Annotated in this window: 237 protein-coding genes, 9 pseudogenes and 2 riboswitches (2 of these 248 cut by a window edge); of the genes and pseudogenes, 61 read left to right on the top strand and 185 right to left on the bottom strand. The window is 47.0% G+C overall.

All coding sequences use genetic code 11. From position 1 onward, the window contains the following. Nucleotides 1–460 carry the 5' portion of a spore coat putative kinase YutH gene (gene yutH / locus MHB78_RS05600; RefSeq protein ID WP_046131641.1) on the bottom strand. 548 nt of this gene lie to the left of the window's left edge, so the window shows 460 of its 1,008 coding nt (coding positions 1–460); its start codon is at nt 458–460; the stop codon falls past the left edge of the window. Nucleotides 461–595: 135 nt separating this feature from the next. On the opposite strand from yutH, the gene MHB78_RS05595 reads away from it, so the two are divergent. After that, nucleotides 596–1,096, top strand: coding sequence for a phosphatidylglycerophosphatase A (locus MHB78_RS05595; RefSeq protein ID WP_046131642.1), 501 nt, complete (start codon nt 596–598; stop codon nt 1,094–1,096). A gap of 52 nt (nt 1,097–1,148) precedes the next feature. Here the strand turns inward: MHB78_RS05595 and MHB78_RS05590 are convergent, their stop codons facing one another. From MHB78_RS05590 to MHB78_RS05580, 3 genes are read right to left on the bottom strand one after another with little or no spacing between them, the layout of a single operon-like run. Next, nucleotides 1,149–1,919, bottom strand: a complete 771-nt coding sequence (locus MHB78_RS05590) for a TIGR01457 family HAD-type hydrolase (protein WP_046131643.1) — start codon at nt 1,917–1,919, stop codon at nt 1,149–1,151. A gap of 18 nt (nt 1,920–1,937) precedes the next feature. Continuing rightward, on the bottom strand, nt 1,938–2,378 hold the full coding sequence (locus MHB78_RS05585) for a DUF86 domain-containing protein (RefSeq protein WP_046131644.1): 441 nt from the start codon (nt 2,376–2,378) through the stop codon (nt 1,938–1,940). A 24-nt stretch (nt 2,379–2,402) separates the two neighbouring features. Then, nucleotides 2,403–2,678: a YutD family protein gene (locus MHB78_RS05580; RefSeq protein WP_003184977.1), complete on the bottom strand. Its 276-nt coding sequence runs from the start codon at nt 2,676–2,678 to the stop codon at nt 2,403–2,405. A 103-nt stretch (nt 2,679–2,781) separates the two neighbouring features. On the opposite strand from MHB78_RS05580, the gene MHB78_RS05575 reads away from it, so the two are divergent. Further along, nucleotides 2,782–3,381 (top strand): YhcN/YlaJ family sporulation lipoprotein, encoded by a 600-nt coding sequence (locus tag MHB78_RS05575; protein ID WP_046131645.1) that lies wholly within the window; start codon nt 2,782–2,784, stop codon nt 3,379–3,381. A 51-nt stretch (nt 3,382–3,432) separates the two neighbouring features. On the opposite strand, the gene lipA is transcribed toward MHB78_RS05575, so the two are convergent. Further along, nucleotides 3,433–4,329 carry a lipoyl synthase gene (gene lipA / locus MHB78_RS05570; protein ID WP_046131646.1) on the bottom strand — a complete coding sequence of 299 codons (897 nt, stop codon included), beginning with the start codon at nt 4,327–4,329 and terminating at the stop codon, nt 3,433–3,435. A gap of 256 nt (nt 4,330–4,585) precedes the next feature. Between lipA and MHB78_RS05565 the strand changes: the two genes are divergently transcribed. Further along, nucleotides 4,586–5,569 carry a M23 family metallopeptidase gene (locus MHB78_RS05565; protein ID WP_046131647.1) on the top strand — a complete coding sequence of 328 codons (984 nt, stop codon included), beginning with the start codon at nt 4,586–4,588 and terminating at the stop codon, nt 5,567–5,569. Nucleotides 5,570–5,596: 27 nt separating this feature from the next. Here the strand turns inward: MHB78_RS05565 and yunB are convergent, their stop codons facing one another. From yunB to MHB78_RS05535, 6 genes are all read right to left on the bottom strand, one after another. Then, complete coding sequence (gene yunB, locus MHB78_RS05560; protein ID WP_046131648.1) at nt 5,597–6,358, bottom strand: sporulation protein YunB; 762 nt, start codon at nt 6,356–6,358, stop codon at nt 5,597–5,599. A 70-nt stretch (nt 6,359–6,428) separates the two neighbouring features. Further along, nucleotides 6,429–6,734, bottom strand: a complete 306-nt coding sequence (locus MHB78_RS05555) for a DUF1805 domain-containing protein (protein WP_046131663.1) — start codon at nt 6,732–6,734, stop codon at nt 6,429–6,431. 76 nt (nt 6,735–6,810) lie between these two features. Further along, a complete protein-coding gene (locus MHB78_RS05550) occupies nt 6,811–8,181 on the bottom strand; it encodes a bifunctional UDP-sugar hydrolase/5'-nucleotidase (RefSeq protein ID WP_046131649.1) in 1,371 nt (456 codons plus the stop codon). Between the two features lie 24 nt (nt 8,182–8,205). After that, nucleotides 8,206–9,024, bottom strand: coding sequence for a sulfite exporter TauE/SafE family protein (locus MHB78_RS05545; protein WP_046131650.1), 819 nt, complete (start codon nt 9,022–9,024; stop codon nt 8,206–8,208). Nucleotides 9,025–9,042: 18 nt separating this feature from the next. Further along, complete coding sequence (locus tag MHB78_RS05540) at nt 9,043–9,894, bottom strand: DUF72 domain-containing protein (protein WP_046131651.1); 852 nt, start codon at nt 9,892–9,894, stop codon at nt 9,043–9,045. A gap of 123 nt (nt 9,895–10,017) precedes the next feature. Continuing rightward, nucleotides 10,018–10,551: a hypothetical protein gene (locus tag MHB78_RS05535; RefSeq protein ID WP_046131652.1), complete on the bottom strand. Its 534-nt coding sequence runs from the start codon at nt 10,549–10,551 to the stop codon at nt 10,018–10,020. Between the two features lie 90 nt (nt 10,552–10,641). Between MHB78_RS05535 and MHB78_RS05530 the strand changes: the two genes are divergently transcribed. Then, on the top strand, nt 10,642–11,229 hold the full coding sequence (locus MHB78_RS05530) for a TetR/AcrR family transcriptional regulator (RefSeq protein WP_046131653.1): 588 nt from the start codon (nt 10,642–10,644) through the stop codon (nt 11,227–11,229). A gap of 43 nt (nt 11,230–11,272) precedes the next feature. On the opposite strand, the pseudogene MHB78_RS05525 reads toward MHB78_RS05530, so the two are convergent. The 3 genes and pseudogenes from MHB78_RS05525 to allC all read right to left on the bottom strand — a co-directional run bounded on the left by MHB78_RS05525 (nt 11,273) and on the right by allC (nt 15,151). Then, nucleotides 11,273–12,636: pseudogene (locus tag MHB78_RS05525) on the bottom strand (allantoinase). Continuing rightward, nucleotides 12,633–13,886, bottom strand: a complete 1,254-nt coding sequence (locus MHB78_RS05520; protein WP_046131654.1) for an alanine--glyoxylate aminotransferase family protein — start codon at nt 13,884–13,886, stop codon at nt 12,633–12,635. Before MHB78_RS05520 ends, MHB78_RS05525 begins: the two are co-directional and overlap by 4 nt. Before the next feature lie 14 nt (nt 13,887–13,900). Beyond that, nucleotides 13,901–15,151 (bottom strand): allantoate deiminase, encoded by a 1,251-nt coding sequence (allC, locus tag MHB78_RS05515; RefSeq protein ID WP_046131655.1) that lies wholly within the window; start codon nt 15,149–15,151, stop codon nt 13,901–13,903. Nucleotides 15,152–15,329: 178 nt separating this feature from the next. Between allC and MHB78_RS05510 the strand changes: the two genes are divergently transcribed. Next, nucleotides 15,330–16,898 carry a PucR family transcriptional regulator gene (locus tag MHB78_RS05510; protein ID WP_046131656.1) on the top strand — a complete coding sequence of 523 codons (1,569 nt, stop codon included), beginning with the start codon at nt 15,330–15,332 and terminating at the stop codon, nt 16,896–16,898. A gap of 123 nt (nt 16,899–17,021) precedes the next feature. Here MHB78_RS05510 and MHB78_RS05505 read toward each other — a convergent pair. The 3 genes from MHB78_RS05505 to MHB78_RS05495 form a co-directional block, all read right to left on the bottom strand. Then, nucleotides 17,022–18,361, bottom strand: a protein-coding gene (locus MHB78_RS05505) for an IS3 family transposase (RefSeq protein WP_099047072.1) whose coding sequence is annotated in 2 segments (ribosomal slippage) — nt 17,022–17,890 and nt 17,890–18,361 — 1,341 coding nt in all. Because the reading frame shifts where the segments join, the coding sequence is not laid out codon by codon here. Between the two features lie 67 nt (nt 18,362–18,428). Continuing rightward, entirely contained in the window at nt 18,429–19,625 is a 1,197-nt protein-coding gene (locus tag MHB78_RS05500; protein WP_046130175.1) for a tetracycline resistance MFS efflux pump, read from the bottom strand. Nucleotides 19,626–20,313: 688 nt separating this feature from the next. Further along, nucleotides 20,314–21,714 carry a Na+/H+ antiporter NhaC family protein gene (locus tag MHB78_RS05495; RefSeq protein WP_046130177.1) on the bottom strand — a complete coding sequence of 467 codons (1,401 nt, stop codon included), beginning with the start codon at nt 21,712–21,714 and terminating at the stop codon, nt 20,314–20,316. Nucleotides 21,715–21,945: 231 nt separating this feature from the next. Here MHB78_RS05495 and MHB78_RS05490 point away from each other — a divergent pair, with 231 nt between their 5' ends. Both MHB78_RS05490 and MHB78_RS05485 read left to right on the top strand, forming a co-directional pair. Further along, a complete protein-coding gene (locus tag MHB78_RS05490) occupies nt 21,946–22,146 on the top strand; it encodes a hypothetical protein (protein ID WP_052948506.1) in 201 nt (66 codons plus the stop codon). A gap of 103 nt (nt 22,147–22,249) precedes the next feature. Continuing rightward, a complete protein-coding gene (locus MHB78_RS05485; protein WP_046130178.1) occupies nt 22,250–23,065 on the top strand; it encodes an endonuclease in 816 nt (271 codons plus the stop codon). A gap of 48 nt (nt 23,066–23,113) precedes the next feature. Here MHB78_RS05485 and ugpC read toward each other — a convergent pair whose 3' ends face one another. Continuing rightward, nucleotides 23,114–24,205: a sn-glycerol-3-phosphate ABC transporter ATP-binding protein UgpC gene (ugpC, locus tag MHB78_RS05480; RefSeq protein WP_046130179.1), complete on the bottom strand. Its 1,092-nt coding sequence runs from the start codon at nt 24,203–24,205 to the stop codon at nt 23,114–23,116. Nucleotides 24,206–24,315: 110 nt separating this feature from the next. Here ugpC and MHB78_RS05475 point away from each other — a divergent pair, with 110 nt between their 5' ends. Continuing rightward, entirely contained in the window at nt 24,316–25,044 is a 729-nt protein-coding gene (locus tag MHB78_RS05475; RefSeq protein ID WP_046130180.1) for a GntR family transcriptional regulator, read from the top strand. Here MHB78_RS05475 and MHB78_RS05470 read toward each other — a convergent pair. From MHB78_RS05470 to MHB78_RS05400, 15 genes and pseudogenes are all read right to left on the bottom strand, one after another. Beyond that, nucleotides 25,035–25,865, bottom strand: a complete 831-nt coding sequence (locus MHB78_RS05470; RefSeq protein ID WP_046130181.1) for a PfkB family carbohydrate kinase — start codon at nt 25,863–25,865, stop codon at nt 25,035–25,037. The genes MHB78_RS05475 and MHB78_RS05470 overlap by 10 nt on opposite strands. 13 nt (nt 25,866–25,878) lie before the next feature. Then, entirely contained in the window at nt 25,879–26,778 is a 900-nt protein-coding gene (locus MHB78_RS05465) for a carbohydrate ABC transporter permease (protein WP_099047074.1), read from the bottom strand. Between the two features lie 3 nt (nt 26,779–26,781). Then, the gene (locus tag MHB78_RS05460; protein WP_046130183.1) at nt 26,782–27,660 is read right to left on the bottom strand and encodes a sugar ABC transporter permease; all 879 of its coding nucleotides are present in this window, start codon (nt 27,658–27,660) and stop codon (nt 26,782–26,784) included. Nucleotides 27,661–27,674: 14 nt separating this feature from the next. Then, nucleotides 27,675–28,937 (bottom strand): extracellular solute-binding protein, encoded by a 1,263-nt coding sequence (locus tag MHB78_RS05455; RefSeq protein WP_046130184.1) that lies wholly within the window; start codon nt 28,935–28,937, stop codon nt 27,675–27,677. Nucleotides 28,938–29,031: 94 nt separating this feature from the next. Then, nucleotides 29,032–30,021 carry an SIS domain-containing protein gene (locus tag MHB78_RS05450; protein WP_201775903.1) on the bottom strand — a complete coding sequence of 330 codons (990 nt, stop codon included), beginning with the start codon at nt 30,019–30,021 and terminating at the stop codon, nt 29,032–29,034. Nucleotides 30,022–30,163: 142 nt separating this feature from the next. Next, a complete protein-coding gene (locus MHB78_RS05445; protein ID WP_046130186.1) occupies nt 30,164–30,637 on the bottom strand; it encodes a (2Fe-2S)-binding protein in 474 nt (157 codons plus the stop codon). Continuing rightward, nucleotides 30,615–31,472, bottom strand: a complete 858-nt coding sequence (locus MHB78_RS05440) for an FAD binding domain-containing protein (protein WP_046130187.1) — start codon at nt 31,470–31,472, stop codon at nt 30,615–30,617. Before MHB78_RS05440 ends, MHB78_RS05445 begins: the two co-directional genes overlap by 23 nt. Next, nucleotides 31,459–33,743: pseudogene (locus MHB78_RS05435) on the bottom strand (xanthine dehydrogenase family protein molybdopterin-binding subunit). The gene MHB78_RS05440 and the pseudogene MHB78_RS05435 overlap by 14 nt, the downstream one beginning before the upstream one ends. A 38-nt stretch (nt 33,744–33,781) precedes the next feature. After that, on the bottom strand, nt 33,782–34,432 hold the full coding sequence (locus tag MHB78_RS05430) for an NTP transferase domain-containing protein (RefSeq protein ID WP_046130188.1): 651 nt from the start codon (nt 34,430–34,432) through the stop codon (nt 33,782–33,784). Beyond that, nucleotides 34,429–35,427 (bottom strand): XdhC/CoxI family protein, encoded by a 999-nt coding sequence (locus MHB78_RS05425; RefSeq protein WP_046130189.1) that lies wholly within the window; start codon nt 35,425–35,427, stop codon nt 34,429–34,431. Before MHB78_RS05425 ends, MHB78_RS05430 begins: the two co-directional genes overlap by 4 nt. A gap of 128 nt (nt 35,428–35,555) precedes the next feature. Beyond that, complete coding sequence (locus MHB78_RS05420) at nt 35,556–36,674, bottom strand: FAD-binding oxidoreductase (RefSeq protein WP_046130190.1); 1,119 nt, start codon at nt 36,672–36,674, stop codon at nt 35,556–35,558. A gap of 74 nt (nt 36,675–36,748) precedes the next feature. Further along, a complete protein-coding gene (locus MHB78_RS05415; protein ID WP_231947386.1) occupies nt 36,749–36,919 on the bottom strand; it encodes a hypothetical protein in 171 nt (56 codons plus the stop codon). 2 nt (nt 36,920–36,921) lie between these two features. Next, the gene (locus MHB78_RS05410) at nt 36,922–37,611 is read right to left on the bottom strand and encodes an EamA family transporter (RefSeq protein ID WP_231947387.1); all 690 of its coding nucleotides are present in this window, start codon (nt 37,609–37,611) and stop codon (nt 36,922–36,924) included. A 94-nt stretch (nt 37,612–37,705) separates the two neighbouring features. Beyond that, on the bottom strand, nt 37,706–37,954 hold the full coding sequence (locus MHB78_RS05405) for a GNAT family N-acetyltransferase (RefSeq protein WP_231947388.1): 249 nt from the start codon (nt 37,952–37,954) through the stop codon (nt 37,706–37,708). Then, nucleotides 37,951–38,130: a hypothetical protein gene (locus tag MHB78_RS05400; protein WP_231947389.1), complete on the bottom strand. Its 180-nt coding sequence runs from the start codon at nt 38,128–38,130 to the stop codon at nt 37,951–37,953. The genes MHB78_RS05405 and MHB78_RS05400 overlap by 4 nt, the downstream gene beginning before the upstream one ends. A 190-nt stretch (nt 38,131–38,320) precedes the next feature. Here MHB78_RS05400 and MHB78_RS05395 point away from each other — a divergent pair, with 190 nt between their 5' ends. The 4 genes from MHB78_RS05395 to MHB78_RS05380 all read left to right on the top strand — a co-directional run bounded on the left by MHB78_RS05395 (nt 38,321) and on the right by MHB78_RS05380 (nt 40,312). Next, complete coding sequence (locus MHB78_RS05395; RefSeq protein ID WP_052948507.1) at nt 38,321–38,635, top strand: GNAT family N-acetyltransferase; 315 nt, start codon at nt 38,321–38,323, stop codon at nt 38,633–38,635. Between the two features lie 289 nt (nt 38,636–38,924). Continuing rightward, complete coding sequence (locus tag MHB78_RS05390) at nt 38,925–39,077, top strand: hypothetical protein (protein WP_048407004.1); 153 nt, start codon at nt 38,925–38,927, stop codon at nt 39,075–39,077. A gap of 77 nt (nt 39,078–39,154) precedes the next feature. Beyond that, a complete protein-coding gene (locus MHB78_RS05385) occupies nt 39,155–39,838 on the top strand; it encodes a hypothetical protein (RefSeq protein ID WP_128748204.1) in 684 nt (227 codons plus the stop codon). Between the two features lie 153 nt (nt 39,839–39,991). Beyond that, a complete protein-coding gene (locus tag MHB78_RS05380; RefSeq protein WP_128748412.1) occupies nt 39,992–40,312 on the top strand; it encodes a YolD-like family protein in 321 nt (106 codons plus the stop codon). A 122-nt stretch (nt 40,313–40,434) separates the two neighbouring features. On the opposite strand, the gene MHB78_RS05375 is transcribed toward MHB78_RS05380, so the two are convergent. The 3 genes from MHB78_RS05375 to MHB78_RS05365 form a co-directional block, all read right to left on the bottom strand. Continuing rightward, nucleotides 40,435–40,743 carry an STAS-like domain-containing protein gene (locus MHB78_RS05375; protein WP_128748206.1) on the bottom strand — a complete coding sequence of 103 codons (309 nt, stop codon included), beginning with the start codon at nt 40,741–40,743 and terminating at the stop codon, nt 40,435–40,437. Next, nucleotides 40,731–41,636 (bottom strand): ATP-binding protein, encoded by a 906-nt coding sequence (locus MHB78_RS05370; RefSeq protein WP_241657033.1) that lies wholly within the window; start codon nt 41,634–41,636, stop codon nt 40,731–40,733. The genes MHB78_RS05375 and MHB78_RS05370 overlap by 13 nt, the downstream gene beginning before the upstream one ends. Before the next feature lie 106 nt (nt 41,637–41,742). Further along, entirely contained in the window at nt 41,743–41,988 is a 246-nt protein-coding gene (locus MHB78_RS05365; RefSeq protein WP_128748210.1) for a helix-turn-helix domain-containing protein, read from the bottom strand. A gap of 564 nt (nt 41,989–42,552) precedes the next feature. Here MHB78_RS05365 and MHB78_RS05360 point away from each other — a divergent pair. Both MHB78_RS05360 and MHB78_RS05355 read left to right on the top strand, forming a co-directional pair. Next, complete coding sequence (locus tag MHB78_RS05360) at nt 42,553–44,079, top strand: T7SS effector LXG polymorphic toxin (RefSeq protein ID WP_128748212.1); 1,527 nt, start codon at nt 42,553–42,555, stop codon at nt 44,077–44,079. Nucleotides 44,080–44,096: 17 nt separating this feature from the next. After that, nucleotides 44,097–44,435: a hypothetical protein gene (locus MHB78_RS05355; RefSeq protein WP_048355055.1), complete on the top strand. Its 339-nt coding sequence runs from the start codon at nt 44,097–44,099 to the stop codon at nt 44,433–44,435. A 63-nt stretch (nt 44,436–44,498) separates the two neighbouring features. Here the strand turns inward: MHB78_RS05355 and MHB78_RS05350 are convergent. The 47 genes and pseudogenes from MHB78_RS05350 to MHB78_RS05120 all read right to left on the bottom strand — a co-directional run. Then, nucleotides 44,499–44,753 (bottom strand): annotated as a pseudogene (locus MHB78_RS05350) (peptidoglycan-binding domain-containing protein); the annotation flags it as partial. 111 nt (nt 44,754–44,864) lie between these two features. After that, nucleotides 44,865–45,497: pseudogene (locus tag MHB78_RS05345) on the bottom strand (N-acetylmuramoyl-L-alanine amidase); the annotation flags it as partial. A 135-nt stretch (nt 45,498–45,632) separates the two neighbouring features. Beyond that, nucleotides 45,633–45,896, bottom strand: coding sequence for a phage holin (locus MHB78_RS05340; protein WP_128748216.1), 264 nt, complete (start codon nt 45,894–45,896; stop codon nt 45,633–45,635). A 15-nt stretch (nt 45,897–45,911) separates the two neighbouring features. Next, nucleotides 45,912–46,181, bottom strand: a complete 270-nt coding sequence (locus tag MHB78_RS05335; protein ID WP_048407350.1) for a hemolysin XhlA family protein — start codon at nt 46,179–46,181, stop codon at nt 45,912–45,914. 61 nt (nt 46,182–46,242) lie between these two features. Further along, entirely contained in the window at nt 46,243–46,425 is a 183-nt protein-coding gene (locus tag MHB78_RS05330) for an XkdX family protein (protein ID WP_128748218.1), read from the bottom strand. Beyond that, nucleotides 46,422–46,724, bottom strand: a complete 303-nt coding sequence (locus MHB78_RS05325; protein ID WP_128748220.1) for a hypothetical protein — start codon at nt 46,722–46,724, stop codon at nt 46,422–46,424. The genes MHB78_RS05330 and MHB78_RS05325 overlap by 4 nt, the downstream gene beginning before the upstream one ends. A 14-nt stretch (nt 46,725–46,738) precedes the next feature. After that, a complete protein-coding gene (locus MHB78_RS05320; protein ID WP_128748222.1) occupies nt 46,739–48,079 on the bottom strand; it encodes a phage baseplate upper protein in 1,341 nt (446 codons plus the stop codon). Nucleotides 48,080–48,091: 12 nt separating this feature from the next. Next, nucleotides 48,092–50,656 (bottom strand): peptidase G2 autoproteolytic cleavage domain-containing protein, encoded by a 2,565-nt coding sequence (locus MHB78_RS05315; RefSeq protein ID WP_128748224.1) that lies wholly within the window; start codon nt 50,654–50,656, stop codon nt 48,092–48,094. 34 nt (nt 50,657–50,690) lie between these two features. Further along, a complete protein-coding gene (locus MHB78_RS05310; RefSeq protein ID WP_128748226.1) occupies nt 50,691–52,403 on the bottom strand; it encodes a phage tail protein in 1,713 nt (570 codons plus the stop codon). Between the two features lie 12 nt (nt 52,404–52,415). Beyond that, the gene (locus tag MHB78_RS05305; protein ID WP_128748228.1) at nt 52,416–53,252 is read right to left on the bottom strand and encodes a phage tail family protein; all 837 of its coding nucleotides are present in this window, start codon (nt 53,250–53,252) and stop codon (nt 52,416–52,418) included. Continuing rightward, nucleotides 53,252–57,718, bottom strand: coding sequence for a phage tail tape measure protein (locus MHB78_RS05300; RefSeq protein ID WP_128748230.1), 4,467 nt, complete (start codon nt 57,716–57,718; stop codon nt 53,252–53,254). Before MHB78_RS05300 ends, MHB78_RS05305 begins: the two co-directional genes overlap by 1 nt. Nucleotides 57,719–57,927: 209 nt before the next feature. Then, a complete protein-coding gene (locus MHB78_RS05295; RefSeq protein WP_096892032.1) occupies nt 57,928–58,293 on the bottom strand; it encodes a hypothetical protein in 366 nt (121 codons plus the stop codon). A gap of 56 nt (nt 58,294–58,349) precedes the next feature. After that, the gene (locus tag MHB78_RS05290) at nt 58,350–58,967 is read right to left on the bottom strand and encodes a major tail protein (protein ID WP_096892031.1); all 618 of its coding nucleotides are present in this window, start codon (nt 58,965–58,967) and stop codon (nt 58,350–58,352) included. Between the two features lie 14 nt (nt 58,968–58,981). Continuing rightward, on the bottom strand, nt 58,982–59,365 hold the full coding sequence (locus MHB78_RS05285) for a hypothetical protein (RefSeq protein ID WP_096892030.1): 384 nt from the start codon (nt 59,363–59,365) through the stop codon (nt 58,982–58,984). After that, the gene (locus tag MHB78_RS05280) at nt 59,362–59,760 is read right to left on the bottom strand and encodes an HK97-gp10 family putative phage morphogenesis protein (RefSeq protein WP_128748232.1); all 399 of its coding nucleotides are present in this window, start codon (nt 59,758–59,760) and stop codon (nt 59,362–59,364) included. Before MHB78_RS05280 ends, MHB78_RS05285 begins: the two co-directional genes overlap by 4 nt. Beyond that, a complete protein-coding gene (locus MHB78_RS05275; protein ID WP_096892026.1) occupies nt 59,760–60,068 on the bottom strand; it encodes a phage head closure protein in 309 nt (102 codons plus the stop codon). Before MHB78_RS05275 ends, MHB78_RS05280 begins: the two co-directional genes overlap by 1 nt. Next, nucleotides 60,058–60,360, bottom strand: coding sequence for a head-tail connector protein (locus MHB78_RS05270; RefSeq protein WP_048354907.1), 303 nt, complete (start codon nt 60,358–60,360; stop codon nt 60,058–60,060). The genes MHB78_RS05275 and MHB78_RS05270 overlap by 11 nt, the downstream gene beginning before the upstream one ends. A gap of 20 nt (nt 60,361–60,380) precedes the next feature. Then, the gene (locus tag MHB78_RS05265) at nt 60,381–60,809 is read right to left on the bottom strand and encodes a collagen-like protein (protein ID WP_096892024.1); all 429 of its coding nucleotides are present in this window, start codon (nt 60,807–60,809) and stop codon (nt 60,381–60,383) included. A gap of 25 nt (nt 60,810–60,834) precedes the next feature. Then, on the bottom strand, nt 60,835–62,118 hold the full coding sequence (locus MHB78_RS05260; protein ID WP_340033694.1) for a phage major capsid protein: 1,284 nt from the start codon (nt 62,116–62,118) through the stop codon (nt 60,835–60,837). A gap of 38 nt (nt 62,119–62,156) precedes the next feature. After that, the gene (locus MHB78_RS05255; protein WP_340033693.1) at nt 62,157–62,888 is read right to left on the bottom strand and encodes a head maturation protease, ClpP-related; all 732 of its coding nucleotides are present in this window, start codon (nt 62,886–62,888) and stop codon (nt 62,157–62,159) included. Beyond that, on the bottom strand, nt 62,833–64,143 hold the full coding sequence (locus MHB78_RS05250) for a phage portal protein (protein ID WP_340033692.1): 1,311 nt from the start codon (nt 64,141–64,143) through the stop codon (nt 62,833–62,835). The genes MHB78_RS05255 and MHB78_RS05250 overlap by 56 nt, the downstream gene beginning before the upstream one ends. Next, nucleotides 64,144–64,335: a DUF1056 family protein gene (locus MHB78_RS05245; RefSeq protein ID WP_340033690.1), complete on the bottom strand. Its 192-nt coding sequence runs from the start codon at nt 64,333–64,335 to the stop codon at nt 64,144–64,146. An 11-nt stretch (nt 64,336–64,346) separates the two neighbouring features. Further along, nucleotides 64,347–66,056 (bottom strand): terminase TerL endonuclease subunit, encoded by a 1,710-nt coding sequence (locus tag MHB78_RS05240; protein WP_340033688.1) that lies wholly within the window; start codon nt 66,054–66,056, stop codon nt 64,347–64,349. After that, nucleotides 66,053–66,568, bottom strand: coding sequence for a phage terminase small subunit P27 family (locus MHB78_RS05235; protein ID WP_216899610.1), 516 nt, complete (start codon nt 66,566–66,568; stop codon nt 66,053–66,055). The genes MHB78_RS05240 and MHB78_RS05235 overlap by 4 nt, the downstream gene beginning before the upstream one ends. 229 nt (nt 66,569–66,797) lie before the next feature. Continuing rightward, nucleotides 66,798–67,172 carry an HNH endonuclease gene (locus MHB78_RS05230; protein WP_340033686.1) on the bottom strand — a complete coding sequence of 125 codons (375 nt, stop codon included), beginning with the start codon at nt 67,170–67,172 and terminating at the stop codon, nt 66,798–66,800. Nucleotides 67,173–67,198: 26 nt separating this feature from the next. Further along, nucleotides 67,199–67,513: a hypothetical protein gene (locus tag MHB78_RS05225; RefSeq protein WP_340033685.1), complete on the bottom strand. Its 315-nt coding sequence runs from the start codon at nt 67,511–67,513 to the stop codon at nt 67,199–67,201. Next, complete coding sequence (locus MHB78_RS05220) at nt 67,510–68,157, bottom strand: hypothetical protein (protein WP_340033684.1); 648 nt, start codon at nt 68,155–68,157, stop codon at nt 67,510–67,512. Before MHB78_RS05220 ends, MHB78_RS05225 begins: the two co-directional genes overlap by 4 nt. Beyond that, nucleotides 68,145–68,390: a hypothetical protein gene (locus tag MHB78_RS05215; protein WP_009330078.1), complete on the bottom strand. Its 246-nt coding sequence runs from the start codon at nt 68,388–68,390 to the stop codon at nt 68,145–68,147. Before MHB78_RS05215 ends, MHB78_RS05220 begins: the two co-directional genes overlap by 13 nt. 2 nt (nt 68,391–68,392) lie before the next feature. Then, nucleotides 68,393–68,632 carry a hypothetical protein gene (locus tag MHB78_RS05210; RefSeq protein ID WP_340033606.1) on the bottom strand — a complete coding sequence of 80 codons (240 nt, stop codon included), beginning with the start codon at nt 68,630–68,632 and terminating at the stop codon, nt 68,393–68,395. A gap of 175 nt (nt 68,633–68,807) precedes the next feature. Beyond that, nucleotides 68,808–69,158 (bottom strand): hypothetical protein, encoded by a 351-nt coding sequence (locus MHB78_RS05205; protein ID WP_340033683.1) that lies wholly within the window; start codon nt 69,156–69,158, stop codon nt 68,808–68,810. A gap of 422 nt (nt 69,159–69,580) precedes the next feature. After that, nucleotides 69,581–69,961, bottom strand: a complete 381-nt coding sequence (locus MHB78_RS05200) for an ArpU family phage packaging/lysis transcriptional regulator (protein ID WP_340033682.1) — start codon at nt 69,959–69,961, stop codon at nt 69,581–69,583. A gap of 126 nt (nt 69,962–70,087) precedes the next feature. Then, nucleotides 70,088–70,360: a DUF5052 family protein gene (locus MHB78_RS05195; RefSeq protein WP_065643439.1), complete on the bottom strand. Its 273-nt coding sequence runs from the start codon at nt 70,358–70,360 to the stop codon at nt 70,088–70,090. Nucleotides 70,361–70,430: 70 nt separating this feature from the next. Next, complete coding sequence (locus MHB78_RS05190; RefSeq protein ID WP_340033679.1) at nt 70,431–70,946, bottom strand: putative metallopeptidase; 516 nt, start codon at nt 70,944–70,946, stop codon at nt 70,431–70,433. Nucleotides 70,947–70,948: 2 nt separating this feature from the next. Then, nucleotides 70,949–71,119, bottom strand: a complete 171-nt coding sequence (locus tag MHB78_RS05185; protein ID WP_105981187.1) for a Fur-regulated basic protein FbpA — start codon at nt 71,117–71,119, stop codon at nt 70,949–70,951. After that, entirely contained in the window at nt 71,116–71,655 is a 540-nt protein-coding gene (locus MHB78_RS05180; protein WP_268296982.1) for an ERCC4 domain-containing protein, read from the bottom strand. Before MHB78_RS05180 ends, MHB78_RS05185 begins: the two co-directional genes overlap by 4 nt. After that, nucleotides 71,652–72,089, bottom strand: a complete 438-nt coding sequence (locus MHB78_RS05175; RefSeq protein ID WP_096892006.1) for a hypothetical protein — start codon at nt 72,087–72,089, stop codon at nt 71,652–71,654. Before MHB78_RS05175 ends, MHB78_RS05180 begins: the two co-directional genes overlap by 4 nt. Further along, the gene (locus MHB78_RS05170) at nt 72,067–72,438 is read right to left on the bottom strand and encodes a hypothetical protein (RefSeq protein WP_096892004.1); all 372 of its coding nucleotides are present in this window, start codon (nt 72,436–72,438) and stop codon (nt 72,067–72,069) included. Before MHB78_RS05170 ends, MHB78_RS05175 begins: the two co-directional genes overlap by 23 nt. Nucleotides 72,439–72,658: 220 nt before the next feature. After that, a complete protein-coding gene (locus MHB78_RS05165; protein WP_340033675.1) occupies nt 72,659–75,091 on the bottom strand; it encodes a phage/plasmid primase, P4 family in 2,433 nt (810 codons plus the stop codon). A gap of 59 nt (nt 75,092–75,150) precedes the next feature. Further along, nucleotides 75,151–75,588: a DUF669 domain-containing protein gene (locus MHB78_RS05160; protein WP_340033674.1), complete on the bottom strand. Its 438-nt coding sequence runs from the start codon at nt 75,586–75,588 to the stop codon at nt 75,151–75,153. Nucleotides 75,589–75,606: 18 nt separating this feature from the next. Further along, nucleotides 75,607–75,960 (bottom strand): hypothetical protein, encoded by a 354-nt coding sequence (locus MHB78_RS05155; protein ID WP_175075433.1) that lies wholly within the window; start codon nt 75,958–75,960, stop codon nt 75,607–75,609. After that, nucleotides 75,950–76,885: an AAA family ATPase gene (locus tag MHB78_RS05150; protein ID WP_340033671.1), complete on the bottom strand. Its 936-nt coding sequence runs from the start codon at nt 76,883–76,885 to the stop codon at nt 75,950–75,952. The genes MHB78_RS05155 and MHB78_RS05150 overlap by 11 nt, the downstream gene beginning before the upstream one ends. A gap of 3 nt (nt 76,886–76,888) precedes the next feature. Further along, a complete protein-coding gene (locus tag MHB78_RS05145) occupies nt 76,889–77,446 on the bottom strand; it encodes a host-nuclease inhibitor Gam family protein (protein ID WP_340033669.1) in 558 nt (185 codons plus the stop codon). A 92-nt stretch (nt 77,447–77,538) separates the two neighbouring features. Further along, complete coding sequence (locus MHB78_RS05140; protein WP_340033668.1) at nt 77,539–77,781, bottom strand: hypothetical protein; 243 nt, start codon at nt 77,779–77,781, stop codon at nt 77,539–77,541. 87 nt (nt 77,782–77,868) lie between these two features. Next, nucleotides 77,869–78,138 (bottom strand): YqaH family protein, encoded by a 270-nt coding sequence (locus MHB78_RS05135; RefSeq protein WP_175075436.1) that lies wholly within the window; start codon nt 78,136–78,138, stop codon nt 77,869–77,871. A gap of 109 nt (nt 78,139–78,247) precedes the next feature. Then, nucleotides 78,248–78,802: a hypothetical protein gene (locus tag MHB78_RS05130; RefSeq protein ID WP_175075437.1), complete on the bottom strand. Its 555-nt coding sequence runs from the start codon at nt 78,800–78,802 to the stop codon at nt 78,248–78,250. Nucleotides 78,803–78,855: 53 nt separating this feature from the next. Then, nucleotides 78,856–79,125, bottom strand: coding sequence for a group-specific protein (locus tag MHB78_RS05125; RefSeq protein ID WP_268308218.1), 270 nt, complete (start codon nt 79,123–79,125; stop codon nt 78,856–78,858). A 5-nt stretch (nt 79,126–79,130) separates the two neighbouring features. Then, nucleotides 79,131–79,316, bottom strand: coding sequence for a helix-turn-helix transcriptional regulator (locus MHB78_RS05120; protein ID WP_073411963.1), 186 nt, complete (start codon nt 79,314–79,316; stop codon nt 79,131–79,133). A 270-nt stretch (nt 79,317–79,586) separates the two neighbouring features. Here MHB78_RS05120 and MHB78_RS05115 point away from each other — a divergent pair, with 270 nt between their 5' ends. From MHB78_RS05115 to MHB78_RS05105, 3 genes are read left to right on the top strand one after another with little or no spacing between them, the layout of a single operon-like run. After that, nucleotides 79,587–79,916, top strand: coding sequence for a helix-turn-helix transcriptional regulator (locus MHB78_RS05115; protein ID WP_046132595.1), 330 nt, complete (start codon nt 79,587–79,589; stop codon nt 79,914–79,916). A 5-nt stretch (nt 79,917–79,921) separates the two neighbouring features. Then, a complete protein-coding gene (locus tag MHB78_RS05110; RefSeq protein WP_326289133.1) occupies nt 79,922–80,389 on the top strand; it encodes an ImmA/IrrE family metallo-endopeptidase in 468 nt (155 codons plus the stop codon). Between the two features lie 40 nt (nt 80,390–80,429). Continuing rightward, nucleotides 80,430–81,587 carry a site-specific integrase gene (locus tag MHB78_RS05105; RefSeq protein WP_326289135.1) on the top strand — a complete coding sequence of 386 codons (1,158 nt, stop codon included), beginning with the start codon at nt 80,430–80,432 and terminating at the stop codon, nt 81,585–81,587. 65 nt (nt 81,588–81,652) lie between these two features. Here the strand turns inward: MHB78_RS05105 and sufB are convergent, their stop codons facing one another. The 20 genes from sufB to MHB78_RS05005 all read right to left on the bottom strand — a co-directional run bounded on the left by sufB (nt 81,653) and on the right by MHB78_RS05005 (nt 99,651). Next, nucleotides 81,653–83,050 (bottom strand): Fe-S cluster assembly protein SufB, encoded by a 1,398-nt coding sequence (gene sufB / locus MHB78_RS05100; RefSeq protein ID WP_046130191.1) that lies wholly within the window; start codon nt 83,048–83,050, stop codon nt 81,653–81,655. Between the two features lie 17 nt (nt 83,051–83,067). Then, a complete protein-coding gene (gene sufU, locus MHB78_RS05095; protein WP_046130192.1) occupies nt 83,068–83,514 on the bottom strand; it encodes a Fe-S cluster assembly sulfur transfer protein SufU in 447 nt (148 codons plus the stop codon). After that, nucleotides 83,504–84,724 (bottom strand): cysteine desulfurase SufS, encoded by a 1,221-nt coding sequence (sufS, locus tag MHB78_RS05090; protein WP_046130193.1) that lies wholly within the window; start codon nt 84,722–84,724, stop codon nt 83,504–83,506. The genes sufU and sufS overlap by 11 nt, the downstream gene beginning before the upstream one ends. Then, nucleotides 84,724–86,037 (bottom strand): Fe-S cluster assembly protein SufD, encoded by a 1,314-nt coding sequence (gene sufD / locus MHB78_RS05085; protein WP_046130194.1) that lies wholly within the window; start codon nt 86,035–86,037, stop codon nt 84,724–84,726. Before sufD ends, sufS begins: the two co-directional genes overlap by 1 nt. A 17-nt stretch (nt 86,038–86,054) precedes the next feature. After that, entirely contained in the window at nt 86,055–86,840 is a 786-nt protein-coding gene (gene sufC, locus MHB78_RS05080; protein WP_046130195.1) for a Fe-S cluster assembly ATPase SufC, read from the bottom strand. A 267-nt stretch (nt 86,841–87,107) separates the two neighbouring features. Next, nucleotides 87,108–88,019 (bottom strand): cation diffusion facilitator family transporter, encoded by a 912-nt coding sequence (locus MHB78_RS05075; RefSeq protein ID WP_046130196.1) that lies wholly within the window; start codon nt 88,017–88,019, stop codon nt 87,108–87,110. Nucleotides 88,020–88,146: 127 nt separating this feature from the next. Beyond that, nucleotides 88,147–88,293, bottom strand: a complete 147-nt coding sequence (locus tag MHB78_RS05070) for a hypothetical protein (protein WP_164918177.1) — start codon at nt 88,291–88,293, stop codon at nt 88,147–88,149. Nucleotides 88,294–88,434: 141 nt separating this feature from the next. Then, on the bottom strand, nt 88,435–88,803 hold the full coding sequence (locus MHB78_RS05065; protein ID WP_082094070.1) for a carboxymuconolactone decarboxylase family protein: 369 nt from the start codon (nt 88,801–88,803) through the stop codon (nt 88,435–88,437). A 101-nt stretch (nt 88,804–88,904) separates the two neighbouring features. After that, entirely contained in the window at nt 88,905–89,738 is an 834-nt protein-coding gene (metQ, locus tag MHB78_RS05060) for a methionine ABC transporter substrate-binding lipoprotein MetQ (RefSeq protein WP_046130198.1), read from the bottom strand. A 13-nt stretch (nt 89,739–89,751) separates the two neighbouring features. Then, nucleotides 89,752–90,420 (bottom strand): methionine ABC transporter permease, encoded by a 669-nt coding sequence (locus MHB78_RS05055; protein WP_046130199.1) that lies wholly within the window; start codon nt 90,418–90,420, stop codon nt 89,752–89,754. Next, a complete protein-coding gene (gene metN, locus MHB78_RS05050) occupies nt 90,413–91,438 on the bottom strand; it encodes a methionine ABC transporter ATP-binding protein MetN (protein WP_046130225.1) in 1,026 nt (341 codons plus the stop codon). The genes MHB78_RS05055 and metN overlap by 8 nt, the downstream gene beginning before the upstream one ends. Nucleotides 91,439–91,543: 105 nt before the next feature. Next, a riboswitch (SAM riboswitch) is annotated at nt 91,544–91,651 on the bottom strand. Between the two features lie 194 nt (nt 91,652–91,845). Then, a complete protein-coding gene (locus MHB78_RS05045) occupies nt 91,846–92,193 on the bottom strand; it encodes an SCP2 sterol-binding domain-containing protein (RefSeq protein WP_046130201.1) in 348 nt (115 codons plus the stop codon). A 120-nt stretch (nt 92,194–92,313) separates the two neighbouring features. Next, on the bottom strand, nt 92,314–92,622 hold the full coding sequence (locus tag MHB78_RS05040) for a thioredoxin family protein (RefSeq protein WP_046130202.1): 309 nt from the start codon (nt 92,620–92,622) through the stop codon (nt 92,314–92,316). 26 nt (nt 92,623–92,648) lie between these two features. Next, nucleotides 92,649–92,993 carry a toprim domain-containing protein gene (locus tag MHB78_RS05035; protein WP_046130203.1) on the bottom strand — a complete coding sequence of 115 codons (345 nt, stop codon included), beginning with the start codon at nt 92,991–92,993 and terminating at the stop codon, nt 92,649–92,651. A gap of 71 nt (nt 92,994–93,064) precedes the next feature. Then, nucleotides 93,065–93,301 carry a YusG family protein gene (locus MHB78_RS05030; protein ID WP_046130204.1) on the bottom strand — a complete coding sequence of 79 codons (237 nt, stop codon included), beginning with the start codon at nt 93,299–93,301 and terminating at the stop codon, nt 93,065–93,067. A 54-nt stretch (nt 93,302–93,355) separates the two neighbouring features. Further along, nucleotides 93,356–93,739 (bottom strand): glycine cleavage system protein GcvH, encoded by a 384-nt coding sequence (gcvH, locus tag MHB78_RS05025; RefSeq protein WP_046130205.1) that lies wholly within the window; start codon nt 93,737–93,739, stop codon nt 93,356–93,358. A 60-nt stretch (nt 93,740–93,799) separates the two neighbouring features. Next, nucleotides 93,800–94,156, bottom strand: a complete 357-nt coding sequence (locus tag MHB78_RS05020; protein WP_046130206.1) for an arsenate reductase family protein — start codon at nt 94,154–94,156, stop codon at nt 93,800–93,802. Between the two features lie 115 nt (nt 94,157–94,271). Further along, nucleotides 94,272–96,056: an acyl-CoA dehydrogenase family protein gene (locus MHB78_RS05015; RefSeq protein WP_046130207.1), complete on the bottom strand. Its 1,785-nt coding sequence runs from the start codon at nt 96,054–96,056 to the stop codon at nt 94,272–94,274. A gap of 16 nt (nt 96,057–96,072) precedes the next feature. Then, the gene (locus MHB78_RS05010) at nt 96,073–97,248 is read right to left on the bottom strand and encodes an acetyl-CoA C-acetyltransferase (RefSeq protein WP_046130208.1); all 1,176 of its coding nucleotides are present in this window, start codon (nt 97,246–97,248) and stop codon (nt 96,073–96,075) included. 12 nt (nt 97,249–97,260) lie between these two features. Continuing rightward, the gene (locus MHB78_RS05005) at nt 97,261–99,651 is read right to left on the bottom strand and encodes a 3-hydroxyacyl-CoA dehydrogenase/enoyl-CoA hydratase family protein (RefSeq protein WP_046130209.1); all 2,391 of its coding nucleotides are present in this window, start codon (nt 99,649–99,651) and stop codon (nt 97,261–97,263) included. Between the two features lie 210 nt (nt 99,652–99,861). Here MHB78_RS05005 and MHB78_RS05000 point away from each other — a divergent pair, with 210 nt between their 5' ends. From MHB78_RS05000 to MHB78_RS04990, 3 genes are read left to right on the top strand one after another with little or no spacing between them, the layout of a single operon-like run. Continuing rightward, nucleotides 99,862–100,023, top strand: coding sequence for a YuzL family protein (locus tag MHB78_RS05000; RefSeq protein WP_082094071.1), 162 nt, complete (start codon nt 99,862–99,864; stop codon nt 100,021–100,023). Between the two features lie 28 nt (nt 100,024–100,051). After that, nucleotides 100,052–100,306 carry a hypothetical protein gene (locus tag MHB78_RS04995; protein ID WP_046130210.1) on the top strand — a complete coding sequence of 85 codons (255 nt, stop codon included), beginning with the start codon at nt 100,052–100,054 and terminating at the stop codon, nt 100,304–100,306. Nucleotides 100,307–100,318: 12 nt separating this feature from the next. Next, nucleotides 100,319–100,660 (top strand): spore coat protein, encoded by a 342-nt coding sequence (locus MHB78_RS04990; protein WP_046130211.1) that lies wholly within the window; start codon nt 100,319–100,321, stop codon nt 100,658–100,660. A 28-nt stretch (nt 100,661–100,688) separates the two neighbouring features. Here the strand turns inward: MHB78_RS04990 and MHB78_RS04985 are convergent, their stop codons facing one another. The 5 genes from MHB78_RS04985 to MHB78_RS04965 are packed head-to-tail and all read right to left on the bottom strand — an operon-like array spanning nt 100,689 to nt 104,568. Further along, nucleotides 100,689–100,940: a YusU family protein gene (locus MHB78_RS04985; protein ID WP_046130212.1), complete on the bottom strand. Its 252-nt coding sequence runs from the start codon at nt 100,938–100,940 to the stop codon at nt 100,689–100,691. Further along, on the bottom strand, nt 100,940–101,686 hold the full coding sequence (locus MHB78_RS04980; RefSeq protein WP_046130213.1) for an IucA/IucC family C-terminal-domain containing protein: 747 nt from the start codon (nt 101,684–101,686) through the stop codon (nt 100,940–100,942). Before MHB78_RS04980 ends, MHB78_RS04985 begins: the two co-directional genes overlap by 1 nt. Then, the gene (locus MHB78_RS04975) at nt 101,679–102,497 is read right to left on the bottom strand and encodes an ABC transporter ATP-binding protein (protein WP_046130214.1); all 819 of its coding nucleotides are present in this window, start codon (nt 102,495–102,497) and stop codon (nt 101,679–101,681) included. The genes MHB78_RS04980 and MHB78_RS04975 overlap by 8 nt, the downstream gene beginning before the upstream one ends. Before the next feature lie 17 nt (nt 102,498–102,514). After that, nucleotides 102,515–103,546, bottom strand: a complete 1,032-nt coding sequence (locus MHB78_RS04970) for an iron ABC transporter permease (RefSeq protein WP_231947511.1) — start codon at nt 103,544–103,546, stop codon at nt 102,515–102,517. Nucleotides 103,547–103,566: 20 nt separating this feature from the next. Continuing rightward, the gene (locus MHB78_RS04965; RefSeq protein WP_046130216.1) at nt 103,567–104,568 is read right to left on the bottom strand and encodes an iron ABC transporter permease; all 1,002 of its coding nucleotides are present in this window, start codon (nt 104,566–104,568) and stop codon (nt 103,567–103,569) included. Between the two features lie 151 nt (nt 104,569–104,719). Between MHB78_RS04965 and MHB78_RS04960 the strand changes: the two genes are divergently transcribed. Continuing rightward, nucleotides 104,720–105,697 carry an iron-siderophore ABC transporter substrate-binding protein gene (locus tag MHB78_RS04960; protein WP_046130217.1) on the top strand — a complete coding sequence of 326 codons (978 nt, stop codon included), beginning with the start codon at nt 104,720–104,722 and terminating at the stop codon, nt 105,695–105,697. 66 nt (nt 105,698–105,763) lie between these two features. On the opposite strand, the gene MHB78_RS04955 is transcribed toward MHB78_RS04960, so the two are convergent. From MHB78_RS04955 to MHB78_RS04945, 3 genes are all read right to left on the bottom strand, one after another. Then, on the bottom strand, nt 105,764–106,213 hold the full coding sequence (locus MHB78_RS04955; protein ID WP_046130218.1) for a YusW family protein: 450 nt from the start codon (nt 106,211–106,213) through the stop codon (nt 105,764–105,766). A gap of 81 nt (nt 106,214–106,294) precedes the next feature. After that, entirely contained in the window at nt 106,295–108,073 is a 1,779-nt protein-coding gene (locus tag MHB78_RS04950; RefSeq protein ID WP_046130219.1) for a M3 family oligoendopeptidase, read from the bottom strand. Nucleotides 108,074–108,153: 80 nt separating this feature from the next. Next, on the bottom strand, nt 108,154–109,302 hold the full coding sequence (locus MHB78_RS04945) for a D-alanyl-D-alanine carboxypeptidase family protein (RefSeq protein ID WP_046130220.1): 1,149 nt from the start codon (nt 109,300–109,302) through the stop codon (nt 108,154–108,156). A gap of 111 nt (nt 109,303–109,413) precedes the next feature. Here MHB78_RS04945 and MHB78_RS04940 point away from each other — a divergent pair, with 111 nt between their 5' ends. The 3 genes from MHB78_RS04940 to MHB78_RS04930 all read left to right on the top strand — a co-directional run bounded on the left by MHB78_RS04940 (nt 109,414) and on the right by MHB78_RS04930 (nt 112,456). Further along, nucleotides 109,414–110,271, top strand: a complete 858-nt coding sequence (locus MHB78_RS04940; protein WP_046130221.1) for an SDR family oxidoreductase — start codon at nt 109,414–109,416, stop codon at nt 110,269–110,271. 77 nt (nt 110,272–110,348) lie between these two features. Further along, nucleotides 110,349–110,813 carry a DNA starvation/stationary phase protection protein gene (locus MHB78_RS04935; protein ID WP_046130222.1) on the top strand — a complete coding sequence of 155 codons (465 nt, stop codon included), beginning with the start codon at nt 110,349–110,351 and terminating at the stop codon, nt 110,811–110,813. 87 nt (nt 110,814–110,900) lie between these two features. Continuing rightward, nucleotides 110,901–112,456 (top strand): IS3 family transposase gene (locus MHB78_RS04930; protein WP_231947390.1). Its coding sequence is split into 2 segments (ribosomal slippage): nt 110,901–111,558 and nt 111,558–112,456, totalling 1,557 coding nucleotides; the frame shifts between segments, so codons are not numbered across the junction. Nucleotides 112,457–112,522: 66 nt separating this feature from the next. Here MHB78_RS04930 and MHB78_RS04925 read toward each other — a convergent pair. Then, entirely contained in the window at nt 112,523–113,893 is a 1,371-nt protein-coding gene (locus MHB78_RS04925) for a trypsin-like peptidase domain-containing protein (RefSeq protein ID WP_046129260.1), read from the bottom strand. A gap of 239 nt (nt 113,894–114,132) precedes the next feature. Here MHB78_RS04925 and MHB78_RS04920 point away from each other — a divergent pair, with 239 nt between their 5' ends. Together MHB78_RS04920 and MHB78_RS04915 are read left to right on the top strand one after the other, a co-directional pair. After that, nucleotides 114,133–114,807, top strand: coding sequence for a response regulator transcription factor (locus tag MHB78_RS04920; RefSeq protein ID WP_046129259.1), 675 nt, complete (start codon nt 114,133–114,135; stop codon nt 114,805–114,807). After that, nucleotides 114,804–116,144: a HAMP domain-containing sensor histidine kinase gene (locus tag MHB78_RS04915; RefSeq protein WP_046129258.1), complete on the top strand. Its 1,341-nt coding sequence runs from the start codon at nt 114,804–114,806 to the stop codon at nt 116,142–116,144. Before MHB78_RS04920 ends, MHB78_RS04915 begins: the two co-directional genes overlap by 4 nt. Before the next feature lie 27 nt (nt 116,145–116,171). Here MHB78_RS04915 and spxO read toward each other — a convergent pair whose 3' ends face one another. After that, nucleotides 116,172–116,336 (bottom strand): anti-adapter protein SpxO, encoded by a 165-nt coding sequence (gene spxO / locus MHB78_RS04910; RefSeq protein WP_099047121.1) that lies wholly within the window; start codon nt 116,334–116,336, stop codon nt 116,172–116,174. Between the two features lie 187 nt (nt 116,337–116,523). Here spxO and MHB78_RS04905 point away from each other — a divergent pair, with 187 nt between their 5' ends. Further along, nucleotides 116,524–117,393 carry a TetR/AcrR family transcriptional regulator gene (locus MHB78_RS04905; RefSeq protein ID WP_046129270.1) on the top strand — a complete coding sequence of 290 codons (870 nt, stop codon included), beginning with the start codon at nt 116,524–116,526 and terminating at the stop codon, nt 117,391–117,393. A 57-nt stretch (nt 117,394–117,450) separates the two neighbouring features. On the opposite strand, the gene fumC is transcribed toward MHB78_RS04905, so the two are convergent. Together fumC and MHB78_RS04895 are read right to left on the bottom strand one after the other, a co-directional pair. Next, a complete protein-coding gene (gene fumC, locus MHB78_RS04900; RefSeq protein ID WP_046129257.1) occupies nt 117,451–118,839 on the bottom strand; it encodes a class II fumarate hydratase in 1,389 nt (462 codons plus the stop codon). Nucleotides 118,840–118,916: 77 nt separating this feature from the next. Further along, entirely contained in the window at nt 118,917–119,084 is a 168-nt protein-coding gene (locus MHB78_RS04895) for a YvzF family protein (RefSeq protein ID WP_082094023.1), read from the bottom strand. Between the two features lie 127 nt (nt 119,085–119,211). Between MHB78_RS04895 and MHB78_RS04890 the strand changes: the two genes are divergently transcribed. From MHB78_RS04890 to MHB78_RS04875, 4 genes are read left to right on the top strand one after another with little or no spacing between them, the layout of a single operon-like run. Further along, complete coding sequence (locus tag MHB78_RS04890; RefSeq protein ID WP_046129256.1) at nt 119,212–120,663, top strand: spore germination protein; 1,452 nt, start codon at nt 119,212–119,214, stop codon at nt 120,661–120,663. After that, on the top strand, nt 120,623–121,723 hold the full coding sequence (locus MHB78_RS04885) for an endospore germination permease (RefSeq protein ID WP_046129255.1): 1,101 nt from the start codon (nt 120,623–120,625) through the stop codon (nt 121,721–121,723). The genes MHB78_RS04890 and MHB78_RS04885 overlap by 41 nt, the downstream gene beginning before the upstream one ends. Next, nucleotides 121,720–122,841 (top strand): Ger(x)C family spore germination protein, encoded by a 1,122-nt coding sequence (locus MHB78_RS04880; protein WP_046129254.1) that lies wholly within the window; start codon nt 121,720–121,722, stop codon nt 122,839–122,841. The genes MHB78_RS04885 and MHB78_RS04880 overlap by 4 nt, the downstream gene beginning before the upstream one ends. 37 nt (nt 122,842–122,878) lie before the next feature. Next, entirely contained in the window at nt 122,879–123,277 is a 399-nt protein-coding gene (locus MHB78_RS04875) for a hypothetical protein (RefSeq protein ID WP_231947391.1), read from the top strand. 38 nt (nt 123,278–123,315) lie between these two features. Here MHB78_RS04875 and MHB78_RS04870 read toward each other — a convergent pair whose 3' ends face one another. From MHB78_RS04870 to MHB78_RS04810, 13 genes are all read right to left on the bottom strand, one after another. Next, a complete protein-coding gene (locus MHB78_RS04870) occupies nt 123,316–123,951 on the bottom strand; it encodes a response regulator transcription factor (RefSeq protein WP_046129252.1) in 636 nt (211 codons plus the stop codon). Further along, nucleotides 123,929–125,017, bottom strand: a complete 1,089-nt coding sequence (liaS, locus tag MHB78_RS04865; protein WP_046129251.1) for a two-component system sensor histidine kinase LiaS — start codon at nt 125,015–125,017, stop codon at nt 123,929–123,931. The genes MHB78_RS04870 and liaS overlap by 23 nt, the downstream gene beginning before the upstream one ends. Continuing rightward, on the bottom strand, nt 125,014–125,745 hold the full coding sequence (liaF, locus tag MHB78_RS04860; RefSeq protein WP_046129250.1) for a cell wall-active antibiotics response protein LiaF: 732 nt from the start codon (nt 125,743–125,745) through the stop codon (nt 125,014–125,016). Before liaF ends, liaS begins: the two co-directional genes overlap by 4 nt. A gap of 27 nt (nt 125,746–125,772) precedes the next feature. Beyond that, the gene (locus MHB78_RS04855) at nt 125,773–126,630 is read right to left on the bottom strand and encodes a DUF4097 domain-containing protein (protein ID WP_046129249.1); all 858 of its coding nucleotides are present in this window, start codon (nt 126,628–126,630) and stop codon (nt 125,773–125,775) included. Between the two features lie 144 nt (nt 126,631–126,774). Continuing rightward, nucleotides 126,775–127,458 carry a PspA/IM30 family protein gene (locus MHB78_RS04850; protein WP_046129248.1) on the bottom strand — a complete coding sequence of 228 codons (684 nt, stop codon included), beginning with the start codon at nt 127,456–127,458 and terminating at the stop codon, nt 126,775–126,777. A gap of 20 nt (nt 127,459–127,478) precedes the next feature. Beyond that, nucleotides 127,479–127,868: a protein liaI gene (locus tag MHB78_RS04845; RefSeq protein WP_046129247.1), complete on the bottom strand. Its 390-nt coding sequence runs from the start codon at nt 127,866–127,868 to the stop codon at nt 127,479–127,481. Nucleotides 127,869–128,049: 181 nt separating this feature from the next. Continuing rightward, nucleotides 128,050–128,973: a pectinesterase family protein gene (locus tag MHB78_RS04840; protein ID WP_231947392.1), complete on the bottom strand. Its 924-nt coding sequence runs from the start codon at nt 128,971–128,973 to the stop codon at nt 128,050–128,052. A 289-nt stretch (nt 128,974–129,262) separates the two neighbouring features. Next, entirely contained in the window at nt 129,263–129,508 is a 246-nt protein-coding gene (locus tag MHB78_RS04835; RefSeq protein WP_231947393.1) for a hypothetical protein, read from the bottom strand. A gap of 93 nt (nt 129,509–129,601) precedes the next feature. After that, complete coding sequence (locus tag MHB78_RS04830; RefSeq protein WP_269081996.1) at nt 129,602–129,727, bottom strand: hypothetical protein; 126 nt, start codon at nt 129,725–129,727, stop codon at nt 129,602–129,604. A 204-nt stretch (nt 129,728–129,931) separates the two neighbouring features. Continuing rightward, nucleotides 129,932–130,510, bottom strand: coding sequence for a cob(I)yrinic acid a,c-diamide adenosyltransferase (locus MHB78_RS04825; RefSeq protein ID WP_046129246.1), 579 nt, complete (start codon nt 130,508–130,510; stop codon nt 129,932–129,934). Continuing rightward, nucleotides 130,507–131,913, bottom strand: a complete 1,407-nt coding sequence (locus tag MHB78_RS04820) for an ATP-binding cassette domain-containing protein (RefSeq protein WP_046129245.1) — start codon at nt 131,911–131,913, stop codon at nt 130,507–130,509. The genes MHB78_RS04825 and MHB78_RS04820 overlap by 4 nt, the downstream gene beginning before the upstream one ends. Before the next feature lies 1 nt (nt 131,914). Next, a complete protein-coding gene (locus MHB78_RS04815; protein ID WP_046129244.1) occupies nt 131,915–132,964 on the bottom strand; it encodes an iron ABC transporter permease in 1,050 nt (349 codons plus the stop codon). Beyond that, on the bottom strand, nt 132,927–133,880 hold the full coding sequence (locus MHB78_RS04810; protein ID WP_046129243.1) for an ABC transporter substrate-binding protein: 954 nt from the start codon (nt 133,878–133,880) through the stop codon (nt 132,927–132,929). Before MHB78_RS04810 ends, MHB78_RS04815 begins: the two co-directional genes overlap by 38 nt. Before the next feature lie 519 nt (nt 133,881–134,399). Here MHB78_RS04810 and MHB78_RS04805 point away from each other — a divergent pair. Together MHB78_RS04805 and MHB78_RS04800 are read left to right on the top strand one after the other, a co-directional pair. Next, nucleotides 134,400–134,528 (top strand): hypothetical protein, encoded by a 129-nt coding sequence (locus tag MHB78_RS04805; protein ID WP_269081995.1) that lies wholly within the window; start codon nt 134,400–134,402, stop codon nt 134,526–134,528. A 100-nt stretch (nt 134,529–134,628) separates the two neighbouring features. Then, complete coding sequence (locus tag MHB78_RS04800) at nt 134,629–135,420, top strand: SDR family oxidoreductase (protein ID WP_046129241.1); 792 nt, start codon at nt 134,629–134,631, stop codon at nt 135,418–135,420. A gap of 63 nt (nt 135,421–135,483) precedes the next feature. Here the strand turns inward: MHB78_RS04800 and MHB78_RS04795 are convergent, their stop codons facing one another. Further along, on the bottom strand, nt 135,484–136,167 hold the full coding sequence (locus MHB78_RS04795; protein ID WP_046129240.1) for an MOSC domain-containing protein: 684 nt from the start codon (nt 136,165–136,167) through the stop codon (nt 135,484–135,486). A 151-nt stretch (nt 136,168–136,318) separates the two neighbouring features. Between MHB78_RS04795 and MHB78_RS04790 the strand changes: the two genes are divergently transcribed. Next, entirely contained in the window at nt 136,319–137,209 is an 891-nt protein-coding gene (locus MHB78_RS04790; protein WP_046129239.1) for a LysR substrate-binding domain-containing protein, read from the top strand. 29 nt (nt 137,210–137,238) lie between these two features. Here the strand turns inward: MHB78_RS04790 and MHB78_RS04785 are convergent, their stop codons facing one another. The 13 genes from MHB78_RS04785 to sspJ all read right to left on the bottom strand — a co-directional run bounded on the left by MHB78_RS04785 (nt 137,239) and on the right by sspJ (nt 153,349). After that, entirely contained in the window at nt 137,239–138,549 is a 1,311-nt protein-coding gene (locus MHB78_RS04785) for a glycoside hydrolase family 28 protein (RefSeq protein ID WP_046129269.1), read from the bottom strand. A 14-nt stretch (nt 138,550–138,563) separates the two neighbouring features. Continuing rightward, nucleotides 138,564–140,054 carry an altronate dehydratase family protein gene (locus tag MHB78_RS04780; protein WP_046129238.1) on the bottom strand — a complete coding sequence of 497 codons (1,491 nt, stop codon included), beginning with the start codon at nt 140,052–140,054 and terminating at the stop codon, nt 138,564–138,566. Then, nucleotides 140,051–141,517, bottom strand: a complete 1,467-nt coding sequence (locus tag MHB78_RS04775; RefSeq protein WP_046129237.1) for a tagaturonate reductase — start codon at nt 141,515–141,517, stop codon at nt 140,051–140,053. The genes MHB78_RS04780 and MHB78_RS04775 overlap by 4 nt, the downstream gene beginning before the upstream one ends. A gap of 61 nt (nt 141,518–141,578) precedes the next feature. Beyond that, nucleotides 141,579–142,577: a LacI family DNA-binding transcriptional regulator gene (locus tag MHB78_RS04770; protein ID WP_046129236.1), complete on the bottom strand. Its 999-nt coding sequence runs from the start codon at nt 142,575–142,577 to the stop codon at nt 141,579–141,581. Between the two features lie 77 nt (nt 142,578–142,654). Beyond that, a complete protein-coding gene (locus MHB78_RS04765; protein ID WP_046129235.1) occupies nt 142,655–144,043 on the bottom strand; it encodes a glycoside-pentoside-hexuronide (GPH):cation symporter in 1,389 nt (462 codons plus the stop codon). 28 nt (nt 144,044–144,071) lie between these two features. Beyond that, nucleotides 144,072–145,493, bottom strand: a complete 1,422-nt coding sequence (gene uxaC / locus MHB78_RS04760; protein ID WP_046129234.1) for a glucuronate isomerase — start codon at nt 145,491–145,493, stop codon at nt 144,072–144,074. Nucleotides 145,494–145,664: 171 nt separating this feature from the next. Then, nucleotides 145,665–147,410: a HAMP domain-containing sensor histidine kinase gene (locus MHB78_RS04755; RefSeq protein ID WP_046129233.1), complete on the bottom strand. Its 1,746-nt coding sequence runs from the start codon at nt 147,408–147,410 to the stop codon at nt 145,665–145,667. Beyond that, nucleotides 147,407–148,135, bottom strand: coding sequence for a response regulator transcription factor (locus tag MHB78_RS04750; RefSeq protein ID WP_046129232.1), 729 nt, complete (start codon nt 148,133–148,135; stop codon nt 147,407–147,409). Before MHB78_RS04750 ends, MHB78_RS04755 begins: the two co-directional genes overlap by 4 nt. A gap of 150 nt (nt 148,136–148,285) precedes the next feature. After that, on the bottom strand, nt 148,286–149,053 hold the full coding sequence (locus MHB78_RS04745; RefSeq protein ID WP_046129268.1) for an ABC transporter ATP-binding protein: 768 nt from the start codon (nt 149,051–149,053) through the stop codon (nt 148,286–148,288). Between the two features lie 63 nt (nt 149,054–149,116). Next, nucleotides 149,117–150,136 carry an iron ABC transporter permease gene (locus tag MHB78_RS04740; RefSeq protein WP_046129231.1) on the bottom strand — a complete coding sequence of 340 codons (1,020 nt, stop codon included), beginning with the start codon at nt 150,134–150,136 and terminating at the stop codon, nt 149,117–149,119. Continuing rightward, entirely contained in the window at nt 150,137–151,201 is a 1,065-nt protein-coding gene (locus MHB78_RS04735; RefSeq protein WP_046129230.1) for an iron ABC transporter permease, read from the bottom strand. Nucleotides 151,202–151,352: 151 nt separating this feature from the next. After that, complete coding sequence (locus MHB78_RS04730) at nt 151,353–152,759, bottom strand: amino acid permease (protein WP_046129229.1); 1,407 nt, start codon at nt 152,757–152,759, stop codon at nt 151,353–151,355. A 111-nt stretch (nt 152,760–152,870) separates the two neighbouring features. Next, nucleotides 152,871–153,048: riboswitch (Lysine riboswitch) on the bottom strand. 157 nt (nt 153,049–153,205) lie between these two features. Then, on the bottom strand, nt 153,206–153,349 hold the full coding sequence (gene sspJ / locus MHB78_RS04725) for a small acid-soluble spore protein SspJ (RefSeq protein WP_046129267.1): 144 nt from the start codon (nt 153,347–153,349) through the stop codon (nt 153,206–153,208). A 223-nt stretch (nt 153,350–153,572) separates the two neighbouring features. Here sspJ and MHB78_RS04720 point away from each other — a divergent pair. The 3 genes and pseudogenes from MHB78_RS04720 (at nt 153,573) to MHB78_RS04710 (ending at nt 157,649) form a co-directional block, all read left to right on the top strand. Beyond that, nucleotides 153,573–154,043, top strand: a pseudogene (locus MHB78_RS04720) (metal-dependent hydrolase). 93 nt (nt 154,044–154,136) lie between these two features. Next, nucleotides 154,137–155,996, top strand: a complete 1,860-nt coding sequence (locus MHB78_RS04715; protein ID WP_046129228.1) for an LTA synthase family protein — start codon at nt 154,137–154,139, stop codon at nt 155,994–155,996. A 201-nt stretch (nt 155,997–156,197) separates the two neighbouring features. Continuing rightward, nucleotides 156,198–157,649, top strand: coding sequence for an MDR family MFS transporter (locus tag MHB78_RS04710; RefSeq protein WP_046129227.1), 1,452 nt, complete (start codon nt 156,198–156,200; stop codon nt 157,647–157,649). Between the two features lie 36 nt (nt 157,650–157,685). On the opposite strand, the gene MHB78_RS04705 is transcribed toward MHB78_RS04710, so the two are convergent. The 3 genes from MHB78_RS04705 to MHB78_RS04695 all read right to left on the bottom strand — a co-directional run bounded on the left by MHB78_RS04705 (nt 157,686) and on the right by MHB78_RS04695 (nt 161,570). Next, a complete protein-coding gene (locus tag MHB78_RS04705; protein WP_046129226.1) occupies nt 157,686–158,531 on the bottom strand; it encodes an aldo/keto reductase in 846 nt (281 codons plus the stop codon). A 90-nt stretch (nt 158,532–158,621) separates the two neighbouring features. Continuing rightward, on the bottom strand, nt 158,622–159,497 hold the full coding sequence (locus MHB78_RS04700; protein ID WP_046129225.1) for an ROK family protein: 876 nt from the start codon (nt 159,495–159,497) through the stop codon (nt 158,622–158,624). A 72-nt stretch (nt 159,498–159,569) separates the two neighbouring features. Then, the gene (locus tag MHB78_RS04695) at nt 159,570–161,570 is read right to left on the bottom strand and encodes a Na+/H+ antiporter (protein ID WP_046129224.1); all 2,001 of its coding nucleotides are present in this window, start codon (nt 161,568–161,570) and stop codon (nt 159,570–159,572) included. 145 nt (nt 161,571–161,715) lie between these two features. Between MHB78_RS04695 and MHB78_RS04690 the strand changes: the two genes are divergently transcribed. Both MHB78_RS04690 and MHB78_RS04685 read left to right on the top strand, forming a co-directional pair. Further along, nucleotides 161,716–162,849 (top strand): aminotransferase class V-fold PLP-dependent enzyme, encoded by a 1,134-nt coding sequence (locus MHB78_RS04690; RefSeq protein WP_046129223.1) that lies wholly within the window; start codon nt 161,716–161,718, stop codon nt 162,847–162,849. Nucleotides 162,850–162,979: 130 nt separating this feature from the next. Then, complete coding sequence (locus MHB78_RS04685; RefSeq protein WP_046129222.1) at nt 162,980–163,333, top strand: DUF5412 family protein; 354 nt, start codon at nt 162,980–162,982, stop codon at nt 163,331–163,333. A gap of 2 nt (nt 163,334–163,335) precedes the next feature. Here MHB78_RS04685 and helD read toward each other — a convergent pair whose 3' ends face one another. Both helD and MHB78_RS04675 read right to left on the bottom strand, forming a co-directional pair. Beyond that, nucleotides 163,336–165,663, bottom strand: coding sequence for an RNA polymerase recycling motor HelD (helD, locus tag MHB78_RS04680; RefSeq protein ID WP_046129221.1), 2,328 nt, complete (start codon nt 165,661–165,663; stop codon nt 163,336–163,338). A 183-nt stretch (nt 165,664–165,846) separates the two neighbouring features. Then, a complete protein-coding gene (locus MHB78_RS04675) occupies nt 165,847–166,461 on the bottom strand; it encodes a trimeric intracellular cation channel family protein (protein WP_046129220.1) in 615 nt (204 codons plus the stop codon). A 124-nt stretch (nt 166,462–166,585) separates the two neighbouring features. Here MHB78_RS04675 and MHB78_RS04670 point away from each other — a divergent pair, with 124 nt between their 5' ends. Next, entirely contained in the window at nt 166,586–167,125 is a 540-nt protein-coding gene (locus MHB78_RS04670; protein ID WP_046129219.1) for a GrpB family protein, read from the top strand. 87 nt (nt 167,126–167,212) lie between these two features. On the opposite strand, the gene MHB78_RS04665 is transcribed toward MHB78_RS04670, so the two are convergent. The 4 genes from MHB78_RS04665 to MHB78_RS04650 form a co-directional block, all read right to left on the bottom strand. After that, nucleotides 167,213–167,698 (bottom strand): GNAT family N-acetyltransferase, encoded by a 486-nt coding sequence (locus MHB78_RS04665; RefSeq protein ID WP_046129218.1) that lies wholly within the window; start codon nt 167,696–167,698, stop codon nt 167,213–167,215. A gap of 89 nt (nt 167,699–167,787) precedes the next feature. Continuing rightward, the gene (locus MHB78_RS04660) at nt 167,788–168,201 is read right to left on the bottom strand and encodes a disulfide oxidoreductase (RefSeq protein WP_046129217.1); all 414 of its coding nucleotides are present in this window, start codon (nt 168,199–168,201) and stop codon (nt 167,788–167,790) included. Beyond that, on the bottom strand, nt 168,191–168,886 hold the full coding sequence (locus tag MHB78_RS04655) for a thioredoxin domain-containing protein (protein ID WP_046129216.1): 696 nt from the start codon (nt 168,884–168,886) through the stop codon (nt 168,191–168,193). The genes MHB78_RS04660 and MHB78_RS04655 overlap by 11 nt, the downstream gene beginning before the upstream one ends. A 110-nt stretch (nt 168,887–168,996) precedes the next feature. Continuing rightward, nucleotides 168,997–171,108 carry a heavy metal translocating P-type ATPase gene (locus tag MHB78_RS04650; RefSeq protein ID WP_046129215.1) on the bottom strand — a complete coding sequence of 704 codons (2,112 nt, stop codon included), beginning with the start codon at nt 171,106–171,108 and terminating at the stop codon, nt 168,997–168,999. A 269-nt stretch (nt 171,109–171,377) separates the two neighbouring features. Between MHB78_RS04650 and MHB78_RS04645 the strand changes: the two genes are divergently transcribed. The 13 genes from MHB78_RS04645 (at nt 171,378) to MHB78_RS04585 (ending at nt 187,279) form a co-directional block, all read left to right on the top strand. Beyond that, the gene (locus tag MHB78_RS04645; protein ID WP_046129214.1) at nt 171,378–172,595 is read left to right on the top strand and encodes an ABC transporter substrate-binding protein; all 1,218 of its coding nucleotides are present in this window, start codon (nt 171,378–171,380) and stop codon (nt 172,593–172,595) included. Nucleotides 172,596–172,612: 17 nt separating this feature from the next. Then, on the top strand, nt 172,613–173,503 hold the full coding sequence (locus MHB78_RS04640) for a sugar ABC transporter permease (protein ID WP_046129213.1): 891 nt from the start codon (nt 172,613–172,615) through the stop codon (nt 173,501–173,503). A gap of 2 nt (nt 173,504–173,505) precedes the next feature. Further along, nucleotides 173,506–174,324 carry a carbohydrate ABC transporter permease gene (locus tag MHB78_RS04635; RefSeq protein WP_046129212.1) on the top strand — a complete coding sequence of 273 codons (819 nt, stop codon included), beginning with the start codon at nt 173,506–173,508 and terminating at the stop codon, nt 174,322–174,324. A gap of 19 nt (nt 174,325–174,343) precedes the next feature. Next, entirely contained in the window at nt 174,344–176,656 is a 2,313-nt protein-coding gene (yicI, locus tag MHB78_RS04630; protein WP_046129211.1) for an alpha-xylosidase, read from the top strand. Between the two features lie 15 nt (nt 176,657–176,671). Then, a complete protein-coding gene (locus tag MHB78_RS04625) occupies nt 176,672–179,605 on the top strand; it encodes a glycoside hydrolase family 3 protein (protein WP_046129210.1) in 2,934 nt (977 codons plus the stop codon). A 210-nt stretch (nt 179,606–179,815) separates the two neighbouring features. After that, complete coding sequence (locus MHB78_RS04620; RefSeq protein WP_046129209.1) at nt 179,816–180,559, top strand: metal ABC transporter ATP-binding protein; 744 nt, start codon at nt 179,816–179,818, stop codon at nt 180,557–180,559. Further along, nucleotides 180,559–181,419, top strand: coding sequence for a metal ABC transporter permease (locus tag MHB78_RS04615; protein ID WP_046129208.1), 861 nt, complete (start codon nt 180,559–180,561; stop codon nt 181,417–181,419). The genes MHB78_RS04620 and MHB78_RS04615 overlap by 1 nt, the downstream gene beginning before the upstream one ends. Nucleotides 181,420–181,447: 28 nt before the next feature. Beyond that, complete coding sequence (locus MHB78_RS04610) at nt 181,448–182,377, top strand: metal ABC transporter substrate-binding protein (RefSeq protein ID WP_046129207.1); 930 nt, start codon at nt 181,448–181,450, stop codon at nt 182,375–182,377. A 353-nt stretch (nt 182,378–182,730) separates the two neighbouring features. Continuing rightward, nucleotides 182,731–183,516: a MurR/RpiR family transcriptional regulator gene (locus MHB78_RS04605; RefSeq protein WP_046129206.1), complete on the top strand. Its 786-nt coding sequence runs from the start codon at nt 182,731–182,733 to the stop codon at nt 183,514–183,516. 87 nt (nt 183,517–183,603) lie between these two features. After that, nucleotides 183,604–184,518 (top strand): 1-phosphofructokinase, encoded by a 915-nt coding sequence (gene pfkB / locus MHB78_RS04600; protein ID WP_046129205.1) that lies wholly within the window; start codon nt 183,604–183,606, stop codon nt 184,516–184,518. A 14-nt stretch (nt 184,519–184,532) separates the two neighbouring features. Continuing rightward, nucleotides 184,533–185,936, top strand: coding sequence for a PTS fructose transporter subunit IIBC (locus tag MHB78_RS04595; protein WP_046129204.1), 1,404 nt, complete (start codon nt 184,533–184,535; stop codon nt 185,934–185,936). Nucleotides 185,937–185,942: 6 nt separating this feature from the next. Next, nucleotides 185,943–186,401: a PTS sugar transporter subunit IIA gene (locus tag MHB78_RS04590; protein ID WP_046129203.1), complete on the top strand. Its 459-nt coding sequence runs from the start codon at nt 185,943–185,945 to the stop codon at nt 186,399–186,401. Between the two features lie 26 nt (nt 186,402–186,427). Beyond that, nucleotides 186,428–187,279 (top strand): tagatose bisphosphate family class II aldolase, encoded by an 852-nt coding sequence (locus MHB78_RS04585; protein WP_046129202.1) that lies wholly within the window; start codon nt 186,428–186,430, stop codon nt 187,277–187,279. 147 nt (nt 187,280–187,426) lie between these two features. Here MHB78_RS04585 and MHB78_RS04580 read toward each other — a convergent pair whose 3' ends face one another. The 10 genes and pseudogenes from MHB78_RS04580 to MHB78_RS04535 all read right to left on the bottom strand — a co-directional run bounded on the left by MHB78_RS04580 (nt 187,427) and on the right by MHB78_RS04535 (nt 197,302). Continuing rightward, entirely contained in the window at nt 187,427–189,862 is a 2,436-nt protein-coding gene (locus MHB78_RS04580; RefSeq protein ID WP_046129201.1) for a heavy metal translocating P-type ATPase, read from the bottom strand. A gap of 77 nt (nt 189,863–189,939) precedes the next feature. Next, complete coding sequence (copZ, locus tag MHB78_RS04575) at nt 189,940–190,149, bottom strand: copper chaperone CopZ (RefSeq protein WP_046129200.1); 210 nt, start codon at nt 190,147–190,149, stop codon at nt 189,940–189,942. 87 nt (nt 190,150–190,236) lie between these two features. Further along, on the bottom strand, nt 190,237–190,530 hold the full coding sequence (gene csoR / locus MHB78_RS04570; RefSeq protein WP_046129199.1) for a copper-sensing transcriptional repressor CsoR: 294 nt from the start codon (nt 190,528–190,530) through the stop codon (nt 190,237–190,239). Between the two features lie 103 nt (nt 190,531–190,633). Beyond that, nucleotides 190,634–191,185 (bottom strand): DJ-1/PfpI family protein, encoded by a 552-nt coding sequence (locus MHB78_RS04565; protein WP_046129198.1) that lies wholly within the window; start codon nt 191,183–191,185, stop codon nt 190,634–190,636. A 69-nt stretch (nt 191,186–191,254) separates the two neighbouring features. Further along, nucleotides 191,255–192,016, bottom strand: a complete 762-nt coding sequence (locus MHB78_RS04560) for a DeoR/GlpR family DNA-binding transcription regulator (protein ID WP_046129197.1) — start codon at nt 192,014–192,016, stop codon at nt 191,255–191,257. Between the two features lie 75 nt (nt 192,017–192,091). Continuing rightward, on the bottom strand, nt 192,092–193,582 hold the full coding sequence (locus MHB78_RS04555; protein ID WP_046129196.1) for a rhamnulokinase family protein: 1,491 nt from the start codon (nt 193,580–193,582) through the stop codon (nt 192,092–192,094). Continuing rightward, a complete protein-coding gene (gene rhaI, locus MHB78_RS04550; RefSeq protein WP_046129195.1) occupies nt 193,579–194,799 on the bottom strand; it encodes an L-rhamnose isomerase in 1,221 nt (406 codons plus the stop codon). Before rhaI ends, MHB78_RS04555 begins: the two co-directional genes overlap by 4 nt. Next, nucleotides 194,792–195,140, bottom strand: a pseudogene (locus MHB78_RS04545) (sensory rhodopsin transducer). Before MHB78_RS04545 ends, rhaI begins: the two are co-directional and overlap by 8 nt. Further along, nucleotides 195,103–195,243, bottom strand: a complete 141-nt coding sequence (locus tag MHB78_RS04540; RefSeq protein ID WP_231947522.1) for a hypothetical protein — start codon at nt 195,241–195,243, stop codon at nt 195,103–195,105. The pseudogene MHB78_RS04545 and the gene MHB78_RS04540 overlap by 38 nt, the downstream one beginning before the upstream one ends. Then, nucleotides 195,233–197,302, bottom strand: coding sequence for a bifunctional rhamnulose-1-phosphate aldolase/short-chain dehydrogenase (locus MHB78_RS04535; protein ID WP_046129194.1), 2,070 nt, complete (start codon nt 197,300–197,302; stop codon nt 195,233–195,235). The genes MHB78_RS04540 and MHB78_RS04535 overlap by 11 nt, the downstream gene beginning before the upstream one ends. Before the next feature lie 186 nt (nt 197,303–197,488). Here MHB78_RS04535 and MHB78_RS04530 point away from each other — a divergent pair, with 186 nt between their 5' ends. Further along, nucleotides 197,489–198,676, top strand: coding sequence for an MFS transporter (locus MHB78_RS04530; RefSeq protein WP_046129193.1), 1,188 nt, complete (start codon nt 197,489–197,491; stop codon nt 198,674–198,676). 24 nt (nt 198,677–198,700) lie between these two features. On the opposite strand, the gene MHB78_RS04525 is transcribed toward MHB78_RS04530, so the two are convergent. From MHB78_RS04525 to MHB78_RS04500, 6 genes are all read right to left on the bottom strand, one after another. Beyond that, nucleotides 198,701–198,907 (bottom strand): hypothetical protein, encoded by a 207-nt coding sequence (locus MHB78_RS04525; protein WP_231947394.1) that lies wholly within the window; start codon nt 198,905–198,907, stop codon nt 198,701–198,703. Then, entirely contained in the window at nt 198,877–199,374 is a 498-nt protein-coding gene (locus MHB78_RS04520; protein WP_231947395.1) for a Type 1 glutamine amidotransferase-like domain-containing protein, read from the bottom strand. The genes MHB78_RS04525 and MHB78_RS04520 overlap by 31 nt, the downstream gene beginning before the upstream one ends. A gap of 14 nt (nt 199,375–199,388) precedes the next feature. Further along, nucleotides 199,389–200,603 carry an MFS transporter gene (locus MHB78_RS04515; RefSeq protein ID WP_099047122.1) on the bottom strand — a complete coding sequence of 405 codons (1,215 nt, stop codon included), beginning with the start codon at nt 200,601–200,603 and terminating at the stop codon, nt 199,389–199,391. A 77-nt stretch (nt 200,604–200,680) separates the two neighbouring features. Continuing rightward, the gene (locus tag MHB78_RS04510) at nt 200,681–201,157 is read right to left on the bottom strand and encodes a MarR family transcriptional regulator (RefSeq protein ID WP_046129191.1); all 477 of its coding nucleotides are present in this window, start codon (nt 201,155–201,157) and stop codon (nt 200,681–200,683) included. Nucleotides 201,158–201,275: 118 nt separating this feature from the next. After that, nucleotides 201,276–202,454: an amidase gene (locus tag MHB78_RS04505; RefSeq protein ID WP_046129190.1), complete on the bottom strand. Its 1,179-nt coding sequence runs from the start codon at nt 202,452–202,454 to the stop codon at nt 201,276–201,278. A gap of 96 nt (nt 202,455–202,550) precedes the next feature. Then, a complete protein-coding gene (locus MHB78_RS04500; RefSeq protein ID WP_046129189.1) occupies nt 202,551–203,723 on the bottom strand; it encodes a macrolide family glycosyltransferase in 1,173 nt (390 codons plus the stop codon). A 179-nt stretch (nt 203,724–203,902) separates the two neighbouring features. Between MHB78_RS04500 and MHB78_RS04495 the strand changes: the two genes are divergently transcribed. Then, complete coding sequence (locus tag MHB78_RS04495; protein WP_046129188.1) at nt 203,903–204,955, top strand: oxidoreductase; 1,053 nt, start codon at nt 203,903–203,905, stop codon at nt 204,953–204,955. 29 nt (nt 204,956–204,984) lie between these two features. On the opposite strand, the gene MHB78_RS04490 is transcribed toward MHB78_RS04495, so the two are convergent. The 4 genes from MHB78_RS04490 to MHB78_RS04475 form a co-directional block, all read right to left on the bottom strand. Then, nucleotides 204,985–205,620 carry an FMN-dependent NADH-azoreductase gene (locus tag MHB78_RS04490; RefSeq protein WP_046129187.1) on the bottom strand — a complete coding sequence of 212 codons (636 nt, stop codon included), beginning with the start codon at nt 205,618–205,620 and terminating at the stop codon, nt 204,985–204,987. 245 nt (nt 205,621–205,865) lie between these two features. After that, nucleotides 205,866–206,834, bottom strand: coding sequence for a rhodanese-related sulfurtransferase (locus MHB78_RS04485; protein WP_065894689.1), 969 nt, complete (start codon nt 206,832–206,834; stop codon nt 205,866–205,868). Nucleotides 206,835–207,024: 190 nt separating this feature from the next. Continuing rightward, a complete protein-coding gene (gene rsoA / locus MHB78_RS04480; RefSeq protein WP_046129266.1) occupies nt 207,025–207,234 on the bottom strand; it encodes a sigma-O factor regulator RsoA in 210 nt (69 codons plus the stop codon). A 5-nt stretch (nt 207,235–207,239) separates the two neighbouring features. Beyond that, nucleotides 207,240–207,800 carry a sigma-70 family RNA polymerase sigma factor gene (locus MHB78_RS04475; protein WP_046129184.1) on the bottom strand — a complete coding sequence of 187 codons (561 nt, stop codon included), beginning with the start codon at nt 207,798–207,800 and terminating at the stop codon, nt 207,240–207,242. 157 nt (nt 207,801–207,957) lie between these two features. Here MHB78_RS04475 and MHB78_RS04470 point away from each other — a divergent pair, with 157 nt between their 5' ends. The 4 genes from MHB78_RS04470 to MHB78_RS04455 all read left to right on the top strand — a co-directional run bounded on the left by MHB78_RS04470 (nt 207,958) and on the right by MHB78_RS04455 (nt 210,447). Further along, nucleotides 207,958–208,095 (top strand): YvrJ family protein, encoded by a 138-nt coding sequence (locus MHB78_RS04470; protein WP_082094021.1) that lies wholly within the window; start codon nt 207,958–207,960, stop codon nt 208,093–208,095. A gap of 95 nt (nt 208,096–208,190) precedes the next feature. Continuing rightward, a complete protein-coding gene (locus MHB78_RS04465; RefSeq protein ID WP_046129183.1) occupies nt 208,191–209,342 on the top strand; it encodes an oxalate decarboxylase family bicupin in 1,152 nt (383 codons plus the stop codon). A gap of 69 nt (nt 209,343–209,411) precedes the next feature. Next, the gene (locus tag MHB78_RS04460) at nt 209,412–209,804 is read left to right on the top strand and encodes a YrvL family regulatory protein (RefSeq protein WP_046129182.1); all 393 of its coding nucleotides are present in this window, start codon (nt 209,412–209,414) and stop codon (nt 209,802–209,804) included. Nucleotides 209,805–209,967: 163 nt separating this feature from the next. Next, the gene (locus MHB78_RS04455) at nt 209,968–210,447 is read left to right on the top strand and encodes a DUF6022 family protein (RefSeq protein ID WP_052948493.1); all 480 of its coding nucleotides are present in this window, start codon (nt 209,968–209,970) and stop codon (nt 210,445–210,447) included. Nucleotides 210,448–210,742: 295 nt separating this feature from the next. On the opposite strand, the pseudogene xynC reads toward MHB78_RS04455, so the two are convergent. After that, nucleotides 210,743–212,015, bottom strand: a pseudogene (xynC, locus tag MHB78_RS04450) (glucuronoarabinoxylan endo-1,4-beta-xylanase XynC). Between the two features lie 235 nt (nt 212,016–212,250). Next, nucleotides 212,251–213,786 (bottom strand): alpha-L-arabinofuranosidase, encoded by a 1,536-nt coding sequence (gene xynD / locus MHB78_RS04445; protein WP_046129180.1) that lies wholly within the window; start codon nt 213,784–213,786, stop codon nt 212,251–212,253. 1,323 nt (nt 213,787–215,109) lie between these two features. On the opposite strand from xynD, the gene MHB78_RS04440 reads away from it, so the two are divergent. Beyond that, nucleotides 215,110–215,424: a DUF1827 family protein gene (locus tag MHB78_RS04440; RefSeq protein WP_046129178.1), complete on the top strand. Its 315-nt coding sequence runs from the start codon at nt 215,110–215,112 to the stop codon at nt 215,422–215,424. A gap of 42 nt (nt 215,425–215,466) precedes the next feature. Here the strand turns inward: MHB78_RS04440 and MHB78_RS04435 are convergent, their stop codons facing one another. Further along, entirely contained in the window at nt 215,467–215,685 is a 219-nt protein-coding gene (locus MHB78_RS04435; protein ID WP_046129177.1) for a transcriptional regulator, read from the bottom strand. Between the two features lie 226 nt (nt 215,686–215,911). On the opposite strand from MHB78_RS04435, the gene MHB78_RS04430 reads away from it, so the two are divergent. Further along, nucleotides 215,912–216,481: a hypothetical protein gene (locus MHB78_RS04430; RefSeq protein WP_046129176.1), complete on the top strand. Its 570-nt coding sequence runs from the start codon at nt 215,912–215,914 to the stop codon at nt 216,479–216,481. Nucleotides 216,482–216,726: 245 nt separating this feature from the next. Here the strand turns inward: MHB78_RS04430 and MHB78_RS04425 are convergent. The 11 genes and pseudogenes from MHB78_RS04425 to MHB78_RS04375 form a co-directional block, all read right to left on the bottom strand. Then, nucleotides 216,727–216,981 (bottom strand): annotated as a pseudogene (locus MHB78_RS04425) (peptidoglycan-binding domain-containing protein); the annotation flags it as partial. 111 nt (nt 216,982–217,092) lie between these two features. Next, nucleotides 217,093–217,722 (bottom strand): annotated as a pseudogene (locus tag MHB78_RS04420) (N-acetylmuramoyl-L-alanine amidase); the annotation flags it as partial. A 135-nt stretch (nt 217,723–217,857) separates the two neighbouring features. Beyond that, entirely contained in the window at nt 217,858–218,121 is a 264-nt protein-coding gene (locus MHB78_RS04415) for a phage holin (RefSeq protein ID WP_046129174.1), read from the bottom strand. 15 nt (nt 218,122–218,136) lie between these two features. Further along, a complete protein-coding gene (locus MHB78_RS04410) occupies nt 218,137–218,406 on the bottom strand; it encodes a hemolysin XhlA family protein (RefSeq protein ID WP_046129173.1) in 270 nt (89 codons plus the stop codon). A 74-nt stretch (nt 218,407–218,480) separates the two neighbouring features. Beyond that, complete coding sequence (locus tag MHB78_RS04405) at nt 218,481–220,094, bottom strand: phage baseplate upper protein (protein WP_046129172.1); 1,614 nt, start codon at nt 220,092–220,094, stop codon at nt 218,481–218,483. 12 nt (nt 220,095–220,106) lie between these two features. Beyond that, nucleotides 220,107–222,674 carry a peptidase G2 autoproteolytic cleavage domain-containing protein gene (locus tag MHB78_RS04400; RefSeq protein ID WP_046129171.1) on the bottom strand — a complete coding sequence of 856 codons (2,568 nt, stop codon included), beginning with the start codon at nt 222,672–222,674 and terminating at the stop codon, nt 220,107–220,109. Nucleotides 222,675–222,692: 18 nt separating this feature from the next. Beyond that, nucleotides 222,693–224,570 (bottom strand): prophage endopeptidase tail family protein, encoded by a 1,878-nt coding sequence (locus MHB78_RS04395; protein ID WP_231947513.1) that lies wholly within the window; start codon nt 224,568–224,570, stop codon nt 222,693–222,695. 23 nt (nt 224,571–224,593) lie between these two features. After that, nucleotides 224,594–225,421, bottom strand: a complete 828-nt coding sequence (locus tag MHB78_RS04390; RefSeq protein ID WP_046129169.1) for a phage tail domain-containing protein — start codon at nt 225,419–225,421, stop codon at nt 224,594–224,596. Beyond that, a complete protein-coding gene (locus MHB78_RS04385) occupies nt 225,418–229,737 on the bottom strand; it encodes a phage tail tape measure protein (RefSeq protein WP_065894691.1) in 4,320 nt (1,439 codons plus the stop codon). Before MHB78_RS04385 ends, MHB78_RS04390 begins: the two co-directional genes overlap by 4 nt. A gap of 203 nt (nt 229,738–229,940) precedes the next feature. Continuing rightward, complete coding sequence (locus tag MHB78_RS04380) at nt 229,941–230,303, bottom strand: hypothetical protein (protein ID WP_043054118.1); 363 nt, start codon at nt 230,301–230,303, stop codon at nt 229,941–229,943. Beyond that, nucleotides 230,303–230,686 carry the 3' portion of a major tail protein gene (locus MHB78_RS04375; RefSeq protein ID WP_340033616.1) on the bottom strand. 249 nt of this gene lie beyond the right edge of the window, so 384 of the gene's 633 nt are visible here — the last part of the coding sequence; the start codon falls outside the window, past its right edge — the gene reads right to left on this strand; its stop codon occupies nt 230,303–230,305. Before MHB78_RS04375 ends, MHB78_RS04380 begins: the two co-directional genes overlap by 1 nt.

Genomic DNA, 230,686 nt, shown 5'->3' with positions numbered 1-230,686 from the left:
AAGGCTGCAATGGCTGTGACTGCGATTTTTGAATCCAGAACTGCTCGAGCTGGTCGAGGCGTTTCCCCCACAATTCTTTCCACTGGCCGATCCTTGTCGTTTCTTTTACTTCATAAGGATAGCCCCTCCCCTTTTGATGAAATTCGGCGAGCTCCGTACCGAACGGAAAAGACCGGTTCGTAAAACGGGGCGCCGCTTGAAGCAGCACATATGCCGTTTTTCCGTCCCTAAAAGTCATCTCCCCGTCCTTTGTGAACAAAAAAGAGGAAACGTATGGGTCGCGCTGTTCTTGCAAATACTGACTCATGTAATACAGCTCCGCAAGTTCGGCTTGGCTTAAATGGGAAACTGGGGCGATCAAGAACATGGAATTGGGTGTTTGAAAAGTCTGATAAGAGAGATATGACGAAAGTTCGCGAATGTGGATTCCGAATTTTTCTTTGATCAAATCTTTCACCATACAACACTCCTTTAAAAAATGGCCTTCTACACATCGTAATCCATCTAGAAGCCATTTATGAGTGAAAACGTTCTAAAATCGTTACGTTTTGCAGGACGTTTGTATACACTAAGTAAAAAAGATTGGGTGAACACGATGCCGGAAAACAACAGCATGCACAAAATAGAATCAGCAGCAAAAGAGTGGCTTGAAAAACGGGGCGTCAAGATTTCCGAGATTGCGGATCTTGTCTACCTTTTACAAAAGAAATACCATCCTGACATTACAAAAGAAGAATGTGAAGCGAATGTCAGCCGGGTCTTGAAGAAGCGCGAGGTTCAAAACGCCGTGCTTACCGGTATCCAGCTCGATATGCTGGGAGAGCAGAAAAAGCTGTTGGAGCCTCTGCAATCCTTAATTGAGACAGATGAAAGCCTTTATGGCGTCGATGAAATTTTGTCTTTTTCGATCATCAATTTGTACGGCTCGATCGGTTATACCAATTACGGCTATATCGATAAAATAAAGCCCGGGGTGCTCGCCCGCTTAAACGACAAGTCAACGGGGGAATGCCATACCTTTTTGGACGACATCGTCGGCGCCATTGCGGCCGCGGCCTCAAGCAGGCTCGCGCACCGGGCGAAAGACGCCGAATAAAGCCCCCCCAAAAAAACACTTGCCTTCTTACAAGGGCAAGTGTTTTTCATTTTCAGATGCGGTCCATCCATTCTGTAAGCGAATCGACCGTGTAAGTCGGCTTTTTGGCGTAAGCTTCAAGGTGTTCTTTTTTCGTCACTCCTGTATGGACAAGAAGCGTATCCATTCCGGCATTCATGCCGGCCATAATATCGGTGTCATAGTTGTCGCCCACCATCAGCGTCTCGCTGATGTCAGTTCCGAGGACTTTCATCGCCTGCTCCATAATGATCGGCTCAGGCTTTCCGATAAAAATCGGCTCTGTGCGGGTTGACACGGTCAACACTGACGTCAATGACCCGTTTCCAGGCAAAAGGCCTCTTTCGGTCGGAATCGCAATATCGCCGTTCGTCGAGATAAACGTCGCTCCGTTCCGAATCGCCAGACAGCCGACGGCAAGCTTTTCGTATGTAATGCCGCGGTCGATGCCGACGACGACAAAGTCGGCGTTTTCCCCGCCGAACGCCAGGCCTTTTTCTTCGATGGCCCGGCGGATTCCTTCTTCTCCGATCACATATACGGAAGCATCCGGCTTTTTCTCGGCGATGAAGTTCGCCGTTGCCATGCTTGTCGTAAACACCTGCTCTTCCGTTGCCGGAATATCAAAAGATACAAGCTTGTCCGCCACCTGCTTCGGCGTGCGCGATGAATTGTTCGTCACGAATAAGTATGGAATGTCCCGCTCCTTCAGCTTTTTCACGAATTCGCAGGCTTCGTCGATTTTTTCCGTTCCTTTGTACATTGTTCCGTCTAGATCGATTAAATATCCTTTGTATGTTTTCATGTGTTACACTCCAGTTTATTAATGCGGTTTAAATGCTGATACAGGTCCGAGTTCATTGTTTAAATAATCGCGGATACGGACGGGAAATGCCTCAAGCGCTTCCGCGTGCGTTTTCAGCAAGTTTTCCAATTCCCCGTGGCTGACATTCAAGTAATCCTGAACGAGCGCTTTCCGGCAGGCGATCAGCTGTTTCAGATCTTCGCCTTCCGTTTGGCTGACGACCTTCTCATCAGCCAGTATATCCATGATGTCGTCATAGCTTCCCGGATCTCTCATAATGAAGCCGTCAATCATATCGTTTCCTACGTCCAGGATACTTTCGATCAGCGTATGACCGATCCTTTCAAGCGCTTTTTTTTCGATGTCTGACGCCCATTCAGTCTGCTTATGAAACAGCCGGAGCTGCTCTTCAAAAAAATTCAGCGTGTTTTCAATTTTGTTTCGATCGACAAAATACATAGCGGCATCCCCTTTTATGACCGATTATTTTCGCAAGCGTTTCAACACAAAATACGCACAGCCGAAATTGCAGTATTCGTAAATATATTCATCAAGGGTGCTGATTTTTGTATCAAAGGTCGCCTTTTGATTTTGATCATCAAAAAAGCCTTTCAGCCTCAGCTGGCTGTATCCCCAGTCCCCGACAATGTAGTCGTATTTATTTAAAATATCGGAGTATCTTGCTTTAAACGCTTCTTCATTAAATCCGTTTTTCACATCTTTGACGACTTCAAATGCAGCGTTCTGAACGACAATCATTCTTTTCACCTCTTTTATATGATAATTCAAACACCAGCCGCCATCAATTGCTAAGAATAAATCTTCCTCTTTGGAAAAGCTATAGATAAGGAGGAAATGCAGGATGAAAACAAAAATGCTTTTAACCATTTTGCTGCTGGCCTCGCTGGCCGGATGCCAGCAGGCTTTAAACGATCCGAATCACAAAGATATTTATGATGAAGACGGCAACACCGTCCATGTCGCTGATCGGAACCGCCAGTACAACCAAAGCTTCAGAAACGATGATCGAAAAGGCAGGTTCGGTTATGCGCGCCATCAGGCGACTCCAGTTAAAAACAAAGATAAAACACAGACGCCAAAAATCAACAGGGAAGAGATGGCCCATATTATATCTAGTTTAACGGTTCAGCTTCCCAATATTCAAGATGCCTCGGCGCTTGTAACGGATGAAGAGGCGCTTGTCGTCTACCGGACAGGTTCAAAGCGGCGCGAGGAAACCGCAGATCAGGTGAAAAAAACGGCGGCCTCCGTCGTTCCGAGATATTACCATATCTATATATCGGACAATCCGAATTTGATGCAGTCCATCGCCAACTTCAGCTCGCTCGGCTCCAATTCAAGAAACGTCGATCAGCTGATGGCCGATACGATCGAGGAAATGAAAAAATCGCCTCAAGGAAGCGTTTCGACGGACGGAAAAGGAAAAAACGCCGAATCCTAGCGCACGAAAAAAACGCCAGATATTCTGGCGTTTTTAATTTAGCTGAGACAATCAGGCATTGGCCTGCCGTTTTTTGGACGCTTCATTGACCTGTTCATCGGCATGGTAGGAAGAACGGACAAGAGGACCTGCTTCACAGTGGCTGAAGCCTTTTTCCATGGCGATCTCTTTCAGTTCGGCAAATTCATCAGGATGGTAGTATTTCTGTACTTTCAAATGCTTTTTGGACGGCTGCAAATATTGGCCGATCGCCATAATGTCGACATTGTTGGCCAGCAGGTCATCCATCGTTTCAATGATTTCTTCTTTTGTTTCGCCAAGACCGATCATGATGCTCGATTTCGTCGGGATATCGGGCTGCATTTCTTTGGCGCGGCGCAAAAATTCCAAAGATCGTTCATATGTAGCTCTTGCACGGACTCTCGGCGTCAGCCTGCGGACCGTCTCAATGTTGTGATTCAAAATGTCCGGCCGGGCATCCATCAGCATTTTTAAATTATCGTAGTCTCCGCCCATATCGGAAGGAAGAACTTCAATTGTCGTAAAAGGATTTTTTCTCCGGACGGCGCGCACGGTTTCTGCGAATACGCCAGCTCCCCCGTCCTTCAAATCGTCCCGGGCGACGGCTGTAATGACCGCATGCTTCAGATTCATGAGACTGACGGAATCTGCGACGCGTTCCGGTTCTTGCAAATCAAGCTCTGTCGGCAGGCCGGTTTTCACCGCACAAAAGCGGCAGGCTCTCGTACAGACAGATCCGAGAATCATAAACGTTGCAGTCCGTCTGACCGCCCAGCATTCGTGAATATTCGGACATTTCGCCTCCTCGCACACCGTATGCAGGTTGTTTTCTCTCATTAATTTCTTAAGGCCCGTATAGTTTTTATTCGTATTAAGCTTTATTTTCAGCCATTCGGGCTTTCTGAGGTGTTCGTCTTTCTTTGCCAATTCCATCAACTCCACTCGTGGATAGTAATCAAGTTTTGCTGCGAAAATGTAAGGACTTGGGCGATGGATTTCGTCCCTTGCCATTTGGAACCGCTTAAAAAACTTAAAAACTTGTCTTTAGTCACTTTAACATACGACAGATTTGCGGACAAGGCATTGATTTTTTGCAATATCAAATTGTTAACATTTTCTTATTATCGTTTTTACCGTTTGTCGCACACTATACACAATTAAACGGAAAGGAGCCAATGATACTGTGAAAGTCGTATTATCCGTTCTCATTCTCCTTTTAGTCATCGTTCAGCCTTGCGCTTTGGGAAAGGAACAGACAGCGTCAGTTCTAAAAAAAAGGATGGCGCTTTACAATAGAGCGGAAGCTGCGACCCAAATCCCCTGGTACGTTTTCGCTGCCGTTGATCAATACGAAATCAACATTCGCAAGAACCGCAAAGACCTGCCGAAAAAAAAGGGGTATACAGGGATCTACATTCCGCAGGACATCTGGAGCGGTCCTGAAAATCCAAACCAAAGTGATACATCTCCGCTCAGCATTAAGGTATTTGACGGAATCGGAATGGACGGCAATGGAGACGGCCGGGCGGAAGCTGATAATGACGAAGATGTCCTGTATACGTTCGGCAAATATTTGACGACATATGGAAACGATCTCGCAAACATCCGCATCGGGCTGTGGGAGTTTTATGAAAGGGATCAGTCGGTCGGCATCATTACGGGATTTATCAAACTTTTTCGCAAATACGGCCACATTGATTTAGGCGCGCACGCGTTTCCCCTCCCCATCCGGTCGGATTACAGCTACAGAAGCACGTGGGGAGACGCCCGCGGCTTCGGGGGCAGGCGCATCCACGAAGGAACCGACCTGTTTGCCCATCACGGAGTTCCGGTTCGGTCGACATGCTACGGAATCATCGAAATGAAAGGCTGGAACCGCTTTGGCGGTTGGAGAATCGGAATCAGGGACATCCATAATACGTATCACTACTTCGCCCATCTGAACGGATTCAGCAAAGGTTTAAAGGTCGGGCAGATCGTCGAGCCCGGCCAGGTGATCGGCTCCGTCGGAAACACCGGATACGGGCCGCCGGGCACATCGGGAAAGTTTCCGCCCCATCTCCACTACGGCATGTACAAGGACAACGGCAGAAGCGAGTGGTCATTTGATCCGTATCCTTATTTAAAAGCATGGGAGCGAAAAGAGCTCAGGCAGAGGAAAAAATAAAAACATCCCGTTTTCCCCGGGATGTTTTTACTCTTTTTCATCGGCTTTTTCGCCTTTGGAAGGAATTTGGATCGACGGGGACGTCTGGCTTCCGCTGCCGCTGTAGAAATCGGGCACATCTCCGTGTATCGCCTGAATCGTCGCCGGTATCGTATTTTTGACAACCGCCGTCTTTGTCGCAAACGGAATGACGACCCTCACCTTTACTTCGACAAGCACGCCGATGTTAATTAAGGCGTTGTTAATCCCGTAAGGCTTGACGCTCTCTTTCACGTCTGTAAAGACGTCTCCGACGATGTTGAGGCGCACGGGAATTTTTGGACCGAGGTTTCCGAGCAGCGAGTTGCCGGTGGTCTGGCCGAGGGGAATTTGATAAATGACGCCGTCATCCCGCCCTTTCTTCGTTTTTGCTGAAGAATTAAACTCTTCTGTTTCGGTTTCCTGAAGATTGTGATGAAGCGCTTTTGTAATTTTGCTTTGCATATCCTTAACAACGTGGGAGTTAAAATCGACCGTCGTTACTTTTCCGTTTTCGCTTGTTTTCATCTCGATCATGTTCTGTACATTTTTATCTTTGCTAATATAGCTTTCGACCGCTTCCTGGATGGCGTGCATCGCAATTCTGTTCGTTTCCATTTCCGCAATGTTCAACAGCGTCGGCTTGATCGAGGAGTTGATGATCAATAAGCTGACCGTTGTTGAAAATATAAATATCACAAAAGAAAGGAGCATGACATACCGAAAAGGCAAAGGTCCTCTTTTAGAAAGAGGGCCGCGAAATCTCCGCAATGCAAAATCCCCCCTTACATCACAATGTGTATGCTTGTAAGAGGGGATATACGCTTCAAACAGACAACTTTTATTCCGCCATTTTTAAAAGCGCCTCTTTGCCGCTCATGCCGGCGTGTATCCCGAGCTCTTTTGCCGCGTCTGTAACCGATTCGAGCGGGGCGCTGAGAAGCTCATCGATCGTGCGGACGCCGACTGCTCTTGCGGCGACGATTTTCCGTTCCTTTAATTTATCATTCAGCAGGGCGACATCAAGCGCCCCGCACATAATATATCCATGATCGGTCGTTACCGCCATAAAGTTCGTTTTCGGCAGTTTGACGGTTACAGCGATAAACGGCCGGTCTTCGATTATCACCGGAGTTACATTCACCACTTTCAACCCCCCCCCCTTTACCATTAGTGTATGGCGAAAGCGGGGGACTTGTTCCGTTTTACCCGAAGAAGCTTTTTCAACGATCGCCTCGGCATGCCTTATCCAGCTTCCAGGCCAGGAGGTCCCGCAGGAATTCCGGCATGAAATACTCGATGTCACAGGCATCGCGAATCGCAGGGAAAAGGGTCCCGAGCGTAAACATGTCAATGGTTGCGAGCGTATACGTGCGGCCCGGCTCGATTTCGGCTCCGGCGACCGCGAGCTTTTCTGCATCAAGACCGGAGTACATCATTTTTCCCATCACCTTTCCACGGAAGCCGAGGCCTTTGATATGAAGCTGCTCCATTTCCTCTGCGGAAGCCTGGAGTACGGTTTCCTTCAATTCGGTTCCCGTCAGCTTCACTTTGACCGGGTTGATCGGATGCGGACAAATACGGTGGATGTCGCCTCTAGTCACAGGTCCGGCTGAAAGGGAGCCGAGCAAAATTCCGGCATTGACCATGCCGATTTCGGCATTACACCATTCCTTAAGCGCATCGGCAAGCATTTGGGGCAGAGCTGAAGCTTGAAACCATTCGGCTGTAATCGGATGATCCAATTGAGCCACTTCCTCCCGAAGCACAGTCCGGGCTTGCTCCATTTTTCCCATGAGGAAAGCAGACGTTTCCTCCGATTCTCCATTCCAATCTGAAGTCTTCTGTACACTCGCTTTTTTTTCGAAAACGGTCCTCCTGTCAAGATCAACCGTCAGTTCGACATGGCCGGCATAGTTTCCATACTTTTCGGCGCAAGCGAGCAAAACGCCGTTTTTCATCATGCCGTCCTCCAGCAAATGGTGTGTGTGGGAACCGAGGATCAGATCGATTTCGGGAAACCTCTCCGCTGCCTTTTGATCGTCCAGGATGCCCAAATGAGAAAGAAGAATCGTGATGTCGGCTTTTCCTTTGACCTCTTTCAGTACCCGGGCGATGCTTTCAAAGGCGTCGGTTACTTTCCAATCGAGCTGTGCATAGATCGGATAATACGGGACCGTCACGCCGAGTACGGCGATGGTGATTCCGCTCTTTAGCGTTTTGATCCAATACGGCTCTGCCCATGACGGCCTGTTTCCGCTTGTATCAAACAGGTTGGAAACGATGACCGGAAACTCCGCATGACGATAAAGCGCATCAAGCTCCTCGTGCGGGAGCGTGATTCCTTCATTGTTGCCGATCGTGACCGCGTCATATCGCAGACGATTCAAAAGCTCCACATTCGCTTTTCCGAAAGTTGCTTCAGATATCGGGTGAAATCTGTCGACATGGTCGCCGATATCAAACAGAAGCACTTCCTCGTCTTCCGCTGTGTGTTTTTGCCTTTGTTTCCCGATGTAATCAACGATGGCCGGCCAGTTTTCAAAATGGCTGTGCAGATCATTTGTATGATAGATATGGAGCTTTTCCCGCATGCAAATCTCTCCCTAACGTATAGACTAAAATGCGCCTTGATAGATAAGTCTGAGTCCGACCAGAATCAGAACGAGCCTCATGATGAAAACGATCGTTTTCGATTGCATCTTTCTATTGATAAAGGCGCCGAGCTGCCCTCCGAACCAGGCGCCCGGAATGAGCGCCAAAGCATAAAGCCAGTTGACATGGCCGCTTATAACGTGGCCGGCAGATCCCGCAATCGAAGAAAGGAAAATGATAAACATCGATGTGGCGACTGCGACCCGCGTCGGAATTAAAAACAGGAGCATCATCGCCGGCACCATTAAAGAGCCTCCGCCGATTCCGAATAAACCGCCGAGGAAACCGACGAAACACGCGATTGCGATTCCTGCCCAAGGCTGGTAGGAATACGTGTAATCGTTCCCCTCGTCATCTTTAAACGTTCTGATGATGCCGGCGTGCTTCTTGTCCAACGGCTTCGCTTTTTTCTTGATCATGAGCGACAAAGATATCAAAATCATAAATATTCCAAACCAGAGGGAAAACGAATCCGTGCTGAAATATTTTGACACATGGGCGCCGATAAGGCTTCCCGGTCCAGATCCGATAAAAAAAAGAAGCCCGCTCTTATAATCGACGGTTTTGTATTTCATATAAGCGATCGTCGAAGACAGGCCCGTAAAGATGATGACAAAAAGCGAAGTGCCCACCGCCATTTGGGGCGTAACGTGGTGAAATAACCCCGTAAAGCCTGACAAAAAAAGCAAAGAAGGAACGATGACAATCCCGCCTCCAAGGCCGACGAGACTGCCGATGGTTCCCGCGATCAAACCGAGTATGATCAGTATAAAATATTCCATGAATAAGTCCTTCTTTCTTTAGCTGAATAAATCGAGCTGCCTTGGCGTAAGCCCTTGATATTCAAGGCCGAGCAGCTCCATCATTTGTTTTCCGTTCGCGGCCGCATCGCCGCCTGAATTGTTGTTGAACAGCACGTAAAGATCTTTCGACTGCCGCTTTAAAAGTTCCAGGTTTTTCGTCCAATCTTTCAATTCCTGTTCATTATATAAATACAAATATCTGACTTCCCGCCAGTTTTGCCCCGAAGACGGCCGGGCCCAGCCCTCCTTATTGCGGCCGTGAAAACGGACGAGCGTCTTTTCGCTGTCTGTCGCATGAAGAACGGTCGGAACGCTCCCTTCCCCGATCTGCGGTTCATCGCAAATGCTGTGTATCCAGCCTTGTTCTGTCATAAAGGAAAGCGTCTTATCGCGGAATTGGGGCATGAACCATGACCTGTGCCTGAATTCAAGGGCACACGGCACGTCCCCCATTTTCTCCCTGCACCACCTTAAGTAATTGACGTTTTCTTTTCTGCAGTCAAACCAGGGCGGAAACTGGAAAAGAACCATCGCCAGCTTCCCGGCTTTTATGTAAGGGGCGAGCGACAGTTTAAAGGCGTCAAACATCTCATCCTTTGAATCAAAAGGAATGTCGCCGCGCTGATGGCCGGTCATTCCCTGATAGGCTTTTATGACAAATTGAAAGGACTCCGGCGTTTCTTTTACCCATTTTTCGTTGTTTTTTTCGGGCTGGATTGCGTAAAAGCTTGCATCAAGCTCGACGATCGGAAAATGGGACGAATAGTGCAGCAGCTTTTTTTGGCTGTTTGTCTTGGGCGGATACAGGCTGTCATGATCCCCCCATCCGGTTAATCCGATATAAATCAATCTCGTTCACCTCTCTTTTTAGTTTATCACAGGTTTTTTCGAGAATCCTTTATTTCGGCCTGCATGTTAGCATTTCCTTCTCCCGAATCTTTATCATAAAAAAGAAGCCGGCACCCCGGCTCCTTAAGGCGTTTTCTTCGGAAAAAAGGTAAAGCTGAAGCTATAGAGAAAATCGATGGCGAGAATGACGGACCATAAAGCAGCAGTGCGCATTAAAGCTTCGGTTCTGTCAAAATCGCCGATGAACACGTGCAATCCCGCCAAAAGCGCCGCTCCGATCGCCCAGGCGGCAAAATGGCGAAGCCAGCCTGCCCGCTCTTTTTTGGCGTGTTCCTTTCCGTACCGCGGCCCTTTGTCAGGCTTCGGACCTCCGGCAAAGCGATAGGCGAACCGGACATCCGCCCATTTGATCATCCGGCTGCCGAATGCGACGCTGACCCCGATGTAGACGGCGGCCAGCCCGTGCAGAGTATCCGCTTTTGCCCCATTGTGCAAATCGACGGCCGTCGCTATAAGCAGCAGCAAATCTAGTACAGGCGTTGCGGCTAGAAACAACAAGCCGATTTTTTTCATCCCGGCAATATATCGAAAAAACAGACCTAACAGAATAAACACCCAAAATCCGATTTCACAAGCAATAATCAGCAATCCAATCATCTATGTTTCCCGCTCCTTTTTTAATACGTTTGTGCTAAAAAAATAATAACACAAATGTATGAAATAATACAACTGTGTTATAATGAATATATGCCAAAAATCGTTGATCACGAAAAACAAAAAGAAAAAATTGCCGAGGTCGTCTGGAAGGTGATCCACAGAGAGGGACTTGACCATTGCACCGTCAGAAAAATCGCGGAGGAGGCGGGGCTTTCCGCAGGGGCGATGCGCCATTACTTCCCGAATCAGTCCCAGCTGTTCATCTATTCTATGCAGCTGGTCACAAACAGGGTGAAGGCGCGCATCGAACGGATGACATGGACGGGAACGCCTGCCGACGATGTGAAACAGCTTCTTCTTCAGTTTTTGCCCGTAGATGAAGAAAGAAAGCTGGAAATGGAGGCATGGCTGTCATTTACGGCGAAATCGCTCAGCGATCCGGAGCTCCAGCCGTTACGAAAGGAGATGAACGCTGGAATTTATTCAGCCTGCCAAAAGGCTGTTGAAGCGCTGACGCAATCCGCCGGGAATCCGGATATTGATGTGCCGATGGAAACGGAGCGGCTGTACGCCCTTATCGACGGACTTGCGCTCCACTCGCTCCTGGAGCCCGGACAAGTGTCGCAAGAAGTGATCGATTCCGTGCTGACAAGCCATTTAAAGTCCTTGGCCATGTGACAAAAACCAGCCTGACGGTGCAGTCAGGCTGGTTTCATTCGTTTCAAACATTGGAATATTGTACCGTTTTCAGCCATTCCCCCCCGTTGTGACGGAGCGGCCCGCTTCCGTCATAAACGAGCCGCCCTCTGTTGAATGCCGCCGCTGTGCGGCAGGGGAAAACGTGTCCTTCGTAAAGGCTTTGCTTATGCCTCATAAACATGCTGTCCTTTGTTACGGTGTACGAATCATTCAGGTCGATGACGGCAAAATCGGCGTCACAGCCGATTTTGATCTCGCCTTTTTTCCCGCCCAGGCCGAAACGGAGTGCGGGCGTCCGCGCCGTCCAGTCAGCCACCTTCTCAAATGGAAGCTTGTATGTCAAAGCGATCTCGATCATCGCCAAAAGCGTAAACTGGCCGCCGCTGATTCCGCCCCACGAGCGGAACAGATTGCCGCCTCCTTTTAATTCGGGAGGACATGGAGAATGGTCTGATGATATTATGTCGATTTTGCCTTCGACGAGCGCCTCGATAAGCGCGGATTTTCCCGCTTTTGACCGAAGCGGCGGAGCGCATTTCGCTTCCGCGCCCTTTTCCAGCAGCGCCCCATGGTCAAACAGAAGATAATGTGGACAGGTTTCAGCGGAAACGTCGATTCCATCTCGTTTCGCCTCAAAGATCAAATCGAGTGCTTCTTTCGTCGTCATATGGACAAAGTGAAGAGAACAGCCCGTGACAGCGGCAAACCGGAGGGCACGGAAAACGGCTTCAGCTTCAGCCTCCGGCGGCCGCGATGCCGCATACGCATCAGCATCCGTCCTCCCCGATTGTTCGGCTTCCTGCTGCAGAAATTTGATCATTGGATCGCTTTCGGCGTGAAGCGCCAATATTTTGTTGCAGGCGGCAATTTCCTTCATGCCCTCCAAAAGGGTCAAATCGTCTGCGGCTTGAAATTCTTCATTTCCCGCTTCGAAAAGAAACGCCTTAAAACCGATGACCCCGGCATCAGCCATACCTTTAAGGTGATGGATTTTTCCGGGGACGAGTCCGCCCCAAAGGGCAAAGTCGACGAGCGATTTTTCTTCGGCGATCGCCGCTTTCTCCTCGAGCGCCTGAACGGTGACGGTTGAAGGGATGCCGTTTAACGGCATGTCAAAATAGGTCGTGCACCCTCCCGCAGCCAGCATCCGTGATCCGTATGAATTCCCTCCCAATCGGGACGGCCCGGCTCGCTGAAATGGACGTGGCAATCGACGGCTCCGGGAAAGACGTACCGACCGTCAGCCCGCCATACCGTTCCGGCAGCTTTTTCGTCCAGTTCGCCGATCGCGGTGATCACCCCGTCTTTTACGCCGATATCGGCTTTTTCCGCTCCCTCCGGCAGTACGGCATAAGCGCCTTTCAACACGAGATCGTACACGTTCATGAAACCCCTCGATTCACAGCCGTTTTTCCATGATAAAAGGAGAGCGCGGCCTGAAGAGCGCGGCCCGGCTGAACAGGGGCTCCGACACGAATAAGGACCGCTTCAAGCGCCGCTAACGCAAATAGAATATTTTCTTTGCGGCAGCTGTAGCCCATCGTTCCGATTCTCCAGATTCTTCCGCAGAGGGGGCCGAATGAGCTTGCAATTTCAACGCCGAATTCCTTAAGCATCATGTTGCGCACCTCTTCTGCATCGACCCGTTCAGGCACCTTGACACAGGTGACCGTAGGAAGCTTTTTCTCTCCTTCCGCAAACAATTCGAGCCCCATCGCCCTGATTCCCTCTGTTAAGGCCGCTTCGTGAAGCCGGTGCCTTTCAAAGCGCTCGGACAGCCCTTCTTCGAGAACGGCGCGCGCGCCTTCCCGCAAGCCGTACAGCATGGATGTCGCTTCCGTATGGTGATTCAGTCGCCGCGGACTCCAGTAATCCATCAGCTGGCTGATGTCAAAATAGTTGCTGTATATCGGCAGATGGTCCCTTTCCCGCTTCATGTCTTCTTCTGTAGCAATGCCGCGTTCGACTTTTTTCCTTTCGTTGATCCGCGCTTCGATCCGGCTGTTAAACGTAATCGGCGCCATGCCGGACGGAACGGATAAACACTTTTGCGTTCCGCCGATGACGGCGTCCAAACACCACTCGTCCGTATTCACGTCCGTCCCGCCGATCGTTGCGACCGCATCGACCACGCACAGCACGCCGAGCTCACGGCAGAACCTGCCGATTTTCTCAAGCGGCTGCATGCATCCCGTCGATGTCTCGCCGTGTACGATTGCCACGATTTCCGGCTTGACGCGTTTAATTTCCCGAATGACGTCCTCAGGATCAAACACCTCTCCCCAAGGGCATTCCATCGTATGTACGTCGGCGCGGCAGCGTTCACATATCTCGACAAGCAGATGGCCGAACCTTCCGAATATCGGAACGAGCACCTTATCGCCGGGTCTGATGATGCTTATGAGGACCGCTTCAAGCCCCGCTCTCGACGTCCCGTCGACCGGAAACGCCCACTTGTTTTTCGTCCGGAAAATCTGCCGCAGCAGTTCCATGACCTCGTTCATCATATTCGTGAATGCCGGGTCAAACTGGCCGAGCACAGGGTTTGAAAGGGCCCGCAGCACTCTTGGGTCGGCTTCGACCGGTCCCGGCGTCATAATCGTCCGTTTGGGAATATTGATTTCTCCGATTGTCATCACCTTTTCTCCTCTCATTCATAAGCCAAAGTATATAGCAGATTGGCGAGCAGCCTGATCCCCGAATTGAGGTCATCCGGATTCGTCCATTCCTCTGGCGAATGGCTGATCCCGTTCCGGCTCGGAACGAACAGCAGCGTCGTCGGACAATGCGTCCCGAAGATTTGGGCGTCGTGCCCCGCTCCGCTGACCATTTCCCGATAGGATACGTTTGTTTTCTCAGCCGCCCGCTTGGAGAGGCGCGTCAATTCCCGATCCATTTTCACAGGTTTTGCATCCGTCGTCTGCACCGCGCTGATCTGAACGCCCGACACTTCGGAGAGCTCTGTGAAATATCTGAAAATATCTTCGCCGAATCGATCCAGCACCGCTTCGCTGTGATGCCGAAGATCAAGAGAAAAAACGGCTTCACCCGAAATGACGTTCGGGACATTCGGCTTTGCTTCAAGCCGTCCGACCGTGGCCGTTAGAAGCGGATCGGCAGCTCTTGCTTTTTTCGTCAAGTATGAAATGCAAAGAGACGATATCGCGACCGCATCCTTCCTTGTATTCATCGGCGTCGTCCCTGCATGGTTGCTTTCGCCTTTGACGGTGACAGTATAGCGCCGCTGCCCGACGATGTCGGTGACGATTCCGATCTGCCGGCCGCTCGCCTCCAGGATGCCGCCTTGTTCAATGTGGAGCTCGATAAAGCATGCCGCATCATTTCTGAACGGCTTCTTGTACCTCCCTTCCCCAAAGCCGCACTGCTTCATCGCCTGTTCGATCGAGATTCCGTCGCGGTCGCAGACAGCGGGAGCCTTTGTACAGTCGAACAGGCCCGTCAGATTTCCCGACCCCCAAAATGTAAGGGGAAAACGGCTACCTTCTTCTTCGCACAGGGAAACGACTTCGATCGGCCTTTTCGGCGCTCCGTAAGCTTCACGGAGCCGTTTTGCGGCAAGAAGGCCCGCCAGAATTCCATATGCCCCGTCGAGCCTTCCGCCGTTTGTGACCGTATCGATATGCGAACCGGTCAATATCGCCTTTTGTTGAGTCTCTGTTCCTTCTATTCTTCCAAACAGATTCCCTGAGTCGTCAAAATAAGCATCCATTCCCCAGCCCTCCATCTTTTCTTTTAAAGCGTGCTGGGCATCCAGCCAGGGCCTGGTATAGAGAAGCCTTGTCACTCCCCCTTCCCCGCTGTCGCCAAATGAAGCGAGCCAGGTGATCATTTCTTCAATTTCGCTTGCTGTGCTGCCGGTTATGCGGGCATTCATAGTCATGTAAAGAAACTTCCCTTCTATTTTCTTGTTATATTTCTTTACAACTTTATATATAAATCCCAGTTTACTGATAATATAAACAATAAACATCGGCATAATTGTCACAATTTCATTCGTTTTTTGTTGATCTTAACTAAAATGTCGTCACGTTTCTTTACGAAGGAGGCTGAAAGATCAAATGAACATTTTTGACATCATGCAGCTCCCCGTGTTTAAAGGTGCAAGGCTTGCCGCAGGGGAATCCGGAGGCTTCAGGACCATTCAGCACATCAATATGATGGATGCGCCGGACATCGCTGATTTTCTTCATCCGGACGAGCTGCTTGTCACGACCGCTTATCATGTAAAGGACCGTCCGCATTTATTAAAAGAATTGATCGAGAAGATGATCAAGCGAGGCTGCGCGGGACTCGGCATTAAAACGAAGCGCTTTTTGAGGGAAATTCCCGAAGAGGTGATTGCCATTGCCGATCGGCAGTCGTTTCCGATAATCGAATTGAACGAAAGCGTCCGCCTCGGCGACATTGTCAACCATACGCTGAAACAGGCGATAAATGCCCAAAAACAATTCACAGATCATATCATGAGCGGGAGAAGCATTCAGTCGCTGGTGAAAAATGTGTCACTTATATTGGGTATGCCCGTTCTCCTTTTAAATCAGCACCTCAAGCCGATATCCCCGCAAGGAGCGGATCGATCCGAAGGGCCGCCGCTTCATGAAGGCATTTTTCACAGAGGCAGCAAAACGGCTTTCACGTGCTTTTCAACCCTTTCCAAACAGAAAACATATTCCGTATTCCCGATCTATACCCATGAAAAAAAATGCGGCTTTCTCGTCGTGTGCGGGATGATTCCAGCCACTGACAAAGGCCTGCTGTTAACGATTGAACAAGCAGCCAATGTGATCGGTTTTGAACTGATGAAAGAAAACGCGCTCAAGCAGTATACGAGAAGAGCGCGCAATGAGTTTTTCAGCAATTTTTTGGACGGAGCCTTTTCTTCGCCGGCCGAGATTAAAAACCGCGCCAAAGAATTCGCGCTGAAGTGGGACCAAAAGTATTTATGCATTGCCGGCAAATTGGACCGCAACGAAAAAGCGGTCAGCTTCACGGAGAACCAGCTGGAATCTGACGGCGTGTTCGAGTTTTTGGAAGAAGAGCTCGGTCGTTTTCCGTTTCCTCCGCACCTGTTTATCAAAGGAAACACGTGCTTCCTCCTCGCCGAGGGAACGGACAGCTGGGCGGAAATGAACGCGGCGGTTTACGCGTTTTTACGGCGGTTTCAGCAAAATGCCGCAAAGCACTTCCGGCGAACGATTTCCTTTGGCATCAGCAATCTCTGCCATCAGCTTGCCGATGTCCCCGATATCTGCAAAGAAGCGCTCGACGCCCTGCACTCCGGTCACCTTTCCGGCGGCACAGAATTCATTCAAACATACCATATGAAGGATGTGTCAGAGCTGCTGAGGATGATTCCGGTCGACGATTTAAAAAAGTTTTGCACATATACGCTGCAAAACTTGGCACATCTGCCCCGCGATGATCAAGGGCTAATTCATACATTATCCGTCTATTTAGAAACGCACTGCCAAATTTCTGAGACGGCAAAACGTCTGTATGTCCATAGAAATACGGTCATTTACAGGCTTGAAAAATGCGAGGAGCTCCTTGGAAAGAACCTGAAGGATGCCGACACCACGCTGCGCTTACGGCTGGCTCTCAGAATTCAAATGCTGCTTAACATGTAAGAAAATGCTGCGGCTTGCTCGGAAAAATGGAGAAAACGCCAGCACATCATTTCAATCAACATGCGGCCATAAAAAAACGCCGGCATTTTGAAGTGACCCCCAAAAGTTAGACAGCTTATTTTCTCAAGTAACATGACTGGCATGAATCCGGTATTGTACTGGGCTCATGCCTTTTAATTTTGCCTTGATCCGTTTGTGATTATAGTAATCGATATATGTTACGAGCTCTTGTTTAAAATGCTCGATGCTTTGAAATTCGTTGAAATGGATAAACTCTGATTTTAAAATACCAAAGAAACTTTCAATGACCGCGTTATCGTAACAGTTTCCCTTACGAGACATACTTTGAATAATATTTCGTTCCTTTAGGGCGTGGCGATACTGTTTCATTTGATAGTGCCAGCCCTGATCGGAGTGAATCAACAGATTTTCTTTATCTGTCAGCTGTTCAAATGATTTTTCCAACATCTCGGATACCAATGAATACGTTGGCCTGGATCCAATTGTATAAGCAATGATTTCGCCATTAAATAAATCAAGCATTGGCGATAAATAGAGCTTCTCCCCAAATAATTTAAATTCCGTGATATCTGTTACCCATTTCATCTTCGGCTTTTCCGCCTTGAAATTCCGCTCTAGCCTGTTTGGTGCCACCGTGCCGGTTTCTCCTTTATACGAACGGTATTTTTTCATCCGTACGAGACATTTCAACCCCAGTTCCTTCATGAGGCGATATATTTTTTTATGATTCATTTGATATCCCCGGTTTTTAAGCTCGTCGCGTATCCGGCGGTACCCGTAACGGCCTTTATGTTCATGATAAATCGATTGAATCAGTGTTTTTAATTTGGCATCTTTGTCTGGAAGACCGAAGGTTTTGACCCAGTAATAATACGTACTGCGTGGAATTCCAGCCAGTTTAAGCAGGGCTTTTACCGGAAATTCAGTCCTTAGTTCAAATTTTGTAATTTTTCCTTGTTTTGAACTAAGGTATTCAACTTTTTTAAGTAGGCATTCTCCATTCGCAGACGTTCAATTTCAGCCTGCATGGCTTCCACTGATCCTTCTTGCGGTGTTTGTTTCTTCGTTCTTTTTTGATTTTTCTTTGTCATTGACGGCCGCCCCTTTTTCATCGGTTTTAGGGCATCGATTCCTCCGGTTTCGAACAGTTTCTGCCATTGAGCCACCGTAGAAGGTGCTTGAATATTGAAGATGGCGGCTGTTTCACGGATCGACGTCCCATTTTCGATCATATAGTGAAGTACCTTCAGTTTATCTTCTACAGAATAGGTTGTATAGAGTTTTTGAAACGCACTTTCTCCATGGTAATGGTATTTGCGAATCCATACCTGAAACACACCTGACGAAACACCGATCTCTCTGGCGATTGTTTTATGCCCTTCCCTACCCGCAAGATACCTTTTGACCGCTTGTATTTTTTCCTCAGCTGTAAATTTAGCCATAAAAAACTGCACCTCCGATTGTTAGATGGTGTCTAACAATTGGGGTGCAGTTCATTTGCCGGCTGCTTTATACTTTTTTCGGGATTGCTCTGGTTTGCTTTTTCCGTCCCCAGCTGACCGCCGCCAAAAAACTCAAGACAAGGACGGCCGCGCCAAACACGTATGGAATTTCGATGTTCACGTCGAACAGCAGCCCCGCAACCGCAGGTCCGACAATGTTGGCAAGGCTCATGAACGCATTGTTCATTCCTGCCGCAAAGCCCTGCTCATCTCCGGCCATTTTCGAAATGAGGGTATTGATCGCCGGGCGAAGGATGGATGTCAGCATAAAGAAGACGATCGTCGCGCCGAACACAAGCCAATACGATCCGGCCAGCGAGCAAACGACGAGCGCTGCAGCCGAGCCGATCAATGTGATGTTCATCAGACGCTTTTCGCCGAAGCGGTTCGTGAGCATTCCAAGGGCAACGGCTTGGACAAACACGCCGATCAAGCTTGCCGCCGTGATGACAAACGCGATGTCTCCCGGTGTAAACCCGTGCTTGTGATCGACATACAAACTGAAGACCGCTTCAAAATTCATGATGCCGAAGTTCAAAACGAACACCAAAATGAGCAGAAACGCATACGGCGATTTCAGCGCCCGCGTCATTTGCTTCAGCAGGGGTTCGCGCCGTTCGCCGGACCGCCGCTTTTCAAGCATCTTTTCTTCGCTGAGCGTTTCCGGAAGCACGAAAAGCGACAGTACTGTTGCAACGCAGGCTAAACCGGCTGACACGTAAAACGGAAAAGCGAGCCCGTACGCCACCAAATAGCCGCCTGCTCCGGGGCCGATGACAAATCCGAGTGACATCGCCGCACTGATCAGCCCCATCCCTTTGCTGCGGTCCTTTTCTGAGGTGATGTCCGCGATATAGGCAAACATCGCCGGAACCAAAAAGGCCGCCCCCGCTCCGCCCAAAAGGCGCGAAACAAACAGGAGCCACATCTGGCCGGCCCAGGCGAAAATGAGCTGTGAAACGGCAAACGCTCCGATGCCGAGTATGATCATTTTCCGCCTGCCGTATTTATCCGTCATTTCCCCTGCAACAGGCGAAAACAGCAGTTGCGTAATACCGGAGGCCGCGATTAACAGGCCAAGCGTCCCTCCCGAGGCGCCGAATTTTTCTATAAATGTAGGCATGAGCGGAATGATCAGCCCGATGCCGAGCATGACGATAAATACGTTCAGCATAAGGATATATAATCTGGCCATATTTTTCATGCGCATACCCCTTCCTTTTCGTCCGAAAACAGGACTTTTTCTTCAAGGTCAAACTGCTACTCAATCAGTATATCCAGCGGTGGATTTAAAGTCTAGTTTTTTCATATTTTATTTATTTTGTATATTTTTTCTTTACGAAAGCGCAATAGGTTTGTCATTAGGAATAAAATGCGCAGGTGTTGAGAACAGGAAGAAATGACTGATCTGCTATATCGGGAGACTTGCTTCTTATCAGCATTGAAAGGCGTCAGGGAGCTGGTGCACGATCTGGAAGAAACTTATGAAGACTATATAAAGAGGGGATGCACAAGTCTGAAACTAACCGATAACGAATTGACCCGATCAGGGATATGTCTGGAATCATCGGGGACATTTCAATCAAGAGGGTAGAAAAATCCGTCTCGAGGAACGGTTCCCCGCCGGCTGCCTCCGCGATTCGGATTTTAGCGGAGCTTTCCTCAGGACACGGAGCATTGAAACGCGGATTTCAGCCGCTTCCACTTTGCAAAACTGCATATGTAAAAAAATGAACTTCAAATTCCTGTGCAAAACGTCCAATTCCGCTTCACCTGCTTAAAGAAAGCAGACCTTTATCAGAGCCAACAGCCGGCTTATCACGCGAGCTTGCCGTTTTGCAAAATATCATGGATTTTAGAGGAGGACTGGCGCCTAACGCCAGTCTTTTAAACTACGACCAGCGGGCGGCATGGGCGATCAGCAAGAACACGACGGCGGCCGCCATCCAAAGGCAAAAGAGCGGCATGACGAATCGCAGCCATTTGTTCCAGGATATCCGGCTGATCGCAAGCGTTGCCATAAAATAGCCTGACGTCGGAAATATGATGTTTGAAAAACCGTCTCCGAATTGGAAGGCAAGGATCGCCGTCTGTCTCGTAATCCCGACGATGTCAGCCAATGGAGCCATGATCGGCATCATGATCAATGCCTGGCCGCTTCCGCTCGGAACAAAAAAGTTAAACAGCATCTGTGTAAAGAGCATCGCAGTGACCGTCAAATATGAAGGGAATTGTGAGACGGCATGCGATAAGGCGTACACAATCGTATCCATGATCTGTCCTTCCGTCATCACGACAGCGACAGCTCTTGCGATTCCGCAGACCATCGCACCGACCATCACTTCTTTAAACCCTTCGTTTAAAGACTCGGCGATCTCCCTTGAATTCAAGCCGGCGATCACTGCGGGGACGATCCCGAGCGCGAGAAAATAGCCGGCCATCGCCGTCATGTCCCACCTGAAGGCAATGACACACCCGATCAATCCAGCAAACAACACGAGAGCTGCAATCCCGGCACATTTGATCCGTGTTCCTCCCTCAAAAGCGGGAGCCGGTTCGGGCGCTTCTTTCTCCGTCAAGCTTTTTTCCGGATCGGCTCTTACGGCTTCCGCATACTTGAGCACATATATGACGCCCAGCGCCGTGATCACAAAGAAAATGACCGTCCGATATCCCATCCCCGAATACAGAGGAACGCCTGTGATCGTTTGCGAGATGCCCACTGTGAAAGGATTGGTCAATGCGCTCGTAAAACCGGCAATCGTCCCGCACAGCGCGATGGCGGCAGCCGTCATCCGGTCATAGCCGAAAGCCAGCATTAACGGCAGGATGACGGGAACATAGACGATCGACAATTCAGGGGTGCCGATGAAACAGGCAATGCCGGAGAAAACGAACATTAACGCCGGAATAATGAAAACCGGCCTGCTCCTGAACATATTTCCCAACAGGCGGACGCCGAGCTCAATGACGGCCGCTTTCCGCAAAACGGCAAAGACCCCGCCCGCCGTAAATGTAAAAAAGATAATCGGAGCCGCCTCCGTCATCCCTTTCGGCACAGAAGACACAAGCGTCAGCAAATCGACCGGAGACTGATCAATCCACTGATAGGAATTCGGGTCGACCATTTCCCTGCCGTCAGAGGTTTTGATCCTTTCGTATTCACCCGATGGTATGATGTATGTCGCAAGAGCCATGAGCATAATCATTGCGGCAAGGATGACATAAATGTGGGGAAATTCTTTTTTACGCTTCTTTTTCAATTCCTTAGTTTGATAAGCCGGCACTCCCATGGTTTGATCATCTCCCTTTCATGTTAACTTTTTTAACATATTAAATGTTTTCCAATCGTAATAGCATTGAAAAATCCTCCGAATTTTCGCAGATTATCGGTTAACATATCTAAAAAGGCCAGTCATCTCGTAAGATTTTCTCTCAACATAGCCTCTGTTTTCGTGTAAAGTCATAAGAAAAAACAAAAAAGAGCGGCTACACATTGCGGTAATGGATGAAAGAAGTGGGCGATGGGAAAAAGGGTCGCCGTGGATTTTACCTATGAGGAAGCGAAGCAGTCGGCAGACGCACAATACGAAAGAAAGCAGGTCATCTTGAATTACGCGCTTCGCTACTATTTGTTCGAACACTGCCCGCCGACCGAAAAAGGCGCCCTGACAGCAGAGCGCCAGCTTCAAGAGAAAGCGTGTTTGGACGTTCTTAACAGTTGAAGAGCGTCATTTACAAGACAGTAAGAAAAACGTAAACAAAATGACATTTCCTATTCATGATATGTTTGGATAATAAAAGAAACGAAAAGGAGGTTATCGCTCGATGATCAGAATGTCTGTGCTGCCGTTTATGCTGATGCTGTCATTCCTTTGCATGCCTGCCGGACAGGCGAAGGCTTTTTCCCTGCTTCCGCTGAAACCATTGTCTTACAGCTCCTCCGCTCCGCAAGATTATTACGAGGATGCGGAAGGAAAAACCGGGAAGGCGTTGAAACAGGCGCTTCACGATGCAATCGACGATCATACACAGCTTACGTACAGCCAAGTATGGGACGCGCTGAAAACGACCGATGAAGATCCGGCCAACCCAAACAACGTTCTTTTATTGTATTCCGGGGATTCCCGCTCCAAAAACGAAAGCGGGGGAAGTACGGGGGATTGGAACCGGGAGCACGTCTGGGCTAAATCGCACGGCGAATTTGGAACATCTAAAGGTCCCGGAACAGACCTGCACCATATCAGGCCGAGCGACGTACAAGTGAATTCAGCGCGGGGGAACCTTGACTTTGACGAAGGCGGCGCGGAGTATCGCGATGCCCCCGGAAATTATTATGACGGGGATTCATGGGAACCGAACAGCCGCGTGAAAGGCGATGTCGCCAGAATGATTTTTTATATGGACGTCCGCTATGAAGGCGATGACGGATATCCCAACCTTGAAATGAACGACAGGACGAACAACGGCTCTAATCCGTACCACGGCAAAATGGCCGTCCTGCTGAAATGGCATAAAGAAGACCCTGTTGATAACCTGGAAAGGAGAAGAAACGATATCATCTATGAGCGCTACCAGCATAACCGCAATCCGTTCATTGACCACCCGGAGTGGGCCGAAGCAATCTGGGGGCCAGGGGCGTAAAGCAGCATGCTTTGCGGAACAAACGAAGGCGCTTTTCCGGCGCCTTTTTTAGATGGACGCCTCTGTTTCGGGATCAAAAAAGACGGCATGCTCCATGCTGACGGACAGACAGATCACCTCTCCGGGGGCAAGGCTTCTTTCTCCGTCAAGCCTTGCAACGAACTGCGCTTCTCCGATTGCGGCGTGCAGAAATTGTTCAGGCCCCATATTTTCGCTTAACTCGACCTTCGCTTGAAAGCCTGTCCCGTCCGGTTGCCCTTCTTTTATATGTTCAGGCCGGATACCGAGAACCGCTTCCTTCCGGATGTAGCCTTTTCTTTTTAACCGACCGCTTTTTTCTTTCGGGATACGAAGACGAATTTCCGAATTGGCGAAAAACAACTCACCATTCTGCTCCTCGATGACTCCCTTTAGAAAATTGATGCCGGGCGAGCCGATAAAGCCTGCGACAAACTGATTGGCCGGATGGTGATAAATGTCGTGCGGAGTTGCCACCTGCTGGATTTCCCCGTTGTACATCACGACAATCCGGTCGCCCATCGTCATCGCTTCTGTCTGATCATGGGTAACATAGATGACCGTTGTTTCAAGCCGCTGATGGAGCTTGCTGATTTCCGTTCTCATTGCCGTTCTCAGTTTGGCATCCAAATTGGACAGGGGCTCATCCATTAAAAATACCTGGGGCTCGCGGACGATCGACCTGCCGAGCGCAACCCGTTGTCTCTGGCCGCCTGATAAGGCTTTCGGCTTCCTTTTTAGCAAATGGCCGATCTCCAGGATCTCAGCAGCCTCATTAACGCGCTTTTCGATTTGCTTTTTTGAAAACTTCCTCAGCTTCAGGCCGAACGCCATATTGTCAAACACGGTCATGTGCGGATACAGGGCATAATTTTGAAAGACCATCGCAATATCGCGGTCTTTCGGGTGCACGTCATTCATCAGCTCATCCCCGAGGTAAAGCTCTCCTTCTGTCAGCTTTTCCAATCCGGCCGTCATTCTGAGCGCCGTCGATTTTCCGCATCCGGAGGGACCGACGATGACGAGAAATTCTTTATCCTTTACTTCTAAATGAAAATCTTTTAAAGCGTAATGCTCTGGCCCGCATTTCTTATGGACGTGGCAAAACGTTAGTGAAGCCATGTATACCCTCTCCTTTTGCAGCAATTTTTACGTCTCTGTCATCAGCGAATTGTATTATAACGTAATAATACATTATAATATTGGTGAATACGTGAAGGAGGACGTTCATTTTGTTAAATAACGATAGTTCCAAACCTCTGTATGTTCAGCTCAAACAAATCATATCAGACGATATCAAGCGGGGCATCTATTCGCCGTCGGAAAAGCTGCCCGCTGAAAATGAACTTTGCGAAATCTATAATGTCAGCCGCATTACCGTCAGAAAAGCGATTTCCGATCTTGTCGAAGAAGGCTATCTAACACGGCAGCAAGGAAAAGGGACTTTCGTAAAAAGCCCGAAAATGAAACGGGAGCTGGTTGCCGTAAACGGCTATTCCGAATATATGATGTCAACCGGGAAAACTCCGAGGCATAAAGTCATTTCCGCTGAGAAAAAAGCAGCCCCCCGGCACATTGCGAAAAGGCTTCAATTACCGCCGGAAAGTCCTGTGCTCGAGCTGAAGCGGATTTTGTTCAACGATGACATGCCGTTCACATTTGATATCACGCACTATCCGCTCAGCCGGTTTCCCGATATCGACCGTTTCATCAGCGATTCCGTGTCCATGCACCACATCTTAAAAACCGAATATCAAGTAAGCCCTGCTTACAATACAAAGCTGTTAAACGTCGTCTTTGCCAAAGCGGAAGACAGCAAGCATTTGGCATGCGACATCGGGGATGCGCTGTTTGAAATTGATAAAGTCGCCTACGGCGCAGAAGACGACCCCATTTATTGCTCGTTGTTTCTGATGCATACGAACCGCGTCACATTCACGATCAACAGCTCTCAGGCATGATCCTTCAATGAAAAAGGGCGTCCGCAGCCGAAAGCCCCGTATGTCAGACATGTGTCTGCCGCGGCTTCGGCTGCTCTGCCAAGAGCCTTTTCCAGGCTGCTCCCGTTCATATAAGCCGTCAAAAAACCTGCGATAAAGGAATCCCCCGCCCCGAGCGTGTCAATCGCCTGCACCGGAACGACAGGCTGTTCGGCGATATCTCCTCCCCGGCGCAAAACAGCGCCCTCTTCTCCCCTTGTCACGCATACCGTCTCAGCGCCAAACCGGCTTGCGTCTTCAAGCAGGAGAAGGCATTCCTCCTTTGTCAAACCGCTCCCCGAGAAGAAAGCATATGTCAAATGAGGGCAAACCCGTTTCATGTACTCCCTGTCATGCGTTGTCGAAAAATCGAATGAAACGGCAGCAAGCCGGTAAAGTTCGGGAAGCGCGTGCTCGATCCGGCTGTACACGCTCGTGTGCACGACATCGTGGCGCGCGATGAAAGCGGCGTCTTCTGCGGTCAATATCAGACCGAGCTCAGACTGGATGCCGCCTTTGTTTGAACGGACGAACACCCTGTCGCCGTGTTCGTTCAGCTTGACGACGGCCATTCCGTTTTGTCCGTGTGCGCGCCGGATTCTGCTGATGTTGATTCCCTCCTGCTTCAAAACCTGTAATACATGATCTCCCGTTTCATCATTGCCAAGGATGCCGATATATGAAGCACGGGCCCCCGCCCGTTTTGAAAGAACGGCGACATTTAGCGCATTTCCTCCGGGATAGAACATATCCTGATCTTCGTAATAATCGACGACATTGTCACCAATCGCAAGCAACTGCACATCCATTCCTCCCTTAGCCTTTTACGCTTCCGCCGGCAATGCCGCGGACGAAATACTTTTGCATGAACAAAAACAGAATGACGATCGGTGCAGCTGAAATCGTCAGCCCGGCGAGCAGCACGCCCCAATCCGTCGAAAGAGCATCCCTGAATTGCATGAGTCCGGCAGGGATCGTCTTAAAGTTCTCATCATCAATAAAAATAATCGCAAACATAAATTCGTTCCATGTATGATAAGCCGTCAAAATACCCGATGTCAGCATGATCGGCAGACCCATCGGCAAGAAAATTTTTAAAAATACGCCGAAGCTTGTGCAGCCGTCAATATAAGCCGCTTCTTCAAGTTCTTTCGGGATCGACAAAAAATACGAACGAATCAAAATGACCGTAAACGGAATCCGGTACGCCGCATACGGCAATATCAGCGCCCAATACGTATTGTAGAGCCCGAGCGATTGAATGATCGAATAAAGGGGAACGATGCTGATCTGGGGCGTCAGCATCAGCCCGCCGAGACAAAGAATAAAAACCGCTGTTTTTCCTTTAAATTCAAACCTCGCGAGACCGTAGGCGGCCCATGCGCTGACAAATACGGTGATCACGCATGTCAAAAACGTCACGATGACGCTGTTCATAAAATAAGCCGATATCCCCTGATTCCAGGCGGCCGCATAATTTTCAAAATGCCATTCTTTCGGAAGGGACCAGCTGTGCTCAAAAATATCATCAGAGCTTTTCAGCGAGCTCATCACCATCCACAATAACGGATAGCTGACGGCTGCCGTATACAGCAGCAAATATAAGTATACCGCGGGCACTCCGGCATGCCGCTTTTTCCTCCGGCTTCCGGTCTTCACGCCCCTGTTCGGCGCAGCTTCAGGAACAAACGCCTCCGTTTTTTCTGACAGCATGATTTTTTAGTCCCCCTTTCCCGTTTTGAACAGCCTCATCTGGACGATGGAAAGGCTGAGCGTTATCAATAAAATCACGGTCGCAATCGCTGAGGCATAGCCCATCATGTCTTTTGAAAATGCCGCTTTATACAAAAACGTGCTTAGCACCTCTGAGGCATTTCCAGGGCCCCCGCCCGTCAAAATATACGGCTCGTTAAATACGGTAAAAGCACCCGTCAGCGTCATCACGACGGCGACAAATGACATCTCTTTCGTCCCCGGCACGGTGATCGCAAAAAACGTCCTGACTTTCCCTGCACCGTCAAGAAGCGCCGCTTCGTAAAGCTCGGACGGGATTTTCTGAATGGCCACAATATAAAGCATGGCGATATAGCCGACGGACTGCCATTGGGAAACGAAAATGACGGAAAGCATCGCGGTTTCTCTGTCACCGAGCCAGGCTCTCGTCCACTGATCGAGTCCGACGGCCTGCAAGAACTGATTCAGCAAACCAGTATCGGGATTATAGATGAAATCGAATAATAAAGCGATAACCGTCATGGAAATGACGACAGGAAGGAAAAAAACCGTTCTGAAAAAAGGAGAGCTCCTTCTCAGCAGCCGGTCCTCAAGGATGGCGGCCGTGATCAATCCGCCGCCTACTTGAAATACGATGGATACGGCGGCATACAGGGCATTGTTTTTCAGCGCTTGAAAAAATACCGGATCTTGAAACAGCTGGATGTAGTTGCCGAAACCGATGAACGCCTTTTGCGGCTCAAACGTGCTCCATTGAAAAAAGCTCAACACAATGTTTTGCAATATCGGAATATAGACAAACAAAAGAAACAGCAAAGCCGGAAACAAAAAGACAAAGGGTAGCCACCGACTCCGATTAACCAAGCATTTCACTCCATTCATTTAGATTTTGCCGCTTTTTGCACCTCTTTCATGACTTCCCCGGGCGTCATATCGCCCCCGAGCATCTTTTGAACGTTCATTAAATAAGCATCTGCGATTTCCGCGTCAACATCCATGTCAAACCATGCGACCATCCCCTTTGCCTTATTGAGGCTGCCGACGGCCTCGAGCTGGTTCGCATCTGCGTTGTCCTTATTGGCGGTCCCTTTCACAGGGCTGAACTTTCCGACGTCTTTCACCAGTTTTTCCCCCATTTTTTTTGACGTCAAAAACTTCAAAAACGCCATCGCTTCTTTCGGATGTTTTGTTTTCGATGAGATCATAAAGCCTTCCGGCGCTCCCGTTAACAGATCTGAGCTCCCTTTTTGCCCGGAAATTTCGGGAAATGAAAACAAGCCGAGATTGACGCTGCCATTGACAAGCTTAATTTCCGAAGTCTCCGCGTAGATCATTCCCGCCTTCCCGCTCTTAAACTGCTGTCTCACATATTCGTGGTCGACGGAATTTACATGTTTCGTAAAATAAGGCAGGAGCTCCTGCAATTTGGCCAGCGCATCGACATATCCTTGATCTGTGAAACTGGCATTTACCGTATGATAGTCTGTCTCTCTCGTTTTTTCATCGACAAGCCTCTGGTTCAGCGTTCCGATATAGTGGGATATCGCCCATGTCGCTTTTGCGCCGAATGCGATCGGTGTATAGCCGTTTTCTTTCAACACCTTTGATGCGTGAATGAGCTCGTCCCACGTTTTTGGAGGAGAAAGGTTCAGCTTTTTGAAAATGTCTTTGTTATAAAAAAATTCTTTGGAAGCCATCTGCCATGGGACGCCGTATCTCTTGCCCCCGGCGGAAAACGGCTCGATCTGTGATTGCAGGAGCCGCCCGGACCACTTCTGATCCTCTTCATAATATGAGGTGAGATCAAGCGCCCTGTCCCCTTGGATGATTTTTCTGGCGAATTCATCGCTCGAGGCAAAATAAATATCCGGAGGCTGGCTTGTCCCGAGCATGACTTTGATCTTATCCTTGTAAGAATCGTTCAGCACCGCTTCCGTTTGGATCGAAACATCGGGATGGCTGGCTTCATATTCTTTGACGGCTTCTTCGAAGAAGCTTTTTTCCGGCTCTTTCGGCCAGCGGTGAAACAGTTTTAAGGTGACCTTCCCCGACCCGGAGCCCGAACTTTGAAAACCCGAGCAGCCGCTTGCAAGCAGCATGGCAGCGACAGCGGCGATAACAAATACATACCTCTTTTTCAAATGAAAACCCCTCCTTTTGTACAGATAAGGCGGGACGGCACCCGCGGGGCCGCCACGCCGTTTAGGAAAATTCATGATGTTATATAATGTTATATCAATACTCAACTTTCCACATATACCGTCTTGTCGTCAGCGGATGGTTCCGCGCTTCAGCCAAAGCGTCGGCATACAGGCGCAAGACGCGGTTCAGCACGAGCGGGGCGAGATAGCCTTTTACGTCATCGCTGATTCCGTCAAAATCGTAAGCTTTGGCATCGAGAACCGTCAGCTTTTTGCCGTATCGTTTTGAGAAAGCGAGCGCCCGTTCTTCGAGCGGCCTCGTTTCATCCAAACCGAGCAGAATGATGAACGGCACCGACTCATCGATAATTTCAAACGGACCGTGAAAATATTCGCCTGCATGAATGGCCTGCGAATGAATCCATTGCATTTCCATGAGGATGCAGATGCTGTACGAATAAGCGACGCCATAGTTTGCACCGCTTGCCATCGTATAAATGACCTGCTCCTTCTGATGGGTTTCGGCAAATTGCCGCGCGTTTCCGTCTTCTTTTTCCAAAGCCTGTTCATAGACTGCCTGAAGCTTGTCCAACCCGTCGATCGCCTGTTCAAATTTCGGATGGTTTTCCAATACTTGCAGCACTCCGAAAACAATTTGGTATAAGACGCCGTAATTCGTATTGATCGCGAGGGCTTCTTCCCCCCAATCGTATTGAACGGCATACTCTGCCGCCTCAGCCAAAGGAGAATCCGGCTTAAACGTCATGGCGATCGTCAGCGCCCCTTTGCTTTTTGCAAAACTTGCGGCTTTTACGGTTTCCGGCGTGTTTCCGGAGTGAGAGCACAAAATGACGAGCGATTTTTCTCCGAGCTGGACGGGATTGCGCTGAATAAATTCGTTTGAGCTGTAGAGGTCGGAGCTGATCGCTTTTGACTCTCTGTCAAACACGTATTTGCTCGGATACATAATCGCGGAAGAACCGCCGCATGCGACAAAGAAGACGTGATCGACCGTTTTTCCTTTCAAATCGTGCAAAAAAGCTTGAACTTTCGGGTTTACTTTTGCCGTTGCCTGACTGCTCAATTCCTTCACTCCTATTCTTATATTATATAACGTTATATAACATTATATATTGTTATATTAGCGGCGCAGAAATGCACCTGTCAATATAGTTTTCTGAAATTTTAAAAAATAAATAAAAAGCACTGTATGTAGTGCCTTTTCTTCAAATCTCCGATTTTTTCGCCAAAACCGATTTTACCGCTTGTTCGATTTCCTTATATCCGGTGCATCTGCAAATGTTCGAATCGAGCCACTCTCTGATCGTTTCGTCATCTGCCTCAGGATGGGTTTCCGCGAGCAAATGGCAATTCATGATAAACCCCGGTGTGCAATAGCCGCATTGAAAAGCGAAATGACGTACAAACGCCTGCTGAATGGGCGCCCCCTCCAAGCCCTCGACCGTGACGATTGTTTTGCCGGTGCATTCGGCCGCAAGCATGAGACACGACTTCATCGGCCGTCCGTCGAGTGAGACCGTGCAGGCCCCGCAGTCTCCGTTCAAGCAGCCCGGCTTTGACCCGGTTAATCCGAGTCTTTCTCTGAGAACGTATAAAAGGGTGTCGGCATGCCTGATCATGACCTCTCTTTCCTCTCCGTTTATGTGAAGCGTGATATCAGTTCTTTTCCCATTTGTCATATTCATCACCTTTTAATATGCTGAAAATATCAAACAGCGTATGTTTGATTACGAATTTGCGATACTCAGCAGACCCTTCGGTATCATCCAAAACCGGTTCGGGCAAATGGCGGATCGCCTGCTGAACCCTGTCTTCAACCGGCATATTCGGATCATTTAAAGCCGCTTCAACCTGCTTTGACCGAAAAGGAAACGGACTAACGCCGCTGAATGCGACGCGGACCCGGTCATCCACCCGAATGGCTGAAGCGGTTACTAAAGGATAGCCCGTTTCCCATTGCTGACGCACTTTGATGCTGGCATACGGCAGGTTGATATACCGTTTTTCGGTCAGGAGAAAAACGAGCAATTCCCCTTTTTTCAGCTGCAGCTCTTTGTTGAACACCTCATGAATCGGATAGACGTTCATCCCGTCCCCGCCCAATGTCATGATTTTGCTGTCAGTTAACAAAAACGGCAAAACGGCTTCACGGTAAAAAATCCGCCCGCAAATGTTGCCGCCCAGCGTAATTTTGTTGCGCGCGGTGCGATCTGCGACTTCCCTCGCGGCTTTGCCCAACAAAGGAAAAACGCCGCTTTCCGCAACTTCCGTCAACGTCAGGGCAGCGCCTAGCACAAGGTGGTTCTGCTCATATTGCATGGCCCTGCATTCGGGTATTTCTTTAATATCGATGACCGCCTTCGTATGCATCAAGTCTAAACGGCCGAGCGTGATGTGCTCCGTGCCTCCCGAGAAATAGGAAGGCTGCTTCTCCTCCCTGTCAAGTCTTTGAAACAGCCGGGCCGCTTCCTCTGCCGATTCAGGCCGGTAATATTCAAAATCAAACGGAATCATGTTTGCCCTCCTTCATCTTCCAAATCAGCTCCGGAATGAGAGGCAGCTCATTTAAGGGAACGCCCGCAGCTATCGTCAAACTATTCGCCAAAGCCGCCGGCATGCCGAGGATTCCGTGTTCTCCGACTCCCCTCGCCCCATACGGTGCGTCAAGCTGAGGCGTCTCAACAAAATCAACGACATATTCCGGATGCTCGCCATAGCGAATCGGCCTGTATGTTCTGAGCTGATGATTTAACACCCTTCCAAACCCGTCAAACCAAAACGTTTCCCGTCCGGCGAACGAAAGCCCCATGCTCATCGCACCCATAACCTGGCCTCTCGCCATTTTTTCATTTAAGACTCTACCGATGTCAACTACGGTTACCGCTTTTAAAATACGGTACCTATAAGTTCTTTTATCAAATTCAACCTCCACTCCGTGGGCAGTGACCGTCCATTCGGGCCCCGGTTTCCCGGCCCCTGTTTCAGGATCCAGAAGCGTTAAATGCCTCAGCATGTAATTGCCGCGCCCGATGATCTGTCCGCCGACAGAATTGCCGTTCGGATATTGATAACCGTATACAATATCTTTAAAATTCAGGCCTATTTTCGGATCATCCCTTAAAAACACCCGGCCGTATGCAACCTCGATATCCGACTGCGGCGCTCTTAATGCACATGCGGCTCTTTCTTTTGGCGGATGACGTCATCTGCCGCTTCCAAGAGCGCCCTGCCCGCCATAAACGTTCCCCGGCTGGCGACCGTTTTCCAATGCTCGGGCGTCGTCTGTGTATCGACTTCCATTCGGACATAAATTCGACTCGGGTCCATTTTTAAGCGTTCAGCCAAAAGCTGCGTCAATATCGTTTTTGTTCCCGTTCCGATTTCCACAATTCCCGACATGATATTGACGCTGCCGTCAGGATTAAATGTCAGGACAACGCCTGAACTGGCATTCAGATCAATCGTTGACGTTTTCCAGCCGCAGCTGATCCCTTTTGCCCTGACCTTGTGCCCCTCCAATTCGATTCTCTCGCCTTCTTTCCAGTTCATCAATTCTTTCAGGCGGTCAAGGCATTTCGGCAGATTTCCGACGTTGCTCGGATTCAGCAGCACGCGGGTAGGCGTCGTATCTCCGGGAAGAATCGCATTTTTTCGGCGAAACTCCAAAACGTCCATCCCGAGCTTCCGCGCCAAAATATCCATCGTCCGTTCGAGCGCAAACAGCAGCTCTGAATGGCTGAAACCCCTAAAAGGCCCTGCATACGGATGGTTCGTATACACGCACAATGAATCGCACCACAAATTGTCGATCCTGTACGGTCCTGTACAATCGACTGCTGCCGCCCGGCTTAAATCGGGCGACTTATCGGCATACGCCCCGCCGTCGAATAAATAAAGCAATTCTGCCGCTGTTATGATTCCGTCCCTTGAGCAGCCGAGCTTGATTTTTGCATCCAGTCCGATATGGCAAGGCGACGTCAAGATATCCTCTTCCCTCGTGTTCAGCAGCTTCACAAGGCGGCCGCCAACCGCTTTTGATGCTAAATAGGTGAGAAATTCCTGCTGAACGGATGCCTTTCCGCCGTATGCGCCCCCTACAAGAGGAGTGTGAACGATCACTTTCCCGACTTCTTCGCCAAAATATAAACTGATTAATTTTTTTATCATATACGGCGCCTGGGAAGACGACCAAATCACGACCGTCCCATCCGTACGGATCTCACATAATGAACACCTCGTTTCCATCGCCGCATGGTCTGAAGGAGAAAACGAAAAAGACGCTTCTGCCGTCACATCGCTTTCAGCCCAGCCTTTTTCTATATTCCCTTTTCGGATTTTTGTCCGGTTGGCGATATTTGTGCCGGGTTCAGGGTACACGTTGACCTGCAATTGATATTGTTCGACGTTTTCATGAACGAGCGGTGCATTTCTCAAAAGCGCCTGAGTAGGAGAGTTGACGACGGGAAGAGGCTGATATGACACCTTGATCATGTCCGCCGCCCGCTTGGCCTGTGCGGGAGTATCTGCGACAACAACGGCTACGGGCTCCCCGTGATACCTGACCTTATCAGCCGCAATCGGAGGACGGTCACGGATTTCTTCCCCGACGAGCGGGTAACGGCCGCCTGTCAGAACGGAGCGCACTCCGGACATCCTCCGGGCGGCGGAAGTGTCAATCGCCTTGATCCTGGCATGTCCGTACGGGCTGATCACGGTGCGGGCATAAAGCATGCCGGGTGACGCAATATCGCCTGTATAATTCGCTTTACCGCTCACCTTTTGCATGGCATCTTTGCGCAGAACACTTTTGCCTATGACTGTCACTAACGCCCCTCCTCCTCATTCATTTTTGCAGCATGGCAGCGAGCAAGATCATAATCCGCAGGTGTATCGACATCCATAAAGTACAGGGGATTGCTGTATGATTTAAGCTTCCCTGCGTTCCGGCCCTTGTTCCTGATGATTTGCCGGGCCCCTTCATCACCGCGGAGCTTCATCAGCACAGGGAACACTTTCTTTGAAAAGAGGACAGGAGGCCTCGGAATATCTTCATAGCACGACGCAACAAAGTATAAAAACGGCTTTTTGCGGAATAAAGAGAGCAGCTCATCGATCACATCCCCCGTAATGAACGGCTGGTCAGCAAGCAGAATCATCGCCCCATCGGCATCAAAAGCTTCGGCCCTTTGCAAACCGCACCGCAAAGAGCCGGCTTGCCCCTCACTATGATGCCGGCACGGAACATGGCTCCACTTTTCGGCATACGGCCTTAAGAAAAAGGACGGGCTGAGCCATGCCAAAGGGTCGCCCGGTTTTGTGACAACGAAAATGTGGTCCAATTTTGAATGCAGGGCTGCTTTTAAAGCATTGCTTCCGAGACACTCTCCTCCAAACGGCAATAAAAGCTTGTCGCGGTCCATCCGTTCGCTTGTGCCGGCAGCCAAATAAACGCCCGCAATTTTCGCTTTTCTCATCCCTTCGCGGCTTCCTGAATGAGTTCCCCGGCAATGCTGATCGCGATTTCCTGCGGTCCGCGGGCGCCGATGGGCAGCCCGACCGGTGAATGAAGCCACTCCGGAATTTCCTCTGTCTGCAGAAGCCGCGCCGTTCTTTTCTGCGGTCCTAAAATCCCGGCATAACGCAAAGGACGCTTCTTCAAAAGGGAAAGAATCTCTTGATCCCTTTGAAAATGGTGAGTCATGATAACGACATAATCATCGCTGTTCAAATCGAGCTTTGGCACGATGTCTTCAGGAAAACCGACGGCCAATGCGTCTGCTGAAGGAAAATACTCCGCCCGGCAAAATGCCGGCCTCCAATCGCATACGGTAACAGAAAAGCCGATTTCCGCAGCAAATGAAACGAGCGGCCTTGCATCAGGCCCCGCCCCGAAAACGATGAGGCGCGGTTTCGGCCGGTATAAATGGAAATAGGTGCACATCGGCGCATCTCCGACTAGCTGGATTCCGCTTGCCCTTTTATTTTCCGGCATTTTGATCTGATGTTCGTCAATATTTCCAAACGTCTGACCAGTCGCTGTAAAAAAACCGTATCCCGTCTGTTTGAAATCATTTGTTAATTCCTTCACATGCTGGACGGGTATCCCGCTGTCGAGAAACTCCTTCATAATTCCAAGGTACTTTTTCAGCTTGTCATCAACCGGTTCCAGCAAAATATACAGCACGCCGCGGCAGCACGCCCCCTGCCCCCATGTCAGATCGTCTTCAGCTTTCATATCATATGTAAAGGTATCGGCTTCTCCCTTATTTAGCACGTTGACCGCCCGCAACGCAAGGTCGTCCTCGAGGCATCCGGCACTCAGCATCCCGATCCGGGTGCCGTCTTCCTGAAAAAGCATCACGGTTCCTTCTTTTAAATACGCGGATCCTTCCACATGGATGATCGTTGCAAGGACGCTTTTCCGGGCTGATCCCTGTATCGCTTTAAGGATGCTGTGAATGCTTTCCATGAAGGCACCTCCCGAGTATGTACTGCATTCTTTTCATTTATATTGGCTGAACCTGTGTTTTAAAACTTTATTTTCATAGAAAAAGAAAAACGTTCACTCCTTTTAATGAGTGAACGCTTTTGATCATGCTATTCGAGCGCGCCGGCCGGGTCATACAAACTGATATCGATCTCCACTTGCTCCTCGAGGGCGAGCTTTGCCAGCTCAGCTCCCAAAAACGGTCCTGACGTCAGCCCTGAAGCGCCAAGCCCGTTGGCGACCAGTAAACCTTCCATCCCCGGCAGGGAACCGATCACCGGAAGGAATCCAGGGGTGAACGGCCTGAAGCCGACCCGCGCTTCAAGCATTTCCCCGTGTTCGAGACCCGGGGCTACAGACAGCGCCTTTGCAAAAATTTCGTGGAGCCCTCCGGCTGTTACCCTGCAGTCGCCAAGTTTAGGATCATTTTCATGGGTCGCTCCGGCGACAACCCTCCCGTCTTCAAACGAAAGGATATACTGGTCATTCGGCGGCATCACGACCGGCCAGCTTCCCGTATCAAAGCCGGACAAACGGAGATGAACGATTTGCGCCTTTTGATGCGTGACCAGAAAACTGACGCCAAGCGGGTTCAGCAGTTCATTGGCCCAGGCGCCTGCTGTGATAAGCACCTGATCGGCGTATACCTTTCTTTCATCAGCTTTAATCCCTGTGACACGACCGCTTTCATACAGCAGTTCGGCATGTCCCTCGATCACGGAGGCTCCGTGTTTTTTTGCCGCGTTCACAAGCGCACGCCGCAGCGCTTTTCCATTCACCCGCGCCGCCCCGCTGATATGTACCGAACCGTACCCTTCCGCCAAAGGCGGAAATAAGCGTTTTGTTTCGTCAGGCGTCAAGCGGGTGATCTCGCCGATTTCCGGCGCATCCTGACGCCTTTTATGCGCCCGCTCGGCCATCTGCTCCAATTTCCGCTCGTCTGTATGGAGGCTGATCGCGCCTGTTCGTTTGTATCCCGTATCCGTTTCGCCATCGTCTTCCAATTGTTTAATTAAATCCGCATAGTATTTCGCCCCGCCTTTGGCCAGCTTGTACCACGCCTGATTCCGGCGCTGCGACAGCCAGGGGCAGACGATCCCCGCCGCGGCGTCCGTTGCCCGTCCCTGATCGCGGCGGTCAATCAAAGTCACATCGGCACCCTCTTTTGCGAGGTGATACGCGGCGGATGCACCGAGTATTCCTGCGCCGACAACGATCAATTTCTTCATCTTTAAAACACCTTTTTCATTTCTGATTATTATACAAATATACCGGATAAAAGCGGCTGAATACAACCCGGACGTTAACCGGCGGCCACCGAAATCACCCCCAGCACCATTAAAACCGCGGCGATGACGCGCACTCTCCCAAAGCCTTCAGAAAGCAGCACAGATCCCATAATCGTTCCGATTAAAATACTGATCTCGCGGATCGGGGCGACTTGACTGACAGGAGCAAAAACCATCACGCTCAAAGCTAAAATATACGCGCCAATGAATTAAAAATTCCCACTCCGGCCGCTTCCAGCCGATGATTCTTCCATTCAGACCGGACGCCATTCCAATTCTTCACCGCATAAGGCGTCAAGATGATCAGCCGGCCGATCGTATTAAAATAATCCAACAGCAGCGGCGGAATGAGAAAATGGCTGACCGCTGCTTTATCAAGGATCGTATAGCCTGCGATGATTGCCCCGACGGCCAATCCGTAAAGGATCGGGATGAGCGCCCCCGCCTCCTTTAACTTTTTCATTCCTCCCGTAAAAAAGAGAATGCTCGTCACAATCAAAAGAATGCCTATGAGCGTAACATGTGTCATTTTCTCATGAAAGATGATCACCGCCAGCACACACGTAAGAAGCGGTCCTGTGCCTCTTGCGATCGGGTAAACCAGGGATAGATCACCGATACTGTACCCCTTTTGGAGGACGAGAAAAAACGCCAGATGACTAAACACGCTCGCCATGATCAAAACCGTTTGCCACATTCCGATTTCAGGTTTTTCATATAAGATGACCCCTATCGCCAAAGGACTGTAAAAAACGGCTGCGATGGCAGTAAACAGCCATATAAACGGAACCCCGCCATCGGCTTTTTTAGAAAGGTAGTTCCAAGAAGCGTGGATGAAGGCTGATAATAATAACAAGGATAGCCCAACTGCCGTCATGAAACACTCCCCCTAATCCGGTTTCATTCGGTATACTCTCTTTTTAAAATAGACATGAAGCGAATCGTATCCATCTCCATTTTTGATACATTCTCTAAAATGTCCCTTCCAGCACAAAGCCCTGCTTTTGATAAAGATGGAGTGCGCGTACATTGTCTTCTTTGACATCAAGCCATAAACGATTGGCGTTGTACACACGAAATGCCCAATTCTTTATGATTCTGAATGCTTCTTTTCCATAGCCCATGCCTTTTTTGGCAATCGTAATTCTTCGCAATTCAAGGCTCTTATTCGGGTTTTTTAGACCGGCGATGATCATATATCCGACCGGTTCATGACTCAATCGCTCTTAATGATAAGGTGCAGGATGTCTTTGTCCTCTAACGCCTTTTTATGTATATCGATAGACCAGGGAATAATGAAACGGGCATTTTCCTGATCAGCTTCCAGCCGGCATACAAACTCCAAGTCGTTTACAGTTGAATACCGCAAGTTGATGATTTTCGAATCGTCCAACATGTGAATCACCTCCATGATGTTATGGAACAAACTCTTCATTTATTGTAGCATTTTTACATTTTGATTTTGCTGGTATTCTTTACTCACAATATAGAAAAAGTTCGGTGGGCGGAAAACATGAAGCAAATTCAACTGCGGCATGAAAGCGATAAGTGGGTAAAGAGGGTTACGGATATAGTTTACAAGGAGTTTGTCGCAGCTTCCGGCAGCGAGTGCTGATGTATTGTCTTTCTTTTCGAATGCCCATTCAGAAACGCTCCCGGTCACATTTATTGCGATCATTGATGACGAATGCGCGGGAACGGTTTCGGCATTTGAACATGACTGCAAAGAACGGCCCGAGTACAAGCCCTGGCTGGCATCGCTTTTTGTCGAACCGGCCTGCCGCAGCCTGGGCATCGGCCACACATTAATAGAAGCGCTGCTGTCCTGCTTATATCGACGTGTATTTGAAGACCGAGCATGCATCGGATTATTCAAAAAGAGGGGCTGGATTTTCGCATGAGTGCGGATGTCGATATATTTAAAAATACATGCTTGTATAAAAAAAAGACGTGAACTGAAGTCACGTCTTTTTTAATTTAACCGATAGACCCTTCCATCTCGAACTTGATTATTTTTGAACATCTTGCTATATCATAACCCGTTCTAAACATTGATTTTACGGGGTTTCTTATTTTTTTTAATCACTTAAAATCATACTTTATCATGATTTCGTGGGTGTTCTGTGGGTGACCCACACCCTTTCTTTTAGTTATACTATATCTATCATTACAGAAAAGGAGAGTCCATAAATGAGCATTAATAAAACCCGTGGTTTTCTGTATATGATTGCTCGTATTTTAGGCGATATTGATGCTGCTCGAAAAGGAAAATTAGGAAAACGTGTAGTAAGAAGAGCTGCCGGAAAAACAACCGGCAAAATATTAGGAAAGCTATTCAAGTAAAATTATGTAGAAAATCCCCCTCAATTGTTTTAAAATGTAAATGTTCATTATAAAACATAGAGGGGGCCTTTTTCTATATGAAAAAATTCACATTTTTATTTTTTGCTCTTCTTTTATGCTTTGCTCTTTCAGCATGTGGAGGCAATTCAACAAATGCAAATTCAAAAGAGCAAGAAAAAGATACAAAAGCCACAGAGAGTGAAAACGATAATTCCAATAACAACACTCAAGAAGAGAGTAGCAAAAAGACATTAAATAAAGTTGGTGACAGTTTATACGACCCTAATACCGGGACAGTCACATTAAATGCCATGAAAGATATCAGCAATAAAAAACTGATCATTGGTGATCTAAAGGTGAATTTTCTCAATGCCAAGGTGATTACTGTCACAAATCTTTCTGACGCTTTTAAAGCAGAGTTAAAAGAAAATTTTGGTGGTGAACCAAAGGAATTTACATATGCTCAAATTCTTTATAAAACTGAAAACACCGGAAATGATGAAATTTCATGGAGTGGATTTCAAACAGCTGTAACGAGTGATGGTCGGCAAATGGATTTAGATTTTAATTTAAGTTTTGGCATTCCTAATCCATCTTCAATAGATATGATGTCAAATTCTAAAATGGATGACAATATGGTTTGGGTGCCTGTAAAAAAGGATGTGAAGAGCGTTAGGCTAAAAGCTGATGATGTTTTAAAACGAGATAACTCTAAAAAGGACTTTATTGTTTATGGTAAAGAAATAAAAATTGACCTTTAAATAAGCCCTTCTCTTCGGAGAGGGCTTTACTTTTAATGGGTTATTTTTCTTGTTGAGAACAGAACAAATGTTCTTATATAATCATCTCAAAGGAGATGAAACACCGTGAGAGATGACAACCTTAAAGATCGAGGCACAATCAAATGGACGGCAATGATGCTGCCCGAGCATGTCAGTTTGCTTCGAGAGTTAGAAAGCACCCATAACAGAGTGAAAAGGCCGGTACTTGACATGACCCAAATTGAAGACATGGAACGGATCATATGTGAGGCGATGGAGTATAATACCCCGGTGCAGTTCGCTGTATTTAAACCGCTCCCGTTTTTGAATGGAGCAGACACCGGGGAGATCATTTATATAGAAGGAAAAATCCATTACATAAATCAGATACGGAAGGTTTTTCATGTCATGGATTCGAAAGGAGACACCAACCTCATTAAATTTGAGGATGTCGTCGGCGTGGTAATGAAATAAGCCCTTTAAGAAGGGCTTTACTCATAAAAAACTACTTATTCTGGTTCTAATTCTTCTTTCCTCAACGTCCAAAGAATGAATTGCATGAAATGGAGAGTATAAAAAGGTCCCTTTAAAGGACCTCAGCAGCTAATTAGTTGTTTTCTTTTTTTTACTTCAAATTTAAATCTGTCGTTTATTGCTGTATTAATTTGCTTAGTAGTATCAATAAACTTTAGATGTCCTTTGACAAAGTCAAATCCATATTTATCAAGCAAATCAATAAGAGCTGTATTTACAAAAGATGAAGTAACGCCACTAATTCCTGAAAAAGAAAGATTCACTTCTTCTCCACGACTGAACTTTTGATCAATAATATCAAAAATTATTTGTCCATCTTCATTGGAGTAACAACGTTCTACGTGGTCAATAACTTTGATTACAGATCCCATTCGAACTCCTCCTTATCATTAATCTCTTCTTCAAAGTTCCTTGTATCAAGGACAATTTCAATGAATGTGCCAGGATAATAACTATTTCCCTGTTTAGATTTTATCCAAACTTCATTGGAATTATTCTGCTTACATGTTAATATACCATGTAATGATTGAATGTGAACCTTTCCACCGTAATTTCCCACAACATTTTTTACGAGGGTCGACAAACCTACCCCTCTGTTTTGTGGGGTTGACTTTGAAGAATAGCCTTCTTCAACAGCTTTTTCTATAGCCTCTGTATCAGTTAGAAAAGGATCAACTTTTCTGATGGTGTTTGGAATGCCTATACCAAAATCAGAAATAGATATTTGAATTTCATTAATCCTTGGATAATGCTGGGCGAATATACAACCGATATTTTCTTCAGCATGATCATTAATGTTATTGAAAATCTCCCCAAAACACATTTTGATTGTATCAAGAGATGATTGGCTAAGACACATTTCTTTCGATAACCAAGGAATGAAGGTCGAACCCAACCACTGATAACTGCCACTATATGTTACATTCTGCAATTCTAAAGTTGTTTTCCGTACCCTTGAATTATTATACAATGTCTTTCTAAGATAGCGATTAAAGAACATTGAATCATCCAAATATTTAAGGCCACTGTCCCTACCAATAGGTACTTTTTTAGGAGTCTTTAATTTCACTCTTACGTCTCTCGCCTTTAACCATTCAAAAAGATTACTTAAAATGGTAACACCACTCGGTTCTATATAGTCTAGGCTACAAAAGTCAAATGTGATTTCTTGATCTTTAGGAAAAAAATCTTTTGTAATAACCTTGTCAATCAGTCCCCCCATCGTATCCTTGGTGAAACGATAGGGTAATTTTACATTAAGCAAAAACATCGCACCCTCTTCATATAATATGAAGTATTTTACCATATAACAGTTGTCGAATTTTGTATAAATTTAGCGAACAAGGAACGGAAAAGCATTGTGTTTTATCTTATTCATCATACGGCCGGTATTTTTTCCGGCCGGCTTCTAATTCTTTTTTCTTCTTTTCCAGATCTGCACGGAGAAAAAGGCTGATCCCGCGCAATTTTTTTACCGGATTGAGTTTTCCGTTATTAATGAGCTGGCTCATTCTTGCCCGGGTAATCCCGAGTAACTCTGCCGCCTCGTTGGTGGTCAGGACTTCACGCCTGACGAAGTCCTCGACCTCCTGACGGTTTTTCAGATGGTATTCCATGCTTACCTTCTCCTTATGTCTTTAATGATCGTGTAAATGGTCACAGCCAACACAATGAACATGATGACCGTTGTAGAGGTACTTGTCCATAATTCCCGCAGCCCAATAGCTGCAACGCTTAACAAAATCATGGAAAAAATGAATGTTTGTTTTTGCTTCATATTGTATGCTAGACTGGTTATAATTATATTAGGAAGCGAGCGAGCCACCGCTCACTTCCCACTTGCTAGTCGTCCTTCTTATTATTCTTCTTTGCATCCGATGATTGCTGTGCAATCCAAGCGATGGAAGCAACATAGAAGATAATTTGAAGGACTTTTATCATGTTGTCCAGCATTTCTTCACCTCCTTACACTCTTATTATACAACACCTATAAACAATTGTATATAGATTTCAAATAAAAAATTCCCTCCCTTTGAAAAAAATACCCCCTTATCAAATAGGTATAATAACCTAAAACAAATGATTCATTTTCATGGATAAACAGGATTTATTCACCAATTTCTTTCCGTAAAGTGGTAAACTCTATACTGATTGTAATCAAAGTATTAGAGGAGAATGCCATGAAGACTCTTGATGTCCATGCGTTGCACCATGCAATTGATCAAACGCTGGAACAATTAAAAAAGCAATCAGAAGAAATCGCAAACCTCAAAAAGAGCGTTGACGGCATCACATCTCTTGACGATGCTTTAAAAGGGAAAGGCGGCGATGCGATTCGAGCTTTTTACGAGGAATGTCACACTCCTTTTTTGCGGTTCTTTGAATCATTTATTGAGGAATATGAGTCAGAGCTGAAAAAAATCAAAAATGCACTGAATTCCCTTGAACCGAATCACAACGGATTTATTTCACAATCCTTTCTTGAACACGAACTGGAACAAGGCTTGAATGCAGCTGATCGAACAACGAAACATCTGGTTTCCAAAGCCAACGCTGCAATTGCGAAAGTCAGCCATATTGTCGATTTGCCGGATTTGAATGACAACGATTTTCATGAACAGAATCAAAAAGCATTAAAGGAAATCAGCACGACACTTGAAAAGCTGCATGCGTTTGACCGCGAGCAAACCAACGCCCTCAAAACGGCTGAAAATGACCTTGAGACGATGCAGAAATACATCACCCGGCTCGAAAAGATGTATACCGGTCCCAAAATCGAGATTACCGGTTATCAAAAAGGTTCGATTTTAAAACCGGATAAGATTGATTCCTTGCAACCTAATGAAGATACACCGATGGAAGTTATGCTGAAAAAGGTTGGAGAGAAAGAAGAAGCTGAAATTAATAAACTAGCCGACACTGATCGAACGGCGACACAAAAAGTCTCCAAAAAAGTGTATAGTGATGAGGAATTAGAAAATCTGAGTGAAGAGGAATTGGCGAAACTTAAAAAAGTTTACAAATACGTGAATGGGTTTAAATACTGTTTCTATATGGATGGTAAAAATGTCGTTGGTATAAAGTTGGTTGACGATCCTCCTGAAGATGACGAGGAAGTAAGTGATTTAGAAAAATATGCTGGAATAGGCTTGGAGCTCTTAGGCGAGAGTGATCTTGAACGAGCAGCATTGGGATATGACCCTGATACACATGAAAGACTTTCGTTCTTTGAACGGGTCGAGGCTGGTGTTAATTTAACGCCGCCTGCTAGACTGATCAAATGGATTCGTCGGGGAACCAAGCTGTCAAAAGTATCGAAGATTGGAAAAGGCTCGAAAACACCTTCCTATGGAAAACAATCCATACCAAAAGGCCCGTACCGTGAAGTAAATGGTTTCCCTGCAAAAGTTAAACCAGGGGCTCAAGAAAAACATATTCCTGGAACACCAAACTACAAGCAAGAAGTTGCCAATGGGAAAAAGAAAAGCATATTTTACGGAGATAATAAAAAGGCACAAGAATTGCTTGATAAATATGCTGGTAAAGGAGAAATCTTGAAAAATGGAAGGGAAGTTGTAGACTTCGGTCAAAAAATAGGAAAGGCATATGACATGAAAACCGGGAAATATATAGAGACTACCAGAGGTACAATACATTATTCAAAAGACGGTGCTCATATAGTTCCTGCAAAACCATTAGAACCATAAGAAAAGGATGAATACTCATGGAATATAACTCTTTAATAAAAACATTAGATGAATATGGGGGTAAAGAACTGAGATTAGAATGGGAAAATGGATTAAAGATTATCGGTAAGCCAGACACGCTTTTCGAAACAGATAATGGATTAGATGATGATGATATCAATTACACTGAATATTATGCAGTTGCCTTTAGAGTGAATAATATTATATCCCACCCTACTAAAAACGAAGGCAGTGTCTATGATTGGTTAAGGCAAGAGAAAAGCTCCCTAGTTGAAATATCTCTTTATGATGATCCCCCATGTGCAATTTATTTAGCGGACGGCCAAAAAGTTTGGGAAATAGACAGTGATGAATAACAATTGACAAGCTGGAATATATAAAAAGCTACAAAGAAGGCCCCTTTTAGAGGCCTTTTTTTATTACTTCAGTAAGGATTCAAGTTTTGCTTTCGTTTTCGGCCCATAAATACCATCAGCAGACAGACCGTGCATCAGCTGGAACCGTTTGACCGCGTTCGCCGTCTTCGGTCCGTAATAACCATCAATACCGTTATTTTTGGCACCCTTGTCCGGGTAAAAATAAAGTGCAGCTAAGGCCTCTTGAATCTGCCGGACGGCCGTTCCTTTCATCAGTGGGCTTTTCACCTTATAGATGCCGGTCGGCAGCGTGTAGGATGATTTTTTGCCGCTTGATGATGATTTTTTCTTTTTCGCTTCAATGGCCGCGAGCGCCTTTTCGGTAGCCGGTCCATAAATTCCATCTGCTGTAATCCCGGATTTCTTTTGAAGGGCTTTGACAGCTTGCACCGTTTCATCCCCGTAAGAACCATCGGCCCCGTACTTCGGCAATGAGAATCCTGCAGCAATCAAACGTTTTTGAAGCGCCTTTACGCTTGATCCTGATGATCCTTTTTTAAGGATAGTCGCCCCTGTTGATTTGCTCGACTGGCTCGTGGGTGCCGTCGTGTTTGACACGGTTTTATTCCCAAGTAGGCTGTCGACTTTTTTCCGAAAAGCTGTGAGCTGGCTTGAATCGCTCACCCACGGCGCCGGACAGTTTTTGCCTGTCACATCATAATGGCGGACGATTCTGTCAGTCGAAAGCCCGTAACGCTTGCATAGATCAGCAACCAATTCAGCAGCATTCTGAACAGTTTCGCTGTGAATCTTGCCGTTTTTTTCGACGCACATTTCAACACCGATAGCCGTCTTATTCGCATTCGGCTTTAAGAAACTGACATAGCAACCGTTATTCTCATGTGCATGGTATGCGACTTCATTTTCAGGGATAATCAGTTGCGCTTCCTTGCGATCGACGAAGTAATGCGCTGATGCGTAACGCTCTGCGGCAATACAGGTGCCATTGAAATAATTCCGCTCATTCAATGCAGAAGCGCCGGGCGTCGCCGTATAGTGCATGACAATACCTTTGACTCCTGACAATTTCAACCCCGGCCGGGTATACTTGTTGACCTTCACATAGTTCTTCACAACTTTAACCATCTGAACCACTCCTTTTTTGTTTTAAATAAAAAAGGCTACCAGCCGGCAACCTCATTTCGTTAATCCTTTTTGTTTCAGGACTTCTTTCTGTAGCTTTCCTTTGCTTGTCACATAGTTGTTTTTATACCAAGCCATAACAGACGTGACGATGGTAAACACTGTGGAGCCAGTCGTATACAAAGCGTCTGCCAGCGTGTTGACCTGGTCCTCATCGATCGGTAAAGTTGCCTTTCCGAACATGATCAAAGTTTGGTTTACCAATGCAATAAAAAGAAGCACCGTCCGGACGACCGTGCCTTTGTCAAAGTTTTTCATAATGTGTTTTCCTCCTTATTTTTGCAATAGATTATAAAAAACAGCGATTGCGCCGCCAATGATGCCGGTGCTGACCGCTGTAATGATCGCGCCGGTGATGCTGCGCTTGATCCAAGTTGTGTTTTCCTCGATCTTGTTCAGTTTTTCATTAATTGAAATGATCTGCTGATCGTGACGGTCAGACGTCCTTTCCAGCGTGCTCACCCGCTGTTCGAGCGTTTTATGATCAGCTTTCAGCTCTGTAATTTCTTGCTTGAAGACGTCCAATTCATTTGTCTGCTGCATGTCCCATAATCCTCCTGTTCTCACATCGTTTTCACCTCCTTCGAGGCAAAATAAAAACACCCTATAGGGTGATTGTCATACCTAAGTCCACACTGACGGCGGGCTTATCATAACTCCGGCCTGTTATTTCTTCATATTCAGCCGGAGTGATCCAGTTAATTCTTACGTATTCCCGCATTTCTTCATCTGTGTAACACCCCCAATCATAAAACTGTTTTATATCTGAGAAAGTTGGATACTTCATGAAGCCCCGCCGCCTTTCAGTGCTGAAACATCTGCCTGTAGTTTCGCTATTTGTAAGGAAAGTAAAGCATTCTGTTTTTTCAGCAGATCAGTAGGGTTCGGATCCGGCGCAGGCGGCGTTACACTTTCTATATACTCTTTGGTTGCTGATTCGATCCACTCGGCTTTTTCCGGATCATACTTTGGAGCGTATAATCCTTTTGGAATCGGGGTGGTCGTGCTATTCGGCGGCAATTCTTCACCGGAAAAATCATCTTCGCCAACATATTTGTAATTTTCATCGTAAAAAAGAACGTGCATGATACGTCCCTCCTCTACCATAACGGTATTGATTCATTAAACGACACCCTCGTTACCTTCGTTTCATCGTTCGCCAGCATACCGTCATACCTTAAATCACCGTCAGTCGTAAGCGAAAACCGAGCAGTTCCGTAAGACCCGATCGTCGGTACGACAAAATCGACTGTCTGCGTCGGCTTATTTGTAAATTTCGCGACAGATGTTCCGATAGCCGGCAATGTTCCAAAAGATCCGCGCAACCATAGAACGTTGTTGCTAACGGAAAATTTCAACGGATACAGCGAATCTTGTTTAGCTCCGTTTATGAGATTTACGGAGTTCCATGTCGGAGATATATCCGCATCAGTTAGAAACCGACGCCAGCCTTGCCACCCGAGGGTTCCGTCTACATAGTTTGAAAAAACGTTATTTTTCCAATCAACAGCTATGACATAGCCGTACGATCCTACCCCATTTATGGTCGATGTCATATGAAATAACCCTCTTGCCGAGAGAGTGGTCGGTATGTTTTGCGCTTTACCTGTGGAGTAAAAAGTGCCGAATCGTTTCCCGTTTTTCGTGACCTTGTCGTAAAAATCATCACCATCACCTATCGTGAGCGATACTCCGGCGTCATCCGCGGTTATTTTTGTTAATTGCGCCGCGTTCCACTTTGTTCGCTCGTCAGCCGTAATATGCCGTACATTATCCGCGACATGCGTATCAAAAGCCGTCTTTGCCGCCTGCTTCACATTATCAACGTTAGCTAATCCGACCTGGGATTTCGTGACCTTATGCGGGTTGTCTGTTTTAGCTGCGTGCTGATCCGTATAAGCTTTTGCGTTCGCTTCCGCCGCATCCGCCTTCTCTTGGGCGCCGGCTTTTGTTTCGATGTTCTCGAATTCATCAAACCTCGCTTTTATCTCTTCGAGAGTTTGGCTAATTTGATCCCTAAACGATTCCACATCATCGATGTAATATTCTGCGACCGGAACAATGTTCTGATCCTCAAGCGTTTTTGCAATGGAGAAAGTGAAAAAGACTGTCGCGAGCGCCTGACCGTTTGTGTAATAAAGCTTGACTTCCGCCCTTACCTGGCCATGATGTTTCAATTCTTCATCCGATAGGACGTATTCAGCTTTCCCGTTTACCTTGTCCGTCAGGGTCAAGCTGCGTTTATAAAACGAATCATCCGCATACAGAAGGACAATTTTTGCATCCACCGCCGACAGAGGCAACGGGGCGCCGTCTTTTGTAAAAGAAAAAAACAGCTTTGCGCTGCCCGTGTCCTGGGTGAAAAATTGTATATTGGTAGATTTGGCTGCGGCTTTCCGCGCGTTAATATCAAATGATATTTCGCCTTCCTTATAGATCATCGCTGAACCTCCTTACATCTGTGGGTGCATGAAGACCAATGCGACTCCATACCCTTTTTCGGCGGAATAAGGCTGATTGATACGCATCACATAAAAGCCTTCGCCGTCTTCTGATTTAGTACCAATGCCACCTATAGGCAAGATGCAGTCCCCTGCCTGGACAGTCTCATCAATTCTGACAAATACCTGACCGACCAAACCGACGACATGCCACTCGTCCCGCTTTTCCCGCGGGATGTATTCAAGGTCAGGGTTATAGTTTGGATTTTCCATAGGTACTATGATTGCTCGACCATTATCATTAATGGTTTCATAGATAATGCCGCCAAATTCATTTCTAAGGTAACGGTCGTTCCAATAGAAAGCCGCACCGCCCATAATGACCCCGGCCGTCTCGGAAATAACGCCCAATACCTTGTCCCCTTTTTCAGCTTTCCTGATCTTGTCACCATCCAAAGTCACCAAGAAGCCGGATTCAATTTTACGGCCATCTTTAGATTCAAAGTATTCTGCAAGGTCTTTAAAATCGGATACGCTTTCCACGCGTCCTACCCCCCGGATATGTCCGCCTGTAGAATCAATTTTCCATTTGATATTATTTTTCGACGGTGATCCGGTGCCGTATCCGCCAACTACAGAATAGCTGTCATCATTAGTAACTGCCTGGGCAGCCATCACCACTCTTGCAGGTCCGTCCCCTTTCGTTTGTGAGTTGTTCGCTGCAATAATGGCCTGCCGTGATCCTTCTGTAGAAGAACCGCCAGAAACGCCACCCATGAAATTCCGCGGGCCTTTTGCTATGTTGTCGCCTGTGGCCGCAATAATCGCACTTGTTGGATCTAAAGGAGCCCCGGAAGTCGTCGCCCCTCGGAATCCTCCTTTGAAATTCGTTGGTACAAATTTGTACTTGTTCCCCTTAATCATGGCCGCGTAGGAGTAGCCGGACGTCTGCACATTATTAATGTTTGCCTGTGAATTGGGCGACGTAATCCCGTAGGTCCCGCCTTCTCCTTCCATAATTCCATTTGAGATATTCACGGAGTACACCCCGCCGCCGATCCCTATTCCCTGCTTGGCCGACTTATAAAATGCAAAATTGGACAGGTTGACATTATCCGTTTTTTGCGGGCCGCCATAAAGACGAATATCAAAGCCTGCTTTTTTAAATCCCCTGATTGTGATATTGTTCAATGAAATGTTTCGGCTTCGATACTGCAAGGCAATGACCGGGTTATCCTTATAGTCATATAAAGGATCACCTATTGCAGTAAAGTTGTTGACAGCAACGTTTTTATAAGCTGAAACCACTAACGCACGCGGGGAAAGTCCTTCATACATATCATTGAATATTGGTTCGATTGCTGTACAATCCGTAAGGGTGACATCGTAGGCCGTTGTGCTTTCCGGATCTTCTGCTTTGTGATGCCCGATATGTCGTAGATCAAAGCAGCGCACATCATGATAAGACACATGCCCAATGACGTGAACGTTTCGGGCTGCCGGCCATTCCTTATGTGCTTTAACTTCTACACCCCGGATATTGCCGGATGTAAAGTTATTGATTAGCCAAACATGTTTTGATCCGTCATCAATTTCAATGCCGTTTGAGTTTGACTGCCCTTTCGGGTGAGCTGTACCGCGTTGATCAAACGAATAAGAATTTGAAATAAAAATGTATTCACTGTAGTGCGTGGTGATACCGTCATCCCCCGCCCCATAGGCGACGCAGTTATCAAGCCAAATATAACGGCAGCCGTCTTTTGTATACTGTGTGGACGGCAGATGGTCATATGTGGGCGCTGTTATATCGATACCGTGCAAGCCCGGGTTAATAGCTTCAACATCCTTTACCCAGCCAAACTTCACATTTGCAAAGGTTAAACAGCTTGAATGTTGGCCACCCGTAGCCCCGACACCGCCCTGCCTGTCCGGGTTCCAATCAAGCGACATCCCCTGCACGAAAATATTTCTATTCCCCTTTTCATAATCGGCGTTTGTAATCACCCATTCGCTTGCCGGTGTGTCCTCATGTAATTGCAGAATTGTCACGCCTTTGCCCTGGCCGACAAGATAGGTCCAGGATGGGAGCTTGATTCCTTTAACAATGTATGTCCCCGCACTTAAAACAACGCGGACACGACCATTACCAACTGCTTTTCTAAATGCCTCCGAGCTGTCAGTTTTTCCGTCCGGAACGGCCCCGAAATCGTCCACATTTACCGTCCGTTTTATTTTCTGTTCAAGCCGGTTAAATTCCAAATCCAGCCGATCTTTTAATGTTTGGGCAATTTCACCGTCAGTTGTCACCCTGGCGTCCACGACCTCTTTTACATCTTTGCCATCGTGATTCACGACCAGGTTAGTAAACCGCGAATATAGATTTTTTAATCGGTTAGCAACAGAAAAACCGCCGTGGTCGATTTGTTCCGATGTGTGGGCAGTTTTAGATGATCTATGGCTTTTCAAATTATATTCATGGTCGTTTAACGCATTTTCAATACTCTGCATGTCCCCGCTTAACTGCGATTCATAGAGGGAATTACGAGTCGTATTGTAGTTTTTAGTCAGCCGCACCATCTTACTCACTCCTTTTTGACAAAATAAAAAACGCTTATCTGAGCGTTTTAAACAACTGATCCATATATCTTTTTTGATCCCTTAACCTTTTTGCCTGGTCAACATTGATGTCCTGAATGTCTTTTCGGAAATTTGCAAACGTCAGCTGCGGGCTGCTGTATGGATCCAATGGATTGTACTGAATTGAAATCAGTCTTACATCATCTTCAAATGTGATGCCTTCTGCTGTATCGGCCAAGACATGGATTGTGTCGCCTTTCCAGAAGTCTTGTTCAATTTCTAAAAGTTTCGGCTCATAGATTTTTTGAAAATCAGCTTCGATCGTCATTTCCGGATAAGGGTTCACATGCTTTTTCAGAGCAGAAACCATGCGGCTGGATTTTTTTATTGTTTCATCTTTTATCGGTTCAGCCCACCGCGGCTTTCCTTCAATTAAGAATTTCTCTTCATCAGGGTGAACATATAAAATAGGTTCAAATTCATATTTTGGATCCTTGTCAGTACTATTGCTGCCTTCTTTTAAGGCACCGTATCCCCAGGCTCGTGTGGTACTATTTTGGGAACTTGTTTTAATTGTAATGCCTGGCATGTTATAACGGGAATCCAGAGTAAAATCAATGCGCTTTCCCATCTTTTTATAGACGTAGATTTTGTAATTATCGACATCTATTTCAAGCTCATAATCTTCAATAATTTCATCCATCAATTCCGTAGAGTTTTTATCACCAAAATTCTCATGATCAGCGCTTGGAAACTCGCTTTCTGGCGCCCTCAGAATGTATTTGAAATCTGTATCTTTCAAAGCAATATCCAACGCTTCTCTAAGCTTTAATTTCTTTGTTACGGTATCATTCACGTAATTATTGATCAGTAGAACAGAAAAAATATGAGCTGCTGTGACGGTTTTTGTAAGGATATTATTTTCCTGCCTTACCTCTACATCCGTAATATAGTATTTTTGATGATTGAATTTTTTCTCATCCAGATAAAGTATGTTGTCGTTCACCAATAAATCGAATTCTGTGCCGTTCTCCTGCGTTTTTGTGATCGTGAAGGTAAAACTCTTCTTACCTGTCGTATCGTCCGTCAGATCAACGGAAACCCCGGTTATTTCAACAACACTTTTACCATCCTTCGTTGAAACATGCAGCTGTGGAAAATCAACATCTGAAGGCAAATTCTGATTGATTGTGATGTCTTTGCCGTCATACTCCTTACTCGGAAATTCCGGCTCCGGTATCGGTGTGTCAGGTTGATCAGGATCAACAGGAATATCGTCCACAGAATCATATTGTGTAAGATTATACGTTTCAATTAGATTGTTTAACTTCGTCGCATAAGCCGGGTCTGTAGCATAACCGGCTTTTACAAGGGCTGCTGTCGCTTTCTTGTAATCTTTTTCACCTACTATGGCTTTATAATGGTCGGGATCCCAGCTTGTTCCGTTAACATAAAGTTTGGCTAAATCTTGCAGAGAAGCATACCAGGATGGGTACTTGCGGAATTTGGCTTGTACCCGGGTCGCATTCCCTTTCCGATCGTATTCAGTCGTCCACATGAGAACATATTGCCCGTTATAAGTCCCCTTAATTCCGAATAGATTTTTTCCTTTCTGAGCGAGCCCGCTTGTCCCCCATGCGCTCTCTAAACAGGCCTGAGCAATAATGAGAGACGCGAGAATATCATACTTTTTATATATCTTCTGCGCGTCTGGTGCAATCTCTTTTATAAAATCTGATCTTGCCATTGTACTTGCTCCTTATGCGTAATAGAAACGTGTATCGAAAGTGATTTCAAAATCATTGGTATTCTGTATTTCAAAATCATTGCTCCCTATATCAAGCCCCGGGAGCCTGCCGGAGGTTTTAACCGGCTTATTATTGATCACGGTATACTGCTTTATAAAAGTGACTGGCTGTGATTTTTTCAATTCCTGTTCAATTTTCAGCTTCTCCCCATTTGTATGGTTGATGATCGTCACGTTTTTACCTGAAGCCCGTAAGGTCACACTGTAGTCATGCTGCATGGGATTGATAAAAGCATCCCCCGTATTGTAAACCTGAAATCTTTTTCGATTTTTAAACACATATTCCAGGTTGTCGTGCATCTGAATATTCATGCCTGGGCTCCAGTATTCTCCGTGAAAATTCTGTTTTGTTAAAGAAGTGAATTTTGACTCCGCTAAACCAGTGTAGTTGTTAAATTCCACAGTAAAAGAAACATGGTTTTTTTCTTTTTCCTTTGGAATACTGAAATTCCCATCACATGTGACACGAAAACGGAGATTTGGCAACAAGTCGGTTGAAATATAGTAAGGGAACGGTTTAACCAAAACCGCGTATAGTTCCCGTCGATACTGATAAAAATTTTCGGCAATGACTGAATTCAGATAGATTTCAACTGATATTTTTCTTTCTGTATATTTGACGTCACGGGGATGCTGCGGCAAAACGACTCCATTTATTCTCGGGATATTTGTTGTTTCACGCTCAATGCCTGGTGACTCAGGTGTAAAACTTAAAGGTTCAAAAAAAGGAAGCAGGCTGCTTAAACTCTGCTCCCCTAAACCATTATCATAGTCAATGTACAATTCCACTATCTCACCCCATTCAAGTATGAAGTTCGAGTATACCGATCCCCGGATGATTGATCGATTTTCTTCCCATCAAGATAAGTGTTGTTATCTTTTAATAGGATCTGTTGCAAGAGCTGCACATTTTTATTTAGAAAATCAATTTGTTTTGCCATCATACTGATCTGTTTTTCTTGGTTCTGCACAACACGGCTGATGTCCACAGAAAAGTCTTTAGGCGAGGCCAATTCCTGTGCAGGCTTTTCCGAAACTTTTTGAAGCAGGAGGAGCGCTTTTGAAATCATTCCATCCTGCAAATCCGGAAGTACGCCAAGCTTTCTACCAACACGGGCCCATAGCCCAATATTGCGCTCCCGATAAGATGGATCCTCTGTGATGGTCGTTTCATCATACCCGCGTTCATTTAAGATCGCCCATTTTGATCCACCACGGCCAGGCGAAATACCGCCTTTTGCATATCCAACATATCCGCCGCCTCGTGCCATCGATTTTAACCCCGGATGATTGTTTATGTCACCATATCGTCGTTTGATATAGTTAATGGCAGCCAGGATATTATCGATCGGATTCAAAATGTTATTATGTCCAGGAAACTTATTCGCGTTGAACGTGCTCGGAATCGTCTGCATCAGCCCTTGTGAAGGGTGCCCAGCTTTCGCATTAGAATCCCATAAATTGATGGCGTTAGGATTACCGCCACTTTCTTTCATGGCGATAGTAACAAGCCCCGGGATCCATGAAATCGGCACACCCGCGATGCCGACTGCTTCAGTCACCCATTGGTTTACAGCTTTTGTTCCGCCGGCTCCTTTAAATGTACCTGGATCCGGCATGACACCTTTCAGGAATTGAGCTGCCCCATCCTTCAATGTCTTGAGTATACCGGTCCCTAACGAGTCAATGCCTTTTCCAGTTTTGTAGGGGATCAGCCCACTAAACAGTTTTTTGATTAAGTTGCCGGGACCCTTTGTAATCAAGTCCATTGCAGTTGCGCTAACATCGCCCACTTTATCCACGACGCTTTTTCCAAAAGATACAGCCCCGTTAACCATCTTTTTAGAGCCGTCAATCGCTTTTTTGAAAAAGTCCCCGACTCCGCCTGCATATCCAGGCAACCCCGAAGCCGCTAATTTTTTCGACTGGTCATGCGGTAGTACGGAGGTGCCTCGTGGGAGATCCCAAATTTGCGGGCCGCCTGCCCCTACAACATAAGTTCCTATGCCTGGTGTATGGGCCAACTCCCATCCTTCTTCACCGACAAGCGCTTTCCCTCCAGGGTGAAAGTCCGTTCCTTTTGCATAAGCGACACCAGGTGCAACTTGCATTTTAGAAGTATCTTGATAGCCTTTGGGTTTCCACTCCGGAATCGTTGGCGCGTGCAGAAATTCAAGAACTTTATTAATATAGCCGGTGATCTGATTTATTACCCCTGCTAAATCAATTAGGTGACGATCCCATTCATCAAGGATATCACCTGTTTCAATATCAACCTGATCAAGATGGCCGGCAGCTTGAAGTTTTGCCTCCTCGACTACGCCTTTATGTGTCTCTTTTGCTTGTTCAATTGTTTTTTCTGCTTGGCTTTCAGCTTTCTCAACAATGTAATCGTGCTGTTTCTTTGAAATTGTTCTTTTTACATAATATTGGTCATCCGCCGCGTCAACTACAGCCTTATATTGGTCTTTGGCAGCTTTAATTGTTTTTTCTTTTGCTTTGTTGCTGTTTTTCACAACAGCGGCTGCCTGTTTGGCGGAAAGATTAGAAGACTCTTCCTTCAACTTTCTAGAAATTTTCGTTTGTTCACCTTTACTACGGGTAAGTGCTGTCTCCATTTGGGAGAGCATCTTCCCTTGAATTTTAGTAACTTCTTCATTTTCTTTATCTGTAAGCTTACGATGTTCTTTTGCGGCGTTTCGATAAATCTCATTTACACGATCCACATATCCTTGTATTTTCTTTTGTTTCTTTTGGTTTCCATCCCCAATTTTATTTAGAATCTTAGCCGCGTATTTATCTGATATTTCCTCATTGGACGCAAAAAACTCCTTTAATACCTTGGTGGCTGAATCAGTGCTCGTTTGGAATCCATTTTTCAAAGACTCTCCCATCGCTGTAAACTGTGTTGCGACATCGTCCGCTATTTTCTTGGTGATTTTTGCATTGGTTATACGGAGATATTCAAGCTTAGCCGTGACTTTTGTATTCATATCTTCATAAGCATTCACAGCTTTTGCAGTAGACTTCGAAACCCCTTTACCAAAGTCAATAGTCGATGGAAGAACCCTTTTCTTCAGGTTGTCATAATAGTTCATACCTGCTTCCGTAAGAAGCGTTACACCTGTAATAGCAAGGCCAATAGGACTACCTAACAAACTCAATGCGCCACGTAAGAGGCCGACAACTCCCGCTCCTTTTTTGAGAATGTTGAAAAGGCCAAAACCACTTTTCGCTAATTTCATGAAGCCGCCAGCGCCTTTAATTGCATTGGCCCCGACCTTTAAAATATTTCCGCCGAATTTTAAGAGCTCAGGCGCAAACGAAAGAATAAGACCGGCGATTGTCCCGACGGGGCCGCCAAATAAACTTAGACCAAGCCCGGCAACACGTGAAGCACCGCCCAGCCCTCGCATGGCTTTTGAGCTTCTGCTAGATGCTTGCTCGAGCCGTCCTACTCTCGTTGTTGCTACCGCGGTTGATTGATGGAAACGTTCCATCCTTGTAGACGCTACAGCCGCCGCCGTGGAGGTCGTGTTCATTCCTGCAGCCGCTGTCCTGGAAGCTGCACCCGCTGCAATAGCTTCTGCCGAATAAGCGTTGAGACTTGCTGAAGCCCGGTTTACATTGCCTGTTAAATAGCTCCCGGCAGTACGCAACATATTCCAGCCTGCTGCCACCTTTGGCAGAGAACCTAAAATAAATAAGAAGGCCCCACCTAAAAGCGAAAACACAGTTACCGCTCCGCCAGTGATCGCAATGGTACTCGCAATGGAAGGAGGTAAGGAATCAAACCAAGTAACGAATTTTGTTAGGCCGTCAGTTGTTGCACGAATCACAGGGAGAAACTGATTTCCCAATGTGATGAGAGCATTGTTTGCAGCAGATTTCAGATATTCCATGGATCCGGCCAGGTTATCCATTTGCTTTTTGGCTACTCTGTCCGCAGCGCCCCCGCTGTTTTCAATTTCTTTGGTGAAATCTTGGAGCTTGTCTTTTCCTGCGTGCATTAAAGTAATAAATCCAGAAAGAGCGTGCTGCCCTGCCAACTGTTTAGCAATACGGATTTTTTCAGTTTCGGTATAATTTTTTGTTTTCTCATTGATCTGGCCGATTATATCCGAAAGCGGACGCAATTTCCCTGTGGAATCAGTTACTTGCAAACCTAATTCATGGATCGCATTTCCGGCTTGTTTTGGCGGAGATGATAGGCGAGTAAGTGTAGCCCGCAAAGCCGTTCCTGCCATATCAGCCTTAATCCCGCTGTTTGCCAAGATACCTGTTGCCGCCGCTAATTCTTCCATGCTGAGTCCGGCCGTTTTTGCTGCCGGAGCCGCATATTTCATCGTTTGACCGATCTCTTGAAGCGTGGCGTTTGAGTTGGTGAACGTATACGTCATGGCATCTGCAACGCGGTTTGTATCTTCAGCTTTGATATGAAATTCCGTCAATATATCAGAAACGATGTCAGCTGTGACCCCAAGATCTGTTTGACCGGCTGCAGCAGTCGAGAGAAGACCAGGCATAGCTCCAATAATTTGATTCGTTTTATATCCGGCCATCGCAAGATACTGCATTCCTTCTGCAACTTCCCCGTCGGTAAACTGAGTTGTTGCACCCAAATGACGCGCCGTTTCCGTCAGCTTAGCCATTTGGTCGTTTGTGGCATTCGCCAAAGCACCAACACGGCTCATGGCTTTTTCAAAATCAGCCGCGGCTTTTACACTTACACCGATCCCTAATGTCCCAGCCGCGCCAACAGCCGAAAGGGCTGTTCCAACCTTAGAAGCAGAATGATAAACAGCGTTTAGCCCTTCAGATACTTTCCCTGAATCTCGTCTGAACACAGAAAAAACACCCGAAGTGCGGCGAGTGCTGTTTGTCGTGTTTTCAAATTCTCTTGTTACGCGTTGCAGTTCGTTTCCAAGGCTTTGGTGAACTGCAATAGCATCATTCAGCCTGCGGCCTTGTATTTGGGTCTCTCGATTGTCGATCCCTTTTTCTTTTGCTAATTTCTCGTATTTGGCTCGATGCTCTTCGACTAATCGGCCCTGGATACGATATTTGCTATTGAGACCTTCTACTTGGGATTGGAGAAATTTAGATTGATTGCCCGCCGCTTTATAAATAGCACTAGAGGCTTTCATTTCAGAATTTGCTAAACGCATTTGCCTCTTTAAGCCCTCAATTCCTCGGTTAAAACCGGTATCATCAAGGCCTACTTTAACGATCATATTTCCGATAGGTTGCGCCATATGTATCCACCCCGCTTCCCTGGCATAAACTCAACTAAAAAAGACCGGCTGTTTAAGCCTGCCTTAGAAAAACACTTGATCAATTGGAACAACTTTAGGTTTATTTTCATGTGCCAAGACTTCTAAGTAATGGTAAATATCCATCTCGTCAATTTCAGTCATGGTCCAACCCTGCTTTAAAAGGGCAGCGTAAATATCATTGAGCTGATCTATTCCTTTTTCTGCTGAAAGGCCTCCATTTCCACTCCCGGCAAAAAATCTTCTTCCTCCTTAACTTCCTCATAACCCATAATTTCGCCCATGATTCGCCTTACTTCGTCTGAAACTTCAAAAGACTGTAGACCTTCTTGAAATTCCTCTAAAGTAAATTGGTTGCGGAATACCCGTACAATGAACTTCATACGATCCTCAAGGCTCTTAAGCACTTCCTTAATACTGTTGGTATTTTTAGCGGCTGCCTCATCTAGCTCCAGAGCTTCATACAAAGTTTTTGTATTAGTACGAGGTGCAATAAACGTCTTATATTTTTCTTCTTTTTCAAACCATAATTTCACCGAAATTTGTTTTTGAGCCATGTTGATTCCTCCTTTATTTTGTTTGATATGAAAAAAGAGAAGCACGCTGCTTCCCTTTATACTGTTTTGCCAATGTCTACGCTAGATTTATCACCAGAAACTGAATCTGGATTTTTATAGGCAGCACCAAATACTTTTTCATAAAACTTGTCCAGACTAAAATTCGGTGCATCCTCATCAGCCAATACTTTATAGATGTCATCCTGTTCTCGCTCCATAAATTCAGCAGAAAGTTTGACTGTTTGGAAGTCTGTCTTTTCTTCTTTTGTTTTCCATTCATCATCCGGAAGGGAAAAACGCCCTTTCACTAAGCCTACATGGCGATTCTTGCCGTTCGCTTTTGGTCCATAGAAAGACATAGCAACCCATGGCGCGATAACATTCTTTTTGAACATATAGAGCCCGTCTGTTTCTTCTATCCCAAACAATTCCTCCAAAATTTCCATTGGCAGATCCCTCATTTCAAGCTCCAATTTTGTGGAACCAGTCGTGACAGCCATATCCACCAGTTTGTTGTCTGCATATTGCTTTTCTGTTGATGTATCCGTATTGACCTTCGCGTTAATTGCGTAAGGGTAATCAATAATTTTTGTAGCCACATAAAAGCCATTTTCCTTTTTTAAAGGCGCAAATTTAACGCCTTCCAATCCGGTAACTGAACTGTATTCAGGCATTCTAAAACCTCCAATTATATTAAAATATTGGCCTCAAACCGGTAACCTTTCCGGATCAACCCTTCATCTTTTAAAAAGCCATTGATTAAAACCGATGTTTGAAAATCCAATTGATTCATGACCCCAACAATGGCAGCCAAAATCTGATCACAGGAAGAATCGTTGTATACATCAATTTGATATACAGCACTGTCCTTGATCGGCTTTCCATCAGCCCACTTAGTAGTTCTGTACTCCAATTCCTGTACGACGATATAAGCCGGTTTGCTTTTGATGCCAATCGGCACCGCAAGTTCAAAAATGTTTGCTGGATCAGCCAATAATAAAAGCGCCGGATCACTCTCCAGCGCTTCAAATACTTTATTTTTTAGTTGTAGGGCTCTTTCCACTACATTCATAGCTTGTACCCTCTTTTTATAACGGTTGCCATCGCCTGAAGCATCCTATCATTGGCACTTAGCATACTCTGCTGAATGAACGGGTTAGCCGGCTGATGAATGGTTCCGAATTCAGGCAAGTGGACACGGAATTTCGTATCTTTTGTAGGACCGACCACTGCATATATCTCACCATCGGGGTCCTTTCTCGTACGATTACCAACGATAATATCTTCATCAATGTGGGGATGGCTCCCCCCAATATTAGAACGGGGAGCATTCTTTTTAATTTCCTTCGCAAGAATCGCGCCACCAGCTTTCACAGTAGCTTTATTTATTTTTTCATCCTTTCTTGCAAGAGAAGCTAAATATGAATCCAATTCTTTAAAGCCCTGCATTTCCATTTCGATCTTCATTATTCCACCGCCTTTGCCCTAATCGTGGTGAAATTTTTCCGAGAATAGTTCGGGATGATAGATTCAATCACATACGCTTGATTCTGAAAAAGGATCCGCATATGTTCATCGATATCCTCGCGGTGTCGGATCGTGAATTTTACTGTCCTCTCCTTCTGCACCGCGGCCGCCGCGTAATATTCTCGGCCTTTTAACCCTTCGGCTTTTGCCCAGCATTCAACGACCGTTTCATAGTCACCTTCCACAGGGAGACGGCCGCCTTCTTTTTTCTCTTGAAACTTGATTCGATACCGCATGTCATTCAGCATTAGAATCAGTCTCCGGAACCGTATATTTTAATTGATTGATCATCATCGTAAGCACCCCATCAAGATTTGAAGTCGTGCCGGCCACTTCCCGATTTTCATACCAATGCGTAACAAAAGCCTTTACACACATATCAGCCCGCGCTGAATTGTTAGGAAATTTCAACCCGGTTGCAGCTGTAATGTATTCTTTTGCAGAAGCGATAAACCCAAGGATTAAATCATCCTCCAGATCACCATCAACCCGGAGGAATTTTTTCGCCTCTTCAAGCTCTTTTTGTTCCATTTCAGTCATAGGGCATCACCTATCCTTCGTTAGCTAGATGTTCCGCCACCTTTTAATTCATCAATTTGCTTTTGTAAACCGTCTAAAATGGCCTTTACTTCACTGTTTAAGTTAACCATCATGATGCTGCCGGTTCCGACATTGTTACTTCTGACAATATTGTCACCAAGCATTTCATGAGTGATACTTTTTTCTTCAATGACAGCCGGATCACCTTTGTCACCTTTCGGTCCTTGGGGTCCTGGCTCTCCCTGTGGACCTTGTGGGCCAGTATCTCCTTTGTCCCCTTTTGGCCCTTGAGGTCCCTGCGGCCCAGTTTCCCCCTGCATACCCTTAATGTACAAAGGATTATCCTCGCTGTTGCCTTTCAAATAAACCGGTGTTACCGGCTTTCCTGTACCGTCGTCCTCTGCAGAAGTATAGACTCCGTTACTTTGGTTCAGAAATTGATCTGCCATATCTCATCATCCTTTTCAATTTTTTTTATTTTCCTACGTCAACTGATTTATCTTCTGTGTCGCCCGTACTTGGAGTTTCATTGTCGGGAACAGCGTCTTTAATAGATGCAAATTCCGCGTAAACAACAGCATCCGTGTCCCAAAGAACGACGTCCTCACGTTCAATGATTCGCATATCTGTAGAGTTACGATAGAATGCTTTACCACCGACATTTGTCGTTAAGATGGAATATTGCTGACGATCAAAGAGTTTGACAGCTTCTTTAAGATCTCCAATGATTAATGGATATTTTGGAGTTGTTTTTGTACCGCCGTTTGGCAAATACTTATCAGAAATAACGGATACCGGCTTACCGAACAATAATTTTTTAGTTGGATCAGTAGGGTCCGGCTGAAGCAAGTAACGGCCGAAAGCGTCTTTCAGTTTATCTAACACGTTAAATCCCGATTGGTTCGTGACAACCTTAGTCGTGGCATTAATAGCCGGATCAAGTTTGACATTGAGAATGTCTTTAATGTCGTCCTGTTTCGATATTGTTGTTTTCGCAAGTGAACCCAATTGTTCAAGAATCAATGTATTGCGGGTTACAGCCGATTTTTTAGCGAGCCAATTGGAGAGATACTGCAAAAGCGCCTCTTGAGTATCCGCAAGTAAATCATTTGAGAGGACCAAAATCCCTGCATAGTCTTTAATGCTATATTTAATGTTTTCAAATTTAGGGTTCTCTAATTCTTCAATATCCGCTAATTCCTCAAGATTTACTAACGGGGTAATATCCGCTAGTTTTTCAAGAACCCTTGACCCTTTGTTTGTTGATACCGGAATGACATCGACGAGATTTGCCAGCGTATCAAATTGACGTCGTTTTTCATTAATTTTCGTGGAGATATCTTGCGGTACAATAAGGCCGCCGTCCTCATCCACACCTTCTTTCATCGCGGCAAGAGGCTGCGGTACTTTGCCTGTTTTAAGGGCAGATGCGAAAAGCTGAACATGGTTTTTCGCATCTGTTTTGGCGATATCATCCGTTGGCTGTTGCGGGTTCTTTTCCTCTGGATCTTGCTGCGGCTCTTCCTGTGCATATGAAACCTGCATGTTTCGTAAATCCTCATATGTCTGAATTTGATCTTTAATTTGTTGAGCTTCTGCAAGTAGTTTTTTGGCTTCATCAAGTTTTCCCTCATCGGTCAATGCTTCAATGTCTGTACGTTTTTCCGCCAAGGCTTGGCGCAACTCCCGTTCTTTTTTAGACATTCCGCCCCCGGCGAAAAACTGAATATCGAGTTTCAAAAGTTCTTTCTGTTTCAAATGCTTATCCTCCTTAAAAATGGCATAAAAAAGATCCCTTAAAGATTTAAGAGTTCAAGTTTCATAGTGATCTTTTGTTTTAGTATTTCATTCGGGCTTGTTTCTTCAGCCGGATTTCCAGCAGCAGATTGAGCAACAATTTTGCCCGGAACATGTTTAAAATGTGCCAGCACCTGATGATCAATGCAGGCTGCTACATCCTTTGATTCCGAAACCACATCGATTAAGCCATAATTTAAAGCTTCATCGGCAGTGAGCCAAGTTTCCTCATCCAGCAGCTGGCGTAAAGTCCCGTCATCCAGTTTGTCGCCTGCTTTCGCAAGATATGTGGAAACGATACTTTCAGTAATCTTGTCCAGATCATCGGCTGCCTTCCGGAATTCCGCGGCATTCCCGACCATCCCCATGTATGGGTTGTGAATCATCATCATGGCATTGCTTGGCATCGTAATTTTATCTCCGGCCATTGCAATGACGGAAGCGATACTCCCGGCCAGCGCATCCACATAGACATTGATTTTGGCTTTATGACGTTGGAGCATCGAATGAATAGCCTGCCCCTCGAAAACATCCCCGCCGGGCGAATTGATGTACAAATCAATAGAGCTCACGTCACCTAAACTTTTCAATTCAGACTGAAAGGCCTTGGACGAGCTCTCGCTAAACCATCCTTCGCCGGTAATAGAACCGTAAAGCGTGATTTCAGCGGTCGAATCATTCAGAACCTTCATGTTCCAATACTTGTTTTTCTTCTTCTGTTCCGTTGCCATCACCCCCTTTCAGTCGATCTGAAGACCGTTTCGTCTTGCTGAGCTGATATTCTTTCATAATCGAAAGGGGAACAAGGTTTAAGTTTCCATAATGCTCATCACCGATCTCCCCGATACCTGTCATATCCTCTTTTTGAAGAATAGTATTGACACTAAAGGCGCCGACACTTTGCATCGTTTTATAAAATTCAGCACGTGATTTACTGTCCCCACGGAGCTCCGATTCCAGGTTAAATTTAAAGTAATAGCCATTGTTTCGCTGATTCTCTGTCAAAACCTTATCGTTCAACTCTTGTTCAATATTTGTGACGATTGGCTGTAAAGTGGTTTTGACATAATCTAAGGACTGCTGCTCTATATTTGAAAATGTCGCCCGGTCCAGTTCACCTATTTTATGCGGTGGCACCTTGTAAATCGATGCAATCTGTTGGCGATTCCATTTCATCGATTCAATAAATTGGGCATCTTTCATAGGCATGGTTACCTGTGAATAATCAAGCCCGGCGTCTAAAACTGCAATAGACTGCCCCGCATTCACCAGCTCCCAGTCTTCTCTAAGAATTTGTTTACTTTTTCGGTCTAAAAGGGTCGGCGCTTTAACAACACCGAACGGTGCACCGCCATTCTTGTAAAATTTCGCGTTGAATTTTGTGGCAGCTCTATTTGACCCTATATTGTCCCGAATAACTGAAATCGGAGTTTGCCCCACAATTCCGTCAAGAGACAGGTTTTTAAAATGCAGCACCTCTTCATAAAAAAACTCACGGTATCTGCCGTCAATCGTTGTGGAGTACCAAACACGTCCGTTATTGGGATCAATATTTGTGTTGGTTGCTTCCGGATCCAATGGTCTGATCCCCGTCACATTTCCGTCTTTATCAAAAAGTAAAAGGTTGTAGCTGTTTCCCCAAGTGCAAAGCCTTGTAACCAAAAGCCGCTTCCACACAAAGCTTGTCATATAGTCATTGACTTTGTTCAGAATGATATCGCTGACTTTATTTTGAACCTGTTGTATGTTTCCGTTTTTGTTCTGAAAAAGTTTGATCGGAAGTTTAGCAATATCGTCCGCCAAAACAATCACACAGGCATATACATCCGGATGCAGAACGGCCGTTTTTGTGGATACCCTTTCACCAGATGCGCTTTCAGATCCAGCAAAAATATTTCTAAACCACGTAGCTGGATGAAGAAGGGATCCGCTATCCTCTTCAGTAATTTCATTTTTTATCCCGCTCTTTAAACGGCTTAATAGCATCTATTTCCCTCCCTCATCCTTATTTTTTTGACGAGCGAACCCTACCAAGCTCGCAAGTGAAAATAAAAAAACACCGGTTGCAATTAAACCCGCGTTTACGTTTATTCGGTATATGGCTATTGAAATGAATACCATGCCTGCAATAAGCAAAATATCTTCTAAAAATAACTGTAAGGCTTTTAAAACTTTCAAGTTCTCACCCCCTACAGGCTGAAAGATCCAGACTGAATATAAGCGTTTAAGTCGATCGCTGTATCAATCTGAGAAGCCCGAACATGTGCATTAATAAGTGCAGCTGCCGGGTCAATCCGTTGTGTGGACTTGGACTTGTCCAGCATTATATTTTCCTGGGCATCCACTTTTGTAACTGCGTTCCCCATAGCCCAAGTCAGCAGATCGTTTTTATTATGAATGATCTTTTTCGCCTTCACTTTTTCGCGGAAGTCTTTCGTAGGCTCTGAAAGTGTGGCTACACCCTGCCGAATTTCAATCATCACATATCCGTCTGCCTCCATCTGTTGGGCAAACTGTGTAGCGTTATACGGGTCATAGGCAATTTCTTTGATCCGCCAGCCTTTCTCTTTCTCCATTTTTTTAATGTAAGCCCTGATATAGTCATAATCGACAACAGCGCCGTCGGTGACGGTTAACCAGTTCTTTTCCTTCCACAAATCATACGGCACGTTATCTGTCTTCATGCGCTCATAGAAGGTATCTTCAGGCATAAAACCGTGACTATCCACAGCAAAGCTCCCATTATCCAATGGGAAAATAAACGAAACAGCTGTCAGGTCAATTCGTTTTGACAAGTCAATCCCAACATAACACTCACGGCCGGATAGATTAGGGAACTGATCAGATCCGCAATCCTTCCAAGCCTGCATATCCATATAGCCGTTCTCGCGCATGTTGACCCAAATATTCATGTTTTTAGTGAGGAAATTACGCATTTTTTCAGGAACTGCAAGAGCGACTTCAAGCTCGCCGCGCAAATATTCGAGCCCGTGTTCATTCGCAGCAACAATAGGATTTGCTTTTATCCAGTTACGCTCATCCTTGATGTCATCATCCTTATCCAGTTCATTGATCATCACAAAATACTGTTCATTGGTTTCTACTTTGTTTGGGTCTAAAATCCGAGAGACGTAATCATATTCCACCCGGTAAGCTGGATTGTTTAACTCAAAGCCCGCAGTCGTGATAATAATCATCAATGGCTGGTTTCTTGCTCCCATTCCAGAAGCAAGGACATCATAAATTTCAGATGTTTTATGCGCGTGATATTCGTCAATAATGCCGCATTGAGGGTTGAAACCGTCCCCTGTTTTTCCGGCATCCTTAGATAATGCTTTAATAATTGAATTTGTTTTTGGATGCTCAATGGTACTGTATGCAATCCTGTATTTTTGCTCTGGTTTGTTTAGAAGTTCGCACCCTTCTATTTGGGCTTTTATCTCCTTCCAACATATTTGAGCCTGCTCAGTTTTTGTGGCTCCAATGTATACCTCTGACATGTTTTCGCCGTTTGCCATAGCCTCATATGAAGCAACGCAGGCCAGACTCTGAGTTTTTGCATTCTTGCGGCCAACCTGCCAATACACTTTTCTGAAACGGCGGAACCCTGTATCTTTGTGAACCCAGCCGTAAACATTACCGAAAATAAAGATTTGAATACGATCTGGAACTATGTTTTCACCAGCTAATGGCCCCTTGGTATGTTTAAATTGAGTCATCCAAAAGAGAAAACGCCGAGCCTTCTCGTCGTCGAATACGTAGGGGAATTCTCTCGTCCCTTCCCTTTTGATGTCATTTAAAAAGCGCTCACAAGCCCAAATATGCTTTTGACATGCAACAATCTCACCCGATACCACATCGCGTGAGTAGTCTATCATGAACTGTTTAATTGTATTCATACATTATTGAACTCCTTTTCTGCTAAAGTCTTCTCACGTTCTTCCTGGGTCTTGGTGATCGCAAGCTTGGCGCGTGCAGATGGCGTGAGCCCGAAGTCATTAGCAGCCGATTTCATTTGATCATAGAAATTTTTCTGCCGTTTCAGCAGGGGGTGCTCTTCTCCAACCAACTTGACCGGCTCCCCGTTTTCATCTTGACCTTCTTTATGAATCATGATGCCGTCTTCTTCAATAATTTTCGAAATAGAGATGTACTGAGAATACGCATTACAGTAGGCAGCCAACATGCTGATATCTGCCTCCGTGATGATTTCCACCTCAGATAAAAGAGCAGCAACCCGTTTAAATTCTTTTTTAGCCACCTTATCCAACCAGGAAGGAGGTTTGATATTGTCAGCGCGCATTTTCATTTTTTGTTCGTGTTTAGCCCGCGCGGCCAGTTCTTCCGTATTCTTTTTATTCGGATTGCCCTGTATTAATTGAAGGGCCGCGGATTTTGCAGGTCTCGGCATGTTTTTCACCTCATTCCTTTTAAAAAATCGCAATTTTTCGCTTGTTTTTTTCACAAAGCATGCTATGATGAAAGTAACAACAAAACCAGTCATATCAAGCCCTCTCGGCAAATCTGTCGAGAGGGTATTTTGCGTTTCGGGAACTTTGAAAAGCGGTGTTTGTTTACAGAAAAGGGGGCGCCGTTCCCGGGGCGGTTGCTTCCTAAGGATTTTCATAGGGGGGGTATCCCTACTTGATCGGCTCACTCCGGTTGCCGTGAACCTTGTTATGGCAAGCATTGCAAAGACTTTCAAGGTTTGAAAGGTCTAACCGCTTGAACCAGTCTTGCTTTACTTCCACAATATGATGGACCATGTCGGCTGGAGTGAATCGGTGTTCTCTCAAGCATCGCTGGCAAAGACGATTGTCTCGAAGCAAAACAAGTTCTCTTGTTCGTTTCCATTCAGTTGATTTATAAAAACTTGTTATTGTTTTGTTTCTTGAATGTTTGTTGTAATGTTTCGTTTCCTCCTGCTTGACGTGCTTATGATCAGGGCAGTACCCCTCCCTGGTAAGAGCCTTACACCCGTGGGCCTTACACTCCCTTAATGGCTTAGGCGGCATTATAATCCTCCTTCAGTGCCAAACACTTATTGGTTCAGCTCTTCATTTGCTTGCTCGACTAAAGGCTGCATAAGTAGGCCAATGCGCTCTTTTAAACGTCCATACTCTGCAAGAAGACGCTCAGCTTTCTTTAATCTCTTGGCTTTGTCGTACTGACTCTTCACACTTCTGATACGTTTTTGCAGCTCTCTAATTTGTGGGGTTGTCACGGAGAACACGGCCCTATGCTGGCAGGCCGGACACTGGACATATCCAATGACAACACTATTCTTCCTTTTCTGCTCCTTCATAACGATTGCATGAACGTCTCCACAATGCTCGCATTTACTAAGAGGTTTCATGATCTTCCCCTCTGATCATGGAAGTATCGATTATAAACGATTGCCTTTGATCCAAACTTGCTTTCTCTATCAATGTATTCAAAGTCGATATGTGTTGGATGAAAACCTGTATCATCATTCGGTAAGAATGAAAAATCCACACTGACTTTATCTTCAATCTCTTTTCCTTTGTAAAAAACACGTGGTACCGAATCAATATCCTCAAGCTCAATTTGCAGCAAAGGAGTTGCTTTTTTCGATGGTGCTTCTGTACTGTATCCACCAAATACCGAATATCTGTTATCATCATTAATAACTGCCTGGTCATCCACACGAACAAATCCAGTTAGCAAAATACCAAGCTTATAGAGACGTTTAATCGCATCCCTCGGCACCCCTTCATCAAAAACGACGTTATATAGCCCGTCGACTTCTGATCCATCCACATATCCGATAATATTCACATCGGGATATTTACGATGAAAAATCTTTACAATCGCCTTATTTACAAGGACTGGATAACCATTTTCTCTCGCAAATTCCATAAGCGCAGTTGTTTTACCAAGCCGCCTTTGTCCCTGTCTTACAAAAATAAACTCATTCTTTTCAGCAGCCTTTTCCAACAACTCTAAGATACTGGCATGCGCTAAATTCAATTCAAACATGCTTCTACCTCCTTTAAGAGCTCCAATCTTTCCTTCCGATTTGTTGTTTCCGCCCAATTATTAAACTCCTGAATTCCTATGTTCACCCGTTTTAAATGGAGTTCCTTTTGTTTCTCATTCAATTCAATTTTTCTCCGGCTGACTTCAATATCATAATTGATTTGTTTTAAAAGTAGCTCTTGTTCAGTACGCCAGGCTTTAAATTGTTTGACGTACAATTCATCCTCTGACAAGGTCAGTCCCCCTTTTGTTCGGTGAACAACTCACGTATTTTCTTTTCAGCTTTTGAAAAGCTCATTTCCTGTTCACCCGGAAAATAGAAGTCACCTTTAACTGTAGTCCCGAATTCAAATCTGACAGCTGCAACAATAGACACTCCGGCACTCTTTTTTATGCTGATACCACCGTGATAAATATCCTCTTTTGTTATCCGTTCTATTTTTTTTACAGCGACATCCACCAATAACGGTTTCATGACTATTCCTCCCTTAAATAAAAAACGCCCTCCCGTTTGGGAAAGCGTTTGGATATATTCTTTCTAAACCGGGCCCACACTCAGAGGCCTTCTTTGGCCGCCAATTGTCTTATTTGTGATTCGCTCGGTCTACGGAGAACATAAAAACGCCTTCCGAAAAGGAAAGCGTCTGTTATTACAAAGGTATATTATTTATATCCAAAGGCTCTCTACGAAGTTCTTCCCAGGAAGTTTTTAAATTTCTATTTTTCACATTTGAATCTTCAATATTAACTATTTCAGGTTCTTTTACTTGTCTTAATAGCTGTTCACCTATTTCACACAACCACTGATAAACAGCAGTATTTTCTATCTGTTTTACAAAAAGCTCATCAAAAGCTGCCTTGCCACCCAGTCCGCTATTTTCGTTTAAAATTGCTGGGAACGTAAGTCTCACTTCTAATTTTATTTGTTGGTCTACAGTGTAAATAGCTCGAACATGATCGCTAACTGGCTCGACTACCTTACAATTAATAACTGAGCTCATTTTCTCACCTCCTCTCCTCTATTATCGGGAAAAAAGAGTGAAAAAGGAACTGATTGCAAATTTTGTCGAACGATTCCCCCTTACGCTAAACGCTTATTAAATAGCGCCTTACCATACTCCGGGAGGAAGCCAAGCATTGTAAGACGGCATGTCCAAAAAACATACTGCTTACAAATCTCCCGATACCAAAGCCGCAAGACTAGCGCGATCCGGCTCAGAATGTTCCTCCCGTTTGGCTACATTCTTCATCGCCTTAATTTGAGTATCCGAATTCACCTTGATAAGGGAATGGTGCTTCTCCCGTTATTTCTTGATAAGTAAATCTTATCGACAAATTACGCATAAAAATTCCCCCTCTTTATCCCCCCGATTATCGGAAAAATGTCGGGATTTTGTCGGGTTTTTCTCGATAAAAAAAGCACTCAGATAATTCCGAGTGCTGTTGCTATACGGCAGATTGCCCGTTGCTTTATTTCATAATAGGTATCCTTTTTCATCCCGAGTTCCATATAAATATTAATGTCTTTCACCCTGGCAGCCGTCAGGTATTTCTTTTCGATGATCAAACGTTCTTCATCGTCCAAGCTGTTTTTTAAAGCCCGTTCCATCTGTTTGACTTTGAGTTCATTAACGGAAAATGAATCCCGGAGGGAAGGGAAAATGTTAATGCCGGCAGACGAACATTCTTTTTTATTCTCTAATTGGACTTTGAGCGCGCGGTAATTTTTCAGTTCTTTGATGACTATTTTTCGGACTGCCTTTTCGTCCACATCATCGAGAAAAGATAATTGTTCCTTTGACATCCTTTCCCTCCATTCGTTCATTTTTCTTTTTCCCATTCCTGAATCCGTCTTTCAGCAATCTCCATCCAGATGAACGGAGCGGCAAGAATGACGATTCCTATAATCACATATATCATGATTGCCCCCCTAGTTTTCCTCCACAATCACAACTGCATTGCTGATCATGATTCGTTTTCCGTCCAGGTCGAATTTCACCTTATTCCCATAGTCATTGACTTCAACATCAAATTTGCCTTTGTATGTTTTGATCTTATTTCCGTTCTGATCGTAGACAGTTGCCGTCCGGACCAATCCATTATTGGATGCGTTAAAATCCTTCACCATTCTATCCCATGACTCACAACCTGCCGCCAACGCGACAAACAGCAGAATTACGATTGTGGCAATAGCTTTTTTCATTTCTCATTCTCCTTCCACTGGTCAGCCCCCAATACTGGGTTTTGATTGATTACGGCTCCGCCGCCTCCCATCATTTCACCCTTTGAAGTCTTTTCACATCATCAATATTCATTTGATAGTCAGCCTCTCGGACGGCAGCAGCAAATGATTCAATCCCTTTTTCCCAAAGACCGTGACGCTCAATGATTTCCGAAAACTCTTCAACGTCATGCTCACGGATCCCCCAACTGTCAGGGTCTTCTGCGGGCCCGTACATAGTAATCCATTTGCTTGAGTCATTCGGATCGGGTTCCTCCCATTCCGAGCGGGTAAAATGACAAAGCTCATGATCGACCAGGGCGGCACGCTGCTCTTGGTTCATCGTTTTCCATGCTTCCTTATTGATGAATACAAAAAGCATGTAATCAGTCATATGGCGCTCAAAGGCCGTGCATTTTTTCGCCTTCCCGGCCCATTTGCTGTTACCCTCCCGGATGTAAAAACCAACGTGTTCCTTTGCATCTTTTAAATGCGGGTGGTGCTCATCGATTAAACTTTCGGCCAGCTGCCGCACCTCTGCTGATTCTTCAAACCCTACAAATGCCATGATCATTTTCCCCTTTCAATCAATTTCTTTTTGAATATTTCGTCTAATTCAGTTAATGAAAGCTCATACAGCTGCCGGCCGTCTGGCGTTTTAAAAAATCCCATTTTAAGCAGCCGCGATTTAAGCTCGTCCTTTTTCCTTTCACAATAAAGGGCCTTCATTAAGTCATTCACAACAGGCCCCCCTTTAACAGCTCCCGGGCCATATAATGAAAATGGTGATAGATATAGTTTCCGGTCGCGCTTGGATTAATAAAAACGGTTGAGAAATTGTAACGGACTTCAAACGTTTTTAAGCTGCCAAGCAGAGACTGCGGCTTATATTGTGAGCGATATTTTCCGTTCAATATTTTTTGGTAGCCTTCCAGATCCTCCACAAGAAGAGTGAAGGGGTGTTTGGATGCACGAATCAATTCATTTTCAAACCGGGAACGGTCCTTAATGGATTGAACTAGCTCATCAACTCCGTTTTTCCGTTCGATAGCAGCATTCAAATACATGTCCCGGCTGATCCCGTATTCCTCGTTTTTCGGGATCATGGCGGAATAGTCGCCCGTCTTCATCCCTTTGAATTTGATGGATACGTTCTTTTTGCGGAGATAGTCAAGAACATGCTGGTTCTTCTGCTCCCTCGTATCCACAATAATGATCATGCTGTCGAGAATATTTTTTAATTCTGTATCCGAATAGTTATAGTGAATAATCGTCATGCTTTCTTCCCCTTAAAGTACGACATGGCCCTTTCATAGATTTCTAAAGAGAGCTTATCCGTTTCTTCATCCTCAAAGTTCGCAACGGAGCTGTTCAGATCTCTCCAGCCGTTCTCCCAAAATAGAACGAGCAATCTCGCGACTTTGGTTGCCGCATCCCAATCATGATTGAACCAGTCGTCTATTTTTGGATTCATTTTTTGATCGATTCCCATAAAATAATTGATGATTTTATCAATTGTCTGTTTGACTTTGTGATCCTGCATTGAGTATTCACCTTTTAAGTACTGGATGATCCGTTTTTTATGTGACTGAACAAATTCCTCGAGCTCCGGATATACGTTCTCCGGATGCTCGATGTAAAGATCATTCCCATCCAGGACTAAAGGTGAACCTAAAAAGGCAAGGTCATCACAAATTTGTTTTGGGTGCATTTTCCTCACCTTTGACAAAGAGCTTATTTCCTTTACCCCTTTTGAATTCATAACCATAGGTAGCTACAACATTATAAAAATTTCTTTTGCCTAGTAATAAGCTTTTGACCCACTTTTCATATTCTTGATAAAGTTCTTTAGCCTCAATCTGTTGTTTAGAAATTTTAGAGGAATACTTTTTCAAAAATGTTGATATTAATGATTGTTTATCATTTTCATTCCGAACACTTAGTTGTTTTTCTAAGTCTTCAATGACTTTGTTCAACCTATCAATTTCTCTTTTTTGGTTGATATACAATTTATTTTTTTCCGTTAAGGTCATTTCATCTATTTTCAATATCGTACTCATTATTAAGACTCCTTTCATCCGTCCCCGCACAAATTTCCAAACATTAGGGGTTACTGAGTTATCATGGGTTGTCGTTTTTGACATTAAAGCCCTATAAGTAATTAATATATATATATTTATTTTTTATTTATTTTTTTCAGTAGACTAAACAGACAGATTCGACAACCCCTAGTAACCCCCAATAAATGTAAAACATTGATAAATCCTTATATATCAATAGTTAAAACTTCTTTCTATTGATTGAAGTAACCTTATCCGGGTTACCTTTTGAAGTGATTTCAGTAACCCCTTCAGTAACCCGTCCATCATTATTTTTCAAAAAACTTCCTCCAGCATACCGATTTAATGTCATCCCATAAATAAATGTTTTATTTTTTGCTCCCTTTGCCTTTTTAAATCCTCTAATCTCCAATTGCCGGTAAAAAGCTCGGTTTTTTAACTCAACGTCATCATTTTCATAACACCAATCCTTATACTCTTTATAGAGCTCCTTGGCTTCAATCTTTACAGCTGAATGAATAACACACCTTTCATCCAGAAACGGTCCAAGAATGTCCATATCATCCCGGTATCCTTCCGTCGCCTTCCTGATCGCTTCCGGTTCTCCAAGGCCTTCCTTCTGCCACTTCAAACAGCCTTCAACAGCCCAGCGGAGGATTCCAGGCATTTCCGCGGCTAGTTTCTGCGGCAGCTTCTTGTCTACTTTTTCTTTTGGAATCGTGACAGTAAACGGGATCAGCCGGATCCGGCGCCAAATACCCTCATCGCTGCCTTTCACGATCGGTTTATGATTTGTGGTAAAGAAGACTTTAAATTCCGGCGTAAACTCAAAATATTCCTGGCGCAGGAAACGCGCTGACATCTTTTCGCCGCCGGTGATCTGCTTCACCAACGATTCAGACAGCTGCTGCCCTTCTTCACTCTCAACAGCCGACACAAACCGGGCGCCGTCCAGCCGGGCAATATCATTGTTTATGGCACTGTCATTTTTCTTCTTTATGAAGGTGTCGCTGTTGGTCTGGCGGCCATAATCCCCAAACAAGTGCTGAACGGTATTGATAAAAGTTGATTTACCATTCCGGCCGTTCCCAAATAGAAAGAACATGACTTGTTCCGTGGTATCTCCGGATAGTGAATAGCCAATTGCCTTTTGCATGAAATCAATAATTTCATAATTTGGCGTGCCCTGGTCATCTATAAAAATACTTTCCAAGAAAGTTTTCCAGTTCGGGCAGTCGGCATCAGTTTGATAAGCGATAGGAGATATTTTCGTGAAAAGCAGATCCCGATCATGCGGCAGAAGTTCTCCTGTTTTTAGATCGATCACACCGTTATCGCAATTAAAAAGATATTTGTGGGAATCCAGTTCCTGCTTCCTCACTGAAACCATTGGCCGGACATCTAAAATTGTGTTCATCCGTATGTTGCGGCGCTCGCATTTTTTCGCCCAATCGTTCAGCTGCTTTTTTCGGAATTTGTCTTCTGTGGCCTTGGCCTCGCCGTATAATGCCCGTAATGTTTTCGCGGTGATGGCTTCAATTTTTCGTTTGCTGTCTTCTTCCCATCGCTTGCCGTTCCAGATCAGCCAGTCGAGCTCGTTACAGTATCGAATATTTTTCCCGTGGTAGTAGACAATCCGTTCCGCGTTGCCGAGCTCCGTCAAATGAAACACCGGCGGGGTGTCAATGATCTCTTCGGTATCCTCAACCTTTGAATTTTCCGGATGGGAAATGTACACTTCATACGGCTGTTCTTGCTGCTCTTCCATCAAATCAGAAATTGTTGTATGGGTAGAATAAACGGCCGCAGCAATGGTCATTTCTCCATATGTAGAGCCGTCGGATGAATGCTGCCGATCCCATTTCTCCCGGAACAAACCTGATTCGCGAAACATTGAATCCATTTTTGCGGGATCCTTATCCGTCCAGAATGCCAGGTGATTACACAGAGCCATATCTGTGGCCGAGTGATCATCATTTATCAGATGACCGTTAAACAGATCCTGAATGCTCTTCCCGTTCTTGCTGTTGAACATCCTTTCCCATATCTCCTTATTGGAGAGAGTGCTCATATCACGGGATGAAGCGGCAGGCGGGTTGGACAGTTTGGATTCTTCTCTTTTGTCCTTCAAATATTTATCGAACAGCTTTTTTAGCTCGTCCGTTCGTTCTTCAACTGCCCCGATTCCAAGGCTATTACCGGTAAAGGTAAAGTAGCGGCCATGGCGGTATACTTCCAGCCCAAGTTCCGGATTTTTTCTCCCTGTACCCGGCCCCCGCAATGGGATCTTACCTTTTGTGATAATGTGGACGCCCTTGCCGCTGGGTGAATATTCGGTGTAGCTGCCAATCGCCTGAACAATTTCCTCAGCGAATGGGGACAAGACACCATCTTCCACACAATGATCTATGTCTATGCCGATGAACGGATCATCTTTTGAAAACATGAAGCCGATCCCGTCATAATCTCGATCGTTATAAAATTTCAAAACGGTCGGGAATGTCGACCAGGTTCTTTTATTACTGGATTGAGCCATGCTGCCGTCAATCTGGTACGGCACTTTTGTTTTCTTACCGTCACGTTCTTCGGAACGCCATAAAATCCACTGAGGGGCGTTTTTTAGCTCTTGCGGTATGTTCTTAAATTCGTACATGTGATAACTCCCCTTTAAAAACGAGGGAGCTATAACTCCCTCAAATGTGTTTTTTATGATCAAAACGGTACATCATCGTCACTGATGTTAACTGGAGCTGCTTCTGGTGCCGGCGCCTCAGACGGCTTAAACGCTTTGACTTCCGGATATTTTTTGCCGTTGTGCTCTCGTTCTCCGACAACCAGGCGAACCGGTTTATTCAGAAACGCATTGGCCCATTCGATATGATCTTTAAATTTCATTCCGTTTGGAAAACCCGCGGCCTTTGATGCTTGATGAAATCTCCACATTGAATTTTCCGTAACGGTGAAGTTATCGTATAGGATTTTTTGGCCTTGACATGGCTGTTCAACATCAGAACGGATTTCATAATCTACGACAAGGCGCTCGTTTCCGGATGCAGCCGTTTTGGCTTCAAAGTTGATAACTGTCGCTTCATATTCTCCTGGTTTAATAGGTTCAAAAGCTTCACCTTTGCTGTGGTCTACTGTGAACATATTTAATTCCTCCATTCATTATTTTCCGTTTAAAACTGCTGCAAGATTTTCAGCTATAGACGCAATTACATTAGAATCTGTAATGTCTTCATTTCTTAGGTCATAAAGCACGCTATCGATACCACTGTTTAATCTATCAATCTCCGAAATTAACCAGGGGATGTCTTGACGAGCGTTAGCAATAAAAATACAATCGTTTTCTCTTGGGATATTTGGATAATCTACCTGCACCGCGGCAATTGAACCATAGCCCGGCCCTTTCGGCCCCCAAATTAATCTGGCTTTCCCTCGGTCATAGTTGATATCACTATTTGGTGACCACGGCCCAGCTGTTGCCGCAGCAACACGTTGGCGAATTTCCTCAAGCTTCATTTTGATCACCCCCTGCAGCCTTTAATCTCTCAAGGGCAGCCGTCGCAAGCTTTTTATTCCATTGATCAAGTTTTTTATTGGCTTTGATCTGAAATTCTTCAACCATCTGCGCGGCTGCTTCGTTGCCGGAAACAATCGCTTTAATTTCCTCAATCAAACGGAGCCGCTCTGCTTCTTCCTCTGCCTTCACGTCAATGCCGAGCTCAAGCCATTGGTAAAGCTTGCGGCCGACTTCTGGATTGAGTTTAAAAGAAGAGCCTTCAAACATGCGGGTATTGTCTTTTGATGTTTCCGCCATATGATCGATACTGATATTGAAATTCAGCATGAATTCATATTCCATTTCATCCTTCTGCACAGGCTTGGTCCCGACTTTGCGCGGTGCCATCTTTCCGTTTTCATCCGGTTCGACTACATACTCCGTTTTTGTTCTCAATGTCGCCAAGATGTGGACATCGTTTTGCGTTAAGGTCTTAATCAATTTGGTTGTTTCAGGCGCAAGCTTGCCCCAATTTTGAAATGAGTTGCCTGACATGCTCCCGTGTTTTTCTACTATCCCGCCTTCCCCTTGCCAGTTGTGGGAAAGCGAATCAATTACGACCACCTCGGCCCCAGCGTTCTTGATAGCCTCCACAGCCATTTGATAACGTTCTGTGGTGTAAGGCGGCGTAAAATCAATATGTTTAAAACTACCGATCCGCACGTCATCAAATTGCAGGTTTGCATACAGTTTGGCGCGGCGGTGCTCAGTATCCACAACACCAATCTTTGACCAGACTTCCTCATCGCTTGCTTCCGGGTATGCTTCCCGCATCATTCCGTAAGCGACAAGCAGGGCGCCGGCAGTCTTTCCGGATCCACTCGGCCCGATAAAGCCGACAATTGCCTTTTCCTTTTCACGCTGTGCGTTTGTGACTTGAAACATCTATCACACCTCCACTTTGAAGCTGGTGGAGGCAGGTTCTATTTCTACCCCCGGCACAGCTTGTCCATTTTCATCAACGACAACCTTTTTGCCGTCAACCTCTTTGATGGACAGAGATTTTTTAAAGTCGCCCCATTTGACATCTTCTTTGATAAATTCAGTGAGCTCGGCCTCTTTAACATGCTTGAGAAGCTGGTCCTTATCGGCTGGCTTAGGCTGCTCTTTAATTGTGCGGCTTTTTGACTTGCCGTAAGGTGTGGAAAGTGTTTTTGCTTTCGGATCCTGCTCGAGCTGCTTTGAGTGATAAACGCTGACCAGGTTTTCAAAGAACGCCAGATTGTCCGCGACAGGTTTTAGCTCCTGAGTTTCCCATTCATCGATACGCTGCCTTTCCGTTGCCGCCAGAGCCTTGATTTCTTTTTCCTGTGTCTTTAAAGCAGCTATTTTCCGAAACGCCCAATTTAGACTATTCATGTCCGTGATCTCAAACTGTGGACGGCTCTCCTGCGGCATACTGCTATTTGAAATTTCGTTTAATTCGAATGCCTGTAAAGGATTCATGTATATTGCCTCCTAATTGATTTTGTAATAGACTCCATTTAAAATGAGGTTGTTAAGTGTTGTTTTTAGTCGCCTCTGCCAAGGCGGCTTTTTTATTCATAAGCTGACCGATAAAATGCAGCAACTTGAATATTCCTGTTAATTTCAGTCTCATACCAAAAGCTATCACCATAGGAACGCTGATCAATCTCTGTATTCAATTTTTCAGCTGCCTCTTGCACATTTTGAAGAGCTGACCTTTCATCTTTATCGTGATAGGTAATGTCAATCCTCCCACCATTTCGCAATGCATTTTCGACAAGGTGCAATACTGAGTCAATCTGTTTTTGATCCATTTTCATCCTCCTTTTCTATCTCGTCTTTCAAATATTCCAAAGGATAGCCGTAACGATTGATTTCTGTAATTATTGGATGCTCGATATTCATTGAAACGATCTCCCTACTGTTGAAACGTTTAACCCTCTGCCTGCAAATTTGGATGCTATTTCGTGAAGCCGCACAACCTGTTCCGGGTGCTCCATTCGTTTAAGGTCCTTGCAATTTGAAATGATTGTCGCCGCGATTTCAACACACCCATCAAAGTCCTGGTCCTCAATGGCAGCGGGAAGCAATTCAGAAATAAGATATTGAGTTGACTCGATTAGCCTTCCCGCCTTTTCGCGGTCAGCTTTTAGAAAATGATATAAGTTCATGCTTGAGCTCCTTTCGATTTTGTAAATGCTTGATAAATCTTCATAAAACGCTCTGCCTCACTTAATGCAAGCCATTCTTTTGCTTTGATCTTCATTTCCTCACCTCCCTTCAATGGGTCATAACATCTACAGCAATGTCGTTTTTATCAGCGAATTCTTCAAACAGACTTTTTTGTCCTGATGCTCTTCTTAAAGCACTAACTGTCGTTACCGAGGTAACCATGAATAAACTGATATCCGGATTCTGATAATTCCAAAGGAAGTCGAAAACCTCTTCTTCCGTTCCTATGCAATTGTCAAACCCTTTTTCTTTGACAGCATGCACGGTACTGAAATAGTCTTTCATTCCAAACTTTTCACCATCATACTGCTTACGGATAGGGAACATCTGCATCAATTCTCTAGGTGTAAGCTCTCCTATTACGGTTTGAATGAACTCTATTAAACGCATCTTTACTTCTAGGGAACGGCGTGATCTAGCCTTCTCCAAGTTGATCAACTTGATTCCAGTGAACGCGATTTTCTTGAAATCGTCTGTCTCAATTCGGTTAGTTCTTTGTATTTTTCTCGCACTCTCAATTACCGCTTTTTGAAACATCCTGCGGTAGATTGAATAGTAGTCCGGCTTTCGAGTACCATCGATCACTTTAAGTTGTGATGTCATGAAGAAACCTCCTTTTGTTCTCTCTATTGATTAACTCCCTAAAAGTTATTGTCTTAATGCCTTGGCTGTTCAGCCAACCAGGTCAATAGAAATTTTTCACATTCTTTTGCTGGAAAAAGCCATTTCTTTCCGACTCGATACTTAGGAAAGCGAGGATCGTAAAAAAACGTGTCCTTTATGAAATTAGGGCTCATGTTGGTCTGTCGACACAGTTCTTTCATGTCCCAGAACGTAAATTGATTTTTAATTTCATTCAGGTGTTTGCGCATTTCATCAAGAAATTGGCGTTCAATTTGTTCTTGATCTACCTTCACCGTGAGCATCGCTATTATAAAACCTCCTCTATATCAAGGATTGTGGCAATTTTCTCTCTGACTTTTTTGCCCTTTCTTTTACCAAGCAAAATGTCAGAGAGATACGCATTCGAAATGTTTAGCATCTTTGCTAAATCCTTTTGTTGCATGCCGTTAATTATTAACCAGGTCTTAACCCTTTTTCCGAAATCCAATTCCACAGAAAACGCCTCCTTTTTTAGATTTTTAGCTAAATATTCAGCTTTTTATTGACATAAATTAAAGAATATTGTAGAGTATAGACATATCTAAATAAACCCTACAAAAACAGCCTGAAACGTTGGGGGACGTAGCTTAAGGCTTTAATTTGTAGTGTCTAAGAAGCTGAATAAATAGCTTATGAACACAGTTTATTAAAGATTTCTTTAAATGTCAACTTGTTTTTAAAGATTTCTTTAATTAGTTTTCATGAGCCATTAAGGATGGTTGATATGATTACGTTTGAAAGAGTTAAAAAACTTTGTAAAGATCGAGGCATAAGCCTCTCAAGACTAGAAGAAAATGTAGGATTCGGAAAAAACTCTATTTATTCATGGAAGCAGAATAACCCTTCGAGTGACAAACTCAAAAAAGTAGCCGACTACTTCAATGTATCTGTTGACTACCTACTCGGCCGCACTGATGATCCGAAAATACAAGGTCAGTACGACATAGATACTATAGCCGCTCATCACGATGGTGAAGATTGGACAGAAGAAGAGTTAAGGGAGATCGAACGTTTCAAAGAGTTTGTCCGCTTAAAAAGAAAACAACAGGAGTAGTTGAGATGTACGAAGCGTTACTTTCAGAGGCTACTCACCTTGGTATAGACACCTATGAAAAACAAATGCCTCATAGACTCAGGGGATTGTACTCAAAAAATGTTATTTTGATTAATAAAAACATGGAAACCTCTTATGAAAAAACTTGTATACTTGCCGAAGAACTTGGTCATTATTATACATCGAGTGGGGATATAGTTGATCAAGATACAATTGAAAAGCGAAGACAAGAAAAAATCGCGAGAACGTGGGCTTACGAAAAGCTAGTACCTTTGTCCAAAATTGTTCAAGCCCACAAAGAAGCTATAAGAAATAGGTATGAGCTTGCTCAGTATCTTGAGATTACAGAAGAATTTTTAGATGACGCCATTAAGCGCTATAAAGAAAAATACGGTGCTACTGTTAACTATGGTGAATACACCATTTGTTTTGAACCACTTGGTGTAATAGAGTGGTTTGACAATTCTTTTTAACCTAAAAATCGAACATACTTTCTGATAATGAGGTGAAAAGATGGCTAGTTTCAGAAAACACGCTAACGGATCATGGGAATACCGGATACGGTATAAGGACAGGAAATCAAACAAATACAGAGAAAAATCAAAACGCGGTTTTAAGACCAAAAAAGAAGCACAGCTAGCAGCTGCACAAGTTGAAATGGAGATTGATTATTATGGTTTCGCCGAAGATGGTGATGAAAAAACTGACACCTATTTTGAAAGTTGGTTGGAAATATACAAAAAACCAAATGTCAAACCGATCACCTATTCCCTTCAAGAAAGGAATGTGAGATTAAACATTCTCCCACGGTGGGGCGACTATAAATTAAAAGAAATTAATCGAAATGAATATCAAAAATGGATCAATGAATTGAGGGGGCACTATAGTGAAGGAACAGTGAGAAGGATTCACAGCATTATGAACACCGCACTCAACGATGCGGTATACGAATTCAGAATCCTTCGGGAAAATCCCGTAACGAGGATCAATATTCCAAAAGACACAAAGACTAACAAGGTAATAAAATTCTTTACTATAGAAGAATTGAACAAGTTCCTTAACAAAGTAAAGGAGCCTCAAAAAAAATCAAAGTATCAACATTCAATACAGTATTATGCGCTTTTTTCTCTAATAGCGAGGACCGGTCTTCGCATTGGTGAAGCCTTGGCATTAACATGGGATGACATAAACTTTGAAGAAAACACCCTTACAGTCAATAAGACGCTGGTTTATCCAACTAATTCAACACCATACCTTTCTACGCCTAAATCAAAAGGGAGTTTACGAACCATAAAACTCGATGAAAATACAGTCCATATTATGAAAAAGCATAAAATCAACCGGAATGAAGTTGTTTTGAAATACAAAAATTATAAAAGGCCAGAGACCAATATTATATTTTTTCAACATGATGGTCGTTGGCTCCGGACAAACGTTGTCAGAGAATATTTCAAAGAAGTGTGTAAAAGGGCTTGTTTACCTATTCTGTCCCCACACGCTCTTAGACATAGTCATGCGGTTCACCTTCTTGAAGCTGGTGTTAATATTAAATATGTATCAGAGAGGTTAGGGCATTCAAGTATAAAAATGACCGCAGATACATACCTTCATATCACCAAAAAGATTGAAGACCAAGCCATGGATTTGTATCTGCGGTACACAAGCATATAATATTTTGTGGGTGTTTTGTGGGTGCAATCAAATATTAATCCGATCACACCCTTTAGTATCAAGGGTTAACCTATAGACCCTTCCATCTCGAACTTAATCAACCGGTTCATCTCAACCGCGTATTCCATCGGCAGTTCTTTTGTGAATGGCTCGATGAAGCCCATGACGATCATTTCCGTCGCTTCTTCTTCGGAAATGCCGCGGCTCATCAAGTAGAAGAGCTGCTCTTCAGATACTTTTGAAACTTTCGCTTCGTGCTCCAATGAAATGTTGTCGTTTAAGATTTCATTGTAAGGAATCGTATCTGAAGTTGATTTGTTATCCATGATCAGCGTGTCGCATTCGATGTTTGAGCGGGCGCCTTCCGCTTTGCGTCCGAAGTGGACGATTCCGCGGTATGTGACTTTTCCGCCTTGTTTTGAGATCGATTTTGACACGATCGTTGATGACGTATTCGGCGCAAGGTGGATCATTTTCGCACCCGCGTCCTGATGCTGGCCTTTGCCTGCAAGAGCGATAGAAAGCGTCATGCCGCGCGCGCCTTCGCCTTTCAGGATGACGGCAGGGTATTTCATCGTCAGCTTGGAACCGATGTTTCCGTCGATCCATTCCATCGTCGCGTTTGCTTCACAAACGGCGCGTTTTGTAACGAGGTTAAAGACGTTGTTCGCCCAGTTTTGGATCGTCGTATAACGGCAGTAGCCGCCTTCTTTGACGATAATTTCAACGACCGCGCTGTGAAGCGAGTTCGTCGTGTAGACAGGTGCAGTACATCCTTCGACATAATGAACGTGCGCGCCTTCATCGACGATGATCAGCGTCCGTTCGAACTGCCCCATGTTTTCAGAGTTGATCCGGAAATATGCTTGCAGCGGGGTATCCACTTTTACGCCCTTCGGCACGTAAATGAATGATCCTCCTGACCAAACCGCTGAGTTAAGCGCCGCAAATTTGTTGTCTGTCGGCGGAATGACTTTTGCCCAGTGTTCGCGGAAAATGTCTTCGTTCTCCTTGAGGGCGCTGTCCGTATCTTTAAAGATGATTCCTTGAGACTCAAGGTCTTCTTTCATGTTGTGGTACACGACTTCTGATTCGTATTGCGCGGAAACCCCGGCCAAATACTTTTGTTCAGCTTCAGGGATGCCCAGCTTGTCAAACGTTTCTTTGATTTCTGCCGGCACTTCGTCCCATGATCTTTCCGAACGCTCGGAAGGTTTTACATAGTACGTAATTTCGTCAAAGTTCAAAGAGTTTAAATCTCCGCCCCATTGAGGCATTGGCATGTTATAGAAATGTTCAAGAGATTTCAGGCGGAAATCGAGCATCCACTCCGGCTCTTCTTTCATGCGTGAAATTTCTTCAACGATTTCTTTTGTCAGTCCCCGCTCTGAACGGAAAATGGAAACGTCTTTGTCGGCAAAGCCGTATTTATATTCGCCGATATCCGGCATTTTTTTAGCCATCCATTTTCACTCCAATCTTATTCATTATCGCTTTCATCTTTGGCAACGCCTTTTTCGAGGGCTTTCCATGAAAGGGTTGCACATTTGATTCGGGCTGGAAACTTTGAGACGCCTTGAAGGGCTTCGATGTCGCCCAGATCGATCGAATCGTCATAGTCCTTGCCCTGCATCATGTCTGAAAAGATATGTGACATCTGAAGGGCTGTCTCCACGTCTTTTCCTTTGATCGCCTGCGTCATCATTGAAGCGGACGCCATGGAAATGGAGCAGCCTTCACCTTCAAATTTTGCATCTTCTACTTTATCGTCCGTAATCTTCATCGTCAGCCTGATTCGGTCACCGCATGTCGGATTGTTCATGTCAACGACGATGCTGTCGTTTAAAACCCCTTTATTTCTCGGGTTTTTGTAGTGATCCATAATCACCTGCCGATACAGTGTATCCAAGTTCACATTAAAAGACATTTGTGAAATACTCCTTTGTCTTCTGAAGAGCTGCAATCAGTTTGTCGATATCTTCTTCTGTATTATACAGATAAAAGCTTGCTCTTGCAGTAGCGGAAACATTCAGCCATTTCATCAAAGGCTGTGCGCAATGGTGGCCGGCTCTGACGGCGACTCCTTCCGCATCCAGCACGGTTGCGACATCGTGCGGATGGACGTCTTCGATGTTGAATGTCACAAGGCCTGCGCGGTGTTCGGGTCCGTAGACAGTCGCGCCTTCCAGCTCTTTAAAACGATCGAGCGCATATGAAGCCAGGCGGTGTTCGTGTTCTGAAATGGCGTCAAGCCCGATCTCTTCCAGGAAGTCAATCGCCGCTCCCAATCCGATCGCACCCGCGATAATCGGCGTGCCCGCTTCGAATTTCCAAGGGAGCTCCTTCCAGGTTGATTCGTAAAGATCGACAAAATCGATCATCTCTCCGCCGAATTCCGCCGGTTCCATGTTTTCGAGCAAAGCTTTCTTTCCATACAGTACCCCAATTCCGGTCGGACCACACATTTTGTGGGCGGAAAAGGTGAAGAAATCGCAGTCCAGATCCTGTACGTCGATTTTCAGGTGCGGCGTGCTCTGCGCGCCGTCAACGACCATTACTGCACCGTTTTCATGGGCGATCTTTGCGATTTCTTTAATCGGGTTAATCGTCCCGAGAACGTTTGACACGTGTGCGCAAGATACAATTTTCGTGTTGGCGGTCACCGTTTTTCTGACATCGTCCAATGAAATGGTGCCGTCTTCCTGAAGCGGAATGTACTTCAGTTCTGCGCCGGTCGCTTTCGCCGCCTGCTGCCAAGGAATGATGTTGGCATGATGCTCCATCGGCGTAATCACGATCTCGTCGCCCGGCTTGAGATTGGCGCGGGCATAGCTTAGCGCAATTGTGTTCAGGCCTGTTGTCGTGCCCCGCGTAAAAATAATTTCCTGCATCGATTTCGCGTTGATAAACTTCCTGACCTTCTCACGTGCTCCTTCATATCCATCGGTAGCTCTCGTACCCAGTGTATGAACGCCGCGATGGACATTAGAATTATAAGATTTGTAATACTGATCGAGCGCGTCTATGACGACACGCGGCTTTTGCGATGTAGCCGCGCTGTCCAGATAGACGAGGTCGTGCCCATTGACTTGTTGGTGGAGAATCGGAAACTGTTCGCGAATATCTTTGACATTCATTATTTTACTTTCCTTTCAATCACGGAGACGAGCTGTTTCTTCACGCCTTCGATCGGAAGTTCGTTGACGACCGGTGCAAGGAATCCGTAGATGACGAGACGCTCTGCTTCTTCTTTCGGAATCCCTCTGCTCATTAAATAGTAGAGCTGAACCGGGTCGACGCGGCCGACAGATGCAGCATGGCCGGCGGTAACGTCATCTTCATCGATTAAAAGAATCGGGTTCGCGTCGCCGCGCGCTTTTTCGCTCAGCATAAGGACGCGTGATTCCTGCTCCGCATTTGATTTAGACGCGCCGTGTTCGATTTTTCCGATGCCGTTGAAGATCGAAGATGCGGAATCCTTCATGACGCCGTGCTTTAAGATATAGCCTTCTGAATGCTTTCCGTGGTGAATGATTTGCGTCGTAAAGTTTTGAGTCTGCTCTCCTCTGCCGACGACAACCGTTTTCGTGTCGCCGAACGTGCCGTCTCCATGCAGATTTGTCGTGTTTTCCGAAACGGTGTCTCCGTCATTCATCAGACCGAGCGCCCACTCGATTTTGCTGTAGCGTCCGAGGGCTGCGCCGCGGCGGCTTACATACGCCGTCACGCCTGCAGACAGATTGTCTACCGCGCCGTATTGCACGCGGGCGTTTGCGCCGGTGATCACTTCTGAGACGATGTTAAACACCGCTTTTTTAGGGTTGACCGTACTGATGTAGTTTTCTACATATGTCACAGAGCTGTTGTCTTCAGCTACGACAAGCACATGGTTGAAAAGGGCCGTGTCATTGCTTTCATGGACATAAACGGCTTGAACGGGAGCTTCGAGCTCAACGTTTTTCGGAACATAAAGGAACGCTCCGCCGTTCACAAGAGCCGCGTGCAGCGCTGTTAATTTATGTTCATCGACTTTTACGCCGTCTTTCATAAAATACTTTTTGACAAGGTCGCTGTGTTCACGGAATGCTGTATGAATATCTGTGAAGATCACGCCTTTGTCCTTCAGCTCTTTGGAGAGCGACAAATACGCCGGCGTTTGATCCCGCTGAATGTAAAGCGTCTTGTCTTCGTTGTCAAGATCGATCAGCGATTTCACTTCATCTGAAAGATCATCCAAGGAATCAAGCGGTTTATTTTCTACAATATGCTTGTTAAACTGCGTGAAATTCCAATTTGTAATTTTGGTTTTGTCAGGCTTAGGCAGCGGCAGCTCTTCGGCTTTTTCAAGCGCTTCTAAGCGCAGGTCCTGCAGCCAAGCCGGTTCCTGATGCTTCTCAGAGAAGCTTTTGACATATTCCCGGTCTACAGATAGTTTTGTTTCGAGTGTCATGTTTATCCCCCTAACGCTTACGCTTCTTGACCGACAGTTTCGTCTTCGATTCCAAGCTCATGCTTAATCCAGTCGTATCCTTCAGCTTCCAAACGCTGTGCAAGCTCAGGTCCGCCTGATTTAACGACGCGGCCTTGCATCATGACGTGCACGTGGTCAGGCGTGATATAGTTCAAGAGACGCTGATAGTGCGTGATGATCAGGCAGCCGAAGTCTTCGCCGCGCATTTTGTTGATGCCTTTTGAAACGACTTTAAGAGCGTCGATGTCCAATCCGGAGTCGATCTCGTCAAGGATTGCGATTTTAGGCTCAATCATCATCAGCTGAAGAATTTCGTTGCGTTTTTTCTCCCCGCCTGAAAATCCTTCGTTCAGATAGCGCTGCGCCATGTCGGGGTCCATTTCAAGAAACTCCATGTTCTCATCCATTTTGCGGATAAATTTCATTAATGAAATTTCATCGCCTTCTTCTCTGCGTGCATTGATGGCAGATCGAAGAAAGTCGGCGTTCGTTACACCGCTGATTTCGCTCGGATACTGCATTGCCAAAAACAGGCCGGCGCGGGCGCGCTCGTCCACTTCCATCTCAAGTACATCCTCACCGTCAAGCAGGATGCTGCCTTTCGTTACTTCATATTTCGGGTGTCCCATAATCGCCGCAGATAAAGTCGATTTACCTGTACCGTTCGGTCCCATGACAGCATGGAACTCCCCGCCTTTTATTTCAAGGTTTACACCTTTTAAAATCTCTTTCCCTTCAATCTCAACGTGAAGATCTTTGATTGTTAAAGTCGAAGCAGCCATGAAATATACCTCCAATATAAATAATCATCATTCTCAATTTATTCTCATTCTAATTTTATAACAAATGAAAAGTGAATACAACAAAAGTCTTTTTGACCTTTTTCGTGTACATGTTCTAAAGTGTAACAAAAATTGCTTTTTTCTTAAAGAGATTACGGAAAGAAACTTTATGAATACAGATTCATCCAATAATGGGATCGTTTTAGAAAAGGAGAAATGCGGGGCGAAGTCTTTAAAGCCGCCCCCCTTGATGGGGGCGGTGCGTTCTCAATTGCACGGCTGATAATGGGAATGGTTTTCTCCTTCAATCTGCAGTGTCACATGTTCGAGTTTAAATTCTTTCTTTAGATAGTCTGATACTTGATGCAAGATTCTATCCCTGTCACCGTCCTCGCTGACGACCACATGGCAGCTTAAAGACGGAAAATCCGACGTAATCGACCAAATATGAAGGTCATGTACACCTTTTACGGACGGGATTGACAGAAGGCCGTTTTTAAGCCGTTCGATGTCGATATGCTCCGGCTTTCCTTCCATTAATACATGAACCGAATCTTTCGTAACACGCCAGCCGCTTCCAAGTACAAGGAGAGCCGCAATGACGCTTGCAATCGGATCGGCGATATTCCAATTGAAGAACAGCATCAACAGGCCGGCAATGATCGCGCCGACAGAGCCGAGCAGATCCCCGAGTACATGCAGGAAGGCGCTGCGCAAGTTTAAGTTTCCGCTCGTATCGCCTTTCATTAACATCCAGGCAGCCGCTATATTGATGAGCAAGCCAATGGCCGCAATCCCAAGCATGCCTGCGCTTGCAACTTCAGGCGGGCTGAAAAAGCGATGGTACGCTTCCCAAAAAATATAAAATGAGATCGCAAGCAATGCGATGCCGTTTATAAAGGCGGCCAATATCTCAAATCGCTTGTATCCGTACGTTTTGCTGGCGTTAGCCGCTTTTTTTCCAAACGTCAGGGCAAAGAGGCTCAATCCAAGCGCTGCTGCATCACTGAGCATATGTCCGGCATCGGACAAAAGGGCAAGGCTGTTTGTCAGCATTCCGCCGATGAATTCGACCACCATAAAGGTGAAAATCAGGCCGAAGCTGATAAGCAGCGCCTTTCTGTTTGCGTTGTGGGCATGGTGATGGCTGTGGCTTCCATGGTCGTGGGAATGACTCATCATAAATTCCTCCTTTATATATGATCATATGTTCATATATTAATTTTATCTTTGTCTCTTGTATTCGTCAACCAGGTTTTTTCATGAGCCGGGCATGCGAAAGGACGGAATGATATCCGTCCTCCCGTTACCCTGTCACATTTATTTGCAAGACGATTTGCTTGCTTTTTTCGTACTCTGCTTCACGCTTTTTCTCTACTTCCAAACGCACTGCCCGGCTTCTCGCATATTCCCCGTAGCCGAGGCCGTGCGACGTGTGCATCGCTTTTTCCATGTCCGCCGTAAATTCAAGATCAAGCTGCTCCCTGACTGAGCAAATAATGAATCATCCTTTCAGCTACTTTTCTACATGGTACCAGCTGATGCACGCAATAGACAAAGATGAATGCGCTGCGCATATGCCCGGAGGCTTTAGTCAGTGCTTCATTTGCTTGAATTCTTCTATCGCCTGCAAGACGAGGGTGACGGACTGACTCATCGCTGCTCCTCCGCCAAATGCGGCGGTAACGCCGACGGCTTCAAGAATTTCTTCCTCTGTCGCTCCGCTGTCGAGACACCCCTTTATATGGTAGATGATGCAATATTCGTCTTGAGAGCTGATGCTGATGCCCAGTGCAATCAGCTGTTTCTCCTTTTCGCCGAGCACGCCTTTTTTAAAGCATTCTTGTGTGAATTCATTGTACTTTGAAGCGATTCCGGGCATTTTCTCGGAAAAGATGCCGATTCCCGCCTTATATTCGTGCAGTGCTGTTTCGATGATATTGTCTGGTTGTTGCTGATTCACGCGTACTTCCTCCATTTGTGTTTAGATTTTTTCTTTATTATGGACAACTTTTCGGAAAATACGCGAAAAAACCCCGGTTTGGCTGTAACCGGGGCTCGCTTTTATTCAGATACAGGAAGCACTGAACCTTCATATTTTTTGTTGATGAAATCTTTGATTTTGTCTGAATGCAACACTTCCATCAGCGCTTTGATTTTCGCTGAGTCTTCGTCGCCTTTGCGCACTGCGATGATGTTTGCATAAGGGTTGTCTTTTGGTGATTCAAGCATGATGGAGTCTTTTTTCGGGTTCAGCTTGTTTTGGATCGCGTAGTTCACATTGATGAATACAGCGTCTGCTTCATTGGTTTCATAAGCTTTTGCCGTCATTTCAGGTGCGACATTGTTTTTGATTTTCAGGTTCTTCTTGTTTTCTGTAATGTCTTTAACCGTAGCATCGATTTTTTTGACACCGGATTTTAATTTGATAAAACCGGCTTTTTCAAGCATTGACAGCATACGGCCCTGCTCTGCGGCGTTATTGCTCATGATGATCGTCGCACCGTCAGGAAGATCTTTTAGAGATTTGTACTTTTTGGAATAGATGCCGAATGGCTCAAGGTGAACCGCGCCGACATTTACTAAGTCATAGTCTTTGTTTTCTTTCATTTCTTGTTCAAGATAAGGAACGTGCTGGAAGTAGTTTGCGTCAAGATCCTTTGATGCAAGCGCCTTGTTAATCAGTTTGTAGTCAGTGAACTTCTTGATTTGAAGATCATAGCCTTTTTCCTTCAAAAGCGGTTTAGCTTCTTCTAGAATTTCCGCATGCGGTGTCGGCGTCGCTCCGATGACGATGACTTTGCTGTCTTTATCGCCTTCGCTGCTGGAAGAACCGCATGCTGACAAAATACCGGCAAAAACGATGAGCAAAGCAGCAATCAATAAACTCTTTTTCATTTGAATAGCCTCCCTAACGTTTGTCTAGTTTATTTGTTATAAAATCCCCAATTAACTGGATGATAAATACGATAGCCAAAATAAAAATCGTTGCAATGACAATAATATCGTTGCAATTCATCTGAAAACCGTCGACATATGCGAGGTTTCCGAGCCCTCCGGAGCCGATCGCACCGGCCATGGCCGTTGAGCCGATGAGCGCGATCGCCGTAACCGTAATACCTGAAATGAGTGCAGGCATTGATTCCGGCAGGAGAACCTTGAAAATGATCGTCGACGTTTTTGCACCCATCGATTTCGCAGCTTCGATCACGCCTTTATCGACTTCGCGCAGCGCGATTTCAACAAGGCGGGCATAAAACGGTGCGGATGCGACAATCAACGCCGGCAAAGCCGCATTCGGCCCCAAAATCGTTCCCATGATAAATTTTGTGAAACTTAGCAAAATAATAATTAATATAATAAACGGAATCGACCGGAAAACGTTGACAATAGCTGAGATCACAGCATTAATCACCTTGTTTTCCCAAATGTTGCCTTTCGATGTCAAATACAGCAGCAATCCGAGAATGATTCCGATGATAAACGCAAACAAAAGCGATATGCCCGTCATATAAACCGTTTCGTATGTCGCATTCCACAGGTTATCTAGATTCACATTAGGAAACAGTTTCTCAAACATTTGTAATCACCTCTGCTTCTACCTGGCGGCTCTTAATGAAATCGACCACCCGGCTGACTTCGCTGTCATCCCCGTCCACATGAATGAATAAAGATCCGTAAGCGCCGTCTTGTGTTTGCGAAATTTTCCCTTGAAGGATGTTGACTTCAACGTCAAATTTCCGGATGATCTGCGTGATGAGCGGCGTTTCGGCCGCTTCGCCGACAAATGTAAGCTGGATCGTCTGACCGGTTTTCGTTTCCTCAAGGAAATGCTGCAACGTTTCCTTTGTTTCTTCCGGTTCTGTCACCTGCTGGACAAAGCGCTTTGTCATGTCTTCCTTCGGCTTTCTGAAGACGTTCAGCACGTCGCCTTCTTCCACAACCCTGCCGTTTTCCATAACGGCTACTCTGTGACAGATTTTCCTGATGACGTGCATCTCATGGGTGATCAGGACAATGGTCAGCCCCAGCCTTTCGTTGATATCAGACAGAAGGCCCAGGATCGAGTCAGTCGTCTGCGGATCAAGCGCTGATGTCGCTTCATCGCAAAGGAGAACTTTCGGATTGTTGGCGAGCGCCCTTGCGATGCCCACCCGCTGCTTCTGTCCTCCGCTCAGCTGGGAAGGATAGGCGTTCTCCTTTCCTTCAAGACCGACGAGCTTGATTAGTTCAGCGACTCTTTTTAAGCGCTGCTCTTTGCCAACGCCGGCGATTTCGAGCGGAAACGCGATATTGTCGCGGACCGTCCTCGACCATAAAAGGTTGAAATGCTGGAAGATCATGCTGATTTCCTGCCGCGCTTCCCTCAAGCTTTTCCCTTTGATTTGGCTGATTACCCTGCCCGCTACTTCAACAGTGCCTGAAGTCGGCTTTTCAAGCCCGTTCAACAGACGGATCAAGGAGCTTTTTCCGGCTCCGCTATATCCAATAATTCCGAAGATTTCACCTTTTCCTATTCTGAGGGTGACATCTTGGACAGCGTTGACATCTCCATGTTTTGACCGATAAACCTTTGAAACGTTTTGAAGATTTATCAAAGCCATCACCTGCTTTCTTGCTCTATTCTTCGAGGTCCAATCATGTTTATGAAAAAAGCCTTTCTGCACACATGAGCAGAAAGGCTATTAAAAGTCGCGGCCTTTCTCTCATCTTTCAAAGCATGACGCTTCGCGTGAATTGGCACCATTTCAACGGTTGTTGATGGTTGCCGGGTTTCATAGGGCACTTCCCTCCACCTCTCTTGATAAGAGAATCATATATTTATTTTTGATAATTATGATCGGAATTCTTCAAGTAGAATATCATGCAGAAAAATAGTTGTCAACTATTTTTCGTAAGACGAATGTCCTATCCGATTGCCCGGCAAAAAGCAAAAAGACGGGCATACCGACAGCCCGCCGTCCCGGTCATATGTTGTATCATGTGTCAATTTTTCAACAAATGTCTATGGATAAAGGTCGCTGTTTTTGAAGAATCCGTCAGTCAGCCACAATATCGCTTCAAGCTTCAATAAAGCCCTGAAAGATCCCTTTACTTTGATCTTGCCGCGCTGAACGAGATTCTGCAGTGAGATGTCTCCATGAAGAAGGTCAATAATTTCGCTTTGCTCTCCAAAAAAAGTCAAATGAGCTTTTTCAACAGGAGTAGATTTTTCCATTTCTCCCCGTTCATTGATCATTAACGTAAAAGCTTCTTTTTCTCCCTTAAAGGTGATCAGCAAAGCTGTTGTTGATAATAGAGGTTTTAAAAAAGGAGCCCGTTCCTCTCTTTCTACCAATCCTATTTTCTCCAACTGTATAACCTCCTGTCAATTGGTCATACTTACAGATTCTCTGTATACAGCGGGAGTCCTTTATGATTTGCTCGACAAGTTTTTGAGGAATATTTCCCGAGAAATATGTCAAAAAGCGCCTTAATCAACAGCATTTTGTTTAATCGTATCATATAAATAGGAAACGGAGTGAAAAGCGTATTCTTTTTTGACGATTTGGCCGTTTTTATAAAGAATGAAGCATGGCACACTTTCGATTTCATTTTCTTTGGCAAACGTCGGGGAATAGTTGAGATTATTTTTGTAGAATGGAACATCTGCTAGCATTTCATCAACGACTTCCAGCATTCTGCCGGCAAGCTGACATGTTCCGCAGAACGGGGTATATAAATACAAAAGACAGGTTTCTTTGCCAAGCTGTTTTAAATCTCTTTCCTGGAGTTCCTGCATAAGTTGAACCGCACCTCAATACTTTTTTAATCATAAATATTTCGTATCACCTGGATATTCGCCCTGAAAAGAACCTCTGCGACGTGGTGATTCGGAGCTGCAGCAACTTCCTTGTAGACCTTGTCAATGTAAAGATGGGAAGCTTCGGGCAATTCCCTTTTCAGCTGCCGGCGCAGCTTTTCTCCGGATTCGTCGGCATCGACCAGTATATATACATCTTTGTCATACAGCGTTTCGGCAAACTCATCGAGTCTGGAGAGACTGATCGTACCGTTTGTACAGATGATGTCAAGCGGCTCTCCGCTGACATGCTTCACTTTAAGCTTATCGGTTTTGCCCTCTACGATTACGACTTTTTCAATTTCCGGCATTTGGATCACCTTTTAATAGAAAAATAGATTCATTCCAAAAAAAGGCAGTGAATACTCACCGCCTAGGCCGGTCAGCACCAGCCTTGATGATCATCACAATCCACATATTTTGCGTCCGGTTTCTTTACAGTATCAGCCACTTTGTAAAATTTCTGATCCTGGAAAGAGTATCCGGATTTTAAATCGTATTGATCCATGCCGGTCATGCGGCCGATCGGTTCATTGTCATAATACAGCTGCATGCCGCCCTCTTTAAAACGGCCTTGAACATGCTCTGTAATATCGATTTTCTCTTTTCCCAGCGTCAATTTGGATACCCCCTCCTGCTTTAGAGTATCCAAATGACAGGGTATTATCCTTTATCAGTCTTCTTTTGTCATCTCTTCGTATTGTTCTGCTGTCATCAGGCTGTCGATTTCTGAAGCGTCAGCCGGTTCAACGACAATCATCCATGCTTTCTCATACGGAGACTCATTGACGAATTCCGGGCTGTCTTCCAGCTCCCCGTTCACTTCGACAACTTTCCCGTTGATCGGCGCATACAATTCAGAAACGGTTTTAACAGACTCGACGCTGCCGAAAGGCTCGTCCGCTTTAATTTCGGCTCCTACTTCAGGCAGCTCGACGAAGACGATGTCTCCAAGCTCGGATTGCGCGAAATCGGTGATACCGATTCTTACTTTGTCTCCCTCTGTTTTGACCCATTCATGCTCTTCTGAATAGCGCAGTTCTTTCGGTGTGCTCATGCTAATCCCTCCAAGAATTGTTTTAATCGTCTTACATTGAAGATATCATATTTTCACGTACTATAACCAGTATCTCTTAAACTGATCTTCGTTAAAACCGACCGTTACCTTTTTTCCGTCAGCCGTGATCGGGCGTTTGATCAGCATTCCGTCGGAAGCCAGAAGCTCAAGCTGCTCGTCTTCTGACATGCCTTGAAGCTTGTCCTTTAAGCCAAGTTCCCGGTATTTCTGCCCGCTTGTGTTGAAGAATTTTTTTAATTCGAGGCCGCTCTTTTCATAAAGCTCTTTCAGCTTCTCCTTACTCGGCGGCTGTTCTGCGATATGTATCCCATTTACCTCTTTGCCGTGGTCCTCGAGCCACTTTTTCGCTTTTCGGCACGTTCCGCATTTCGGGTACCAATAAAAGTCTAAAGCCATCTTATACACCCCTCTTCATTTATCCGAGGCTATTTTAACACAGATTGTTTTAAAAGCCTAAAACAATTGTTTCGCCAAGGCAAAAGCCCCGCTGTATGAACGGGGCGTTTTTGATTTACACGATGAATTTCTCCGCTTCAAAGACTGCCTTGGCTGCCAGGCGTTTTTTCTCAATGACATTGACAGGTGTAAAGCGGGTCAGCTTGCGGAGAGCGGCAAGCATCATCCGCAGCGAATCTCCGGATTCCATCGCGATTAACGATTCTTTAGCATGGCTTTCGATTTCCTGGAACGCTTCCTGCGTGAATATTTGCGTGTAAAGAATTTTCTGCGAATGTTTTTCCTCACCGTCTTTAAGAACCGCTTTTTCTGTTCTTAAGACAGCCGATTCCATGGCGTACACCTGGCTGGCAATATCGGCGATGTTCACGAGAATTTCCTGCTCATTATCGATGGTTTTCCCGTATTTCTGCGCGGCAAGCCCTGCGATGAGAAGCGCAATTTTTTTGGCGTTTTTCAGAATGTATTTTTCCTGTTCCAAAACACCGCCGCCCGGTTCTTCAGGCATGAGCATCATCAGTTCCTCTTGAAGCGCTTTAGCTTTTTCGAAAAGCGGGAGCTCGCCTTTCAGCGCTTTTTTCATATATGTGCCAGGAACGATAAGGCGGTTGATTTCATTCGTTCCTTCAAAAATTCGGTTAATCCGGGAATCGCGGTATGCCCGCTCGACTTCGTATTCCTGCATAAATCCATATCCGCCGTGGATTTGTACGCCTTCGTCGACAATATAGTCAAGGGTTTCAGAGCCGAACACTTTATTTAACGAGCACTCGATCGCATATTCGGCAATCGATTTTGCAACCTGGCGGCCGTCTTTTTGATCCTCTTCGCTCAAGGTACCCATTTTGTCTTCAAAAAGTCCGACTGTCCGGTATACGGAGCTTTCCATTGCATACAGCCTTGTTGACATGTTCGCGATTTTTTCGCCGATGAGACTGAAGCTTGAGATCGGCTTCTGAAACTGGCGGCGCTGATTTGCATAAGCGGCCGACAGCTCGATCACCCGTTTGGAGGCGCCGATTGTTCCGACGGCAAGCTTGTAGCGGCCGATATTTAAGATGTTGAACGCGATGACGTGCCCTTTTCCCGGCTCGCCTAATAGGTTCTCTTTCGGAACGTGCACCTGGTCTAAAATCAGCGTGCGAGTCGAAGATCCCTTAATGCCCATTTTTTTCTCTTCCGGGCCAGTTGAAACGCCTTCGTAGTCTTTTTCGACGATGAATGCCGAAAAATGCTCCCCGTCTATTTTTGCATACACGATAAACACATCGGCGAAGGCGGAGTTGGTGATCCACTGCTTTTCGCCGTTTAATATATAATGAGTCCCCGCTTCATTCAGCACAGCCGTCGTTTTCGCCCCGAGCGCATCAGAGCCCGAACCCGGCTCTGTTAATGCATAAGCGGCAACCTTTTCCCCTGATGCAAGCGACGGAAGGTACTTTTCTTTTTGCTCCTGCGTCCCGAAGAACACAATCGGCAGCGTCCCGATTCCGACATGGGCGCCGTAGGACAGCGAAAAGCTTCCGGCCCGCGAAAATTTTTCAGTGATCAAAGCTGAGCTGATTTTATCAAGGCCGAGCCCGCCGAACTCTTCAGGGACATCGGCGCCGAGCAGTCCGAGCCCGCCGGCTTTTTTCAGGAGCCTGACAGAGTGCTCGAAATGGTGGTTTTCAATGTCGTCGATATATGGAAGTACATCGCCGAGAATATAATCCTCAGTCGTTTTGGCGATCATTTTATGTTCGTCTGTGAAATCTTCCGGTGTGAACATCTGATCAGCGGTTACGTCTTCCACCAGAAAAGCGCCGCCTTTTTTCATAAGATCCTTTGTTTGTTCCATGTTCCCATCCCCTTTTTTAGACTAATTCGAATACGCCCGCAGCTCCCATGCCGCCGCCGATGCACATCGTCACAACGCCGAATTGGACGTTTCTTCTGCGCATTTCGTGAATGAGCGTAAGCGTCAGCTTTGTACCGGTACAGCCGAGCGGATGTCCGAGTGCGATCGCTCCGCCGTTTACGTTGACTTTCTCTTCATCAATTCCAAGCGCTCTGATGACTTGAATGGCCTGTGAGGCAAAGGCTTCATTCAATTCAAATAAGCCGATGTCTTTCAGTTCAAGCCCCGCCATCTTCAGCGCCCGCGGTACAGCTTCAATAGGGCCGATCCCCATCACTTCAGGCGGAACGCCGCCGACGGCAAAGGAACGGAATTTGGCAAACGGCTGAAGGCCGAGTGCATCCGCTTTCTCTTTGTCCATCAGCATGACGGCGGCTGCTCCGTCGCTCGTTTGCGAAGAATTGCCCGCGGTGACGGTGCCTTTTGCGGAAAATGCCGGCTTTAATGCAGAAAGGACTTCAGCCGTCGTCTGCGGACGTACGCCCTCATCGACGGAAAATGTAAACGTTCTTTCCTGTAATTGATGATTTTCGTCCACTTCTCTGACGGTGATCTCCATCGGGGCGATTTCTTCCGCGAATTTTCCTTCCGCTATCGCTTTTGCCGCTTTTTGGTGGCTGCTGACGGCAAAGGCGTCCTGATCCTCCCTGGATACGCCGTATTTCGCGGCAACCTGCTCTGCTGTATGCCCCATCCCCATATAGTACTCGGGAGCCGCTTCGGCCAGAGCCGCGTTCGGTCTGACGATATGGCCCATCATCGGCACGATGCTCATCGATTCCGCTCCGCCGGCAATGACCGTGTCCGCTCCGCCGAGCATGATCTTTTCGGCTCCGTATGCGATCGATTGAAGACCTGAAGAACAATACCTGTTGATCGTTACGGCCGGGACGGTATGGGGAAGGCCGGCAAGCGCGCCGATGTTGCGGGCCATGTTCAACCCTTGCTCGGCTTCCGGAGTGGCGCAGCCGATAATTAAATCGTCAATATTCCCATCATACCCGCCGGCTCTTTTCAATGTTTCTTTGACGGCGTGCGCTCCTAAATCATCCGGGCGGACCGTTCTTAATGAACCTTTTTTTGCTTTTCCGACCGGGGTTCTCGCTCCTGACACAATGACTGCCTCTTTCATAATTTCTCCCTCCTAATTACGCAAAGGTTTGCCTTTTACAAGCATATGCTGCATTCTCGCCTGGGACTTCGGTTCACCCACAAGACTCAGAAAAGCTTCTCTTTCCAGATCGAGCAAATATTCTTCGGAAACTTCCGCGCCAAACGGGACCCTTCCGCCGGCAATGACGAACGCCAGCTTTTTCGCGATTTTCATATCATGATCCGATATCGCCCCGGACAGCTTCAATGCTTCCGCACCGAGCAGGAGCGCGGCGTAGCCTGTTTCTCCGACGACCCGGACGTTTTCCTTGACCGGAGGAAGATAGCCGTTTTCATAGAGCGTCAGGACAAGCGATTTTGCATCATACAAAAGATGATCCTGGTTCATGCTGATTTGATCCTGCCCCGTCAATATATTTAATTCCTTCGCTTCTTGCGCAGATGTCGACGTTTTCGCCAGCGCAATCGTTTCGAACGTGTGATTTGCCGCTTGCTGTATGTCAGCCCCGGCTCCTTTAGGAACCCCTTTGAAATGGTTCAAGTAAAGCTCTTTGTTGCCGCCTCCCCCGGGGATCAGGCCGACTCCTGTTTCTACAAGGCCCATATACGTTTCGCTCGATGCCTGTACGCGTGCAGCCGGAAGGCACAGCTCCGTTCCTCCGCCGAGCGTCATGCCGAACGGAGCGGCGACAACCGGCTTGGAACTGTATTTTACTTTCATCATCGTCTCCTGAAACTTACGGATGATCATATCAATTTCAACATAATTTTCGTCCTGGGCTTCCATAAGCATCATCGCCAGATTGGCGCCGACGCAGAAATTTTTGCCCTGATTGCCGATGACAAGCCCTTTATAATTGGCATCCACTTCATCGAGCGCAGCATTCAGCATTTGGATAATATCAAAGCCGATCGCATTGCTTTTTGAATGGAATTCCAGCAGTGCGACATCATCGCCCAAATCTATTAAACTGGCGCCGCTGTTTTTCTTGATGACGCCCTTTGTCTCCTTGATGGCAGACAGATGGATGTTTTTCTTATTTTCGTGAAGCGCCCGATATTCGCCGCTCTTCATATCATAGAAAAACGTTTTTCCATTTTCCCGAAGGTAAAATGACTCATGCCCTTTATCGAGCATCTCTTTGACCCAATCCGCAATCTGCCAGCCGCCGGCCTCAAGCTTCTCAACCGAAGCTTTCACACCGATGCTGTCCCACATTTCGAAAGGTCCTTCAGACCAGCCGAACCCCCATTTCATTGCCTGGTCGACAGCCGTTATGCTGTCGGCGATTTCGCCTGTCAGGGCCGCCGAATACACAAGGGTGGGCGCCGTTATATTCCACAGCAGGGCCCCGGCCCGGTCATCAGAGTAAACAAGCGCTTTCATTCTTGCCCCGTATCCTTTGACCTGCTTTGCCGCTTCAAGTCCAGGCGTTTTTAATTTTTTGCGTTTTCCGTATGTCATCGTCATCGGATCGAGCTCAAAAATGTCTTTTCCTTCTTTTTTATAAAAGCCTTGTTTTGCTTTGCTGCCGATCCAGCCGTTTTCAAGCATTTTTTCAATGAACTCCGGCAGCCGGAAAACCTGTTGTTCTTCTCCTTCAACCTGGTCGTACACGTTTTTGGCTACGTGTGAAAACGTATCAAGACCGACGACATCCAGCGTTCTGAATGTCGCGCTTTTCGGCCGTCCGATGAGAGGGCCTGTTATGGAGTCCACTTCGCCTACAGAATAGCCGCCTTTCAGCATCTCCTGGACCGTCACGAGAAGTCCGTACGTTCCGATGCGGTTAGCGATAAAATTCGGCGTGTCTTTCGCTTCAACGACCCCTTTGCCAAGCACATTTTCCCCGAACGTTTTCATAAACGAAAGAACGTCAGGATCGGTTTCTTCTATCGGAATGATCTCAAGCAGCTTTAAATAACGGGCCGGATTGAAAAAGTGGGTGCCCAGAAAGTGCCTTTTGAAATCGTCTGACCTTCCTTCGGCCATTTGCTTGACGGAAATTCCCGATGTGTTGCTGCTGACGATGCTTCCTTGTTTTCTGTACTGATCGACTTTGGCAAACACCTGCTTTTTGATGTCCAGGTTTTCAACAACGACTTCGATAATCCAGTCAGCCTCTTTTATCATTTCAAAATCGTCTTCCATGTTTCCCGTACGAATATAGCCGATGTTTTTTTTGGAAGTCAGCGGAGCCGGCTTTTGCTTCAGCAGCCTTTCGGCGGCCGTTCTCGCCAGCCGGTTGCGAACGTCCGGGTCTTGAAGGGTGCGGCCTTTTTTCGCTTCTTCTTCGGTTAATTTACGCGGAACCATATCGAGCATTAACACAGGAATGCCGATGTTGGCTAAATGAGCCGCGATTCCCGATCCCATGACCCCTGATCCTAAAACTGCGGCTTTTCGAATATGCTTGACCATGAATGATCCTCCCTCACCTTTTTGAATGAACACTCATTCATTTTTACTCCAAAAAAATAAACTCCCCTGTCTTCTTCCATCTTAAAAGATTTTGGAAATGAGTTCAATAGTCTTGATGGAAAATGTCAGAAATTTTTTCATGGTGCGGGCAACTCCCATCTTACATGTTTCACCGCTTTTAGGACACGCTTATACAGAGGAGGTGAAGGCATGGTACGCGAAAGAAAGAACCCTTCTTCTGCTGCAGTCAGCGCCGCAAGCATGAAAGGAAGCGCAGGGCCTGATTACAAAAAAGAAGATGCGGGCGGCAAACGGACAAGCCAGAATCAGCAGTATAAAAAACATAATATGGATGGTCCGGAAGAACATTGAAACCGATATTTAAAAAGGAGGCATCACTATGCAGAATCAGCAGGGAATGGCAGCACCGCCGCCCGTGATTTCGACGAAGGATCATTTGTATTTGCAGGATATGCTGAACTGGAACTTGCTTGCCATGAAAAAAGCTCATTTTATGGCGGAGCAGTGTCAGGATCAGTCGCTCAAAGCAGAGCTTGATCGTGTTGGTCAAATGCACCACAGCCACTACAACGCGATCCTCAACCATCTTCGTCAAGGGCAGAACGATAATAATCCGTCAGGGTATATGCAATAGGAGGGACAAAACATGAACCAGCAAAACCAGCAGAAAATCGGCAACCAGGAAACACCGGTTCCAAAAACGAGTGCAATGAATGACAGGGATTTTGTCAATGAGTTGTTGACAACCGAAAAATATATCACTTCCGCATACTCCACAGCGTTGAATGAACTTAGCCATGAATCGCTTTATAAGGGAATCCAGACCCTTTTCAATGAAGCGCAAAACGCGCAGCGGAGATTATACGAGGTGATGTTTCAAAACGGCTGGTACAAAGTGGAGGCGGAAGACGGGCAAAAGATCCAGCAGACATACCAGCAGTTTCAGGCAGATCTTCAAAGCCAGTCGCCTTATCAGCAAAACCAATAAGCAAAGATCCTCGGGGAGATTTCTCTGCTTATTTTTCCCGATTGCCGCGATGCGCTTCATTCATGTTTTTGATGCTTTGGATTACTTCTTTTATCCCCTGCTTTGCATCCGGATATGCTTGATTCCAATGCTTTGCAAGCGGGGGCATGCTTTTTGCGATATGCGTATAAATGATCCACATCTTCACCTGCTCCTGAAGCTCTTCATCCGTCTCTCCTAAAAGCAGCTCCGTATATTTTTCAACTAATCCGTCAAGCTGCTCCCGAAGCTTCTGCTCCATCATGACACCCTTTCTTTTTGCTTTTTTCTCGGGCATGTACTGCAGGTTGCGCCGCTTTTGTCCGTTGCATAATACAAGCAGCAGGTTGAGCGGGTCTGTTCCGCGTCTTGCCCTTGATAAAACTTTGCAAGCGGATTTTCACATACGTCTGTTCCAAAAAGGTCCGGCTCTGCTTCATACAATATGTAGTAAAAATCCTGTTCCGCCCGTTTTTTCAGTTCCTGATCGGAAATTTCCGTCTGCAGTGTTTCATACATCCAAAACAGATAAACCGCAATATTTTCCCAGAGAATCTTTTTTGAAATCGAGCATGCCTGAAAACAGGCGGTTATCAGCTTATCCACATGATGTTTGAAAACGCCTTTCGTCAGTTTTTCAAGCTCCTGCCTGCGGTTTTCTTGAACGATTTCCGCTTCATGTTCAAAGTAAAACGACGGCGCCCACCCTTGGCCTCCGTCGTCAATTTCCCATGACATCAAGGAAGGATCAGCCGGCAAACGTTTTCCGAAAACGGTAAAAAGGTAAAAATGAAGCGCCGTCATCATCCCGCAGCGTTTCATCATTAAAGAAGCGGCGACTTTCTCATTCGGGGCGTTGAGCCCGCCTTTCATCTTCCCCAGATACCGCTTTAAAAAACCGGCATGTAAAAGCCGGTCACCTTTTACAGACAATAAGGAGCCGGTCCGCTTCGTTCCGAGGCCGAAACGAAGCAAAGACTCAAGCTCCTTTTCTGTTAAATTAAGCATGGGACTCAACCACCTGCTGAACGATGCATCTTCCCCTGCCGTACGGAATACAGTGCGGCGTGCCGAAAAGCGGGTCTCTCGTCACTTCGCAGTCCATTTCAAATACATCCTGCACAAGCTGGCAGTTGATGATCGATTCAGGCCTGCCTTCCGCGTAGATCTGCTTATTCTTGATGGCCACCAAATGATGAGCATAACGGCAGGCGAGGTTCAAATCGTGGAGCACCATCACAATTGTACGCTTTTCGGTTTCATTTAATTCAAAAAGCAGGTCAAGAATTTCGATTTGATGGGTCATATCCAAATATGTCGTCGGTTCGTCCAGCAAAATGATGTCCGTTTCCTGGGCGAGCGTCATCGCGATCCAGGCGCGCTGGCGCTGGCCGCCTGACAACGAATCGACCGTGCGCTCTGCGAGCTCTTCCATTCTTGTCGCTTTTAACGCTTTATTAACGGCTTCTTCATCTTCTGCCGACCATTGCTTCAGCCAGTTTTGGTAAGGATATCTTCCCTGTTTGACGAGCTGGAGAACCGTCAAGCCTTCCGGGGCTGCGGGTCCTTGAGGAAGAATGGCCAGCTCTTTCGCAACCTCTTTTGTCGGAAGCTTGGCGATCGATTTTCCCTCCAGCAGCACGGAACCGCCCTTTGGCTTCATCAAACGTGCGAGAGACCGAAGGAGAGTTGATTTACCGCAGCCGTTGCTGCCGATAAATACAGTGATTTCACCTTTTGGTATCGTTAAGTTTAACTCATCAATAATGATCGTTTCTCCATAACCTAAGCTTAACGTTTCTGTTGAAATGGCACTCATGAATGAAATCTCTCCTTTTATTGGTTTCTGCTTTTATACAGCAAGTAGATAAAGTAAGGGGCGCCGATCGCGGCTGTGAATACGCCGGCTGGGACTTCAACGGGAGAAAACAGCGTTCTGCCGATGAGATCAGCCGTCAGCACAAGCAATCCGCCGATCAGCGATGCGACCGGCAAGAGGGCGCCAAATGAAGAGCCGACAAGCCGTCTTGCGATATGAGGCGCCATCAGGCCGACAAATCCGACGGTTCCGGCAAAAGCGACAGCAATTCCGGCAAGAGCAGTGCTGAGCAGAAGGAGCAGGAAGCGGTTCCGCTGAACGGAGCTCCCCGCACCCGTCGCCAATTCTTCCCCGAGCGTCTGAATGTTGACGCTTCTGGCAGCTGCAGCGCATACCAGCAAAAGAATGAACGCCGCCGGGATTAAAAAGTGCACATCCTGCCAGTTCGATCCATATACTGATCCGGTAATCCAAACATTTGCCTGCGACATTCTGTATATTGGACCTTTCATCATAAACAGCGTCGTCAAAGACTGGGCCAGCATCGAAAAACCGATGCCGATCAATATAAGCCGAAAAGTCGAGGCGCCGTTTTTATAAGACAGAGAATAAACGAGCATTCCCGCCAAAGCCGCACCGATAAACGCGGCGACAGGGAGCCAGCCGATGCTGACGGTCAGCGCGCCAGTGCCGTCGGAAAACAGCATGAGAAACAAGACAACGGCTACAGCTGCTCCGCCCGTAACGCCGATGACGTCGGGCGATGCAAGCGGGTTGCGGATCAGTCCTTGAAGAACGGCACCGGACGCAGCCAGACAGATTCCCGCAAACAAGGCGACCAAAATCCTCGGCATCCTGAATGACATGATGATCAACTCATCCGCAGGATCACCGACGCCAAAAAACGTCCGCATGACGGTGCCCGGTGATATAAACCGTTCGCCGACACCTGCGCTGACTACGACGGCAAACACGGTAACCAGCAATAAAACGATAAGTGAAAACAGCGCTTTTTTGCCGATCAAAAAGGAAACGCCGCCTTTTCCGATCCGAAGTGTACGGTAATTTTTCAATTTTGGAACCCCCTTCTTGCTATGTACACAAAAATGGGGATTCCAATGATTGAAGTCATGACACCGACCGGCACCTCTTCAGGCATGATCAGATACCTCGCGCCGATATCGGCGGTGACGAGCAAAATCGCACCCAGCACGGCGCAATAAGGAAGCACCCAGCGATGGTCATGGCCGACGATGTATTTCGCAAAATGCGGAATCACAATGCCGATAAAACCGATCGGTCCGGCAACCGCCACCGATCCGCCGGCAAGCAGAATGATCGACAGCGCCATCAGCGCTTTGATCAGCCACGTCTTTTGCCCGAGGCTTTTGGCCACGTCCTCTCCCATTGTCAAAATATTAATCTTGGAACCCAGCAAAAAGCTGATCATGAACGCCGGCACGATGTACGGCAGGACAGAGGTCAGCAGACTGAGGTCGCGTCCTTGCACAGACCCCGCGAGCCAAAAGATCGCCTGCTCTAAAGCCGCTTCATTGACTGACAGCATTCCCTGCGTCAATGAAGAAAACAATGCCGTCATTGCCGCTCCGGCAAGAGTCAGCTTCACAGGAGTCAAGCCTTCCCTTCCGAGTGAGCCGATAAAATAGACGGCTGAAGCAGCAAATGCTGCGCCCAAAAACGAAATCCACGCTATCGCCTGAAGCGAACCGACATGAAAGAAAAACAGAGCGCCGACCACGAAAAAGCCGGCTCCGCCGTTTATGCCGAATATCCCGGGTGATGCGAGGGGATTTTTCGTCATCGCCTGCATCAAAGCCCCGGCAACGCCGAGTGAAGCGCCTACAACTGCGGCGATCAGGGCGCGCGGCAAACGCACGTTTTGTATGACGAGGTGCTCGTTTGAACCGTTAAAATCGGTAAACGCTTTATAGGCCGTCGTCCAGGACGTATTGGTATAGCCATAGACGATGCTTGAGCAAACAGCGGCGATTAAAATCAAAATGAAAGCCAGTAGTGCGATCGTTCTATATCTATTTGTCGTAAAGAGCATATTTCAATTCTCCTACTTTAACTCCACAATCTACTCATTATTGTATCAGATTACACTGATCTTGAAAATCATTTTCAATTAACAATTGACAAAATTCTTCGTCAAAATTAAGATCAGAATGAAAATGATTTTCACTCTAAGGAGGACGCGCATGAAAAAGTGGTTAATGATTGGATTCACTTCTCTGTTAACGCTTTCAATCCTTGCTGCATGCAGCGGCGGCAACCAAAAGGACTCGTCAGGCGGTAAAAGCAAGGATACGATAACCGTAAAACACGCGATGGGCACTGAGACTAAAGTTCCGGCCAATCCCAAAAGGGTCGTCGTACTGACAAATGAAGGAACGGAAGCGCTGCTTGAACTCGGGATTAAGCCGGTCGGCGCGGTCAAATCGTGGACGGGCGATCCATGGTACAGCCACATCAAAGATGAGATGAAAGGCGTTAAAGAAGTCGGGCTCGAAGGCGAGCCGAATATCGAAGCGATCGCCGAACTGAAGCCTGATTTAATCATCGGGAATAAAATGAGGCAGGAAAAAATTTATGACAAGCTGAGCCAAATCGCGCCTACGGTTTTCTCCGAAACGCTCCGCGGCGAATGGAAAGACAACTTCTCGCTCTATGCGAAAGCGGTCAACAAAGAGGCTAAAGGAAAAGAAGTGTTAAAGGACTTTGATAAACGCGTCAGCGACTTAAGCGAAAAGCTCGGCGACAAGAAAAAGAAACGGGTTTCCGTCATCAGATTTATGGCCGGCCAATCGAGGATTTATTATGAAGACTCATTCCCGGGAATCATTTTGAAACAGCTTGGCTTCGATTTCCCGGACAAGCAGAAAAAGCTGTTTGAAAAGCAAAAAGACAAATTTGCTTTTATGACCGAAAGCAAGGAATCGATTCCGGAAATGGACGGGGATGTCCTGTTTTATTTCACATATCAGCCGGCTGAAAGCAAAAAAGACGCGCTCACATGGCAACACGATTGGACGAGCGATCCGCTTTGGAAAAAGCTGAATGCCGTTAAATCAGGAAATGCGCACGAAGTCGATGATGCCATCTGGACGACGGCCGGCGGCGTAAAAGCGGCAAACCTGTTTCTCGATGACATCGAAACATATTTTCTCAAATCGTAAAGACATTCACAGCCGAACGGCGAATGCAAACCGAAAGGAGCATCCCTCATAAGAGAGGATGCTCCTTTACGATTTGCCGATATATACTTTTGACGTTCCGTCGGGCCATGTCACCTTCAGCTGAAACCGGTCATATCCTTCATCAAGGTTAAATGCCTCCAGCACATTGCGAATGACTGCCGATTCTTTTTCAGATTTGGACACCGGGAGTTCGCTTAACACCATTTTCATTTCATTTAAGGCTTCCTCCCCTTCACGGTCCGCATCATTCAATTTGTCTTTGATTTCAGCTTCTTCGTGCTCCTTTTTCTGGTATCTTGCTTCAAATGTATTGTGTTTTCCGTCCCCGTAGTTTACCTTCAGCGCAAACAAATCGAACGGTACGCTTTTTACATCTGAAACGGGCGCATCTTCTATAGCCGCCTTCCGGCCCTCCGGATATGCCCCGGGCGCCGCCTGGCAGCCGGTTAGCAAAACGATGAGCACAGCAATCGTGGCCATCCGAAATACGTTCATACAGTTTCATCTCCTATATGCACATTATTCTTAGCTATATCCACGTTTGCTGTAACTCATTCAATAAGAGGACGGCTCTTTTTACGTCAGGGCCAAAAATTGTTCTGCATCACGGACGGCAAGGGCGATGGCTTCTTCCCAGAAATTGCGCTTTGTCAAATCGGCGCCGAGATGTTTCATTGCCAGATCTTCTACCGTCATGGAAGCCGTATCCTTTAAAAGCACGATATATTTTTCTTCAAACGCCTGCCCTTCTTTCAGCGCCCTTGAATAGATGCCGAGCGAGAACAGATAGCCGAACGTATACGGAAAATTATAAAACGGGATGGACGTAATATAAAAATGCAGCTTTGAAGCCCAAAAATACGGATGGTACTCGCCAAGCGCCCCGCAGAATGCTTCCCTTTGAGCCTCTTCCATGAGCTCGTTCAATCTGCCGGCGGAAACGACGCCGTTTTTGCGCTCTTCATAAAATCGGGTTTCAAATAAAAACCTTGCGTGTATATTCATGAAAAAGGCGACGCTGCGCTGAATTTTATCCTCAAGGAGGACGAGTTTTTCTTCCTCTGAATCAGCCTGTTGCAAAGCGGCATCGGCTGTGATCATCTCCGCAAAGGTTGAAGCGGTTTCCGCCACATTCATCGCATACGCCCTGTTCATCGGCCTTACGTCCATTATGACTTCCTGATGAAAAGCATGGCCTAGCTCATGGGCGAGGGTTGACACGTTAGAGGCGCTTCCGGAATAGGTCATAAAAATTCTCGATTGGCGGCTGTCCGGAAAGTTGGCGCAAAAGCCGCCAGGCCGTTTGCCTCCTCTGTTTTCCGCCTCAATCCATCTGTCTTTGAACGCTTTTTCTGCAAATGAAGAAAGCGTTTTGCCAAACGTTTCAAACTGCTCGGTAATAAAATTGGCCGCCTCGTCATATGAATATTCCTTTGCAGCCGAACCGAGCGGTGCATCGACATCAAACCAGTCCAGCTTCTCCAAACCGAGAAGGGAAGCCTTCCGCTTGAGATAATCGACAAACGGCTGCTTATGGTCGATAATGACCTGCCACATCGCATCAAGGGTTTCCCGTTTCATCCGGTTGATTTCAAGCGGCTCCTTCAGCACATCTGACCAGCCTCTCGCCTCGTACACATTCAGCCTGAAACCCGCCAGATGATTGAGCGTGCTGCTGAAAAGGTCTGCGTGCTGCTCCCATGCATGGTCAAGATTTTTGGATACGGATTTGCGGATCTTCCTGTCCGGCTTGGATGTCAGGTTGTTCGCCTGCCCGACCGAGAGGATTTTCGTTTCTCCGTCCTCTTCATAAGGAATCTGGATTTGGCCGATGATGCTGTTGTATAAATCTCCCCACGCATGATATCCGTCGACGGCAAGGCCTTCGACCAGCGATTCCTGATTTGCGCCGAGCTTTTCTTTCACCCTCGATCTTCTCTCATTTAAAACAAAAGCGATGTCTGAACAATCATTGAGAACCTTTTCCCAAAGGGCTTCATTTATAGCGGCAAGCTTGTTGTCGAAAATGACCAGAACCTTTTGGAAATCCGCATTCAGCCGGGTTACTTCAAAATTGAGGGCGTTCGCTTTTAAATCTGTCATGTTCTGTGCTTGCAGACAGCCGACATATGCGTTTGACTGCCTGATTTTCACATCGATCGTCTCAAAAAGTTCGATCGCGTCTTTTATTCTGCCGGACTCCGCTTTCGCTCCGTCCAAAGCAATGGCTTTCTCCTTAAAAGAAGAAATCAAGGTTTTAATCTCCTTTAAATATGCTTGAAAAGCCGGGGAATCGCTTCCCCCTTTAAAAAAGACGTCGAGATCCCACGTATCCTTAAGATGCTGTAAAGCCATGACCAGTCCCCCTTTTTTCGTAATGATTCCATTATAAGATAAATTTACCTGTACGGGTAAAAAAAAGACGGCTCCAGCTTCTAAAGCCGCCGCAGCCGTTTCACCGCATAGCTTGTTGTGATAAGCCCAAATAGCCCGAGCAAAAACAGGAACAATCCGGCGCTTAGCGGCTGTTCATCCCGTGCGCCTGCAATGCCGCCGGTTCGGTCATCGCCTTCAGGTTTTTCAGCGATTTGCAGGGAGCGAATCAGTCTGCCGTCTTCCCCTTCAATCTTTAGGGCTCCGTCGCTTCCCAGCTTTTCCTTCAGCGCTTCCCCCTTCTTTTTCGTAACAAATAAAGGCTCCGTCAGCTTATGCCGTACGCCGTCTTGATCTGTGAACTGTCTGCCCTTTTCGTATGTAACCGTTTCAAAGCCGCTGAACCCTTTATCCAGCAGGGTTTTTGTGTCATCGTACATCGTCTTTTGATCATCGGCCTTCATCACAACGGCGATCAAGTGAAGCTCACCGCGCGCGGCCGTCGTCACAAGCGTATGCTTTGATTCATTCACAAATCCGTTTTTTCCCCCTGTAATCCCTTTGTACGGAATTTCTCCGGTGAGCATCCGGTGATGGTTTTTCAGCGTCGTATCCCACGTCTTGCCGTGCCAGGGTGTTTCCTTTTCTGAAAAAAGCACCCGAAACGTCTCGTTTTTCATGGCATATGCCGTGATTTTCGCCATGTCTGCGGCTGTCGTGTAATGATTTTTGTCAAACAGCCCGTGAGGATTCGTGAAATGTGTATCGACCGCGCCGGCCCGCTCTGCAACAAAGGCGTTCAAATCGCCGGCAAACCGTTCAACGCTTCCGCTCATGTGTTCAGCGATCGCCGTTCCGGCATCGTTTCCGGAATTCATCAGCAGCCCCTGAAGCAGCGTCCTTAGCGGGACGATTTCACCTTTCTCCAAATAAACGCTTGTCCCTTCCGTTTCAGCAGCTTTTTTGCTGATTTTAACATTATCCTTCAAATTTCCTTTCTCAATCGCATAAATCGCCGTGGCGATTTTTGTGATGCTGGCCGGATACATTTTTTTGCGGCTGTTTTTTTCATAAATGGCCTGTCCCGACTTCTCATCGATCAAAATAGCGGAAACGCTTTTCATGTGCTTTTCGGCGGCTTTTGCCGAACCATGAAAAAACAGCGCCGGGCATAGTACAATAAGAAGCAGGAAGGTTAATTTGACGTCCATCGTCTCACCTTGCTTTACTTTTTTGAAAAATAGGTCTTTAAAATTTTAGCAACGATTTATTTCCCCCTGCAAGGGGTATTAGTCAATAAGCATTCGAACGGAGGAACTTCATTGAAAAATAAAACTGCAATCGTAACAGGGGCAAGCAGCGGAATCGGGCTGCTGACCGCTTTGAAGCTCGCCGGCACGCATTTTGTCATTGCGGCGGTGAGACATCCCGAAAAAGCCGAAGCATTAAAACAACAGATTACAGCCCACAATGCCGAAACTTCAATTGCGGTGATGGAGCTGGATGTAACAAAAGAAGAATCGGTCGCATCATTCTCAGACAAGCTGAAGGAGTACGGAGCGGTTGATCTTCTCGTCAACAATGCGGGAACGGCTTACGGAGGATTTACCGAAGATTTGTCATTGTCCGATTACCGCAACCAATATGAAACAAATGTGTTCGGCCTCATCGCAGTGACCAAAGCCGTCCTCCCTCATATGAAAAAAAACGCCGGGGCAAAAATCATCAATGTCAGCAGTATAAGCGGACGGATCGCTTTTCCGGCTTTCTCGCCTTACGCTTCTTCAAAACACGCGGTTGAAGGATTTTCCGAAAGCCTTCGCCTTGAGCTCAGACCTTTCGGCATTGACGTTGCCGTCGTTGAGCCGGGCTCATACCGGACGGGAATTTGGGATACCTCCTTGACGGAGCACGTCGCTTTCCCTAAGCCTGATTCGAAATACGGCCCATACTTTGAACGAATCTCAGCCTACATCGCCGACAGCCGGAGCGATTACGGAAACCCGGAAGAAGTGGCAGGGCTGATCGGCAGTCTCGCTTTGAAAAAGCGGCTGAAAAAACTCCGTTATCCGATCGGCAAAGGCGTCCGCCTGCTGATCTTTTTGCATTCTTTCCTACCGTGGCGTTTTTGGGAGCGGGCCGTCAGCAAAAAGCTCGATCAAAAATGTTATTTAAAATAATTATAATTTAGTATTTATTTTAATTTTATATTTGTTATAATGTAATTAACAAATGAAAAACACGAGGAGGAAATTACATGATCTCTCAACAATTAAAACAGCAAAATCCGGTACTTGAAAACTCAATAAACACGAATTTGTCAAACTGGTTCATCCTCTATACGAAGCTTCACCGCTTTCACTGGTATGTAAAAGGACCGCAGTTCTTCACGCTTCACGAAAAATTCGAAGAACTTTACAACCATGCTGCAGAAACGGCCGATGTTGTCGCTGAACGATTATTAGCTATCGGCGGACAGCCGCTCGCATCAATGAAAGAATACCTTGATCACGGCACCATCTCAGAGGCAGGCACAGAAAAAACGGCGTCTGACATGGTTTCCGCGCTTGTCAGCGATTACCGCCAAATCCGCAAGGAAATCGAACATATTATCGGGCTTGCGGAAGAAAAATCAGACAATGCCACCGCTGACCTTTATATCGGCTTAACTGAGGAAATTGATAAACAAATTTGGATGCTTTCTTCATTTTTGGGTGAATAACAAAAAAGCCATGGCACACAGTGATATGCTCCCCTAAAGGTAGACAGATGAAATAAAAAAATCTGTTTGCCTTGGGGGAGTTTTTTCATGGCTGGAAAATGGTTTTCAAAAGAAGAAAAATTGAATATTCTATCAGAATGTGATCAGGGCAATAATTCGGTGAAGGAGATCGCAGAAAAATATGGCATTCATGCCGAAACGATTCGTGAATGGAGAACATCGCATGATATGGCGGGTGTGGAGAGTTTGGAACGTTCAAAGCGCCATAAGTTCTATCCCGCAGAATTAAAATACAATGCCGTGAAAGACTTCTTATCCGGACGCTACTCTCAAAGAGAAATCTCGAGAAAATATAAGATTTCCAGTAAATCCGTACTCATGAAGTGGGTTGAGCTTTATAATGGTCATAAAACGTTAAAAGACAGCGGGAGAGGAAGGAATCGTTTGATGACCAAACGGAAGAACGTTTCATTGGAAGAACGGATTGAGATTGCGAAGGATTGTCTAGCTCATGGAAAGGACTACGCCAGATCAATGGAGATTCATCAAGTCTCCTACCAACAGGTGTATCAATGGGTGAAAAAGTATCAAGAAGGCGGAGAAGAGGCCTTAAAAGACAACCGAGGGAAACGCAAAACCGAAGAAGAATTGACACCTGAAGAAAAAATTCAACGGGAAAACAAACGGCTGGAACAGGAAAATGAGCGTTTGCGCGCAGAGAATGCGTTCTTAAAAAAGTTGGAAGAGATCAAAAGGAGGCGGTTCTAAGTCAGGTTCGGTACGAAGATCGATATCTCGCCATTTTAGAGCTGAATCGAAAAGAAGGCTTTTCTGTCCAAATGTTATGTGAGATTGCCGAAGTTTCGCGCCAGGGGTATTACAAATGGAGGAGCCGAGTACCTTCAGCGAGAGAAAAACAGAATGAAAAGATTATCGCCGAGATGACGCTTCTTCATGAACAAATTGGCGGTATCTACGGATACCGCAGAATGACCTTAAACATGAAGCGCCGCTTTAAAGAGCGCCTCAATCATAAGCGCATCTATCGGCTGATGAAAATCGCCAAGCTGGAGTGTGTCATTCGGCGGAAGAAAAAACGTTACGGCAAAGCGACGCCTCAACATGTGTCCGAAAATATCCTGAATCGAGAGTTTAAAGCGGACAAACCAAATCAAAAATGGGTGACTGATGTGACAGAGCTAAAATACGGCCATCGGAAAGCGTACCTCAGTGCCATTTTAGATCTTCATGAGGGAATGGTCGTGTCTTATGTGCTGGGGAAATCCAATAATAACGCCCTTGTGTTTAAAACCTTGAACCAAGCGCTTGAGGCAGCCCCAAACGCACGTCCTCTCCTTCACAGCGACAGAGGTTTTCAATACACGTCCCACCAGTTTAGAAGGATGATTGAAAACGCAAATATGACACAGAGTATGTCCCGCGTCGGCCGCTGTATTGATAACGGCCCCATTGAGTCGTTTTGGGGGAAATTAAAATGCGAGAAATACAGACGGAATTCGTACGAGACATTTGAGGCACTTCAAAGCGCAATTGATGAATATATCCACTTTTACAACCACGATCGTCTACAAGAAAAACTAAACGGCCTCAGCCCAGTGGAATACAGGGCTAAAGCCGTCTAGTGTGTTTTAGTTATTTCCACTGTCTACTTGACAGGGTGCAGATCACAGCTGCCATGGCTTTCAATGTTATGATTTGCTTTCCGTAAGCTTGGCTTTCAGCGTTTTTTCTTTTCCTTTTCTCAGAACCTCAAACGAGACCGTATCTCCCGCTTTCGCTTCGGTGTATAAAATCTTCCTCAAATCAGAAGTCGCTTCAATGCTTTTGCTGTTCATTTTCACAATGACGTCACCGGCTTTCATTCCTGCGTCAGCAGCCGGCGATCCAGGCGAGACTTTGTCGACGTACACGCCTTTATTCAGCTGGTCGCCAAAGAGGCCGAGCGTATTTTGCTGATATTGCTCAGGAACCTGCTGCATATCGATCATTTGAACGCCTAAAAACGGCCGTACGACTTTTCCTTTGTCCAGCAGCTGATCGACGATCGGCTCAACGTCATTGCTCGGAATGGCAAAACCAAGCGATTCAACGCCGGTTTGGCTGATCTTTAAGCTGTTGATGCCGATGACCTGTCCGCTACTGTTGATCAAAGGTCCGCCGCTGTTCCCCGGATTAATCGCGGCATCTGTCTGAAGGACATTCATATCCCACTTCCCTTCAGACGTCGACACTTCGATCGTCCGGTTGACGCCGCTGATGATTCCTTCTGTAACCGTTCGCGAAAATTGCAGGCCGAGAGGATTCCCGATCGCGATTACTTTTTCGCCGGCGCGCAATTTTGAGGAATCTCCGAAACTTGCAACCTTATCAATCCCTTTGCTGCTAATCTCCAAAACAGCCAAGTCTGTTAAGGCATCGCTGCCGATGATTTTCGCATCCGTCGTTTTCCCGTTGTATAAAGAGATGGTCACCTTTGTGGCCCCTTCAACAACATGGTTGTTCGTGATGATGTAAGCTTTTTTTCCGTCTTTTTTAAAGATGACGCCTGATCCTGTTCCGCTTTCTTCCACGTCATCATCTGAAAAACCGAAGCTCGTTTGAATATTGGAAACCCCGACGATCGTCGACTCCAAATCCTCAACCATATCCGGAACATTATCGGCATCTGTCACGGGCTTTGTTGAAAAATTTTGCGATTGTTTCGGTTCCGTCTGGCTTTCGTTGACGGCATTGTTATGTTTATCAACCGGCAGATACGGCGAAATGCCAAGGACGAGGCCGCCCCCGATGATGCCTCCCAAAATCGGGCTCAGCCATGAAGCCTTGCGCCGCTTTTCTTTTGCCGTTCTTGTTTCCTTTGCGTTTTCCAATGCTGCCGCCGTTTCTTTATACATATTATCTGACTGTTCATCTGTATCCTGTTTCATAATCAGCTCGGGCTTCTTTATCGGCTGCTCCGGTTCTTGCGCTTCGGAACTTGCCGTTTGCGGTATTTTCGCCTCTTCTTGCAATGGCTGTTCATTTTCTCTTTTGCGTTCGACATCGCGTCTAACATCCATAAGCGTACACTTCCTTTGTTTTTCTTATCTTCAACTACCCGAAAATGGCAGAAAGCTTTAACACGCGCAAAAAAGAGACACCCGGCCTTATATTTTCACAATTACAATTTTCCTTTCTTCCCTTATCAGCATCCTAGCCAAACATTGTGGGATAAAAATGAAAAGAATATGTGAAATTATGAAAATCGACCAGACTTATGTTAAAACTAGTATAATGACGTAGAAAGGATGTGAACCCCTTGTCATACACCATTTATCTAGTTGAAGATGAAGAGAATTTAAATGAACTGCTGACGAAGTATTTAGAGAGTGAAGGCTGGCATGTCACGTCTTTTCTAAACGGTGAAAGCGCCAGACAGCACATCGGCCAGTCACCTCATTTATGGATTCTCGATATTATGTTACCAGATATCGACGGCTATGCGCTAATAAAAGAAATAAAAAATGCAGATCCCGACGTCCCGGTCATCTTCATTTCAGCCCGGGATGCGGACATCGACAGAGTGCTCGGTCTTGAACTCGGCAGCAGCGATTATATATCAAAGCCTTTTCTTCCGCGGGAGCTGATCATCCGCGTGCAAAAGCTTCTTAAGCTGATCTATAAAGAAGACGCGCCGGATCATAAAAAAGGGTTGTCCGTTGCCAAGTACCAGGTGTTCGAAAGCTTGAGGGAAGTGTATGAAGATGACAGGAAGATCAGTCTGACGTCAAAGGAATTCGATCTGCTTCTCCTTTTCATGAACAATCAGGGCCGGGCCTTCTCAAGGGAAGATATTCTGACACATGTCTGGGGAGAGGATTACTTCGGAACAGACCGCGTCGTTGACGATCTGGTCAGAAGGCTGCGCAAAAAAATGCCTGATCTGAAAGTAGAAACCATTTACGGATTTGGATACAGGATGTTGAAATCATGAAAAATAAATCGCTCGCCTTCCAAATCTGGACGGTCATCTGCGGAATTCTATTAACCGTTTCGATTTTGCTGATGTTTCTTTTTTCTAACACATTACGCAACTTTTTTACGAATGAGATCTACACAAACATTGAAAACGAACAGCACGTCCTGACACAATACGGATTTTCCGACTCGCCCGACAGAGGCTTTGGTGGAAACTCGCGAAGCGCAAACCGCTATGTCCAGCACGTCCTGCTGCCTGAAAAGGGAGCCGTCTATCAAAATCCGCAAATTCTGCCGGACTCCTTTATCTCAAAAGTGCAGAAACTGGCGAAAAAACAGCCCTCATCATCCAAAAGGTATTCGGAGACCGTCAACGGCCAGCACATCTTCTTTGTCCTGAAAAAAATCAGCACCCAGGACGAGACGTTTCTTTTATTGTCCTATGCGCTTGATTCCTATCGGGACGACTTATCATACACGCTGTTTAAACAGCTTTTTTTCATTCTTGCCGTCGTCATTCTGCTGAGCTGGATTCCGTCCATATGGCTGGCGAAATATTTGTCAAGGCCGCTGGTCACACTGGAAAAACACGTCAAGCGGATTTCCAAACAGGACTGGGATGATCCGGTCATCGTCGACAGGGAAGACGAAATCGGAAAGCTCGCCCATACCATTGAGGACATGCGCCAAAAGCTGATTCAAAAAGATGAAACAGAGCGCACGCTTCTGCAAAACATCTCACATGACTTGAAAACGCCCGTCATGGTCATCCGCGGCTATACACAGTCGATCAAAGACGGCATTTATCCTAAAGGAGACCTTGAAAATACGATTCAAGTCATCGAAGGCGAAGCTGAAAAGCTTGAAAAGAAGATTAAAGATCTGCTTTACCTGACGAAGCTGGATTATTTATTAAAACAGGAAAGACATTACGGAACGTTTAATATTCGAGAGGTCATTGAAGAAGTGGTCGAACGTTTAAGATGGTCTAAAAAAGAGCTTGACTGGAAGATTGATCTTGAAGAGGAAACAGTAATGACTGGTGATCAGGAACAATGGAGCAAGCTGTTGGAAAACGTCCTTGAAAACCAAATCCGCTATGCGGAAACGTTCATCGAAATCACCGTCAAATCGACGAAAAAACAGATCATGATCACGATTAGAAATGATGGACCACACATCGAAGAAGAGATGCTTTCGAGCCTGTACGAGCCTTTTAATAAAGGGAAGAAAGGCGAATTCGGCATCGGACTCAGCATCGTTAAACGAATTTTGACGCTCCATCATGCCGATATGACCATTCGGAATGATCAAACAGGCGTATGTTACTCAATATCCGTTCCAAGAAATTAGACTGTAGTTTCAGCTGCAGTCTTTTTTCTATATAAACGAATAGCCGTTAAAATCGCGGTAATTCGGTTTAACCGCTTTCTTCGGCTGCTTTAGCCATTTCTTTTCCGTCAGTATGTGTTTAGGGTATTTGACCTTGTCCACTTTAATGCCCCGGCTGCGCAGTCGGCTGATCATTTCATCGATTTCTTTCAACAAACTTCACCCTTTCTCAGCATATTTTTGACCACTCGGTCACCTTACTTTATAATATAAATAATATCAAACAAAAAAACAAGTTACAATCTAGTTAAAAATTTAACGGGACAAAAGAATTGACCCGCCAGTCAGACCGTGCGCCCGCAAAAAACGGAGGCGGCAACCTTTCGGGAAGGTGAAAGACGTGAAACAAAAAGAGAAAGCCATTATTGAAACAGCGATTAAACTTTTTGCCAAAAAAGGCTATAATTCAACTTCAGTTCAAGAAATTGCGAAGGAATGCCAAATCTCAAAAGGCGCTTTTTACATCTATTTCAAATCGAAGGAAGCGCTTCTCCTTTCGGTGCTTCACTATTACTATGACAAAGTGTTTACGCGCATCCATAAAATTCAGACGGAAAATGACAACCCTCGCGATGCTTACCGAAAGCAGCTCATCGTTTTTTTTGAAAATATTCTCGAACATAAAGAGTTTATTCAGATGCAATTCGTGGAACGGCCGCTTCCTGTGAATGGAGAAATTGAAGCGTTTGCCAAAAAAATGCGCTCGGCCACCCTCAGGCTCCATATCGAAAACATCCGGAACATATACGGAAAGGACATCGATCCGTACAGCGCCGAGCTGTGCTTTATGATCAGCGGAATGAGCGAAGTCTATCTTGAATTGATGATTTTGCTGCATCACTCTTTTGATCTGCATACGCTTGCCGGACATATATTGAACCGCCTCGATGATCTTGCGAATGGGATGATGAAGCGGAAAGAAAAATCCCTGATTTCCATCGAAAAAGCGGACGAGTGGTTCGGCCCGTTTTATACGTTCGATCCCCTGAAAGAAGCGCTCATTAAAGAAATGCGGATCAAAGCGGACAAACACTTTAACGGCTCTCCCCCGGGCGATCTGACGGAAAGCCTTGACATACTGGAGGACGAGCTGAAGAAACGGCAGCCGAAAAATGCGATCATCAAAGGAATGCTGCTGAATATAAAGGAATGTGAAGCGCTTCGTAAAGAAGCGGACAAGCTCGACCGCCTTGTCAAAAGGTCTTCCTGAATTCCGTGCGGCCGGCAGGAACAGGAAAAACGGCCGCAATTGTGCGGCCGTTTTCGTTTATGCTTTAGGCTTGACCATTTCTTCCGGTTTGACTACTTCGTCAAACTGCTCTTCTGTCAACAGATTGAGCTTAAGGGCGGCTTCTTTCAGCGTCAGCCCTTCTTTATGGGCAAGCTTCGCGATTTTTGCTGCATTTTCGTAGCCGATGTGCGGGTTTAAAGCCGTAACTAACATCAGCGAATTGGTCAGGTTCTTTTGAATCGTCTCACGATGAGGCTCAATGCCCACTGCACATTTATCGTGGAAAGAGTTCATGCCGTCAGCGAGAAGCTGGACCGATTGAAGGAAATTGTAAATGATCACTGGCTTGAATACGTTTAATTCAAAGTTGCCCTGACTTGCCGCGAATCCGATCGTCGCGTCATTCCCCATGATCTGTGATGCCACCATTGTCAGCGCTTCGCTTTGTGTAGGGTTAACCTTACCCGGCATAATGGAGCTTCCCGGCTCATTTTCAGGAATCGTCAGCTCGCCGATTCCGCAGCGCGGCCCGCTTGCAAGCCATCTGACATCATTGGCGATTTTCATCAGATCCGCCGCAAGCGCTTTTAGTGCGCCGTGAACGTGTGTCAGTTCATCATGGCTTGTCAGCGCATGAAATTTATTAGGCGAGCTTCTGAACGTCTGACCTGTCAGGCTGCTGATTTCTTCGGCCACAGCGGCCCCGAATTTTGGATGGGCGTTGATTCCTGTTCCGACTGCGGTTCCTCCGATAGCGAGTTCGCGGATTTTTTCCGTGGCTTCAAGAATCATTTCTTTTGAGCGGTCAAGCATGTAGACCCAGCCGCTGATCTCCTGTCCGAGCGTGAGCGGTGTCGCATCCTGCAAGTGGGTGCGGCCGATTTTCACGATATCCTGAAACGCTTCCGCTTTTTCATTCAGCGTGTTTCTCAGGCGGTCGATCGCCGGTACCAGCTTGTCGTAAACAGCTAAAACGGCTGCGACGTGCATCGCCGTCGGGAACGTATCGTTGGAGCTTTGGCTGCGGTTGACATCATCGTTCGGATGAATTTTCAAGCTTGAGCCTTTTTCCTGCAAATATGCAGTTCCCCTGTTCGCCACCACTTCGTTCATGTTCATGTTGCTCTGCGTTCCGCTTCCCGTCTGCCACACGACAAGAGGAAAGTGGCTGTCGTATTTTCCTTCTAAAATATCATCGCAGACGGAAACGATCGCTTCTGCCTTTTCCTTTTCGAGATTTCCTAGCTTTTCATTCGCAAGAGCAGCGCTCCTTTTCAAAATTGCAAACGCATACACAATTTCCTGCGGCATTTTCTCAGATCCGATTTTGAAGTTCTCCTTGCTTCTCTGCGTTTGGGCTCCCCAAAACTTGTCGGCAGGTACCTTGACTTCACCCATCGTATCTTTTTCAATTCTGTAATCCACTATGTATCCCTTCCTTCTCTAGTCTACCTCTTACTTTCGATAAAACTTAAAAAAACCCTCTTATTTAAATTTTAGCTTTATTTTAATTTTAGCTCAATATAAACACGCGAATCTTTTTTGTATTTATATTTAGGGTTTGTCTTTCCGTACTCCTTTGATACATATGACACGTCATAATGTTTGGAAAAAGAGCGGATGATGCTTTCGATTTCATCCTGCTTCCCCGTTAATCTGATTTGCGCCAACTGCCTCACTCCGTCTCTGTTGTAATGAAAATTTCGCCAAACACTACTGTAACACAGTATATTGTTTTTTTTACAGGAAAAGATAACCTATATCCAAATTCAGAAACTTACAGGGCAGGTGGTCAGCGTGAACCAGTCGGAATTCAAGGATCACATCCATGAAAATCTCGCATTGCTTCTTCCACACGTCGAACATAACGACGACCTCGTTCAAAATAAAAAAATGCTGAAAAACGGAGTCATTTTTTATTTTTTATATTTCAAGGAATTGAGCGACGAAGCGAAATTGCAAAAAGCCGCCAAGATGCTTTGCAAAGATGAAAAATCCCTATCATTGGAAGACGTTACCGCAGAGCTGAACAAGCTGAATGCCGAACCGGTCTACAAGGTTGAGTCTGCGCTTAATAAGCTTTTTCACGGCCAATGCATCCTCCTCGTGAACGGGATCAATACCGTTTTTATGCTCCCGACCGCAGAAAAAAAGAAACGAAGCTTATCAGAGGCGAAAACCGAAAATGTCGTAAGAGGTCCGAAAGTCGGTTTTATCGAGGATACAGATACAAATGTGGCGCTGATCAGACAGCGCGTCCCCGATCACGATCTGACCGTTGAAAAGCTTCCGATCGGAAAAAGCAAGTATAAAAAAGCAACGATTTTATACCTCAACAACAAAGCGGATGAGTCGATTTTATCGGAGCTGAAAAAGCGTCTGAAAAAAGTGAGGCCTGATGACATTCAAGACTCGGGAGCCCTTGAGGAATTGATCGAAGATAACAAATATTCGCCTTTTCCTCAGATCCAAAACACCGAACGGCCGGACAAAGTGTCGTCCGCCCTGTTAAACGGAAGGATCGCCGTCTTTATCGACCATTCGCCATATGCCTTGATCGTTCCGGCATCCTTCGGCATGGTGATGCAGTCTCCGGACGATTATTATGAGAGATGGATCGCCACGTCCCTGATCAGACTTTTGCGCTTCAGTTCGATTTTTATCACGCTGTTTTTGTCGGCGTTTTACATTTCTCTTGTCTCGTTTCACCAGGGCATGCTGCCGACGGCTTTGGCTGTTACCATCGCCAGCACCCGGGAAAACGTGCCATTTCCGCCGCTCCTTGAAGCGCTGATCATGGAAGTAACGATTGAACTTTTGCGTGAAGCAGGCTTGCGTCTTCCAAGTCCGCTGGGGCAGACGATCGGTTTGGTGGGAGGTGTGGTCATCGGCCAGGCTGCGGTCGAAGCCAACATCGTCAGCTCTGTCATGGTCATCATCGTCAGCATCATCGCCCTTGCATCGTTTACGGTTCCGCAATACGGCATGGGTCTGTCGTTTCGGGTATTGCGCTTTTTGTCCATGCTGGTCGCAGCAGTACTTGGACTCTTCGGGATCATCCTGGTCATGCTCGTCATTTTCACCCATTTGGTCAGGCAGAGAAGCTTCGGCATGCCGTATTTTAACCCGAATAACTTTTTCAGCTTAAAGCGTTCGGATGAAGCCATCATCCGGCTACCAATAAAGAATCGCGAGGTGAATGACAATCATGGCTCAAAAAAATCAACAGCAACGGATAAGCGGGTATGAAGGCGCTGCCATTATTACAAATACGATGCTGGGCGCCGGCCTGCTGACGCTCCCGAGAGCGCTGACGCGGGAAATGCTCTCCCCCGACGGCTGGATTGTCATCATTTTTGAAGGCCTTGTTTTTCTTCTTATCATCTACATCAACGCCAAAATCGTCAAAACGCACAATGTCGATTCTTTTTTTGATTACACAAAAGAGGGCTGCGGCGCGCTGATCGGAAATATTCTCAACCTCCTGATCGTGTTCTATTTCATAGGGGTGGCCAGCTTTGAAGCAAGAGCGATGGCCGAGATGGTGAAATTTTTTCTTCTCGAGTTAACCCCGATGGGCGTGACGATTTTTGCTTTTATCATTTGCGCGATCTATTTGATCATCGGCGGGATCAGCGACATGGCGAAAATTTTCCCGTTTTTTCTCATTATCACCCTCGTCATTCTTCTTACCGTTTATGGCTTGAGTTTAAAGATGTTTCAAATCAATAATTTAAGACCTGTCCTCGGACTTGGGCTCGGTCCGGTCAAAAACGGTTTGACGGTTGTCTCTGTTTCCTTTTTGGGTGTCGAATTAATGATGTTTTTGCCCAAATACCTCAGAAATAAGAAAAAACTGTTCAAAGCTTCTGTCATCGGATTCAGCATTCCGGTTATATTGTATATTTTAACGTTCTGTGTGGTCGTAGGAGCGATGACCGCGTCTGAGGTCATGACGATGATCTGGCCGACGATCTCCTTGTTCCAGTCGTTTGAAATCCAGGGCATTTTCATCGAAAGGTTCGAATCCTTTTTGCTCGTCATATGGACGATTCAATTTTACACAACATATGTCGTCTATACCTATTTTGCGGCGTCAGGCTTTAAAAATATATTCGGATGGTCCATTAAGAAAAACGTTTTATTCGTCGGGGCGATTACGTTCCTTATATCGATTTTGCTGAAAGACGGCAATTACGTTATCGTGTTCAGCGATTATTTGGGATACATCTTTCTCATCGTGTTTTGCGTGCTTCCGATCCTGATCTTTTTGCTCGTCGCCGCTAAAAGGAGGTTTAAAGCATCGTGAAAAAAAAGGGGATATTGGCGGTGCTGTCCCTGCTGCTCTTGCTGACGGGCTGCTGGGACAGCCGGCAGATCGAAAAGTTTAGCATCGCCATCGGCCTTGGCGTTGATAAAGGCGAGGGAGATAAAAAGGTAAAGTTATCGTACCAGATCCTCGTTCCGAAAAAGATCGGCCAAAATGCGGGCAGCGAGGACCCGACCAAAGTCGTGTCAACTTCCGGGACTACGATTCATCAAACGATCCGGTCAACAGCCTTAAAAGTTTTCCCTGTTTTCTCGCAGCACCTCCAGGTCATCATTTTTTCGGAAAAACTCGTGTCGGATATTGCCCTTGACGCCTTAATCAATCAGTTCATCAGGGACAACAGCCTACGGAGAAGCAGCGAGGTCTATATTACGCCAGGATCGCCGAGCAAGCTTTTGAACATTGATGATTCGGGAGACCCCGCTTCTGAAATCATCCATAATGTCTCAGAAAACAGGGCGTCGACCATCAAGCTGCTCGAGCCGGTTACATTGGGGGATATTTCAATCAGAATGCAGATGGGCCTGTCTTTCATCATGCCTAGAGTCGTCGAAAAAGGCGGTCAGATCCAGGTTGACGGCGGATCGGTCATTAAAAAAAACCGGTATTACGCCGATATATCATCCTCTGATATTGAAGCGCTGAATTTGCTGATCGGCAGAGTAAACGGCGGAGTCATCGACTCCAGGCACAAAGGGCATCTTTTTTCGTATGAAATATTTTCGATGAATCACCGGATTCATACAACGAGGAAAAACGGAAAATACAAATTTGACATTCACTCGGAGATCAAAGGAAGGCTGTCAGAAGATTGGTACAGAAGCGAGGATTCTTTCAATGAATCCTATATCAATGCCATTGAAAAAGCGATTGAAAAAGACATCCACCAGCGGGTCAGCAGGCTGCTCCATCGTTTGCAGGATGATTTAAAAACGGATGTCACCAAGCTTGCCGAATACGCCCGCATCAACTATCCGAAGGAATGGCAAAAAGATAAATACCGCTGGGACGAGAAATTCTCGGAAGCCGACATCGACTATCATATTAAAGCAATCATCCAGGACTTTGGCACGAAAGGAGCGAAGAAAAAAAGATAGGCGCTCGCTTTTCTGTTAAAATGTTTTTGAAAGGGTGATGAGCTTGAAGCGGATATTGCAGGTGACAGGCATTGTCCTGATTGCGGCGGCAATCATTCTGTCCGGCTTGATAATCAATGATATCGCATATGATCCATTTATGGAGGATTCCCGGTCGATGCTGTTCTTTACGGTCGGCTCGTACCTCTCAACTCCGGCTTTTTGCGTCATCGGCGGATTTATTTTGCTCGGCATCAGCAAGCTGATCGAATTGCAGGAAAAGAACAATGCGGTCCTGGCCGAAAAACTCGATTCCATTTTCCAAAAAGGCGGCACCGCGCCGGAGGAAGAGAATCAAGCTGAATTGAGCCGGCCGGCGAAACAAACCGGCGAACATTTCGGATCGGATTCTTTCGCACTTCACAAGACTGATGACCGCAAATATTGGAACGGCTGAAAACGGCTTTCACACGAAAGCTGTTTTTCTCGTTTTTGCTACTGAACAAGCTTGTTTCGGTGGGCGTAAACGGCGGCCTGCGTCCGGTCATCGACCTCAAGCTTGGACAGGATGTTTGTCACATGGGTTTTCACCGTTTTAATGGTGATAAACAATTCGTCTGCAATATCCTTGTTTGTTTTCCCCTCTGCCACAAGTTTGAGGATTTCCATTTCTCTTGCCGTCAATGATTCATGCGGCGGTGTCTCGTTCGAAGAATGCCTCAGCTTTGATAACACTTTTCCCGCCACCTTGGCTTCAAGCATCGGTTCTCCATTGTTGGCCGCCCTGATCGCATCTGCGATTTCGCCGGCTTTCGACGTTTTCAGCAAATAGCTGAAGGCACCGGCTTCGATGACCGGATAAACTTTATCATCATCGATAAAGCTTGTCAGCACGATGATTTTCGGGGCGGAAAGCTGTCTGCAGATTTCCTTTGTCGCTTCAATCCCGTCCATTCCCTCCATCACAAGATCCATCAAAATGACGTCGGGCTTCATCTCAACCGCCAGCTCAACACCGCGCCTGCCGTCCGAAGCTTCTCCGATCACCTCGATATCCGGCTGGGATTCCAAAAAAGCTGCAAGCCCCATTCTTACCATTTCATGATCGTCAATCAGCAGTACTCGAATCACCTTGATTCTCTCCTTTTCCTTGATCAAAAATCGGAACTTTCACATCAACTTGCGTCCCTTTTCCCGCAAAAGATATAATTTCCGCCACCCCGCCGACCTCGCTGGCCCTCTCTTTTATCGAATTTAATCCGTACGAAGACGTTTTAATGGAGTCCATTTGAAACCCTTCCCCATTATCAATGACCTTCAGCTGAAGCTGCCGGTTTCTCAGGAGCAGCCTGACGGAGACTTTCGTCGCCTTCGAATGCCTGAAAACGTTTGACAGCGCTTCTTGAACGATTCTGAACAAATGATCTTCTACACCTTTTGGAAGCTTTCCTGTATCCTCGATTTCCCAGTCGATATCCATCGACTGCTTTGCTTTGAATTCGTTCAAAAGGTCGCTGAGCCCCTCCCTCAAGCCTTTACCTTCAAGCGTAACGGGCCTGAGGTGCAGAAGCAGGGCTCTCATTTCGCTCTGAGCGTCGGCCGCCATTTTTTCGACCATTTTCAGCCTTTGCGCGAGTTTTTCATCAGCCGAAGCGGCGATTCCTTCCAGTATGGCGGAGGTCATCATCGAAATCGCAAAAAGCTGCTGGCTCACGGCATCGTGCAGTTCCCGCGCAAGACGCTGCCGCTCTTCTGACACAACGGATTTTTTCATCTGGTCCTGCCATTCGGCCCTTTCGTTTGACAGCTTTTGCAGTGAAGCGACCTGCCGTTCGATTCGTTCGGCCATTTCATTGAGCTGATCGGCGGCGAGCCCGATTTCATCCTCGCCCATTGATGGAATGCGGTATGCGAAATTGCCGTTTTCATACTTTAAAATCGATTCGATCAACTTTTCGAGGCGCTTTTTCAGCCTGTTGCCAAACACATACCCTGCGCCAAACCCGACGGCGGCGCTGATCAACAAAAGCAAAATGATAAACGGGATGCCGAACCATCTCGAAGCGATGAGCACCCGCGGGTCGAGCTGATAATAAAAGAGCATGAATCCCAATACCGCAAGAAAGATCGTGAAGCTGACACCCATGGACAAACGGACGGAACGCCATTGAATATTTGCAAGCCTGTTCGTTTTCATATGAACCGCACATCCACATCGCCGATAAACAGGGAAATCGAGATCTTTACCCGTCTTGCCGACTGCTCGTAATATTTAGACTCGGTGTAAATTTGGTTGCCGAAGCCGCTTTTTTTCTCCCCGATGATATCGATGTCACCGATAAACGCCGAAGAACTGATAGAGACGTCAAGATCCGACGGGATGTAGATGTCGACATCGCCGATCAGCCCCGTGATGGCGATCGTATTTTCGCCCTCTGAAATGATCGCTTTGGACAAATCGATTTTGACGTCCCCGATAAAGCCGGAAATATTCAAATCGTTTAAATCAAAAGGCTTTTTCATGTATTTGACATCACCGAAGAAAAAGCTGCGCTGGCCGGCGCTCTTTTTTTGCCGCAGCGGTTCGGCGTCCAGCTTTTCTTTCTCATGCGCTTTAGGCTTATCGCGGTCAAAAACGGGCTGGTTTGTGACAAGCCTGTAGCCCGCATAAATTAAAAAGGCGGCAAAAAAGAAGCCGAACAGGCTGAATGTGATGCTGAAAATTTCTTTCAGAAGCAAAAAGCCCGCAAAAATATACATGACAGAGCCGAGCCAACGGCGTGAACTTTTATGAAAAAAATATCCGGCAAGAAGAAAAGCGAGCGGCCAGAACAACGCGTCGCCGAGCCCGCTGTTTTGTAAAAATACGCTGATCCCGAACAGAACGATGAACAATCCGATCAGTTGTTTTTTTGTAAGACGCATGCTGACTCCGGCCCCCTCTCTTTCCAATTAATCAATCGATACATTCCCGCTTGTGGACGAAATCTCAATGTTATTCTTGCCATTTCCTTTTGTTCCAATCAGCGTCCGTTTGTCGCCTTCTGTATGATCAAACGGATACGAATGTTTGATGTTACCGCTCGTCAGTGTTGCTTTCAGTCTGATGTCTGCGTCATCAGGAAGCTCAAGCTTGACATTTCCGGAGGTCTGATTGATGCGTAAAGGGGCATCAACCGCTGAGAAATCAGCCTCCAAACTGCCCGACGTCTGCTTGACGGCGAACTCTCCTTTGACACGATCAAGCGTTGTATTCCCGGATGTTGAGCGAACATCGGCTTTCTCCGTTTCAACGTTTTCGAGCTGAATGTTTCCCGATGTTCCTCTTACCGAAAGCTCCTTCGCTGCTAAATCGCCGATCCTCTGGCTGCCGCTTCCCGAGCTCAGGGATACCTTTTGCAATGATAAACCGTCACCGCTTATTTTTACGTTTCCGCTTCCGGATGTAATGGACAGATTATCCTGATATTCATTGGGAATTTTAACAATCAGTTCGTTTTTTTGGAAGAAAAAGAAGCGGAAACCCTCCTGCTGAACGGAAAGCTCAAGCGTATCTCCCCGCTCGGACGATTTCAGCCGCGCGTTTGCCCCCGACAGTTCAGCGTCAATGTCAGCGCGGTTTTCCGCTTTAACCGTCACCGTGACGCTGTTCGAACGGATGTCGATGCTTTTGATTTTCTTTGGCGAAGCGCTGGCTGAATCAAGCGTTTTCTCCGGGCTGAAGAAAAGGCCGCGGCCGCCGTTAAACGCCAAGGCGGCGAGAATCAGGATGCCGGCTATGATCATCAGTTTGCCAACCGTTTTTTTCATTCGTATAAATCCTTTCGGCAGTAAGTGTATGCTCCTTATTATAAGGAAAGTTGTCCTTGAAAGAAATCAAAAATTGTGAAAAGGGAAGACGGCAGGGGGCACCGCTCTTCCACCAAGCTAAAAGGGTGCTGTTAAAGCCCCGGGTTATTCATTTCCGGCTGCGGGCTGTTTTTCGAGGCCGGCCTTTTTTGCGCGCATTTTTTCAAACTCTTCTTCAACCTCTTTTGCATATTCAACGCGGCTGTACGGACTGCCTGAAGACGCAGACAGCTCAGCATAGCTGTTCACCCTTGCCTCCATTTCTTCTATGCGGTTTTCCATTCTCATAAATTCGCGGTACGCGCTTTCGCTGTCGATTTTATTGAAGGAAGCGTTCATATGCTCTTTTGCTTTCACCGCGTTTGCCCGCGCGATTAAAGCATGTTTGCGGTCCTTTACATCGCGGAGCTTGACCTCAAGCGTCTGCAGCTGTTCTTTCAATTCAGCGAGCTGCTTGTGCGCATGCTCGTATGCTTCTTTGTATTCCTTCGCTTTTTGTTCGAAATACTTCATTTCTGAAAGAGCTTTTTTGCTAAGTTCTTCTTCCCCTGCATCAAATGCAAGCTGCGCCTGATTTTTCCGCTTGGCTGCCAGTTTGTCGGCTTCTTCATATTTTCCTTTAAAGCTTTGTGCGATCGTTTGCTGTTTGACAATCGTATGTTTTGCCTTTGAAATGTCGTTTTCCATGTCGCGAACGTATTGATTGAGCATCACCCGCGGGTTTTCGATTTTATCCAATCCTTCATTGATCGATGCGACAAACATGTCTCTGATTCTTTTAAATGCCATTACATGATTCCTCCTTATCGTTATTGTTTCTTTTTTAAAAAGTCTTCCCATTCCGCATCAAAGCCGGTGTCGTATGAAGCTGCGGAAGGCTTGCTGCTTTCTGAATAAAATCCGCTCTCTTCTTTTTTGCCTCCCTGCTTCATCATGCTCCAGCCAAAATAAATCAGCGCAGCAGAGACTGCGACGCCTATCAAAAACGGCAGCGCCCCTCCGAGAAACATGAAGCCGATGATAAGCAAAATGATGCTGGCAAACCGGCTGTCGTCATTCCATTTTTTGATTCCGTAGAATAAAAGCACAGCTCCGATTGCCCCTGCAATTAATCCTCCGATTTGGCCGCCTCCGAAAAACAGCGAGATGCCAAACAGGATCAATAAAAAGCCGATGACTGATTTCCCTGTTACATTCATGTCTGCTCCTCCTTTCCGAGATCATATATTCACTATAGTCAAATTCCGGCTTCGACAAAACGAGTCACAGATTGATTTTATCGTCAGACCAGAGTCGTATTTCCTGTAAGACCGAACAAAGAGGAGCGAAAACTCCGCTCCTCTTTGGCAGGCTATGATTCTATTTTCGGATTCCAGCCATCTAATACGTTTTCAATCGTCCAGCTTTCCGCCTCCTCATCGGACAGCTGCTTCTCTCCTGATGAGGCACGGCTCCGGGACCTGTGTTCCGATATTCATAAAGCCTTGCATCAGCAGCCGAAAATCCGGACATATCTGTCCAGCCCTCCGGCTTAATATGAGCACCTAAAGAGCAGTTTTGATATAAAACGCTCGCAATGGCGTCAGGGTCTCCTCCGGGGTGCCACGGGCGGCCGAGATAAACCGTTCCGTCCGCCGCATCGCTTGTGAGCGTGCAGCCAGCGAACAAAAAGCCGAACGGTTTTGTGATGTGTGTGCTTGCAGCGGTGATATAGCCGTTATTGGAGGAAGATCCGCGGTCGGCGCTATGAATATGACAATGCTCGAAGACCGCTCTTGCTCCGCCGAAAATAAAATCGACATCGCCTTCAATATAGCATCGGTCAAAATACTGTGTCCCGTCATTTGCGAATAACGTATCCTGCCTCCCTAAAAATCTCGCATCCTTGAAAACGATTCGGTTGCCTTTGGCATAAACGGCCACCGCCTGCGTACCGTCCGTGTCGACTTTCGTTCGATCGAACGAGTTTTCAAATGTGATATTTTCGGCTTGGACGCAATCAGCATAGATAAAGACTGTGGCGCTTCCGCTCGTTCCGTACCTTCCGCCTCCCTCCTTCTCCTTTCCGGCGTAATTGTCATATGTGATTACGGTTTCGGTTTTGCTTTCGCCTATCAGAGTGACAAACGGCTTTGTCGCCGGAATGTGGACCACCTCTTTATAAATGCCTTTTTTAATAAAGATTTCTTTTCGGTCACGGCTGTACTCCGGTAAAGCATCAACCGCTTCCTGCACGGTTTTGAACGCCCCGTCGCCATCTTTGGAAACCGTCAGACGGACGGCGGCTGTTTCCCCGTTGTCCATTTTTTGCATTCCCCCTTTAATGTAAACGCTTACTTAAAGGTTTACGACAAAAAGCCGTTTTCCCCTGCCGAAAACGGCTGATCATCCTTGTTTCATACCATTCAGCAGTATTTTCCCAATCTATCTTCTGACGAAGAAATGGGCAGATTCCAATGCCGAATCAATTGAGGCGGGTCATTGAAGGTGATACACCGATTTCAATCAGCTGATTTTTCAGCCATTGACATGGAAAATTATGAGGAGCCCGTCATTTTAAAGGGTTCCCTGTATCACTTTCATTAGTTGAACTTTACAATTTAATACCTTGTTCTTTTGACTGGATAAAATAGACTTCTTCATACTTTGACTTATAATAAGCAACATCAAATTGATCAAGGTCAATTAAATCCTTAAAAGCATTTGGCAGTTTACAATTCCACTCTAATTCTTCAATCTGATGAGGAAAGTAGTCATCGTTTGGATTTGGTGTGTGGACATATACGGCGTCTGAAAAAGAGTCTTTTTCGTGAATACAAATCCATGTTTGATAAGGCATATCAAATGCTTCAAGTTGCTGTAGTAACCTATTGTATAAAGCTACATGAGCTTTAATATGCTCTCTTCTTATTTTCTTACTATTATTTCCAAATCAGAAAAAATCAAGGTGGATATGCCAAAAATCGAACCACGATTCATGATCGAGTTTTAAGTCATAACTATTAACTTCTTCCCACAGATTGCGGAAGTATCTTTTCTTTCCACGAAGTTTTTTCAATATATACCTCCTGACAAAGCTACCTAAAGAACCATTAAATACTGAATCTTGATAAAACGCAAACTATTAAAACTCTCAAATACATATAGTGACATGCTGAATGTTTACTCCCACCCTATTATAAATATTAACATTTACCTTTGGCAGAGCCATGAAAAAAAGAGAAAGCCGGTGATTCCGCTAAAAAGCTGGAACACCGGCTCTTTATTGCTTTCGTTTCCCGGACCCTTTGAAAACGGTCGCGCTTCTTTCATATTCGACATCTTTGATGTCCAGCCTGAAATTGACGACTCTTGCTGCGGCAAACAAATAATCCGATAATCTGTTTAAATAGCGGAGCGGCGTTTCGCGCATGTCAGCCGTTTTCATCAGCGTGACAGCCAGCCGCTCGGCCCGTCGTGCAACGGTTCTCGCGACATGCAAATATGCCGCCGCTTTTGAGCCGCCGGGAAGGATGAACTTTTCCAGCTCAGGCGCTTCATCGCAGTAGGCATCAATCCGTTCCTCTAAAAACGCAATCGCTTCTTCCTTTAGCTTCTTTTCCCCATTCGGCGAAACGTAAGCCAAATCGCCGCCGCAGTCAAACAGTTCATGCTGAATCTTTAAAAGCTCGCTTTTGATATCGCTGAAGCGTTCATCGCCTAGCTCAGCAAGCGCGAGGCCGATAAAGCTGTTCAGTTCATCAACAGTCCCGTAGCATTGCACACGGACATCGTCTTTATCAACGCGCCCGCCGATCACATGTGTTTTCCCTTTATCGCCCGTTTTCGTGTACAGCTTCATCGTTCATTCCCCTTTCTGATCGCTTCCCCCGTGCACTCATAGACGCTCCGGCTGATCAAAGCGCCGAGCGGAGACGCTTTTAATGCGCTGTCAAACTCAAGCCCGCTCCCGTCTGCCGCAATCAGGACAGCCTCTTCCTGCAAATCGTTTCCGAATGTTTCAGCGCCGTCTGCCCGTTCAGCCGAACACGCCTCAGCCTTTGCTTCAGACGCTGTCAACAAGGCCTGGATGAAGGCTTTCTCCGTCAGCCTGCCATTGACCATCACCCATACGCTGACGTCTTCCGGCCGGTTCGAAGACGCTTGAACAATTGCAAAAAGAGAGACGCCTCCTTCCGAAAACGTCCGGAATACCGTGTTTTCGGGCTTTGCCGAAGTCACTGCGGCACAGCAGGCATGAAGGCTGATCCCTTTTCCCGCGAGAAGCCGCTCCAATTCAGCATGCGATTGATCATGCTGCTCCTCTTTCGGCACATGGCGGCTGATAAACGTCCGTTTCCAGCCGATGCCGGCTCCGACAAGCGATGATGACACGGTGCGAAGCGGCTGATCCGTCTCCATAAAAAAGCCGTCAGAACTTAGTTCAAAAAGCTCGGCAAACGGAACCGCCCGCTTCGTTTTTCCGGCTCGCTCCGGCTCAATTGTAATTTGCGGATTCGGCCTGTGCGGGTGAACCAAATGGCTGACGGCTGTTTCATATACATCATTGACCGTTTGTTCCCGAATCACCCGTCCCGGAACATCCAACGCTTTTATTTCACCGTTTTTCATCATCAGCAGCCGATCACAGTAAAGGCCGGCCAAATTCAAATCGTGAAATATGCCGATGACTGTAAGCCCCTTCTCAACAGTCAGCGACTTGATCAGATCGAGAAGCTGTTTTTGATAGGAAAGATCAAGAAAATTAGTCGGTTCATCAAGCAGAAGAAGATCAGGCTCCTGGGCTAAAGCCTGGGCCAGGTAGACGCGCTGCTGCTCCCCCCCGCTCAGTTCATGAATCGATTGGCCGGCAAAGCGAAGCACGCCGGTCTCCTTCATCATTTGGTCCGCGATCTGTTCATCGCGTTCGTCAGATTGCCTGAATAAGCCTTTTTGATAAGGATATCGTCCGAATAAAACGGTTTCTTTGACTGTGAAAGAAAAAGCCTGATCCGTTTTTTGAGGGAGCGAAGCCATCATCCTTGCCAGCGCCTTCGGCGGGTAAGACTCGACCGGTTTCCCAGCCAAATGGACAGAACCCGCCGACGGCTTCAGCGTTCCGTTGATCAAATGCAAAAGCGTCGTTTTTCCGCTGCCGTTCGGGCCGAGTATCCCGAAAAATTCTCCTTTCGCTACCGTGAAATCGACACGTTTTACGACGGCTTTGCGGCCGTATCCTCCTGAAAGATTACGAACATCCAGCATGTTACATACCTCCGCGCTGCCGGCGAATCAAAATGACTCCGAACACCGGCGCTCCTATTAAGGCTGTGATAATTCCGATCGGCAGTTCAGACGGCTCGATAATCGTGCGCGCGGTCAAATCGGCAAGCACCAGAAAGCCGGCGCCGTTTAAAATGGAGAGCGGCAGCAAATGCCTGTGATCAGTTCCCCACAGCTGCCGGATCATGTGCGGGACAACGAGTCCGACAAAACCGATCGTGCCTGAGACGGCAACAGCCGCTCCCGTCAAAATTGAACCTGACACGAGGACCGCGATTTTTCGTTTCTCAACATTGACGCCGAGCAGCCTTGCTTTTTCCTCCCCGTATGTCATCACGTTTAATTCCCTTGCATTCAGCAACAGCCCTGCTGTTCCGCATATCATAAAGGGAAGAAACAGCCCAATATAGCTCCAGCCCCTCATCGACACGCTCCCGAGCAGCCACCCAACAATCGGCTTTAGATCATCCCCCGTCAGCGCGATCATTAAAGAAATAAGCGCACCCAAAAACGAGCTGAAAATAACCCCCGTCAAAATGAGCGCAGACAGCGGCAGTGAGGGATGGACAAGCCTGGCAAAAAACAGGACCATAAACATCACGGCGACGGCTGCCGCTATGCTGAGGAGCGGCAGCGTAAAGCCGCCGATTGCGGGGAGCTGGATGCCGAAAAACAGGGTGACAACGGCTCCGACCGCCGCTCCTGAAGAGACGCCAAGCGTGTAAGGATCGGCAAGCGGATTTTTCAACAGCCCCTGAAACGCCGCTCCAGCCGCAGCCAGCGCCGCGCCGACGAGCGCGGCCAAAATCACTCTCGGCAGCCTGATATTCATGATAATGTTCGCCTGCATCGGGTCGGTCTTGATTCCGGGAAAGCCGAATTGCAAAAAAACCTTGATAATAGAAGGAATGGGAATCTCCAAAGATCCGACAGAGATTCCCATAAGAATAGAGACCGTTAAAAATGCCAGGCTTATGATATATGCAGCCGGACGGCTATTTCTTAAATACGTCAGGGTAAATCTTTTCCGCAAGCTCCTCGACCCCTTTGATCAACCGAGGCCCCGGACGGGTCACAAGATCGGGGTCCACGTCGTATACTTTATGATTTTTGACGGCTTTTATGCCGCTCCAGCCGCTCCGTTTTTTGATATCTTTGACAGACGATGCGCCGTTTGTCGTCACGATCGCATCGGGATTCAGCTTGATGACCGACTCCTCTGTCATCTTGATCCATCCTTCCTGCGCGGAAGCAGCGTTTTTCGCACGGATGGCTTCAAGCATTTCATTCATGAAGGTGCCCTTTCCGGCCGTATAGAGGTCGGGAGCGGGAGACACCTCAACAAACACCGTTTTCTCTTCTTTTTCAGGTATGCTTTCAGCTTTTTCTTTTATTGCCGCAAGATCAGATTTCATGCTCTTCACAAGCTCTTCAGCCTTCCGGTTCGCACCCGTTGCCTTTCCGATCATTTCGATCGATTGATAAGTTTCTTTAAAAGATGCCGCATCATTGACCGTAACGACCGTAATCCCGGCATCCCGCAGCTGCTTTAATCCTTCCTCAGCGCTCTGCATGGCTGAAGCGTGGGCCAGCACCAAATCAGGTTTTAAAGCGATGACTTTTTCAACACTAAAATTCATATCTCCGACTTGCTTAACCTTTTTTACTTCTTCCGGATATGTATCATTTTTCGTCACGCCGACCACTTTTTTGCCCTGGCCGAGAGCGTATGTAATTTCAGTATTGCTCGGCATCAGGGAGACGATCCTCTTCGGCTCCTTTTCGATTTTGATTTCCTGTCCTGAAGCATCCTTCATTGTGACCGGAAATGCTTCAGCCGTTTTTTCCTGTTTATTCTGCGATTCTTCCGGGGCTTTCGCTGATCCGCAGCCGGCGAGGACGCCGACGGCCAAAAGCAGCGAAAGCAGCAAACCCGCTAGTTTCTTCATGCTGTTTCCTCCTCGGGATAAAATAAAAATACCTCTGCTCGTATAAAGTGTGCCCCACAAAATACGCGTGTCGTCGTCAGGGCCGGCGCCCCCGCAATTCCCGCAAATTCAGCGGCTGAGCCTGGGCCGTCACCTTTCTGACTCATTCGTATCCTATTTTCGGAATTATTATACTATAGTCGGTTCAGGCTTGTATATGAGATTCTCAGAAACGGGATTTTCAAGGGAAAAACGCTGTTTTCATCAAAGCATTAAAAACAATATTGCAGGCGCAGCCTGGACCGTCGCCGGGACGCTTGGGCATGACGGACCCCGACCCGGCCTAAGCGTTAAGGGTTGCTCCGCCCCTGTCAGTGAGCTTCTCCATCTTCCGCAGGTCCGGGGCTTTGTGGAAATGAAGCCGGGAACCTGATGATGCTCTGCCGTTTATCCCCCGCTCGTCCACCCCCAGGCCTGAAATGTCCGCTCCGCTTTTGATCGCTGATATGGAAAATTATAGACTTATTTATGCAGGCAAACATGGGAAAAATCATGAAACAGCTGAGCTTGACGACCATTTCACAGCCTGATTGCAGACGCGTTACAGCAGCAAGAAATACGTGTTTCTCAACCGACATTCATAAATGGCTGAAAGAAAGAGAAAAATAGGCATGTCAAGCAGGGTTTTCGACCGATCACGCATGACTGCGCTATACTTGAACATGGATGTTTTTTCATCTTAGATTTTTAAAACAAGGATTGATTTTATATGGATTTAAAGCTGCAAAACAAACTCGTTCTCGTAACAGGATCCACTGCAGGCATCGGAAAAGCTGCAGCTGAAGCCTTTTTGGCGGAGGGCGCCCGGGTGATCGTAAACGGACGCACGGAGGAAAAGGTTCAGGCAGTCGCTGACGAGCTGTCCAAACGAGGAACGGTCTACGGAATCGCCGCGGATTTGTCAAATCCTGAACAAAGCAGGGCACTGATTGAAAAAACAGAGCAGATCGGTGAGCTTGATATCCTCGTCAACAATATGGGATTCTTTGAAGTGAAAGATTTTGCGGACGTCACGGATGAGGAATGGCTCGAGTACTTTGAGGTGAACGTGTTAAGCGCCATCCGCCTCTGCCGCGCCTTCCTGCCGAAAATGCTGAAGAAAAACGCCGGAAGGATTTTGAATCTGGCGAGCGAAGCCGGCATCAAACCTCTTCCGCAAATGATTCCTTATTCCATGACAAAAACGTCGTTGATCAGTTTATCAAGAGGACTGGCGGAAATGACGAAAGGAACGAATGTAACCGTAAATTCGGTTCTTCCGGGACCAACATGGACCGAAGGCGTCGCCAATTATATGAAGGGGGCTGCCGCAGCGGAAAATACCGATTTAGACACATTTGTCAAAGACTACTTTAAAGTGAATGAGCCGACTTCTTTAATTCAGCGTTACGCAAAGCCGGAGGAAGTCGCCAGCACGATCGTTTATCTCGCTTCAGAAAAAGCGGCGGCGATCAACGGCTCGGCACAACGGGTGGAAGGCGGCATTATCCGCTCCATTTAACAGAAATCCTCTGCCGATAAGCAGAGGATTTTTTGCTGAATTGCCAACGCCGGAGCGGTTTGCTCACAGGTTGCCTGTCAGCCTTTCCTGATGATCCGGCTCAATGCCGTCAAGGCGTTTCAGAAATGATGCGCGCCAATTTTCCGACAGCTCTTCGACCTCAAGAAGCTTTTTGATGCCGTCGATATTATCCTTCTCATGATGCTTCATGCGATTTGCGTAAGAAATCGTCACGGCTTTCGGGTGGCGCGATATTCGTTTCAAACCGTCCGTCTTGCATACATGCCCTTCTTTCAGTACGCGAAAATAAAAGCCCGTAAAGCCTGTATCTTGAACCTTCAGCAACATGTCGGGCACGCCGTACCTTACGGTTAATTTATAGCAGGGCTGCCGCGGCTGGCTGACCTGGACGATCGCTTCGCCGAGCTGAAAAACATCGCCGATATGAACATCGGTCTCCACCAGCCCCCTGATTGTTATATTTTCTCCAAGCGCACCAAATTCCAATTTTCTTTGCAGTTCGTTTTCCCAAAACGGATAATGTTCATACGGATAGACGCATACCGCTTTTTCCCTGCCTCCATGATGAACAAGGTCGGCCTGCCCGTCTCCGTCGAAATTCGTCCATGACAGAAAGACAGATTCTTCTACAGGGGTCTTAAATATTCCGGTAGATACCTCCCTGTGTTTAAACCGAACCTGCTTTGGCTTCCCAACATTGATCGAAAGGATGTCGGCACGTTCCATTAGAAATCACCTCTTGTATTCAACGTTTTCCTCTTGATATGTAAGTATAATCGCAGCCTTCTCATTAAACAATTCAATCATTATTATAAAAATGATAGGATTATCCTATGATCAATACCGAAAAGACGATTTTTTTAGGGAGGAAAGATGATTGGAGCTAAAACAACTGGAATATTTCATGACCTTATGTCAGGAGCTTCATTTTACCCGCGCGGCCGAAAAGCTGGGCATCGCCCAGCCCTCGCTGAGCCAGCAAATCCGTTTGCTTGAGCACGAAATCGGAACGCCTTTGTTTGACCGCGTCGGCAAACGGACCGCCATGACAGAAGCGGGAAACATACTGCTGGAACATTGCTATCATATCTTTCATGAGCTGTCACAGGCGCGCGCAGCTATCAGCGAGCTGCAAGGTTTAAAAAGGGGGTCGTTAAAGATCGGTGCGCTTTTGACAGTTGTAAATTACTTGCTTCCTGACACTGTCATCGAATTTCACCGCAGCTATCCCAATATCGAACTATCGGTATTGGGCCTCAGAACCGGAGACATTTACGACCGGCTGCTGGAAAATAAGCTCGATTTGGGCATTGTCGCCCAGCCGCTGGAACACGATGATCTGGAAACGGTTCCTTTCTTAACGCAGCATCTCGCCCTCGCAGCGCCGATTGATCATCCCATTGCAGAACAGCCATTTGTGACACTTGACGTTTTAAAAGAAGTCCCGTCCATTTTATTGCCTGACACGTATGTTTTGCGGCAGCTGATCAACGACAAGTGCCGCACTCTGGGATTTGAGCCGCGGCCGGTCATGGAAATGACGACGATGGAATCGATCACAAACATGGTCGCTAAAGGGATCGGCGCCACCATTCTGCCAAAGGGCTACCTTGATTGCATCGGCGATCAGTCCATTCAGACGATCCCGATTCAAAGGCCTGATCTGACGACAGAGATTGCCGTCGTTTACCGTAAAAACAAGCATTTGTGCGCCGCAAGCCGGGTGTTTATGGAACGGTTAATCTCCTCGGTAAAAAGCGAAAACTAAAATCCTCTGCCGGCGGCAGAGGATTTAGTTTATTTTTCAGGTGAATCATAGCGCTTGCCGTTAATATACAGATTAGAAAAAACAGGATCCTTCACATTTTTGAGCTCCATCGGCACGGAAACGCCATTAATCTCCGAATCGGTTACCTTCAGTCCCGTTACAGGCGAGTGATCATATGCCAACACCCTGATCCCGTATTGCCCGCCCGTGCTTTTCAGACGATCGACTTCAATGTTGCGGACGACGGGTTTGAATTCTCCCGCACCCCCTTCTTCGTATTCCATATCAATGGCGATGACTTCCCGTTTCAGGCTTTTTACGACATTGTCGTAAAAATAAATATTCTCCAGCACACCGCCCCGGACGGAATTGGTTTTAATGCGGAGGGCTCTATCGAGGTTCGGGCTGTCCATCCGGTTGCCTTCTGCAAATACGTTGTTTACGCCTCCGGAAATTTCGCTGCCGATCGTGACGCCGCCGTGCCCGTCTTTCATGTCATTGTTTTCGATGACGATGTTTTCTGAAGGTACGTTGATCCTCCGTCCGTCGGCGTTTCTTCCCGATTTGACGGCAATGCAGTCATCGCCATTGTCAAACTGACAATTTTTAATGATCACGTTTTTGCACGATTCGGGATCGACTCCGTCCGTATTCGGGCCGTGTCCGATCACCTTGACTCCGTCTATCGTCACGGATTCGCACAGCACGGGATGAATTTGCCACATCGGCGAATTGAGCACGGTTACGCCTTGAATCAGGACGTTTTTGCAGCGGTACGGCTGGATGAAATTCGGGCGCAAATAATGGCCTTTTCCGAAGCGTCGCTCTTCAACCGGGACATTTCGCTCCGCCATCTCAAAGAGCGCGTCACGGTCGTTTTCCTGTGACGGCTGGCCGTTTGTCCCCCGCTTCCACGGCCACCAGTGCGCATCATCAGCCCGGCCGTCCAGCGTCCCGTCTCCGGTGATCGCAATATTCTCGGCTTCGTAAGCATAGATCAGCGGTGAATAATTGTAGAGCTCAACACCTTCAAATCTCGTCAAGACAGCCGGCAGATAATCGTCGGGATTCCTGCTGAATGCGATGACCGCACCCTTTTTTAGATGCAATTCCACATTGCTTTTGAGCTTAAGAGCTCCGGTCAGAAAGACGCCTTTCGGAACCGTCACCCTTCCGCCTCCGCTTCGGTGCGCTTCATCAATCGCCCGCTGAAAAGCGGACGTTGAATCCGCCTCTCCGTTTCCGTCGGCCCCGAATGCTGTGACGTCAAACGAGCGTTCCGGGAAAACGGGAAGTGTAATACGATTTACAATGTCCTTTTTCTTTTCCTTCAGAGTCAACATGAATATCCCCCTTACAGCGTGACGCCTGTTTTAAAGATCGCAAGTTCTCTGAAACCGTTCTTTTCATTGTTGAGCTGTTTTCCGCTTGCCGCTTCGAGCAAATAAGCGATCAGCTCCCTCAGCATCTCTTCTTCAGAAAGGTCTTCGAGCACCCGGCCCGCATTAAAATCGATCCAGTGAGGCTTTGTTTCATATATATTCGTGTTCGTCGAGATTTTCATCGTCGGTACGAAGGTGCCAAAAGGCGTGCCCCGGCCTGTCGTAAACAGGACGATTTGGCATCCTGAAGCGGCAAGCGCCGATGAAGCGACAAGGTCGTTGCCTGGCGCGCTCAGCAAATTCAGCCCTTTTTTCCTCAAGATTTCCCCATATTCAAGCACATCTGTTACCTTTGATGTTCCGGCTTTTTGCGTACAGCCGAGCGATTTATCCTCCAATGTGGTAATGCCGCCCGCTTTATTTCCGGGAGACGGGTTTTCATACACCGGCTGCCGGTGATCAATGAAATATTGCTTGAAGTCGTTGATCAAGCGGACGATCTTATGAAAGACCTCTTCGTTTTCGGCCCGTTCCATCAAAAGCGTTTCCGCCCCGAACATTTCCGGAACCTCGGTCAAGACCGCCGTCCCGCCTTGGGCGATCAGAAAATCGGACAGACGCCCGAGCAGCGGATTCGCGGTAATGCCCGAAAAACCATCAGAACCGCCGCATTTCAGCCCGATTTTTAGTTCTGAAAGCGGAACATCCTCGCGGCGGTCGGATTTAGCATGTTCATATATGTCTTTCAAAAGCTTCACACCTTCAGCGACTTCGTCTGCAACCTCCTGGGAAAGAAGAAATTTTACGCGGCCTTCATCATAGTCCCCGAGCGCTTCGCGAAATTCGTGAATGCCGTTGTTTTCACAGCCGAGGCCGAGCACAAGCACACCGCCCGCATTCGGATGCTTCACGGCATTGGAGAGGATCGTCCTCGTATTGATATGGTCATCGCCGAGCTGTGAACAGCCGTATTGATGCTTCAGCACGTGCACGCTTTCAAATGGCGCCATATCCCCGATATCAGCCGTAAACTCTTTGATGATCAGCTCAGCGACTCCGTTTACGCAGCCGACCGTCGGCACGATCCAAAGCTCGTTTCTGATGCCCGTGCTGCCGTCTTTTCGTTTAAAGCCTTTAAAGGTGAGCGGCTCTTTTCTGTACGGATTTTCCGTAAACCTCGGCTGATAGCTGTACTCTTCGACACCGCCCAGATTTGTTTTCGTATTGTTTGTATGCACCCATTCGCCTTTTTCGATCGGTTCTGCGGCGTGTCCGATCGGAAAACCGTATTTGATGACGTTTTCATTTTCGGCAATGTCTGTCAAAGCAAATTTGTGCCCTTTCATAATCGGGCTTTTAATTTGGATCGTCTGATCGCCCGCAGTGATCGTTTCACCTGCCTGTAAATCCCTTAATGCGATTCCGACGTTATCTGACGGATTGATGATCAGGAAGTCTTTCATGATAGATCCCCCAGTTTCAGCCTTTGGCTGTTCATCAGTTTTTTGAGCGATTCGGTCATGCCGGTCTGCTCGATGTCTTCTATATGCTGCGCCACCATTGCAGCTAAGTCCGGCCATTCGTTCAAGTTTTGCCCCCACAGCTTTTCAGATCCAAGGACGCGGCGCGCGATTTCTGCGGCGTCTGTTTCATCCGTCCAGATCATCTTCAGAAAAGACAGCGTCTCCGGATCATCTGCCAATGGGATATCCGAATGACCTCGTTTGCCTTTGTAAAAGCAAATCAGCGCGCCTAAAGCAAAGACGGTTCTTTGGGGAAGCTTGCCGTTTTTATTGAGATGTTCCATGATGACCGGCAAGTTTCTGACTTTGAATTTGGCGAACGAATTCAAGGAAATATCGAGCAATTGATGGCGGATAAACGGATTTCTGAACCTGTCAAGAATCTCATCCGCATAGGCCGTTAATTGCTGCTCCGGCAGATCAATCGTCGGGATAACCTCATATGTGAGCAGATCTTTGACAAATGAACCGACAAGATCATCCTCGGCCGCTTCGCGAACCGTATCAAGCCCGGCCAAATAAGCGACCGGCGTCATCGCGGTATGTGCGCCGTTTAAAATTCTCACTTTTCTCACCCTGTAAGGCGCCACATCATCGACAAACACCGCGTTCAGCCCGGCCTCATGGAGCGGAAGCTCTTTTTTTAGCCAATCGGGGCCGTCGATGACAAACAAGTGATACGGCTCTGCGGTGACAATCAGGGAATCGCGGTAGCCGGCGGCTTCCTCAAGCTCAGCGACTTTGTCTTTCGGAAAACCCGGAACAATCCTGTCTACAAGCGTATTGCAAAATGCATTCGCGCGTTCAATCCACTCGCTGAATCCTTTTTCAAGCCCCCACAAATCAGCATACCGCAGCACGATCTCCTTCAGCTTGTCGCCGTTGTCGTCAAGAAGTTCACACGGAATCATCACAAGGCCCTTCTGTTCGCTTCCGTTGAAGGTGAGATATCGTCTGTATAAAAAGGCAGTCAGCTTTCCGGGGAAACTTTTCTGCGGACGGTCTGACAGCCGGTCTTCCTCCATAAATGAGATGCCTGCTTCGGTCGTATTGGAAAAGACGAACCGCAAATCCGGCTGATCGGCGACCGCCATAAATTCATCGTAATGCTCATAGCTGCTGATGCCCCTGCTGAGCGCAGTAATGACAGTCGATTCACGGATTTCCCGCCCCTCTTGGAAGCCTTCAAGATAAAGCGTATAAAGCCCATCCTGTTCATTCAGGGTCTCAATCGAGCCTCGCCGCGGAGGAACGACGACAGCACTGCCTTTAAAATCAGTCTCTTCATTTAATTTATGAATCTGCCAGTCGATGAACCCTCTCATAAAATTTCCTTCCCCGATCTGTAAAATCCGTTCGGGGTATGCCGGCTTTGACCTTATGTATTTGGACAGCCGCTCCACTTTCATCCCCTCCTCTTCTATTTGCACACGTTCACATTTTGTCCGTGCATCAGGAATGATGCTACAATCTCCTGACGGAATTCCGGATGACCAGTTCGGTGCTGATCAGCGTCTGGCCGCCTTTTGTCTCCGGATTTTCGATGACGGACAGCAAACTTTCCGCCCCAAGCACACTGATTTTTTCAGTCGGTTTTTTAACAGTTGTTAAAGACGGCGTCGTATATGCGGAAAAGCCGATATCATCAAATCCGATGATCGATATGTCGTCAGGACAGCGTTTTCCGTTTGCATAAAGCGCATTCATCGCTCCGATCGCCATATCGTCATTCGCACAAAACAGGGCAGTCGGCGGATTCTTCAATTTCAGCAGCTTTTCCACCGCACTGTAGCCGCTTTTCATCGTATAATCTCCGCTTGCAAGGTATTCGCTTTGAACCGGGACGCCGTGCGCACGAAGCGCGTCTAGGAAGCCGTCAAGCCTTTCCTGGGACGATTTGAACCCCTGTTTTCCCTGCACCATCGCGATCCGCTTATGGCCGTTTTCGATAAAATGAGAAGCCGCCAAATATGCCCCCTCTTTCTCATTGGCCAAAATATTGATGACAGACGGCCTTTCAATCTTTCTGTTCAACACGACAATCGGGATATTCTGCCCTGTCACATGATCGATAAACGCCTGGTCGCGCTCGCTTTGGCTGATCAGGATGATGCCGTCATAGCGGTTGCGGTGGACGAATGACAAGTCATGGTAATCGTCGATTCCCCTGACGAACATATTATAGCTTTCGTCAATTACATTGTTGACGCCGCGCAAAACATCGGCAAAAAAACTCGACGATGTACCGTCCGTCAGGCTTGTCAAAAACAGGCCGACCGTAAACGATTTTTGCGTCACAAGGCTTTTCGCGTTAAAATTCGGTTTATAATTCATTTCGGCTGCGATATCGAGTATTTTCTTTTTCGTTTTTTCTTTGATCAGCGGACTGCCGTTCAGCGCTCTGGATACTGTGGTGTGCGATACATTCGCCAGCCTGGCAATATCTTTAATCGTTACTGACATTCATTTTAACCTGCCTTTTACGTGCTGTTTCATACCATCAGTTTATCATAAGATGAGCGCTTGTCAGAGGATTTCCGCTATGTTCTCGATTTCAGGCCGGCAACCATTTCGGCGTGCTTTTCATCCGTCAGCCGGTATAAATAGCCGATCACAAGCATCGCAATCGACAGGGCTACTGCCGGATATAAAAGCAGAATCGCTTTGATGCCGAGAAGGGTCCCCGCTTTTTGGGCAACGTTCGGAACGTAGCCGACGATGCTGAGCCCGATTCCTGATAAGAAGCCTGAAAGCGACTGTGCCAGCTTTCTTGAGAAATTGAATAACGAGTAGACGGTCCCTTCCTTACGCTCCCCTGTTCTCCATTCGCCGTAATCGATCGCATCTGATACAAAAGCCCAAGTGATCCCGTTCGGAATGCTGATGCCGATAAATGCGATGCTTGCGAGAATCGTAAATAAAAAGACGTTGCTCGGCATGGCGAAGTTGATGACGTCGGCTACGACGGAAAGCGCAAGGCCGAGAATCGCGGTTTTCTTTTTGCCGAACATTTTGACAAGCTTCGGCAGCATGATGACGCCGATAAAGGATGAACCGATGATGATGAAGTTCATCGATGCCATCAGCTCGGCATTTCCGAGATTGTATTCGGCGAAATAGACGAGCATCGCCGATTTGAGATTGTACGCGGAAATCGTGAAAACCGTCATAAGAATCAGCGTCAGCAGCGGTTTGTTTGTAAAAAACGTTTTTGAAATGGCCTTGAGCGTCACTTTCTCCTCTTTATACTTTTGGTCCTTGACGATGATCCGTTCCTGGCAGTTCCGGTAGCAGATGTAGAAAAACAGCACGCCGAGCATTGACATCAGCCCCATGACGACCGGATACGCGACTACCGGATTGTCAAATCTGACGATCATCGGAATGACGACAATGCTTGTTACGAATAGCGCGCCGAGCGAACCGGCCTGCCGGAAGGATGCAAGCGATGTCCGGTCAACCGCATTTTGCGTCATGGCAGCGCCGAGCGAGCCGTACGGAATGTTGACGAATGAATAGCCGATTCCCCAGATCATATATGAGGCATACGCATAGATTAATTTGCCCGTCGGCGAAAGGTTCGGAGAGATGAACGTCAGGACGGTCAAAATCGCGAGCACGATGCTTCCGTATAATAAATAAGGCCTGAATTTGCCTTTCGGCCCGATGCGCTTCCGGTAATCGATGGATGTCCCCACGATCGGATCGACAACGGCGGCAAAAAGCTTGCTCACAAGAAAGATTCCTCCGGCCGCGGCCGCCGGAATCCCGGCAACATCGGTAAAAAATTTCAATAGATAAAGCTGTCCGAGGTCAAACATGAACCCATTCCCAAAATCTCCAAAACCATAAGAAATCTTTTCTTTTAAACTCAATTTCTCGTCAGTTGCGACGACCGTTTCAGTCTGTCTGTCCGTCGATATTTCCATGGGAAAGCAGCTCCTCTGCAATCATTTTTTAAGCTTTCAAGCGGTCTTTCACCTCAAACTGAAAATATTGCTTTGCATTTTCATAGCTGATTCCTTTCACGATTCGTCCGAGCAGTTCGATGTCATCCGGCGCTTCGCCGTTTTCCGCCCATCCGCCGATCACATCGCAGACTAGACGCCTGAAATATTCGTGCCTCGTGTAAGAGAGAAAACTTCGCGAATCCGTCAGCATGCCGATAAAACGGCTTAACAGCCCTATATTTGCAAGCGATTTCATTTGTTCATGCATGCCGTCTTTCGTATCGTTGAACCACCATGCCGTCCCATGCTGAATTTTCCCCGGTACCCTTCCGTCCTGAAAGCTTCCTGCAAGGCTTGAAATCACGACATTGTCGCGCGGATTTAACGAATAAAGAATCGTTTTCGGGAGCGCGTCTATTCTGTCGAGAGAATCGAGAAACCGGCACAAAGGCTTTGCGATATCCTGATCGTTGATGGCGTCATACCCCGTATCAGGCCCAAGCCGCGCGTACATTTTGCTGCTGTTGTTTCGCAAAGCGTTAATATGCAGCTGCATCGCCCAGCCTTTTTCCGCGTAACAAGCCCCGAGTACATGGAGAGTGAACGACTTGAATGCCGTTTCCTCTTCAGGCGTGACCTTTTCGCCGTTCATCGCTTTAGCAAAAATCGGCCGCACTTCTTTTTCGTCTGTATCCGTATATGTCATTTGGTTGATGGCATGGTCTGAGATCCGGCCCCCTGCTTCATGGAAAAACTCGATCCGCTTTTTAAGCGCTTCCAAAAAATCGGCGTATCCGCTGATTGCAATGCCGCTTGCTTCTTCGAGCTTTTTCACCCAGCCTGTAAAGCCTTCCTGATTGATTTCCAGCGCTTTATCAGGCCTGAATCCAGGTAAAACGCTTACACGAAAGTCGTCGTTTTTCAGCTTCAAATGGTATTCCAGGCTGTCGGTCGGATCATCTGTCGTCACGACTGTTTCAACGTTGGATTTTTCGATCAGATCTCTTGCACCAAAGCCTTCTCCGTTTAGCTGCTCGTTCACATTGTTCCAAACCGCGGGCGCGCTCTTTTCGTCAAGCAGCTCATAAACGCCGAAAAACCTCCGCAGCTCCAAATGAGTCCAATGATAAAGCGGATTGCCGATCGTCATCGGCACGGTCTTGGCCCAGGCATTGAATTTTTCTTCATCAGACGCGTTCCCTGTAATGTACTCCTCCGCTATGCCGTTCGCCCGCATCGCCCTCCATTTGTAATGGTCGCCGTACAGCCACGCCTCGGTGATATTTTTGAAGGTTTTGTTTTCATAGATCTCCTTCGGACTTAAGTGACAGTGGTAATCGATGATCGGCATTCCTTTGGCATACTCGTGATACAGCTTTGCCGCCGTATCGGTTGTTAAAAGAAAATCGTCGGCCAGAAACGCTTTCACTGTTCTTCACCTTCCTTTGATCGTTTTTTGTTAACGTTAACAAAATGATGCATCAGAAAAATGTGAACGTTAACATTCAATCTTATTTTATACCAGCCGCTTCTATTTTTCCATAATTTTCTCAGTGCATAAGAAAGAAGCTGCACGGTTAAAGCCGGCAGCCCCTTTCTTTTATTGCTTTTTCTTAAATTCCATCGTAATCTCGGTCCCGTATCCCGTCCGGCTGTCGACTTCGATGCATCCGTCATGAAGATGGACGAGCTCGAGCGAAATCGCGAGGCCGAGTCCGCTTCCTTCTGTCGAATCTTTCGTATGCGTCCCCCTGTAATAGCGGTTGAATAATTTAGAGACGGTTTCAGAGTCCATGCCCCTGCCGTTGTCGGCAATTTTAAGAACGATGTGCTGTTTTGTTTCTTCAAGAATAACTTTGATCTCGGTGCCTTTTTCATTGTGTTTGACCGCATTGGCCAGCAGGTTTTCCAAAATCCTTCTGAACCAGCCTTTATCAATCGAAAACTCGGTATCTTCTAATTGAGATTCAAAGGACACCTGATACCCCTCTGAAAACGGGTAGCGCTTAAATTCTTCGACAACCTTTCTTAAAAACGGCACAAGCCTGACCGTTTCCCGTTTGATCGGGAGCGCGCCGTTTTTGAGCCTGTATGTTAAATTCAAATCTTCAATGAGCTGTGACATGTAATCCGACTTTTCTTTCATGACCTGGCCGATTTCGGAAATTTCTTCTTTTGACCATTCATAATTTGGGGATTCGAGCATCATGCTGTACCCATAGATCGTGCTGAGCGGCGTTTTTAAATCATGGGAAAGCCCGGCAATCCATTCCTCTCTTGTTGCCTGGATTTTTTTCCGGTCCTGCTCATCTTTCTTCAACGTTTCCGTCAGCTGCTCCATCGATTCGAATACTTCGTTAAACAAGCGGTACGGTTGCTTTCTTTTCCCTTTTTTATTGCGGCTTCTCGGCAGGCCTTTGCGGTTTTTCGGCTCTTCAAACCGCCCTTTTGAGAGGTTGACGACCCATTTAATTGAATGGATGATCGGCATGCCGAACCGGAAAGAGTACCACAGGGTCATGATCGTAATTGAAAAGAGCAGGATGCCGATCATCAGGACGATGATTTTTAAGGCAAGGCCGATTATCGACCGGTTAAACTCATGGTCCGGATTATAAATCGGATTCGGCGTGGCCGCGATCAGCCACTCCGTAGCGCTCAGACGCCTGTATGAAAATTCATGCTCGTAGTTCCACGGCTTTGATTGATACTTCAAAAGCTCTAATTCTGTAATGCCTTTGCTGTAGTCGATATCCGAGAAAATCGATTGTAAAAGTTTCCCTTTTTCATTAAACAAATAAACGGATCCTTTGTTTTTCTTAATGAAATCGAGTGTGCTTTTTTTATAGGAGGAAAGGGTTGACGGATTTTTTTCCTCCTTCTCCAAATAGCTCAGAATCGTTTCGCTTTTCGACTCCCAGCCGAAGAGAATAACATAATCCTTCTCATTTAAATTTGCAGACCAAAAATTGACTTGATACTTGCCGATCTTTTTTCGTGAAAAAGCCGTTACGAGGTCTTCTTTGTGGTACTCCCTTTGGATCTCCCGGGGAAGATCGTAGGAATACACCGTCTTTTCTTTCTCGTTTAGTATTTGCAGCCAGCCCCGCTGCTTATCGACAGCCGCTTTTAATGTGTCATCAATGTGCCAATTGTTATCGTAATCAATGGTGACCCAGGTTTCAAACGTGTCTGAAGTGGCTTTCGCCAAACCTGCATCAGCTTCGCTTTCGCTCAGGCGCAGCGCGAAAAAAATAAAGGACAGGGACAGGACGGCGATGACAAGCATTAAAATCAGAAAAATCTGGCTTGTAAAATGCAGAACTAATTTTCCCCTGAGCCTCATCCTTCACTCTCTTTTCTTGCCTGGTTCGGAATGAACTTATACCCCAAACCGCGAATCGTTACGATGTACTCGGGATTGCTCGGGTCTCTTTCGATTTTTTCCCTCAGCTTTCGGATATGAACCATGACGGTGTTGCTGTCTCCGTAAGAAGGGACCCCCCATACTTTTTCGTAGATCTGATCCTTTGAAAGCACCCTGTTCGGATGGTCGCAAAAGTATTGGAGGAGCTGAAGCAGCTGCGCCGAACAGCTGACAGCCTCGCCGTCGACAATCAGCTCCGCGAAATCCGGATGGAACGTGAAGCGTTCATATTCGTATGAAGACGTTACCGCAGCGGCCGCGACTTCCTTCTGTATGTATGTCCGCTTTAAATGAGCTTTGATTCTCGCGATTAATTCGAGCGGATTAAACGGTTTCGTTATGTAGTCATCCGCCCCGTACGCAAAGCCCGACAGCTTATCAAGGTCCGACGTTTTCGCCGTCAGAAAAAAGATCGGGGCGTTTGTATGCCGCCGGAGCTCAGGTGATACTTCAAATCCGGTCTGCCCCGGCATCATGACATCGAGAAGAATCATATGTACGGTCTCTTTTTTGACGAGATCAAGGGCCTCTTCAGCGCTGTTTGCAGTCAGGACTTCTGTAAAGCCTTCTTTTGTAAGGACGCGCTTTACCATTTGGACAATGGCGTCCTCATCATCCACAATCAAAATCGTTGCATTCTCCACTTTCTTCTTTCCTTTCTGTCAGCATCATGTTTTATATCCTCATCTTAACATCTATCTTAGGTGTATCGGCTGCCGTTTTCGGATTTTAAAGTAAAATTTAGAAATTTTCTTTTTGAAAAAGAAAAAACAGACACCAGTTTGCGTGTCTGTTCATCCGGTTGCCAGCCTTTTGGCCTCTTCATTCTCAAGAAGGTCATAGGTCAGGCATATCGGTTTTCCGGTGCGCGGGTCTACAGCGATCTCCGCATCGATTTGAAACACCTTCCGCAGGACTTCCGGCGTCATGACATCTTCTGGCGCCCCCTCTTTTACGATCTTCCCGCTGTTTAATGCAACCATGTGATGGGCGAAGCGGGCTGCATGATTCAGATCGTGGATGACCATCAGGATCGTCCGTCCCTCATCTTTATTGAGCTTTTCCAACAGCTTCAGGATTTCGAGCTGGTGGGCCAAATCCAAGTAGGTCGTCGGCTCGTCAAGCAGAAGCAGCTCCGTCTCCTGGGCAAGGGCCATCGCGATCCAGACGCGCTGGCGCTGACCGCCGGAAAGGGCTTCGATCGGCCGATCATGAAACGCCAGCATCCCCGTGACATCAAGCGACCATTCGATGATGCGGCGGTCGTCTTTCGTCAGTCTGCCCATTCCTTTTTGATGTGGGAAGCGGCCGTATGCGACAAGCTCATATACGGTCAGTCCGCCCGGGGCTTCAGGCGTTTGCGGAAGGATCGCCATTTGCTTGGCGATCTCCTTCGTCGGCAATTGATGGATCGCTTTTCCGTTCAAATGGACGGCACCGGTTTTCGAACGGTGGATTCGGGCCATCGTTTTTAAAATCGTTGATTTCCCGCACCCGTTCGGCCCGATCATGGTCGTGATTTTCCCCTTTGGTATCGTAAGGTTCAGGTTTTCGACGATCATCTGCTCGCCGTAGCCAATCCCCAGATCGTTTGTAGAAAGAGACACCTTGCAATCTTCCCTTCTTTAGTTTGTTTTCATCAGCAAATAGATAAAATACGGCGCGCCCAAAACGGAAATGACGAGCCCTACCGGAATCTCCGAAGGCGCAAGGAGCGTCCTTCCGATCAAGTCGGCCAGCAACAAGAGCAACGCCCCGGTCAGTGCAGATGCCGGAATCAACAGCTGATGCTTCGGCCCGACGAGCCTTCTTGCGATATGAGGCGCAACAAGACCGAGAAACGTGATGTTGCCCCCCGCCGCCACGCAGGCGCCGCTGAGGGCGGATGCGGCCAGCAGGAGCACGAGCCGTTCTTTTTCAACGGCCGTTCCAAGCCCGGCTGCGATCTGATCGCCGAGATTAAGTACATTTAAATAGCGCGCCTTATAAAAGATAAAAGGAATCAGCAGGACAATCCACGGAAGGATTGCCGAAACAAAGCTCCAGTTTGCGCTCCAAATGTTTCCCGACAGCCATACGGTCGCCTGCATGAAATCGTTCGGATTCATTTTCAGCTGCAGCATCAAAATTGCCGCCCCGAACGCCGTATTGATTCCGATTCCGACCAAGACGAGGCGAACCGGGTTCAGCCCCTTTTTCCAGGCGAACAAATAAATGAGGACGACCGCGATGCAGGCTCCTGCAAATGCAAAAATCGGCAAGGAAAACGCGGCATTTGCATCAAAGCCGCCTCCGGCCCCCTGAAAGAAGAAAATAAATATGACAACGGCAAAGCCCGCTCCGGCATTGATTCCCAAAATCCCCGGATCAGCGAGGTCGTTTTTGGATACGCCCTGCCAGACGGCCCCTGCTGCTGCAATCCCGGCACCGATAAGCGCGGCCAGAATCATCCGCGGCAGGCGGAATTCAAATAAGACAAGCTCATCCTGCGGCGTTCCTCCTCCAAATAACGTTTTCAGCGCGTCAAACGGAGCAATCCGGATCTCACCCATGTTCAGGCTTAATAAAAATACACCGAGGATCAGCGCAGCCATGAAAAGCATGATCATAACGGCACGGCCGTTTTTGTTCTTGAGCGTCTCCATTTACAGTCCCCTCCCTTCGCGCCGGGCCAAATAGAGAAAGAACGGTACGCCGACAAGCGCAGTCACCGCTCCGACCGGCGTTTCAAAAGGAGGATTGATCATCCTTGCGCATATGTCGGCACACAGAAGAAGCACGGCCCCAAGCACAGCCGAGCACGGGATGATCCAGCGGTAATCCACGCCTGCCAAAAAGCGGGCAATATGCGGGATGATCAAGCCGATGAAGCCGATCGTCCCAGCTACTGATACAGCGGCCCCCGTCAGCAAAACGACGGAGGCGACCCCGATCACTTTGACCGTTTTTGTCGATTGGCCGAGCCCTTTTGCCACTTCTTCTCCAAGGCTTAAGATGGTAACCGAACGGGCGATGAAAAAGACAAGCAAGAGCCCCAGGGCGGCCGCGGGAGCCAGCAGCTCAACGCTCGACCATTTCATGCCGGCGATTCCGCCCGCATACCAAAAGCTCACATCGCGAGCCACATCGAAATGAATCGCAATAGCCGACGACAGCGCTCTAAGCAGCGTGCCGACTGCAGTTCCCGCCAAAGCGAGCTTTACAGGAGTAAGTCCGCCCTTTGAGAGCATTCCGACCGCAAAAACGATCGCAGCTCCCAAACCCGCTCCGGCAAATGACCAACCCAAAAGCCCGAGCGAAGAAATTCCGGGAAAAAAGGCAAAAGCGACTGCGACCGCAAAAGCAGAGCCATCCGTTACGCTCATAATTTCGGGCGATGCGAGCGGATTTCTCGTCATGCCCTGCATGATCGCACCGGAAACGGCCAGGCAAGCGCCGACAAGTATGGCGCTGACCGTCCTCGGAAGCCTGAGTTCCCAAATAATCTGATGTGCCGTATTTTTTGAATCGAAGTGAAAAAGCGCGTTCCACACCGTGCTGAGCTTGATATCAGCCGCACCGAGCACAATCGACAAAGCCGCGCCGAACAGCAAAATCAACGTTCCGCCTAGAAGAATAAAAACGGCGCCAAGAGGACGGCTAACCGGAAGCTGTTCGTTTTCCGGCTCGTCCCTGTCATTGGTCTGATGAATATTCCTGTATGACCCCAATCGATGCCATTCCTTTCTATTTATACAATCGATAACGATTATCATTTTCATCTTATAGTATATCAGGCTCAGACTAAATGTTTAATAAAAAATTTTTTCAGATTGAAAAAAAGCCCGCATATCTTCAGATGAAGACCGCGGGCCTCAGGCTTTAAGATTGTTGATTCCGGCTGAACTTTTTGGCCGCAAACGGGTAGATGATGAGGCCGACAAAGAACAAGCCGATTCCCAATATAAAGGTCAGCCAATCTGCAGTTCCCGAAATGATGACCCACAAAGAATATCCGAGAGCGCACAGGGCAATGATGCCGTCGCCTGTTCTTGATCCTTTCAGTTCATCATACGTATCTCCTTTAATGATAAGCTTCAGGCTGAACAAAGCCGCAATGAGATACGGTACGAGATAAGCGAGCGTCGCAGATGTCGTCAAAAACGTAAAGGCCTGACTGATCGTCCCCGAAATCGTGGAGAAAATAAAGATTTGCGACATTAAGTTCGTAATGATCAGCGAATTGACGGGACTTCCTTTTTTGTTCGTCTTTGCAAAGAAAGCGGGAAAATCGCCTGCTTTTGCCGCTTGATACGGAACCTCAGATCCGATCAAAATCCAGCCAAGCATTGATCCGAACAATGAAATGATCGCCAAAATGGCCATGACCACGCTGCCGAAGCCGCCGATAATTGCATGCAGCACATCAACAAACGGTTTATTCGATGCCTGGAGCTGATCGTGCGGAATAATGCCCATTGTAATTAACGTAATGATCATATAAATGCTGAGTGCGATCAACAGCCCGGTGATCGTGGCACGTTTCACATCGCGCTGTGATGATGCGCGCCCCGACAAAATAACGGCTGACTCGATGCCGACAAACGCCCACAGCGTAGAAATCGCCGCATTATGGACCTGGCCGCCGAGCCCGATGCTTTTTCCGTCCGCCTCAACAGGAAAATAAAATGAATGAAATAAAGACACTTGAAATACGAATAATCCAGCTACAATAAACAGGACAAACCCGAGCACCTTGGAAAACGTCGTCAAAAAGTTGAGCTTTCCTGCTCCGTTTATACTGGAGACGAGAATGAAATGAGTGCCCCACAATAGAATCGTGCATGCGATGAATGTGAGCAGCTGCCCGAGTGTTACGGGATGTCCGCCAAGTTCAAACATCTCGCGCTTATCAGTCAAAATCGGCAGGAATGTCGTCAAATAACCGGCAAGGCTCGTGATGATGGCCACGTTGCTGATCCAGCTGGCAACCCAGTAACCCCACACCATCGTAAAGCCCGCTGCGTTTCCCTTTTTCGGGTCTGAAAACAGCGCCCTTGCATAGCTTTGCGGCCCCGCTTTGAGATCAGGACGGCGAATCGATAAATGGCCGAATACGAGCGCGATCATCAATACGCCCGCACCCGTCACCAGCCATGCCGCCGTTACGCCGAGCGGGCTGGCCGTCTGCGCGAGCGTGCTTGGGAGCATGAAGATCCCGGAGCCGACCATATTTCCAACGACAAAAGCCGTTAAAAGCCAGAAACCCCATTTTTTTGTCTGTTCCATACAACTAATACCTCCGAGCATTTTATCAAAATATGCCGGACCAGACCGTGAGATCATAAAAATAAAAAAAGCATGAACAAAAGTCCATGCCAAAATAACATACACTCTTGATCCCCGGATAGCCCTCCGCGGGAAGTCCCGCGGCAGTCCTGCACTTATTCAATGCAGACCCAGCATAAAGAATGGTCGGCTTCTTTATGCTTCGGCGCTGATGCCTTTTACACATGATCACGGGCCCTCGCCGGCCTCACATGCGCTACTCATCATCCGCGCAACCTCTACCTCACTAAGAGTTAAGAGTGAGGATTTATCACATATTCTCAACCGAAGGTTACCAGAGAAATGTTATTCTGTCAAAGGGAACTGATGGAAAAAACGGCAGGAAGACCGCCCATTTTTCGGCGGCCTTCATTGTGAACGGGGATGATCCCCATCATCTATAGAGGTTATCGATTGTTTTTCTTTTTTCTGACCGCTTCTTGCAGAGGGTCTCCTTTTAATGCTTGGCCTGCATCTTCAAGCGCCCCCTGAACGGCGTTATGGTCTTTGGCTTTATTTTTTCCCTGATCTTTATTAAAGAAAAAGCCCACATGAATCACCTCTTTAAAATTTGGTACAATACTAATTTGGCTTTTCATTAAAAAAATATGCAGGAAGCTTGGCTGTCCGGCCTGCATGAATTTCCCGTTTTGGCCTCTTTCTTCCCGCAAAAATGAAAAAATCGCGGCCAAAACCTTCCAGAATCAGTCTTGATGGTCTTCAGATCTCCTGATATAGTTTTCTTTAGGAATCAGGTCTTAAGGAGAAGCGAATATGACAGGAAAAACACACATCATGGGGGGAGTCGCTTCTTGTACGGCTGTCGCTTATTTTTATGGGTATGATCCCGTATTGATAACCGCTTGAGGCATTTTTGGAGCATTGATACCCGATATTTGCCACACAAAAAGCAAAATAGGGCGGAAGCTTCCAATTTTATCAACGCTGATCAGCTCTGTATTCGGCCACAGAACGTTCACGCACAGCCTGCTCTTTCTGTTCGTGACGGGATTTTTGGCACATTTATATGTTACAAACCAGAGCATTTTTGCCGGACTGATGGCGGGAATGGCCAGCCACCTGCTGCTTGACGCGGGGACGACAAACGGCATCAAGCTTTTCTTTCCTTCATCAATTAGAATCCGCCTGCCGCTTTACATCAAAACGGGCGGCAAAGCCGAACAGGGCGTGATGGCCGCCCTCACCGTTCTTTCATGCTATTTTATCGCCGTCTTGATGGCTTGACATGTGGCGCAAATTGCTTTATTTGCCACCGAAAGTTTTTTTTAGTAATTTAAACATATGCGGGGCTAAGAACTTGTGAGGAGCTATTGATAAATGAAAGAACATTTTTTCAAAAAGCAATGGTTTTTATGCTTATCGATTTTTTTCATGTGGATGAAGACGTATTTCATCTATAAACTGGGGTTTCACTTGCGGATTGATAATCCGTTTCAGGAGCTGATCCTGTTAATAAACCCGCTTAGCTTTCTCATCCCCGTATTCGGCATCAGCCTTTTTTGCCGCGAAAAGACAAAGCGGCTGTTTTTACTCTCAGCAAATGTCATCCTTACGGGCATTCTGATCGCAAACTGCATTTTTTACGGTTTCTATATCGATTTCATTACAATCCCCGTTTTGTTTCAGGCCAAAAACCTCGGAGGGCTCGGCAGCAGTTTTCAAGAGCTGTTCAATCCCCTTTTCATCGTTCTTTTCCTTGATCTGGCACTGCTCGCATGGCTTTCGAAAACCCGCCGGAAAACGGAAGCAAAAGCATCGCGAAAAGCGATCAAAATTTACTACGGCGCGGCCGCGGGGATCGTGCTGCTGAATCTCACCTTATCAGAGGTCGAGCAGCCGAAGTTTTTGTCCCATTCGTTTGACAGGGAAGTGCTCGTCAAAAACATCGGGCTGTTTCAATTTCATCTGTTCGACGGAATTACGCAGACGTTTAATTTGACGCAAAAAGCGGTAGCCGACGAAAACAGCCTGGCAACGATCGAAAACTATACAAAAGCCGACTACAGCAAACCGAACAAAGACATGTTCGGCATCGCAAAAGGACGAAACGTCATCTTCGTGACGCTCGAATCTACTCAAAGCTTCGTCATCAATGAAAAAGTAAACGGAAAAGAGATCACCCCGTTTTTGAATCAGTTCATCCATAAAAGCTATTATTTCGACCATTTTTATCAGCAGACCGAACAGGGGAAAACATCGGATTCCGAGTTCCTCATCGCCAATTCGCTGTATCCGTCGCTGAGCGGATCTGTCTTCTTTACGAAAAGCGAAAATCAATACAATTCAATGTATAAAACGCTGGCGCAGCACGGTTACATATCATCCGTCTTTCACGCCAATAACAAAAGGTTCTGGAACAGGGACGTCATGTACGAAGCGCTCGGTATTGACCGCTTTTATGATGTGGACCACTTCAGCGTAACCGCTGATAATTCAACAGGCTGGGGGCTGAAGGACAAAGAGTTCTTAGCACAGTCCGCCGACATGATGAAAGAGTTGCCGGAGCCGTTTTACAGCAGCCTGCTGACCTTGACCAATCACTTTCCGTTTCAGATTGATGACAAGGATAAGCTGATTGATGAATATAATTCTAACAGTGAGATTTTGAACCGCTATGTGACGACGGTGCGCTATCAGGACGAAGCGCTGAAAGCTTTTATCGCGAAGCTGAAAAAAAACGGCCTGTATGAACATTCAGTGATCGTCTTGATGGGGGATCATTACGGTATTTCGGAAGCACACAATGAAGCGCTCGCTCAATTTTTAGGGAAAAAGGAGATCACGCCGTACGATACCGTTCAGCTTCAGCGGGTTCCGCTGATCATCCACATCCCCGGAATTACGGACAAAAATCCGCGAACCGTGTCAGAAACGGGGGGACAGATCGATGTCAAACCGACATTGCTTCATTTATTGGGAATTGACACAAAAGGCATGATTCAGTTCGGAAACGACCTTTTTTCTAAGGAAAGAATGCCTTTTGCCGTGCTGCGAAACGGAAGCTTCATCACGGATGATTATCTCTATACGAAAAATGCATGCTACGATCAAAAAACCGGAGAGCTTTTAGAGGATCCAGAGGACAAATGCGCTCCCCTAATTGAGAAAGCGGCTGAAGAGCTTTCCCTTTCCGACAAAATTATCAACGGAGACTTGCTGAGGTTTTATAAACAATAACGCCTCCCCTTCCCAAAGCATTCAGAGCTGGCTGGGAGGGGCTGTTTACATTGGGGCTCGGGCTGGGTATTATATACCGAATGTTTAAAATGCCCTTGCAGATTTGCACATCCTTCGTTACCCTAATGAATAGACAATTTTGTTTCGGGTGCCGATTATTTCATGAAGTGTTATAAAATCTCAAAATAAGAAGGTTTTCAAATGAGTGAAACTAAACAAACCATAAATAAACTGCCGATTGTTGCCGTACTGATTACCGGGACCTTTATCGCCATTTTAAACCAGACGCTGCTGACGACGGCCCTTCCCCCGATCATGAGGGATTTGAACATTACCCCGGGGCTTGCCCAGTGGCTGACGACCGTTTTTATGCTTGTAAACGGAATTATGATTCCGGTTACGGCATTTTTAATCGAAAAATTCACGACGAGAAAGCTGTTTATGGCCGCGATGTCTTTATTCACCGCCGGAACGCTGATCTGTGCTTTATCGTTCAGCTTTCCCGTTTTAATTGCCGGACGAATCGTGCAGGCGGCCGGTGCAGGGATCATGATGCCTTTGATGCAGACCGTGCTTCTTTTGATTTTCCCGAAGGAAAAACGCGGCTCAGCGATGGGGATGGTCGGACTTGTCATCGCCTTCGCCCCGGCTCTTGGACCGACTTTGTCGGGATGGATTGTCGACCGTTATCCGTGGGAAATCTTGTTTTATCTCCTGCTGCCGTTCGCGGTCATTGACATGGTTGTCGCTTTCTTTATTTTAAAAAATGTAACAGAACAAACATCGCCTAAGATGGATGCCGCCTCCATCATTTTGTCTTCTTTAGGATTCGGCGGCATCCTTTACGGCTTCAGCAGCGCGGGCGTCGACGGCTGGACCAGTCCGGACGTGCTGACAGGCTTCGCAGTCGGGGCCGTCACCCTGTTTTGGTTCATTTGGAGACAGCTCCATCTGAAGGAACCGATTTTGGAATTCAGGGTATTTAAATATCCGATGTTTACGCTCGCTACAGTCATCGGCATGGTTGTGTTTATGGCGATGATCGGAGCGGCGACGATCGTTCCGATCTACATGCAGGATATGCGCCATTTCACCGCGATGGAGTCAGGAATGATGCTCTTTCCGGGAGCGGTTGTCATGGGCTTGATGTCCCCGATTACGGGAAGGATTTTCGATAAAATCGGAGCGCGGATTTTAAGCATTACCGGGTTGACGGCCATTTTTATCACGACGCTGCTGCTATCGCATCTGTCCGAAAAAACGCCTTTCGCCTACCTGTCCATCGTCTATGCGTTTCGGATGGTCGGGATGGGGATGGTGTTAATGCCCGTGACGACTGCAGGGCTGAATCAGCTGCCGCGCCATTTGATTCCGCACGGCACGGCCATGAACAACACGTTGAGGCAAATGTCAGGCTCAATCGGAACGGCGATTTTGATTACGATCATGACGCAGCGGGCGCTGTCTGATCCGGCGGGCCCCGGCACGGAAACGGCGATGATTCACGGCGTAAACCTGGCCTTTATGACGGCTGCCGGTTTGTCGGGAATCGGGCTGATCCTTGCCTTTTTCATTAAACACAATCACCGCGGCAGGCTGAACCACCATAAAAGAAAGCCTGCGAAAAGCGGCTTTGCGCTTCACGAAAAATAAACAAATCCCGGGTTCGCTAAGAACCCGGGATTTATTTTATTCGAATCCGTTTGTCATCGTTTCAGGATCCGGACCTACGCGCTCATCTTTGTTGAGGGCGTTGATTTTTTCCATATCTTCTTTTGAAAGTTCGAAGTCGAAAATATCGGCGTTTTCGATGATTCGGTGTTCTTTAATCGATTTCGGGATGGTTACGACTTCGCTTTGCAGATCCCAGCGCAAAATGATTTGCGCGACCGATTTGTTGTATTTGCCGGCAATTTCGGCAAGCACTTCATTGTCAAGCAGTTTCCCTTGCATCAGCGGAGACCATGCTTCAAGCTGAATGCCTTGTTTTTTGCAGTAATCTCTTAATTCGAGCTGCGTCAAACGCGGGTGGAATTCAACCTGATTGACCATCGGTTTGATTTCCGCTTCCTCCAGCAGGCTTTCCAAATGATGCACGTTGAAGTTGCTGACGCCGATCGCTCTGATTTTGCCGTCTTTGTACAGCTTCTCCAAGGCGCGCCATGTCTCTTTATATTTGCTTTTATCTTTTCCGGGCCAATGAATTAAATATAAATCAAGGTAGTCAAGGCCAAGTTTTCTCAGGCTTTCATCAAAAGCCGCCAGCGTTTTTTCGTAGCCCTGGTCACTGTTCCACACCTTAGATGTGATGAAAAGCTCCTCACGGGGAACGCCTGATTCTTTAATTCCTTTGCCGACGCCTTCTTCATTTTGATAGATCGCAGCCGTATCAATGCTCCGGTATCCGTTTTTAATCGCTGCTTTCACAGATTCGACGACTTGGCTGCCCTCTTCCACTTTAAAGACTCCCAGGCCAAACCACGGCATTTTAACTCCGTTATGTAACGTCACAGTGTCCTTTAAACTGCTTACCATTTAAACGACCGCCTTTCTTTTTTATTCAGATACTATTTCAAGCATCACGTCTATTATCTCATATTGGAGAGATTTGACATAATAAATTGCTCACTTTTCTTCTTTAACCAGCCCGCGTGCAGCCAATTCGAGCGCTCCTGTGATCCCGGCATCGTCGCCGAGCCCCGGCGGCACGACATAACCGTCAAGGTCTGGAAGATCGATGTATCCGTTTACATATTCACGCAGTTTTCTGCGGATGAGCGGAAACAACTGCCGCTGCTTCATGACCCCGCCGCCCATTACGATTTTTTCCGGGCATAAGATCAGAATATATTGCATGAGCGCCTGCGCCAAATAATCGGCTTCAAGCTCCCAAACCTCTTCGCGCGCAGAAAGGTCTTTTCCTTGTTTTCCCCAGCGCTTTTCGAGCGCAGGCCCTGATGCCATTCCCTCAAGGCAGTCTTTGTGGTACGGACAGCTTCCTTCAAATGCATCCTTTTCATGGCGTCTGATCAGGATATGCCCCATTTCAGGATGGCTGAAGCTTTGTACGACCTTGCCGCCGATGACAGCCCCGCCGCCGATTCCCGTGCCGACCGTGATGTATAAACAGCTGTTCAGCCCTTGTGCGGCTCCTTCCGTTATTTCCCCGAGCGCAGCCGCATTGACGTCCGTGGTAAACGAAACCGGGATCCGGAGCCTTTTTTCCAGTTCGGGAATGAACGGATAGTTCTGCCACGCGAGTTTCGGCGTATTCGTAATAAAGCCGAAATCGGGTCTCTCCTTTGCCAGCGAAATCGGGCCGAACGATCCGACTCCCAGTGCTTCAGGCTGATATGCATCAAAGAAAGCGGTTACTTTTTCGATCGTCTCTTCGGGCGTTTCCGTCGGAATCGTCAGCCTGCCTGCGATTTCCCCTGTCTCCGTTCCGACAGCGCATACAAATTTTGTTCCTCCTGCTTCAATTGCACCGTAATGTTTCATCTCTTTTCCCCTTTTTTCTGTTTTTAATTGAATCATAAAGCAGAAAAGTGAGGAAAGCAATTGAATAAAATGTTACTCATCAAGGAGCGACGCTTCCAAATCATTGATGTACTGGCGCAGCTGATGGGCCGTTTCCCTCGTAATTTCCCGGTTTTCAAACAACTCCTGAATTTCATTGCGGATGATTTGCACCGATTTTAAGCGAATCTCTTTCTTTTGCCTTTCATAGCGGTTATTTTCCCGGAGTCCTCCGGCGCCGTGCTGAAGCCTGAGGATCAAGCGCTGATAAAAAGAAATAACCGACCGGGACGCCTCTTTATTTTCGTCGCTCATATGCTGTTTTACCGCTTCGATAGCCGCTTTTGCCGTTTGAATCCGGGCCTTTTTCAGCATGTCACCGCTTTGGTCATGCGGTTTGTGTGTTCCTTCTTTTTGTCGCCTGTTGATCAGGCGCTTCCATTTCATAAGCGAAACGCCTGCTTTAAAGGGATTGGAAAAAAGCATTTCTTTCTCCCGCAGCCTTTCTTTCAGCCGATTCGCGATATCTTCTGTGATTTGTCCGTTTTCTTGCATGTTTTCCAATTCCGCCTGTTCCGCTTTCAAGGCATGGACCCGGATTTTGTTTTCGAGTTTTTTATGGCGCAGATGCTCTTTCAAAGAATATTGCTCAAACTTGAGCTGCTTCATTTTTTCGTTGTACTCCGATATGACGGCGAGAGCCGCGGCTCTGTTTTTGTCGTTCATTTCCTCTTTTAAAGCTTTGACCGTTGTCTTCATCACTTTTCTTCTGACGCTTTGAAACTGGCTTCCGCCTGCCGGGAGCTCCTTCCTTTCTGACAGGAGCGGCAAAAAGGCGCTCGCCATCAGCAGGGTGCACAGAATTACACCGGCTGCCAAAAAGACGGTCAAATCCCGCTCCGGAAACGGGCGGCCGTTCTCCAGCACAAAAGGGATCGAAAATGCTCCGGCAAGGGTCACGGCTCCACGGACGCCCGATATCGATATCTGGAGCAGGGAGCGCAGTTTTTCTCCGCCTGAAACTTGTTTCATTTGAAGCCCCCAATTGCCCTGCCAAAACAAAAATACCCATATGAAGCGGAGCAGCATGAGCATCAGCGTAATCAGAATGATGTAGCTGATGACTCTCACATTGTTGAATGCCGCATTCCCAAATATGACAGACAGCGCACCCGGCATTTGCAAGCCTAGCAAAACGAACACGAGACCGTTTAAAATAAAAAGGATGATGCCCCATGTGCTGGCCGAAACGATCTTCAGCTTGACCATTGCCGATTCGGCTCTGTCCTGCTCCGCCGCATGCGTGATACCTCCGGCGACGACGGCAAGGATTCCCGATACGCCGATCTCCTCTGCGGCCAAATAAATCACAAAGGGGGTCAAGATTTGGATCAGCATGTGCATTGTGACGTCCTGCATCCCTAAGCGGCGGAGCAAATAGCGAAACCGGAGGATCAAAAAAGAAAGAACCGTTCCGGTAACGAGGCCTCCAATTGCGATCAGCAAAAAACTGACCGCGGCCTCAGACCACGAAAAAGTGCCCGTTATCGCCGCAGCAAGTGCGAATTTAAAAGCGACGAGACCTGAGGCATCGTTCATTAAGCCTTCTCCTTCAAGAAGGCGCAGCATATCATTCGGCATATCGATTCTTTTCGAGAGCGCGCCGACAGCAACGACATCTGTAGGCGATAAAATGGCGGCAAGGGCAAAAGCGGCCGGCAGCGGAATCTGCGGAATCATCCAATGGATGGCATAGCCGCCAAACAGCACGGTCACAAAGACGAGACCGAGCGCCAAAAGCAGAATCGGGGTCCGCAGTTTCCACAGCTCATCCCTCGGGATCCGTCTTCCGTCATTAAATACCAGGGGAGCGATAAATAAAACAAAAAAAAGCTCCGGATTGAACGTGATATGAAGCCCGCCCGGAAAAACCGCCGCGATGATGCCCAATCCGACCTGAATCAACGGAACCGGAACAAATGGAATAAACCGGTGAACGATATTTGAGATCGCGATAATTGTTAAAAAAACCAAAACGGCCAGGAAAACGGCCACTAAGAATACCTCCTTACCGCCGTAAAAACAGGCCTTCAAACGACTCTGCCGGCTGTTTAGCTTATGCCTTCTTTGTTCAGTATTCTTTGACAGCCGGGAACCTATACATGTCAGGCTGAGATACATTGTGAAAAGGAGATCGATCATGAACCATCCATTTCATTCATTCCGTTCTTTATTCCCAGTCTTATCAAACCGCGTTTATCTGGCTGCCTGTTCTGCAGGCGCTTTGGCGCTGCCTGTCTCAGATGCGGTTGACGAATACCGCAGACAGCTCCTTGAATCAGGTGCCGATTGGCAGGCAGCGATGGAAAAGATGGCATCGGCAAAGGAAAAATTCGCACGGCTGATCGGCGCCGAGACAGATGAAATCGCCGTCATGGCCTCGGTTTCAGACGCCGTTTCGGCCATTGCGCTATCACTGCCACATCATCGGCAAAAAAATAAAGTTGCCTTTACAGATATCGATTTTCCCGCAATCGGACAGATTTGGCTTTCTCAACAGGCATTCAAAAACAAGATCACAATCATTCAAAGCCATAACGGAATGATCGACCTGGAGCAGATACAAAAAGACATATGTGAGCGCACGCTTCTGACATGCGTGCCGCACGTCAGCTATTACAACGGATATAAACAAGATTTGAAACAGATCGCAGACATCGTCCATCAAAAAGGCTCGCTTCTCTTCGTTGACGCTTACCAATCCGCCGGACACGTTCCGATCAGCGTGAAAGATATGGATGTCGATATTCTTGCGGCAGGAACAAGGAAATACATGCTCGGCATTCCGGGTACGGCGTTTCTGTATGTTAGACGCGGACTAGCCGGACAATTCAAGCCGCAGGTGACCGGGTGGTTCGGAAGAGACGGAAAATCCGCCTTTGATTTATTCAATTCCCGATTTGCAGAAGGAGCAAAACGTTTTGAAACGGGGACCCCGTCATTTGCCGGGCTTTATGCAGCGGACGCCGCCCTAAAGATATTGCTTGAAGCCGGGACTGACCGAATCGACGCGTATTTGCGGAAGCTTGCCGGCTTCGCTCTTGAATACGGGGCGGAAAAAGGCTTGCGGATCGCCGGGCCGCAAACCGTCCGCAATAGATCAAGCCTGATTTCGATTTATGCCGGGGACGCAGCAGGCATCGGGGCTGTATTGCGGGAAAGAAACGTCATTACAGCAGCGAGAAAAGACGTGATCAGGATCGCTCCGCATTTTTACAATACAGAGGAAGATATTAAACAGGCGATCGACGAAATCTCGGCGCTGCTCCATTAGGCTTTTCAATAGACAGATCAGCGTTTTTTCATTACACTATATAAAAACATTTCGATCAGGGGATGATGATACATTTGCAGCGTTTTGTCAATGAACATCTGAAGAGTTGAAGAAAAAGCCCCTCCGAAACATGCTGTTTACGCTTATTACGTTTATCCTTGCCCTCGGCATACCAACCGCTTATGTTGTATATACGCAGTTTTACTCCATGAAACACTTGCCTGAGGGTGTACAGATTACATCGCTGGCTTCGCCGAACAAAAAATACTCGATCAGCATCTATAGAGTCGAGAAAAACGGGGCGGTACCCGATGTTTCCATCAGAGGGGAATTGACAAAGGTCTCAACCGGCGACCGAAAAAATATTTATTGGGGTTCCAGGGAAGTTAACGCTCACGTCGAATGGAAAGACAGCAATCACGTATTCATCAATGACAAGGTTCTCGACATCCGCAGCGATACATATGATTGGAGAAGGGAGTGAATTCACTCCCTTTTCTTTATGTACAGCGCGTTTGGAACGCCGTCTAAAAACGGGCTTTCCTCTCCGAGCGAAAACAGATGAAGTTCGTGCATCGCCCGCGTACAGGCCGTATAAAACAGCGTCCGCTCGCGTTCGCGCGCATACCGATTTTTTGATCCGTCATAGACGATGACCGCGTCAAATTCGATGCCTTTTGCCAAGTATACGGGTATGATGACGACTTCTTTTTGAAAGACTCGGGTTTCTTTGTCAATCAGCTTGAGCGCCGTATGTTTTTCCAGTTGCCTGAAGGCTTCTTTGCACTCCTGGACCGTTTTGCAGATGACTGCAATCGTCTTATGCCCCTCATCTTGTAAAGCGGCAATGCAGGACGCTATTTTTTTATGATGTTCAGCGGGATCGTCCGAAATCGTCAGCGTCGGTTTCACCCCTCTCCGGTTAAAGGGCTCGATATCTTCGCCTCCTTTGATCAAGGGTTTTGTAAACTCGACGATGTCCCTTGTGGATCTGTAGCTTCGGACAAGCCTGATCGTCTCCGTTTTTTCCCCTTCAAACGCGTTTTCGCTAAGAAGCTCCTGCCCCTGAACGCTGTGGGCGAGTATCGCCTGGTTCAAATCCCCCAAAATCGTCATTCTGCTTGAAGGAAAAAGGCCTTTGAGAAAAGCAAGCTGAAAAGGCGAGTAATCTTGCGCTTCATCAATAAATACGTGGCGAATCGCCGTATTTTTCGCTCCGCCTTTGATTTGATTTTTCAAATAAAGATAAGGTGCGGCATCCTCATACGGAATCTGCTCAAAGCGAAAGCTTTTTCTCGTATGGGCGCAAATGCGTTCCCAATGGTCTGGAAGCGCAGCAGCACCCCAATCTGAAAACAGCTGTAAATACGTCCCTTTAAAATCGATAAAACCCAATGCTTTCACCGCCTGTCTCAGCGGCTTGAATTCCCTTTCGACAATGATGTTGATGAGAAGCCTTTGCTCCCTTTCATAATCATCGAACGTGTTCTCGGCAAATTGCCGTTCTTCCTGCAGTTGTTTGTAGGCATTCGCGTATTCCTCCTGATCGAGAAGCTCGCTTTTTTCGAGGGCCCACTCTTTTTTTCTTTCACTTTTTTCTTGTTTGTTCAATATGCCGAGCAGCCATTTTGCCGTCGTTTCAATCCGGTGCAACAGCGATCCGGAAGCACCGAGCGAGCAAAAATAATCGTGGATTTGGGCGCTTGTTACAATCTTCTTTCCGCGGAACGACACGTTTTTGAACAGCAAACCGCCTTTCGAAAGAAACCCTACATACTCGTCAATCAAGCTTTTGAACGCCAGTCCGGCCTTATATTCAATGGCCTGCATCCGGTTTTTGTCATCTTCGCTTTCCGATGCCGTCAAACAATATTCCAGTTGATCAAACGGGGTTTCACACTCCGCCTCTTTGAGATTGCTCTCCAAATATTCCTGAAACGTCGTCTGCTGAATGTTTTCTTCGCCGAGCTCAGGGAGAACATCGGCGACATAGCTGTTAAAAAGAAGGTTGGGAGAAAAAAGCAGCATTTGATTGGATTCGATCCGCCCGCGCCCGCGATAAAGCAAATAAGCGGCCCGCTGGAGCGCAGCCGACGTTTTTCCGCTTCCCGCCGCCCCCTGGACGATTAAAATGCGGCTCGTTTCATTGCGGATGATCCGGTTTTGCTCCTTCTGTATCGTTGCAACGATGCTTTTCATCCGGACATTCGCCTGCTGTCCGAGCACTTCCTGCAGCAGCTCGTCCCCGATCGTCATATCGGTATTAAACATCGCCTTCAGCCTGCCGTTTCTGATGAGAAACTGCCGCTTCAGCTCAATCGTGCCGCTGATCGTTTCACCGGGAACTTCATACCGCGCCGGCCCCGGCCCATAGTTGTAAAACAAACTGGATATCGGCGCCCTCCAATCGCAAATCAAAAAGCGTTCTTCCTTTTCGTCCATCAATGAACTGAGGCCGATGTAAATGGCTTCGGCTTCTTGATCGCCGTCCTCCAAAAAATCGACGCGTCCAAAGTAAGGAGACTCCTTCACTTTTAACAGCTTTTTCACCTGGCTGTAAAACTGCTTGTGGCTTCTTTCCCGCTCTGCCAACATCTCCGCCTGCTGTTTAATGCTCGCAAACGTCTCGATCGCTTCTTTGTCATCGGCCAAGTTCACGGTGACATCATCCCAAAAATGCTTTCTCAAATCGACGATATCCTCTTTCAGTCCGCCTGTCTTACTCTTTAGAGAATGAAGCTTTTGATCCAATTCGTTTAATACGCGTTCGATCCGTTTCTCTTCTTCAAGCCATTCTTTGTTGATATCTGTCATGCAGATCACTCCCTAAAAAGATTTGACACAGAAAAAAAATCGTGATAATATAAATATGGATATAATTATAAATAATGAAATTTTATGTTAAATTACACTTCATCTTATCATATACGACCCGTCTATATCAACATGCCCAAAATAAAAAAGCCGATTTTTCGATTATGAAAAATCGGCTTTTCTCTATTCAGCCACATTTGAACGGAGCGAGCGGTTCGGCAATTTCCAATTGAACATATACGAGCAGACCCTGCATGCGACAAGAATGGCAAAAAGCAGATACAGAGCGATAGAATTTTCCGCCCAGCCGAGCCCGATGATCAAGCCGCCCAAAGCAGCCCAAACAGCGTAAATCTCGGTTTTCAGGACGAGCGGCTTGCGCCCTGCCAACAAATCTCTGATGATCCCCCCGCCGCTTCCGGTTAATACCGCCGCTACGATGACCGCACTGAGCGGATGGTTCATGTGCACGGCGTACAGGGCTCCCTGGATTGCGAATGCGGCCAAGCCGATCGCATCCGAAAAGTTCCCCCACACCTTCCAATGCTTCAGAAGCAGACCCGGAAACAAAAAGACGATCGTGATCGACACTAACGCGATTTGAAACAGCGCCCCCTGCTCCCACAAAGCAGATACCGGAACGCCGATCAACAGATTTCTGACCGCCCCTCCGCCAAAAGCTGTGACGATTCCCAATATATAAACTCCTAAAATATCATACTCTTCTTCCATTGCGACAATCGCCCCGCTGATCGCAAATGCAATGGTTCCGATGATGCTCAACGCTTCCCAAGCCATCTAAGGTGCCCTCCATACGAATCTTCAATCTTTTTGATTTTATAACTTCCCCATCGTTTAAATCAACCCTGCAGAATAAAATGTCTTATAATAATAAGAGGACGGCGAAAAAGGAGGGGGAACGATGGATGCGACCATCATTATAGAAGATGCCAAACCAGAATGGCCGGAGCGATATGAAACTGAAAAAAAGCGCCTGCAGCTGGTTTTCGGAAAAACCGCGCTTGGAATCGAACACATTGGCAGCACCGCGGTTCCCGGTCTTGCCGCAAAACCTGTGCTTGATCTGATGGTTGGCGTCAAACATCTTAGTGAAGCAGAACGCTTGATTGAACCGCTCAGTGATCTGGGCTATGAGTATGTATTCCACGAAGCGTTTCCTCTGCGGCGTTTTTTTAGAAAAGGCAAATGGCGGGCCGGCACTCATCATCTGCATATCTATGTTTATAAAAGCGAGGAGTGGAAAAACCAGCTGAGATTCCGTGACTATTTAAGAGCACATCCAAAGGTTCTGGAAGATTATGAAACACTGAAAAGGGATTTGGCTCAGCATTTTCCGCACGACCGCAACTCCTATACAAAAGGGAAAGCACCGTTTATTACACATATTGTTGAGAAAGCGAAACGAAAGGAGCAGGCGCATGTTCAAAAACACGAAGAATAAATTGATGACAATCGCGATCGCATTCATTCTGGCTGTTTTATTGTATTATTACGTTCAATCCTTGAAGTAACGTCTGGAAAGACCGATTTATACGTGCAAAACCATTCTCACGTTCCTGAGAATGTGCCCTTCAAAATCTTCATCATACTCAGAGACATCCTCAAACCCTTTTGCTTTGTAAAAGGCTATTCCGATTTGATTGTCCTTTTCGACATCGACGAAAATCTTTCCGGCGTCTTTCAGCCGCTTGATCCCTTCATGAAGCAATGCGGTTCCGATCCCTTTTCCCTGGTATTCCGGGTATAAATAAATGGCGGCAAGATAGGCCTCCCCCTTCTCATTAACCCCGGAAAAATTAGCAAAACCGACAATGTTTCCTTCTGCTTCAGAAACGTATAGGAACGAACGCTCCAGGCGTTCTTCCATCCTGTGATCATTGTAGGCGGAAGCGAGAAACTTTTCCTGAATCTCGCCGGGGATGATGCCTTCATATGTGTGATGCCAGCTCGTTTTGGCAACGTGCTGCACTTGCGGGATGTCCTTCTTTTCCATCGGGCGGATTTGAAATTCCATATTCCCCCTCCTTCTTAAATATTTCAAATATTATAACATTTTACCAGCCGAATAGGGATAAAAAAAGAGCATCGCCTGAGGCAAATGCTCTACTCTTTTTCACCTTTTATCATGCACATGCAAATGATAATCAAAATAAACGCGATAAGGGCAAGGAACGGAATCGTGATAAAGCCGAGCCAATTGATGTACTGCCCTGAGCATGGCACCCCCGTAACACATGGCTTAATGCCGTTGAAACCGGGAACTTTCTGCTCCAAATAGTGCATCAGGGAAATAAATCCCCCGATGACCGCCATCGGCAGCACGTATTTTTTCACCCGGAAATCTCCCTGAAATGTTGCAATTCCGAGAATGAGCACGAGCGGATACATCATGATCCGCTGGTACCAGCAAAGCTCACAAGGAATGAATTTACGAATCTCGCTGAAGTACAGGCTGCCGAGCGTCGCCGTCAAAGAAACGATCCAGGCCCCGTACAGAAAGAACGGCTTATTTTTCATCGGACTTGCCTTTTAGCTCTTTTTCGATCGCTTCTTTGATTTGGTCATAATCGAAAGGCTTGGCAATTTTTTCGCCATTGACGAAAATCGTCGGCGTGGAATCCACTTTGTATTCGTCTATCAGCGATTCGTCCGTTTGCAGTTCTTTTGAGAAGGTTTTGTCATCCAGGCTTTTGATAAGCTTGTCACGTTTGACTTTTGTGTGTGATTCGGCAATATCAGCAAGCTTCGCGGGAGTCGCCCACTCCGTTTCCATCGTGTCGTTGTCAGGCTGTGCTTTAAATAATGCTTCATGGAACGCCCAGAAGGAATCGGGATCTTCTTTCCAAACCTGTTCAGAGGCCAGGGCGCTCAGCTCCGAACCTCTGCCGTGCTGTTCATTGACGAAATTTATATATGAGAAATTAACTTTTCCTTTATCGATAAAATCTTTTTTCAAATCCGGAAATACGGTTTCGGTCCATTGTTTGCAGCTCGGACACTTGTAATCTCCGAATTCTGTGATGGTAACCGCCGCTTTTTTATTTCCGAGGATCGGCTGCCCTTCGGTCGAAGGCTTGTCATCAAACGTTTGCGAAGCGTTTTCGGTTTGATTGTTGAGAACAACCAATACACCGATCAGAAAAACGACGACGACTGTCATGATGACGGCAAATTTCATCGGTGACTGCTGATTCTTTTTCACTTAGACACCTCATTTTCATCAGTTTCATAATCTCTTTCATTTTAACAAGTCAAGCCGTGTTCGTGAAGACGCGAAAAAACGTTTTTCCAGTTCTTTAGGCGGTGAAAATGTTACATTTTTTCGACACTTAATACCCGCATTGCGTTTAACACGGCGAGAAGCGTCACACCGACATCCGAAAATACTGCTTCCCACATCGTGGCTATGCCGAAAGCGCCAAGGATGAGGAAAACGCCTTTTACGCCCAGTGCAAATATAATATTTTGCCAGACGATCGTTCTCGTCCGCTTGGCGATTTGAATCGCTTCTGCGATTTTTGACGGCTGATCGGTCATGATGACGATATCCGCGGCTTCCACCGCTGCATCCGAGCCGAGTCCGCCCATTGCGATTCCGATGTCCGCTCTCGCCAATACGGGTGTATCGTTGATCCCGTCCCCGGCGAAAAGCAGTTTTTCTTTTGGAAGCTTCACTTTGTCAAGCTCTTCAATCAGGTCAACCTTGTGCTGCGGAAGAAGCTCTGCATGCACTTCATCGATGGCAAGCGCCTTTCCGACGGCCTCGCCGACCTCTTTTGCGTCTCCCGTAAGCATCACCGTTTTTTTGATGCCGGCTTTTTTCAAGGAAGAAATCGCCTGTTCGGCATCTTCCTTCAGATCATCCGCAATCAGGATCGAACCGATAAACGCGCCGTCTGCCGCTACATAAATCACGGTTCCGACTCCATCATCTTCCTGATAGCGGATGTTTTCCTTCTTCATGAGCTTGGCGTTTCCCGCCAAAATGCTTTTTCCGTTTACGACCGCCATGACGCCGTAGCCCGGCATCTCACTGTAGCCGTTGATGTCTTCCGGAGAAACCGGCTTTCCGTATGCTTCGCGGATCGATTCTGCAATCGGATGCCCAGAGTGGTATTCAACAGCCGCCGCATATCCGAGCAGCTCTTCTTCCGTCCCGTTTCCGGCCGGAGACAATTTGACGACGGCAAATTCCCCTTTTGTCAGTGTGCCTGTTTTGTCAAACACCGCATATTTCGCATCGTTCAATGCTTCTAAATAATTGCTGCCCTTCACAAGAATGCCGGCTTTTGACGCAGCGCCGATGCCGCCGAAAAAGCCGAGCGGGATCGAAACGACGAGCGCGCACGGACACGAAATGACGAGAAAGACAAGCGCCCGGTACACCCAGTCCGACAGCGAAGCGCCGGGGACGATAAGCGGCGGAACAAACGCCAAAAGAAGAGCAACGATGACGACGAACGGCGTATAGTACTTCGCAAATTTCGTGATGAAGTTTTCGGTTTTCGCCTTTCTGCTGCCAGCGTTTTGAACCAGATCGAGAATTTTCGAAACGGTCGATTCGTGATATTCTTTTTCGACTTCCACTTCTAACACGCCGTTTTTATTGACGAATCCGCTCAGTACTTCCTTGCCGGGCGCGATATCCCTCGGCACGGATTCTCCCGTTAAGGCCGATGTGTCAACCATCGATCTTCCCTCTACAACCTTGCCGTCAAGGGGAATTTTTTCCCCCGGCCTGATGATAATGACATCGCCGCAAGCGACCGTTTCGGGAGATACTTTGGCCGTTCCGTCTGCCGTTTTCAAATTGGCGTAATCCGGGCGGATATCCATCAGCTCGCTGATCGATTTGCGCGAACGGTTGACAGCGGCTCCCTGAAACAGCTCCCCGATTTGATAAAACAGCATGACCGCCACGCCTTCAGGATACTGCCCGATAATAAACGCCCCGACAGTGGCAATGGTCATCAAAAAGTGCTCATCGAAGACCCGGCCTTGAAGGATGTTTTTGAGTGCTCTGTAAACAACATCACCGCCAATGATCAGATAAGCAAGGAAAAAGAGAAGCCATTCCGCGATCCCGCCTGAGGAAACAAGAAACCCGGCCGCACCGAGGGCCGTCCCAAAGGCAAGCCTTGCAATCGTTTTTTGCATGCTGTTATCGCCTTCCGCCTCTTTCCCCTGCGCCCCTTCTTTCGGCACAACTTTGATGTGCGGCTCTATGGCATTCACTTTTTTTGTGATTTCAGAGGACATATTGCGTCCGTTGTTCCCTTCGACCGTTACGGTAAGGGTGCTTGTTGCAAAGTTGACCGAACATGTCTCGATTCCTTTCATGCCGGCGACTCCATCTTCAATTTTCCGGGCGCAGTTTCCGCAGTCGAGACCGTTTAACATATATTCCTGCTTCACTTTTTCCATCTATCTCACCTTTCTTTTTCAAAAGCCGGGATGATTTATTTTATATATGAACATATACGCATATATTATATATCTCCTATTATATGCTTCTGTTCGAAATTGTGTCAATCGGCTAAAGCGCTGATATTTGCCGATTCATCGTTTACCCCGATTTTGTGCTGCCGAAACTCGGGTAGCATATTGGAAGCATCCCCCAAATATACTTAGTTTAGCTATTAAACTAACAAGCTTTTTCTTCACGATCAGTCCAGTTAAGGGAGTGGATCTTCTTGAGAAAAAAATGCTTTTTGACGCTCTGCCTCGTTTGTCTGCTTTTTCTCTCCGCAGGCTGCAAGAGCAACGGCGAAGATTCAAAGGCGGCTAAAGAGGTGAAGGTATGGGATTATTTTACAGGAAAACAACAGGAGCTGTATCATAAGCTTGTCGACCAGTACAACCGATCACAAGACCGCTATAAAGTAGTGACAGAGTATATTCCGTTCAATGAAGTGAAAAAGCAGCTGTCCGTCGGCGCGGCGGGAAATGCGCTGCCTGACGCCGTTTTTCTCGACAATGTCGACAATGCTTCATTCGCCGCCATGGGGGTTCTGGAAGACTTGACGGACAGAATTGAAAAATGGGGACAGACCGGGCAGTTTTATGACGGGCCGCTGTCATCCGCCCGTTATGAAGACAAATATTACGGAATTCCTTTTGCAAGCAATGCGCTCGCCTTGTTCTACAACAAAAATCTCTTTCGCGATGCCGGAGTGGCGGAGCCTCCGAAAACGTGGGCCGAGCTGAGAAAGGCGGCTCAAAAGTTGAGCAAGGGGCATACGAAAGGCTTCGCGATGTCCGCCGTCAAATCGGAGGAAGGCGCTTTTCAATTTTATCCGTTCCTCCTGTCTTCCGGCGCTGACATCGATGGGCTGCAATCAGGGCGAGCGGTTTCTTCCCTTCGTTTTTTAACCGATTTAGTAAAGGACGGATCGATGGACAAAGACGTCTTAAATGCCACGCAGGATGACCTGGCCAGACAGTTTGCGGCGGGACAGCTGGCAATGATGATCAACGGCTCCTGGAACATTGAACGGTTAACAGAAGCGGAACAATTAGACTACGGCATCACCTTTATCCCAAAAGATAAGGAATACGCTTCGGCGCCCGGCGGGGAGAACATTGCCGCCGTCAAAGGGAAAAACACAGACGGCGCCTGGGATTTCATCACCTGGCTTCTCGATCCGAAGCGGCTTGAGGCGTTGACTGCAGAAACCGGCGTTTTCCCGCCGCGGAAGGATATTATTGAACAATCCGATCATTGGAAAACGGATCAGAATCTAAAGGCCTTCATCCCGATTATGGATATCGCTTCAGCGCGGGGCCCTTCGAAAGACTGGCCGAAGATTTCCGAAGCGCTGCAAACGGCTCTTCAGGAAGCATTAAGCGAAAGCAAAACGCCGGAAGATGCGCTGGGCGATGCCGCAAAAAAAATCAGCGCATTACGTTAAGGTAAGGAGTTTTGACCATGATCAAAGCGTACGCCCGAAAATGGGAAGGGTATTTCTTTTTGTTTCCGGCGGTTCTTTTTATGCTCGCTCTTATCGGCTATCCGCTAATCTACAATCTGCTGCTCAGCTTTCAAAACCTGTCCCTTTCAAATATGGCCTCTCATGATGCGAGCTTCATCGGATTTGAGAATTATAAACGGCTTGCCCAAGAAAACGTATTTTGGGTTTCCTTGAAAAATACGCTTATATACACGGCGGGAAGCGTCATATTTCAATTTGCGGTCGGCTTTTTGCTGGCGCTCTTTTTCAGCATGAAATTTCGCCTCGCCCCGTTTCTGAGGGGCCTGATGATGGTCAGCTGGCTGATACCGCTGACGGTTACGGCTCTTTTGTTTAAATTCATGATGGCTTCAAGCGAAGGAATCTTCAATCAGCTTCTCTTATCATGGGGGATCATCGACAGCCCGGTACCGTGGCTGTCAAACCCCGATATCGCGATTTGGTCTGTCATCATCGCCAATATCTGGGTCGGGATTCCTTTCAATATGCTGATCATTTCCGCGGGGCTCAGCTCCCTGCCGGAGGACATATACGAAAGCGCCAGCCTTGACGGTTCGGGCGGCTTTCAGAAATTGATGTACATTACTATACCGTTATTGCGCCCGGTGATCACCGTCGTCATGATGCTCGGCTTTATTTACACGTTCAAAGTATTCGACCTTGTCTTCGTCATGACGGGAGGCGGCCCCGTTCATTCGACAGAAATGCTTTCAACCGTCAGCTACCGCTATTCCTTTGACGAATTCCAGTTCAGCATGGGAGCGGCCAGCGCCAATGTCCTGTTTGTCATTCTCCTTTTGTTCAGCCTCGTATATGTAAGACTGATCAAAAAAGATGAGGTGATGTGAACATGCCGAAACGGAAGGAATGGTTCCTTAATTGTGCCGGGATCTTGATTGCGGCGGTTTTCCTGTTTCCCGTGTACTGGATGATCGCCACCGCTTTTAAATCAGGGGCCGAATTGTTTGAAACACCCCCTTCTCTGTGGCCGAAGACATTTCAGACCGCCGGTTTTCAAGCAGTGTTCGCAGAAGGTGCAGTCAGACATTTCATGAACAGCCTGCTCATTTCCGGTGCTGCGGCTGCGATCGTCCTGCTCCTTTCAGTCCCTGCCGCCTACGGCTTGGCCCGCTTTCAAATCCGCGGCAGGAAGCTTTTGATTCTGCTGTTTCTCATCACGCAAATGCTGCCGGCCACCGTCATTTTGACGCCCCTGTTTATCGTGTTCAGCAAGCTGAACCTCTTGAATACGTACATCGGTCCGATCTTGTCGGCGGCAACCCTCGGCATTCCGTTTTCGGTGTTGATGCTCAGAACCTTTTTCCTCGGAATTCCGAAGGATCTTGAAGATGCCGCCAAAATTGACGGATGCAGCCGTTTGACGGCTTTTATCCGCATCATTCTGCCTGTTGCGATGCCTGGAATTGCCGTGAGCGGCGCGATTTCTTTCTTTTTCGCGTGGGGGGATTTGATTTTCAGCCTGACGTTTAACAGAAACCAGGAGCTGTGGCCATTAACGGCCGGCGTCTACAATGTGATCAGCCAATACGGAATCGAGTGGAACGATCTGATGGCGTTCGCCGTCATCTCCGTTCTGCCTGTCATCTTGATCTTTGTCATGCTGCAAAAACAGCTTGTCAAAGGGCTTGTCAGCGGTTCGATTAAGTAAAAGAAAGGGTTGTTGCGATATGAAGTTTTCCGACGGCTACTGGCTCACCCGGGACGGCTTTATGATCAATGCGCCAAAGGAAGCCTATGACCACCGGATTGACGGACAGTCACTGACAGTGTACGGACCTGTCAAAAACATCCGGAAAAGGGGGGACACGCTCGATACCGTGATGCTGACCGTCAAGTTTTCAAGCCCTCTTGAAGACGTGATCCGCGTCCAGGTTTTCCACTATAAAGGGAGAGCCCGGAAAAAGCCGGATTTTGAGCTTTGCACGACAGACATGAAGCCGCTCATTACGGAAGATGCCGACACATTAACGCTCCAAAGCGGCAGCCTGTCCGTAAAAGTCGACAAAAGCAGCTGGGGATATCGATTTTCACGCGAGGCGGAAAAGCTGACGGGCAGCGCCCCGAACAGCCTCGCCTATATTTCGGCGGATGACGGCCGGACTTATATGAGGGAGCAGCTTGATATCGCAGTCGGTGAAACGATTTACGGCCTCGGAGAGCGCTTTACGGCCTTTGTGAAAAACGGCCAATCCGTTGACATCTGGAACAGAGACGGCGGAACGAGCACCGAACAGGCGTATAAAAATGTCCCATTTTATTTGTCGAACAAAGGGTATGGAGTGTTTGTCAACCACCCTGAACTCGTCTCCTACGAAATCGGTTTAGAAATCGTCTCAAAAGCGCAATTTTCCGTCGAAGGCGAGGAACTTGATTATTTTATCATCGGCGGCAATGATCCCAAGGATGTGCTAAAGAGGTACGCGATGTTGACGGGCAAGCCGGCTCTTCCGCCCGCCTGGTCCTTCGGGCTGTGGCTGTCGACATCTTTTACAACCGATTATTCGGAAAAGACGGTCACCGGTTTTATCGACGGAATGAAAGAGCGTGATATCCCGCTCAGCGTCTTCCATTTTGACTGCTTTTGGATGAAGGAATTCGAATGGTGCAATTTTGAATGGGATGAGCGGTTTTTTCCAGATCCGAAAGCGATGCTCAGCCGCCTGAAGGAAAGGGGCCTCAAAATCTGTGTTTGGATCAACCCTTATATCGCGCAAAAGTCAAAGCTTTTTGACGAAGGCAAAGAAAACGGCTATTTCCTAAAAAACGTCCGGGGCGATGTGTGGCAGTGGGACCGCTGGCAGTCCGGAATGGCGATTGTTGACTTTACAAACCCGGAAGCGCGCGATTGGTACTGCTCAAAACTTGAGGATCTGCTGGAGATGGGCGTCGACTGCTTCAAGACCGACTTCGGCGAAAGAATTCCGGCGGACGCCGTCTATTTCGACGGGTCAGATCCCGAAAAAATGCACAACTATTACTCATTTTTGTACAACAAAACCGTGTTCGGCCTTCTGAAAGAAAAACGCGGCGAACAGGAAGCCGTCGTGTTTGCCAGATCCGCAACAGCCGGCTCCCAGCAATTCCCCGTTCACTGGGGCGGAGACTGTTTTGCCAGCTATGATTCAATGGCTGAAAGCCTTCGCGGCGGCCTGTCCCTCTCCCTTTCCGGCTTCGGATTTTGGAGCCATGATATCGGCGGATTTGAAAGCACGGCTTCTGCCGATTTGTATAAACGCTGGACGGCATTCGGACTGCTGTCGACGCACAGCCGCCTCCACGGCAGCGAATCGTACAGGGTGCCGTGGCTGTTTGACGAAGAAGCGTCAGACGTGATGAGGTATTTTGTCAAATTAAAGCACAGGCTGATGCCGTATTTGTATGCCGCCGCTTATGAAGCTCACCTTGAAGGCGTTCCGGTCATGCGGGCGATGCTCCTCGAATTTCCTGAAGACCGGACGTGCGACTGGCTCGACAGGCAATACATGCTCGGCAGAAGCCTGCTCGTCTCCCCGGTTTTTCAAGAAAACGGCGCTGTCTCCTATTACCTCCCGAAAGGAACGTGGACACACTTGTTAACAGGGAAAGAGGCGGAAGGCGGAGAGTGGAAACAAGAGCAGTACGGCTATATGGGGCTGCCTCTGTTCGTCCGGGAAAACACCCTGCTCCCGCTCGGAGATGTATCTGACCGGCCGGACTACGATTATCTCGACGGTGTCGAATTCTGCCTCTACCATTTAAAAGACGGCTGTTCGGCAGAACAGACGATCTACAATGAAAAACACGAAACGATGACGATCAAGGCTGTCAGAAAGCAAAACACGATAACCGTCAAAACGACAGGCGTGCAAAAGAAATGGCGCTTGATCCTCCGCAATCATCCGGCCGTCAGCACCGTCATCAACGGAGCTTCGGAAGCCCTTCAAGAAGGAACTGCGATTCAGCCGAAGGAAGAGCATCGCGATGTCGTCATTTTTTTCTAGCAAAGGAGTGAAACCATGCTGAAAAAAGTCCGCATAACAGCGGTATGCATCATCGTTTCCGCCCTCGGTTTCAGCCTGCCGCACCCCGCGGCGGCTAAACCGGAGCAGGCGTACGACTACCCGTTTCAAAACCCCGGCCTTTCCGTGGAAAAAAGGGTTGCAGACCTCGTATCGCGGCTTACGCCTGATGAAAAAGTATCGCTCATGCACCAGTATCAGCCTGCGATTCCCCGCCTCGGAATCCCCGCTTTCAAAACGGGTACAGAAGCGCTGCACGGCGTCGCCTGGCTCGGAGAAGCGACCGTTTTCCCCCAGGCTGTCGGCCTTGCGCACACCTGGGACCCGGCTTTGATCAAGCAGGCCGGCTCTGCGGTCGGAGATGAAGTCCGCGGGTTTCACCATCTTCATCCTGCAGCGAACGGGGTCAATGTATGGGCCCCTGTCGTCGATTTGCTGCGGGATCCGAGATGGGGAAGAAATGAAGAAGGCTATTCAGAGGACCCTTTTTTAACCGGAAAAATAGCATCCGCCTATGCGTCAGGCTTAAAGGGCGACCACCCCTTTTATTTGAAAACGGTTCCAACATTGAAGCATTTTCTCGGCTACAACAATGAAACAGACCGGGGTTTCAGCTCTTCCAGCATCGATCCTCGGAATTTGCACGAATATTACATCAAGCCGTTTCAAACGGTGATTTCTGAAAAAGCTGCATACGGCTTGATGCCCGCTTACAATTCGGTCAATGATAAGCCCGCCATTTTAAGTCCGCTTCTAAAAAACACCGTCAAAAATAAGTGGGCGGGAAAGCACTTCTTTATCGTCAGCGACGCGTTTGACCCGTCCGGGATCGTCAATGATCACCACTATTACGATAACCACGAAGAAGCACACGCACATGCTCTGAAAGCGGGCATCGACAGCTTCACAGACCAGGGAGAAAATCCCGCGCTGACAAAGGCCGCGCTCACGGGCGCCTTACAAAAAGGGCTGATTTCTGAAAAACACTTGGATCATGCCTTGAAAAACACGTTCAGCATCCGCTTCCGCACGGGCGAATTCGATCCCGATGAGCTGAGTCCGTACAGCCGCCTGACAGATGACGTCATCAACAGCCCGGCGCACCAAAAGCTTGCGAAAAAAACCGCGGAAAAATCGATCGTGCTGCTCAAAAACAGCAAACAACTGCTCCCTTTCAACCCTCGTGCAGATGAAAACATCGCGGTGATCGGCCCGTTCGGGAATGTGCTCTATGAGGATTGGTACAGCGGGACGATGCCTTATCAAGTAACCCCGCTTGACGGCATAACAGACAAAATCGGCGAAAAACGCGTCTCCTTCGCGGAAGGAATCGAACAGAGCGGATTCAAATCGGTGCTGACGGGAAAATTCGTAACAGCGGATCAAAATGGAAAAAAGCCGCTCACAGCAGATGCGTCTGAATTGAAAAAACACGAAACATTCGATTTGGCCGACTGGGGAGACGGCGTACACACGTTTCGCGCCCAAGCGAACGGCCGCTACGTATCGCTTCAGGATGACGGCCGCTTAATACCCGACCAAAAGCAGCCAAACGGCTGGACGGTCAAAGAAACCTTTCAGCTTGAAAAACAGCCTGACGGGACGTACGTCATGAAAAACACCGCGAACGGCAAATACATCAAAGCCGAGACAGACGGAACACTAACGGCCTCCGCCGATGCACCTCTGACAGCGGCGGAAAAATTCGAAAAAACCGTCGTCAAAACCGCAGTCCAGGAAGCCGCGGAATTGGCAAAAGCAGCCGACAAGACCGTCGTATTTGCCGGAAACAATCCTTATATCAACGGCAGGGAAACCCAGGACCGCAATGACATCGCACTCCCTCCCGCACAGGAAGAGCTCATAAAAGCCGTCGCAAAAGCGAATCCGAACACCGTGCTCGTCGTGACAAGCAGCTATCCGTTCGCGCTGAACTGGGCCGATAAACACGTCCCCGCAATTTTGTATACGTCACACGGCGGACAGGAAGCAGGCAGTGCGCTCGCAGGCATCCTCTTCGGCGATGAAGCTCCCGGAGGGCGATTAACGCAGACGTGGCATGCATCCGTCAAGGATCTGCCCGATATGATGGACTACGACATTATGAAAGGGAAGCGGACATATAAATATTTTGACGGACGGCCGCTGTATCCGTTCGGCCACGGATTGTCCTATACATCGTTTCGCTATCACGGCTTGACGGTTTCCCCGGAAAGCCTTAAAAAAAGCGGAACCGTCACGATTCGCTTCAAGGTCACAAACACGGGAAAGAGAACAGGCGATGAAGTCGTTCAGCTTTATACCGCGCCCGGTTTTAAAACAAGGGTCAAACAGCCGAGGAAGGACTTAAAAGGCTTCCAGCGCATCACCCTTTCGCCTGACGAAACGAAAACGGTCACATTTAAGCTAAAGCAAACGGATCTCGCTTTTTGGGACGTGACAAGAGAAAAATTCGCCGTCGAAAAAGGCCCGTACAGCATCAATATCGGCAGCTCCTCAAAGGATATCCGCCTGACGAAACGAATTCCGGTTCACGGCGAAGACATTCCAAAGCGACATTTGCGCCAAAAGACGAAAGCCGAAAATTACGATGACTACGAAGGCGTTCGGATCACGGAAGAAGCGAAACGCGGCGGTGACGCGGTCAAAAGCGAAACAGAGAATTCCTGGATCGCCTTCCGCCATGTACGCTTGAAAGGAGAAAAGCGCTTTGAAGCTGCTGTGTCAAGCAAAGGCGGCGGAAACATCGATATTTATCTGGATCGTCCGGTGAAAGGGAAAAAGATCGGTTCGCTGAACGTCCCCGACACCTCCGGCCTTGAAAACTGGAAAACCATCAAAGCCCAGCTCTCCAAAACGACAGGCACCCGCGACGTTTATTTCGTTTTTAAAGGAAAAACGGCGCTTGATACGTTTCAATTTCACCGGTGAAGAAAAAATTTACAAAGCCATGCAGCGCTTCCTGCATGGCTTTCGTCCTTTATTTAGAAATTTTTGAACTTTACAAGTCGAAGGATCTGTATTAAAATTCAAGCAAAAGTTGCATTAGGTAAAAAAAATGTCCTAAGGTAACAAAAGAGTTGCCAAGCTAAAATTATTGGATAAAGATAATTTCACACCGAAAGGAGTTCCTACAAAGCTATGAAACACGCTCTCACCGTTAGGGATTTATACGTGTCATACCACGGTACTGAGGCGCTTCAAAGTATCAATTTCTCGATCGAACAAGGGAAAATGGCCGGAATCATCGGGCCGAACGGCGCCGGCAAATCGACGCTTCTGAAAGCGATACTCGATTTGATTCCGAGAGATAAAGGCGAAGTGCGTCTCCTTGAAAGACCTTTGAAAAACGTTCGCAAGGGCGTCTCCTATGTTCCCCAGCGAAATGACATGGATTGGACATTTCCCATCAATGTCCTCGATACGGTCTTACTCGGCACATACCCTGAGCTGGGGCTTCTCCGCCGTCCGAAAAAACGCCACAAAGATTGGGCGCATCACTGCTTGGAAAAAGTCGGGATGGAGGCTTTCGCAAAGCGCCAGATCGGCGAGCTGTCGGGCGGACAGCAGCAGCGCGTGTTTCTCGCGCGGGCGCTCGCTCAAGAAGCCGAGCTGTTTTGCCTTGATGAACCGTTCGTCGGCATTGACGTGACAAGCGAAGAGACGATCGTCGCGATTTTAAAGGAGCTGCGCGACCAAGGAAAAACCGTCCTCGTCGTCCATCACGATCTGACGAAAGCGGACAGCTACTTCGATGAACTGATCTTGCTGAACAAAAAGCTGATTCAAAAAGGCCCTGTCTCAGACATTCTCGATCCTGAAGTCATGATGAAAGCCTATGAAGCCCAGCTTCCATTTCTCCAGACGAAACGGGGGGCGATCTGATGGAATTCATAAACGGTCTGATGGAATACTCTTTTTTGCAAAAATCGCTGTTCACGTCGATCATGGTCGGCGTCATATGCGGGGTGATCGGCTGTTTTATCATCCTGCGCGGAATGGCGCTTATGGGCGACGCCATTTCGCACGCGGTCCTGCCCGGTGTCGCGATCTCTTATATGCTCGGTGTCAACTTTTTCTTCGGAGCCGTGTTTACCGGCATCCTGACCGCACTCGGGATCGGCTATGTCAGCCAAAACAGCCGGATCAAAAACGATTCGGCCATCGGCATCGTATTTACGGCCTTTTTCGCGGTCGGCATCATCTTGATCACCCTTGTAAAAAGCTCAAGCGACCTGTATCACATTTTATTCGGCAACGTTCTGGCCGTCCGTTCATCAGATATGTGGGTCACGCTTGCGATCGGGATCGTGATCCTTTCAGCCGTCTTTCTGTTCTACAAAGAGCTCTTGATCACCTCGTTTGATCCGACGATGGCCGCCGTCTACGGTTTGCCGAACCGTCTGATCCACTACTTTTTAATGGCGCTTTTGACGATGGTGACGGTCGCATCGCTCCAGACCGTCGGCATCATTCTCGTCGTGGCGATGCTGATCACTCCTGCCGCGACCGCCTATTTATTGACCGACCGGCTGTGGGTGATGATCTATTTGGCCGCTTTCTTCGGCGCTTTGTCAGCGGTCATCGGCCTTGGACTGAGCTACACATACAACCTTTCATCAGGAGCGGCGATCGTGCTGGTTGCTACGATCCTGTTCGGCCTCGCCTTTATGTTTTCGCTAAAACAAGGCATCCTGTGGAGGTCGTTGAAAACAAGAAGAAAAAGAGCGGCGCTCCAAAATTAATCTAAAAACAAAGGGGGAAAATCCAAACATGAAGTTCAAGCGAAAATTAGCGATTCTGGCAGCCGTCATTCTGCTTCTCGCCGCCGGTTGCTCCTCAAAAAGCAGCAGTGGAGAAAACGGAAAACTGAAGGTCGTGACCACCTATTCGATCCTGTATGACATCGTCAAACACGTCGGAGGCGGTCACATCGATTTGCACAGCATCGTCCCTGTCGGCACCGATCCGCACGAATACGACCCGCTGCCAAAAGACGTCCAAAAGACGGCGGATGCCGATATTGTTTTTTACAACGGCCTTAATCTCGAAACAGGAAACGGCTGGTTTACGAAGCTCCTTGAAACGGCCGAAAAAGCGGGCGATGACGCCCCTGTCTACAAGCTGAGCGAAGGCGTTCAGGCAAAGCACCTCACATCTGAAGGGAAAGAAACGGAAGAAGATCCGCACGCCTGGCTCGACATTCAAAACGGGATTCAATATGCAAAAAACGCGCGTGATGCGCTGATGAAAAACGACCCCGCCCATAAAGAAGACTACGAAAAAAACGCGGCGGCATATATCGAAAAGCTCGAAAAGCTCCACGACGAAGCGGTAGACCGCTTTAAGGACCTACCGGAAGATCGCCGCATCCTCGTGACAAGCGAAGGCGCTTTTAAATATTTTGCTTCGGCATACGGTGTGGACGCCCGGTATATTTGGGAAATTAATACAGAAAACGAAGGCACTCCTGGGCAGATGAAAAAAATCGTCGACACGGTGAAGAAAAAGAAGGTTCCGGCTTTATTCGTAGAGACAAGCGTTGATCCGCGCAGCATGGAAAGCGTGTCAGCCGAAACCGGCGTGCCGATCAAAGGAAAAGTATTTACCGATTCCATCGGCAAACCGGGCGAGGCGGGAGATTCGTATTATAAAATGATGAAAGAAAACATTGATCGCATCCATAAAGGACTCGCCGGGTGACAACCTGCTTTAACAGCAGGTTTTTTCTTTTGCAGAAACGCTTATGCAGAGTACCAGGCACAAGAAACGGAAAATGAATCCTATGCTGAATGCATCATAGCATGCCTGGAGTGCCTTCAGCGCTGCAGCAAGTCTTTGACAAATGTGTAATAGAAGGAGATGCAGGCATGATGGCCGAACGCATCGGCTAGGACAAGGAGTGCGCAAACCATGTGCAATCCGCCGTTCTGTCGGGGACGCGAAACAGCCCGTATGCCGAAGACATCCGCTAGCACCGGGTTTTTTATTTTGTTTTTTTCGCCTTCTCCCCCTTTCAAACTGATACAATATGACTATAAAAGGGGGTTTTGAACATGAAAGACGGCTTGTTTCAAATGACTTCTGACACATATCATACGCTCAGCGATTCGGAACGGCACCTGCTTGAGTATATTTATCAGCACCTTGACCTGATCTCAACCCAGTCCATCGTCAAATTAAGCGAAAATGCCAATGTTTCAACAGCCACGATCGTCAGGTTAATGAAAAAGCTTGGCTATGACGGATACACTTCTTTTAAATATGCATTAAAGGAAAGTCATCAGCTCGGACATACTCCCCTCATGGATGACATCGACAGCCAAATCAAACAGGCTGTGCTCAAAAATGAACGGGAGGTCCTCGACACGATCAAAATGCTCGATATCGGTCTTATTGAGGATGCCATTCAAAAAATCAGCAATGCCGACAAAATATATATTTTTGCAAGAGGCTTGTCTGAAATGATCGGCACAGAGATGACCATCAAGCTTCAGCTGCTCGGAAAAAACGTCGAGATGCACAGCGATCCGAACATCATCAGGGGCAAATCGAAAACGCTCACCAAAAAGGATCTCGGCTTATTCGTCTCATTGAACGGCGAAACGGAAGAACTGGTCGAAGCTGCTACAAATTTCAAAGTGCAATCGATCTCTTCTATCACATTGACGACGAGAGTCGACTCGCGGCTCGCCAAACTGTCGGAGATCGTACTCATCGGTTTCAAAGGAGAACAATCGTTTTTTCCTGATTATGAAGTCCGCTCCCGCCTGCCCCTGCAAGTCCTCTCCCGCATTATGCTCGATTCATACGTGATTCGCACATCGCATGAAACGTCTTGATGAAAACCTTTACACAACCTGTAAACATTCCCCCTTTTATCTGTGACATAATGTCTGTGAAGTCACATAGATAAAGGGGGGAACAACATGATCTATACATGCACGATGAATACCGCCGTTGATCTGTTTGTTGAAACAGACGATTTGCTTCCCGATATTGTCAACCGCACGAAAGATGAAGATTACCAGCCAAACGGAAAAGGCGTCAATATTTCTTTTATGCTCAAGCGCCTCGGCCTCGACAATACGGCGCTCGGCTTTACGGGCGGGTTCACGGGGCGATTTATCGAAGATGAGCTGAAGAGAGAAAACATCGCGACCGATTTTGTAAAGGTTGACGGCATTTCCCGGATTAATATTTTTATCAACTCAGACCGCGAATTCAAAATCGTCAACAAAGGCCCGTTCATATCAGAAACCAAGACGCAAGAATTGATTGATAAAATACGGAAGATTCCCTCAGGGCATTTTTTATTCATTTCCGGCAGCCTTCCAAAAGGCATCCGGGAAAGCATTTATCCTGTTCTTTCCGACATTGCCGCAACGCGGGGGATAAAGCTCGTGTTGGATATCAGCTCGCCGGCGCTTCTCGACTGCCTTCCGTACCGCCCTTACCTGATCAAGCCGAACGAACAGGAGCTGGCCGCTTTTTTCGGACAAAAGAAAGCGTTGTCAGAAGAAGAAGTGATCAGTTACGGAGGCAAGCTTCTCACCCGGGGAGCCGAGCGGGTCCTCGTCACCCGCGGAAAAGACGGCGCAATATATTTTGACCGAAGCAAGACATTAAAGGTGACATCCGCCGAAGGCAAAGTCGTCAATACCGCATGTGCGGGCGACGCGATGCTGGCAGTGTTCATCGGCAAACAGGAGCTCGGCATGCCTCTTGAAGACGCTTTAAAACAGGCGTCTGCCGCAGGAGCGCTGACGGCATTTTCAAAAGGGCTCGGCGATTTATCCAGGCTTGATGAGACGGTTTCACAAATCAGGATCACCCATTTATAAAGGAGGTTTTCAGCATGGCAAACATCAAAATCATCGCTGCGACAGGCTGTCCGACCGGTATCGCCCATACGTTTATGGCGGAAGAGGCTTTAAAACAGGCCGCCGCGAAGCTTGGCGTCGACATCAAAGTGGAAACCCACGGCCAGGTCGGCGTCCAAAATGAGCTGACGGCTGCCGACATCAAACAGGCCGACGGTGTAATCGTTGCCGCGGACAAGGATGTGGGCGCCGACCGTTTTAAAGGCAAGCCCGTCCTCGACGTTCCCGTCGCCCGCGGAATCCGGGATGCGGAGGCGCTCATTCAGACGATTATCGACGGAAAAGCGCCGGTCTACGGCAAGCAAGAAGCCGAAAAAACGGAAGCTGACATCAATGTCAGCGAGTCCGGTTCGGCGGGGCGGAAAATATATAAACATTTGATGAACGGCGTTTCCCACATGCTCCCGTTTGTCGTCGGCGGCGGGGTGTTGATCGCGCTTTCGTTTCTCTTCGGCATCCATTCTGCCGATCCTAAGCATCCAAGCTACAATGCGTTTGCCGAACTGTTAAACAAGACGGGGGCCTTCGGCTTCCAGCTGATGGTTCCGATCCTTTCGGCGTATATCGCCGATTCGATGGCCAAACGCCCCGGGCTGATCGTCGGCTTTATCGGCGGAATGATCGCAAGCACGGGCGGAGCCGGCTTTTTGGGCGGAATCGTCTCCGGGTTTTTAGCCGGGCTGATCATCTTCGTCCTATCCTATGTATTGAAAAACATGCCGCAATCTCTTGAAGGATTAAAAGCGATCTTTCTTTATCCCGTTCTCGGCATTTTCCTTATCGGAGCCGTAATGTTCGTATTAGTGGAGCCGATGACCGCCATCAATGAAGGCATGAAGGATTTTTTAGCCGATTTTCAAGGAGCGAACCCCGTCATTCTCGGCCTTATCATCGGCTGTATGTCCGCGTTTGACATGGGGGGACCGGTCAATAAAGCGGCGTACGTCACAGGCACCGCGCTGCTTGCCGAAGGGAACCAATATTTTATGGCAGGCGTTTCAGCCGCATGCATCACACCGCCCCTCGTCATTGCTTTTGCGACTTTGTTTTTCCGGAAGTATTTCAGCCAGCAGGACCGGAATGCGGGTCTTGTCAATTTTATACTCGGCGCCACCCATATTACCGAAGGTGCAATCCCGTTCGCCGCAAAAAAACCGATCCCTGTCATCCCGATTTTGATGATCGGTTCGTCGGTATCGGCCATTTTAACGTATTCGTTCGCCGTTCAAGTCCCGGCCCCGCACGGCGGATTCCTCGTCCTTCCCGTCGTAAACGGAGCGTTTCAATGGGTGCTGTCGATTATCATCGGATCGCTCATCGGGGCATTCTTGTACGGCTTTTATCAAAAACGGATATATGAAAAAACGGAGAAAGGCTGATCGAACATGAACACAGCAGTTTTTTTTAAAAAAGAACACATCTATCTACATGAAACATTGTCCACGCAAGCCGAAGCTTTTGACCGGCTCGCTCAGATTGCTTTCGAATCAGGGGTTGCCGCAACAAAACAAGCCGTCGTTCACGGACTTTTGAAACGGGAATCAGAAAGCACGACCGGTTTTATCGACGGATTCGCCATTCCTCACGCAAAGCTTGAGGATATCACAGAACCGGCCGTATTGATCATCAAAAATGAAACAGGGATCGAATGGAACTCTCTTGACGGAAGCCCAGTCACGTTTATCATTGCGCTTTTCGTCCCTGATGCCGAGGCGAACAGCACGCATCTGAATCTGTTGTCATCCCTGTCCCGCATGCTCGTTCACGAAGACGTGAGGAAACTTCTGCTCAAGGCGGAGAGCTCTGAAGACATCCAGCACACCATCGCAAGCTATTTATCTTAAATTCTTTTAAGAAAGAAGGAATCGGAATGCTGACAAATACGAAGAAAATGCTGCTGGACGCACAGGCAAACGGCTATGCTGTCCCAGCCTTCAACATTCATAATCTCGAAACCGTGCAGGCTGTGACAGAAACGGCGGAAGCCCTCAGGTCTCCCGTGATTCTTGCGGCTACACCGGGAACATTCAGCTATGCCGGCCGCGATTACATCCAGGCGATTGCAGAGACCGCAGCAGCGCGCTGCACGATCCCGGTCGCCCTCCATCTTGACCACCACGAAGAAATCGATGATATTCGCGAGTCTTTGCGGTTGGGAACGAAGTCTGTGATGATCGATGCTTCCCATCATCCGTTTGAAGAAAATGCCGCAATCGTAGAGAAAGTCGTTCAGTATGCAAAGCAAAAAGACGCCACCGTCGAAGCGGAGCTCGGACGGCTCGGCGGACAGGAAGACGATCTTGTCGTGGATGAAGCGGACGCGTATTACACCGATCCGGATGCGGCGAAGGAATTTGTCGACAGGACAGGGATCGACTCGCTGGCCGTTGCGATCGGCACTGCCCACGGCCTTTATGCGTCAGAGCCGAAAATCGATTTTGACCGGCTGGCCGACATCCAAAAACGCGTCTCGATCCCGCTCGTGCTGCACGGCGCATCAGGCATTCCTGAACAAGACGTGCGAAGGTGCATCAAACTGGGGTGTGCCAAAGTAAATATCGCGACAGAATTAAAAATCCCGTTTTCCGATAAGCTGCGCCGTTTTCTAAACGAACATCCCGATGCGAGCGATCCGAGAAAATATATGGCTCCCGCGAAAGAAGCGATGAAAAAGATCGTCGAAGAAAAAATCAATATGTGCATGAGCAACGGAAGATATTAACGGTACAAACAAAAAAACAGGCCCGCTTGTTTCGCGCGCCTGTTTTTCTTTTATTCTCTATTTAGCCTGAAAACATGCTGTACACGCCGATCACAAGCCCGATATAAACGATCGCCGAAACGGCCCAGATCAGCACGTTTCTGTTTTTCAAGACGGATTCCTCCAATCGAGTTTCACCTTTTGCAGTCTGAGGGCATTGAGAACAACCGATACAGAGCTGAACGCCATAGCAGCGCCGGCAACCCACGGGGCCAAAAATCCGAGCGCGGCGAACGGAATGCCGATGCTGTTGTAAGCGAACGCCCAGAACAGGTTTTGTTTAATATTTTTGATCGTGAGCTTGCTCATCATGATCGCGTCGGCGATGCTGTTTAAATCGCCGCGGATCAGCGTAATGTCAGCCGCTTCCATTGCGACATCTGCCCCTGTGCCGATCGCCATTCCGGTATCGGCCGCCGCCAAGGCGGGTGCATCATTGATGCCGTCGCCGACCATCGCGACTTTTTTCCCCTGTGCTTGAAGCTTTTTGATTTCTTCCGCTTTCCCTTCAGGGAGCACCTCGGCTACCACATGCTCAATTTCCGCTTCGGCGGCAATCGCTTCAGCCGTCCGGCGGTTGTCTCCGGTGATCATGACGACCGTAAGCCCCATACCTTTGAGCCTTTTGATCGCTGCTTTTGACGTATCCTTGATCGTGTCCGCCACAGCAATCAATCCAGCATACCGGCCGCCGACGGCCGCAAGCATCGCCGTTTTCCCTTGTCCTTCGAGCTTCTCCATCTCGCCGAGAACGCTTGAGACATCGATCCCCTGCCGTTCGAAGAGGCGTCTCGTCCCGATCAGCACCTGCTGTTCGCCGACGGTTGCTTTAATACCGTATCCGGGTATCGCTTCAAAGCTGCTTGCATCGATGATATCGATCCCTTTTTGTCTGACACCTTCAACGATCGCTTCGGCAAGCGGATGCTCGGAACGGTTTTCAGCCGAGCCGGCCAATTTGAGAAACTCGGTCTCATTCAGCCATGATGCAGGGCGTACATCCGTAAGCTCCGGCTTTCCGTTTGTGACCGTTCCCGTTTTATCGAGAACGACCGTATCGATGCGGTGAGCCGTCTCTAAATGCTCCCCGCCTTTAAACAAAATGCCGTATTCGGCTGCCCGTCCGGAACCAGCCATAATCGACGTCGGCGTTGCCAGCCCGAGCGCACACGGACATGCGATGACGAGCACAGCGATCAGACTTTCAAGCGCCGTGCTGAATTCGCCGGGACTGACAAACGCATACCAGACGAAAAACGTGATGATGGCAATCGCGACGACAATCGGCACAAAGACCCCGGAAATCCGGTCGGCAAGCCGTTGAATCGGCGCTTTTGATCCTTGCGCTTCTTCGACCACTTTGATAATCTGCGCTAAAGCCGTGTCTTTCCCTACTTTTTCGGCTTTGATTTTCAAAAAGCCGTTTTTATTCATCGTAGCGCCGATGACTTTATCACCAGCCGCTTTGTCGACGGGGATGCTTTCACCGGTAATCATCGATTCATCCAACGCTGAGCGGCCTTCGACGATCTCTCCGTCAGCCGGAATTTTTTCTCCCGGTTTGACAAGCATGATGTCGCCTGCCAGCACTTGTTCGATCGGCACTGTCATTTCTTCGCCGTTTCTGATGACGGTCGCTGTTTTGGCCTGCAGCCCCATCAGCTTCTTGATCGCTTCGGATGAACGGCCTTTCGCTTTCGCTTCAAACAGCTTACCCAAGACGATCAACGTCAGCAGGATCGCGCTTGTTTCATAATAGAGACCCTCCGGATGCCGATTGGTTCCGAGGCTTGCAATACTTATATAAAGACTGTAAAAATAAGCTGCCGACGTCCCGAGCGCGACGAGGACATCCATGTTGGCGCTCTTGTTCCGCAGCGCTTTATAGGCGCCGACGTAAAACTGTCTGCCGACGATCAATTGTACCGGCGTAGCCAGGGCCAATTGCACCCACGGATCCATCAGCATGCCGGGCAGCCAAATAAATGACGTGAATTTGAAATGGCTGACCATCGCCCAAAGCAGCGGAAAAGACAAAATCGCGGAAAAAATGAATTTTCCTGTCTGTTGCTGAATCTCTTTTTTCCGCTGCTCAAGAGCGCCGTCCGCGCTTTGGTCTTCTTTTAATTCAAGCTTGTAGCCGAGCTTTTCGATAACTTCTTTCATATCATCGACAATCAAGGCTCCGGGAAGATATGCAACCGACACTGTTTCAAGGGCAAAATTGACAGGTGCGCTCTCTACGCCCGGCAGTTTTTCCAGCCGTTTTTCGATCCGGTTCGCGCAGGCGGCGCATGTCATTCCCGAAATCGCAAACTCGGCTTTTTCGGCCGGTACGCGGTAGCCGAGCGATTCAACCTTTTCAGCCAGCTGTCCGACTCCGATTTGCGCCGGGTCATAGACGATTTTCGATTTTTCCAGCGCCAAATTCACATTTGCATCCTCAACCCCGTCAAGCTTTTTTAAGCCTTTTTCGATTCGGGCCGCACACGCGGCGCACGTCATTCCTGATATTTGAAGTGTAGCTTCTTTGCGTTCGCTCATATCGTTCACTCCTTATATACCCCTATCGGGTATATATTCAGCAGAAAAAACCGCGCTTGAAAAGCGCGCGTTTTCCCTTATCCTTCGACATCATACCCTTGATCCTCGATCACATCAGCGATCTCTTTCAGTGATACTTTAGCAGAATCAAATGAAACATCAACTTTTCCGCCGGCCAAATCGACTTTGACGGATTCGACGCCGGCCAATTTTCCGACGCTTCCTTCAACCGCCTGAACACAGTGGTTGCAGGACATTCCTTTTACATCAAGCGTTTTTTGTTCCATTATTCAAATACCTCCCTAAGGTTTTCTGATGTTGCTCAATTACAGATTACCATACCCCTGTAGGGTATTTCAAGAGAACATTCTTCATCACGATTTTGAAAACCGTTTAAATACATCAAGCAGCTCTTCGATGGCTTCTTCGCCTTTTCCGCTTTGAATCGCATTGGCCACGCAATGATGCGTATGATTTTCCAGCAGGCTGAACGCCACCTTTTGCATCGCGGCCTGAACCGCAGAAATTTGCACGAGTATATCGACGCAGTAGCGGTCGTTTTCAATCATGTTTTGAATGCCCCTGACTTGCCCTTCGATCCTTTTTAACCGGTTTGTGATCTGCTCTTTTTCTTTTGAGCTTTTCGGATTCAGCTTATGTTCCGACATTGGGACACCTCACTTTCATTATTCTTTCCAATTGTACCGATGATACTATTATAAAACGTAAACACAGATCGTGTCTAAAAAAGATAACCCCAAATGCTCGGGGTTATCCTCTAAGGCGTTTGAAAAATTCTCTCATAAACTCGGGAAGATTGGACCAATCGTGTCCTGAAACAAGGTTCCCGTCAACATGCAGCTTTTCTTCGATATACGTCGCGCCTGAGGCTTCGACTTCAGGCTTGCAGGCAATGTAAGCCGTCAGCTCGCGTCCTTTCAGATGTTCTCTCAAGCTGGTGAAAATCAGGCTTGCGTGACAAATGGCGCCGACCGGCTTATTTTCCTCAAAGAAATGGGCGACGATCTTTAACAATGAGTCATACATCCGGATAAATTCAGGCGCGCGGCCGCCCGGAATGATGATGCCGTCGTATTCGGAAGGGTCGATGTCGTCAAACGATGCGTGCGCCTCAATTAAATAGCCCGGTTTTTCGGTGTATGTATCCCAATCTAAGAAGTCGTGGACGACCGTATGGATTTTTTTCTTTTTCGGCGCAGCAATCGTTACGTCAAAGCCCTCTTCCAAACAGCGGTAGTACGGATAATACACTTCCAGCGCTTCGACAGCGTCACCTGTCACAATCAATACCTTTTTTGCCATCAAAAACATCTCCTTTCTTATTTTCCCTTTTATTGTATCCAATTCGCGCCTTTTTTGAAAACCAAGTGCTCAGCTGACAATTGTGACGGCTTCTGTTTTTTCCTTCAATGCGGCAAGCGATTCTTTGTCGATGCCGGAATCGGTAATAATCATGTGCTCATCCCGAAGCTGATCGATTTGCGAAAACGCCCGCTTGCCGAATTTGCTGCTGTCCGCCATGACAATCGTTTGGTCGGCGATATCGATCATCCGCTTTTTCAAAAGGGCCTGCCATTCGTTTGAATCGCTAAGTCCGCTTGCAGGGTCGACGCCTTTGCACGAAATGAAGGTTTTATTCACATGGTACATCTCAAGGGATCTCTCCGCCAGCGGCCCGACGAATGACATCGATTGCGGAAGCAGCATCCCGCCGCTTGAGATCACCGTGATTTTGTCCTTTTTGCTTAGCTCCATCGCCACCCTGACGGAATTGGTAATAACGGTAAGAGGGATGTTCTCCAGCGTTTTGGCCATATACCACGCCGTTGTGCTGGCATCGAGAATGATCCGTTCGCCGCTTTCTACGAGCTTGACCGCTTCATAGGCTATCATCTTTTTTTCGACAACATTCGTAATTTCCCGCTCCCGAAAATGCACTTCAGGCTCTTCTGTCTGTACGCTGACTGCCCCTCCATGGCTTCTTTTCAGCTTGTTTTCTTTCTCAAGCTTTTCCAAATCGCGCCTGATCGTTTCTTCCGTCACGGAAAAGAGCTCGCTCAATTCTGTGACGCGTACGCTCGAGCGCAGATTGACAAGTTCGACGATTTTTTGATGTCTTTCAGCTACAAGCATCCTTTACTTCCTTCCTCTACGCAAAATCACTGTTTCTTCCATCATAGCGCATAAGCGCCGAACCGGGAAACGTTTTTAACGCTTTCCGCCGGCAGCAGCGCCTAAAATATGCTCTGTAAAATGCCGGTACGCTTTCTCCCAGGCCGCTGTATCTTTAGGAGCGTACGTTTTTTGGGAAAAGGATTTCTTGATGGCCCGCCTCGCATCCCAAACATCCCAAAACATCCCGAGTGCGATCGCCTGAACCGCGATGTTGCCGATCGCACTCGCCTCAGAAGGACCCGCCCAAACCTTTCTCGCCAATACATTCGCTGTATACTGGCAAAGCAGTTCATTGCGAATGCCGCCACCAACCATGTGAAGCCCCTCGTATTCCTTCCCTGTCAACGCCTCGATCCGTTCCAGGATAAAGCGGTATTTCAACGCAAGGCTCTCCAGCACACAGCGGATGATCGCACCCGGTGTTTCCGGAACGTTTTGATCCGTCTTTCGGCAGAAGTCTTTGATCGCCTCAGGCATATTGACGGGATTGAGGAACATTTCATGATCCGGGTCAATCCATGACCTAAACCCGTCAGCCTGTCCGGCAAGCTTCACAAGCTCCCCGCTCGCATACCGCTTTCCGTCTTTCTCCCAATCCGCCTGGCAGCGCTGAAAGATCCACAGCCCCATAATGTTTTTCAAAAGGCGGTACGTCCCGCCGACGCCGCCCTCATTTGTGAAGTTCCAATCGAGCGCCTGTTGTGTCATAAGCGGCTTATCAAGCTCGGTCCCGATCAGCGACCACGTCCCGCAAATGAAGTAAGCGAATTCCTTTGTTTCGGCGGGAATGCCTACAACAGCCGATGCCGTATCATGTTCGCCGACGGCGATGACGGGAGCTGCCGGGACGCCCAGTTCCTCGCATACAGACGGCATGAGCCGCCCCGCTTCATCGCCAGGCTTCAGGAAATCTTTTGGAAAAATCGCAGCCGGCAGACCGAGAAGGCTGATCAGCTCCCAATCCCAGCCCGAGGTGTTCGGATTGAAAAGCTGGGTCGTCGTTGCATTTGTAAATTCGCTTTTTTTCTCGCCTGTTAGAAAATAGCGCAGCAAATCGGGAATCATTAAAAGCGTCTCTGCCCGTTCCAAAAGGGACGGTTTTGCTTTTTTCAGCGCATAAAGCTGATACATCGTGTTAAATGGCAAAAGCTGAATGCCTGTGTGCGAAAATATCTTTTCCTTGCCGAGGACATCCAATACTTCTTCCATAATACCGTCAGTATGGGGATCGCGGTAATGATATGGGTTGCCCAAAAGCTCCCCGTTTTGATCGAGGAGGCCGAAATCGACCGCCCACGAATCGATCCCGATGCAGCTGATGCGGCCGAAATCGTTTTTCGCTTTTAAGATGCCTTGCTTGATTTCGTGAAAAAGGCGGAGAATGTCCCAATAAAGGTGCCGTCCCGCCTGCACAGGCTGATTTGGGAAACGGTGGATTTCCTCCGCTTTAATCAGTCCGCCGTCGACATGCCCGCTGAAGGCTCTGCCGCTTCCCGCCCCAAGATCAAACGCGAGGATCGTCACCAGCTTGCACCGCCTTTGCCGCGCGCCAGAATTTTATCCGCATATCCGCTTTCCTGATAAGCTGCAAGCGGTTCGGCCGGAACGTTCATCTCCTCACGCACCGCATACAGAAGCGGTCTGACATCGATTTCAAACGCTTCGCGGACGGCCGCCTCGCAAGCGAGTACATCACCTTTTTCCTGCCCCTTTTTGACTTCGTCATAGTTGATGAGAAGCGCTTTTGCATAGTATGTCTGCACATTCATGACCGAGCGGATCACCGCCGGAATTTTCGGTTCAAGATTGTGGCACTGATCAAGCATATATGCAATGTTTTCGGCTGTTTTCCTGACATGTTGGTCAGAGTCCTGTAAAGCATCCAAAATTTGATAAAAAATGAGAAACAGCTCATACGGATTGTGCGCACCGACGATTAAATCGTCATCCGCGTATTTGCGGCTGTTGAAATGAAAGCCTCCCAAACGGCGTTCATCGAGCAAATAAGCGACGATATGTTCAATGTTTACGCCCTGGGCGTGGTGGCCGGTGTCTACGAGCACTTCAGCCTGCGGGCCGAGCTTTTGAGCGAGATTGTAAGCCATTCCCCAATCCGCCAGATCGGTATGGTAAAAAGCCGGTTCAAAAAATTTATACTCGATCAACAGGCGCATGTCGTCTTCAAGCGCAGCATACATGTCAGAAAGGCATTCATACATCCAGTGCTTCCGCTTTCTGATGTCCGCCTGGCCGGGATAGTTGGTTCCGTCGGCAAGCCAGAGGCTTAATTCCTTTGACCCCGTCTGCCTTGCGATATCGATGCATTCAAGCAGATGGGCGGTCGCTTTTCTGCGGATAGCGGAGCTTGCGTTTGTGATGCTTCCGAATTTGTAATCATCGTCTTGGAACAGGTTCGGATTGACTGCTCCGATTGCAATTCCGAGTTCTTCGGCATGCGCTTTTAATTTGGAATAATCGTCAACCTGATCCCACGGAATATGAATCGCAACGGTCGGACAAACGCCGGTCAGCTTATGGACGACGGCTGCATCCTCCATTTTTTCGAATGGGTTCCTCGGCACGCCTTCCTGCTGAAAGACTTTAAAGCGCGTACCCGAGTCGCCGTATCCCCATGAAGGCGTTTCTATTTTAAGCGCTTTCATTTTTTCTTTTACTTCAGACAGATTGATCCCTCTGTCTTTTTGCTGCTGTTCAAATGCGGCGTAAATACGATCATTCATGTACACTCATCCCCCTGTTTGTTGTTAGCGGATACGCCATCGTCGTCATTAAAGCCAGCTCAGGCTGGGTGGCGTCCAGCCTGCTGTACTGGACGATCACGGGTACATCGCTTTTGATTTCGATGGCATACGGAACATTTTCAGGAATCCGTTCTCCCGATGCTTGAAGCGAGCTTGTGCGAATATGTTTTGTTCTTCTTCCTTTGACGGTCTCGGCTATCCCCTCAAGCGGCGGACGGTCTTCGAAAAAGGCGGTGATGGCAAGATGTGCATCTTTCCCGTTGCAATTTAAGACATATCGATTCATGGCTCGTCAGACTGCCTGAGCTTGCCGGCGGGATAAATCCGTCCGGAATGATCCAATGACGCTCTCCTTTCATCTCCCGTTTCCCCCTTGTTTTTGAAAAAGGCGGCTCCTCTGCCGCCTTTTCGGTTATCTTGCAAATGCGGCAGGTACGCCTCCGTCGACAGTCAGCATGCACCCCGTCGTTTTGGCCGATTTTCCCGAGGCAAAGTAAGCGATCGCTTCGGCAATATCGGCCGGATAAATGTTTACGGAAAGAGCGGTCCGCTTCCTGTAATGCTCTTCGAGTTCATCTGGCCCGATTCCGTAGGCAGCAGCCCTTTCCTCGCGCCATTTCGAATCCCAGATCGCCGACCCTTGCAGAACGGCGTCAGGCAGAACAGAGTTCACGCGGATGCCGTATGATCCGCCTTCTGCGGCGATGCATCTCGCCAAATGGACTTCAAGCGCTTTAGCGGAGCTGTAGGCGGCGGCATTTTTGCCGGCATAGACCGAGTTTTTCGATCCGACAAACACCATGCTCCCGCCGAGGTTTTGTTTTTTCATTTGTTTAAAAGCTTCTCGGGCGACCAGGAAATATCCTGTACCCAAAACGTCCATATTCAAGTTCCATTCCTGCAGACTCGTTTCATCGATCGGGCTTGACGTCGCAAGCCCGGCATTGTTGATGACGATGTCAATGCCGCCGTAACGCAAAGCGCTTTCCCTGAAAGCCGTCTGAACCTCGTCTTCTTTCGTGACATCCAGTTTAACGGCGGACGCCCTGCCTTCGCCGTATTGTTCATTAATCGCCCGCGCCGTTTTTTCTGCGCCTTCGATGTTGATGTCTGCGACAACGACATGCGCCCCAACGGAGGCAAGCCTGCGGCACGTCTCGCTGCCGATTCCGCCGGCGCCGCCCGTCACAAAAGCGGTCTTGCGGGAAAATTCAGCTTCCGGAGGAGCGAGCGTTAATTTGTAGAGCTCAAGCGGCCAGTATTCAATGCGGTAGGATTCTTCTTCATTGAGAGAAACAAAGTTTCCCAGCGCTTCCGTCCCTTTCATGACGGCGATCGCCCGACGGTATAAATCCCTGCTCACTTTTGCTGCGGCAAGGCTTTTTCCCGATGCGACAAGTCCGAGCCCCGGGATCAGGATGACGCGGGGCGCAGGTTCAAACATTTCGTCGCCTTCCTGTTTGTTTCTCTCAAAGTAGGCTCTATATTCGTCTTTAAATTTGGCAATCTCTGTTTTTATCAATTCGATCAGGCGGTTCTGATCCTCTTCCGCCGGTTTCCACGGGATATACGCCGGGACGCGTTTTGTATGAACGAGGTGATCCAGACAGGCGGCGCCGATTTGCGAAAGCTCCGGGGCCTTTCTGCTGCCCGAGAACTCCAGCACATCTTCCGAATCGCAGTACGTCAGGAGCATTTGCTTCTGATCGCTGACGGCCCCGCGTATCACCGGCATGATGTCGGCGACGATGCGCTTTCTCTCTTGGGCCGGCAACGGTTCATGCTGCTGTCCGCCGAATGGCTGATGTCCGGCAGAACGTCGCTCGATATAATCTTCCGCTTCGCGAATCACGGCAATCGTCCGGGCATAGCATTCTTTAGACGTCTTACCCCATGTGACGAGCCCGTGCTTCTCCATTAAAACAAGCTCGGCTTTCGGATTGTGTTTCACTCCTTCGGCGATCATTTTCGAGAGTTTGAAGCCCGGCCTTACATAAGGCACCCAGACAAAACGGTCTCCGAAAATCTCTTCGGCAATTTGCCTTCCGTTGTCTGCGCAGCAAATGCTGATGATTGCATCCGGGTGCGTATGATCCACATGCCGAAACGGCAAAAAAGCGTGCAAAAGCGTTTCGATTGACGGGCGCGGATGATTTTTATCGATCATGCAGTGTGATAAATAAGCTGTCATGTCTTCATCCGTCATGTCTTCGCGTTCAATCAGCGGCCGGATATCGTCAAGCCTCAGCCCGGTAAAGTTAACCGCTTTCATTTTTGCCAAATCAGATCCGCTGCCTTTCACCCACATGACGTCGATGCTCCTGCCGCGAAAATCTGTTTCCGTCGTTTTCATCGACGTGTTGCCGCCGCCCCAATTGCAAACGGAACGGTCAGAGCCGATCAGGTTGGAGCGGTATACGAGTTCGTCTAGCCCCGGCGCCAATGCTGTTGCTTGATCATCGGACCATAAATATTCCACCATATCAATCACTCCGTTTTCGTTTGTTTATTTTTGTATACGTCTGTTTTAAGAGTATCATGTTTTTGTTTTTTTGTAATCGTTTTTTTGATATTCAGTTGAAACATATTCCATAAAAAAAAGCGGTTGAAATTCCTCCCATTATCTTTTACGATATAAACTCATGTTTTTTAAAGGAGGGATGAAGCGATGAACAGAAAACACAATGCGCCAATCAAGCTGATCATTATGATTTTTATGATCTGCACGTTTTCCATCGGCTTTACGGAATACGTCGTCATGGGCATTTTAACTTCTATTTCAAAGGATCTCTCTGTCCCGATTTCAGCGACAGGACTGTTGGTGACAGCTTACGCAGGAAGCGTCTGTCTGACGGGGCCGATCGTGACGCTTCTTTCGGTAAAGCTTCCGCGAAAGCCTGTATTGCTCGGCTTGATGGGCGTTTTCGTTTTGGCCAATACACTCAGTATATTTGCGCCAAACTTTACCGTTTTACTCATATCCAGACTTTTATCCGCATCCATTCACGGTGCATTTTTTGCAACGACGATGGTGTTCGTCAGCGAAATGGTACCGCCTGAAAAAAGGGCCGCTGCTGCTGCGTCAATGAACGGCGGTTTGACGATCGCCCTGATGCTCGGCGTCCCATTCGGCTCCTATTTGGGTGACCTTTTCAGCTGGCGGATCGTCTTCTTCATGGTCGCACTTCTCGGCCTGATCGGCTTTTTCGGCATCCTGCTGACCGTACCGCACAAAAAGCCGAAAGTCGTGCCGAAATTGATCCATGAATGGGATGTCTTTAAAAATAAACAAGTCCTTTATTCCTTTGCCATCACCATCTTTGGCTATTCAGGCGTGTTCATCGCCTACACCTTCATCGAACCTATGCTGCGACACTCTGCCGGCTTTGGAAGCCTCGGCATTACGGCAGCCCTTTTCGCATACGGCTTCGGCGGTGTTGTCGGCAACTTCTATGCGGGAAAAGTGCCGTTTCACCTGTTGACCCGTTCTATGATCGGTGTCATGATCGCATTGATGTGCATTCTGGCGGCGTTTCCATTTGTTTCTGGACATCCGGCAGGCGCCATCATTGCGACTTTCTTATTCGGAGCGGGCGCGTTCGGAACGGTGCCGCTCTTGCAAACGAAAGTCGTTGCAGGATCTGAACACGGAACGACGATTGCAACTTCCGTCAGCATCGCCGCTTTCAACCTCGCCAACGCGCTCGGCGCATGGATCGGCGGCATCATTCTCGACGCCTCCAAATCCTACACATATCTCGCTACCGGAGGCGCCCTGATGACTGCATTCGGCTTAACGCTGACGATGTTCGCTTATGCGTCCGAGAAAAAACAGGTGAACGAAGCCTGGGAATAGAGAAAAAAAGCTCCACATGCCGGTTCATGTGGAGCTTTTCTTTATAAAGTGATTCACATCGACAACGGTCTTGCTGTCTTCCGCAAATACACAGGCGGGCTTTGTTCCGATGACTTGCATTCTGCCACCGCCGGCCAAAATCGCCGTTTCCTCAGGCAATGAAATAACCGGCGTCCCATATTTCTTTATAAATGTATTGATCAGCGGGCGTCTTCCCGATTGTAGTGGCACCAAATCGAATACCCGCCTGCAAGCCCCAAACCGTCGAATTCATTTAAACCAACATTGTTGTCATCCATATGGGAACATGTCATGATATGTTTTCCGAGAATGATCGCGCCCGCACTTCCGCCGTAGACAATCCCGCCCCGCTTTGCATAGCTTTGCAAAATATCGTTGAAACGGGTGTCTGTGACATGCTTCAATAAACGAAACGTATTTCCCCCTCCGATATATACAGCAGAAAAGCGATCCAAATCCCGGAACCTCTTATTCTTTACGTCCGGCCACATGACGATGCCGTTTACGCCAAGCGGAGAGAAAACCCCTTTTATCCACTGAAAACAGCTGTCAAACCGTGAAGCCTCCATCGCCGCTGGAATATATAATAAAGGCTTCGCTTTATCGATTTCTTCAGCAAAACGCTGATCGATCATGCGGGTTTGGTCCCGGTCCCCGCCTCCGGAAAGAAACAGCATAATATCACTCCATTTCAGGAAGAACCGATTGTTTTTTGTCTCTGTTCGGTTTTCTGTCTGTACGCTTTCCCGATGACCGTCTCCATCACGAGCACAGCGCCCGCATACAGCGCTCCAAAACAGCAAAACACGGAGACAGACGGCAGCCGTTCCAGCAGAAATGCCGTTATCATCGGCCCGCACGCCATTCCGGTGTATCTGATGAAGTTAAACATTCCTAATGCACTGCCCCTGTTTTCCTCATATTCGTTTGCCACCATCGTCGAGAACAGCGGCGGAATAAGCCCCATCGCGATGCCAAAAAGGATAAGGGCGATGGACATGAAAAAAATCGAGAAGGTATGGGTGAATCCAAATATGACAATGCTTCCTGCAGCTGTTAGATTGCCGTACAAAAACAGCCGTCCAAGCGGCGCTTTCTTTTGAATCCATTTAAACAGCACGCTTCCGGCAATTGTGCTTCCAGCGATCGGCAAATAAAGCAAGCCGACCGTTTTCAGACTGAGATGATAGCTGTCAGTCAATAAAATAGGCAAATAGACGATGATTGAAAAATACACGAAAAAGATGAAAAAACTCAAACTAAACATCGCCTGTCCCGTCTTGTTTTTGAAAATGTCCTTGTAGCCGGAGAAGAGGCAGTTCGCAGTGATGCGCCCTTTCTTCCCCGGTTTTCTGTGAGGAACATACAGGGCATTTACTAAAAACAGTATGGCGGATATTCCCGCCAAAAACCAAAAAACCCCTGGATAGCTGTATCGGTCGCCGATGAATCCCCCAAGTATCGGCGCCGCTGCGGGGGCGATGGATAACAGCATTTGATACGTCCCCATCGCGCTCGCCCGTTTTGTTCCTTCAAATAAACCGCTGATCGTTGTCGCAGCAAAGAGAGGAAGGGCGGCGGTTCCCGCGGCCTGAAGCACCCTGAAAATCAGAAACAGCGTAAAGTCCTGAGCTGCGGCACAGCCGATGCTGGCTGCAGCCGTTACGGCGATGCCTGCCGTCATCACAAATCCTGCGCCTTTCCGATCAATCAGCGGACCGAGAATCATCTGCATCACTGCCGTCACGAAAATAAACAAAGTGACGGAAAGGTTCACCATTGGTGCGGAAACGCGGAACGAATCCATGATAAGAGGGATGATGGGCGAATAGATATTTTGGCTTAACGAAGCAAAAAACGCGCTGATGCAAACAGCATACATAATAAAAGATGGACTTGCTTTCATATGTTTCAACCTGAAAAACGCCTGCCTTTATTTTGATGATACGCGGACAGCAGGATGCCGCCATCCGCCAGTCTGATTCATTCCATATGTTTTGACCATTCACCTAAAAAGCGGATGACGGTTTTGAGCTCTGATTCCGAAAATTTCTCAAACAGTTCAATATAGCGCTGCTTTGCGATTTCATGCATCCGGTCATGGACCTCCGCCAGCTTTTTGCCTTCCGCTGTCAGCGTATAATACAATTCCTTGTTGTTGTTCGGCTTTTTGTGAGACTCAATCATCGAGCGCTTCATCAAAACGTTTGTCGCTTTTGTGATGGCCGCTTTTGAAACGTGAAGCCGCTCCGCAAGATACGCGTTGTTAACCAAGGCTTCGCTGTCATTGATGACTGACACGATGTGAAGCTGTGTGAGCGTCCAATGTTGACGCAGATGTTCTTCACCTTTAAAAGCTTCTTCGGCGGCTTTCTGCTGTTCGTGCTGCATTCGTTTCTCTCTTTTCAGGACAAAATCCTGAACAGCTTCAAATACCTGCTCATGAATATTGTTTTCCACTTTATTCATCCCTCTCTCATTTTGTTAACCGGTTAACTATATTATAGTTTACCGGTTAACAAAAAACTTTGCAAGCAAAAAAGCATATTTTGCAGGATGAAAACCCGCAACATATGCTTTACAGCTTCAACGACAAAACAGACTTTTCCGCCCAGGAGAGAAGCTTCAGATCCTGTTTGGGGCCGGCGATAAACGATAATCCTAATGGCTCGCCGCTTTTCGCTGATAAAGGGATCGTGATCTGCGGCAGTCCTGCGAGCCCGGCTATACACGTGAGCTGCATTGTTCTGGCCCTTCTCTCATTCAATCGATATTCCGGAATCCCGCGGAGCGGCGGAGTGCCGGGGGCGGTAGGGATGACAAGCAGGCCGGTTTCACCGATCCAATCGGCCAGCTTGTCTGCGATCGCCTGCCTTTTGACAAATTCGTGTTCATGATCGCTTTTTTTGAGCGTGGACGCCCATTGAAACCGCTCTGCGATTCCTGCGCCAAACACCGGTTTTTCGCGCGTGATCCACTCTCCGTGTTCTTCCCAAATGTCCAAGCCTTGCAGCACCCTGAACGTTTCAGCCCATTCGGCAAGCCCGTTGTCTGCCACATTCACCCATTCGCATTCGCCGCCGATTAAATCGGCGGCACGCGCATGGACTTCCTCCCGATCCTCATCTTCAAGCAGCCGCCAAGCCTCTTTTTCAAAATATATGCTGTCAAAGGATGGCCGGCTGCTGTCCCGGCCGCTCAATAAAACGCGGCCGACGGCATGAACCACGCCGATATCTTTCGCCATCCAGCCCACCGTATCAAAGCTTTTGGCAAGCGGAATCATGCCTTCGGCAGATACCTCCCCGTGTGTCGGCCGAAATCCGAAAATACCGCAGTATGACGATGGAATTCTGACGGAGCCGCCTGTGTCCGTTCCGAGGGCAAAATCGGTCAAGCCGGCGGCAACCGCAACCGCGGAGCCGCTCGATGAGCCGCCCGGAACTTTCCCTTCGGCGGCGGGATTGACAGGTGTTCCATAATGGGCGTTTTCCCCGTTCAGACTGTACATCAATTCATCTGTATGGGCAGCCCCCTTCAGCCCGGCTCCTTCCCGAAGCAGAAGATCGACCGCTGCGGCGTTTTTTGCCGATGGCCCGTGCGTCCTCAGCCAGTCCGGATTTCCAGCGGCGTTCTTATGCCCTTTTACATGAAACACATCCTTGACGGCAAACGTCTTGTTCTTCAAACTCCCCTCGACGTTCTCCGGCTTCACATAAAGCTCTTTATCTATAAAAGCTCCCCAATGGTTCTCCAAAAAAATCCCCCCATGATATCAACGATAACCTGGGGGATACAGCAAAGAAAACGAACTTGTCATAAAATCTGCCTGTTTCGATATGCGGAAACCTCTTTAATTTGCCGGCAGTCCGTGCTTCTTTTCTTCAACAAACCGGTCGACGGCCGCCACCGCCCGCGCGACTCCGCCTGCATCCTGAAAGCTTTCCTTGATCTTGCGGATTCCTTTCAAATAGGCTTCATTTGCTGCTACTTCATTGACGGCTTTCTTTAAAGTTTCATCATTCACGTCTTCCTCAGACAATACAAAGCCTGCTCCAAGCTCTTTTAGACGCGCCGCGACGACGGGCTGGTCTTTGTCATGCGGAATGACGACGAGCGGCACTTCAAAGTGAATCGCTTCATTGACGCTGTTCATTCCGCCGTGAGTGATGAAAACGTCAGCATGCCGTAATACGTCTAACTGGGGAACATAAGCAGAAATAATAAAATGGTCGGGTGATGCTTTCAGCCTGCTTTGATCGGTCCTTTCTCCGGCGGCGATAACAACCTTCCCTTTAAAATCAGAAAATGCATCAATGCACATATTGAAAAACGCTTCTTTATCTGCAAGAACGGTCCCCATCGAAATATACAGAACACGCTCATCTTCGAGTTCTTCGAGCGGAAAGCCGCGCCTGGATCCTTTCCGCTCGGGAAAACTCGGGCCTACAAAGACGTATTCATCTCCGTACCGATCGCTGTCAGGCTGAAAATAGCGGCTCGTATACGCGATATTTAACTCGCCGTCATTTCTCATAAACTGTGCCGGGCTTTCCACGTTCACGCCGAACTCGTCCCGAATCTCTCTTATGAGCCTCTCAACTTCCGGGTTTCCCTCGGCAGCTTTGATCGGTCCGTGTTTTTTCATAAATTCCTCGGAAAACAAGAAGGAGGATGATGAAGAAATTCCGGGAATCCCCAAATAATCCCGGACCAGTTTTCCGGCTCCGAATGTATCGTAATAAACAAAATCAAACTCGATCTGTTCGGCCAGCTCCCTTACGGCTGACAGCGTATCTTTTGCAATCTCAATCATGATTTTCAGCACCGAATCCACGCCTTTCAGTTTTTGCATGACGTCGGGCTGAAGATGAACGCGGACGCCGAGCGCTTCAAGCCTTTCTTTAAATTTTTCGGTCGTAATGTAGTGGACATTGTCCCCTCTTTCTGCAAAAGCCTTCGCCATACCTAGCGTAGGATTGACATGGCCCTCGGCCGGAACATTGATCATCAAAATATTTGCCATCTTTTCTCACTCCTTTATTTAGAAAATTCTACAGGCCGAAAACGGAATATGTCCACTAACTAAAGTCTGAATTATTGGATGAAATTAGCAGGAAGCCGGTTTTATGTTTGTTCATCGCGGCAAACAGGGTAAAATAAAGACGTACAGCACTACATAGACAAATAAAAGATGAGAGGAGAATGAAGTTGGAGAGAATTCGCACGGGATTATTGGGCTACGGGCTGTCAGGTTCTGTTTTTCATGCGCCTTTATTATCGGTTTTGGACGAATTCGATATCAAAAAAGTGATGACTTCCCGAAAAGAGCAAGTCAACCGGGAGATTCCGGAAGCGGAAACGGTCAGCTCGATTGAAGACATCACGAGTGATCCGGAGATTGATCTGGCGATCGTCACAACGCCGAGCGGCCTTCATTTTGAAGCGGCTAAAGAATGCCTTCTCGCCGGAAAGCACGTCGTCCTGGAAAAACCGATGACGGCTACAGCCAAAGAAGCAGAGGAGTTAATAAACATCGCCGAAGAAAAAGGCGTGCGCCTCAGCGTCTACCACAACAGACGATGGGATAACGACTTTTTGACGATCAAGCAGCTGATAGATGAAGGCCGCCTCGGAGAGGTCAATACATTCCATGCTTCTTACGACCGCTTCAGGCCGAATGTCAGACAACGCTGGCGGGAACAGAAAGGCCTGGGTTCCGGAGCGCTCTATGATCTTGGTTCACACCTGATCGATCAGGCCCTTCATTTATTTGGCATGCCCGAGGCCGTTACCTCTCAAGTGGCCGCCCAAAGAGAAGGCGCTGAAACAGACGATTATTTCCACGTCGTACTTCATTACGGGAAGCTGCAGGCGATTCTGCACTCCGGCTCGATCGTTCCGGCAAACGGCCCGCGCTACCAGATTCACGGTTCAAAAGGAAGCTTTATCAAATACGGCATCGATGGGCAGGAAGACGCGCTGCGGTCCGGACAAAAACCGGCCGGCGAATCTTGGGGAACGGACGTACCGGAGAATTACGGAGAATTAACCGTTGTCGAAGGCGAAGAAGTAAAAAAAGAAATCGTGGAAACGCTGCCTGGTTCTTATTTGACATACTACAAAGAACTTGCGGCAAGCATCAAGAACGGCGGCAAACTCCCGGTTACAGCAGAGGAAGGTCTCAACGTCATCCGCATCATCGAAGCGGCCCGAACGAGCAGCGAATTAAAAAAGACAGTATCGACCGATCAATAACGAAAAACCGCGGGTTTTCCCCGCGGTTTTTAAAATGTCTTACCCAATTCTTTTGCGTGGGCAATCGCATTTTTTTTGATTTCGTCCGCTTTATCAGGTTCCGCATTATGCCCTTCAACAAACAGGCCTTCAAACGACGGTACCCCGAAAAACTGCATGATAATGCTGATGTAGCGGTGTCCCATTTCTAATTCAGCGGCTTGTCCCTCTGAATAGTAGCCGCCCCGCGCCTGAATATGCAGCGCCTTTTTATCCGTCAGCAGCCCGATCGGACCTTGCTCCGTGTATTTAAACGTCTTTCCTGCAACGGCGACTGCATCGAAGTATGCCTTCATTACAGGAGGAAAAGAGAAATTCCACATCGGTGTGACGAACACATATTTGTCAGCTTCAACAAATTGCTCGCTCAGCTCATTCAAACGGCCGACCTTTGCTTTTTCGTGTTCGGAAAGCTGTTCAAAGCCCGATCCTGATTGAAGTTTTCCCCAGCCGCTGAACACGTCGGCATCGATATGCGGAATGTTTTCCCGGTAAAGGTCAAGGTGAATTACTTCATCGTCCGGATGTGCTTCCTTATACGAATCGATAAATGCTTTTCCCGCAGCCATGCTGTACGATGCTCTTTCATCATGAGGGTGTGCGGTAATATAAAGGATTTTCGCCATTTCTGCCTACCTGCCTTTTTTAAATTGTTGTTTGTAGTATGAGACATTCAAATGGCAAATATTCAGCAACATATAGCTTTCCTTCAGACGGGAATTTCATTTCGCGAAAAAAAAACAGGAACGCCCTGATCCTTTCAAGGCGTTCCCATTTCAAACCAAAGCCGGCTCCATTTAAAGGAGCAATGCCGATCGGAGATGCCGCGGGCATCTTCGATTTTTTATATGATATTCTGTATTCACTGCTTTTATGACTTTGCTGCATGTTCCTCTTCATTCAGCTTTTCTAGTCTTTCTCGCACTTCTTCCTCTGTCAGGCCGTGTTCTTTCACGTACAAATTGCGCGGGTGAATCCGGCATTCATGCGTACAGCCCCGCAAATAGCGGTGTTCGTTTTCTTCTGAACACAAGATTTGCTTGTTGCATTCCGGATTGGCGCAGTTGACGTAGCGTTCGCACGGTTCGCCCGTGAAATAATCCTTGCCGACGATGACGTGCTCTTTTCGGTTGACGGGAACGCTGATTCTTTCATCAAAGACATAGCATTTTCCGTCCCACAGCTCGCCTTGAACCTCCGGATCTTTCCCGTAGGTGACGATCCCTCCGTGAAGCTGGGAAACGTCTTCAAATCCTTCTTTTTTCAGCCAGCCTGAAAACTTCTCACAGCGGATTCCGCCCGTGCAGTAAGTCAAAATTTTCTTTCCTTCGAGCTTTTCCTTGTTTTCTCTGATCCATTCAGGCAATTCGCGGAACGCTTTGATGTCGGGTCTGATCGCTCCCCGGAAATGACCAAGGTCATACTCATAATCATTTCGGGCATCGACGACGATCGTATCCTCCTGCTGCAGCGCTTCATAAAATTCTTTAGGCTCAAGGTATTTCCCTGTTAGCTCATTCGGGTCTACGTCGTCTTCAAGGCGGAGCGTCACCAATTCAGGGCGGTGGCGGACATGCATTTTTTTGAACGCATGCTGATCCGCTTCATCGATTTTGAAGACCATATCTTCAAAGCGGGGGTCTTTTTTCATTTCATTCATGTATGTCTCCGTCTGTTCGACCGTTCCCGACACGGTGCCGTTAATCCCTTCCTCTGCGACGAGAATCCGCCCTTTCAGCCCCAGCTCTTTGCAGAATGTAAGATGATCCTGCGCAAATTGCTCAGGATTGTCGATGTGAACATATTTATAGTACAACAATACCCGGTATTGATTTTCCATGTTTCCTACCACCTTATCTATCGCATTCATTATATATTATGGAATTATCATCCATTTACTTTGTAAATCCACAGTCATATTAAAACAAATAATAGTAATAATTTCAATACAGCTGCTTTGACACTTCCACGAATCAAATGCTACAAATTCTATCACTAATTGTGATTTAACGCAAGCATCATGACTTCAGTCAAAGCTTGTTTACCAGGTCGGCGACAAATTCCCAAAACCCGGGGACATCCTGACAAAGTAGCATGTCCGCTTTTTCATAAATTTTAATTTTCAGCTCCTGCTCAAGGTCTTCCCTTTCTTGAAAAGATGTGTTTTTTAATTTGTTCCTGATCATCGGCATGAAGGTTTCGAGCCATTCTTCAAAATCCCGGTCATTAGAGAGATTCATCTTTATCATTCCCCTTCCCCTTTAGAATTCAGACATTTTCTCATTTTTTCAATGCCTCTTTTATGAATTTTAGAGATATTTTGCCTCGATTCTCCCAAAGAGCTAGCGATCTCTTGCATAGAAGCGCCGTGAATATAGATATGCGCAAACACCTGCTTTTGCTTATCTGTCAGCTGCATAAACGCCTCATAAAGCAGCGGGTCCTGGATATGCTCGGCCAAATCTTCCTCCCGGTTTAACACATCATCGAAGACATCTCCTTGAGGCGGTTCGGCCGCATGATCGCTGTCGTCCATGATCAGCGGAAACCGCTGCTGGTTCTTCCGGACTCGTTTATCAAAATCGATTGAGAATATCCTGATCATAGAATTGATGTACTTGATGATCCGAATATCCTTATAAAATTTTTTAAACTCAAGATCAAGGTATTCAGCCTCTTCAGAATCCGGATGCTCCATGACATGGTGAAAAAGCCGCTCACACCTCGGGTTGCTCAAGAAATGTTTGATAAGCGGATGTCCCCTGATTTCCTTCATTTTGGAACGCAGTAAAGCTAAATTCTTCATAAAACACCGCCTCCTATTTAGTTAAATGAAAGAAATGCAAGAAAAGTAAACTTATCTTTTCCATAAATATGCAAACTTAAGTTCTTTTCTTGCAAAAATCGTTCCTCGCTGACATTTTTCGATCTTTCGTCACTTATAGAAATAGGAGGTGTTTCATATGGACAATACATTGATCGAATACGTCGGAAATGTCGGCTTCCCTGCCGTATTGGCGATCTACCTTTTAACCCGCTTCGAAAAGAAAATTGATGAATTGATCGAATTGATTAAAGAAAAAAATGCACACACCGATTGACATCCAGGCCGCTTCTTTCACTTAACATGACGGAAGGGGAAAACGAAAGGTCTTTTTAGTCCTCCCTTCAAAATTCAAAAAAGGAGATGTTCACAATGGAAAAAAACAAACAGATTCCAGAACCGATCAGAGGAGAAAAAGGGGCTACAACCAAAATTCCGCACAACATCGAACGCGACCGGCAAAATCCGGACATGCTCGTTCCGCCTGAAACCGATCACGGTACCGTTCCAAACATGAAGTTCTCATTTTCCGATGTCCACAACCGTCTTGAAACAGGGGGCTATGCGAGGGAAGTAACCGTCCGTGAACTGCCAGTTTCAGACAATATCGCTTCCGTCAACATGAGGCTGAAACCCGGCGCGATCAGAGAGCTGCACTGGCATAAAGAAGCGGAATGGGCATATATGCTGTACGGCTCCGCACGCATTACCTCAGTTGATCAAGACGGGAAAAATTTTATCGAAGATGTCAAGGAAGGCGATTTATGGTATTTTCCGTCCGGGCTTCCTCATTCTATACAAGCTCTTGATGAAGGCTGCGAATTTCTGCTCGTCTTCGATGACGGCTCTTTCTCGGAAAACAGCACCTTCCAGGTGACGGATTGGCTGGCCCATACACCTGACGACGTCATAGCCGCCAACTTCGGAATTTCAGAGGAGATCGTCGCAGCGCTTCCAGATGAGGAAAAATACATTTTCCAAAAAGCGATCCCAGGTTCTCTCGAAAATGACAAGGTTGACAGTCCGAACGGAACGGTGCCTGAATCGTTCAGCTACCGGCTGCTTGAGCAGGAACCGATCGCATCGAGCGGAGGAAAGGTGTGGATCGCCGATTCGACGAACTTTAAAGCATCGAAAACGATTGCCGCAGCCTTGGTCGAAGTCGAGCCGGGCGGAATGAGGGAGCTGCACTGGCACCCAAATACAGATGAATGGCAATATTACATTTCAGGCGAAGCGAAAATGACCGTGTTTGCCTCCGACGGACATGCAAGAACATTTAATTACCGGGCGGGCGATGTCGGCTATGTACCGTTTGCCATGGGGCACTATGTTCAAAATACCGGGGACAAACCGCTTCGCTTCCTCGAAATTTTCAAAGACGACCATTACGCAGACATATCCTTGAATCAATGGCTCGCGCTTCTTCCTGAAACGCTCGTCCGCGACCACCTGGATGAGGGCGCAGAATTGATGAAAACGCTTTGCAAACAAAAACATCCAGTCGTTAAACATTGTAAATAAAAAGATGCCAGGGCTTGCTTTCCGCAAGCCCTCCGGCTGTTTACATACCATAAAAGGAGCTGTGATCTCATGTTCAAAAAAATAGCCGTCTGCTGCATCTCAGCGGCTTGTATTTTTGCAGGGCACTTTATAGGAATTTCTGTTTTGTTTCAGCTATTGGGCGCTTTTTTTCAATCATTCGGCTCCGTGTTCATTTTTACTTTCGCATATATCGCGCTGACACTTATGATCGAACCTGTCGAAAAGATCATGATCCTCACGATCAGAAGGCTTCGGCTCCGTCAATGGGCAGCCGTTCTAGCAAGCGACATCACCGCTGTCCTTTTTTTATGGACTGCCGTATTTACAGCTGATGAATTTTTGGATGACATATATCTGTCGACATCTGCTGAAATCGTGATGGCCGTATCATTTTTCATCGTCGACAAAATGCTCTATCCCCGCCTTGTGTATAAACCATAGCCCAACTGCGGATGAGAGCGCGGCATTACGGCTTCCTTATAGCACATTATAAAGTTTTTCCGAAGCGCCCCCTTCTGCACTGCTCAAAAGTGTGAAAAACGTTGCCATTTGCATGCATGTTATAAGCTAAAGGTGCATGATCAAAAAAAGGAGGGTTTGCAATATGGAATTTTGCGGAAACATGTCCATTGAGGAAATCGGTGAACAGATGCAGCGCTTCGTCAGCAACAATTGGAAAAAAGCGCTGCATGACCATTATGAAGAATTAATGAAAGCTTTTCCCGAGTTGGAGGATTCGACCTACGGCCTTTACCTTGACAAGCTGATGCCTCCAGTATTTGAAAGCCTTGAGGCATGCGGCTTCAAAACGACGCACGACACTAAAAAAAGCGATTTTCTGATCGGAAAATCGCTCAATTTCAGACATTCCATCGAAAAATGGGGTACGGAAGATCAACGTTCAAGGGTCTTTTGGATCGTCGTCAGCGATCGGCAAAACAACCTGACCGGCACCCTGCTCTTCGATTTCTTCCATTCCCATGCAGGCTTCAACGTGCCGAAAGCTCCGAAAATTTCTGCCATAAGAGAAACAGAAAGGGGCAGCATTGTGGAGGCTGTTAAGCGGATGAAGGAAACCGGCTAAGTGAAATACCTTTTACAGCAAAACCCCTCTTGGATGTAACCGAATGCAAGCCGCTATGTTGAATTTCGGCAAATGTTTTGCTTAACAAGCCTCCGGGGTTTTTGTACCACCATTCGCTTCATTTTATTTCTTGTTCCTGTTCATCGCATACAGAAGATACCATTCTACTGTATGGCTCACCGGAGCAAGGCAAAGGCGGCACCCCCGGTACTCGTATTGCCCCGGATCGGCGGTTAATGTATACGGCTTCTAAATCCGTATCCGCTCCAACGCGGCACCGCTGCCTTGGGTGCCGCTAACGATTTGCGACAAATGTTGTCACGCTTTGAGCTGGAAGATGGGCCCAAAAATGATTGCCCGTTACATTGAGATTCGTTCCAGGTTGAAGATTGCTGCTGCTGCTCGTGATCCATCTAGATACCTGAGAAGCAGATCCATTCTGCAAAACAAAGTTTTGGTTGGACTCCTGTGTTGCTTTTGTTAATGGCGACAATAACGACCTTGTTGTCACCTTTATAGGCTGACACGTAAACGTTCGCATTAGGATTTTTCGTTGCATCAACCCTTACATAGCCGGGACGCACAAACTTCGAGAAATGAGCCATATTGTAACCGCGTTTGCTGATCTTACCGTCTTCTTTCATAGGACCGTATGATCTTCGGATGTACCACCATACATAAGCTTGAAAATCCCCCTCTACCATCGAATTGTGAATATGTTGTGAAACATCCAATGCCTCGGGCCATCGATCCGCCGAGTTGTTATCACTGTTCGGATAGTATACTTCCGTCATCCAAAGGTCCTTGCCCGCTCCTTTTTGTTTGAAAAGAGGATAAGGGAATTGACTGACCTGGGTGCCGTACAGGTGGGTTCCGAGAATATCCATGTTGGTAAGAGCCTGCGGATCGTTCAAAATCGGATCCGACATATTCTTCAAGTATTGAAATGACTCAGGCGCAATGACACGGGCATTAATCGGGCCGGCGTTTTCTCTCATAAAGCGAAGCATTTCTTGCGGGGTCCACCACGTCCAGTCGTGTGCATAATCAGGCTCGTTTTGAACAGAAATCGCATAAAGATTCACACCATTATTCTTCATGAAGGTAACAAAATCGTTAAGATGCTGCGCGTATGCGGCGTACTTATCGTATCTCAGCCGTTTAGCCGATGTATCACCATTGCGATTGAAGGTCTCAACCATGTCGCTTGGAGGATTCCAGGGAGAAGCAAAAACGATTGCTCCATGTTTGACCGCACTCTTTGCAGTCTCCACTTCTCTGTACCAATTATTTCTATTTTCATCTACATGAATTCTTAAGATTGAAAAACCTAACTGATTCTGTCCATTGCCAAAAGCGGTTTCTCTTTGAGCTGCTGTAAGGTCCCCAATCCAAGCCGGGTGATTCATCCCTCCAAAACCGCGAATCACTTGTTTTTCTGCAGATAGATTAACTGTTACATCACTTGCTGCCAACACTTCAGTAGCGCCTGGTCCGGTTAACATAACTGACAGCATAGTGAAACATACCAATAATACACAAATTGGTTTTTTTAAGCATGAAATCATTTTTTCCTCTCCTTCAAAAATCTGTGTCTTTTACGGTATTAGAAAAATCTGTTCTGTCTCCTTTAAATATTGCAAACAAAAGGTGTTTCTCATCTTTGAAACAGCCTTTTGCTCCATGCGGTATATCAAACTTTTCCTTGAAAACCCGTTATAATTACCTGAATATCCAGAATGGGGGGCTGCTCCGGCGTTTTGGTCAGTTCTGCACCCGTCTCGTTTCTTAAGGTTGCCGGTGCTATCTTTGCGTAAACTGCCAGTAATCAAAATTAAATAAGTTGCCTGTACCTGTTCCGGTAAATACAAAGAAAACTTTGTGCACACCGGTTGCGCCGCTTACCGCAGTTTCTATTTCTCTCCAGGTTTGCGCTCCGCCTGTGGAAGGTACATTCAGGGTTCCAACAAGCTTACCGTCTGCACTGTCGAGGCGCACTTCTATTTTCCCACCTACAGTGGATGCTACATTTGCTTTAAACGTCCTGGCGCCGCCCGCTCCGAAGTCTGCATTTCCTACAGCAATCCAGTCTCCATTGTGAATATTTGTTACATGTTGATTATTTACTGGACCGCCGTGGCTTGAGGACTTCTCTGTCAAAATGCGTCCATTCCAGGCAAACGTTTCAGCTTCTACCCGGTTATATGGGTTTAAATTGGAAAGCTGTGTTACACCTGCATAATTTGCCGCTACCTCTTGAATGGATCCATCTGGATTATGCACCAGCTTATTAATATGGGGAGAACGGTATCCTTTGCCGGCCCCGAACAGAGCGGAACTGACAGTTTGAGCATGGTACACGACATACCACTCGTTTTTAAAATTGAAAACAGCATGATGGTTGTTTCCGCCACCTCCGAAAAATGCACCCGGATTTTTCAGGAAGTGCCCTCTATACGTAAAGGGACCCATGGGACTTGAACTGGTCATGTAGCCGATCTCACCCTGGGGTTTATCGGCCGGGTGCGTGCCGCCGAAATTGATGCAATAGGAATAGTAATATTTTCCGTTATACTTGTGCAATCCCGAATCTTCAAACATGAAAGGCGCATCAATTGTAGATGCACTTCCAACAACACTCGTCATATCAGGCCCCAATTTTATGACTCTTGCTGTTTTAGGATTGGCCCATTGTCCCTGCGTTGGATTTGAACCGCCAGGAACGCCTCCCCCGGCATACAGGTAACCGGTGCCGTCATCATCTACAAATACTGCAGGATCAAAAAGCCATACAACACCGGACATTCCTGGCGTACTTGGCGTTACGAGCGCTTTTCCGATTGGGTCGGTCCATGGACCAATCGGGCTGTCTGCGGTGAGAACCCCGATACCTCCGCCGCTGTTTGCGAAATAAAGGAAGAATTTATCCTTGCCATTGATTTTTTTAACTGCGACTGACGGTGCCCAGGACGCACCTGCCCATTTTGCAATCCCACGGCCTCCATTACCATTGGCACCTGCTACCGGAATGGCTCCGTGGTCTGTCCAGTTCACCATATCCGCTGAAGATATGACGAATACTCTATTCAAATGGGCAAATGAATTATCTTTAATCGTTCCGTTGCTATTATATTCATAGTCATCACTTGACATATAGATGTAGACTCTTCCGTTATAGGTCAGCGCAAACGGATCTGCTCCCAAATGATGGTCTATAAGCGGGTTTGAATTCCCTACGTGTTTTGCAATTGTAGTACTTGCAGCAGACGCAGACTCCCCATATAAGCAACTCAATAATAAAGCAAGAACCAATAAACATACGCTACACTTTTTACTCATAGCTTAACATCCTCCTTTTTCCTTAAAGTGGGAAGGTTCTTTAGAATTTAATGACAAGTGATGAAGAACCCGTAAACATACGCTACACTTTTTACTCATCATTTAACATCCTTCTTTTTCCTTAAAATAGGGGTTTTCTTTTAACATTTGATGACAACATGTCATGAATCACCCATAAAATGGAAACTATATTTATACAAATACAGGAAACGACCATGCGGCAAGAGTCTTAAACTCAGCGATATCATGCCAATTGTATAGCTTCATTTCCTCTCGGAGACGGACTTAAGTTCTTCCAAAAAGCGGATTTTGAGTAACGTCCGTCTTTCATCAGCTGAGCACTCGCCTCGGCATCTTTCGTGTCATTCCCGGCGGCAAGTTATCATCCGTTTACTTTTATTTCTGCGAACTTTCAGCGGCAAGTTATTTGCAGTTCATATAAGATGACTGCTTATTGTCTTTGATTATCACTCTAAGTCAATAACATCCCAATGAAAACCGCTTACATTTATCACCTGATGTAAATTGTTTTTTGAATATTAAGAAAACTAAATCTTAAAATTCCTTCTTAAGAACCAATTTCATTTTATTTCAAGAAAAACAGGTCATAGGTTTGAGGATATCCGCCTTATGGATAGGAGGGGCACATTTTATTCAAAAATAAGTTGCAACGAATGGCAAGAGAAGTTGCAAGATGGGATGATTAATTTTTGTGTTCTTCAATGAATTTACACCAGTGCTGTAGAAGCTTAACATTTTATGACATATAAAAAACCGCTGTTTCCAAACAGCGGTTTTTTCCATCATTCATTTCTCCTCGCCGGTCAAAAAAGGTGTGTCACCCTCCCTTGACCGCCGGTTTCATTACTATGTATGGAGACGGTGGGAGTCTATTAAACTGAATGTTAATAGATTGAAAAGTAAAACAAAGCGTTGATATATCAGCTTTTCGGCTAACACAAAAAAATAGTCATAAAACAAAAATTTTAAACTTTTGTGACCAAAATGTTACCACAAACAATGTTTATTTTATCGATGGTTAACAAGGATTTGTTATAATAAAATCATCAACTTAAAAGGGACGAGGGCAAATGAGTATTAACAAAATCAGATCATTTTTATACAAGACGGCTAGGATTTTGGGAGATGTAAACGCGGTTAAAAAAGGAACAGTGGGGAAACGGATTGCCCGTCGCGCTGCTGGAAAAACGACTGGAAAATTGCTTGGTAAACTATTCAAATAGCCCGCCATTTGGTGGGTCTTTTTAGAATTGACAAGGGAACACACGTTCTTTATGATTAACTTAAAGAGGAGGAGATAACTTGAAATTTATAGATGTCACCGTTGATCATCCAGAAGTCATTGCAAAAATGAAAATGGCACAAAACACAAATGATGAAAGCGATATAAAAGTGTATATGATTCGGGGAACAGATACTATGTTTATTCTTCAGACTCATTCAAAAGGACAACACGGAAGTGTTTCAAATCGTGAAAGACCTGTGAGAAAAGCAGAAATCAAGAAATTTATTACACGCAAAATGAAAACAAATCTCGAAAAAACAACGATTTATACAAGCGCATCCGGCGTGATACATATTCACGAAGAATTTAAAGTTAAAAGCCCTTCCCATTAGAGTTGGGCTTTACACATTGCATAAAACAACAATGCCACCAATCTAAATGGTGGCTTTTTCTTTATATAATAGATGTAACGTTCTCGGCTTACCTTCTTCCCAATCAACAAGCCCCTTTTTACGCAATCGGTCAAGGTGACCTTTTGTTGTACTTGAAGATTTTAAACCGACTCTTTCACTTATTTCCCTAACAGAGGGCGGAAAACCTTTTTCTTTAGTTAATTCGTCTATAGCTTCTAATATTTGTTCGGTTCTTTTCATAGTATCCCCCTCCATTGGTCTGTTTTACCTATGACAATTATATCAAACAGGTGTTTCTTTTTCTATAGAAAGGGAACGTATTTTCGTATCAAAATCATTATTGACCAGATTCAAGTTCCCGCTTTTAAAATGTATCTTTTTTACTATTTTTCAATATTCAGAGGCATCACCACTCATTTTATGGTAATCTATACAATACCAAATACATTATAAGGGAGAGAGAAAAGTGGAGACGATAGCTAAAAGAGTCTGTAAACCATTTATCCTATTGCTAACAGCTTTCTTATTAGTAACCTTTGCTGTACCTCAAATTTCACAGGCAAGCGAATTGCCGAATTCCCAGGTTAAAATCTATTCCGATTCTGGTGATTATTCAGAAAAGGAATTAGAGGAAATATTAAAGTTTTACTTCGAAGAAGTTGGGGAACTAACTAATGATGGTTATGTTATTAAAAACAAGGAATTGTTTGATCAAAAAGTGTTGGAGGGTGATCCCGCTGCCTTGAAACTAAAAGAGTTAATGGCGTCAGACTCTTCTTTTCAGAAGTCTAGTTTTCAGGTTGCTAGTGCAACTGCTTTTGGTAAATGTGTTGTAAACAAAATGATTGGTAGTTATGGAAATATAGCGCGTCAATTTTTAAATGGTGCTATCTTTACATATATCAAAACTAAGCAGTATGATTTAGCCGCAAGATTAATGTTCAAAACTTTGATTAAATCTGGGATGAAAGTTAATGCAGCGTCTCTTGCAATAGAGTTGGGATACTATGGATGGAAATGTCGAGGGAAGTGGTAAAAATGTCTCCATTAACAATAGTTGAAGTCATCTTAGCGTTAACCGTTTTAGGTTTATTTGCATGGACATTTAAAAGTAAAAAAAGTGCTGATGACGATGATGTGTATAGATATGCAAGGTACATGATTTATTTACTTGTAGCTGAAGTTGCGATATACGTCATATTCAGTTTCATTTAAAAAAACCCCCATTTGGGGGTTTTTATTGTGCATAAAAGAATTTTGAATATCGCCAAAAAATTTTCTTTACTTTAACAGAGATTCAAGTTTCGCCTTTGTCTTCGGTCCGTAAATACCGTCGGCAGACAGCCCGTGCATCATTTGGAACCGCTTGACCGCATTTGCCGTTTTCGGCCCATAATAACCATCAATACCGTTATTTTTGGCACCCTTGTCTGGGTAATAATAAAGGGCAGCTAACGCCTCCTGAATCTGCCGGACAGCCGTTCCTTTCATCAGCGGGCTTTTGACTTTATAGATACCAGACGGCAGCGTGTAGGATGATTTTTTGCCGCTTGATGATGATTTTTTCTTTTTCGCTTCAATGGTCGCGAGTGCCTTTTCGGTAGCCGGTCCATAAATTCCATCTGCTGTAATCCCTGATTTCTTTTGAAGGGCTTTGACAGCTTGCACTGTTTCATTGCCATACGAGCCATCGGCCCCGTACTTCGGCAGCGAGAAGCCCGCAGCAATCAAACGCTTTTGCAGCTCTTTTACTTTGGAACCTGACGATCCCTTTTTGAGGATGGTCCCTGTTGATTTGCTCGACTGGCTGGTGGGTGCCGTCGTGTTTGACACAGTTTTATTCCCAAGCAAGGCGGCGACTTTTTTCCGAAAAGCTGTAAGCTGGCTGGAATCGCTCACCCAAGGCGCCGGACAGTTTTTGTTTGTCACATCGTAATGCCGGACAATTCTGTCTGTAGAAAGGCCGTAACGCTTGCACAGATCGGCAACCAATTCAGCAGCATTTTGAACGGTTTCGCTGTGAATCTTGCCGTCTTTTTCGACGCACATTTCAACGCCGATCGCCGTTGTGTTGGCGTTTGGTTTTAAAAAGCTGACATAGCACCGGTTTTGATCATGGGCATGGTATGCAACTTCGTTTTCAGGGATGATTTGCTGCGCTTCCTTGCGGTCTACAAAATAGTGGGCTGACGCGTAACGCTCTGCGGCAATACAGGTGCCATTGAAATAATTTCGTTCATTCAATGCAGAAGCGCCGGGTGTCGCCGTCCAGTGCATGACAATGCCTTTAACTCCCGACATTTTCAGACCCGGCCGGGTATACTGATTGACTTTCACATAATTCTTCACAACTTTAACCATTTGAACCACTCCTATTTTGTTTTAAATAAAAAAGGCTGCCGGCCGGCAACCTCATTTCGTTAATCCTTTTTGTTTTAGAACTTCTTTTTGCAGCTTTCCTTTGCCTGTCACATAGTTGTTTTTATACCAAGCGACCACAGACGTGACGATGGTAAACACTGTGGAGCCAGCCATATACAAAGTATCTGCCAGCGTGTTGACCTGGTCCTCGGTGACCGGAAGAGCAGCCTTCCCGAACATGATCAAAGTTTGGTTTACCAACGCAATAAAAAGAAGCACCGTGCGAACCACCGTGCCTTTGTCAAAGTTTTTCATATTGTGTTTTCCTCCTTATTTTTGAATAAAATTAATGAAAAGCGCCGCAATTCCGGAGATCACCAGCGTACAAACCGCCGTTATGATAGCGCCGGTAATGCTGCGCTTGATCCACGTGGTATTTTCCTCAATCTTGTTGAGCTTTTCATTGATGGACATAATCTGCTGATCGTGTCGGTCAGACGCCCTTTCCAGAGTGCTGACACGCTGTTCGAGCGTTTTTTGATCAGCTTTAAGCTCAGTGATCTCCTGCTTAAAGACGTCCAATTCATTTGTTTGCTGCATGTCCCTTAATCCTCCTGTTCTCACATCGTTTTCACCTCCTTTGAGGCAAAAATAAAAAACAACTTTGAAGTGCTTTACCACAATGGGATCGGTTCATTGATCGACACTCTCGTGACCTTCGTTGCATCATTGACATAAATAAATCCGTCAAACCTTAGTTCTCCGTCGGTTGTAAATGCAAAGCGTGCTGATCCATACGATCCGATCGTCGGAGCCGTAAAATCTATAACCTGTGTTGGTTTATTTGTGAACTTCGCTACTACAGTACCCGAAGCCGGCAACGAACCGACAGAGCCGCGTAACCATAGAACGTTGTTACTAACGGAGAATTTCAATGGATAGTTCGTATCCTGTGTTGCCCCATTTACTAGCGTAGCACTGTTCCAGGCCGGGGAAATATCGGCATCTGATAGAAGCCGACGCCAGCCCTGCCAGCCCAGGTTTCCGTCTACATAGTTTGAAAAAACGTTATTTCTCCAATCAACGGCTATTACATAACCGAATGTCCCCAATCCATTGCTATCGGTTGCAGTAAAATGAAAAAATCCTCTTGTTGAATTTGTACTTGGCGCGTTTGCGGCTTTGCCAGTCGAATAAAAAGTACCGAATCGTTTTCCAGCTTGTACAAGCTTCACAAGAAAATCGTCAGTATCACCAATCGAAACAAAAACACCCCCGGTGTCATTGGTTATTTTGGATAACTGGCCGCCGTTCCATTTGTCTTTGTCTGACTGAGTGACATGGATCGATGCGTTTTTTGTATGGGTATCCGTGTATGCTTTTGCGTCACCCAATGCTTTATCCGCTTTTTCTTGCGCGGCGGCCGGAGTCTCTTTTGTTCCAATAAGGGTAGTCATGGTCGTTGCAAAATTTGGATCGTTGCCGAGGGCCTCGGCCAGCTCGTTCAACGTATTGAGCGTTTCCGGAGCCGAATCAACAATATTCGCGGCCGCTTGATCAGCATATTCCTTTGCTTTCTTCTCTGCTGCATCCGCCTTCGCTTGTGCTCCTGACGGTGTTTCCTTTGCGTTCCATGCTTTTCTTTCGTCTGCCGTTATATGGCTGACAGCATCAGCCTTATGGCTTTCAAAATCAGTTTTGGATGCTGCTTGGGCATCCGTATATTTTTTGGCGTTTTGTTCCGCGGTGTCGGCCTTCTCCTGGGCACCGTCCTTTGTCTCGATGTTCTCAAGATCGGCAAACTTGGCTTTAAGTTCCTCAACCGTCTGGCTAATTTCATCCATGGTTTTATTTAAACCAGCCCGGAACGATTCCACATCATCAATGTAATATTCCGCCACTGGGACAATATTTTGATCCTCGAGCGTTTTCTCGATGAAGAAAGTAAAATAAACCGTTGCGATAGCCTGGCCGTTTGTGTAATAAAGCTTGATTTCAGCCCTTACCTGGCCGTAGTGTTTCAATTCTTCATCAGATAGGACGTATTCAGCTTTCCCGTTTACCTTGTCCGTCAGCGCCAGGCTGCGTTTATAAAACGAGTCATCCGCATACAGAAGGACTATTTTGGCGTCTACCGCCGAAAGAGGCAACGGGGCGCCGTCTTTTGTAAAAGAAAAAGACAGCTTTGCGCTGCCCGTGTCCTGGGTGAAAAATTGTATTTTCGTTGATTTAGCCGGGGATTCCCGAGCATTAATATCAAAAGTTACTTCACCTTCTTTATAGATCATCACTGAACCTCCTTACATCTGTGGGTGTATGAAGATTTGGGCGAGACCGTATCCTTTTTGAAGAGAATACGGCTGCTTAATACGCATCACATAAAAGCCTGCGCCATCTTCTGATTTAGTTCCAATTCCGCCAACTGGTACGATCCGGTCCCCGGCCTGGATAGTCTCATCAATCCTGACATATACCTGGCCGATCAACCCGACGACATGCCACTCATCCCGTTCTTCCCGTGGGATGTATTCAAGGTCAGGGATATAGTTTGGATTTTCTTTTGGAATTTTGAGTTTCCGGCCGCTGTCATCGATAATCGTTTCATAGATCATGCCGCCGAACTCATTCCGAAGATACCGGTCATTCCAATAGAATGCCGCGCCGCCCATGACGACCCCGGCCGTCTCAGAAATAACTCCGAGGACCCTGTCCCCTTTTTCGGCTTTCCTGATCTTGTCTCCGTCCAAGGTCACCAGATAACCGGATTCAATTTTGCGGCCGTCTTTGGACTCAAAATATTCCGCAAGGTCTTTGAAGTCGGACACGCTTTCCACACGGCCAACACCTTGGATATTTCCGTTTGTGGAGCCGATTTTCCATTTAATATTATCCTTCGAAGGTGAACCATTACCGTATCCACCACCTACCGAATAACTATCATCGTTAACAACTGCCTGGGAAGCCATCACCACTCTTGCAGGTCCGTCCCCTTTTGTGTGCGAGTTGTTGGACGCTATAATGGCTTGCCTTGATCCCTCTGTGGAGGAGCCGCCTGATACACCGCCCATGAAATTCCGCGGGCCTTTTGCAATATTGGCCCCGGTAGCCCCTACAATGGCGCTGGATTCATCAAGAACAACGCTTGAAGCCGCTGCAGCTTTAAAACCGCCGGGGATATTCGTCGGTACAAATGGATATTTGTTATTGGCAAGCATCGCCGGCACTTCATAGCCTTCGGCCGTGATGCCGAAGATTAAGGCTTGGTTGTTCGGTGATGTAATCCCATAGGTTCCATTTGAACCAATAAGCGACCCACTGATTAGAGAAACGTTATAGACGCCTCCCCCTAACCCGATGGCCTGGGGTGCAGATTCCCGAATGTCAATGTTTGAAATTTTAACATGATCGGACTTTTGATCCCCTCCGATAACATGAATGTCCATACCAGCCTTCTTGAAACCGCGAATTTTAATCCCGTTCACCGTAATGTTGCGGCACTTGTACTGGAACGCGATAGCCGGATTATTTTTGTAATCATAATTCGGGTCACCGATGGCCGTAAATCCGTTAATCTGAACATTTTTATAGGCCGATACAACTAACGCACGCGGCGACAGCCCTGCATACATGTCATTGAATACCGGTTCGATGGCTGTACAATCCGTCAAGGTGACATCATAGGCCGTCGTACTTTCCGGATCGGCTGCCTTATGGTGCCCGATATGCCTTAAATCAAAAGAACGCACATCACGATAAGACACATGGCCGATGACATGAACGTTTTGAGATGCTGGCCATTCAGTATGTGCTTTAACTTCTACACCCCGGATATTACCGGATGTATAGTTATTGATCAGCCAAACGTTTTTTGATCCGTCATCAACTTCAATGCCGTTTGAGTTTGACTGCCCTTTCGGGTGAGCCGTACCGCGCTGATTAACCGAATGAGAATTTGAAATAAAAACGTATTCGCTGTAATGCGTGGTAATGCCGTCATCCCCTGCGCCATACGCCACACAATTATCGACCCAAATGTATTTGGAACCGTCTTTTGTCCAGTCGGTATCAGGCAGGTGGTCATATGTCGGCGATGTAATATCAATGCCATGAAGCCCCGCATTGATGGCCTCGACATCCTTCACCCACCCAAATTTTACTTTGGCATATGTCAAACAGCTTGAATGTTGTCCGCCAGTAGCCCCGACGCCGCCCTGCCTTTCCGGGTTCCAATCAAGGGACATTCCTTGTACAAAAATATTTCGGTTCCCGTTTTTATAATCGGTGTTTGTGATCACCCATTCGCTGGCGGGTGTGTCTTCATGAAGCTTGAGGGTTGTAACACCTTTTCCCTGACCGATCAGATATGTCCAGGATGGGAGCTTAACCCCTCGAACCACATAAGTGCCAGCACTTAAATGGACCCTTACATTGCCGTCCCCTACGGCCTTTCTGAATGCCTCCGTGCTGTCGGTTTCCCCATCCGGAACAGCACCGAAATCATCCACATATACTTCCCTTTTTATTTTTTGTTCAAGCTTATTAAATTCTAAATCCAGCCGGTCTTTCAACGTTTGTGCGATTTTCCCGTCAGTTGTCACCCTGGCATCCACGACCTCTTTTACATCTTTTCCGTCATGATTCACAACAAGGTTAGCAAACCGCGCTGAAAAATTATTTAATCGGTTCGCAACTGTAAACCCGCCGTGGTCGATTTGTTCCGACGTGTGGGCGGTTTTAGCTTCCTTATGAGAATTTAAAGCCTTGATATTGCCGTTAATTGCCTCTTCCGTCAACCGTGCATTTTCGTCCAATTGTGAAAGAAGCTTTGCATTAGGGACAGGATTATGCTGTTTTTCTAATTGAACCATGATTATCACCAACCTTCCTTAACTGTAGCCCACGATCAGAATTGTTATTTTTGAACCTTCCGGGGCGTTTACTGGATTCAATAGTTTTCCGTTTTGAAGAAGGGAAACTGTAAAGCTGTCAGTTTGATTTTCTTCATAATCAACAGAGGCCGAAACGTTGTTTTGTTTCATGACCGTTGAACTTTCAGATGTCACATACTTAATTTGAAAATCATCATCAGTTTCCAAAAGGAGGGCAGAAGAACTGACAGAAACATTCCCCGGACCGCCCGTGACCGCCCAAACACCAGAATTAAAGGTCAGTGTATACGTAAAGTTTCCGGGGATTTTGCTTTGTGTTGCGTTCACCACATTAAGAAGCTCCGCTTTGGCCGCCTGTATTTGGGCCAGTATCTGATTTTTTTGTTCGATCAGATACCTTTCTTGTTTTTTAATGCGGCGCCTGCTGTCCAGTTGAATATCAATCAGGTCTTTTCTAAAGTTGGAGAAAGTGACTTCTGGCTTTTCGATGTCATCCAACGGATTATAGACCATACTCACCGCGCGCAGATCATCCTCAAATGTAATGCCGTTTTGAGGCGTATCCGCAATGACGTGGATGGTATCCCCTTTTGTGATCTTGTCTTCTATGCCTTTCAACTCAGGGACCTCAATTTCTTCAAAATCAATATCAACTGTGACCTCTGGAAACGGATTAACTTTTTGTTTCAAGAGGGCTTTCATATCTTCCGCCTTTGTAATCGATTCGTCTCTTATGGTTTCTGCCCATGTCGGCTGCCCTTCAATTAAAAAATCCTTTTCATTCGGATGAACAAAAAGGACGGGAGGAAACACATATTTTTCATCTTCATTTTTAAATTCTCTGTAAATCTCAAATATATTTCCGCGAAGCAAGTACATAACTGGCGCAGCACCTTTTGTGCCTTTTGTGTTTGGGTTTTTGCTGTCCTTGCTTTTAAAGGTTGCCACGACATTATGCTTTTTATGGTCCAAGCCCCGGACCACTTCTATAACTTCCTCTTTCGGATCATTGTCTTTATAAACTGAAATCGTCTTCGTTGTATCTTTATCAATGACAAATTCCCATTTACCGCCAAGCTTCGAAGTCAGAGTTTTAAACCTGAATCCTGTGCCTGTAAAAGAGAAAGTAAAAGCTGAACCAATTTTTGATGTTTTATCAGCTTTTAATGACTCATCATAAGTCCATGAACCCGTTTTTGATTCGTATCCGATTGATTCGTCACCCAACATGTCTTTTTCTTCTTTTTGTTTCCCATAGCCGCGCCCGCGTGTGGCCGTATTATCTTCGGATATTTGAATCTGTAGTCCTTGTATATTTGCCCTGGTATCAAGGGTTTTATTAATTCTACGGCCCATCTTTTTATACACGTAGATATGCTTATTATTCACATCAAATTCAACATTGTAATTAGAGGCGATAGAGTCCATCAGGTCAATGGAAAAAGAATCCCCGAAACTATCAGTTTTTACGGGCTTGATGTCTCTGGCATCAGCCATAATTTCAAAAGTGAAATTGCTGCCTTTCAGGGCGTGTCTAAGGGCTTTATCAAGAGAAATTTCCCCCGTTATCACGTCATCTACGCGATTTTTTCCAAGCAAAAAGACGTAAATATGATTGGCCGAGATCGACTTTGATAGCCATTCTCCATCTTGAGAGATTTGAACATTTCGAATGACATATTTTTGATTTTTAAAAACCCTCTCATCGATAACGATAAGATTACGGCCAGTTAACGCATTAAATGCCAATGGGTCACTTAAACTATTTTCAAGAGTAAAATCCAGAATTTTTTTCCCGTCAACTCCATCCGTTACACGTGGGGCGGCATCTACAATTTCATATTTTTGACCTGTAAACCGATCTTGAACATACATTTGATTCACCTTTTACCGCCCCCCTACTTATAGTAAAATCGTGTAATGAAATGAAGGTCACTATAATCTGCATTTTCAATTGAAATTTCATTTTCTCCTGGCGCAAGTTCCGGGAACCGGCCGCGGGTAGAAATGACCTCACTTCCTTTGACGATATATTGTTTGACCACCGTCAAAAGATTCTTTTTTGAATGGCTCCCGGAAAGCGTTATGCTGTCCCCGGTTGTTTTATTTGTGATCTTAATGTCTTTGCCTTCAAAGTACATTTGCACTTTGTAATCATGCTCAATAGGGGATAGGGTGACATCCCCAAAATTGTATACGCTGAAACGGTTCTTGTTTTTAAATTGAAAAGGCTGCTCGCTGAATTTGCTTATATTCATCCCTAGATTAAATCGTTCTCCCTGTAAGTTCACAGGAATAGTACTGTCATAAACAGATTCAGCCAATCCTTGAATAGCCGTAAATGTAACAGAAAAAGTGTTTGCCAGTTTCCCACTATCTTGGGAAATAGAAAACACATCATCTGCCGTCACAAGCCATCGTTTATTTGGCTCATATGAGTGAATCACATAATACGGGTCTTGAGTGACAAGCAAGCTATATAAATTCGAACGATACAAATAGAATTGCTCTGCGTTGTGGGCTTCGATTGCAAATTCAGCCGCTATTTTTCTTTCTTTGTACCGTCCCGGATTGTTTTTTGATGGCATAATCAGACCGTTTCTATTTTTCACGGTAACGGTCTGACGTTCAAAACCCGGAGATTCAGGGACGAATGATAGGAGAGACACACCGGGCAGAATTTCGCTTATGGGTTTATCACCTATGATCAAATCCAAATCCCTCATGAAATCCCTCCAATCAATGAGCTTCTATCATTGAATTCTTTTGTACTGATAGCCGTTAAGACCTTGCCGACTTTCTTGCCATTCATGATCACATCGCCCTCTTTTGCTGCAATTTCTCTTAAAAGAGCGTTTTGTTCTATTAGCAATGCAATTTGTTGATCCTGACGCTGTGTGATCGGTTCAATGGACGGCATTTGCGGAACGGTCTGCGCTGGGATGCCTAATTCTTGCCCGGCTCTGGCCCAAATCCCGATACTTCTTTCGCGATATTTCGGGTCCGTCGTAATGATATGCTCGTCATACCCTCTTTCGTTCAAAGCCGCAAGTTTTGTGCCGCCTGCGCCCGGTGATACTCCGCCCGCAGCATATCCAACATATCCGCCGCCTCGGGCCATCGATTTTAAACCCGGATGATTTGATATATTTCCATACCGCGCCTTGATATAGTTAATGGCTGCAAGAATGTTGTCTATAGGGTTTAAGATGTTATTATGTCCCGGGAACTTATAGGCGTTGAATGTGGACGGGATGGTTTGCATTAACCCTTGTGAAGGATGCCCGGCTTTCGCGTTGGAATCCCATAGGTTGATAGCGTTCGGATTCCCGCCGCTCTCCTTCATGGCGATTGTAACTAGCCCAGGAATCCATGAAATAGGCACGCCCGCGATGCCGACTGCTTCCGTTACCCATTGGTTGACGGCTTTCGTCCCGCCAGTTCCTTTGAATGTTTCCTGATCCGGCATAACCCCTTTCAGAAATTCGGTAGCCCCATTTTTTAAAATCTTGATTATACCGGTTCCAAATGAGTCAATGCCTTTCCCTGATTTGTATGGGATCAGCCCATTAAACAATTTTTTGATTAATTTACCTGGACCGTTGGTAAGTAAATCCATTGCAGCCGCGCTGACATCCCCGACTTTATCTACGACGCTTTTTCCAAAAGATACAGCCCCATTGACCATCTTTTTAGAGCCATCCACAGCCTTTTTGAAAAAGTCGCCGACCCCGCCGGCATAGCCAGGCATCTGCGTCATAGATGTTAGCTTTTTAGATTCATCATGAGGAAGGACAGAAGTTCCACGCGGGAGATCCCAAATTTGTGGGCCGCTCATACCGACAACATACGTACCGATTCCCGGCGAATGCGCCAGCTCCCAACCTTCCTCACCGACTAATGCCGCCCCACCAGGGTGAAAATTTGTTCCTTTTGCATATTTACCATTCAGCTTTTTACCTTTTTTGCTATTGTAGCCTTTCGGTGTCCATTCTGGAATGGTTGGGATATGCATAAATTCAAGAATCTTATTAATTCCGCCGGTGACAGTATTGACAATGACTGCCTGATCAATAACATAATTATCCCATCTTGTGAGGACATCGCCTGTTTCTTTATCAACTTGATCGATATGCCCGCCTGCTTGTTTCTCTGCTTCCTTTACAACATTTTTGTGCATCTCCTCTGCTTTTTTAACAGAGCCGTCGCGCTGCCGTTTTGCCTCTTTGATCAACTTATCAGCTTGTTTCTTGCTGATAGAGCCTGTCTCATCCCGTTCCCGGACGATTGCTGCCACAGTTTGATCATATTTTTTGTTTGCTTCTTTAACGGAACCATCCCGAGCTTTAATGCTGTTTTTAATCGTGTCCGCAGCCTGACGAGCCGTGATATTTTTCGACTCGTTTTTGAGCTTGCTCATAATAGCCTTCTGTTCTACCTCGCCTTTGCTCATGGTTTGAACAGCCGTGTTCATCATTTTCTTTTGAATGCTGTTGATTTGGGTCCGTTCTTTTTGTGTAAGCTGGCGTTTTTCTGCGCTAGCCTTGTTTAATATTTCTTTGATCTGTTTCTGCCCTTTATCAACAGCCTGAGTTTCTTGACTTTGCTTCTTTTTCACGTTGTTTAAAATGGCATTTTGTTCCCTCTGACTCAGGCTTTTACTGGATGAAAGGAATTTACTAAGGGTCTGGTAACTTTGGTTTCCTTTTGTCTCGATGCTTGTTTTGATCTTGCTGCCCATTTGATCAAAGTTTTGAACGATACTGTCCGCCGTTTTTTTAGAGACGGTTTCACCGGACCATTGCAGCTTGTTAAGCTGGACGGTTGCTTGATCATTTAATTTTTTATAGCCCAAAACAGCTTTTGTCGTGGATTCAGAAACCTTGTTCCCGAAGCTGTCCAGCGTCGGAATTTGTTCTTGTTTCATATGGTTATATAGCTTGTATCCGCCTTCTGCTAAAAGGCTGACTCCCGTAATTGCAAGCCCGACGGGACCGCCCAGAGCGCTAAAACCAAGCCGGGCAATTCCAGCGACTCGTGAAACACTCCCGAGACTCTTAACAAGACCCAGAGCCTTTGCTCCAAACCCGGCAAATTTGCCAGTTGCTTGAGCTGCACCGCCGCCCAAAGTTTCGGCTGCCGCTGTTGCTGTTCGTGCGCCTCCGCGGAAATTAAAGAGTGATTTGGTGCCCTTTATGATTTCAGGCGCGAATGTTGTTGCGACCCCAAGAACGGACCCCCATTCGCCGCCAAACATCGCAAGAGCCCCGCCAGCAAGTCCGGCAGCGCCCCTGAACCCGCGAAGGCCCCGAGTATTCCGAGATAATGCCGCACCGCTTGCGTTCATTTGTACGGCTGCCGCTGTGTTTGCGGCCGCTAATTGTGCCGTTGATCGTTGGGTCAGTGCTGCTTCGGCTCTGTATCTACCGAATGCTGCGGCACCTCTGCCCAGGGCACCAGTGAGGGTGCTAATGCTTGATACAACTGCACCCAAAGCAATGACAACAGGAGGAAACGCCGCAGCAACCAATCCAGCAATAACAATTGTGTTCTGCATGGCCGGCGATAGACCTTGAAACCAATTCGTAAAGTCTTCGACTGTCTTTCCTGCCGCTTGCAAAGCCGGTTCGATCTTATCAAGTAAAATTTCACCGACTGGGAGTAAATTAGACTGCAATAGCCTAAAATCTTGGGCCACGCGATCACCAAAGTTGTCTTTCAAAGCCTTTCCTGCCTTGTCTGTGGCTCCTTTAACATCACCAAGCATATCCTTGGCCGGATTCATCGCGGTTACCACTTTGCCCCGCAAGTCTTCCCATTGTGTGCCGAATAGAGCGACACCGGCCTGATCCTTTTCTAATGGGTCTTTCATGGCCGCTAAGGCGGACACGGTTGCCATGAAGGCTTGTTCCCCTTCTTTTCCGCCTTTGGCGATGGCTGCCCCCATCTTGTCAGCATCAAGGCCGATTGCTTTAAAGCCTGCGGCAGTCGTTTTTGAACCGTCCTGAGCGCGGATATTAAATTCTTTGACCGCATCCCCAACCTTATCCATGTTCCAAGCGCCATTTTGCGCGCCTTGAATCATAATGTTAAACATGCCGTCAATGGAAAGCCCTGCTGATTTGAACTGGGGTGAGTATTCTGAGATCGTATCTAAAAGCTCGTTTGAATAATCGCCGCCTTTTTGTGCAGCAACAGTGATATAGTCAAAAGCTTTTCCACTATCAACAGCGAAGTTATCAATCAAGGCTTTGGCTGCCCTGGTGCTTTCAGGTATTTCAAACTCGAAAGTATCCAGGAGTACATAAGCCCGTTTTGTAGCCTGCTCAAGTTCTTCGCCCTTTAAGCCTTGAAGATTTTTTCTGACATCAATAACGCCCTGGTTTGCTTCTTCGAGTGATTCACCGAAGCCGCTAACCCACACATCTTTTGATATGTTGGCTACTTCCTGCGCCTCTTCTTTCGTCATGTTTAAGGAAGATGAGATTTTACCCTGGGCTTTTTGGAAATCTGCTGCGGATTTAAGAGCCGATCCTCCCAGCAACCCGATAGGAGCCGTAATCCCGGCGAATCCTACCTTTCCTATCGTCTGTAGCCGTTCGCCTTGGGTTTGAAGGCGTTCGCCATACTCTTGCAAGCTTCTGCCCGCTCGGGTCCATGCAGAATTTTGGGTGTTAATTTCTAATGTCGTAGCCCTTAACTGCCGGCCGAGACGGTTATACATGGCCGTTTCATTGTTGATCCTTTGGGCCAGTTGTAAAGCAGCTTGTGAGTTTTCTCCTTTTTCACGCGCGAGCTCTTCATATTTTGCCCGCAGCTGTTCGATTTTTGAACCTTGTAGCTGATACAGTTTGGACAAACCTTCCTGTTTTTGGCGCAGCTTGTCGGATGCGTCTCCAAGCTCTCCAAACTGCGATGCAGAAGCCTTCAATTCACTTCGAACCAACGCCATTTTTTCCGCCATGTTGTCCATTCCGGCTGAAAAACCGCCATCATCAAACCCTAAGCGATAAATCATATTTCCTAAGCTTTCCGTTGCCACAGTCTCACCTCCCACCTAAAACACATGATCTATCGGCACAGTTTTTGCCCGCTTGCGTTGCTCTTTCGGGTTCTTGAGTTTTTCCCGATGCTCAAGCAATTCAATAAAAAAAGGATAGTCGCTATTATCAATTTCATTTAGCGTCCATCCTCTTTCGTCCATCAATTGAACGTATATATCTTTGACGTTGTCTAATGCCTGATCTATTGTGACTCTTTCTGTACCTTTTCCAGCAGCTTTCCCAGATCAAAATCCTCTTTTTCTTTTTCGATTTCCTCACGGGTTGGGTAGCCGAGAACCCCGACCCCGATAATGTCATAAATCACATTCCGGTGATCGATCGTATTCAAACCGTCATTAATCTGCTTTCTTGTAAATTTTTTATCAAAAATTTCAACGATAAGGTTCAACTGTCTGTTTTCAACTTCCTCTGGTTCTGCCTCATCGCTTCTCGCGTACTTCTCAATTTCAAGTGCTTTACGCTTAAATTTAAAAGGGATAAATTCCTGCGTAAACGCTACATCTTCACCGTCAATTCGTAATGTAATTTCCAAAGGTTTAGACATTATGCTGCTCCCCCGCTTGTACTTGTTTTAGTTGTGGTTGTTGTTGAAGCCGTAGCCGTTGAAGAACTATCAAGTTTAGAGACGTCAAATACTGCCTCAAAGAATGTATCTCTGTATTCGTCATATCCTTCCACGCTGCTGTCACCGGTGATTTTAAAGACCTTGTCACTACGTTGAATAAATGTGCCCTCAATTTCTTCTGTTTGGAAATCTGTTTTATCTTCAGCGGTTTTCCAATCAGTACTTGGGATTCCAAAGCGCCCTTTGGTTAGCCAAACATGGCGTACGTTTCCGTCCTCCTTCGTTCCTGTAAACCCGAGGGCGACATATGGAGGAACAACACCTTTTTTCCACACAATTACACCTTTGACCATCTTTTGCCC

This window comes from Bacillus sp. FSL K6-0138 (assembly GCF_037982765.1).
Classification (GTDB): domain Bacteria; phylum Bacillota; class Bacilli; order Bacillales; family Bacillaceae; genus Bacillus; species Bacillus glycinifermentans.
The sequence above is the reverse complement of the archived record's forward strand: the minus strand, read 5'-3'. Positions and strand labels throughout refer to the sequence as shown.

Excerpts from the sequence above, each read along its gene's own strand:
- MHB78_RS05595 (WP_046131642.1), top strand. The coding sequence starts at position 596 with ATGCCGGAAAACAACAGCATGCACAAAATAGAATCAGCAGCAAAAGAG.
- MHB78_RS05590 (WP_046131643.1), bottom strand. The coding sequence starts at position 1,919 with ATGAAAACATACAAAGGATATTTAATCGATCTAGACGGAACAATGTAC.
- MHB78_RS05585 (WP_046131644.1), bottom strand. The coding sequence starts at position 2,378 with ATGTATTTTGTCGATCGAAACAAAATTGAAAACACGCTGAATTTTTTT.
- MHB78_RS05580 (WP_003184977.1), bottom strand. The coding sequence starts at position 2,678 with ATGATTGTCGTTCAGAACGCTGCATTTGAAGTCGTCAAAGATGTGAAA.
- MHB78_RS05575 (WP_046131645.1), top strand. The coding sequence starts at position 2,782 with ATGAAAACAAAAATGCTTTTAACCATTTTGCTGCTGGCCTCGCTGGCC.
- MHB78_RS05550 (WP_046131649.1), bottom strand. The coding sequence starts at position 8,181 with ATGCGGGAAAAGCTCCATATCTATCATACAAATGATCTGCACAGCCAT.
- MHB78_RS05545 (WP_046131650.1), bottom strand. The coding sequence starts at position 9,024 with ATGGAATATTTTATACTGATCATACTCGGTTTGATCGCGGGAACCATC.
- MHB78_RS05535 (WP_046131652.1), bottom strand. The coding sequence starts at position 10,551 with ATGATTGGATTGCTGATTATTGCTTGTGAAATCGGATTTTGGGTGTTT.
- MHB78_RS05530 (WP_046131653.1), top strand. The coding sequence starts at position 10,642 with ATGCCAAAAATCGTTGATCACGAAAAACAAAAAGAAAAAATTGCCGAG.
- MHB78_RS05520 (WP_046131654.1), bottom strand. The coding sequence starts at position 13,886 with ATGACAATCGGAGAAATCAATATTCCCAAACGGACGATTATGACGCCG.
- allC (WP_046131655.1), bottom strand. The coding sequence starts at position 15,151 with ATGACTATGAATGCCCGCATAACCGGCAGCACAGCAAGCGAAATTGAA.
- MHB78_RS05510 (WP_046131656.1), top strand. The coding sequence starts at position 15,330 with ATGAACATTTTTGACATCATGCAGCTCCCCGTGTTTAAAGGTGCAAGG.
- MHB78_RS05500 (WP_046130175.1), bottom strand. The coding sequence starts at position 19,625 with ATGAAAAATATGGCCAGATTATATATCCTTATGCTGAACGTATTTATC.
- MHB78_RS05495 (WP_046130177.1), bottom strand. The coding sequence starts at position 21,714 with ATGGGAGTGCCGGCTTATCAAACTAAGGAATTGAAAAAGAAGCGTAAA.
- MHB78_RS05490 (WP_052948506.1), top strand. The coding sequence starts at position 21,946 with ATGGGAAAAAGGGTCGCCGTGGATTTTACCTATGAGGAAGCGAAGCAG.
- MHB78_RS05485 (WP_046130178.1), top strand. The coding sequence starts at position 22,250 with ATGATCAGAATGTCTGTGCTGCCGTTTATGCTGATGCTGTCATTCCTT.
- ugpC (WP_046130179.1), bottom strand. The coding sequence starts at position 24,205 with ATGGCTTCACTAACGTTTTGCCACGTCCATAAGAAATGCGGGCCAGAG.
- MHB78_RS05445 (WP_046130186.1), bottom strand. The coding sequence starts at position 30,637 with ATGACAAATGGGAAAAGAACTGATATCACGCTTCACATAAACGGAGAG.
- MHB78_RS05440 (WP_046130187.1), bottom strand. The coding sequence starts at position 31,472 with ATGATTCCGTTTGATTTTGAATATTACCGGCCTGAATCGGCAGAGGAA.
- MHB78_RS05430 (WP_046130188.1), bottom strand. The coding sequence starts at position 34,432 with ATGAGAAAAGCGAAAATTGCGGGCGTTTATTTGGCTGCCGGCACAAGC.
- MHB78_RS05425 (WP_046130189.1), bottom strand. The coding sequence starts at position 35,427 with ATGGAAAGCATTCACAGCATCCTTAAAGCGATACAGGGATCAGCCCGG.
- MHB78_RS05420 (WP_046130190.1), bottom strand. The coding sequence starts at position 36,674 with ATGAAGAAATTGATCGTTGTCGGCGCAGGAATACTCGGTGCATCCGCC.
- MHB78_RS05410 (WP_231947387.1), bottom strand. The coding sequence starts at position 37,611 with ATGACGGCAGTTGGGCTATCCTTGTTATTATTATCAGCCTTCATCCAC.
- MHB78_RS05400 (WP_231947389.1), bottom strand. The coding sequence starts at position 38,130 with ATGTTGGACGATTCGAAAATCATCAACTTGCGGTATTCAACTGTAAAC.
- MHB78_RS05390 (WP_048407004.1), top strand. The coding sequence starts at position 38,925 with ATGAGCATTAATAAAACCCGTGGTTTTCTGTATATGATTGCTCGTATT.
- MHB78_RS05385 (WP_128748204.1), top strand. The coding sequence starts at position 39,155 with ATGAAAAAATTCACATTTTTATTTTTTGCTCTTCTTTTATGCTTTGCT.
- MHB78_RS05380 (WP_128748412.1), top strand. The coding sequence starts at position 39,992 with ATGATGCTGCCCGAGCATGTCAGTTTGCTTCGAGAGTTAGAAAGCACC.
- MHB78_RS05375 (WP_128748206.1), bottom strand. The coding sequence starts at position 40,743 with ATGGGATCTGTAATCAAAGTTATTGACCACGTAGAACGTTGTTACTCC.
- MHB78_RS05365 (WP_128748210.1), bottom strand. The coding sequence starts at position 41,988 with ATGGAATACCATCTGAAAAACCGTCAGGAGGTCGAGGACTTCGTCAGG.
- MHB78_RS05360 (WP_128748212.1), top strand. The coding sequence starts at position 42,553 with ATGAAGACTCTTGATGTCCATGCGTTGCACCATGCAATTGATCAAACG.
- MHB78_RS05355 (WP_048355055.1), top strand. The coding sequence starts at position 44,097 with ATGGAATATAACTCTTTAATAAAAACATTAGATGAATATGGGGGTAAA.
- MHB78_RS05340 (WP_128748216.1), bottom strand. The coding sequence starts at position 45,896 with ATGAAAAACTTTGACAAAGGCACGGTCGTCCGGACGGTGCTTCTTTTT.
- MHB78_RS05335 (WP_048407350.1), bottom strand. The coding sequence starts at position 46,181 with ATGCAGCAGACAAATGAATTGGACGTCTTCAAGCAAGAAATTACAGAG.
- MHB78_RS05330 (WP_128748218.1), bottom strand. The coding sequence starts at position 46,425 with ATGAAGTATCCAACTTTCTCAGATATAAAACAGTTTTATGATTGGGGG.
- MHB78_RS05325 (WP_128748220.1), bottom strand. The coding sequence starts at position 46,724 with ATGCACGTTCTTTTTTACGATGAAAATTACAAATATGTTGGCGAAGAT.
- MHB78_RS05320 (WP_128748222.1), bottom strand. The coding sequence starts at position 48,079 with ATGATCTATAAGGAAGGCGAAATATCATTTGATATTAACGCGCGGAAA.
- MHB78_RS05315 (WP_128748224.1), bottom strand. The coding sequence starts at position 50,656 with ATGGTGCGGCTGACTAAAAACTACAATACGACTCGTAATTCCCTCTAT.
- MHB78_RS05310 (WP_128748226.1), bottom strand. The coding sequence starts at position 52,403 with ATGGCAAGATCAGATTTTATAAAAGAGATTGCACCAGACGCGCAGAAG.
- MHB78_RS05300 (WP_128748230.1), bottom strand. The coding sequence starts at position 57,718 with ATGGCGCAACCTATCGGAAATATGATCGTTAAAGTAGGCCTTGATGAT.
- MHB78_RS05295 (WP_096892032.1), bottom strand. The coding sequence starts at position 58,293 with ATGGCTCAAAAACAAATTTCGGTGAAATTATGGTTTGAAAAAGAAGAA.
- MHB78_RS05290 (WP_096892031.1), bottom strand. The coding sequence starts at position 58,967 with ATGCCTGAATACAGTTCAGTTACCGGATTGGAAGGCGTTAAATTTGCG.
- MHB78_RS05285 (WP_096892030.1), bottom strand. The coding sequence starts at position 59,365 with ATGAATGTAGTGGAAAGAGCCCTACAACTAAAAAATAAAGTATTTGAA.
- MHB78_RS05280 (WP_128748232.1), bottom strand. The coding sequence starts at position 59,760 with ATGAAGATCGAAATGGAAATGCAGGGCTTTAAAGAATTGGATTCATAT.
- MHB78_RS05275 (WP_096892026.1), bottom strand. The coding sequence starts at position 60,068 with ATGCTGAATGACATGCGGTATCGAATCAAGTTTCAAGAGAAAAAAGAA.
- MHB78_RS05270 (WP_048354907.1), bottom strand. The coding sequence starts at position 60,360 with ATGACTGAAATGGAACAAAAAGAGCTTGAAGAGGCGAAAAAATTCCTC.
- MHB78_RS05265 (WP_096892024.1), bottom strand. The coding sequence starts at position 60,809 with ATGGCAGATCAATTTCTGAACCAAAGTAACGGAGTCTATACTTCTGCA.
- MHB78_RS05255 (WP_340033693.1), bottom strand. The coding sequence starts at position 62,888 with ATGGCAACGGAACAGAAGAAGAAAAACAAGTATTGGAACATGAAGGTT.
- MHB78_RS05250 (WP_340033692.1), bottom strand. The coding sequence starts at position 64,143 with ATGCTATTAAGCCGTTTAAAGAGCGGGATAAAAAATGAAATTACTGAA.
- MHB78_RS05240 (WP_340033688.1), bottom strand. The coding sequence starts at position 66,056 with ATGAATACAATTAAACAGTTCATGATAGACTACTCACGCGATGTGGTA.
- MHB78_RS05235 (WP_216899610.1), bottom strand. The coding sequence starts at position 66,568 with ATGCCGAGACCTGCAAAATCCGCGGCCCTTCAATTAATACAGGGCAAT.
- MHB78_RS05230 (WP_340033686.1), bottom strand. The coding sequence starts at position 67,172 with ATGCCGCCTAAGCCATTAAGGGAGTGTAAGGCCCACGGGTGTAAGGCT.
- MHB78_RS05225 (WP_340033685.1), bottom strand. The coding sequence starts at position 67,513 with ATGAAACCTCTTAGTAAATGCGAGCATTGTGGAGACGTTCATGCAATC.
- MHB78_RS05220 (WP_340033684.1), bottom strand. The coding sequence starts at position 68,157 with ATGTTTGAATTGAATTTAGCGCATGCCAGTATCTTAGAGTTGTTGGAA.
- MHB78_RS05210 (WP_340033606.1), bottom strand. The coding sequence starts at position 68,632 with ATGAAACCGTTATTGGTGGATGTCGCTGTAAAAAAAATAGAACGGATA.
- MHB78_RS05205 (WP_340033683.1), bottom strand. The coding sequence starts at position 69,158 with ATGAGCTCAGTTATTAATTGTAAGGTAGTCGAGCCAGTTAGCGATCAT.
- MHB78_RS05200 (WP_340033682.1), bottom strand. The coding sequence starts at position 69,961 with ATGTCAAAGGAACAATTATCTTTTCTCGATGATGTGGACGAAAAGGCA.
- MHB78_RS05195 (WP_065643439.1), bottom strand. The coding sequence starts at position 70,360 with ATGAAAAAAGCTATTGCCACAATCGTAATTCTGCTGTTTGTCGCGTTG.
- MHB78_RS05190 (WP_340033679.1), bottom strand. The coding sequence starts at position 70,946 with ATGGCATTTGTAGGGTTTGAAGAATCAGCAGAGGTGCGGCAGCTGGCC.
- MHB78_RS05180 (WP_268296982.1), bottom strand. The coding sequence starts at position 71,655 with ATGACGATTATTCACTATAACTATTCGGATACAGAATTAAAAAATATT.
- MHB78_RS05175 (WP_096892006.1), bottom strand. The coding sequence starts at position 72,089 with ATGCACCCAAAACAAATTTGTGATGACCTTGCCTTTTTAGGTTCACCT.
- MHB78_RS05170 (WP_096892004.1), bottom strand. The coding sequence starts at position 72,438 with ATGAGTACGATATTGAAAATAGATGAAATGACCTTAACGGAAAAAAAT.
- MHB78_RS05165 (WP_340033675.1), bottom strand. The coding sequence starts at position 75,091 with ATGTACGAATTTAAGAACATACCGCAAGAGCTAAAAAACGCCCCTCAG.
- MHB78_RS05160 (WP_340033674.1), bottom strand. The coding sequence starts at position 75,588 with ATGTTCACAGTAGACCACAGCAAAGGTGAAGCTTTTGAACCTATTAAA.
- MHB78_RS05155 (WP_175075433.1), bottom strand. The coding sequence starts at position 75,960 with ATGAAGCTTGAGGAAATTCGCCAACGTGTTGCTGCGGCAACAGCTGGG.
- MHB78_RS05150 (WP_340033671.1), bottom strand. The coding sequence starts at position 76,885 with ATGTTTCAAGTCACAAACGCACAGCGTGAAAAGGAAAAGGCAATTGTC.
- MHB78_RS05145 (WP_340033669.1), bottom strand. The coding sequence starts at position 77,446 with ATGAATCCTTTACAGGCATTCGAATTAAACGAAATTTCAAATAGCAGT.
- MHB78_RS05140 (WP_340033668.1), bottom strand. The coding sequence starts at position 77,781 with ATGGATCAAAAACAGATTGACTCAGTATTGCACCTTGTCGAAAATGCA.
- MHB78_RS05135 (WP_175075436.1), bottom strand. The coding sequence starts at position 78,138 with ATGAACTTATATCATTTTCTAAAAGCTGACCGCGAAAAGGCGGGAAGG.
- MHB78_RS05130 (WP_175075437.1), bottom strand. The coding sequence starts at position 78,802 with ATGACATCACAACTTAAAGTGATCGATGGTACTCGAAAGCCGGACTAC.
- MHB78_RS05125 (WP_268308218.1), bottom strand. The coding sequence starts at position 79,125 with ATGCTCACGGTGAAGGTAGATCAAGAACAAATTGAACGCCAATTTCTT.
- MHB78_RS05115 (WP_046132595.1), top strand. The coding sequence starts at position 79,587 with ATGATTACGTTTGAAAGAGTTAAAAAACTTTGTAAAGATCGAGGCATA.
- MHB78_RS05110 (WP_326289133.1), top strand. The coding sequence starts at position 79,922 with ATGTACGAAGCGTTACTTTCAGAGGCTACTCACCTTGGTATAGACACC.
- MHB78_RS05105 (WP_326289135.1), top strand. The coding sequence starts at position 80,430 with ATGGCTAGTTTCAGAAAACACGCTAACGGATCATGGGAATACCGGATA.
- sufB (WP_046130191.1), bottom strand. The coding sequence starts at position 83,050 with ATGGCTAAAAAAATGCCGGATATCGGCGAATATAAATACGGCTTTGCC.
- sufU (WP_046130192.1), bottom strand. The coding sequence starts at position 83,514 with ATGTCTTTTAATGTGAACTTGGATACACTGTATCGGCAGGTGATTATG.
- sufS (WP_046130193.1), bottom strand. The coding sequence starts at position 84,724 with ATGAATGTCAAAGATATTCGCGAACAGTTTCCGATTCTCCACCAACAA.
- sufD (WP_046130194.1), bottom strand. The coding sequence starts at position 86,037 with ATGACACTCGAAACAAAACTATCTGTAGACCGGGAATATGTCAAAAGC.
- sufC (WP_046130195.1), bottom strand. The coding sequence starts at position 86,840 with ATGGCTGCTTCGACTTTAACAATCAAAGATCTTCACGTTGAGATTGAA.
- MHB78_RS05075 (WP_046130196.1), bottom strand. The coding sequence starts at position 88,019 with ATGAGTCATTCCCACGACCATGGAAGCCACAGCCATCACCATGCCCAC.
- MHB78_RS05070 (WP_164918177.1), bottom strand. The coding sequence starts at position 88,293 with ATGGAAAAAGCGATGCACACGTCGCACGGCCTCGGCTACGGGGAATAT.
- metQ (WP_046130198.1), bottom strand. The coding sequence starts at position 89,738 with ATGAAAAAGAGTTTATTGATTGCTGCTTTGCTCATCGTTTTTGCCGGT.
- MHB78_RS05055 (WP_046130199.1), bottom strand. The coding sequence starts at position 90,420 with ATGTTTGAGAAACTGTTTCCTAATGTGAATCTAGATAACCTGTGGAAT.
- MHB78_RS05040 (WP_046130202.1), bottom strand. The coding sequence starts at position 92,622 with ATGCAGGAACTCCAGGAAAGAGATTTAAAACAGCTTGGCAAAGAAACC.
- MHB78_RS05035 (WP_046130203.1), bottom strand. The coding sequence starts at position 92,993 with ATGCCGGAAATTGAAAAAGTCGTAATCGTAGAGGGCAAAACCGATAAG.
- gcvH (WP_046130205.1), bottom strand. The coding sequence starts at position 93,739 with ATGAGCACACCGAAAGAACTGCGCTATTCAGAAGAGCATGAATGGGTC.
- MHB78_RS05020 (WP_046130206.1), bottom strand. The coding sequence starts at position 94,156 with ATGGCTTTAGACTTTTATTGGTACCCGAAATGCGGAACGTGCCGAAAA.
- MHB78_RS05015 (WP_046130207.1), bottom strand. The coding sequence starts at position 96,056 with ATGGAACAAACAAAGGATCTTATGAAAAAAGGCGGCGCTTTTCTGGTG.
- MHB78_RS05010 (WP_046130208.1), bottom strand. The coding sequence starts at position 97,248 with ATGAAAGAGGCAGTCATTGTGTCAGGAGCGAGAACCCCGGTCGGAAAA.
- MHB78_RS05005 (WP_046130209.1), bottom strand. The coding sequence starts at position 99,651 with ATGGTCAAGCATATTCGAAAAGCCGCAGTTTTAGGATCAGGGGTCATG.
- MHB78_RS05000 (WP_082094071.1), top strand. The coding sequence starts at position 99,862 with ATGGTACGCGAAAGAAAGAACCCTTCTTCTGCTGCAGTCAGCGCCGCA.
- MHB78_RS04995 (WP_046130210.1), top strand. The coding sequence starts at position 100,052 with ATGCAGAATCAGCAGGGAATGGCAGCACCGCCGCCCGTGATTTCGACG.
- MHB78_RS04990 (WP_046130211.1), top strand. The coding sequence starts at position 100,319 with ATGAACCAGCAAAACCAGCAGAAAATCGGCAACCAGGAAACACCGGTT.
- MHB78_RS04985 (WP_046130212.1), bottom strand. The coding sequence starts at position 100,940 with ATGGAGCAGAAGCTTCGGGAGCAGCTTGACGGATTAGTTGAAAAATAT.
- MHB78_RS04980 (WP_046130213.1), bottom strand. The coding sequence starts at position 101,686 with ATGCTTAATTTAACAGAAAAGGAGCTTGAGTCTTTGCTTCGTTTCGGC.
- MHB78_RS04975 (WP_046130214.1), bottom strand. The coding sequence starts at position 102,497 with ATGAGTGCCATTTCAACAGAAACGTTAAGCTTAGGTTATGGAGAAACG.
- MHB78_RS04965 (WP_046130216.1), bottom strand. The coding sequence starts at position 104,568 with ATGCTCTTTACGACAAATAGATATAGAACGATCGCACTACTGGCTTTC.
- MHB78_RS04960 (WP_046130217.1), top strand. The coding sequence starts at position 104,720 with ATGAAAAAGTGGTTAATGATTGGATTCACTTCTCTGTTAACGCTTTCA.
- MHB78_RS04955 (WP_046130218.1), bottom strand. The coding sequence starts at position 106,213 with ATGAACGTATTTCGGATGGCCACGATTGCTGTGCTCATCGTTTTGCTA.
- MHB78_RS04950 (WP_046130219.1), bottom strand. The coding sequence starts at position 108,073 with ATGGCTTTACAGCATCTTAAGGATACGTGGGATCTCGACGTCTTTTTT.
- MHB78_RS04945 (WP_046130220.1), bottom strand. The coding sequence starts at position 109,302 with ATGGACGTCAAATTAACCTTCCTGCTTCTTATTGTACTATGCCCGGCG.
- MHB78_RS04935 (WP_046130222.1), top strand. The coding sequence starts at position 110,349 with ATGATCTCTCAACAATTAAAACAGCAAAATCCGGTACTTGAAAACTCA.
- MHB78_RS04925 (WP_046129260.1), bottom strand. The coding sequence starts at position 113,893 with ATGGATGTTAGACGCGATGTCGAACGCAAAAGAGAAAATGAACAGCCA.
- MHB78_RS04915 (WP_046129258.1), top strand. The coding sequence starts at position 114,804 with ATGAAAAATAAATCGCTCGCCTTCCAAATCTGGACGGTCATCTGCGGA.
- MHB78_RS04885 (WP_046129255.1), top strand. The coding sequence starts at position 120,623 with ATGGCTCAAAAAAATCAACAGCAACGGATAAGCGGGTATGAAGGCGCT.
- MHB78_RS04875 (WP_231947391.1), top strand. The coding sequence starts at position 122,879 with ATGAGCTTGAAGCGGATATTGCAGGTGACAGGCATTGTCCTGATTGCG.
- liaS (WP_046129251.1), bottom strand. The coding sequence starts at position 125,017 with ATGAAAACGAACAGGCTTGCAAATATTCAATGGCGTTCCGTCCGTTTG.
- liaF (WP_046129250.1), bottom strand. The coding sequence starts at position 125,745 with ATGCGTCTTACAAAAAAACAACTGATCGGATTGTTCATCGTTCTGTTC.
- MHB78_RS04855 (WP_046129249.1), bottom strand. The coding sequence starts at position 126,630 with ATGAAAAAAACGGTTGGCAAACTGATGATCATAGCCGGCATCCTGATT.
- MHB78_RS04850 (WP_046129248.1), bottom strand. The coding sequence starts at position 127,458 with ATGGCATTTAAAAGAATCAGAGACATGTTTGTCGCATCGATCAATGAA.
- MHB78_RS04845 (WP_046129247.1), bottom strand. The coding sequence starts at position 127,868 with ATGAATGTAACAGGGAAATCAGTCATCGGCTTTTTATTGATCCTGTTT.
- MHB78_RS04840 (WP_231947392.1), bottom strand. The coding sequence starts at position 128,973 with ATGGACAACGGGGAAACAGCCGCCGTCCGTCTGACGGTTTCCAAAGAT.
- MHB78_RS04835 (WP_231947393.1), bottom strand. The coding sequence starts at position 129,508 with ATGCCTTATCAAACATGGATTTGTATTCACGAAAAAGACTCTTTTTCA.
- MHB78_RS04825 (WP_046129246.1), bottom strand. The coding sequence starts at position 130,510 with ATGAAGCTGTACACGAAAACGGGCGATAAAGGGAAAACACATGTGATC.
- MHB78_RS04820 (WP_046129245.1), bottom strand. The coding sequence starts at position 131,913 with ATGCTGGATGTTCGTAATCTTTCAGGAGGATACGGCCGCAAAGCCGTC.
- MHB78_RS04810 (WP_046129243.1), bottom strand. The coding sequence starts at position 133,880 with ATGAAGAAACTAGCGGGTTTGCTGCTTTCGCTGCTTTTGGCCGTCGGC.
- MHB78_RS04805 (WP_269081995.1), top strand. The coding sequence starts at position 134,400 with ATGGGAAAAATCATGAAACAGCTGAGCTTGACGACCATTTCACAGCCT.
- MHB78_RS04800 (WP_046129241.1), top strand. The coding sequence starts at position 134,629 with ATGGATTTAAAGCTGCAAAACAAACTCGTTCTCGTAACAGGATCCACT.
- MHB78_RS04795 (WP_046129240.1), bottom strand. The coding sequence starts at position 136,167 with ATGGAACGTGCCGACATCCTTTCGATCAATGTTGGGAAGCCAAAGCAG.
- MHB78_RS04780 (WP_046129238.1), bottom strand. The coding sequence starts at position 140,054 with ATGAAAGACTTCCTGATCATCAATCCGTCAGATAACGTCGGAATCGCA.
- MHB78_RS04770 (WP_046129236.1), bottom strand. The coding sequence starts at position 142,577 with ATGTCAGTAACGATTAAAGATATTGCCAGGCTGGCGAATGTATCGCAC.
- MHB78_RS04765 (WP_046129235.1), bottom strand. The coding sequence starts at position 144,043 with ATGGAAATATCGACGGACAGACAGACTGAAACGGTCGTCGCAACTGAC.
- MHB78_RS04755 (WP_046129233.1), bottom strand. The coding sequence starts at position 147,410 with ATGAGGCTCAGGGGAAAATTAGTTCTGCATTTTACAAGCCAGATTTTT.
- MHB78_RS04745 (WP_046129268.1), bottom strand. The coding sequence starts at position 149,053 with ATGATCGTCGAAAACCTGAACCTTACGATACCAAAGGGGAAAATCACG.
- MHB78_RS04740 (WP_046129231.1), bottom strand. The coding sequence starts at position 150,136 with ATGGAGACGCTCAAGAACAAAAACGGCCGTGCCGTTATGATCATGCTT.
- MHB78_RS04730 (WP_046129229.1), bottom strand. The coding sequence starts at position 152,759 with ATGGAACAGACAAAAAAATGGGGTTTCTGGCTTTTAACGGCTTTTGTC.
- MHB78_RS04715 (WP_046129228.1), top strand. The coding sequence starts at position 154,137 with ATGAAAGAACATTTTTTCAAAAAGCAATGGTTTTTATGCTTATCGATT.
- MHB78_RS04710 (WP_046129227.1), top strand. The coding sequence starts at position 156,198 with ATGAGTGAAACTAAACAAACCATAAATAAACTGCCGATTGTTGCCGTA.
- MHB78_RS04705 (WP_046129226.1), bottom strand. The coding sequence starts at position 158,531 with ATGGTAAGCAGTTTAAAGGACACTGTGACGTTACATAACGGAGTTAAA.
- MHB78_RS04700 (WP_046129225.1), bottom strand. The coding sequence starts at position 159,497 with ATGAAACATTACGGTGCAATTGAAGCAGGAGGAACAAAATTTGTATGC.
- MHB78_RS04690 (WP_046129223.1), top strand. The coding sequence starts at position 161,716 with ATGAACCATCCATTTCATTCATTCCGTTCTTTATTCCCAGTCTTATCA.
- MHB78_RS04685 (WP_046129222.1), top strand. The coding sequence starts at position 162,980 with ATGCTGTTTACGCTTATTACGTTTATCCTTGCCCTCGGCATACCAACC.
- helD (WP_046129221.1), bottom strand. The coding sequence starts at position 165,663 with ATGACAGATATCAACAAAGAATGGCTTGAAGAAGAGAAACGGATCGAA.
- MHB78_RS04675 (WP_046129220.1), bottom strand. The coding sequence starts at position 166,461 with ATGGCTTGGGAAGCGTTGAGCATCATCGGAACCATTGCATTTGCGATC.
- MHB78_RS04670 (WP_046129219.1), top strand. The coding sequence starts at position 166,586 with ATGGATGCGACCATCATTATAGAAGATGCCAAACCAGAATGGCCGGAG.
- MHB78_RS04665 (WP_046129218.1), bottom strand. The coding sequence starts at position 167,698 with ATGGAATTTCAAATCCGCCCGATGGAAAAGAAGGACATCCCGCAAGTG.
- MHB78_RS04660 (WP_046129217.1), bottom strand. The coding sequence starts at position 168,201 with ATGAAAAATAAGCCGTTCTTTCTGTACGGGGCCTGGATCGTTTCTTTG.
- MHB78_RS04650 (WP_046129215.1), bottom strand. The coding sequence starts at position 171,108 with ATGGAAAAAGTGAAGCAGGAATATATGTTAAACGGTCTCGACTGCGGA.
- MHB78_RS04640 (WP_046129213.1), top strand. The coding sequence starts at position 172,613 with ATGATCAAAGCGTACGCCCGAAAATGGGAAGGGTATTTCTTTTTGTTT.
- MHB78_RS04635 (WP_046129212.1), top strand. The coding sequence starts at position 173,506 with ATGCCGAAACGGAAGGAATGGTTCCTTAATTGTGCCGGGATCTTGATT.
- yicI (WP_046129211.1), top strand. The coding sequence starts at position 174,344 with ATGAAGTTTTCCGACGGCTACTGGCTCACCCGGGACGGCTTTATGATC.
- MHB78_RS04625 (WP_046129210.1), top strand. The coding sequence starts at position 176,672 with ATGCTGAAAAAAGTCCGCATAACAGCGGTATGCATCATCGTTTCCGCC.
- MHB78_RS04620 (WP_046129209.1), top strand. The coding sequence starts at position 179,816 with ATGAAACACGCTCTCACCGTTAGGGATTTATACGTGTCATACCACGGT.
- MHB78_RS04615 (WP_046129208.1), top strand. The coding sequence starts at position 180,559 with ATGGAATTCATAAACGGTCTGATGGAATACTCTTTTTTGCAAAAATCG.
- MHB78_RS04610 (WP_046129207.1), top strand. The coding sequence starts at position 181,448 with ATGAAGTTCAAGCGAAAATTAGCGATTCTGGCAGCCGTCATTCTGCTT.
- MHB78_RS04605 (WP_046129206.1), top strand. The coding sequence starts at position 182,731 with ATGAAAGACGGCTTGTTTCAAATGACTTCTGACACATATCATACGCTC.
- pfkB (WP_046129205.1), top strand. The coding sequence starts at position 183,604 with ATGATCTATACATGCACGATGAATACCGCCGTTGATCTGTTTGTTGAA.
- MHB78_RS04595 (WP_046129204.1), top strand. The coding sequence starts at position 184,533 with ATGGCAAACATCAAAATCATCGCTGCGACAGGCTGTCCGACCGGTATC.
- MHB78_RS04590 (WP_046129203.1), top strand. The coding sequence starts at position 185,943 with ATGAACACAGCAGTTTTTTTTAAAAAAGAACACATCTATCTACATGAA.
- MHB78_RS04585 (WP_046129202.1), top strand. The coding sequence starts at position 186,428 with ATGCTGACAAATACGAAGAAAATGCTGCTGGACGCACAGGCAAACGGC.
- MHB78_RS04580 (WP_046129201.1), bottom strand. The coding sequence starts at position 189,862 with ATGAGCGAACGCAAAGAAGCTACACTTCAAATATCAGGAATGACGTGC.
- copZ (WP_046129200.1), bottom strand. The coding sequence starts at position 190,149 with ATGGAACAAAAAACGCTTGATGTAAAAGGAATGTCCTGCAACCACTGT.
- csoR (WP_046129199.1), bottom strand. The coding sequence starts at position 190,530 with ATGTCGGAACATAAGCTGAATCCGAAAAGCTCAAAAGAAAAAGAGCAG.
- MHB78_RS04565 (WP_046129198.1), bottom strand. The coding sequence starts at position 191,185 with ATGGCAAAAAAGGTATTGATTGTGACAGGTGACGCTGTCGAAGCGCTG.
- MHB78_RS04560 (WP_046129197.1), bottom strand. The coding sequence starts at position 192,016 with ATGCTTGTAGCTGAAAGACATCAAAAAATCGTCGAACTTGTCAATCTG.
- rhaI (WP_046129195.1), bottom strand. The coding sequence starts at position 194,799 with ATGAATGATCGTATTTACGCCGCATTTGAACAGCAGCAAAAAGACAGA.
- MHB78_RS04535 (WP_046129194.1), bottom strand. The coding sequence starts at position 197,302 with ATGGTGGAATATTTATGGTCCGATGATCAAGCAACAGCATTGGCGCCG.
- MHB78_RS04530 (WP_046129193.1), top strand. The coding sequence starts at position 197,489 with ATGAACAGAAAACACAATGCGCCAATCAAGCTGATCATTATGATTTTT.
- MHB78_RS04520 (WP_231947395.1), bottom strand. The coding sequence starts at position 199,374 with ATGCTGTTTCTTTCCGGAGGCGGGGACCGGGACCAAACCCGCATGATC.
- MHB78_RS04515 (WP_099047122.1), bottom strand. The coding sequence starts at position 200,603 with ATGAAAGCAAGTCCATCTTTTATTATGTATGCTGTTTGCATCAGCGCG.
- MHB78_RS04500 (WP_046129189.1), bottom strand. The coding sequence starts at position 203,723 with ATGGCAAATATTTTGATGATCAATGTTCCGGCCGAGGGCCATGTCAAT.
- MHB78_RS04495 (WP_046129188.1), top strand. The coding sequence starts at position 203,903 with ATGAAGTTGGAGAGAATTCGCACGGGATTATTGGGCTACGGGCTGTCA.
- MHB78_RS04490 (WP_046129187.1), bottom strand. The coding sequence starts at position 205,620 with ATGGCGAAAATCCTTTATATTACCGCACACCCTCATGATGAAAGAGCA.
- MHB78_RS04485 (WP_065894689.1), bottom strand. The coding sequence starts at position 206,834 with ATGGAAAATCAATACCGGGTATTGTTGTACTATAAATATGTTCACATC.
- rsoA (WP_046129266.1), bottom strand. The coding sequence starts at position 207,234 with ATGAATCTCTCTAATGACCGGGATTTTGAAGAATGGCTCGAAACCTTC.
- MHB78_RS04475 (WP_046129184.1), bottom strand. The coding sequence starts at position 207,800 with ATGAAGAATTTAGCTTTACTGCGTTCCAAAATGAAGGAAATCAGGGGA.
- MHB78_RS04470 (WP_082094021.1), top strand. The coding sequence starts at position 207,958 with ATGGACAATACATTGATCGAATACGTCGGAAATGTCGGCTTCCCTGCC.
- MHB78_RS04465 (WP_046129183.1), top strand. The coding sequence starts at position 208,191 with ATGGAAAAAAACAAACAGATTCCAGAACCGATCAGAGGAGAAAAAGGG.
- MHB78_RS04460 (WP_046129182.1), top strand. The coding sequence starts at position 209,412 with ATGTTCAAAAAAATAGCCGTCTGCTGCATCTCAGCGGCTTGTATTTTT.
- MHB78_RS04455 (WP_052948493.1), top strand. The coding sequence starts at position 209,968 with ATGGAATTTTGCGGAAACATGTCCATTGAGGAAATCGGTGAACAGATG.
- xynD (WP_046129180.1), bottom strand. The coding sequence starts at position 213,786 with ATGAGTAAAAAGTGTAGCGTATGTTTATTGGTTCTTGCTTTATTATTG.
- MHB78_RS04435 (WP_046129177.1), bottom strand. The coding sequence starts at position 215,685 with ATGAAAAGAACCGAACAAATATTAGAAGCTATAGACGAATTAACTAAA.
- MHB78_RS04415 (WP_046129174.1), bottom strand. The coding sequence starts at position 218,121 with ATGAAAAACTTTGACAAAGGCACGGTGGTTCGCACGGTGCTTCTTTTT.
- MHB78_RS04410 (WP_046129173.1), bottom strand. The coding sequence starts at position 218,406 with ATGCAGCAAACAAATGAATTGGACGTCTTTAAGCAGGAGATCACTGAG.
- MHB78_RS04405 (WP_046129172.1), bottom strand. The coding sequence starts at position 220,094 with ATGATCTATAAAGAAGGTGAAGTAACTTTTGATATTAATGCTCGGGAA.
- MHB78_RS04400 (WP_046129171.1), bottom strand. The coding sequence starts at position 222,674 with ATGGTTCAATTAGAAAAACAGCATAATCCTGTCCCTAATGCAAAGCTT.
- MHB78_RS04395 (WP_231947513.1), bottom strand. The coding sequence starts at position 224,570 with ATGTATGTTCAAGATCGGTTTACAGGTCAAAAATATGAAATTGTAGAT.
- MHB78_RS04390 (WP_046129169.1), bottom strand. The coding sequence starts at position 225,421 with ATGAGGGATTTGGATTTGATCATAGGTGATAAACCCATAAGCGAAATT.
- MHB78_RS04380 (WP_043054118.1), bottom strand. The coding sequence starts at position 230,303 with ATGTCTAAACCTTTGGAAATTACATTACGAATTGACGGTGAAGATGTA.